The organism is Dyadobacter psychrophilus (assembly GCF_900167945.1).
GTDB classification, from domain to species: Bacteria; Bacteroidota; Bacteroidia; order Cytophagales; family Spirosomataceae; genus Dyadobacter; species Dyadobacter psychrophilus.
Genome location: NZ_FUZA01000007.1, coordinates 1 through 230,686 on the forward strand (window position 1 = coordinate 1; position 230,686 = coordinate 230,686).

General features: G+C 44.9%; 199 protein-coding genes (1 of these 199 cut by a window edge). 85 read left to right on the top strand and 114 right to left on the bottom strand.

Annotated elements, in window-relative coordinates; all coding sequences use genetic code 11:
* Both B5X68_RS21805 and B5X68_RS28990 read left to right on the top strand, forming a co-directional pair.
* Positions 1–318, top strand: a 318-nt coding sequence (locus B5X68_RS21805; RefSeq protein ID WP_141110380.1) for an integrase core domain-containing protein, incomplete at its 5' end; no start/stop codon positions are given.
* A gap of 109 nt (positions 319–427) precedes the next feature.
* A complete protein-coding gene (locus tag B5X68_RS28990) occupies positions 428–586 on the top strand; it encodes a hypothetical protein (RefSeq protein WP_170916704.1) in 159 nt (52 codons plus the stop codon).
* Positions 587–727: 141 nt separating this feature from the next.
* Here the strand turns inward: B5X68_RS28990 and B5X68_RS21810 are convergent, their stop codons facing one another.
* From B5X68_RS21810 to B5X68_RS21880, 15 genes are all read right to left on the bottom strand, one after another.
* A complete protein-coding gene (locus tag B5X68_RS21810; protein ID WP_082216905.1) occupies positions 728–1,888 on the bottom strand; it encodes a DUF4062 domain-containing protein in 1,161 nt (386 codons plus the stop codon).
* Positions 1,889–2,035: 147 nt separating this feature from the next.
* On the bottom strand, positions 2,036–3,751 hold the full coding sequence (locus B5X68_RS21815; protein ID WP_082216906.1) for an FAD-dependent oxidoreductase: 1,716 nt from the start codon (positions 3,749–3,751) through the stop codon (positions 2,036–2,038).
* Positions 3,752–3,754: 3 nt separating this feature from the next.
* A complete protein-coding gene (locus tag B5X68_RS21820) occupies positions 3,755–4,639 on the bottom strand; it encodes an anti-sigma factor (protein WP_082216907.1) in 885 nt (294 codons plus the stop codon).
* The gene (locus B5X68_RS21825; RefSeq protein ID WP_310588654.1) at positions 4,636–5,349 is read right to left on the bottom strand and encodes an RNA polymerase sigma factor; all 714 of its coding nucleotides are present in this window, start codon (positions 5,347–5,349) and stop codon (positions 4,636–4,638) included. The genes B5X68_RS21820 and B5X68_RS21825 overlap by 4 nt, the downstream gene beginning before the upstream one ends.
* An 85-nt stretch (positions 5,350–5,434) precedes the next feature.
* On the bottom strand, positions 5,435–6,163 hold the full coding sequence (gene gldF, locus B5X68_RS21830) for a gliding motility-associated ABC transporter permease subunit GldF (protein ID WP_082216908.1): 729 nt from the start codon (positions 6,161–6,163) through the stop codon (positions 5,435–5,437).
* 36 nt (positions 6,164–6,199) lie between these two features.
* Positions 6,200–6,715: a DUF4199 domain-containing protein gene (locus B5X68_RS21835; RefSeq protein ID WP_082216909.1), complete on the bottom strand. Its 516-nt coding sequence runs from the start codon at positions 6,713–6,715 to the stop codon at positions 6,200–6,202.
* Positions 6,716–6,757: 42 nt separating this feature from the next.
* Positions 6,758–7,318 (bottom strand): DUF4199 domain-containing protein, encoded by a 561-nt coding sequence (locus tag B5X68_RS21840; protein ID WP_082216910.1) that lies wholly within the window; start codon positions 7,316–7,318, stop codon positions 6,758–6,760.
* Positions 7,315–8,598, bottom strand: a complete 1,284-nt coding sequence (locus B5X68_RS21845) for a dihydroorotase (protein WP_082216911.1) — start codon at positions 8,596–8,598, stop codon at positions 7,315–7,317. Before B5X68_RS21845 ends, B5X68_RS21840 begins: the two co-directional genes overlap by 4 nt.
* 51 nt (positions 8,599–8,649) lie before the next feature.
* Positions 8,650–9,030: a glycine cleavage system protein GcvH gene (gene gcvH, locus B5X68_RS21850; protein WP_082216912.1), complete on the bottom strand. Its 381-nt coding sequence runs from the start codon at positions 9,028–9,030 to the stop codon at positions 8,650–8,652.
* Positions 9,031–9,107: 77 nt separating this feature from the next.
* Positions 9,108–16,190 (bottom strand): T9SS outer membrane translocon Sov/SprA, encoded by a 7,083-nt coding sequence (gene sov, locus B5X68_RS21855; protein ID WP_229208520.1) that lies wholly within the window; start codon positions 16,188–16,190, stop codon positions 9,108–9,110.
* Between the two features lie 182 nt (positions 16,191–16,372).
* Positions 16,373–16,963, bottom strand: a complete 591-nt coding sequence (ruvA, locus tag B5X68_RS21860) for a Holliday junction branch migration protein RuvA (RefSeq protein WP_082216914.1) — start codon at positions 16,961–16,963, stop codon at positions 16,373–16,375.
* A gap of 31 nt (positions 16,964–16,994) precedes the next feature.
* Positions 16,995–18,563 (bottom strand): lytic transglycosylase domain-containing protein, encoded by a 1,569-nt coding sequence (locus B5X68_RS21865; protein ID WP_229208521.1) that lies wholly within the window; start codon positions 18,561–18,563, stop codon positions 16,995–16,997.
* 300 nt (positions 18,564–18,863) lie between these two features.
* A complete protein-coding gene (gene gatA, locus B5X68_RS21870; protein WP_082217181.1) occupies positions 18,864–20,321 on the bottom strand; it encodes an Asp-tRNA(Asn)/Glu-tRNA(Gln) amidotransferase subunit GatA in 1,458 nt (485 codons plus the stop codon).
* 90 nt (positions 20,322–20,411) lie between these two features.
* Complete coding sequence (locus B5X68_RS21875) at positions 20,412–20,612, bottom strand: Sec-independent protein translocase subunit TatA/TatB (RefSeq protein WP_026631334.1); 201 nt, start codon at positions 20,610–20,612, stop codon at positions 20,412–20,414.
* Positions 20,613–20,681: 69 nt separating this feature from the next.
* Complete coding sequence (locus B5X68_RS21880) at positions 20,682–21,098, bottom strand: YkvA family protein (RefSeq protein WP_082216915.1); 417 nt, start codon at positions 21,096–21,098, stop codon at positions 20,682–20,684.
* Positions 21,099–21,306: 208 nt separating this feature from the next.
* On the opposite strand from B5X68_RS21880, the gene mdh reads away from it, so the two are divergent.
* Positions 21,307–22,233, top strand: a complete 927-nt coding sequence (gene mdh / locus B5X68_RS21885) for a malate dehydrogenase (RefSeq protein ID WP_082216916.1) — start codon at positions 21,307–21,309, stop codon at positions 22,231–22,233.
* 129 nt (positions 22,234–22,362) lie between these two features.
* Entirely contained in the window at positions 22,363–25,155 is a 2,793-nt protein-coding gene (locus B5X68_RS21890) for a TonB-dependent receptor (protein ID WP_229208522.1), read from the top strand.
* Between the two features lie 102 nt (positions 25,156–25,257).
* On the opposite strand, the gene B5X68_RS21895 is transcribed toward B5X68_RS21890, so the two are convergent.
* Positions 25,258–26,634 carry a hypothetical protein gene (locus B5X68_RS21895; protein WP_082216917.1) on the bottom strand — a complete coding sequence of 459 codons (1,377 nt, stop codon included), beginning with the start codon at positions 26,632–26,634 and terminating at the stop codon, positions 25,258–25,260.
* 68 nt (positions 26,635–26,702) lie between these two features.
* Here B5X68_RS21895 and B5X68_RS21900 point away from each other — a divergent pair, with 68 nt between their 5' ends.
* The 8 genes from B5X68_RS21900 (at position 26,703) to B5X68_RS21935 (ending at position 40,743) form a co-directional block, all read left to right on the top strand.
* Positions 26,703–29,555: a triple tyrosine motif-containing protein gene (locus tag B5X68_RS21900; protein ID WP_229208523.1), complete on the top strand. Its 2,853-nt coding sequence runs from the start codon at positions 26,703–26,705 to the stop codon at positions 29,553–29,555.
* A 168-nt stretch (positions 29,556–29,723) separates the two neighbouring features.
* A complete protein-coding gene (locus B5X68_RS21905; RefSeq protein WP_082216919.1) occupies positions 29,724–32,738 on the top strand; it encodes a SusC/RagA family TonB-linked outer membrane protein in 3,015 nt (1,004 codons plus the stop codon).
* A 19-nt stretch (positions 32,739–32,757) separates the two neighbouring features.
* Entirely contained in the window at positions 32,758–34,260 is a 1,503-nt protein-coding gene (locus B5X68_RS21910) for a RagB/SusD family nutrient uptake outer membrane protein (protein ID WP_082216920.1), read from the top strand.
* Positions 34,261–34,304: 44 nt separating this feature from the next.
* On the top strand, positions 34,305–35,132 hold the full coding sequence (locus B5X68_RS21915) for a LamG domain-containing protein (protein ID WP_082216921.1): 828 nt from the start codon (positions 34,305–34,307) through the stop codon (positions 35,130–35,132).
* A gap of 61 nt (positions 35,133–35,193) precedes the next feature.
* Positions 35,194–36,540, top strand: coding sequence for a glucoamylase family protein (locus tag B5X68_RS21920; RefSeq protein WP_170916705.1), 1,347 nt, complete (start codon positions 35,194–35,196; stop codon positions 36,538–36,540).
* A gap of 25 nt (positions 36,541–36,565) precedes the next feature.
* Positions 36,566–37,945 (top strand): glucoamylase family protein, encoded by a 1,380-nt coding sequence (locus B5X68_RS21925; RefSeq protein ID WP_082216923.1) that lies wholly within the window; start codon positions 36,566–36,568, stop codon positions 37,943–37,945.
* Between the two features lie 144 nt (positions 37,946–38,089).
* Positions 38,090–39,070, top strand: coding sequence for a Kelch repeat-containing protein (locus B5X68_RS21930; RefSeq protein WP_082216924.1), 981 nt, complete (start codon positions 38,090–38,092; stop codon positions 39,068–39,070).
* A 35-nt stretch (positions 39,071–39,105) separates the two neighbouring features.
* Positions 39,106–40,743 carry a M1 family metallopeptidase gene (locus B5X68_RS21935; RefSeq protein WP_082216925.1) on the top strand — a complete coding sequence of 546 codons (1,638 nt, stop codon included), beginning with the start codon at positions 39,106–39,108 and terminating at the stop codon, positions 40,741–40,743.
* On the opposite strand, the gene B5X68_RS21940 is transcribed toward B5X68_RS21935, so the two are convergent.
* The 4 genes from B5X68_RS21940 to B5X68_RS21955 form a co-directional block, all read right to left on the bottom strand.
* The gene (locus B5X68_RS21940; protein ID WP_082216926.1) at positions 40,735–41,403 is read right to left on the bottom strand and encodes a thiamine diphosphokinase; all 669 of its coding nucleotides are present in this window, start codon (positions 41,401–41,403) and stop codon (positions 40,735–40,737) included. The genes B5X68_RS21935 and B5X68_RS21940 overlap by 9 nt on opposite strands.
* Positions 41,404–41,406: 3 nt before the next feature.
* Positions 41,407–41,895, bottom strand: a complete 489-nt coding sequence (locus B5X68_RS21945) for an exodeoxyribonuclease VII large subunit (protein WP_170916706.1) — start codon at positions 41,893–41,895, stop codon at positions 41,407–41,409.
* Between the two features lie 112 nt (positions 41,896–42,007).
* A complete protein-coding gene (gene mazG / locus B5X68_RS21950) occupies positions 42,008–42,838 on the bottom strand; it encodes a nucleoside triphosphate pyrophosphohydrolase (protein ID WP_082216928.1) in 831 nt (276 codons plus the stop codon).
* A gap of 25 nt (positions 42,839–42,863) precedes the next feature.
* Entirely contained in the window at positions 42,864–43,346 is a 483-nt protein-coding gene (locus B5X68_RS21955; protein WP_082216929.1) for a PaaI family thioesterase, read from the bottom strand.
* A gap of 165 nt (positions 43,347–43,511) precedes the next feature.
* Here B5X68_RS21955 and B5X68_RS21960 point away from each other — a divergent pair, with 165 nt between their 5' ends.
* Together B5X68_RS21960 and B5X68_RS21965 are read left to right on the top strand one after the other, a co-directional pair.
* Positions 43,512–44,306 carry a phosphosulfolactate synthase gene (locus B5X68_RS21960; protein ID WP_082216930.1) on the top strand — a complete coding sequence of 265 codons (795 nt, stop codon included), beginning with the start codon at positions 43,512–43,514 and terminating at the stop codon, positions 44,304–44,306.
* Positions 44,307–44,349: 43 nt separating this feature from the next.
* Entirely contained in the window at positions 44,350–45,006 is a 657-nt protein-coding gene (locus B5X68_RS21965) for a DedA family protein (RefSeq protein ID WP_082216931.1), read from the top strand.
* A 97-nt stretch (positions 45,007–45,103) separates the two neighbouring features.
* Here the strand turns inward: B5X68_RS21965 and guaB are convergent, their stop codons facing one another.
* Complete coding sequence (guaB, locus tag B5X68_RS21970; RefSeq protein WP_082216932.1) at positions 45,104–46,579, bottom strand: IMP dehydrogenase; 1,476 nt, start codon at positions 46,577–46,579, stop codon at positions 45,104–45,106.
* A 285-nt stretch (positions 46,580–46,864) separates the two neighbouring features.
* On the opposite strand from guaB, the gene B5X68_RS21975 reads away from it, so the two are divergent.
* The 5 genes from B5X68_RS21975 (at position 46,865) to B5X68_RS21995 (ending at position 53,877) form a co-directional block, all read left to right on the top strand.
* Positions 46,865–47,419, top strand: coding sequence for an RNA polymerase sigma factor (locus tag B5X68_RS21975; RefSeq protein WP_082216933.1), 555 nt, complete (start codon positions 46,865–46,867; stop codon positions 47,417–47,419).
* Positions 47,420–47,436: 17 nt separating this feature from the next.
* Positions 47,437–48,438, top strand: coding sequence for a FecR family protein (locus B5X68_RS21980; protein WP_082216934.1), 1,002 nt, complete (start codon positions 47,437–47,439; stop codon positions 48,436–48,438).
* A gap of 108 nt (positions 48,439–48,546) precedes the next feature.
* Positions 48,547–51,981 carry a TonB-dependent receptor gene (locus B5X68_RS21985; protein WP_082216935.1) on the top strand — a complete coding sequence of 1,145 codons (3,435 nt, stop codon included), beginning with the start codon at positions 48,547–48,549 and terminating at the stop codon, positions 51,979–51,981.
* A 36-nt stretch (positions 51,982–52,017) separates the two neighbouring features.
* Positions 52,018–53,457: a RagB/SusD family nutrient uptake outer membrane protein gene (locus B5X68_RS21990; protein ID WP_082216936.1), complete on the top strand. Its 1,440-nt coding sequence runs from the start codon at positions 52,018–52,020 to the stop codon at positions 53,455–53,457.
* 3 nt (positions 53,458–53,460) lie between these two features.
* Complete coding sequence (locus B5X68_RS21995) at positions 53,461–53,877, top strand: hypothetical protein (protein WP_082216937.1); 417 nt, start codon at positions 53,461–53,463, stop codon at positions 53,875–53,877.
* On the opposite strand, the gene B5X68_RS22000 is transcribed toward B5X68_RS21995, so the two are convergent.
* The 5 genes from B5X68_RS22000 to mutY all read right to left on the bottom strand — a co-directional run bounded on the left by B5X68_RS22000 (position 53,878) and on the right by mutY (position 59,160).
* Entirely contained in the window at positions 53,878–55,194 is a 1,317-nt protein-coding gene (locus B5X68_RS22000; RefSeq protein ID WP_082216938.1) for a transporter associated domain-containing protein, read from the bottom strand.
* 133 nt (positions 55,195–55,327) lie between these two features.
* Positions 55,328–55,804, bottom strand: a complete 477-nt coding sequence (locus B5X68_RS22005) for a single-stranded DNA-binding protein (RefSeq protein ID WP_082216939.1) — start codon at positions 55,802–55,804, stop codon at positions 55,328–55,330.
* A 60-nt stretch (positions 55,805–55,864) separates the two neighbouring features.
* On the bottom strand, positions 55,865–57,070 hold the full coding sequence (locus B5X68_RS22010) for a Gfo/Idh/MocA family protein (protein WP_082216940.1): 1,206 nt from the start codon (positions 57,068–57,070) through the stop codon (positions 55,865–55,867).
* Positions 57,071–57,117: 47 nt separating this feature from the next.
* Positions 57,118–57,975: a phytanoyl-CoA dioxygenase family protein gene (locus tag B5X68_RS22015; protein WP_082216941.1), complete on the bottom strand. Its 858-nt coding sequence runs from the start codon at positions 57,973–57,975 to the stop codon at positions 57,118–57,120.
* A 105-nt stretch (positions 57,976–58,080) separates the two neighbouring features.
* Positions 58,081–59,160: an A/G-specific adenine glycosylase gene (mutY, locus tag B5X68_RS22020; RefSeq protein WP_082216942.1), complete on the bottom strand. Its 1,080-nt coding sequence runs from the start codon at positions 59,158–59,160 to the stop codon at positions 58,081–58,083.
* Positions 59,161–59,319: 159 nt separating this feature from the next.
* Here mutY and B5X68_RS22025 point away from each other — a divergent pair, with 159 nt between their 5' ends.
* From B5X68_RS22025 to B5X68_RS22035, 3 genes are all read left to right on the top strand, one after another.
* Positions 59,320–59,625, top strand: a complete 306-nt coding sequence (locus B5X68_RS22025) for an HU family DNA-binding protein (protein WP_015813879.1) — start codon at positions 59,320–59,322, stop codon at positions 59,623–59,625.
* A 30-nt stretch (positions 59,626–59,655) separates the two neighbouring features.
* Entirely contained in the window at positions 59,656–60,498 is an 843-nt protein-coding gene (locus B5X68_RS22030; RefSeq protein ID WP_082216943.1) for a tetratricopeptide repeat protein, read from the top strand.
* Positions 60,499–60,755: 257 nt separating this feature from the next.
* Entirely contained in the window at positions 60,756–62,318 is a 1,563-nt protein-coding gene (locus tag B5X68_RS22035; RefSeq protein ID WP_170916707.1) for an Rne/Rng family ribonuclease, read from the top strand.
* Positions 62,319–62,342: 24 nt separating this feature from the next.
* On the opposite strand, the gene B5X68_RS22040 is transcribed toward B5X68_RS22035, so the two are convergent.
* The 5 genes from B5X68_RS22040 to aat all read right to left on the bottom strand — a co-directional run bounded on the left by B5X68_RS22040 (position 62,343) and on the right by aat (position 67,289).
* On the bottom strand, positions 62,343–63,170 hold the full coding sequence (locus B5X68_RS22040; RefSeq protein ID WP_082216945.1) for an enoyl-CoA hydratase/isomerase family protein: 828 nt from the start codon (positions 63,168–63,170) through the stop codon (positions 62,343–62,345).
* A 34-nt stretch (positions 63,171–63,204) separates the two neighbouring features.
* On the bottom strand, positions 63,205–64,287 hold the full coding sequence (locus B5X68_RS22045; RefSeq protein WP_082216946.1) for a M20 family metallo-hydrolase: 1,083 nt from the start codon (positions 64,285–64,287) through the stop codon (positions 63,205–63,207).
* Positions 64,281–65,531, bottom strand: coding sequence for a glutamate-5-semialdehyde dehydrogenase (locus B5X68_RS22050; protein WP_082216947.1), 1,251 nt, complete (start codon positions 65,529–65,531; stop codon positions 64,281–64,283). The genes B5X68_RS22045 and B5X68_RS22050 overlap by 7 nt, the downstream gene beginning before the upstream one ends.
* A complete protein-coding gene (gene proB / locus B5X68_RS22055) occupies positions 65,531–66,562 on the bottom strand; it encodes a glutamate 5-kinase (protein WP_082217183.1) in 1,032 nt (343 codons plus the stop codon). The genes B5X68_RS22050 and proB overlap by 1 nt, the downstream gene beginning before the upstream one ends.
* Positions 66,563–66,677: 115 nt before the next feature.
* Positions 66,678–67,289, bottom strand: a complete 612-nt coding sequence (aat, locus tag B5X68_RS22060; protein WP_082217184.1) for a leucyl/phenylalanyl-tRNA--protein transferase — start codon at positions 67,287–67,289, stop codon at positions 66,678–66,680.
* 362 nt (positions 67,290–67,651) lie between these two features.
* On the opposite strand from aat, the gene B5X68_RS22065 reads away from it, so the two are divergent.
* The 6 genes from B5X68_RS22065 (at position 67,652) to hemH (ending at position 73,945) form a co-directional block, all read left to right on the top strand.
* Complete coding sequence (locus tag B5X68_RS22065) at positions 67,652–68,380, top strand: GNAT family N-acetyltransferase (protein ID WP_082216948.1); 729 nt, start codon at positions 67,652–67,654, stop codon at positions 68,378–68,380.
* A gap of 135 nt (positions 68,381–68,515) precedes the next feature.
* Positions 68,516–69,718 carry an argininosuccinate synthase gene (locus tag B5X68_RS22070; protein ID WP_082216949.1) on the top strand — a complete coding sequence of 401 codons (1,203 nt, stop codon included), beginning with the start codon at positions 68,516–68,518 and terminating at the stop codon, positions 69,716–69,718.
* Positions 69,719–69,721: 3 nt separating this feature from the next.
* Positions 69,722–70,705: an N-acetyl-gamma-glutamyl-phosphate reductase gene (argC, locus tag B5X68_RS22075; RefSeq protein ID WP_082216950.1), complete on the top strand. Its 984-nt coding sequence runs from the start codon at positions 69,722–69,724 to the stop codon at positions 70,703–70,705.
* Between the two features lie 39 nt (positions 70,706–70,744).
* A complete protein-coding gene (locus tag B5X68_RS22080) occupies positions 70,745–71,878 on the top strand; it encodes an aspartate aminotransferase family protein (protein ID WP_082216951.1) in 1,134 nt (377 codons plus the stop codon).
* Positions 71,879–71,913: 35 nt separating this feature from the next.
* Positions 71,914–72,861 carry an N-acetylornithine carbamoyltransferase gene (locus B5X68_RS22085; RefSeq protein WP_082216952.1) on the top strand — a complete coding sequence of 316 codons (948 nt, stop codon included), beginning with the start codon at positions 71,914–71,916 and terminating at the stop codon, positions 72,859–72,861.
* A gap of 13 nt (positions 72,862–72,874) precedes the next feature.
* Positions 72,875–73,945, top strand: coding sequence for a ferrochelatase (hemH, locus tag B5X68_RS22090; RefSeq protein ID WP_082217185.1), 1,071 nt, complete (start codon positions 72,875–72,877; stop codon positions 73,943–73,945).
* A gap of 15 nt (positions 73,946–73,960) precedes the next feature.
* On the opposite strand, the gene B5X68_RS22095 is transcribed toward hemH, so the two are convergent.
* From B5X68_RS22095 to B5X68_RS22110, 4 genes are all read right to left on the bottom strand, one after another.
* Complete coding sequence (locus tag B5X68_RS22095; protein ID WP_082216953.1) at positions 73,961–75,109, bottom strand: cysteine desulfurase family protein; 1,149 nt, start codon at positions 75,107–75,109, stop codon at positions 73,961–73,963.
* Positions 75,106–76,518, bottom strand: a complete 1,413-nt coding sequence (gene glmM, locus B5X68_RS22100; protein WP_082216954.1) for a phosphoglucosamine mutase — start codon at positions 76,516–76,518, stop codon at positions 75,106–75,108. The genes B5X68_RS22095 and glmM overlap by 4 nt, the downstream gene beginning before the upstream one ends.
* A 103-nt stretch (positions 76,519–76,621) precedes the next feature.
* A complete protein-coding gene (locus tag B5X68_RS22105; RefSeq protein WP_082216955.1) occupies positions 76,622–77,470 on the bottom strand; it encodes a transglutaminase family protein in 849 nt (282 codons plus the stop codon).
* A 33-nt stretch (positions 77,471–77,503) separates the two neighbouring features.
* Complete coding sequence (locus B5X68_RS22110; RefSeq protein WP_082216956.1) at positions 77,504–78,544, bottom strand: alpha-E domain-containing protein; 1,041 nt, start codon at positions 78,542–78,544, stop codon at positions 77,504–77,506.
* Positions 78,545–78,762: 218 nt separating this feature from the next.
* On the opposite strand from B5X68_RS22110, the gene B5X68_RS22115 reads away from it, so the two are divergent.
* Positions 78,763–80,319 (top strand): helicase HerA-like domain-containing protein, encoded by a 1,557-nt coding sequence (locus B5X68_RS22115; RefSeq protein WP_082216957.1) that lies wholly within the window; start codon positions 78,763–78,765, stop codon positions 80,317–80,319.
* Here B5X68_RS22115 and B5X68_RS22120 read toward each other — a convergent pair.
* The 5 genes from B5X68_RS22120 to B5X68_RS22140 all read right to left on the bottom strand — a co-directional run bounded on the left by B5X68_RS22120 (position 80,316) and on the right by B5X68_RS22140 (position 84,431).
* On the bottom strand, positions 80,316–80,729 hold the full coding sequence (locus tag B5X68_RS22120; protein ID WP_170916708.1) for a DUF2141 domain-containing protein: 414 nt from the start codon (positions 80,727–80,729) through the stop codon (positions 80,316–80,318). The two genes, B5X68_RS22115 and B5X68_RS22120, sit on opposite strands and share 4 nt — an antisense overlap.
* Before the next feature lie 2 nt (positions 80,730–80,731).
* Entirely contained in the window at positions 80,732–81,247 is a 516-nt protein-coding gene (locus B5X68_RS22125) for an acyl-CoA thioesterase (protein WP_082216959.1), read from the bottom strand.
* Between the two features lie 64 nt (positions 81,248–81,311).
* A complete protein-coding gene (locus B5X68_RS22130) occupies positions 81,312–82,397 on the bottom strand; it encodes a Gfo/Idh/MocA family protein (RefSeq protein WP_082216960.1) in 1,086 nt (361 codons plus the stop codon).
* Between the two features lie 12 nt (positions 82,398–82,409).
* On the bottom strand, positions 82,410–83,762 hold the full coding sequence (locus tag B5X68_RS22135) for a neutral/alkaline non-lysosomal ceramidase N-terminal domain-containing protein (RefSeq protein ID WP_082216961.1): 1,353 nt from the start codon (positions 83,760–83,762) through the stop codon (positions 82,410–82,412).
* Between the two features lie 135 nt (positions 83,763–83,897).
* Positions 83,898–84,431 carry a YceI family protein gene (locus B5X68_RS22140; RefSeq protein ID WP_082216962.1) on the bottom strand — a complete coding sequence of 178 codons (534 nt, stop codon included), beginning with the start codon at positions 84,429–84,431 and terminating at the stop codon, positions 83,898–83,900.
* A 194-nt stretch (positions 84,432–84,625) separates the two neighbouring features.
* Between B5X68_RS22140 and B5X68_RS22145 the strand changes: the two genes are divergently transcribed.
* On the top strand, positions 84,626–85,432 hold the full coding sequence (locus B5X68_RS22145; protein WP_082216963.1) for a transglutaminase-like domain-containing protein: 807 nt from the start codon (positions 84,626–84,628) through the stop codon (positions 85,430–85,432).
* Positions 85,433–85,551: 119 nt separating this feature from the next.
* Here the strand turns inward: B5X68_RS22145 and kbl are convergent, their stop codons facing one another.
* Positions 85,552–86,739 carry a glycine C-acetyltransferase gene (gene kbl / locus B5X68_RS22150; protein ID WP_082216964.1) on the bottom strand — a complete coding sequence of 396 codons (1,188 nt, stop codon included), beginning with the start codon at positions 86,737–86,739 and terminating at the stop codon, positions 85,552–85,554.
* Between the two features lie 34 nt (positions 86,740–86,773).
* Positions 86,774–87,727, bottom strand: coding sequence for an NAD-dependent epimerase/dehydratase family protein (locus B5X68_RS22155; protein ID WP_082217186.1), 954 nt, complete (start codon positions 87,725–87,727; stop codon positions 86,774–86,776).
* 171 nt (positions 87,728–87,898) lie between these two features.
* Between B5X68_RS22155 and B5X68_RS22160 the strand changes: the two genes are divergently transcribed.
* Positions 87,899–88,360 (top strand): Lrp/AsnC family transcriptional regulator, encoded by a 462-nt coding sequence (locus B5X68_RS22160; RefSeq protein WP_082216965.1) that lies wholly within the window; start codon positions 87,899–87,901, stop codon positions 88,358–88,360.
* Here B5X68_RS22160 and B5X68_RS22165 read toward each other — a convergent pair whose 3' ends face one another.
* The 4 genes from B5X68_RS22165 to B5X68_RS22180 are packed head-to-tail and all read right to left on the bottom strand — an operon-like array spanning position 88,361 to position 95,432.
* Complete coding sequence (locus B5X68_RS22165) at positions 88,361–90,769, bottom strand: hypothetical protein (protein ID WP_082217187.1); 2,409 nt, start codon at positions 90,767–90,769, stop codon at positions 88,361–88,363.
* Positions 90,770–90,791: 22 nt separating this feature from the next.
* Complete coding sequence (locus B5X68_RS22170) at positions 90,792–91,937, bottom strand: DUF4249 domain-containing protein (protein ID WP_082216966.1); 1,146 nt, start codon at positions 91,935–91,937, stop codon at positions 90,792–90,794.
* Position 91,938: 1 nt separating this feature from the next.
* On the bottom strand, positions 91,939–94,710 hold the full coding sequence (locus B5X68_RS22175; RefSeq protein ID WP_082216967.1) for a TonB-dependent receptor: 2,772 nt from the start codon (positions 94,708–94,710) through the stop codon (positions 91,939–91,941).
* The gene (locus B5X68_RS22180; RefSeq protein ID WP_212568030.1) at positions 94,707–95,432 is read right to left on the bottom strand and encodes a hypothetical protein; all 726 of its coding nucleotides are present in this window, start codon (positions 95,430–95,432) and stop codon (positions 94,707–94,709) included. The genes B5X68_RS22175 and B5X68_RS22180 overlap by 4 nt, the downstream gene beginning before the upstream one ends.
* Before the next feature lie 249 nt (positions 95,433–95,681).
* Here B5X68_RS22180 and B5X68_RS22185 point away from each other — a divergent pair, with 249 nt between their 5' ends.
* Positions 95,682–96,743: an NAD-dependent epimerase/dehydratase family protein gene (locus tag B5X68_RS22185; RefSeq protein WP_082216969.1), complete on the top strand. Its 1,062-nt coding sequence runs from the start codon at positions 95,682–95,684 to the stop codon at positions 96,741–96,743.
* Positions 96,744–96,753: 10 nt separating this feature from the next.
* Positions 96,754–97,596, top strand: coding sequence for a hydroxymethylglutaryl-CoA lyase (locus B5X68_RS22190; protein ID WP_082216970.1), 843 nt, complete (start codon positions 96,754–96,756; stop codon positions 97,594–97,596).
* 4 nt (positions 97,597–97,600) lie between these two features.
* Here B5X68_RS22190 and B5X68_RS22195 read toward each other — a convergent pair whose 3' ends face one another.
* A complete protein-coding gene (locus tag B5X68_RS22195) occupies positions 97,601–98,713 on the bottom strand; it encodes a DUF8457 domain-containing protein (protein WP_082216971.1) in 1,113 nt (370 codons plus the stop codon).
* A gap of 102 nt (positions 98,714–98,815) precedes the next feature.
* Here B5X68_RS22195 and B5X68_RS22200 point away from each other — a divergent pair, with 102 nt between their 5' ends.
* Positions 98,816–99,403, top strand: a complete 588-nt coding sequence (locus tag B5X68_RS22200; protein ID WP_082216972.1) for a thymidine kinase — start codon at positions 98,816–98,818, stop codon at positions 99,401–99,403.
* A 2-nt stretch (positions 99,404–99,405) separates the two neighbouring features.
* Complete coding sequence (locus B5X68_RS22205) at positions 99,406–100,041, top strand: SGNH/GDSL hydrolase family protein (protein WP_229208524.1); 636 nt, start codon at positions 99,406–99,408, stop codon at positions 100,039–100,041.
* 63 nt (positions 100,042–100,104) lie between these two features.
* Here B5X68_RS22205 and B5X68_RS22210 read toward each other — a convergent pair whose 3' ends face one another.
* Positions 100,105–101,199, bottom strand: coding sequence for a chorismate mutase (locus tag B5X68_RS22210; RefSeq protein WP_082216974.1), 1,095 nt, complete (start codon positions 101,197–101,199; stop codon positions 100,105–100,107).
* Between the two features lie 188 nt (positions 101,200–101,387).
* On the opposite strand from B5X68_RS22210, the gene B5X68_RS22215 reads away from it, so the two are divergent.
* Both B5X68_RS22215 and B5X68_RS22220 read left to right on the top strand, forming a co-directional pair.
* Positions 101,388–102,590 carry a proline dehydrogenase family protein gene (locus tag B5X68_RS22215; RefSeq protein WP_082216975.1) on the top strand — a complete coding sequence of 401 codons (1,203 nt, stop codon included), beginning with the start codon at positions 101,388–101,390 and terminating at the stop codon, positions 102,588–102,590.
* A 51-nt stretch (positions 102,591–102,641) separates the two neighbouring features.
* Positions 102,642–103,412, top strand: coding sequence for a lipoprotein signal peptidase (locus B5X68_RS22220; RefSeq protein WP_082216976.1), 771 nt, complete (start codon positions 102,642–102,644; stop codon positions 103,410–103,412).
* 33 nt (positions 103,413–103,445) lie between these two features.
* On the opposite strand, the gene B5X68_RS22225 is transcribed toward B5X68_RS22220, so the two are convergent.
* The 8 genes from B5X68_RS22225 to B5X68_RS22260 form a co-directional block, all read right to left on the bottom strand.
* Entirely contained in the window at positions 103,446–105,044 is a 1,599-nt protein-coding gene (locus B5X68_RS22225) for a hypothetical protein (RefSeq protein WP_082216977.1), read from the bottom strand.
* 256 nt (positions 105,045–105,300) lie between these two features.
* Positions 105,301–105,975, bottom strand: coding sequence for an OmpH/Skp family outer membrane protein (locus B5X68_RS22230; protein WP_082216978.1), 675 nt, complete (start codon positions 105,973–105,975; stop codon positions 105,301–105,303).
* A gap of 7 nt (positions 105,976–105,982) precedes the next feature.
* Complete coding sequence (locus B5X68_RS22235; RefSeq protein ID WP_082216979.1) at positions 105,983–106,606, bottom strand: OmpH/Skp family outer membrane protein; 624 nt, start codon at positions 106,604–106,606, stop codon at positions 105,983–105,985.
* A 52-nt stretch (positions 106,607–106,658) separates the two neighbouring features.
* Positions 106,659–109,247, bottom strand: a complete 2,589-nt coding sequence (gene bamA, locus B5X68_RS22240; protein WP_082216980.1) for an outer membrane protein assembly factor BamA — start codon at positions 109,245–109,247, stop codon at positions 106,659–106,661.
* A gap of 6 nt (positions 109,248–109,253) precedes the next feature.
* Positions 109,254–110,006, bottom strand: a complete 753-nt coding sequence (gene uppS / locus B5X68_RS22245) for an undecaprenyl pyrophosphate synthase (RefSeq protein ID WP_082216981.1) — start codon at positions 110,004–110,006, stop codon at positions 109,254–109,256.
* Between the two features lie 317 nt (positions 110,007–110,323).
* A complete protein-coding gene (locus B5X68_RS22250) occupies positions 110,324–111,106 on the bottom strand; it encodes a LytR/AlgR family response regulator transcription factor (RefSeq protein ID WP_082216982.1) in 783 nt (260 codons plus the stop codon).
* The gene (locus B5X68_RS22255; RefSeq protein WP_082216983.1) at positions 111,090–112,538 is read right to left on the bottom strand and encodes a histidine kinase; all 1,449 of its coding nucleotides are present in this window, start codon (positions 112,536–112,538) and stop codon (positions 111,090–111,092) included. Before B5X68_RS22255 ends, B5X68_RS22250 begins: the two co-directional genes overlap by 17 nt.
* Positions 112,539–112,777: 239 nt before the next feature.
* Complete coding sequence (locus tag B5X68_RS22260) at positions 112,778–113,413, bottom strand: 3-keto-disaccharide hydrolase (protein WP_082216984.1); 636 nt, start codon at positions 113,411–113,413, stop codon at positions 112,778–112,780.
* A gap of 95 nt (positions 113,414–113,508) precedes the next feature.
* Here B5X68_RS22260 and B5X68_RS22265 point away from each other — a divergent pair, with 95 nt between their 5' ends.
* The gene (locus tag B5X68_RS22265; protein WP_082216985.1) at positions 113,509–114,018 is read left to right on the top strand and encodes a fasciclin domain-containing protein; all 510 of its coding nucleotides are present in this window, start codon (positions 113,509–113,511) and stop codon (positions 114,016–114,018) included.
* 72 nt (positions 114,019–114,090) lie between these two features.
* Here B5X68_RS22265 and B5X68_RS22270 read toward each other — a convergent pair whose 3' ends face one another.
* Positions 114,091–114,510, bottom strand: coding sequence for a nucleoside-diphosphate kinase (locus tag B5X68_RS22270; protein ID WP_082216986.1), 420 nt, complete (start codon positions 114,508–114,510; stop codon positions 114,091–114,093).
* Positions 114,511–114,712: 202 nt separating this feature from the next.
* Here B5X68_RS22270 and B5X68_RS22275 point away from each other — a divergent pair, with 202 nt between their 5' ends.
* The 4 genes from B5X68_RS22275 (at position 114,713) to B5X68_RS22290 (ending at position 118,284) form a co-directional block, all read left to right on the top strand.
* Positions 114,713–115,747, top strand: a complete 1,035-nt coding sequence (locus B5X68_RS22275) for a DHH family phosphoesterase (protein ID WP_082216987.1) — start codon at positions 114,713–114,715, stop codon at positions 115,745–115,747.
* Positions 115,748–115,801: 54 nt separating this feature from the next.
* Entirely contained in the window at positions 115,802–116,701 is a 900-nt protein-coding gene (locus tag B5X68_RS22280; protein ID WP_082216988.1) for an FKBP-type peptidyl-prolyl cis-trans isomerase, read from the top strand.
* Between the two features lie 84 nt (positions 116,702–116,785).
* Positions 116,786–117,361, top strand: a complete 576-nt coding sequence (locus B5X68_RS22285) for a non-canonical purine NTP diphosphatase (RefSeq protein WP_082217188.1) — start codon at positions 116,786–116,788, stop codon at positions 117,359–117,361.
* Between the two features lie 29 nt (positions 117,362–117,390).
* On the top strand, positions 117,391–118,284 hold the full coding sequence (locus B5X68_RS22290; protein ID WP_082216989.1) for a polyphosphate kinase 2 family protein: 894 nt from the start codon (positions 117,391–117,393) through the stop codon (positions 118,282–118,284).
* A 67-nt stretch (positions 118,285–118,351) separates the two neighbouring features.
* Here B5X68_RS22290 and B5X68_RS22295 read toward each other — a convergent pair whose 3' ends face one another.
* From B5X68_RS22295 to rpsL, 40 genes are all read right to left on the bottom strand, one after another.
* Positions 118,352–119,305, bottom strand: a complete 954-nt coding sequence (locus B5X68_RS22295; protein ID WP_082216990.1) for a DUF8428 domain-containing protein — start codon at positions 119,303–119,305, stop codon at positions 118,352–118,354.
* Positions 119,306–119,631: 326 nt separating this feature from the next.
* A complete protein-coding gene (locus B5X68_RS22300) occupies positions 119,632–120,162 on the bottom strand; it encodes a hypothetical protein (RefSeq protein WP_082216991.1) in 531 nt (176 codons plus the stop codon).
* Positions 120,163–120,334: 172 nt separating this feature from the next.
* The gene (gpmI, locus tag B5X68_RS22305) at positions 120,335–121,867 is read right to left on the bottom strand and encodes a 2,3-bisphosphoglycerate-independent phosphoglycerate mutase (protein WP_082216992.1); all 1,533 of its coding nucleotides are present in this window, start codon (positions 121,865–121,867) and stop codon (positions 120,335–120,337) included.
* Positions 121,868–121,911: 44 nt separating this feature from the next.
* Positions 121,912–122,244, bottom strand: coding sequence for an FtsB family cell division protein (locus tag B5X68_RS22310; protein WP_082216993.1), 333 nt, complete (start codon positions 122,242–122,244; stop codon positions 121,912–121,914).
* Between the two features lie 59 nt (positions 122,245–122,303).
* A complete protein-coding gene (gene eno, locus B5X68_RS22315; RefSeq protein WP_082216994.1) occupies positions 122,304–123,575 on the bottom strand; it encodes a phosphopyruvate hydratase in 1,272 nt (423 codons plus the stop codon).
* A 90-nt stretch (positions 123,576–123,665) separates the two neighbouring features.
* On the bottom strand, positions 123,666–124,769 hold the full coding sequence (gene carA / locus B5X68_RS22320) for a glutamine-hydrolyzing carbamoyl-phosphate synthase small subunit (protein ID WP_082216995.1): 1,104 nt from the start codon (positions 124,767–124,769) through the stop codon (positions 123,666–123,668).
* A 153-nt stretch (positions 124,770–124,922) separates the two neighbouring features.
* Positions 124,923–125,501, bottom strand: coding sequence for a 50S ribosomal protein L17 (rplQ, locus tag B5X68_RS22325; RefSeq protein WP_082216996.1), 579 nt, complete (start codon positions 125,499–125,501; stop codon positions 124,923–124,925).
* Positions 125,502–125,573: 72 nt separating this feature from the next.
* Positions 125,574–126,563 carry a DNA-directed RNA polymerase subunit alpha gene (locus B5X68_RS22330; protein WP_026631251.1) on the bottom strand — a complete coding sequence of 330 codons (990 nt, stop codon included), beginning with the start codon at positions 126,561–126,563 and terminating at the stop codon, positions 125,574–125,576.
* Between the two features lie 124 nt (positions 126,564–126,687).
* Entirely contained in the window at positions 126,688–127,293 is a 606-nt protein-coding gene (rpsD, locus tag B5X68_RS22335) for a 30S ribosomal protein S4 (RefSeq protein ID WP_026631250.1), read from the bottom strand.
* Positions 127,294–127,378: 85 nt separating this feature from the next.
* Positions 127,379–127,774 (bottom strand): 30S ribosomal protein S11, encoded by a 396-nt coding sequence (gene rpsK, locus B5X68_RS22340; protein ID WP_026631249.1) that lies wholly within the window; start codon positions 127,772–127,774, stop codon positions 127,379–127,381.
* A 41-nt stretch (positions 127,775–127,815) separates the two neighbouring features.
* Positions 127,816–128,193, bottom strand: coding sequence for a 30S ribosomal protein S13 (gene rpsM, locus B5X68_RS22345; RefSeq protein ID WP_026631248.1), 378 nt, complete (start codon positions 128,191–128,193; stop codon positions 127,816–127,818).
* A 5-nt stretch (positions 128,194–128,198) separates the two neighbouring features.
* The gene (gene ykgO, locus B5X68_RS22350) at positions 128,199–128,315 is read right to left on the bottom strand and encodes a type B 50S ribosomal protein L36 (protein ID WP_015813811.1); all 117 of its coding nucleotides are present in this window, start codon (positions 128,313–128,315) and stop codon (positions 128,199–128,201) included.
* 41 nt (positions 128,316–128,356) lie between these two features.
* A complete protein-coding gene (gene infA / locus B5X68_RS22355; RefSeq protein WP_015813810.1) occupies positions 128,357–128,575 on the bottom strand; it encodes a translation initiation factor IF-1 in 219 nt (72 codons plus the stop codon).
* A 12-nt stretch (positions 128,576–128,587) separates the two neighbouring features.
* Positions 128,588–129,385 (bottom strand): type I methionyl aminopeptidase, encoded by a 798-nt coding sequence (gene map / locus B5X68_RS22360; protein ID WP_082216997.1) that lies wholly within the window; start codon positions 129,383–129,385, stop codon positions 128,588–128,590.
* A gap of 8 nt (positions 129,386–129,393) precedes the next feature.
* Positions 129,394–130,707: a preprotein translocase subunit SecY gene (gene secY, locus B5X68_RS22365; protein WP_082216998.1), complete on the bottom strand. Its 1,314-nt coding sequence runs from the start codon at positions 130,705–130,707 to the stop codon at positions 129,394–129,396.
* A 58-nt stretch (positions 130,708–130,765) separates the two neighbouring features.
* Positions 130,766–131,212, bottom strand: coding sequence for a 50S ribosomal protein L15 (rplO, locus tag B5X68_RS22370; protein ID WP_082216999.1), 447 nt, complete (start codon positions 131,210–131,212; stop codon positions 130,766–130,768).
* Positions 131,213–131,225: 13 nt separating this feature from the next.
* Positions 131,226–131,405, bottom strand: coding sequence for a 50S ribosomal protein L30 (gene rpmD / locus B5X68_RS22375; RefSeq protein WP_082217000.1), 180 nt, complete (start codon positions 131,403–131,405; stop codon positions 131,226–131,228).
* Positions 131,406–131,436: 31 nt separating this feature from the next.
* Entirely contained in the window at positions 131,437–131,952 is a 516-nt protein-coding gene (gene rpsE / locus B5X68_RS22380; protein ID WP_082217001.1) for a 30S ribosomal protein S5, read from the bottom strand.
* Between the two features lie 14 nt (positions 131,953–131,966).
* Positions 131,967–132,320, bottom strand: a complete 354-nt coding sequence (rplR, locus tag B5X68_RS22385) for a 50S ribosomal protein L18 (RefSeq protein WP_082217002.1) — start codon at positions 132,318–132,320, stop codon at positions 131,967–131,969.
* A gap of 44 nt (positions 132,321–132,364) precedes the next feature.
* The gene (gene rplF, locus B5X68_RS22390; RefSeq protein WP_082217003.1) at positions 132,365–132,922 is read right to left on the bottom strand and encodes a 50S ribosomal protein L6; all 558 of its coding nucleotides are present in this window, start codon (positions 132,920–132,922) and stop codon (positions 132,365–132,367) included.
* A 21-nt stretch (positions 132,923–132,943) separates the two neighbouring features.
* Positions 132,944–133,342: a 30S ribosomal protein S8 gene (rpsH, locus tag B5X68_RS22395; RefSeq protein WP_026350532.1), complete on the bottom strand. Its 399-nt coding sequence runs from the start codon at positions 133,340–133,342 to the stop codon at positions 132,944–132,946.
* Between the two features lie 76 nt (positions 133,343–133,418).
* Complete coding sequence (gene rpsN, locus B5X68_RS22400) at positions 133,419–133,688, bottom strand: 30S ribosomal protein S14 (RefSeq protein WP_082217004.1); 270 nt, start codon at positions 133,686–133,688, stop codon at positions 133,419–133,421.
* 26 nt (positions 133,689–133,714) lie between these two features.
* A complete protein-coding gene (gene rplE, locus B5X68_RS22405) occupies positions 133,715–134,275 on the bottom strand; it encodes a 50S ribosomal protein L5 (protein WP_026631239.1) in 561 nt (186 codons plus the stop codon).
* A gap of 73 nt (positions 134,276–134,348) precedes the next feature.
* Entirely contained in the window at positions 134,349–134,690 is a 342-nt protein-coding gene (gene rplX / locus B5X68_RS22410; protein ID WP_026631238.1) for a 50S ribosomal protein L24, read from the bottom strand.
* Between the two features lie 48 nt (positions 134,691–134,738).
* Entirely contained in the window at positions 134,739–135,107 is a 369-nt protein-coding gene (gene rplN, locus B5X68_RS22415) for a 50S ribosomal protein L14 (RefSeq protein WP_026631237.1), read from the bottom strand.
* 2 nt (positions 135,108–135,109) lie between these two features.
* A complete protein-coding gene (gene rpsQ / locus B5X68_RS22420; RefSeq protein WP_082217005.1) occupies positions 135,110–135,373 on the bottom strand; it encodes a 30S ribosomal protein S17 in 264 nt (87 codons plus the stop codon).
* Positions 135,374–135,388: 15 nt separating this feature from the next.
* Positions 135,389–135,583 carry a 50S ribosomal protein L29 gene (rpmC, locus tag B5X68_RS22425; protein ID WP_026631235.1) on the bottom strand — a complete coding sequence of 65 codons (195 nt, stop codon included), beginning with the start codon at positions 135,581–135,583 and terminating at the stop codon, positions 135,389–135,391.
* A gap of 36 nt (positions 135,584–135,619) precedes the next feature.
* The gene (gene rplP, locus B5X68_RS22430) at positions 135,620–136,051 is read right to left on the bottom strand and encodes a 50S ribosomal protein L16 (RefSeq protein ID WP_026631234.1); all 432 of its coding nucleotides are present in this window, start codon (positions 136,049–136,051) and stop codon (positions 135,620–135,622) included.
* Positions 136,052–136,095: 44 nt separating this feature from the next.
* Positions 136,096–136,953, bottom strand: coding sequence for a 30S ribosomal protein S3 (gene rpsC / locus B5X68_RS22435; protein ID WP_082217006.1), 858 nt, complete (start codon positions 136,951–136,953; stop codon positions 136,096–136,098).
* Positions 136,954–136,972: 19 nt separating this feature from the next.
* A complete protein-coding gene (gene rplV, locus B5X68_RS22440; protein ID WP_082217007.1) occupies positions 136,973–137,362 on the bottom strand; it encodes a 50S ribosomal protein L22 in 390 nt (129 codons plus the stop codon).
* A gap of 53 nt (positions 137,363–137,415) precedes the next feature.
* Entirely contained in the window at positions 137,416–137,694 is a 279-nt protein-coding gene (gene rpsS, locus B5X68_RS22445) for a 30S ribosomal protein S19 (protein ID WP_026631233.1), read from the bottom strand.
* 9 nt (positions 137,695–137,703) lie between these two features.
* A complete protein-coding gene (gene rplB / locus B5X68_RS22450; RefSeq protein ID WP_026631232.1) occupies positions 137,704–138,528 on the bottom strand; it encodes a 50S ribosomal protein L2 in 825 nt (274 codons plus the stop codon).
* 41 nt (positions 138,529–138,569) lie between these two features.
* Positions 138,570–138,857, bottom strand: a complete 288-nt coding sequence (gene rplW / locus B5X68_RS22455; protein ID WP_025764313.1) for a 50S ribosomal protein L23 — start codon at positions 138,855–138,857, stop codon at positions 138,570–138,572.
* A gap of 2 nt (positions 138,858–138,859) precedes the next feature.
* A complete protein-coding gene (rplD, locus tag B5X68_RS22460) occupies positions 138,860–139,489 on the bottom strand; it encodes a 50S ribosomal protein L4 (RefSeq protein WP_082217008.1) in 630 nt (209 codons plus the stop codon).
* 5 nt (positions 139,490–139,494) lie between these two features.
* Positions 139,495–140,115 carry a 50S ribosomal protein L3 gene (gene rplC / locus B5X68_RS22465; protein WP_026631229.1) on the bottom strand — a complete coding sequence of 207 codons (621 nt, stop codon included), beginning with the start codon at positions 140,113–140,115 and terminating at the stop codon, positions 139,495–139,497.
* Positions 140,116–140,394: 279 nt separating this feature from the next.
* Entirely contained in the window at positions 140,395–140,700 is a 306-nt protein-coding gene (gene rpsJ / locus B5X68_RS22470; protein ID WP_026631228.1) for a 30S ribosomal protein S10, read from the bottom strand.
* A 141-nt stretch (positions 140,701–140,841) separates the two neighbouring features.
* Entirely contained in the window at positions 140,842–142,962 is a 2,121-nt protein-coding gene (fusA, locus tag B5X68_RS22475; protein ID WP_082217009.1) for an elongation factor G, read from the bottom strand.
* 218 nt (positions 142,963–143,180) lie between these two features.
* Positions 143,181–144,302, bottom strand: coding sequence for a leucine-rich repeat domain-containing protein (locus tag B5X68_RS22480; RefSeq protein WP_141110381.1), 1,122 nt, complete (start codon positions 144,300–144,302; stop codon positions 143,181–143,183).
* A 157-nt stretch (positions 144,303–144,459) separates the two neighbouring features.
* Positions 144,460–144,927, bottom strand: a complete 468-nt coding sequence (rpsG, locus tag B5X68_RS22485) for a 30S ribosomal protein S7 (protein WP_082217011.1) — start codon at positions 144,925–144,927, stop codon at positions 144,460–144,462.
* A gap of 117 nt (positions 144,928–145,044) precedes the next feature.
* A complete protein-coding gene (gene rpsL, locus B5X68_RS22490; protein WP_026631225.1) occupies positions 145,045–145,458 on the bottom strand; it encodes a 30S ribosomal protein S12 in 414 nt (137 codons plus the stop codon).
* A gap of 357 nt (positions 145,459–145,815) precedes the next feature.
* Between rpsL and B5X68_RS22495 the strand changes: the two genes are divergently transcribed.
* The 8 genes from B5X68_RS22495 to B5X68_RS22530 all read left to right on the top strand — a co-directional run bounded on the left by B5X68_RS22495 (position 145,816) and on the right by B5X68_RS22530 (position 155,955).
* Positions 145,816–147,837: a CHU_0125 family OmpA-like outer membrane integrity protein gene (locus tag B5X68_RS22495; protein WP_445447088.1), complete on the top strand. Its 2,022-nt coding sequence runs from the start codon at positions 145,816–145,818 to the stop codon at positions 147,835–147,837.
* Between the two features lie 130 nt (positions 147,838–147,967).
* Positions 147,968–149,164: a DASH family cryptochrome gene (locus tag B5X68_RS22500; protein WP_082217013.1), complete on the top strand. Its 1,197-nt coding sequence runs from the start codon at positions 147,968–147,970 to the stop codon at positions 149,162–149,164.
* Between the two features lie 141 nt (positions 149,165–149,305).
* Entirely contained in the window at positions 149,306–149,887 is a 582-nt protein-coding gene (locus B5X68_RS22505; RefSeq protein WP_082217014.1) for a LemA family protein, read from the top strand.
* 39 nt (positions 149,888–149,926) lie between these two features.
* Positions 149,927–150,370 carry a TPM domain-containing protein gene (locus tag B5X68_RS22510; protein WP_082217015.1) on the top strand — a complete coding sequence of 148 codons (444 nt, stop codon included), beginning with the start codon at positions 149,927–149,929 and terminating at the stop codon, positions 150,368–150,370.
* A 3-nt stretch (positions 150,371–150,373) separates the two neighbouring features.
* Positions 150,374–151,141: a TPM domain-containing protein gene (locus B5X68_RS22515; RefSeq protein ID WP_082217016.1), complete on the top strand. Its 768-nt coding sequence runs from the start codon at positions 150,374–150,376 to the stop codon at positions 151,139–151,141.
* A 173-nt stretch (positions 151,142–151,314) separates the two neighbouring features.
* Positions 151,315–152,223 (top strand): DUF8428 domain-containing protein, encoded by a 909-nt coding sequence (locus B5X68_RS22520; protein ID WP_082217017.1) that lies wholly within the window; start codon positions 151,315–151,317, stop codon positions 152,221–152,223.
* 165 nt (positions 152,224–152,388) lie between these two features.
* Positions 152,389–153,879 (top strand): peptide MFS transporter, encoded by a 1,491-nt coding sequence (locus B5X68_RS22525; RefSeq protein ID WP_082217018.1) that lies wholly within the window; start codon positions 152,389–152,391, stop codon positions 153,877–153,879.
* A 30-nt stretch (positions 153,880–153,909) separates the two neighbouring features.
* The gene (locus tag B5X68_RS22530; RefSeq protein WP_082217019.1) at positions 153,910–155,955 is read left to right on the top strand and encodes a M13 family metallopeptidase; all 2,046 of its coding nucleotides are present in this window, start codon (positions 153,910–153,912) and stop codon (positions 155,953–155,955) included.
* Here B5X68_RS22530 and B5X68_RS22535 read toward each other — a convergent pair whose 3' ends face one another.
* From B5X68_RS22535 to B5X68_RS22545, 3 genes are read right to left on the bottom strand one after another with little or no spacing between them, the layout of a single operon-like run.
* The gene (locus B5X68_RS22535) at positions 155,956–157,116 is read right to left on the bottom strand and encodes an AraC family transcriptional regulator (RefSeq protein WP_082217020.1); all 1,161 of its coding nucleotides are present in this window, start codon (positions 157,114–157,116) and stop codon (positions 155,956–155,958) included.
* Between the two features lie 8 nt (positions 157,117–157,124).
* Positions 157,125–158,372: an MFS transporter gene (locus B5X68_RS22540; protein ID WP_082217021.1), complete on the bottom strand. Its 1,248-nt coding sequence runs from the start codon at positions 158,370–158,372 to the stop codon at positions 157,125–157,127.
* A 35-nt stretch (positions 158,373–158,407) separates the two neighbouring features.
* The gene (locus B5X68_RS22545; RefSeq protein ID WP_082217022.1) at positions 158,408–161,014 is read right to left on the bottom strand and encodes a family 20 glycosylhydrolase; all 2,607 of its coding nucleotides are present in this window, start codon (positions 161,012–161,014) and stop codon (positions 158,408–158,410) included.
* Positions 161,015–161,177: 163 nt separating this feature from the next.
* Between B5X68_RS22545 and B5X68_RS22550 the strand changes: the two genes are divergently transcribed.
* Positions 161,178–162,284 (top strand): acyltransferase family protein, encoded by a 1,107-nt coding sequence (locus B5X68_RS22550; RefSeq protein ID WP_082217023.1) that lies wholly within the window; start codon positions 161,178–161,180, stop codon positions 162,282–162,284.
* A gap of 10 nt (positions 162,285–162,294) precedes the next feature.
* Here the strand turns inward: B5X68_RS22550 and B5X68_RS22555 are convergent, their stop codons facing one another.
* Positions 162,295–163,197, bottom strand: coding sequence for a nucleoside hydrolase (locus B5X68_RS22555; RefSeq protein ID WP_229208525.1), 903 nt, complete (start codon positions 163,195–163,197; stop codon positions 162,295–162,297).
* 168 nt (positions 163,198–163,365) lie between these two features.
* Entirely contained in the window at positions 163,366–168,762 is a 5,397-nt protein-coding gene (locus B5X68_RS22560) for a S8 family serine peptidase (RefSeq protein WP_082217024.1), read from the bottom strand.
* Between the two features lie 175 nt (positions 168,763–168,937).
* Between B5X68_RS22560 and B5X68_RS22565 the strand changes: the two genes are divergently transcribed.
* Entirely contained in the window at positions 168,938–169,711 is a 774-nt protein-coding gene (locus B5X68_RS22565) for a shikimate dehydrogenase family protein (protein ID WP_082217025.1), read from the top strand.
* Here the strand turns inward: B5X68_RS22565 and ribD are convergent.
* Positions 169,708–170,775, bottom strand: a complete 1,068-nt coding sequence (ribD, locus tag B5X68_RS22570) for a bifunctional diaminohydroxyphosphoribosylaminopyrimidine deaminase/5-amino-6-(5-phosphoribosylamino)uracil reductase RibD (protein ID WP_082217026.1) — start codon at positions 170,773–170,775, stop codon at positions 169,708–169,710. The genes B5X68_RS22565 and ribD overlap by 4 nt on opposite strands.
* Positions 170,776–170,866: 91 nt before the next feature.
* On the opposite strand from ribD, the gene prmC reads away from it, so the two are divergent.
* Together prmC and B5X68_RS22580 are read left to right on the top strand one after the other, a co-directional pair.
* Complete coding sequence (prmC, locus tag B5X68_RS22575) at positions 170,867–171,727, top strand: peptide chain release factor N(5)-glutamine methyltransferase (RefSeq protein ID WP_082217027.1); 861 nt, start codon at positions 170,867–170,869, stop codon at positions 171,725–171,727.
* A 175-nt stretch (positions 171,728–171,902) separates the two neighbouring features.
* Complete coding sequence (locus B5X68_RS22580; RefSeq protein ID WP_082217028.1) at positions 171,903–172,856, top strand: AAA family ATPase; 954 nt, start codon at positions 171,903–171,905, stop codon at positions 172,854–172,856.
* Here the strand turns inward: B5X68_RS22580 and yidD are convergent.
* Entirely contained in the window at positions 172,853–173,062 is a 210-nt protein-coding gene (gene yidD, locus B5X68_RS22585) for a membrane protein insertion efficiency factor YidD (protein WP_082217029.1), read from the bottom strand. The genes B5X68_RS22580 and yidD overlap by 4 nt on opposite strands.
* A gap of 50 nt (positions 173,063–173,112) precedes the next feature.
* Between yidD and lgt the strand changes: the two genes are divergently transcribed.
* Both lgt and B5X68_RS22595 read left to right on the top strand, forming a co-directional pair.
* On the top strand, positions 173,113–173,943 hold the full coding sequence (gene lgt, locus B5X68_RS22590; protein WP_082217030.1) for a prolipoprotein diacylglyceryl transferase: 831 nt from the start codon (positions 173,113–173,115) through the stop codon (positions 173,941–173,943).
* Positions 173,944–174,036: 93 nt separating this feature from the next.
* On the top strand, positions 174,037–174,654 hold the full coding sequence (locus B5X68_RS22595) for a hypothetical protein (protein WP_082217031.1): 618 nt from the start codon (positions 174,037–174,039) through the stop codon (positions 174,652–174,654).
* 52 nt (positions 174,655–174,706) lie between these two features.
* Here B5X68_RS22595 and B5X68_RS22600 read toward each other — a convergent pair whose 3' ends face one another.
* Positions 174,707–175,249 (bottom strand): RNA polymerase sigma factor, encoded by a 543-nt coding sequence (locus tag B5X68_RS22600; RefSeq protein WP_082217032.1) that lies wholly within the window; start codon positions 175,247–175,249, stop codon positions 174,707–174,709.
* A gap of 589 nt (positions 175,250–175,838) precedes the next feature.
* Between B5X68_RS22600 and B5X68_RS22605 the strand changes: the two genes are divergently transcribed.
* From B5X68_RS22605 to B5X68_RS22645, 9 genes are all read left to right on the top strand, one after another.
* Positions 175,839–177,764, top strand: coding sequence for a PfkB family carbohydrate kinase (locus B5X68_RS22605; protein WP_082217033.1), 1,926 nt, complete (start codon positions 175,839–175,841; stop codon positions 177,762–177,764).
* On the top strand, positions 177,761–180,016 hold the full coding sequence (locus tag B5X68_RS22610) for a ligand-binding sensor domain-containing protein (protein WP_082217034.1): 2,256 nt from the start codon (positions 177,761–177,763) through the stop codon (positions 180,014–180,016). The genes B5X68_RS22605 and B5X68_RS22610 overlap by 4 nt, the downstream gene beginning before the upstream one ends.
* Before the next feature lie 7 nt (positions 180,017–180,023).
* On the top strand, positions 180,024–181,193 hold the full coding sequence (locus B5X68_RS22615) for a sialidase family protein (RefSeq protein ID WP_082217035.1): 1,170 nt from the start codon (positions 180,024–180,026) through the stop codon (positions 181,191–181,193).
* Positions 181,194–181,210: 17 nt separating this feature from the next.
* Positions 181,211–183,430 (top strand): hypothetical protein, encoded by a 2,220-nt coding sequence (locus tag B5X68_RS22620; RefSeq protein ID WP_082217036.1) that lies wholly within the window; start codon positions 181,211–181,213, stop codon positions 183,428–183,430.
* A gap of 4 nt (positions 183,431–183,434) precedes the next feature.
* Positions 183,435–184,811, top strand: coding sequence for a DUF3748 domain-containing protein (locus B5X68_RS22625; protein WP_229208527.1), 1,377 nt, complete (start codon positions 183,435–183,437; stop codon positions 184,809–184,811).
* A 56-nt stretch (positions 184,812–184,867) separates the two neighbouring features.
* Positions 184,868–186,067 (top strand): mannonate dehydratase, encoded by a 1,200-nt coding sequence (gene uxuA, locus B5X68_RS22630; RefSeq protein WP_082217038.1) that lies wholly within the window; start codon positions 184,868–184,870, stop codon positions 186,065–186,067.
* A 39-nt stretch (positions 186,068–186,106) separates the two neighbouring features.
* A complete protein-coding gene (locus B5X68_RS22635; RefSeq protein ID WP_141110382.1) occupies positions 186,107–186,895 on the top strand; it encodes an SDR family NAD(P)-dependent oxidoreductase in 789 nt (262 codons plus the stop codon).
* A gap of 100 nt (positions 186,896–186,995) precedes the next feature.
* Positions 186,996–187,838 (top strand): ThuA domain-containing protein, encoded by an 843-nt coding sequence (locus tag B5X68_RS22640; protein ID WP_082217039.1) that lies wholly within the window; start codon positions 186,996–186,998, stop codon positions 187,836–187,838.
* 25 nt (positions 187,839–187,863) lie between these two features.
* On the top strand, positions 187,864–189,300 hold the full coding sequence (locus B5X68_RS22645; RefSeq protein ID WP_082217040.1) for a Gfo/Idh/MocA family protein: 1,437 nt from the start codon (positions 187,864–187,866) through the stop codon (positions 189,298–189,300).
* Positions 189,301–189,410: 110 nt separating this feature from the next.
* Here B5X68_RS22645 and B5X68_RS22650 read toward each other — a convergent pair whose 3' ends face one another.
* A complete protein-coding gene (locus tag B5X68_RS22650) occupies positions 189,411–190,271 on the bottom strand; it encodes an AraC family transcriptional regulator (protein WP_082217041.1) in 861 nt (286 codons plus the stop codon).
* Positions 190,272–190,557: 286 nt separating this feature from the next.
* Here B5X68_RS22650 and B5X68_RS22655 point away from each other — a divergent pair, with 286 nt between their 5' ends.
* From B5X68_RS22655 to B5X68_RS22685, 7 genes are all read left to right on the top strand, one after another.
* Positions 190,558–190,986, top strand: a complete 429-nt coding sequence (locus B5X68_RS22655; protein WP_082217042.1) for an META domain-containing protein — start codon at positions 190,558–190,560, stop codon at positions 190,984–190,986.
* A gap of 219 nt (positions 190,987–191,205) precedes the next feature.
* The gene (locus B5X68_RS22660) at positions 191,206–192,033 is read left to right on the top strand and encodes a sugar phosphate isomerase/epimerase family protein (RefSeq protein WP_082217043.1); all 828 of its coding nucleotides are present in this window, start codon (positions 191,206–191,208) and stop codon (positions 192,031–192,033) included.
* Between the two features lie 181 nt (positions 192,034–192,214).
* Entirely contained in the window at positions 192,215–194,692 is a 2,478-nt protein-coding gene (locus B5X68_RS22665) for a TonB-dependent receptor (RefSeq protein WP_229208528.1), read from the top strand.
* 27 nt (positions 194,693–194,719) lie between these two features.
* Complete coding sequence (locus tag B5X68_RS22670; RefSeq protein WP_082217044.1) at positions 194,720–195,895, top strand: PepSY-associated TM helix domain-containing protein; 1,176 nt, start codon at positions 194,720–194,722, stop codon at positions 195,893–195,895.
* Positions 195,896–195,950: 55 nt separating this feature from the next.
* Positions 195,951–196,163 (top strand): hypothetical protein, encoded by a 213-nt coding sequence (locus tag B5X68_RS22675; protein WP_082217045.1) that lies wholly within the window; start codon positions 195,951–195,953, stop codon positions 196,161–196,163.
* 88 nt (positions 196,164–196,251) lie between these two features.
* On the top strand, positions 196,252–196,515 hold the full coding sequence (locus B5X68_RS22680) for a hypothetical protein (RefSeq protein ID WP_082217046.1): 264 nt from the start codon (positions 196,252–196,254) through the stop codon (positions 196,513–196,515).
* A 24-nt stretch (positions 196,516–196,539) separates the two neighbouring features.
* Positions 196,540–196,803, top strand: a complete 264-nt coding sequence (locus B5X68_RS22685; RefSeq protein WP_082217047.1) for a hypothetical protein — start codon at positions 196,540–196,542, stop codon at positions 196,801–196,803.
* A gap of 326 nt (positions 196,804–197,129) precedes the next feature.
* Here B5X68_RS22685 and B5X68_RS22690 read toward each other — a convergent pair whose 3' ends face one another.
* From B5X68_RS22690 to B5X68_RS22700, 3 genes are all read right to left on the bottom strand, one after another.
* A complete protein-coding gene (locus B5X68_RS22690; protein ID WP_229208529.1) occupies positions 197,130–198,524 on the bottom strand; it encodes a glycoside hydrolase family 125 protein in 1,395 nt (464 codons plus the stop codon).
* Positions 198,525–198,651: 127 nt separating this feature from the next.
* Positions 198,652–199,923 carry an acyltransferase family protein gene (locus B5X68_RS22695; RefSeq protein WP_082217049.1) on the bottom strand — a complete coding sequence of 424 codons (1,272 nt, stop codon included), beginning with the start codon at positions 199,921–199,923 and terminating at the stop codon, positions 198,652–198,654.
* A gap of 23 nt (positions 199,924–199,946) precedes the next feature.
* Positions 199,947–200,504, bottom strand: coding sequence for a GNAT family N-acetyltransferase (locus B5X68_RS22700; protein ID WP_082217050.1), 558 nt, complete (start codon positions 200,502–200,504; stop codon positions 199,947–199,949).
* Positions 200,505–200,666: 162 nt separating this feature from the next.
* Here B5X68_RS22700 and B5X68_RS22705 point away from each other — a divergent pair, with 162 nt between their 5' ends.
* The 3 genes from B5X68_RS22705 (at position 200,667) to B5X68_RS22715 (ending at position 206,703) form a co-directional block, all read left to right on the top strand.
* Positions 200,667–201,794, top strand: coding sequence for a Gfo/Idh/MocA family protein (locus tag B5X68_RS22705; RefSeq protein WP_082217051.1), 1,128 nt, complete (start codon positions 200,667–200,669; stop codon positions 201,792–201,794).
* A gap of 139 nt (positions 201,795–201,933) precedes the next feature.
* Complete coding sequence (locus B5X68_RS22710) at positions 201,934–205,698, top strand: PVC-type heme-binding CxxCH protein (RefSeq protein WP_082217052.1); 3,765 nt, start codon at positions 201,934–201,936, stop codon at positions 205,696–205,698.
* 126 nt (positions 205,699–205,824) lie between these two features.
* The gene (locus B5X68_RS22715; protein WP_082217053.1) at positions 205,825–206,703 is read left to right on the top strand and encodes an AraC family transcriptional regulator; all 879 of its coding nucleotides are present in this window, start codon (positions 205,825–205,827) and stop codon (positions 206,701–206,703) included.
* A gap of 18 nt (positions 206,704–206,721) precedes the next feature.
* On the opposite strand, the gene B5X68_RS22720 is transcribed toward B5X68_RS22715, so the two are convergent.
* A complete protein-coding gene (locus tag B5X68_RS22720; RefSeq protein ID WP_082217054.1) occupies positions 206,722–207,039 on the bottom strand; it encodes a nucleotidyltransferase domain-containing protein in 318 nt (105 codons plus the stop codon).
* A gap of 435 nt (positions 207,040–207,474) precedes the next feature.
* On the opposite strand from B5X68_RS22720, the gene B5X68_RS22730 reads away from it, so the two are divergent.
* The 8 genes from B5X68_RS22730 (at position 207,475) to B5X68_RS28995 (ending at position 224,904) form a co-directional block, all read left to right on the top strand.
* On the top strand, positions 207,475–211,278 hold the full coding sequence (locus B5X68_RS22730) for a hydantoinase B/oxoprolinase family protein (protein ID WP_082217056.1): 3,804 nt from the start codon (positions 207,475–207,477) through the stop codon (positions 211,276–211,278).
* Positions 211,279–211,292: 14 nt separating this feature from the next.
* Positions 211,293–212,456, top strand: a complete 1,164-nt coding sequence (locus B5X68_RS22735; protein WP_082217057.1) for an NRAMP family divalent metal transporter — start codon at positions 211,293–211,295, stop codon at positions 212,454–212,456.
* 201 nt (positions 212,457–212,657) lie between these two features.
* The gene (locus B5X68_RS22740; RefSeq protein ID WP_082217058.1) at positions 212,658–214,979 is read left to right on the top strand and encodes a S9 family peptidase; all 2,322 of its coding nucleotides are present in this window, start codon (positions 212,658–212,660) and stop codon (positions 214,977–214,979) included.
* An 84-nt stretch (positions 214,980–215,063) separates the two neighbouring features.
* Positions 215,064–218,582: a PVC-type heme-binding CxxCH protein gene (locus B5X68_RS22745; protein ID WP_082217059.1), complete on the top strand. Its 3,519-nt coding sequence runs from the start codon at positions 215,064–215,066 to the stop codon at positions 218,580–218,582.
* Positions 218,583–218,649: 67 nt separating this feature from the next.
* Entirely contained in the window at positions 218,650–221,640 is a 2,991-nt protein-coding gene (locus B5X68_RS22750; RefSeq protein WP_082217060.1) for a SusC/RagA family TonB-linked outer membrane protein, read from the top strand.
* Between the two features lie 23 nt (positions 221,641–221,663).
* Positions 221,664–223,247: a RagB/SusD family nutrient uptake outer membrane protein gene (locus B5X68_RS22755; RefSeq protein WP_082217061.1), complete on the top strand. Its 1,584-nt coding sequence runs from the start codon at positions 221,664–221,666 to the stop codon at positions 223,245–223,247.
* An 84-nt stretch (positions 223,248–223,331) separates the two neighbouring features.
* Positions 223,332–224,717, top strand: a complete 1,386-nt coding sequence (locus tag B5X68_RS22760; protein WP_082217192.1) for an aminopeptidase P family protein — start codon at positions 223,332–223,334, stop codon at positions 224,715–224,717.
* Between the two features lie 37 nt (positions 224,718–224,754).
* Entirely contained in the window at positions 224,755–224,904 is a 150-nt protein-coding gene (locus B5X68_RS28995) for a hypothetical protein (RefSeq protein ID WP_170916709.1), read from the top strand.
* A gap of 44 nt (positions 224,905–224,948) precedes the next feature.
* Here the strand turns inward: B5X68_RS28995 and B5X68_RS22765 are convergent, their stop codons facing one another.
* Entirely contained in the window at positions 224,949–225,203 is a 255-nt protein-coding gene (locus tag B5X68_RS22765) for a hypothetical protein (RefSeq protein ID WP_082217062.1), read from the bottom strand.
* Positions 225,204–225,491: 288 nt separating this feature from the next.
* Here B5X68_RS22765 and B5X68_RS22770 point away from each other — a divergent pair, with 288 nt between their 5' ends.
* Positions 225,492–225,935, top strand: a complete 444-nt coding sequence (locus B5X68_RS22770) for a DUF6934 family protein (RefSeq protein WP_082217063.1) — start codon at positions 225,492–225,494, stop codon at positions 225,933–225,935.
* 11 nt (positions 225,936–225,946) lie between these two features.
* The gene (locus tag B5X68_RS29000; protein ID WP_170916710.1) at positions 225,947–226,099 is read left to right on the top strand and encodes a hypothetical protein; all 153 of its coding nucleotides are present in this window, start codon (positions 225,947–225,949) and stop codon (positions 226,097–226,099) included.
* Positions 226,100–226,353: 254 nt separating this feature from the next.
* Here the strand turns inward: B5X68_RS29000 and B5X68_RS22775 are convergent, their stop codons facing one another.
* The 3 genes in view from B5X68_RS22775 to B5X68_RS22785 are tightly spaced (at most 28 nt apart) and all read right to left on the bottom strand, a layout consistent with a single transcriptional unit that may run on beyond the window.
* Positions 226,354–227,916, bottom strand: coding sequence for a M61 family metallopeptidase (locus B5X68_RS22775; protein ID WP_229208530.1), 1,563 nt, complete (start codon positions 227,914–227,916; stop codon positions 226,354–226,356).
* Positions 227,917–227,932: 16 nt separating this feature from the next.
* Positions 227,933–229,483 (bottom strand): M20/M25/M40 family metallo-hydrolase, encoded by a 1,551-nt coding sequence (locus tag B5X68_RS22780; protein ID WP_082217193.1) that lies wholly within the window; start codon positions 229,481–229,483, stop codon positions 227,933–227,935.
* Between the two features lie 28 nt (positions 229,484–229,511).
* Positions 229,512–230,686, bottom strand: the 3' portion of a protein-coding gene (locus B5X68_RS22785; RefSeq protein WP_082217065.1) for an APC family permease. Its footprint extends 253 nt past the window's final position; the window shows 1,175 of its 1,428 coding nt (coding positions 254–1,428); the start codon falls outside the window, past its right edge; it ends in the stop codon at positions 229,512–229,514.

Sequence of the window (230,686 nt, forward strand, 5' to 3'; positions counted from 1 at the left end):
ATCAGGTCGGACAACGGACCAGAATTCACCTCGAAGGATTTTGCAATTTGGTGTGCAGCTAGGAATATCGAAACTCGGTTTATCCAACCAGGAAAACCCACGCAGAATGGGTTCATTGAACGGTTTAATAGGCTTTACAGAGAAGCAGTATTGGACGCCTATTTATTTTTCGACCTTGACCAGGTCAGACAATTAACAGCGGAGTGGATCGAAGAGTATAACCAGCGAAGACCTCATGAAGGACTCGGCAATATGACCCCTTTTGAATGGAAAGAATTGCTGCTGAAAAAAGAAATACAACAACAAATGGCTGTCTGAAAAATGGGGTACATACACTTTGAAGACGAGGAATTAATCGCAAAGCGATCAAGAGATTATAGTTTAAAAATATTTCAAAAAGAGAAATTTAATCAACTTCGGAATTTGTATGAGCGAAATTGAAAAGGAGCTGGCATTACAAGAAAAAATTTTATTGGGAATTAAAAAAACTCATGAAAAAGTGGTTGAGTTCAAGAAGCAAAAAGGAACTCCGCTTGTTGTGATGAGGGGCAATGAAATTGTAAAAATTAAGCCTTGGGAGAAGTAACATAAACTTTGAAGGATGCACCAACAAAGTGATGTTCATTGTGTTGATAGTGATTACTCCTTATTGCTTACTATAAATATTCATTTTGACAATGCTATTGTAAAAAACGTGTAGTGAGTCTGAGGAGAGAGAAACACATCGCTATGTTTTTTTTATTTTCTCCAATTCAGAAGTAAAGAGTCCCACTTTCTGACTATCAATAGTTAATTTGAGTACCAAGTCGACATTGCGAGATTGGCTAGGATCGGAAGTCACAATAGCGATTGCATTTTCAACATTAGCCATCGATTTGTCAGGATATGCCCAAATATCGTCAAGAGCTGGAATTAGAAATTCGGACAATAAATTTCTTACTAACAAAAATTCGTGAGGAACCAAAGTTGATCGAATATAAAGTGACCAATCTATCATCATTTTATAAATACGCGCTATTCCACGAGCCGCGTAATACAATCCACTCAGATCAGATGGATTACCTGGCTCTCCGTAAAACTTCATTGCAGCTTCATTTAGCAGAGTATTTAGAGCATCACCCTGATTAGTGCTGGTTTCAAGTCCTATTTCTAACCAGGAAACTAATTCCGCTTTGGATTTGATTACTCTCTCACAGGCTGGTAGCACTAGGAATTCTAAATCTAGCTTAACGTGTTCGTACTTTCGAAGCTCATCTTTCAATACTTGGAGAAAGAATTTTACTTCATAATATTTATTTCTAAGTAGAATAATATTGATGGCTTGAACTGAAATCTTATTGTGAAAATATGGGAGAGCATTCTCCCTATATTTAAGTCTTAAATCTAGCGCAGATTTAAACAAGAAAGATAGTTGATATTTTAGTGTCGCTGTTATTTCTTCTACCGACTCATATGGAAAACACCAATCTCCATTTTTTTCACGAAGCTCCTCTATAAATTCAAAGACCTTTGTTGATTCTACGATTGCCATAAAGTCAGCACCTTTATCAAGTTTCCATTTAGGAAGATTATCAATTAAAATCTTGCTAACAAATATGTAAATTGGGATACCTCGTGTTCTTGCAGATAAGTACTCTTGCTCGGTTATTGACTTGCCAGTCTTTGTGACATATCCGTAGCGACTGCCAACTATTAAGATAAGTATGTCAGCTAAACCCACATTTCGAATACAATTCTCGATTGTGTCGTCACTAGGATCAATGGGAAAGTTGAAGTACTCCGATAAAATCGATTGATGCCCTGCGTCAACAATGAACTGCTGTAAGCTACTTCTGATTTGTACAAGATCTAAACAAGTCGAGCTAACAAAGATTTTTACTTGACTCATAAGTTCGACATTTTTTGTACAGATTTATTCATTTACAGGCATTCTCAAATTAGAGAAAATTAAGTAACTCCACAAAGTACAAGGTATTGACCATTTAAGGAGCGTTATTGGATAGATTATTTGCCAAAATGTATGCTTCCCAACCTCTCACCACTCCAACTCAACCCCCTCCCCAACCAAAAACACCTGAAACCCACCCAACAACTCCTTATCTTCTCTCACTCTTCGCGGAGTAACTTGCTTACCAACAGCAAATTTAACCAACAACCCAACAGCCTCCCCAATGCTCCATTCAACTGGATGCAAACGATAACAGCCATTGGTAATGTGCGTAGTGCCAATATTCTTATTAGCAGGAAGCAGGTTTTCCATGCGTATAGGCAGGAGTGCGCCTAGCGGGATCTGGAATGGAAGCGATGCGAAATCAATGTAGTTGTCGCCGCCGCTGCTGGGGTGCAGGTCGATGTGGTAGTAGCCTACTCCTACGCTGTCAGGGAAGTTGGCGGCTTTTTCTTTGGGGCCTGGGGCGCCGTTGGCGACTGCTATGGCGCGGTTTTCGGCTCCTACGTGTTCTTCTTTGATGGTGAAAAGGGCTTTGATGCGGCGGGATTCGCGGACGTAGGGATATTTGGCCAGACCGTCTTCGGTTCCCATAATGTCTTTGCGGAGGCGGATTTCTGGCCAGCCTTTGCCGCCTTCCGGGCGCGGGGCTTCGGTTTGGAGCCAGTATAGCAGGGATAGACTGAGCTGTTTGGCGCGGTTGAGGTGTTTTTCAAAATCATTTTCGCTGGCTCCGATCAGATTGCCCAGGAAGTAGTCGTTTTGGGGCCAGTTGACGATGGTAATGTCGCCTGCGTAGGTTCCGGGTTCAAAATTGTCTTTGCTGATGATCCGGCGGTAATTCCAGAGGTTCAGCATATCACCCGTTTTGATGCCCGTCGGATTGAATCCGAGCTGCTTTGGCTCTAATGTTTTTGGATTGGAATAAGACAGATCCAGCAGCTTTCCTGACCAGGGTTTTGCCATTTTTGGCATAAAATCCTTCCAGAATGTGTATTCAGCGGGCTTTTCGATTATGTGATTTTCGCCTGGCCGGTAATCGATTGCGAAACAAACGGTGAATGCCTGGTTATTTTCGGGATTGCCTTTTTCGGGTGCGTGGAGCTCGTTGGTTTCGCTTTTGGATTCGGTGCCGGTTACGAACTCGGTTCCGGTTATTGGCAACAAGTCACCAAGTTCTGTGGCGTCTACAAAATAGGGCGCAGAGAGTTTGGAGCGTGTTTTTGTTTTGACATTAACCACTTCCAATGATTGAACCTTGTTACCTTTTACGTCGGCAGCAACGGCTTTATGTTGCATCAACAGCGTCAACTTGCCCGAACTGATGTAGGGCATGAACATATCGTTGAGAACGGCTACCGCTACACGCGGCTCATGGCAGAGGCGCGAAACAGCGCCGTCACCCGGATTCAAATGCTTCCTGCTTTTGGCTTCTTCGGTTAGCGGGTAATGTTTGATATAATATTGTCGGATAGCCGTCCTGAAATCGCGGTAAAGCTGCGTTGCGCCGTGGGTTTCAATCCATTGATGCTCGTCTGGCGGGACGCCCTGCTGCGAAAGCTGGCCGCCGAGCCAGTCGGTTTCTTCGGTCAGGATCACCGATTGGCCATTTCGCAATGCGGCCAGTGCTGCCGCACAACCGCCCAACCCGCCACCGGCAACAACCATATCAGCCTCAAAAAAAAGATTCTTTGCAGGGTCTTTCGACTGCTGCAAAGAATCCGGATTTCTTATTTCATTTTCTTTGTTCGAAAGCAAGCTGCCTCCCAGGGCAATGCTTCCGAGGAAGTTTCTACGCTTCATTTTTTAAACTACTTTCCCCATCACATACACTTCTTCCATTGTTGGGGTCGGGTTACCGCCTTCTTTTTCCAATGTAATAGCGAAAGCGACTGCGCCGGGTTTTGTATTTTTCATTTTAAGGACTCTCCCTGAAAACTCATTATCGATCATGCCAATGTCCACAGGTTTCCCGTCCACAATGCTCCAAAGCTGATATTGCTTGCCGGCAGGCGGTTTTGGCAAATTTTGGATATCCAGTAAAACCTGGTTGGTTGCCGTGTGCCAGAATGCTGAGACAGAGCTTTGCGGTGATTTTTCCAACCCGGCCAAATGCACGGTTTTGTATTCCGGATTGCGGTAAAGGCTGGCTAGCGACTGGGCATAACCAAACTCTTTCTCCATCGTTCCCATTTTGGAGGCCATTTCCTCATTATCCTGCTTCAACCTAGACATTTGCGTAGCCGACCAGCCTGCAAATAGGGCCAGTAAAACGGATGCCGCAATGGCGAGTTTAGCCCAGAACGGCGTCACCACTTTTGTTTCAACGGGATCAAACACATTATCGATAACCCTGGGCTCATCCTGCGCCACGGGGCGAATGGTGCCTGTTACTGCCGTCGGCTGAACATCTACGGCTTCACCTGTGTGCTCTTCAACATTGTTATCTTCTGTTCCCTGAGCGGAATCAAAGTTCATTTTTGCAAAAAGCGACTCTTTCAATGATGCAGGAGGTGGTGTCTGATGTTTCAGTGCATATTCTTCCAATGCGCTTTCAGTCCGTAGCAGCTCTTCTTTTATCTCGGGATAAATATGAGACATACACTCCACTTCCTGTTTTTCCTGAGGAGAAACAGTGCCCAATACATATTCCTCTAATATACCGGACTCTATGTAGGCTTGGATATTCATACTGCAAAGTATTGTTTTAACTCTTGTAATGCTGTCCGGATCCTGGATTTAACAGTTCCCAATGGGATACTCAGCTCTTCGGAAATTTCCTCATGGGTATAGCCCTGGAAATAGGCCATATCTATCAGGATCTTCCTTTCGGGCCGAAGCATGTTCACAATTGCTTTCATCTCCGAACTTGATGTCAGTGAATCTTCATACACGTCCCTTTCGTTCAGGACTGCCTTGTTTTCGATATCATCCATCGCTGGTTTTCTCCCCTCGACTCGCGCGGCATCTATCGCACCGTTCCGTGCAATATTCATGATCCATGTAAACAATCTTCCTTTTTCCGGATTATAAGAAGCGATATTCTTCCAGATTTTTAAGAAAGACTCCTGTAACACATCCGCGGCCCTCTCCTCGTCCCTCAACGTTTTTGAAATGATATTAAACAAAGCGCCTGAGTAATGGTCGTACAGAAATTCAAAAGCTGTTCGCTCGTTTCTCTTTAGAGCTAACACCAATTCCTCTTCCGAGTATTTTAACTTACTAGTCGCCAAGAGTTGCTTAACATTTAATTGTATGTTATGAATTGGCAATCTAACGAAATTTCTGAAGAACCGGTCACCGTTATTGTAAATTATTGCGACCGGGTTAAAGCCATCAAAAACGCTGATCACCTGCGATAAAGGAGGCCTTCCGGCATGGGTATACAATGTGTTGATCATAGTGTGTTTTTTTATTCATATACGAACAACACACAAGAAAAGATCAACGAGGCGCCAACTCTTGCGGAAAGGTCAGGAAAATCACCTATTTCCTTATCTTTTCTATCCTTATATGGGCCAGAAACAGAAACAATGCAATGAGGCTCAATAGATAAATGATGTTTCGGGAATCCACGAGCCCTTTTCCTAACGCCAGGTATTGCTGATCCAGTGCTGCCCAATTAAGCAACTCAGCCACCATTCCTACTCCTGCAAGTTGTGCCAATGCTCCAAAACCTACATACCAAATGAATGCAATGAAGACGCTCACGATGAACGCTACGATCTGATTATCGGTCAAAGATGAGGTCCAGATTCCCATGGAAACGAGTACGCCGCAAAACAGCAGCAGCCCAATGTACGAGCCAAAAACGGCGGCAGAATCAACATTGCCTTCGGGGTTCCCTAACTTATAAACGCTGTAATAATAGATGAGCGTAGGCAAAAGCGTGATCGCCACCAAAACCCAGTTTGCAAAAAATTTACCGAGAACAAGCTCGCTGTTGCGCAACGGTTTGGTCAACAGCAATTCCAATGTGCCGTTCCGCGCTTCCTCGGCAATTGAGCGCATTGTAATGGCGGGGATCAAAAAAAGCAGCACATACGGGGCCAGCTGGAAGAACGAACCCAGATCTGCATAACCATAATCGAGAATATTGGAATCAGGAAAAACCCAGACGATCAGGCCGATCGCAGTCAGGAAAGCGGCCATTACAATGTAGGCGATCAGGGAATTGAAAAAGCTCCCTATTTCCTTTTGAAAAATTGCAAACACATTTAAGAAATTTAAGCGGCAATATGCTTTCAGATTTTATTCAAAAACCGGCTTTTCGCGACGAATAATGGCTGCCACGATCAGTGAAATAACCAGGCCGGTGAGTACATAGCCGAAAACACCGATCGCAAACACAATCCCGGGCGACATGAATTTTTGCGAAAGCTCCATAGCCTGGTCAATTTGCGAATCGTCCATGCCTTTACGCTCCATATCCTCGCGCACTTTGTCCATTCCCTGCGTCAGTAACGTGTTATCAATGAACTGCATATAGAACATGGTGAAGGCAGAACTTAGCAAACCCATCACGGCAGAAACCAATGTGCCCAGTCCCAGTCCTTCGCCATAGGTCATGTAACCATTATTTTTTTCACGAAAATCCTTCATAGCCAAAACAATGGCCACGATCATGAAAACAAACGCCAAAGAGGATAAGATCTTGTTCTGTGACAATCCTGCAATGTTGATAATTGTCGTATAAATCATGATCACCACTGACGCCAGCACGCCGTATTTCAACGCTACACGGGCAGTTGAGGCTTGTTCTTCCATTCTAAAGGTTGTTTAGGTAAGGCAATTTCCTGGTAATCAAATTTAAGGTTTATTATGAAACACACCGTAGTCCTGCTTTCTGAAAATAAGCGAAATGACGAGGATCGGGATGATGGCCATCACCGTTTTCTTACTCACCTCGTCCATAATGATCTCCGAACGCTGCATGCTGCCTACGCCATTGTACATTTTGGTAAACTCAGCTTCCCCAATGTTCTTCACCAGCTCCGCTTTGCCTTCAAGCATTAATGCCTTCATTTCGGCAAGATAATCGGTGAAAACGGATGGATCTGCGTAAGTAACAAAAAAGTAAATCAGCCACCCTGCTATCAGTGCGCCAAACGTGTTCACCACATAACCGATAGTCAGTGCTTCCCACAAATGCAAAAATCCATTGCCGACATATTTGCGGAAATACCAGCAAGCGCCGGCGATCAAAATAATATGTATGCCAAAATCGAGGATCTTGTTATTTCCCAATGGCACAATGTCCATGAAGTAAAGTCCCAGAAAAAAAAGAAAAACAAGCACCCCGGTGATCAATCCAAATATCAGGGAGACTTTTAAAAGGGGTTTGTTAAAATATGCGATAATCGATTTCATAAATACCATTCCTGTTTTCCGTTATTGACAACGCCTCTCACTTTTCCACGCAGCTCTTGTCCCAGAAATGGTGTATTTTTTGATTTCGAAAAGCTTTTATTAAATGTCCAGTTTGTGTCCTTTTCAAAGAAAGTCAGGTTGGCCAATGCGCCTTCTTCCAATAAAGGATCTTGTAATCTTAAAATACGTCGCGGTCCGGTAGTGAACTTCCCGATAATGTCTTGCAAGGCTAATCCGCTATGCATTAATGCCACCGAAAAAGCCGTTTCCAGGCCAGTCATACCAAAATCCGCATGATCGAATTCCAGGTTTTTACTTTCCTCGTCGTGCGGATTGTGATCAGAAACAATGGCGTCGATCGTTCCATCGGCGAGTGCTTCCCGAATGGCCTTTACATCTTCCGCCGAGCGGAATGGCGGGTTCACTTTCAGATTTGTATCAAAGTCGATCAGATCGCTGTCTGTGAATGCAACCTGGTGCGCGGCTATGTCACACGAAACAGGCAAACCATTCTTTTTCGCTTCCCGGATAAGTTCTACGGCTCTTTTTGTAGAGATCAATGAGACATGCAATGCCGGGGAATCAGACTTGTACATGCTCTTTTCGAGCGCATACCCGAGTAATTTAAGGTCCCGGTTAAGCATCATTTCCTCGGCCAGCGAAGGAATCCCTTTCATGCCGATCAAAGTGCTTGTTAAGCCTTCGTGCATCTGCCCGTAGAGTGTCAGTTGCCTGTCTTCCGGGCGGTTCATCAGCAGCGCATTGAGCGGTTGCAAGTATAATATGGTTTTCAAAAACAAATCGGCATTCTGCACGGGATGCTCGCCATCCGTAAATGCTATGGCGCCGGCTTCATGCAGATCGATCATTTCGGTAAAATCTACACCTTCGGCTTTGCGGGTTACCGCGGCTGCCACGTGCAGTTTTACCAGCCCGCCACTGCCCGACTGACGAATGTAGTTCAATGTATCCTTGCTATGCACAACCGGCTCGGTGTTGGGAAGCAACACAATTTCCGTAAAGCCTCCATGCGCCGCTGCGGCGCGGACTGATGTCAAATCTTCTTTATGCTCGAAGCCGGGATCACGGGATGCTACGCGCATATCCACCCATCCAGCAGACACGCACAAGCCATCCGCCTCTATCACTTCCGCATCCCCTCCGTCAAGCTTATCCCCTATTGATTTAATGTTTTTGCCTTCAATCAGAATGTCCTTAACCTGTCCGTTGAACGGAGATTTTTTGTCAATGATCTGAACTGAACGAATTAATAATTTCATATGCGTATTTCAAAACAAAAAAAAAGCTCCAAACGGAGCTTCAACCTAATATCAGGCACCTATAAACTTTTCGTATTCTTCTGCGGACATTAAACCACTCTCATCATCAGGATCGGATAAACTGATTTTCACCATCCAACCGCGTCCGTAAGGATCTGTATTAACGAGTTCAGGTTCGCCATCCAGTTCTTCGTTCACTTCCAGCACAGTTCCGGCAACAGGAATAAACAAATCAGAAACTGTCTTAACCGCCTCAACCGACCCAAAAACCTCTCCTTTTCCAAGGGCATCTCCCACCGTATTGATATCGACGTACACAATGTCACCCAATTCATTCTGTGCATGGTCCGTAATGCCGATGGTCGCTATATCGCCATCGATGCGAATCCATTCGTGATCCTCTGTATACTTAAGTTCTGACGGGAAATTCATGATTTGATCAGGTAAGTTGTAAACATCTTTAGTAACGCAAATTACAGGATGTCGGCCGTATTTTCCAAATCAAAAAGCTATTCAGCTAAATTGAATTTTAGCTGCACGCCCCCCGAAGTGCTTGCACGGTAGAAGGAATTGGAAACCAACGGATCATTAAATGTCCTGTCGAAATAAAACTGAACACTCAAACGGTTGTTAACCATGTAATTCACCGTTGGACGGAGCTGGAAGTTAATGTTACCCGCAATCGGGATGTTCTCCCCGTCAAACTTCCGCTGTATGGATCTCGTATCGCGGAAAGTAAGTCCCAGCTGCATGGTCATATCATTCTTCAGCTTCTTCTTAACACCATTGATTTTAAACGGAATGGCCACATTGTTTTTGGTAAAACCAATGTTCACCGTCACATCCTGATTGAACAGTTCCGCCATTTGCGAATTGGACAAGTTCAATGCAATGGTGCGGTCGCGGTTATATTCAATGCGTGCGGTAACCCTGCTCTGCGTCCTGAATTCCACACCAACAAGCGGCTGGAATTTCTCAGACAATGTGATCGTGCTCATGGAGAACACCGGAATGTATTGACCTAACTCGTTCAACCGCGATGACAGCGGATATCCCGTAACAGACAAATTCACATAAAGTGCTTCGTAATCCAGTGAAGAGGTAAAATTTCCGACACTGTATTGCGACATGTATTTATGCCTTAATGTAAACGAGCTGAAAAGACGTTTGAAACCCGCCAATTGCGAAAGTCCATTATAACTCAGATCCCAGTTTGGCATCGGGAATTTCAGGAAGGGGTTTGTCCGAACTGTCGCCGGATCTTTGCCCGTGTAGGCCGCAAAGAAGGACGAGATCAAAACGTCCTGGGAAGTCTCGTTATATTCTCCACCGCTTTCATTCTCTGCATTCAACCTATCCCTCAAAATCGCACGGTAAGCCCTGAATTTATCAAAAACCGGCGAAGAGTTATCCCGCTTCATTTTCGCAAAAGCCGTCCGGAAGGATAAGAACGACATACTGAACTGCCCATTTCGCAACGGACTCTGTGACACAAACTCGCCGGACGCATCGGGCCTGTAAAACTCCTGGTAAGCATCCTGTCTCGTAAGCCGCGCTTCAATGATCAGCCTGAAATCCTTAAACGGTTCCAATGTGGTGTTGGCAGAAAAATTCTTCGCAATGGTCTGTTGGAACGGCATATTCTGCTGTTCGCTTTTTGTAATCCAGCCTTTTTTAGCCGCCTTAATCTGGAAATTCCGATCCTGCTGTCCCAGCACAAATGGCAGTCCGGGTGCATTGGTGTTGTCAATTCCAAAATATTTCGGTGCGCGCAGGTAACCCGGAAGCGCCGTTGTTTCCTGAATCGAATAACTCACATTAATCCCCCGAACGGTCATCAAAGCACGCGTTACGCTTTTCAGAATGTCCGTTGTGCGCATATCAATTTCCTCAATATCACCCGGGCTTCTTGCAAAATTCTTACGTCCTGCCGAGGGTGTGTTGGCAAATTTCAGATAACGCAATTTGTTATAAAGCAGCACAAAATCCACCTTACCCGTAATTCCGCGTTCCTTGCTGTTACGGATAATGTCCCCGAAAGGCAGCCCTAATGTGTCTTTTAGTCCAAAAGCATTGGCCTGATATTGATAGGCGACGGAATGCTTATAATCGGCCGTCATCCAGTCTACAAGCGGGATTTTGTCTAATGGCAATCGGTAAGTAAGGTCAATTTTCTGGTCAAAATTCTTCATCCTGCCCAGCTTCTTGAAATTGGTCCAGAGTGAATCTTTTTTCTCTGCAGAATTAATGTCACCCATTGGCTCGTCAATGATCGAGTTGGCCGTTGAGTTGTAGCTCAATGTCATGTTCCGGGTCAGGTTCCAGCTCAGGTCATAGTAACGGTTGAACCAGAAATATTTTTCAAACAATGGCTGAATTCCATCCGTGGTCAGATCAGCATTACGCAGCTGTGTTTTCAGGAACCGGCGATCAACATCCGTGCGAAGGGACACCATGTTCGGCAGCAATGTAAGGTTTACATCTTTGATAATATCCGCCCAGCGACTGGTTGCTTTCCAGTTTTTGAATGGCTCCATCGGCTTCGGCTGACTGCTGTATACGTAAGAAATGCCTCCCCGGTAATTGCGTTGTGCATATTCCTGCGTAAGAATGTTCCTCCGCTTATCGTCGCTGAATGCGTAAGTAAAGGAGAAGTTTTCAAAATCATAAAAGTGATTTTTGGCGCCCGGCTTGGTTTTTATCTTCCGTACATTGGAAAAGTTAATCCCTCTTTTGACAGCATTTTCTTCCACCATACGCCGGTAACCATCCCGTTCCTCGTCCGATTGCAGATTCCCCAGCGACGTTTCCAATGGCGTATCCGGGTCGAGCGGATTGAAATGCGGCTTTACATTATGCCGGTCATAGCTCAAAAATAACGGAATGCTGAATCCCCAGCTTGCCGGCAAAAGCTTGTCCAATGCAATGTTCGTTGAGACGCCATATTCCGTTGTAAAATTACGGGAACGCTCGCCGATGCGCTGCTGCACACTTCCAAACCCGAATGTTTCAAGTCTTCCGGAAGCGGTTAATGTTGCAAAATCAGCCAATTTCGCATTCAGTTGGGCAATGGCCGCAATCCCTCCTGTGTCATCAAATCCTTCCACGTGCATTTCATCCACCCAGATACAGAAGCTTTTCGCGCTTTCGTCCTGGGATTTTGGGTTCCGCATCCCGATCATCATCACCCGCACCGAACTCAGGTCGGGATTACCAACGACTGTGAGCTTGTATTTTCCGTCCGCAGTCGTGATCGTGTAAGGCACGCTCAGATTGCGGTCAAGCTGGCGGTTGCGTTGCGCTTTGGCTTCGATCAGGTCGGCCAATGCAATGTTCAATTCATTTTCTTCCGGCCAAACATCCCGGTCGGCATCCTGACCCGGCAATGTTGCCCGCAGACCGGAAAGATCTATCTCGTAGTAATTTTGGGTAAGGTCTGTTCCGAGGCGCATAAATGCGCCCACCATACGGTCCTCATTCAGCTCATTCTGCATATGCACATACATGCGCAGTCTTTTACGGAACAATAGATCCAGGTTCACATTCTTAAACACCGCCCTTGAATCGCCGTCGCGGAGGTCTGTAACGCACATGCTCATGGATTGCTCGTTCAGCAAAAGCGGAGGACGCTGTGTGTTGTCCTGATCGCGTATCCAGCCCGGTGGAATTTGGTAAACATATTTGTTAGTGCTGCTTTTATCCGAGGTGCCATTTTCTTCAATACTAACCGTCCCAACCGTGAACTTTGCATCATACGGCTCAGGAACTTCCTGTAAACCAGGCGCATCAAGGTTTGACGTGTATTTTCTGTATTGCTGGCCCACCATTTGCAACTGGGCAAAACGAAGGACAACAGGCTGCTGAAAATCAGTAAGATACATCCGCATGAAACGAATTGACTTAAAGCCGTTCATATTGCCGACGACCCCTGAAAACTCCTTGATCGGAACGCGGAAAAGATACCAGCTCTGGCCATCGGCGGTGTTAACCGTTTTATCCACAATGTATCCGTTCCCAACAGCCAGCTGGTTCGGTTTCAGGTCCAGTTCATATTCGTAATAGGACTCGTTGTCGTTGATTGTGTTATCCACATTCATGTCTTCCCCGTCGGGCACATTGGTCGAAGCAGGCGTTACCGCGGCATTTCTGCCCAGGCTTTCGGGAGAATTGTTCTCCATGCCAATGTAATTTTTGTAGCGCTGCAACACTTTCTGATCCGCACTGTCCAGGCTCGCGCCCAGGAAAAACTGAAAATCGTCACCCGAAGGGTCACTCAGGATCCGTTCTCTTGCTTCCTGAGTAAGGTTAGCAGGAAGGCGATCAATGAATCTTTTGAAAAAAGTACGCTCTTCATCATTACTCAATCCATCCAGACCAACATCCTGCCGCTCCCGCGCACCGGATTCGTTACTGAATGCATTGATCAGATATTGCGACTTTGTGACATAACCCCATGCGGTAGAATCGACATTAACACCAACTTGCCTTGGGACAATAGGAAGCCCGTTTTCAAAATTGTAACGCTCGTCGGGGATCACGTCTTCTGAAATATCACCCAGGTTGAAAACCAGTTTTCCGCCGGTCGTATTGGGCTTATTCTCAGTTCCGTCCCTAACCGCGCCTAACTTGGCATCATTAATAAAAGGATCCAGCATCCAGAATTCGATGCTTTCAATGTTGGCATTATCAAAGTCATTATCAGAAGTAATAGCCCGGCTGATCGCTCCAAAATTCTGTCTCGGGTTTTTCAAACGGCCATCCGGTGACAGATCGGCATTGTAATTGTACATGCCTCGCTCGCTTGGATAGTAGGCAATGTCAAGGACATTTTGAGGATAGGAAACAAGCCCTGCAATGGCGCGTCTCGGGAAAATTTCATTGGGTAGATAAAGTCTTTCGTAATAATATTTACGATCGTCGTCATCAAAATTCCCCGGCGGATCGTAGCCACCGCCGCCAAGCCCTTGCGCGCCTCCGAAGATGTTATCGACCGTGTAAGCAGATATTTTTGCGCGCTTATAAGCATAATCCAATGTTTTGCCATCCGTTCCTTGCCTGAACTTCGGCGGAACACCCGCTAAGCGCCACTTTTGGGGTTGCCTGGAAAGGTCATAAATCGTTCTTGTAGCCTCAAAATCATCTACTAACGACCGGTTATTAACGTCTTTTGAAACGCCTGGGAGCAGTTTTGCAAACTCACCTTTGAACTGAATGCTTGACATTTCCTTGGTCTGTATCAAAGGCAATGCATCCAGCCATTTGGTCAGGAAAGGAACGTCTTTTCTGAAATTGATATCAAAACCGAGCATTGTGTTATTAACCGGCTCATTTCCAATAGAAACCCTGGACAGAAACCCAGCCGGGCGTTCCCTATACTTCATAATGGTGGCACCAATGCTCATATCTCGGCTCACCATATAATCCAGACGTGTTCCCAGCAAGGAACGAATCTGATTCTGGAACATATCGGGACGTTCATACTCAATAACAATTTCCCGGCCGGAGTTCATCACACTGCTGTTCAATATCCGGACACGCCCGATTTGTGCTTCAACAATGTAATCGGAACCTGGTGAAAGCGGAACGCCTCCGGAAGTAACGGTTACGGAAGTTTCCAGCACACCAAATGGCAGCTGAACTTCTGCCCCGCCGCTCGACTGGTAAGAACCCTTGATGAAGAATTTATTGCGCTCAGAAATCTGCTGCGCATCGATCATGGTTGTTGAATAAAGCTCCTGGAATACATACTTATTCCTGAACTGCTCTTCACCGGCCCCAAATTTCCTTGAAAGATTACTTCCAAATGGTTCAAGCACGGGAAAAATGATACGGCCCGACTTGCTATCGACCGTTATTCCATCCACGAAATCGAAGTTTCCGTCGGGTTGGAGGTCATTTACAGGGTTTAGCCTATCTAAGCCCGCCAAACGAATCAAGGGAATGTTGGCAATGTTGCTTTCCTGCAAATTCGGGTTATCAATTCCCGTTTGGTCATCTTTATAAATAATGCGTAATTGAAAGCCCTGCTTATCCATCTGGCTGGTTCCCAACGAATAAACGTTTTTCATCATCAGGTTCCACATCGGAAGTTTTGTGTTGTTCCGGATGGTGGATGATTTCAGCAATTTCAATGCGATAACCTCATTATCCCTGCGCGCCTGGTAATCTTCCGTTAGCTCTCCTACTTTGAATGATCTTCCATTCAAAGTATACTCATAAGAAACGGCCAGCACTTCATCATTCCGCAATGCATTGGTCAAAGAAATGTAACCGAGCTGTGGATGAAACGAATAATCACGGTCGGCAATCAGTCTTTTTGCACCACGCAATAATTCGTAATCAACCGTCCTTTCCAATCCAAGGCTGGTGATAGCACTGTTCGTATTATCTACCTGACGGAAAGATTCGTTAGAGGTCAGCGATTTGTACAAACCATTGGCTGCATTGTCAGCAGGCGAAGTAGCACGGATTGGCTGTAAACTTGGGTTGGCCGCTTTGTATGGTGCCGGTTCGCCCAAGTCCGCGAAACCGACAACATTTCTGAGTGATTCTGTTGTGGTTGTGCGGTTGGTAACATACACCTCCATACGCGTGACCGTCACACCCGAGGTGATCGTGGGCGTATTTTGCAACGACTTTTCGTAAATGTTCCTGAAATATTGGGACAGGAAAAAGTTGCGGTTTTCGTCATAAGTGTCAGCACGCAACTCAAAGTCCCTGCTTTGTGCGCCGCCCCTTAAAACGATCCTTTCCTTGCTCGATTTTTGCTGTGAGGCAACAAATGTGGCACTAAGTCTTCCGAACTGGAAATCTGTTTTCAAACCAAACAAATTCTGAACACCGGGAATCAGCTGGCTGTTAATGGCCCAGTTAATGTTACCTGCTTCAATTTTCCGGATAAAACTTTCTTCCGGATTTTTATAGTTTAATTTTATTGCATTCTCAAAGTTGAAATTGGCCTTCGTATCAAAGTTGGTCTGGAAGCCCAGCTGATCGCCTAACCGCGCATCAAAGTTTATGCTAATCTGCTCATTGAAAATAAATTGCGTATTTCTTCTCTGCCGGATCGGAATGGCAGGATTATCCAGAAATTGGTGCATTAAGCCTAAATCCAGCGATACGAAACCGGTGGGCTTGAAATTGATGAAATCGTCTCCTAACAACTTGGAAAGACCGGGCGGAATGTCCAGTTTTGGCAAGAGTCCTCTCGAACCCATGGCGCTTTTCCCATCCTGCCTGCCCGCATATTCACGAAGCAAACTTTTGAATGCCCTGTCTTCCTGAATTTTGTCATAGGTTGAAAGATCCATCCGTTCCGGTGCGCGGTAATTGAAACTACCGGCAGGAGTTTGGATGCTTTCGGAAACAGCAACTTTACCCGCGCTATCCAGTTGAATAGACACATTTGCCGGGTCACGAAGGTAGAATGGGGAACGGGGACGTGGTTCAGCAACGCGGTTGGAATAAAAATCTTTCCATCGCATAATAAGCTGACTACCAGACCTGTCTATTTTCTTTTTGGAAGTATCTTCTCTTACAGTATCGGCAATAATCGCCCACTCCTGCGCCTGCCCGGAATAAGGTTCATTCATATCAACGGATACGTTGGCTAACAGAACAGCGCCTGTTGATATGCTTATCGCCTTAAAAAGAAAGGAGTAAATCGTTGATGACAAGGTATTATACTTATTTAGAGAAGGTTGCAGCTACAATCAAATCCATCAAAACGACTTTACTATCGTAAATTTTTTTATCAAATACCATTACAGTTCCGTTATCGAAGTGCCAGTTTTATCAGATTCTCAACGGTGATCGCTTGACCTTCACGCTTGATGATCGCGTCGAGGCTTTTTTCCGCAGTGGCCTTAGGAATTCCCAAAGTAACCAGTGCGGCCAGTGCCTCGCTTTTCACGGTGCCGGAAGGACTGTCTATGGATCTTGGGCCGGTAGACACCAGATCTTCCTTGCGGATTTTATCCCTCAATTCAAGTATAACGCGTTGAGCAGTTTTGGAACCGATGCCTTTGATGGATTGGATCAATCGCAGGTCTTCATCAATGATTCCTTGCCGTATTTCTGATGAAGAAAGCGACGACAGCATGACCAGAGCCGTTGACGGGCCTACGCCCGAAATGCCGATCAAGTCCAGGAAGAGCTTTTTTTCATCATTTCCCCAAAAACCGTATAGTATGTGGGCGTCTTCCCGTATATTCAGGAACGTTACAAGCTTGCAACGTTCGCCCAGTTCGGGCAGTGAAGTATAGGTTTGTAAAGAAATCCGAACTTCGTAACCCAATCCGTTTACATCAATAATGGCATAAGCCGGATCTTTGTAGACTACAGTTCCGTTAACGTAGGCAATCATATAAATAGTATGTGTAATTGATGCTTGTTCACTAGCTGGAAATAATCAATTTTTGGCCAGGTTTGATGGCATTTCCTCTGATCCTGTTTTTCTTTTTTAACTGTCCGATTTCCAATCCGTAACGTTGTGATATAATCCAAAGGGTATCTCCTTTTTGAACTGTGTGGTAACGCTTTTTAGTATGTCTGTCGTTTCTAACAATTTCTTTCTTAACTGCCTGAGTTGAATTTACAGCAACCCTTGTCGAGCGAACCGGTTCTTTAACTTCTTTCAGAATAACCAGGCGCTGGCCCCTGTTAATGCTGTTGCGGCGCAGGTGATTCCATCTTTTCAACTCAGAAACCGACACCCTGTATTTTTTAGAGATCGAATTTAAATTCTCTCCTCTTCTAACGGTGTGTGTAGCTCTTTTTGTACGTGTCTTTTGTAAAACTATTTCGTCACGCCCCTCGTCAAGATCTTCATCGTATTCAGACGTTGATTCCTGGCTAACCATCGCATAAGGGAATGCAGGGTTTTTGCCCATGGAATCCAAAGCTGCACTATCCAGTTTTGCTACCAGCACATTCGGCTGCAAAAGCAGTCTGCGCGTGCAGGAGTCCATAATAGAATTTCGGTTGCTGACCAGGTAAGTGTACTGCATGCTAGGCACTTTGAGCACAAAATCCCGGGTCTGGTCTGGTAAAGAAGTCTTGGTAATCTGGGGATTTAACTTTTTAATATCTTCAAAATCAATGCTGCTGTTTTTGCAGAATGCCAGCAGGTCAATGTAGCCATTGATGTGAATGGTGTCGTTAGGGATCTGGAACTCGGTTTGAGCCGGATAAATTCCATGGTCATTGCCATAGTTCATCATATAGTTCATCGCTACATACTGCGGCACATATGAGCGGGTTTCGCGCGGAAGAACATTATAGATTGTCCAGAAAGTGGTTCCGCGTGAGCGGCGCATGGCGCGTTTCACATTACCCGGGCCTGTGTTGTAAGAAGCCAGTGCAAGCTCCCAATCACCAAAAATGTTGTAAAGTTGTTTCAGGTAACGGCATGCTGCTTCTGTTGCTTTTACCGGCTCGAAACGCTCGTCAATGTATTTATCCTGATATAAACCAAACTCACGGCCGGTTGCTGGCATAAACTGCCACAGACCGCCTGCTCTTGCATGAGAAATAACCGTCGGATTAAGCCCCGATTCGATCATTGACAGATATTTCAACTCTGTCGGCAAGCCGTGCTTGGCCAGTGTTTTTTCAAAAATGGGGAAGTAGAGCGGCATCTTCTCCATCATTGTCTGAGTGAATTCTGCCTTTTTATAAATAAAATACTCTACAAACTCATGGGAGGTTTTGTGGTAAGTAAGGGGAATTGACTTTTCGAGCTTAGCGAAACGTTCTTTCAAAAGCTCTCCGGAAATAGCCGGTGTGTTGCCAAATTCTTCAACGGCAGGCAAGGCGGGGATCGCCATTTCTTCTGCTGCTAATATTTTCTCCAGTGTATCCTGCTCGAACGCTAACTTCTCTTGTGGAATAATTGCCATAGCCGGCACAGTTCCTAATCCTACACACACGGCTCCGAGCCACAATACTTTTTTCGAAATCCTCATCAATAAATGTTTTTTGAAGGTTAATCAATTCCCGGTTTTCAATGGCTACTACTTGTAAATGAACTCCTTACAAATAAAATTTCCTTGTTAAGATTTCCATCGTTCTGAAAATCTGCCTGATGAACTAGAATAATCTCTAATACATTTTACGCTAAACTCACAAAAATTACGCTTCGGAATAACATTCAAAAACCGCCTGTCATTCCGGCACGATTATTTACTATGTAACTTGAGGGTAAATACAAACATCGTTTAAAAACACCGGAAGAAAAAAAATGCGATCGCATTTTTTCCTGATCCTCAATGATTTGTATTCAATATAGCGGCCGACTTTCTGTTCAATTCTGTTAAATATTGAGCAAATGCCAGCATTTTTAGCTCACCAAAATAAGGAGCCATTATCTGAATTCCAATAGGCATCCCGTTTTCATCAGATCCGTTAGGCACCGCCACAGCCGGATTTCCCACCACATTTGCCTGCACTGTGAAAATATCAGCCAGATACATTTGCAACGGATCTTCCGTCTTTTCCCCGATTGTAAAAGCGGTAGTTGGCGTTACCGGTGAAATAAGGAAGTCAAACTGCTCAAAAAACCGGCTTGTTTCCTCTTGCACTAATCTTCTAACGCGCTGCGCTTTGGTATAGTATGCATCATAATAATTTGCGCTCAGAACAAAAGTCCCCAGCAGTATTCTTCTCCTCACTTCATTGCCGAAAGCTTCGGTGCGGGTCTTTTTGTATAAACTCTCCAAATCCGATGCTTCGGCACTTCTGTGGCCATAACGGACACCGTCGAAGCGGGATAAATTGGAACTTGCCTCAGCAGTAGTCAATATATAATAAGTAGGAAGCAGCGAATCCACCAAAGGAATTTCCACTGGCGTAACTTCATGTCCTTCCGCCCGTAAACGGTTAAGCAAATCAGAAGTCTGTTGCCGAATGTCGGGCGCTATCGCTTCACTTTCAACACTTTCACGAATATATCCGATCCTGGCTTTGCCTGACCATTCCAGGTTTCTGGAATAAGCTGGCACTTCATTCACAGAAACTGTGCTGTCGAAATTGTCAGCTCCGGCCATAATTTCGATGAGCAAAGCAGCATCTGCAACGCTCTTTGTAATCGGGCCAATGCAGTCAAATGATGATGCGTAGGCAATCAAGCCATATCTTGAAATCCTGCCATAGGATGGTTTCACACCAATAACTCCACAAAAAGCCGCAGGCTGACGCACGGAACCGCCCGTGTCGCTGCCCAGAGAAGCATGGCACAAGCCCGCTTGCACTGCAACTGCGGAACCACCGGAAGATCCGCCCGGCACTTTGGTAGGATCAGCGGCATTCAGCACAGGACCGAATGAAGAATTCTCATTGGACGAACCCATTGCGAATTCATCACAATTCTGACGTCCGATGACAATGGCATCTTCATCCAGCAACCGCTGAACAGCCGTAGCATTAAATGGTGCCTGGTAATTTTTTAGAATTTGACTTCCGGCCTGCAAACCGTGTCCTTTATGCGAAAGCACATCTTTGAGCCCGATAACCAGTCCGGCCAACCTTCCGGCAGTCCCGTTGGTTATTTTCTCATCAACCGCGATGGCCGCTTCCCTGGCTTCGTCTGCATAAACTTCAACGAATGCATTCAGGTGTTGATTAGACTCTATATTCTGTAAATAATGACTTACTAACTTGACGCATGTCAAATCGCCTCCACGCAAATCTTCCTGAATCTCGGCCAGCGTCAGATACTCTTTCAATGTAATTCTTTTGTGGGGTTGTAAATAAAGAATCAGAGCCATTAAGTATACCCTTAAAGGCTCTGTTATAACTTCGATAAGATGGAAGCGCTATTTGGGGTCTTCCATACTTTTTTCAATATTTTCCTTAACGTCTTTAGTAGCGTTCTTGAACTCATTGATACCTTGCCCCAAACCGCGCATCAACTCAGGAATTTTCTTCGCACCGAAGAAAAGTAAAACGAACAAGGCAACCAAAAAGATTTCTTGTCCACCTAATCCCATAAATGCCAAAACGGTTACTGATTCCATGTCTGTTTCTTTTTTAATGTTTACAAAAATAAAAATTCTTTTCTACAGAAACTACTAAACGGTTCTGTTTTATCCTATGTTAATTGTTTTTTCACTCTTTTCCCACTGGCTGAATTTTGCAATATCGCTACCCATTGTTTTGATCAGCCAGACAATCAAAGCTACGTCATCCGTGATACCAATTCCCGGCAGAAAGTCCGGAATCAGGTCAATTGGCGATACAAAATAAATCAAAACGGCGACGATCGAAATAAGACTTTTCCATGGTAAGCCCTTATATTCTCCGGAAGCGTAGGCTCTCACCATTCGGATCAGCAGCTGAACGCTGGTGGTCACTTCGGCCAGGTTTTCTTTGAATCCTACCCGGTTCATTTTGCCCATTACATCCTTCGCCAACTCAAACAGCCGTGCCGAGCTCTGCACATACCGGCCAGCCTTCCCTGTTGCCTTTCTGAAAAAAATTGACTTCAAAATCCTTGATATCATTGACTCGTTATTCATTATATATAGCAAGAAAAAGTGGTTTATAATGCCGATATAACTATTAAGATACGCAAAAAATTGCATTTTGGATCGAGCCCAAGACTTTTCAGGCAAAAAATCACATTACGCTTGGTTTAAACAAATTATGTGTCCTACTTTTAGGAGAAAATTTAAAAAGCATTAATTTCTATACAATTAACCATATTTCTTTATGAAGATTACTGTTGTGGGTGCAGGCGCCGTTGGTGCAACTACTGCCGATAATATTATTCGTCGTGAGTTGGCTGAGGAGGTCGTTTTACTGGATATAAAGGAAGGCGTAAGCGAAGGAAAATCGCTGGATATGTACCAGACAGCAGCTTTGCTGGGCTTCAATACCAAGCCCGTAGGCTCAACCAATGACTATGAAAAAACCAAGGGTTCCGATGTGGTCGTGATCACTTCGGGCTTGCCACGTAAGCCTGGTATGACGCGAGAGGAACTGATCGGGATCAATGCAGGAATCGTGAAAGGTGTTACTGAAAATATTCTTAAATATTCCCCTGATGCCATCATTATCGTTGTTTCCAACCCTATGGATACAATGACTTACCTGGCGCTGAAAGAATCCGGCATAGCAAAAGAAAAACTGATCGGCATGGGCGGTGCTTTGGATAGTGCACGTTTCAAAACCTACCTTGCCCTGGCTATGAACGCATCTCCGCTGGATATTCACGGAATGGTGATAGGCGGCCACGGTGATACAACCATGATCCCATTGACCAGACTGGCAACTTATAACGGTCTTCCGGTAAGCAATTTCCTTTCCACAGACGAACTGGAAAAAGTAGCGGCAGACACGATGGTAGGCGGCGCAACTTTAACGAAACTGATCGGAACTTCGGCTTGGTATGCGCCGGGTGCGGCAACTTTGCTTTTGGTTGAAAGCATCGTCCGCGACCAGAAACGCATTGTTCCATGCAGCGTTTATCTGGATGGCGAATATGGCCAAAATGATATTTGTATGGGTGTTCCGGTTGTGTTGGGAAGAAAAGGCTGGGAAAAGATCATTCAACTTGAATTAACGGATTCAGAAAAAGCTGCTTTTGAAAAATCGGCAGAGGCTGTTAGGTCTATGAATGGCGCGTTGAGCCTGTAAATTAGATTCAAACTTTTGGTGAGAACCCGCCCGGAAATTCCGGGCGGGTTTTTTATTTTAATTTGTTTGTGACGTGGCATGAAAATGTACGTATAGACTAAAAACCATTCATCATTTAAACACATTACTATGAAGATTATTTTAGTTGTACTCACCAGTCTGTTGATGTCGCTTGCCGCTCTTTCTCAGGGCATTAAAGGCAAAATTTCAGACGAAAAAACCAGCTCGGGGCTGCCGGGCGTTTCAATACTTGTTCAGGGAACGAACAACGGAACGGTTACCGACGCGAATGGAGACTTTTCTTTAAATGTTGCCGAAGGCTCCTACAACATTGTGGTTTCATTTATAGGATACACACCAAAAATTATCCCGGCAAATGTTCGGGCCGGAGAAACCCTCACCCTGAATGAATCCCTTGCCGAATCATCAGAAATTTTAAGCGAAATAGTCGTTACCGGTTCCCGAAGTGGCGGCCGGTCCCGCATCGATTCCCCCGTTCCGGTAGACATTATCCCGGTGTCCCAGATCACGAACAATGTCGGGCAGGTGGACATTAACCAAATCCTTACTTACATTGCCCCATCTTTCCAATCGTCCCGCCAGACTATTTCAGACGGCTCCGACCACATTGACCCTGCCCAGTTAAGAGGGCTTGGCCCGGATCAGGTTTTGGTGTTGGTCAATGGAAAAAGAAGGCATCAATCATCGCTCGTTAATGTAAACGGAACCGTGAACCGTGGAACCGTGGGAACAGACCTTAACGCAATTCCAGCCACAGCGGTTGACAAAATTGAAATTCTGCGGGATGGCGCGGCAGCACAATACGGCTCCGATGCCATCGCCGGCGTGATCAACATTATTCTCAAAACCAGAGCCGGATTGAGCGGCAATGTTTCTTATGGGCAAAATGTGACCAGCTATGACAAAAATTACATCCTTAATAGTGGTGCGGACGAATCTGTAAATGTCTCGGACGGTGGAACAGCGCAAGTTGGCATTAATTATGGTTTGAAAATCGGCGATAAAGGATTTGTCAACATTACGGGCGAATATGTGAACCGCGAAGCAACGAACAGAACGGGTACTTACACCGGGCAAATTTTCCCGGCAGTTAATGGTAACGTAATTGACGACCAGGTTATGGGCGAAAGAGGTCTTGATCGCAACACATTTGATATGCGGATCGGGAACTCTAAAGTGAAAGGTGGTGGCGTTGTTTTGAATGCCAACATTCCGGTCTCTGCCAAATTGGACGTTTATGCTTTTGGAGGATATAACAACAAGAAAGGCAATGCTGCTGGTTTTTACAGATATCCCAATGGCATTCCGGCGGTGGTTCGTGACAATGTTTTCGCGGTTTATCCCAATGGTTTTTTACCAGAAATTAATAGCGATGTGACGGACATTTCCGCATCAGCTGGTTTTCGCGGCACAATTGGACAATGGAAGTTTGACCTGAGCAACACTTTTGGTAAAAATGATTTTGATTACGAAATCTCAAATTCTGTAAACTATACACAGGCCGTCACGACGAACAACTTTCAAACTCGGTTCAAAGCGGGTGGCAATGCTTTTTCGCAAAACACGATTAATCTTGATTTTGGCAGAAAATTCGATGTTTTATATGGCCTTAATGTAGCGCTTGGAGCAGAACAGCGGACAGATAAATACACAATTACGGCCGGAGAAGAAGCTTCATATAAAAATTACGACGTGGCTGCGGGCGTGGCCGCAGGCGCGCAGGTGTTCTCGGGCTTTTTTCCGCAAAATGCCGGATCACATTCCAGGAGCAGCGTAGCCGGATACATTGACCTGGAACAAGACATTACCAAAGCCTGGGTGCTGAGCGCAGCATTGCGCTTTGAAAATTACTCCGATTTTGGGAATACATTAAACTACAAAGTTTCCACGCGTTATAAAATCACCGACCGCATAGCGCTGCGTGCATCGGCCAGCACCGGTTTCCGAGCCCCGTCGCTGCAACAGAAATATTATGCAAAAACGAATACACTGTTTGTTACGCAAAACGGTCAGCAAGTGGCACAGGAAAGCGGGACTTTTACGAATGACAGCAGACCGGCAGAAATTTTGGGCATTCCCAAGTTGAAACAGGAAACTTCGCAAAGCTTCACAGTAGGTACAACCATTCAGCTCAATAATGCTTTTGAACTGACCGTTGATGCATATCAGATTGACATTGACGACCGCATTGTATTGACCAATAATTTCAGTGATGGAGGAAACGCTGCATTGAAAGCACAACTCGCGGCGGCCAATGCAACAACGGCAAATTTTTTCTCGAATGCCGTGGATACCAGATCCCGCGGTCTCGAAGGTGTTTTGTCTTACAACACCAAAGTCGGCCAGAATCAGTCATTAAGAGCTGTTTTGGCAGGAACATTTATTCAAAACAAGGTTAAAAAAGACGCAAGCGGCAAGCCGATTATCCATGCTTCCGAGATTCTGGAACAAACCGGCCAGGTGAACACTTACTTTAACCGGGAGGATTTGAGCCGTTTTGAGATCGCCAGTCCGAAAAACAAGCAAAGCCTGACCATCAATTATAAGGCTGGAAAATTCGGGATAATGTTACGCGGCGTTCGTTTTGGCGAGGTAGCTTACTGGGATCCAACCATTGACCCAACCAAGCCGGACACCTGGCCTGTCAACACCCTAACGGGGCAGAAAGAGACTTTGGATCAGACTTTTGATGCAAAAATTGTTACCGATGTTGCAATCAATTATGACCTTGTGAAGGGATTTAATCTTTCCATCGGGGCCAATAATGTGTTTGACGTGTATCAGGAAAAACACAACCATTCGGGTAATGTTAGCCTGGGGCGGTTTGTCTATTCCCGTCGTGTGCAGCAAATGGGCGTGAATGGCCGCTATATTTTTGCGCGTGTGAATTTCATTTTTTAGGAATGTAATTTTTTCGTCATCTTAAGATGACGGGTATTGTTTAATGTCATCAATGCGGCAATTTGTTTTTCTGCATTGATGACATTTTTTATTCAAAATACATTAAATCGAAATCTGATACTGCAATACAAATGTCCCGCGTCGCGTGTATGCATCCAGTTCATTCGCTAGCGTGCTGGCGCGATAGACTGGCCGGTTCTCGTAATTGAGCGAGATTTTGCCGGTGTGTCCTTTGATAAGCCAGTTTACACCAACATTATACACGTTCAAAGCATCATTCAAGCGTTCATAATCAGCTCGTTGCAACGAAGCATAGGGCATTAACGTGCCTTGGCTTCCGAGCAAACCATCTTTAAACTTATAGCCTGCCTGCGCATACACAACGCTTCCCGTTCCGAACATAGGATAAGCATTGCCTTGCGTGGCACCCACACCCGGGATCGGTTGCGTAGTGCCGGTTGCGGGATTCATGATCCCGTTATAACGCAGGTAACCTTTGCCATAATCCGTATTAAAATAGCCCACATAGGCCGAAACCGCTGTTCCTTTATCCTTATTCAATGGCATATCCATGAATGCTGCCACAGACCACAGCGTCATATCGTTGTGCACCGTGTCCGCATTTTCCCTGCGCCAGGTCGCGTTTTTCTGGGAAATAATGCCCGCTTCAATGTTCAGGACTTTCCGCTTTCCCAAATATGTGCCGGTCATGTAACCCGGCGTAGTGTTGTCCTCGGTGTCGAAAATATTGTAGATCAATAAACCCTGGAACTGCTTGTGATTTTTACGTTGTGAGAAAACTGAATTCTGACCCAATGCGGGTGGAACAGCGCCGTTGGTTTCAATCGGGAAAGGGTCGGCAACGTCAATGCGATAATTGAATTTACCGATCTGACCACGGCTATAAACACTCAATTTTCTGGAAAATTGATCTGTTTGATCAACTGTCGCCTGCGCAAAAACCGGGACGTCCATCGTCATAATGGTCCCGATGCTGGGTTGAGAAAAACGGGAAAGACCATTCACCACAGTGAGTCCGCCTCCGAAACGGATAAAGTTGGTGCCTTTTCGCTGCACTTCATATTCGCCCAAAGCGTCATGAAAAAAAGCTGCGATCTTTCGGTTACTCGGCGTTCCCGCATTATTATAGGCCGGGAATGCGCTCACCTTATTAAAATTGTTCATTCCGAACTGCGTGTAAAAAAAGATGCGGTCAGTAATTTGGCCAAATAATTGCACACGCGTCCGGCGCAGGCCGATATCAAAAGTGTTGGATTTAGGATCGCCTAAAACCGTAGTTCCCGGGTTACTTTCATCAAAGCGCAGCCAGGTTTGATTGGTAAATGTGAATTTCACATAATGTGAGCCGGAATCGTTAAGATTGTAGCGAATATCATTCTTTGTATTATCATCGGATGGCTTGACTTGCGCCATGGCAACAGATGAGGAAAGCAGGATCAGAGAAAGTACTTTTTTCATTTACTGACGTTATAGTTTTCAATAGCGAATAGCGCATTAAAAAGATGACACACTACCCTTTTTTACATTTGACAAAAAAATATAAGGCTGACCTGGGGACTGCTTTACTCCTTTTTTTTACAATCATATTTGGTACAAAGGCCCAGGAAACCCCTCCGCTGATTAATTATTCCTCTTCACTTTACAAAGCACACAACCAGAATTGGGCCATTGATCAAACTTCCGACCAGATCATTTACGCCGCAAATTCAGATGGCCTCATGGAATACGACGGAGCCGCCTGGAAGCTTTATCCATTGCCCGACAGGCAGATAGTAAGGACGGTGCTCTGCGACGAAACCGTTCCCACTGCGCCTATGGGGAAGGTTTTGAAAAAAGATATTTCCAGAGAGCAGCGCATTTATGTGGGCGGCTTTTCGGAGTTTGGGTATTGGAAAAAAGAATTGGACGGACAGCTAAAATATTACTCTCTCAGCAAGCGCGCAAACTTCGCCAGCCTCAAAACGGAAGAGATCTGGCACATTACCAAGACGCCCGCGCACATTTACTTCCAGTCCTTCTCCCGAATTTATCGCTACGACGGGCAAAACCTCATTGAGCTTAAAACACCGGGGAATTTCATGTTTTTGAGATATGTGCAAAACCGCCTTTTCCTGCCAACTATTGGGAAAGGACTTTACGAGCTTAAAGGCGAAAGATTTGAAAAGCTTGCGGGCACAGAGCCACTTTCGCCGGTAATTGTTTCAGCCATTTTGCCATTTTCTAATGGCCAGATACTGATCACTACATTCAAACATGGCCTATTTTTATGGAAAAACGGCGTACTCACTCCCTGGAACATTCCACTTTCGGAGGAGCTCAAAACCAACATTATTAACAGGGCTATCATGCTGAAACAAGACAGCAGCCTCGTTTTCGGAACAATTCAGTCCGGCGTGTATGTCATCGAAAAGAACGGAAAACTTAAATATCATTTTAACAAGGAGACCGGATTGCAGAATAACACGGTGTTGGCACTTACAGAGGACCGGCGTAAACAGCTCTGGATTGGGCTGGATCAGGGAATTGATATGATTAAAATGTCTTCACCCGTCATTTCTTATCAAACCAATGATAATCCGCTCGGCTCTACTTACGCCGCGGCAATCTGGCGGGGTAAACTGTATGTGGGGTCAAACAAAGGGGTTTTTGTAAAAAAATGGCTTTCCACAGAACCTTTCAAACCTGTCGCTGGCCTGGAAGGACAAACCTGGAACTTGCAAGTTTTTAACGATCAGCTTATCTGTGGTCACAATGATGCCACTTACCGCATTGATGAAAAGGGCATTACCAAACTTTCTAACATTACAGGCGGCTGGGTCATGTTGCCGATTCAGTCGGGGAATGAGTCGCTTCTGTTACAAGGTTCTTATAATGGTTTGCACGTTTATAAGAAGAATAGTCAGCAGCAATGGGCTTACGCTTATCCGGTTAAAGGCATTCCGCCCATCCCGGTCAGGCAGATCGTCCGGGATCAAAAAGGCGCTTTCTGGCTTGGACATGCATACAGAGGCTTATTTATGGCCAAACTCACGCCTGCGCTCGACTCCGCTTATCAATGGAAAGAATTCAAAGCTCCTGCGGATCTGCCGGGGGAATTTGCAGTAGAAATAATGCCATGGAAAAATCACTTATATGTGCGTTCCGGCTCGGTTTTTCTTGAACCTGATGCAAATAACAAGCTGAAAACATCAGCCGCTTTTGCGCAAACGGATGAAGACGAAACATTTAAAGTTCGTACAGGTGTTAATGGCGACTGGTTCAAAGTTTTTATTAATCGAATAACCTATTATTCATCTGACAACCAGATCCATAATTTGCCGCTGGCGCTCATTCGCAATAGCGAAACCGTAATTCCAGTGTCCGAAGACTACTATTTTTTCTGCCTGGATAATGGTTACGCTCTGTATAACCGCGCATCGGGTGCCAAAAACATTGAACCTCCCGCATCACCCATTGTTAGAAAGGTTGCCAACCTCAGGAATTTGTCCCAATCTTTTAGCATTTCAGGAAAACCGGCGCTCCCGTCGAATGTTCGGTCGCTGCGCATCAACTTTGCCCTGCCTGTTTACGGGCAGAGTACACAATACAAATACAGGCTTCGGGGACTCTCGGATCAATGGTCTGAATGGACAGACCAGAATTTTGTAGAATTTACCAACCTGGAATCGAGGAAATATGTTTTTGAAGTTAGGAGCAGTCTGAATGATCGCATTACATCCTACAATTTCAGCGTCCAGCCATTTTGGCGCGAGACGTTGATTGCAAAGATCGTCTTTATTGCTTTGATAGGCCTGGTTTTTCTTGGGTTAATATTGTATCAGGAGAAGCGTCTTCGCAGGCACAGGAACAGGCTTATGCAGGAACAGGAAGAAAAGCTTCGCCAGCAGCGGCTCGCCAGCGAAAGGCAAATTATGCAGATCCAGAATGAAAAGTTGCAGAGTGACATTCAAAGTAAAAGTCAGCAGCTCAGCAACATTGCGATTAATGTGGTGCGGAAAAACGAGATCCTCGAAGAAATCCGGGACGAGTTGAAACAAGTGAAAGCCGAAATGGGCCAGCAATTGCCCAACATTCATTATCAAAAATTACTGCACAGCATTGAGCGCAATGTGGCTGGTAAGGACGACTGGACGCTTTTTGAACAAAACTTCGACGAAGTCCATGAACAGTTTTTCAAAAGGCTACGTCAAATAGCTCCCACAATTTCCCCCTCCGAACTACGTCTTGCAGCTTGCCTGCGCATGAATCTTTCAACAAAAGAAATGGCCCCGGTCCTGGGAATCTCCATCAGAGGTGTAGAAATAAAGCGCTACCGACTGCGGAAAAAGCTGGGATTGGGCATGGACAGCAATCTTGTCCAATTCATGATGGATATTTAGCCTCATTGTACTTATCCGCTACAAACCTTCTTTAATTCCAAAAATCCTTGCATTATTCTCATTGATGTAGTGGTGATGTAGTCTATTATTTGATTCCTGCTTGTCTTGGAACTTAAATTTGAAGACAATTAAATCTTATAATAATTCAATCAACCAAATTATAACCTAATGAAAACTATTGTACGATTACTGTACATGATCGTTTTCCTGTCTGGCAGCTTCATAAGCTATGGGCAGGAAATTAGTGTGTCAGGAAAAGTCACGTCAGGTTCTGATGGCTCCATACTTCCCGGCGCCAGTGTGCTCATAAAAGGAACAACCACGGGAGTTCCGACCGATGCAGAGGGGAATTATGCAATCAAAGTTCCATCGCCCCAATCCGTTTTGGTGTTTTCAATGATCGGCATGACTGCGCAGGAAATACCGGTTGGTACGCAAACCACCATCAATGTGGCTCTGGTAGAAGATGCAAAGGCATTGGGCGAAGTTGTGGTGATCGGTTACGGCACGGCCAGCAAGCGGGATCTCACCGGCTCTATTGTCACCATTAAAGGTGCCGAGATTGCGGACAAGCCTTCTGCGAACCCTATTACATCATTACAGGGAAAAGTCGCGGGTCTGTCCGTTGTGAACTCAGGTCGCCCGGGTGAAGAACCGGACGTGCGTATCCGGGGAACAAACTCCATTAATGGTGTCAAGCCCGTATACATTGTCGACGGGATCCTGAATGACAACATTAACTTCATTAACCCCGCTGATATCGAATCTATCGAGGTTTTGAAAGACCCGTCTTCACTGGCTATTTTCGGGGTAAGAGGCGCTAATGGAGCAATTGCAGTTACTACCAAAAAAGCGAAAGCAGGTCAGTTAAATGTAAATTTCAACTCATCCGTCGGCATCAAGCAGGTCGCGGACCGCATCAGCATGACCAATGCGGCACAGTTTAAAGAGCTTTACAATGAACAGCTGTCCAATCAGGGCAGTGCGCCGTATAATTACACAAACTGGACGGGTGACACAGACTGGCAGGATCAGATTTTTCAGAATGGTTTCCTGAACTATAATAACATCAGCATTTCAGGCGCGACGGAGAAAAACCGCTTCTATATGGGCATAGGAACTGTACAGGAAGAAGGGATTATCAAGCACGAAAAATATGGAAAACTGACGTTAAACATTAACGACGAACTTCAGGTGAACAAAAACCTGAAATTCGGAATAACATTCAGCGGCTATCGTGCGACACCGTTTGGAGATAAAAAGAAAAATGTGGGTGGCGCCATTCTCGCTGCGCCTATTGCGCCGGTCTTTAATGATCAATATGGCCTCTATCACACATTGCCCGACTTCCAGCGTGCACAGGTTTACAACCCGCTAGTAGACGTAGAGTTGCAGAAGCGTACGGAGATTTTGAGAGAATACAGGGCGGTAGGAAGCATCTACGGTGAACTTACTTTTCTGAAAGACCTCACATTCAGGGCGTCACTTTATGCGGATTATGGTTTCAACACCATCCGCAACTACCAGCCGCTTGTTAATGTTTACAATCCTGAAATCGTCGGCGAAGACAAAACGGATGCGGTCGTGAGACAAACGATTGTTAATCAGAAACAGAACATTTTTCCGAAACTGCAGCAGGATTATTTGCTCACCTATAAGAAAGCTTTTGGCGACCATGATCTGACGGTTTTGGGCGGTATAACTACTTATTACAGGGGTTTTGAAGAAACTTCTTCGACCGTGAGACAAGGAAGCAGCTTCCCGATTCCGAATGACCCGCGTTTTTGGTATACAGACAATGTAGGAGACGCAGCAACCAGAACGGGCGCTGGATCGGCCTGGGAATCAGCAACATTCTCTTATTTAGGACGTATCCTTTACAATTACAAAGGCAAATATCTTGTGAATGCCTCTTATCGTAAAGACGGAAGTTCTGCATTTCTCGGCAAAGGCAGATGGCAGGATTTCGGTGCTGTGGGCTTAGGATGGGTAGTTAGTGAAGAGGATTTTTTCAAAAATCAAAGCGTTTTCGACTACTTGAAGGTTAAGGGCTCGTATGGTGTGCTTGGTAACCAAAACATCGATGACAAATATCGCTATCCCGCTTATCCCACGCTTACAGCCGCAAATTCCGGCGTTTTTGGTGAAAACATTGTTGCAGGTCTTCAAAACGAATACATAGCCGATCCAAATCTTCACTGGGAAAAAGTGTTGGCCTACGAAGGTGGTGTTGAGTTTAACATGCTCAAAAACCGATTGTCGTTTGAGGCAAACTATTATAATAAACTGACGAAGGACATTCTGGTACTTGTGCCCGGAATAGCCGGCACAATTCCTGGACTAAGCAACCTCGGTGAGGTCAGGAACCATGGATTTGAATTCGCGGCAACCTGGAACCAGGATGTAACAGACGACTTCTCCTACTCTATCAGTGGTAATTTAACCACCATTAACAACAAAGTTCAAAAGCTTTCTACCAAAGGCTATGACATTATCAACGGCGCTTCCCGCACAACAGAAGGCTTTCCGATCGGTTATTTCTGGGGTTATGTGCATGATGGGATTTACCAGTCGGAGGCTGAATTTATCAAATCCCCTGTAAGCTCCATCGGTGAGGTTTCGCCCGGGGACATTAAATACAAGGATGTAAATGGCGATGGCTTTATCACAGAGGCCGACCGGACTCTGATCGGAAATCCGACCCCGGACTTCACTTACGGTGCATCAGTTTCTGCGAAATACAAAGGTTTTGATGTAGGTGTGGATTTGAATGGTGTTTACGGAAACGAAATTTTCCGCCAGTGGAACCGCAGCACATTTGCACAGTTCAACTATCAAACTGAAAGAATGGGTCGCTGGAACGGGCCGGGCACTTCCAACTGGGAACCTGTTCTGAATACTTCACGTGCCAACAATTATCTGCCTTCATCCTACTGGATTGAGGACGGAAGCTTTTTCCGCATCAGGAATGTGCAGCTTGGCTACAATTTCACCTCGCAGACACTGAAAAGCCTTCGTCTGAAATCCCTACGCCTTTATGTGAATGCACAAAACTTGAAAACATTTACAAACAGCACTGGATTTACACCTGAAATCGGAGGTAACACAACTGCTTTTGGTGTGGACAACGGAACCTACCCCGTTCCGGTTATTTACACATTCGGTATCAATCTGAATTTCTAAAATCTTATCTCTTTGGAATATGAAAAGTGAATTAATAAATAAAATCTCAGTCCTGACGGTTTTCAGCCTGCTGGTTCTGTCCGGTTGCAGCGACTTCCTGGATCGTGAGCCCCTGGGAAGATACGTGGAAAAAGACATTCCCGCTGGTTCATTTGATAGTCAGGTTTTTGGTGTCTATGCCAAAATGCGCAGCTTTGGCGTCTCCGCTATGCCCTATCTGGCCATCCACAATTTCCGCTCCGACGACGCTGATAAAGGCAGCTCAACTACGGACGGCGTTGCACAGGAAAGTTTTTACGACAATTTTCAATATACTCAGGATGAATGGTTGCTAAACAGCTATTGGTCTGATCATTATGCATTGATCATTGCCGCCAATGCAGTTATTTCTGACATTGATTCGGTTGGTTCTGCTGACGCGGGAACATTGGTTAACAAGGCGGAAGCGAAATTTATGCGTGCTTATGCCTATTTCAATCTGGCCAGAACCTACGGAGATGTTCCTAAAATTGACTTCAAAGTGCGGGAATCGGCTGAGGCGAACATTCCAAAATCCCCTGTTAATGAAATATTTGCGTTAATTGACGCCGATTTGACAGAAGCATCCGCTCTTCTTCCGGTGTCCTGGGATTCCAAATACATTGGCAGGCTCACAAGCGGTGCCGCATATGCATTGCATGCAAAAACGCACTTGTGGCGTAAGAACTGGCCCGCCGCATTGGCAGCTGCAAAACAGGTGATTTCCTCGGCCAAATATTCCCTTGTGAGCGATTACTCAAGCATTTTCAGGGAAACTGGCGAGAACAATTCAGAGTCTGTATTCGAGTTGCAGGCATTTTATTCCATTACCCAAACTTCTCTGGGCATTGAAAATGCCATGCACCAGGGTGTGAGAGGTTCGGGAGCCTGGGATTTGGGCTGGGGCTGGAATACGCCCAATAAGTCCTTAGCCGATGCTTTCGAGAAAGGTGACCCAAGAAAAGATGCAACGCTGCTTTATTCAGGACAGGTTAACACGCCTTATAACGAAAATGTGCCGCCAGCCACTACAAGCATTCCAAGAGCATACTGGAACAAAAAGACTTACACAAATCCGGCAACGCGCGAAGCCACAGCAAGCCGTTTCGGACAATGGATGAATGTACGCATTATCCGCTATGCCGATGTGTTACTAATGGCCGCTGAGGCAGCAAATGAAGTGGGTGGTGAGCAAAACATTACAGATGCATTGGCATGGCTTGAAATGGTGCGCGGACGGGCACGGGGCACCAATGCGGCTATTTTGCCAAAAATTGTTACCCGAAATCAGGCTCAGTTGAGAGAGGCTATCCGCAAGGAAAGACGCGTGGAGCTGGGGATGGAAAATGAACGGTTCTTCGACATTGTTCGCTGGGGAATTGCAGCGGATGTGTTACATGCTGCGGGCAAAAATCTTTACCAGAACCGTAACCGCTACCTGCCGATCCCACGTCCGGAAATAGACAAATCGGGTGGTGTGCTGGTGCAAAATCCGGAATATTGATAGTGGCGTAACCGCAGTTTTTGAACAACATTAATCACATAGAAATGAAAAATATATCATCCCGGCTATGGATTCTGGGTTTAGCCGTTACCATTTTCTCATGTCAGAATTTCGACCGACCTGAATTGGTTTTAGTGTCTGATGATGACCCGTCTTTTAACGGCCCGCTACAACGCTTGTGGGCTTTTGAAGGCGTTGCGACCGACAGCATATGGGGCAGTCGCGGGGTAGCAACCGGCGTATCGTATGTTGACGGAATAAGTGGAAAAGCATATCAGGGCTCCTCTACGGGACAGATTGAATATGCTTCTGCTGGCAAACTCGCAACCATGGAGAGTTTCACAATCGCTTTCTGGATGAATACGGCCAAGCACGACGGCGGCGCGCAAAGTGTTTTTATGCTGCCTAATACAGAAGACTTTTGGGGTAATACCTTCATGATTATTGAGGGGAACAATACCAAAAGTGACTCTATGCTTGTCAAATTCAACTTTGCCGGAAACTGGATCACATTCGACGGAACAAAGAATGCTAACGGTCTGAACAAATGGCCTAATGCTTACGGAAAGTGGAAGCATGTAGCGTATACATATGATGGCACAACTTCCAAATTCGCTGCCTATGTGGATGGAAAGAAATTGCCGCTTGCAGAGTCTGTGACCAACATTATGAAAGACAAAGCGCCATTTGGACCATTGAAAATGACAAATGCTTCGAAATTTGTACTCGGTGGATTTCAACAACACATTGGCATAAAAGCCCCTGCTGATGCATGGATGCTGCATTACACCGGCAAGCTTGACCAGTTCCGGGTTTATACCAAAGCGCTCACAGACGCTGAGATCGCGGAAATTTTTACAAAGAAAATGTAATGTCAAAAGGAGAGGAAAACTGTTATTTCCTCTCCTTTTTCCCTATCCCAAATCGAATGTCATGACCAGAGGCTTCCTTAAGCACGGCTTTTTATTGCTCATACTTTTTTTATCAGCATGCGATAAAAAGGAAAAATCAGGACCAATATCGACTCCTGACTCGCGTGATTCAACCGATAAGTTTCCTCTGATTTCTGACGATGAGCTTCTCACTCTTGTTCAGAAGCAAACTTTTAAATACTTCTGGGATTTTGGGCATCCGGTAAGCGGGCTTGCACGTGAGCGGCATTCCTCAGGTGATGTTGTGACTTCGGGCGGAAGCGGTTTTGGCATAATGACTATTCCGATCGCCATTGAACGGAAATTTATCACGCGAAAAGAAGGCCTGGAAAGGATGCAGAAAATGGTGACATTCCTGAAAGACAAATCGCAAAAGTTCCATGGTGCTTTTCCACATTGGCTCAATGGCGCAACAGGTGCTGTGGTGCCATTCAGTCAAAAAGACAATGGGGCCGACTTGGTTGAAACCGCATATTTGGTTCAGGGACTACTAACGGCGCGCCAGTATTTTTCCGCTGAAAACCCAGCTGAAACAACATTAAGGAAAGACATCAACACAATTTGGGAAGGCGTTGAGTGGGATTGGTTTAGGAAAGCAACTGAAAATGTCCTTTACTGGCATTGGAGCCCGAATTATAATTGGGAAATGAACCACCAGATTAAAGGCTGGAACGAATGCCTGATCACATACGCACTCGCGGCTTCATCGCCAACACATTCCATTCCTAAAACTGTCTATGATAAAGGCTGGACCAATGATGGCAGTTTTGTAAATGGAAGCTCTTACTATGGAGTTGCGCTTCCGCTGGGCGAACCTTCCGGCGGCCCGCTGTTTTTCTCGCAATATTCATTTTTAGGTCTCAATCCTACCGGGCTTACGGATCAGTATACCAATTATTTTACCCAAAATAAGGCGCATGCCCTAATCAACTACAATTATTGTAAAACCGATCCCAATGACTTTGGATACAGTGACCGTTGCTGGGGGTTAACTGCCTGTGACATTCCAAACGGTTATAATGCCAATTCTCCAACTAATGACAAAAGCGTAATTGCGCCCACAGCAGCACTTTCCTCGTTCCCGTATACTCCCGACGAGTCCATGCAGGCTTTGAAATATTTCTATTACAAGCTCGGCGACCAGCTTTGGGGCGATTACGGCTTTTACGATTCCTTTTCCATTAAAGAACAATGGGTGGCGGACTCCTACCTGGCAATTGACCAGGGGCCGATCATCATTATGATCGAAAATTACCGCAGCGGCTTGCCATGGAAGCTTTTTATGAGTACACCGGAAATTAAGGCCGGTATGAAGAAACTTGGGTTCAGCAGTCCGAACCTCAATTAAAAGAAGTTATTTAATCAACGAAATCATGAAGATATCCTGCTATTACCTTTCCTGCCTGTTTTTCCTGCTCCTTTCCGCGAATGACAGTTTTGGGCAAAAGAAAAAAAACAACATTACTAAGCCGGCAGCTTTCAATCCCGCTGAGAGGCCGCGAAATCTATCCGATACAGCATTGCTTGAATTAGTCCAAAAGCAAACATTTCGTTATTTCTGGGAATTTGGTCACCCGGTCAGCGGCATGTCACGCGAGCGAAGCAACATTGCTTACGACTACGGCGACGAAGTGGTAACGACAGGCGGGACAGGATTTGGCATTATGGCCATGATCGTGGCTGCTGAACGAGGATGGCAGCCACGAGATTCCGTAGCCGCCCGGCTTTTGAAAATGATGAAATTTTTATCAAAAGCGGATCATTACCACGGCATTTTTCCGCATTGGCTCAATGGTGCAACCGGCAAAATAGTGCCATTTGGACGTAAAGATGATGGTGGCGATTTGGTGGAAAGCTCTTTTCTGTTTCAGGGAATGTTGGCCGCAAGACAATATTTTGACCGCGATAATGATGTGGAAAGGGATTTAAGAAACCGCATTCAGTGGATTTGGAGTGAAGCAGAATGGGATTGGTATACGCGGGGAAACCCGAACCAACTTTACTGGCACTGGAGCCCAAATAACGGCTGGGCCATGAATTTTGAATTAAGGGGTTATAACGAAACATTGATAACCTACGTGATGGCAGCTTCCTCGCCGCGCTACCCGATCACTGCGCAGGTTTATAATAAATGCTGGGCGCAAAGTGACCATTTCAAAAATGGCAAGGAATATTATGGCGTAAAACTTCCCTTGGGTTTTGAATATGGCGGGCCGCTTTTCTTTGCTCATTATTCATTCCTGGGCCTGGATCCAAGAAAATTGAAAGACCAGTATGCCGATTATTGGGAGCAGAATGTGAATCATTCAATCATCAACTACAAACATTGTGTTGCTAACCCAGGCAAATTCAAAGGTTATGGGGAAAATAGCTGGGGGTTGACGGCCAGCGACACTTATAACGGCTATAATGCACATTCTCCGACGAACGATTTTGGCACCATAACGCCTACTGCGGCACTATCCTCATTTCCTTACACGCCAGAGCAGTCAATGAAAGCGTTACGCTATTTTTACGATGATCTGGGCGATAAAATTTGGAGCGAATATGGATTTACCGATGCATTCAACGAAAGCCAGAACTGGTATGCCAAATCGCATCTCGCGATCGACCAGGGCCCGATCATTGTGATGATAGAAAATTACAGAACAGGCTTGTTATGGAAACTGTTCATGAAAGATCCTGACGTGCAAACAGGGCTTAAAAAACTTGGATTTGAAAGCCCTGCACTTGAAATAAGCCGCAAAAATTAACCCATTATTCACTAAAATTAACAGAAAGACCGGCCCTATGCTGGTCTTTCTGTTTTATAAAATATGTTTGTACCTTAATGCATATTTTCGGCTCCGGTATTTTATCGAAAAATACTTCCCTAACCCACATCAAACGTTAATAAGATGAATGCAACTCTAAAAATCTCCATATTCCTGGTTGCTCTTAACATTCTGATCCCATCTGCTGATGCACAGATCTGGCAGGTTTCAGAGCCGGAAAACCTTCCCGAAAAAAGGCATGAAAATGCAATGGCGACGGCCAACGGAAAGCTCTATCTTCTGGGTGGGCGCGGCATTAAACCCGTGGACGAATATGATTTTAAGAAAGACTCCTGGTCGCATTTAAAAGAAACGCCTTTGGAAATGTCCCATTTTCAGGCCGTTATGTATAAAAATGAAATCTACGTTCTGGGTGCTTTCACCGGCGGTTATCCGCATGAAACGCCTATTCCAAATATCTACATTTTCAATCCTGTTAAAAACGAGTGGCGCAAAGGTGCTGCCATTCCGGAGAACCGTTTGCGAGGGGCAGCAGGTGCATTCGTCTTGAATGATAAAATATATCTGGTTTGTGGCATTCAGGACGGACATTGGGATGGACAAGTGACCTGGTTTGATGAATTTGATCCGGCTGCAAACACCTGGAAAACCCTCCCGGATGCACCCAGACCAAGAGATCACGTTCAAGTTGCAGTTTTAAACAATAAGTTATACGTTGCCGGAGGACGCTTATCGACCGCGCGCATTAATCAGGTTTTAAACACGGTTATCAAAGAGGTTGATGTTTATGATTTCAAAACAGGTAAATGGTCAACGATGGACGCTGCTAACAACCTGCCTACATTGCGCGCAGGTAACACGACGGTTGTTTACGGTAACAAAATTCTCGTCATCGGTGGGGAAAGCGACGCGCATGTAGAGGCGCATAATGAGGTGGAAGCCTTTAATACGCAAACCCAGAAATGGGAAAAGTTGCCTTCATTGCATCAGGGACGCCATGGGACGCAGGCTGTGTCATTAAACAAGAAAATTTATGTCGCAGCCGGATCAGCGAACAGAGGCGGCGGCCCTGAACTGAACGATATGGAAATTCTGGATAAATAACGTTTGATATAATCAATTAAGAAAACATATTTTAAATGCGGAAAACATTAGTTTGCTTCTTCCTGTTGGCCTCATGCGCGACCTGGGCTCAGAACACTAAATTCACTCACGCCGATACACTAAGAGGCTCCATAACACCGGAGCGGGTTTGGTGGGATTTAACTTACTACCATTTAAGTGTGCACCCCAATGCGCAGGATAGCACATTAACCGGCTCAACAAAAGTCGTTTACAAGGTTTTGCAACCGCAGCAAACCATTCAGATCGATTTGCAGGAGCCGCTTCAAATTACCAGGGTTATGCAGGATGGCGAATCGCTCACTTACAAGCGCGATGGAAATGCTTTTTTTATTGCATTAACAAAAAAGCAGGAAGTTGGGAAAACAGAAACGATTGAAGTTTTTTACTCCGGCAAGCCAAGATTGGCAAAGAGGCCACCGTGGGACGGAGGGGTGCAATGGGTGCCGGACGGAAAGGGGAATACGATCATTTCCACATCTTGCCAGGGTTTGGGATCCAGCGTCTGGTGGCCTTGTAAGGACCATATGTACGACGAGCCGGACAGCATGCTCATCAGCATTACCGTGCCGAAAAACATGATGGATGTTTCCAATGGTAACCTGCGGTCAGTTGTTGAAAATAATGACAATACGCATACATTCAATTGGGCAGTTCAAAACCCGATCAACAATTACGGGGTCAATATGAATGTTGCGAATTATGTGAGTTGGAAAGAAACTTATAAAGGTGAAAAAGGGGATCTGGCGTTGAGTTTCTATGTGCTTCCTCAAAACCTGGAAAAAGCGAAAGAGCAATTCAAGCAAGCGCCGCAGATGTTGAAGGCTTTTGAGCATTGGTTTGGCCCTTATCCTTTTTATGAAGACGGTTATAAACTGGTTGAAGTGCCATATTTAGGCATGGAGCATCAGAGCTCTGTGACTTATGGCAATGGCTACAAGATGGGATATCTCGGAAAAGATTTATCGAACACAGGCTGGGGTTTGAAGTGGGATTTTATCATTATTCATGAAAGCGGTCACGAGTGGTTTGCCAATAACATTACTTACAAAGATGTGGCCGATATGTGGGTACATGAAGGATTTACAAACTATTCGGAGAACCTGTATACTGAATACTATTTTGGCAAAGAGGCCGGCTCCGACTATGTTGTAGGAACGAGGGCCTTGATCGCTAATGATATGCCTATCATTGGAATATATGGTGTGAATCAGGAAGGATCGCGGGATATGTATTATAAAGGTGGCAATATGCTGCATACGATCCGGCAGATTGTGAACGATGATGAAAAATGGCGCGAGATACTGCGCGGTTTGAATAAGACTTTTTATCACCAAACTGTTGACGGATCACAAATTGAAGCTTACGTGAGCGATCACGCGGGACGAAATATTACGAAAGTGTTCGACCAGTATTTGCGGGATGTCCGGATTCCGGTTTTTGAATACTCTTTTAATAACAAGGGGCTTCAATATCGCTGGGCGAATGTTGTCGAAGGTTTTGATATGCCATTGAAGGTGAAGGTCAGCGGCAAAGACGAATTCCTTTATCCAACAGCCAGCTGGCAGACCCTGAAAACAAAGGGCATCAAGACGTTAACTGTTGATAAGAATTTTTATGTAGAATCAAAGGAAACAAAACAGGCGTCAATGTAGATCCCAGCATTCCATAATCAAAAGATCTCCTTTTTTTGCCGAAACCCTGACTATTCCATCCACCTCAGCCTCGTTGCTGTTTCCGGTGCGATGGCCCAAAGTCAGGGTTTCGTTATATAAATTGTACTTCAATCCGCTGGTCTCAATGCCTTCTACCGAACCGACTGGGATCAGCGAAACAGGTGTCCCTGCGACATACCACTTTTCAAAAGTGCCTGATAAGGGAAATATTTTAGAATAATCATCAAACATCACTAATCGAATGCGATCCTTGTAACGAACCATATTGGTAATGTTCGTGATCGCGTGATCTGCCCGGCGACCGGTCGCCCAGACAATGTTGGCGGCGGGGAAACCTCTGTCTATCAAAAAATCAATTGCTTTTTCTAAATCCGTCTTTTCCTGATCAGGTGTGCTGATAATTTCAATTGGATGTTGCCTTTCTGAAATTGCCTCAAAATCATGCTGCTGGTCGAAATCCCCCATCCACACATCCACTTTTATGCCCAGATCAAGCACTCTGTAAATAGCATGATCCAGGACAACGATAAATGGACTCCATTCTAGCAGCTGCCCGAGAAGCTCTTCGCTGCAAGCTTCACCGTTAGCAATTATAAGCGCCGGTTCCTGTTTTTCCTTTACGATGTGGTGAGAGGACATTAATTACAATTTATTCTTAACGAGTGTGACGAGCTCCGCAAGGACGCCGTGGATTTGCACAAAATGTTCATCAACTTGCTTGAAGCGCTGATCCACCTGCTCGAAACGCTGGTCAATACGATCGAGACGCTGGTCAATACGATCCAAACGCTGATCAATCTGCTCGAAACGCTGATCAACCTGTTCAAAACGGTGGTCAATACGATCTAAACGCTGATCAATCTGCTCGAAACGCTGGTCAACCTGCTCGAAACGCTGGTCAATACGATCGAAACGCTGATCAACCTGTTCAAAACGCTGATCAATCTGCTCGAAACGCTGATCAACCTGTTCAAAACGGTGATCGACTCTCTCAAACCCTTTGCGAACTTCTGTGAAACCACGATCTACGCGGTTTGTTAACGATGCTAATCCTTCTGCAACCATCTCAATTTGTTTTCCATGGTCGTTGACAACAATTTCCAACTTTTGCAATTTGTCTTCCAAATACATAATCATCTCGTTATAATGTGATAAAATGAATTTGACAACACAACATGTGGTGCCTCGCCTATTTAGACGTCCATTAATTAAAAAGTAACGAGAAACGTGAGTAATGAGTAAGCTAAACCCCGAGTGCTTTAGCCTCGTTCCAATATACATCCATTTCTTGGAGTGTCATATCAGAAAGCGACTTCCTATTTGCACGGGCTGCTTCTTCCAAATACTGAAACCGACGGATAAATTTCTTATTTGTGCGTTCTAGGGCCGTTTCGGGGTTAATGTCGACGAATCTTGAATAATTTACCAATGAAAAAAGCAAGTCTCCAAACTCCCCTTCCGCTTCCTTCTGGTCGATCACTTCGTGTTTTTCAATATTGAAATTCTCTTTAAATTCTTGCAGTTCTTCTTCAACTTTATTCCAAACTTGCTGCTTTTCATCCCAGTCAAAACCCACGCCCCGTGCCTTTTCCTGGATACGCATGGCCTTAACCAATGCTGGCAAAGATGTAGGCACACCTCCCAAAACAGATTTATTGCCTTCTTTCAGTTTCAATTTTTCCCAATTTTGCTTAACGGCTTCTTCATCCTCAGCCACAAAATCTCCATATATATGTGGATGTCGCGAAATCAGCTTTTCAGCAATGCCATCCAAAACATCCTTAATGTCGAACTGAACCCTATTCTCTACTTTTTCCGAAGCAATTTTGGCATAAAAAATAATATGCAGCAAGACATCTCCAAGCTCCTTTTTTACCTCAGTCAGGTCGTTTTCCAGGATCGCATCAGACAGTTCGTATGTCTCTTCGATCGTCAAATGCCGGAGCGTTTCCATCGTTTGCTTGCGGTCCCACGGACATTGTTCCCGCAGCTCGTCCATAATGGTCAACAGGCGATCGAAGGCCATTAACTGCTCCTGACGGCGCTCAGGCAAATCATTAAATTGCTTTTCCATAACACAAAGATAGGTTGCGCCAACATTAGTCAGCGGATGGGGCTGGAATTTTAAAACTGGTCTGGATCATATTGCTCGTACATTTTGCAACAATACGTCCGTCAGTCTTGTATATCTGTCCTTCCACGTGGATAATATTTTTGCCCGTGCGGATCACCTGCGATTTGGCGGTAAGCACTTCGCCTGGCAATGCCGGATTCAGGAAATCGCAATTCAGATTGACAGAAGTGAACGCAAACTCTCTTCCAAGCGCATAAACCATTGTTCCAACGATATCGTCCAAAATTGTCGACGCGATTCCGCCGTGTAATGTGCCCATTGGATTACACATATCCTCGCGAACCTCATACTCGATTTCCATTGCCCCTTCCGACACATCGATAAGCCGACCATTCAGCCATCTGGCGACCGGAGAAAAATTACCGGCCATGTGTTTTCCTTTTAATTGCAACAATAATTCAATCCGGCTGTTTGGCGGCAAGTAGGACTGATCAGCTTGTAGATCCATTCAAAAAATTATTAGTTGATAGTTTGGAATGAGATATTCTAAAAATAGTAATTATCATAGAAAGATACATCTAAAAGACTCGATGATATGGATTTTATTGCGACGTATCAAAGGTAATTACTACCTTTGCCGAAGTTTTTGCCAGAGATAAAAGCATACCCATATATGAATTTTACGTTATCGCAAGTTCCTGCCCGTTCTGAAAAGCCCCGGGAAAAGGGGGTCACCATGGTAATGGATAAAGGCCTCAGTGTCAGGGAAACGGAAGACATGCTTTCCATTGCATCACCTTATATTGATATCGTAAAACTGGGTTGGGCAACCTCTTTTGTAAGTCCAAATCTCAATGAAAAACTTGCTGTTTACAAAAATGCAAACATTCCGGTGTATTTCGGGGGGACGCTTTTCGAGGCTTTTGTCGTAAGGAACCAGTTTGATGATTACAGGAAGTTACTGGATAAGTACGATCTCAAATTTGCAGAAGTTTCGGATGGTTCGATCGAGATGAACCAGGATGTGAAATGTGAGTACATTCGCACGCTAGCCCAGCAGGTTACCGTTCTTTCGGAAGTGGGTTCAAAAGATGAAAATAAAATCATTCCTCCTTATAAATGGATCCAGCTTATCAAATCGGAATTGCAGGCTGGTGCATGGAAAGTAATTGGTGAAGCCCGTGAGTCGGGTAATGTTGGTTTGTTCCGTGCCAGCGGGGAAGTTCGCCAGGGATTGGTGGAAGAAATTTTAACTGAAATCGCCTTCGAGGATATGCTCTGGGAAGCGCCACAAAAATCGCAGCAGGTTTGGTTTGTGAAGCTTCTGGGAGCCAATGTAAATTTGGGAAACATTGCTCCGAGCGAGCTGATCCCTCTTGAAACAATCCGTCTCGGATTGCGCGGCGATACTTTCAATCACTTCCTGAATGCGAAAACCAAACAAAAGTGGAAAATAGATTCCAAGTAGTTTCAGGGCCATTCAAAACATTTAGTTCACAAAAAACATAGCTATGGAATTTTTAACGCAGTTCGTCGATTTTTTCCTTCATCTCGACAAGCATTTGTTCAATATAGTTGAGGAATACGGCACTTTGACTTACGTAATCTTGTTCCTGATCGTTTTCACGGAAACCGGCCTTGTAATCATGCCGCTGCTGCCTGGCGACTCGCTTTTATTTGCTGCGGGTGCCATTGCTGCTAATGAAGGAACCGGCCTGAATGTGTGGCTGATCATCATTATCCTGATCGTTGCGGCGCTGATGGGTGATAATGTTAATTATTTTACAGGCAAAAAATTTGGCGGGGAAATCAAGAAACGGGAACGCATCCTGTTCCTGAAAAGAGAATATCTTGAAAAAACTGAAGCATTTTACGAAAAGCATGGTGGAAGCACAGTTATCATGGCGCGTTTTATTCCAATCGTTCGTACAGTTGCGCCTTTCGTTGCTGGCGCAGGAAGTATGAATTATTCCAAATACATTGTTTACTGCGTGATCGGTGCGATCCTTTGGGTGCCTTCGCTTACGCTGTTGGGTTATTTCTTCGGAAATATGGAGATTGTTAAAAACAACTTTGAATTGGTGATCTTCGGAATTATCGGATTCTCGATCCTTCCAATGATTTTCCAATATCTGAAAAGCAGATTTACCAAGCCAAATGTGGCGTAATTTGGCTTTTGGCTTTTGGCATACATATAAAATGAGAACGCCTCGTAACATTGCTGTTACGAGGCGTTCTCATTTTATGTCAATTCGAACTTAATGCTTACGATTTCGAAGAATAGTTCGGCGCTTCTTTCTGGATCATTACATCGTGCGGATGGCTTTCCTTCACGCCGGCTGATGTAATTTTCACAAACTGGGCTTTTTGCAATGATGCAATGTCACCCGCTCCGCAGTAACCCATTCCCGCTTTCAAGCCTCCTACCATCTGGTAAACGATCTCGGAAACTTTGCCTTTGAAAGGAACCCGTCCAACGATTCCTTCCGGAACCAATTTTTTCACATCGTCCTCAGCATCCTGGAAATAACGATCTTTCGAACCATCTTCCATTGCTTCTACTGAACCCATTCCGCGATAAGCTTTGAACTTCCGGCCTTCGTAAATCACGATCTCTCCCGGCGCTTCATCACTTCCTGCGAGCATGGAACCGATCATAATGGTGCTTGCACCGCCGGCCAATGCTTTGGTCATGTCCCCTGAGAAACGAATTCCACCGTCCGCAATAACCGGAACATCTGTGTCTTTCAATGCTTCTGCTGCCCACATGACGGCAGTAAGCTGCGGAACGCCAATTCCGGCAATGATGCGTGTTGTGCAAATACTTCCCGGGCCAACGCCCACTTTCACCGCATCCGCACCGGCATCTGCCAAAGCCTTCGCTCCTTCTCCCGTTGCCACGTTTCCAGCGATGACGTCCAGTTTTGGGAATTGCTTTTTAACAGATTTCAATGCTTCAATAACACCAAATGAATGTCCGTGAGCCGTGTCGAGACTAATTACGTCCACACCAGCTTTCACCAATGCTTCAACTCTTTTCAAAAGATCTGCCGTCACGCCAACCGCAGCACCTACACGCAGGCGGCCGTATTCGTCCTTACATGCATTCGGGTGCGATTTGCGTTTCAGGATATCCTTATACGTTATCAAACCCGTCAGTCTGTATTCTGAATCTACGATGGGAAGTTTTTCGATTTTGTATTCCTGAAGGATTTTTTCGGCATCATCTAGCGACAAACCATCGGAAGCGGTAATCAGCTTGTCCTTAGTCATAATGTCTGTCACAGGTTTTGCCATTTCCCTTTCGAAACGTAAATCCCTGTTAGTCAGGATGCCGATAAGCTTGTGATCTTTGTCGATAACGGGAATCCCGCCGATTTTAAACTCGCGCATGATCTGGTGCGCATCGCCTAATGTAGCCGTATCAGAAAGGGTGATCGGGTCGAGGATCATGCCGCTTTCGGAGCGTTTTACTTTTCTAACCTGTTCAGCCTGAGCTTCCAGGCTCATATTTTTGTGAATAATCCCGATCCCTCCTTCCTGCGCCATGGCAATGGCCAGATCGAATTCGGTAACGGTATCCATTGCAGCAGAAACAAGTGGAATGTTCAGCTCAATGTTACGAGTTAGCTTGGTTTTTGTTGTTGTGTTGCGAGGCAGAATTTCTGAATAACCAGGTATTAGAAGAACGTCGTCGTACGTTAGCGCCTCGAAGAGGACTTTGGATGGGTCTGTGCTCATAGCAAATAAACTATTGTTATTTGCCGGGCAAAATTAAGAATAAGTTTGATGCCGACCAAACATTTTATCAAATGCCAAATATTAATTTTTTAAGAATCCAAAAATCCTCATCGCCTCCTGCGCCATGTATTCCCCCAATCACCACATTACCCATGTGACTAAAACGATCTGGGAAATGCGTATTTTTAAAAATTATTAAAAATATGATAAAATGGTTTAGGGGTTATTGCCGGTTCCTTGACTATAACTTAGCAGCCACAAACTCAGGCCACATTAACGGATCAGATGAAGCAAACATTTACCGATGAACAACTGGTCGTTCAACTCTCCGAAAGCAATAAACGCGCTTTCGAAGAGATCTATGACCGTTATTGGTATAAGTTATTTTGCATTTCATTTCATCAGACAGGTTCCAGGGAAGAAGCGGAGGAATTGGTACACGACCTGTTTGAAAGTCTTTGGAAAAGAAGGTTGGAAAGCAACATTAATCATCTGAGTTCCTACCTCGTTATCGCATTGAAATACTTGATTGTGAATCACATCAAATCACAGATTACCTGGCGAAAGTATCAGGAATATGTGCTTTTGAACAAGATGCACGAGATCTCGACAACAGAGGAAAATATTGAGTTCAATGATCTTTCCCAGGCCATTGACAAGGCAATGAAAAAACTGCCCGAAAAGACCAGCCGCGTGTTTCAGCTCAGCCGGTTTGAAAATCAGTCCGTTAAAAGCATTGCAAAAGAACTCCACATCTCAGAAAAAGCCGTGGAATATCACATAACCAAGTCTCTGAAAGTTTTGAAAGACAATCTTTGGATTTATCAGACAGACAATTGAGAAGTTACCGCAAGCCAATGAATCAATACGATTTTCAGAAAACCTTGAAAAAATACCTCGCCGGGCAGCAAACCCAGGAGGAAGAGGATTTTATTCTGGATCATTTCAAAAATAATCCAATGCAGGAAATGCCCGTTTTTGAAGATGATAAAGCTGTTATTGGAAAGCGCATTAAGAAAAAACTGATCACTAACACGATCGGCGAGCCATTTTTAATCCGCATGAGGCCTTACCTGGCAGCTGCGGCTTCTGTTCTCGTTGTACTGGGATTTTGGTATTTTTTGGTTAAGAAAGATGCGCCTGAAACAGTTGCCGGACTCGATTTCGCACCTAATGACAGTGTGATTGAAATCAAAAATACATCAGGCAAATCGCAAAATGTTCCGTTGGAAGACGGCAGCATTGTGATCTTGCAAAAAAACAGCAGCCTTAGTTATCCGGAGCATTTCGGTAAGAAAAACCGACTCGTTTATTTACATGGAGAGGCCTTTTTTCAAATCAAAAGAAATTCGGCTAAACCTTTTATTGTATCAACCGGCACATTGGTGACGAAAGTGCTGGGGACCAGTTTTACAGTCAAATCCTATGATGAATCTGCTTCTGTGGAAGTGCAGGTGAAGACGGGTCGGGTATCCGTTTACGAAGGAGCGGCTAACAACGTTGTGAACCGCAACGGCGTGATCTTAACCCCAAATCAGAAAATTGTTTTTGATAAAAAATCCAAAAAAATAGAGCTTTCCATCATTGAAAATCCGATGCTGGTTATTCCCGTCAGCGAAACCGAACATGGCTTCACTTTTTCCGAAGTCCCGGTTAAGAATGTTTTTTCGGCCCTGGAAAAATCTTACGGAATCGATATCGTGCTCGAAAACGATGCAACCGATTCCTGCCTTTTTACAGGCGATTTGAATGGACTAACCTTATTCCAGCAGCTTGATTTGATTTGTCAGTCGGCCAACATTACTTACGAAAGGCGAGGAACGGCCCTGTTTGTGCAGGGCGCGGGATGCGGCGATTAGTAAAAAAAATGGCGATGATGCTCGAACATCACCGCCACTATTACGCTGTTGTTACCAACAGTTTCATTGTTTGTCTTTGCGTTTGCGTTCACAAAAACCTTTAAAAATATGCATAAAAAAATACCCCTCAAAAGGGTTGTTTACAAGGTCATGAGTACTACGGCTAAACAACTGATTATTGCTATCTTATGCTGCGGCATTTCGTTCGCGCATACACTTCATGGGCAGGAATTGCTCAACAAGGAAATTTCGCTGAAAGTGGAATCGCTTGAAGTAAAAAAAGTGCTTCAAATGATCGAAAAGCAGGCGGATGTAAAGTTCGTATACAGCACATCGAGCATTCAAGGTTCTCAAAATACAAACCTGAAAGAGGTTAAGGGATCATTAAACAATGTTTTGGATCAATTACTGACCCCTTTGAATGTTTCTTACGAAGTGGTTGGAAACTCCCGGATCCTGCTCAGAAAAAAGCCCCAAGCTCCGACCGGGAACGCACAAACAATGCAAAGCCAGGGGACCACAGCGGAGCGTAACATTACTGGAAAAGTGCTGGACGAAAAGGGTGCCGGACTTCCAGGTGTAAACATTTTGCTGGTAGGCAGCCAGCAGGGAACTTCGACCAATGAAAATGGCGATTACCGCATTGCTGTGCCTGATCAGAATGCTACATTAAAATTCTCTTTCATCGGTTATGTAAGCCAGGAAATAGCTGTGGATAAAGACGTTATCAATGTTACGCTTGCTCCGGATGTCAGTGCGCTGAAAGAAGTAGTCGTGGTCGGTTACGGAACGCAGGAAAAGAAGGATGTTACGGGGGCGGTTTCTTCCGTTAAGGGTGCTGATTTTCAAAATCTACCTTCCGGCGGTGCGCAGCAAGCATTGCAAGGCCGTGCGGCCGGTGTGAACATTGTCCGTAATGGCGGCGCTCCCGGCGATGCTGGTTCTATCCAGATCCGCGGCTTTGGAACAGTTAACAATTCCTCACCATTGGTTGTTATCGACGGAATCCCGGCCGGAACGATGAATGATGTGAACCCGAATGACATTGAATCCATTGAAATTTTGAAAGATGCATCTGCATCTGCCATCTATGGAACAAGGGCAGCAAACGGCGTTATCCTCATCACCACGAAGCGCGGGAAATTTGACAATCCATTGTCAGTTACGGTAAACGCCTACGTCGGTGTTACAAACCGGATCAAATCGCTGGATGTGCTTACAGCGCCTCAGCTGGCAGAAACGAAGCAGAACGCATATAAAAACGACGACCTGGACATTCCGGCGATCTGGAATGATAAACAATATCAGACGCAGCTTACAAACTGGCAGGAAGAACTTTTTAAGCAAGGTGTAACACGTAATTATGACGCTTCACTGCGCGGCGGTGGCAAATATTCGTCTTTTGCTATTTCAGGTGGTTATTATAATGAAGACGGGATTATAGGAAAGTCTAATTACACACGTTACACTTTCCGGATCAATTCGGATCACAAAGTTGGATCAAGAATAAAAATTGGTCAGAACTTTCAATTTACCAACACTTCCAACACAGGGCCGGATACCCAGTCGTCCCAAACCGGCTTGTTATTCAGCGCGATCCGCTTCCATCCGGGCTTGCCAGTTAGGAATGCAGACGGCTCTTATGGCTCAACACAAGGCCTCGGCGCTTTTGGAGACATTAACAACCCGATTTTCACAGTCGACACGCAGGATAAGGAGAATGTACGAAACCGTTTTCTGGGAAACCTGACGGGTGAGCTGGAAGTTTTGGAAGGATTAAAACTTCGCGCAAACCTGGCTATGGACGCGACTTTTTCCGACAGCCATACATTTGATATTAAAGTCAATGATCAGTTCCGGACCAATTCTTACAACCAGCTAAGCCTGGGTCGTGACAAAACTTGGTCGTTCCTGCAGGAATATTTCTTGTCTTACGACAAAGCATTCGGCAAACATTCGCTGAGCGTTGTGGGCGGTTACACTTCTCAGACTTTCAACAGCATTTATTCAAATCAATGGGGCCGGGAGTTTTCCAGCGAGGATCCGTCTTTGCGCTACATGCAGTATGCGGGGATTATCGTTTCGGTTCCTTTGGCCAATGGCGGCAATGGTGGCCGGAGCTACGATGCGCTTGGATCGTGGTTTGGTAGGGTTAACTATTCTTTCAATGACCGTTATTTGTTTACGGCAACAATGCGTAGCGATGGTTCTTCCAAGTTTGCTCCCGGCAATCAATGGGGAGTTTTCCCGGCATTCTCGCTGGGATGGAGACTTTCAGAGGAAACATTCTTCAAGAACGCATTGCCCGTTTTCAGCAATTTCAAGCTGACTGGCGGCTGGGGACAGCTGGGTAACCAAAATGTGGCCTCATTACAATATCTCGCTCTGATCAACTCCACTTACCGTTATGCATTTGGCAACGGCGGTGTGCAAAATCAGGTTTCGGGAGCTGCGCAAAGCAGGCTGGCCAACTTGAACATTGGATGGGAAACGGCAGAAATGAGCAACTTCGGATTGGAAGCTGGTTTGTTTAAAAACAGCCTTTATTTCTCTGCAAACTATTTTATCAAAGACACCAAGAAAATGCTGCTGGCGCCGCCATCGGTTGGCACAATCGGAAGCGCCACCATTCCGGATCAGAATGTTGGACAGCTCAGAAACCAGGGCCTGGAACTGGAAGCTTCTTACCGCCATACGGTTGGTGACGTAACATTCAATGTGAGCGGCAATGCCACATTTATCAAAAACAAGATCACCAAACTGGCAACGCCAGGCGGCTTTCTTGCTACGCAGCTTTACGGAAGGGGCCAGCAAGAAATTGTAAGAACGTACGAAGGCCATCCATATGGCACTTTTTACGGTTATAAAACGGATGGAATTTACCAAAATGCAGGTGAGATAGATCGTGACGCAAACATTGCCAACGATCCGCGCCGTGCGGACGGACAAATCAATCCGGGCGATGTCCGCTTCGTTGACCTTAATAATGATGGCATTGTTGACGATCAGGACAGGACGATCATTGGCAGTCCTCAGCCCAAGATCAACTACGGCTTTTCGGCGGGAGCTAATTACAAAGGATTTGACCTGACATTGTTCTTTGTAGGCGTTGGCGGTGTTTCTATTTACAATGCCGACCGTATGCAAGGACTGGATGCAAGTTATCCGTTCAATCTTTACGCCGAAACTTTGAATAGCTGGAACGGCGAAGGTTCGAGCAACACGATTCCGCGCATGAGCATTAACAATACGAACCGGAATTACCGCCCATCTGATCTCTTTGTGGAAAAAGGTGACTATCTGCGCCTGAAAAACCTCACGCTAGGATATGCAATCCCGAAGAATGCGATCAGCAAGCTGAAAATGACGCAAGCGCGGGTTTACGTGACTGGTCAAAACTTGTTGACATTTACAAAATACACTGGCTTGAACCCTGAGCTGGGATATGTTGGCAGCGGCGGCTCTTACAATCAGCTGAATGTGGATTACGCACAATATCCGCTAGCACGCACGTGGACGATTGGCGCCACCATTTCTTTCTAAACCCTAAGTTCAGACCAAAACTGAAAGAATTTATTTATGAAAAAGATAACAATACTATCCGGTTATATACTTCTGGCAATGCTCACGGGTTGTGATGATTTGCTCGAAACGACGCCTTACGGGCAGGTTACTTCCCAGCAATACTGGCGAAATGGCGATGACGTGGTAGCGGCTGTCAATGCGGTTTATGCTCCCTTGCTTGACGAAGACGGCTTTGCGCATACGGAATACACATTTGATAACTGCTCAGACGACATGAACCGCGCAGGCGACCATTCGGACGAAACTGCGTTGGAAATGTTCACTTTTGACGCTTCCAATTCGCATATCCTGGCCACGTGGAAAACCAAATATGAGGTAATTTCAAGAGCAAATGCAGTGCTCATCAATGCGCCGAAGGTTGATATGGACGAAACATTGCGTAACCGTAGCCTCGGCGAAGCTTACTTTCTGAGAGCGTTTGTTTATTGGAGACTTTCGCTGATTTACGGTGAAGTGCCCATTTTGCTTGAAGATGATGCATTGGCATTGAATTTTAATAAACCAAAATCAACACTGGCGGAAGTGCGCGCACAAGCCGAGGCTGACTTTCTGAAAGCCGCTTCTTTGCTGCCAGTTTCCTATTCCGATGGCGAGGCGGGCCGCGTTACGCAGGGTTCTGCTTACGGATTTTTGACCAAATTATATGTTTACCAGGAGCAATGGGCAAAGGCGATTGAAGCGAGCACCAAAGTGACTTCCAACGCTGCTTACAAACTGGCAACCGGGTTTAACCAGAATTTCGAACTTGCAACTGAAAACAATCCTGAAATCCTTTTCTCTCTGCAATACGAAACCGGCTGGACAGCCGACAACTCCCCTACTTTTTACCACACGCCGCAAGCATTTGGCGGATGGGGTTTTCACGAGCCTATCGCGGACCTTGTTCAGGAATATGAAAAGGGTGATGTACGTAAAACGTCATCTATTTTTAGTCCGGGCGATAAGGTGGACCGCAATGCGGCTGGCGTAGAAACATTCGAGGGAAGTATGACGCGTGTAACAGGTTATGCATTCAAAAAATATACGCAATTCGCAGAGAACGGTGATATGAGCCAAAGCTTGAACGCGCCATTTTTGAGAACGGCAGACGTTTATTTGCTGGCAGCCGAGGCAAAAATCCGCTCAGGTGCCAATGGAGACGCGGAATTGAATGCGGTCAGGAAACGTGCCGGGCTGGCTGCCATTACAGGCGCAACCATGAAAAACATCATGCACGAAAGACGCGTTGAACTGGCAGGCGAAAATGAAAGACACCAGGATCTGATGCGCTGGGACAAGGCAGGACTGATCGACATTACAGCACACTACAAGATCAACCGCGGACCGCACAAGCCTAGCAGAAACTTTATTAAACCAAAACATTACTATTTCCCATTGCCGCAGCGCGAAGTGGATTTAAGTAACGGCGTATTAATTCAGAACAGCAATTATTGAGTTTTGATCAAAAAAGAATTATTATTGATTTGCCTGCTTGTCTTTTTTACGGGATGCTCTTCCCGTGAAAAAGACATTGTAGGTTTATGGAGGACCGATTCCATTGCTAACTATGTGAATGGATTCAGTTTTACCAATAATACAAAAGACGCACATTGGTCCTACTTCGATTATAGGGCAGACGGAACGCTTTTCCAGAGGCGTAAAGGCGAATACCGAAAATCACGTTACAAGCTCGTATCAGCCGATTCGCTGGTTTATACAGATTCAACTGGAAAGGTGGTGAACGGTTATAAGATACTGGATTTGAACGACCAGACTATGGTTTTGAAAAAATCCCAAAAACCTTACTTTTCAGGCAAAAACCAGGAGTTGTACGAGATTAGATATTTCTCAAAAGCAGTCCCAAAAGGCAAATAACTAGCCAACCAGCACCCTTACTTTCTTGATCCGCTTTTTATCCGCTGATTGTACTTTAAAGGTGACTTCCCTGTGCGTTGCCATTTCTCCCGGGCGCGGTAACCTCGAAAACAGTTCCAGCAGCAAGCCAGCCAATGATTCGTTGTTGCCCCTTACTTCGTCAAAATAATCCGTTTCAAGATTTAATAACCTGCAAAGGTCATTGATCAAAACCCTTCCTTCGAAAACGTAAGTATTTTCGTCAACCTGGGTGTAATTTACTTCGTCGTCCTCGTCATATTCATCATTAATATCCCCGAAGATCTCTTCAATAATGTCTTCCAGCGTTATCAGCCCGCTTGTTCCGCCGTATTCATCCACAACAATCGCCATATGCACGCGCCGATTCTGGAAATCCTTCATCAGATCGTCCAGATGCTTGCTTTCTGGAATGAAATAAACGGGTCGCAGCAATTTTTGCCAGTTATAATGTTCGTTCTGGTGAATGTGTGGAAGTAAGTCCTTTACATTCAAAATCCCTTCAATGTGATCCAGATCGTCGCGATAAACGGGCACCCGGGAGTAACCCGACTTATTGATCTTATCCATCAATTCATGGAAATCCAGTTCAATATCGAATGCTGTAATATGCAATCGGGCCTGCATGGCCTTTTTCGAACTGGTCTGCCGGAAATTTGCCAGTCCACGGAGCAGATCCGTTTCCTCCTCGCTTTCTGCCTTTGCTTCGAGCCTTTCAGTTGTGATTTCAGCACCTTCCGGCGTCAGTACGCCAAAAGAATAACCCAATTTCATAATAGGCTGCGCGAGAGGCTGGCAAATTTTGATCAGGAAATTGGTAACACCTGATATTCTGGGAATAAATTCCAGTGCCCTTCGTGCACTGTTGTAACGAACCAGGGCATCCAGCCATATCCAGAGCGCAAGACAGCCAATCGAAATCCATTTGTAAATGTTGTTGGGATCATTCTGAATGTGTATCCAGGCTATTCTGGCGGCCAAAAGCAATGCCAGCAATGTGATCCCTCGCTGGATCAGTGAAAGCGCAAGCTGTTGAATGCGGTTGGGAAGTGTGCTTTCTGTGTCGCTTTTACGCTCCCAGGGATTTTCCAATGCGCCTGAGGCAGCATATGCCGCACGAACTCCGGAAAGAAAAAGGGAAATCAGGAAGAGAAATATTACGAGGATAAGGTCGTATGGCGCAAGGAAATCAGTGGGTATAATGACTCCTGCAAATAAGGTTTGCGTACATTTTTGGGGGAAGAGAATCCCCGTACGCGTTCGGGCAAGGGGATCGTCGCTATCAGCTGTTTCTTTCACAAATGGTCTGGAAAAGTTTGCAATAAACTTTCGTTTAAATAAATGTAGCGATTCTGTTCAAAAATATTATTCCAATGTGCTCTAAATCGCGAAATAAATACTTTTGAACAGAATTACTGAATTTTCCGAATTATCAGAACGGCAGATCGTCGTCGTCATTACCAGCTGCCAATGAAGGCGGGATGGGGTCGGATGACCGCGGTGCCTGCGCTGCTCTTGGCTGCGAGGATTGCGCATAACCGCCGCTGCTCTCGCCGCCACCTGAACCTGGTGTACCCGGGCCGCCCAGTAACGTCATGCTGTTTGCGCGGATTGTTACGCCCGTTCTTTGCTGCCCTTCCTTGTCCGTCCAGCTATCAGTGCGGATGCGCCCTTCAATGTAAACCTGGTTGCCTTTTTTCAAATATTTCTCAGCGACTTTGGCCAATCCTTCCCAAAGTTCAATGCGGTGCCATTCTGTATTATCGACGCGTTCGCCGCTTTTGTTGGTGTATGATTCGGTGGTGGCAATGTTGAATTTGGCAACCGCCGAGCCGCTTTCCAGATATCTCACTTCCGGGTCGCTGCCCAGATTGCCGATCAAAATTACTTTGTTAACACTTCCTGCCATGATTTCTAATTGTGGATGATTTTTCGACTTGAATTTAAATATACAGATGTAAAAGCACTTTTAAACATCCTGTTCGCTGATTTTGCCGGTAATTTTATGTTTGAGAATTAATTTATTCCGACCGTCATGCGTCATTTCCTGCTTGATCAGAAAATATTCTTCATTATAAGACGTATAGTTCGATGGCTTTGTCACACCTTCTTGTCCACGCCAAACCGGAAGATCTACTTTTTCCCAGAGCTTGGTTTTCGCAGACTTATAAGCCGCATCAATCACTGCATTCACCACATAGCCATCATAGAAAGTTTCTGCGGCCTCAGTTCCATTTTCAACGGCATTAAACATATCGGTGAACATATGGTTATAACCCAGATCATTAACCTCATCGCCCACCGGAAATAGCCAGCCTGTGTTGCTTTCGGCCTTTTCTGCTACATAATCTTCTCCTTTTCCTTCGGCATTCTGGCCGGTTGTGAACATTTCGAAACCGGTTCTCAGAAAGTTATTAATCCAGATCGTGCCTTCGGTCCCCATCACTTCGTCGCGCAAATCCATGCCTCCGCGGAATGTCCAGCTCACTTCAAACTGTCCGATCGCGCCATTTTCATATTTCACCAACGCGATCGCATGATCCTCAGCGTCAATGGGTTTCACTTGTGTATCCGCCCAGCACATCACTTCAACAGGCTTAATGTCTTTGCCAATAAAATTGCGTGATATTTCAATACAGTGGCAGCCCAGATCCAGAATGCAACCTCCGCCAGCCTGCTCAATGTCCCAGAACCATTCACTGTGCGGGCCGGGATGTGCCTCGCGTGATTTTGCCCAGATTATCCTTCCTAGTGATCCATTTTTGATACTTTCCAGCGATTTCAGAAATTTAGGCGTATAACACAGATCTTCCAGATAACCCGCAAAAATCCCGGCCTCCTCCGCGGCCTTCATCATCCGTAGTGCTTCCGCCCCGTTCCGGCCCAGTGGTTTGGTAGAAACAACTGCTTTTTTATGCTTTGCGCAAAGCATAACAGCTTCTTCGTGAATGTTATTGGGCAGCGCAATGCACACCATATTCACATCCGGATGCGCTATAACTTCTTCCATATTCGACGACCAGAAGTCGCAACCATAGTCGTTTGCAAACTTCCGGGCACTTTCTTCACGTCGCGCATAAATTGCAACAACCTTATCCCGGCCCCGCTGCCCATGAATGGATTCGGCGTAAAAACGCCCGATAAAACCGGAACCCAACATCGCAATTTTCTGCATACAAATATGATCGTTTAAGTTTTAGGATAGTCGTTTAATATGTCAATTCAGGTTGTCTTCACTTCGCTTTCCCAGCCGGTCGTTTTTAATGCCGGGTCGTTTTCTTTTTTCAAAAAGTCGGCATCACCGAATGATGAAGCGTCCCATTCCAAAAGCGCTCTATCGGGGACGACCGAAACCGGAACGCGCCACGATGTGGAAGTTTCGGCGTAGGCAATGTTGGATTGGGAGTTATAACATGAGATCAGCGACCACCTCGGATGATCCGATAAATTGGCCTCCGACCTGTGCATCAGGTTACTATGGAAAAACAATGCATCCCCCGGTTCGATCTCACAATAGACCAGTTCCATTGTTTTCAGCGCGTGGTTCACCATCTCCATATCCGCACCCACCTGCTCACCAGCAAAACCGTGGTTAACCCGACCCATTTTGTGTGAGCCTTTAATGACTTGTAAACACCCATTTTCCTTGTTAGCAGCCGTCAGAGCGATCATTACGCTCATTAACTGGTCAGGAAATATGAACTGATTTTTATACCAATAACCATAGTCCTGATGCCACTCCCAGGCACCGCCTACTTTCGGCTCTTTCTGCATTAACTTTGTATGAAAATGACAGACAGGGCTTTCCTGGGCAAGCAATTGCCAGACAGAATTGACCATTCTCTCACTTCTGATCAGATAACCAAAAACATCGTCCCCTGGCGTAAACCACAGCGAAAGCTTTGTCTTCTTCCCGGACTGATCGTTCAAGTCCATTGCGTTTTTCTGCATTACCGAGTTCTCAACCGCCGTGCGATACAACTTATCCGTTTCTTCTTTTGAAAACAGCCCTTTCACAACCAGGTAACCGTCCTCATCAAATGTCTTGATCTGATTTGTATTTAAACTAAAACTTGTCATAACCTTTCCGTTTTACGTGTTTAGTACAAAAATATATTACTTAAAATACAATTCCTTATGCCTGATCAAGTTTAAAAACATTTAGACGCAATCATTTTGAAACGGTCACAAATATTTTTCTTCTTTCAAGAGTGTATCTATCAAAATCGGCTTTGGGAGCGTTTCTACCTCGTTTTTGGAGAAAAAATAAATATTTCCGGGCAGATCCAGATGCTCATTTTCCGGGATAGTCACCCACCAGAATTGAACATGCAGTTTTTGGTGCGTTAATAAATGAATGTACAATTTTGGAATCTGCCGGATATTCCCCTTCCTCTGCAACGCCAGCAGCGTATCATTATCAGTCAAATCTTCCGGCGACTCGACCCGCGCAGTTGATTCCACCAGAAAAAAGTCATAAAGTCCTTTCCAGATATCCTTTGTGTTACGCTCCTGCATGGCCAGTTTTCCGCCTTGCTCAATGATAAAATAATTCAGGAACCGGTTCTTCACTTTCAGCTTTTTTGCCTTCACCGGGAGCTCGTTCTGAACATTATATGCATAGGCATAACAAATGTCATTGAAGGGACAAATTGTACAATTAGGCGAAACAGGCACACATTGGATCGCTCCAAACTCGATCATTGCCTGGTTATATGTCGCCGGATCTTCCTGCGAGATCAGCGCTTTTGCCACCTTAGCAAATTCCTTTTTCCCCTCATTGCTAAGCATATCCGACCTAATCCCGAAAATGCGCGACATGACCCGGTAAACGTTCCCATCAATGGCCGCAACCGGCTCATTAAACGCAAAAGAAGCGATGGCCGCCGCCGTATAATGACCCAAACCTTTTAATTTTGAGAGGGTTACTGCAGTTTCAGGAAATTTTCCACCAAATTCGCTGACGATCTGCCGGGCCGTGAAATGCATATTCCGCGCCCTGGAATAGTAACCCAAGCCCTGCCAAAGGCGTAATACATCGCGTTCGTCGGCATCCGCAAGGTCAAAAACGGTAGGATAATTTTCCAGGAATTTCTCGTAGTAAGGCGTTCCCTGCGCGACCCTGGTTTGCTGTAAAATGATTTCCGACAACCATATTTTATAGGGGTCTGTCGTTTGTCTCCAGAGTAAAGGACGATGGTTTTTGAGATACCAGGATTTAAGTTTTTTATTAAAATCAATTACCTGTAAATGGTCTGATATCATAATGTTTGCACTTATGTACGCTGTTATTTAACCAATTAGAAAAAAAATGAAAACGCCTTCCTTTTAAATCTTGGTAAAATTAGCGTACCTTTGTGTTCCCAAAATTTAGAGGAGTAAGTAAATAAATGAAATAATATCCACTTAAAGTAAACAATCAAAGTGACTAAGGCAGACGTAATCGCACAGATTTCTGAGAAAACAGGTGTAGACAAGGGCGATGTTCAGCAAACGCTGGAATCGTTTTTCACCGTGGTAAAGGACTCACTTTCTGATGGTGAGAACCTTTATGTAAGAGGTTTTGGTAGTTTCATCAATAAAAAACGTGCGCGTAAAGTTGCCCGTAATATTTCGAAGGGAACTTCAATGATCATTGACGAGCACTTTGTACCAAGCTTCAAGCCTGCAAAAGTTTTTGTTGAGCAGGTAAAAGAAAGTGACAAACTTAAGGCTGTCGCTGAAAAGTAATTTACCTGAAAAGGTTTGGGTTATAAAAGTATGAAAAAGTCTATTCTCCTTTCTTGTGTGCTTGCAGTTGCTCTTGTAGGAACGCTCTTCAGCCTTCCCAAAGTGGTTGTAAATACAAAGGGAAAAGAAGTAGGCAACGAGAGAAGCCAGTCCCAGGCAGCTGCTACGGCGGCTGCTCCTGACTCTTCTGTTCAATCGCATGACAAAGCCACCATTTCGCCTGATCAGCAAAAAATTGTAGATCAGTTGAGAAGCGGCTATGAACAAGCGGGCGACAAAGACAAAACAACCGCGGGCTTGAAGTTGTCAGATAAGTTTGCGCAATTGCAAAAATTCGATAGCGCAGCATTTTATGCTGAAAAAGCAGCCCTTTTGTCTCCAAGTATTGAGAATCTTGTCAGGACCGGCGATCGTTATTACGAGGCTTATGGTTTTGCCATTGACGATCAGAAAGCAAAAAATCTTGGGGCAAAAACCCGCGAATATTATCAGAAAGCACTTGACCAGAATCCTGGCCTGTTAGCTGCAAAAGCTAATATGGCAATGACTTACGTGAACACTGAAAACCCGATGCAGGGAATTTTAATGTTGCGCGAAGTGATTGACACCGATCCTACCAACGAATTGGCATTGTTCAATTTGGGGATCCTATCCATGAGATCTAACCAATATTCAAAAGCTGCCGACAGGTTCAGACAGATTTTGACCAATAATCCGGCCAATACAAAAGCGAAATTCTACCTTGGATTGACGCTCGTGGAACTGGGAAACAAGGAAGAGGCCCGTAAGGTCCTTTCCGAAGTTAAAAAGGAGGAGAAAGATCCTGTGATCCAGCAAGCGATTGGCGAATTGGAAGGCCGTCTGAACAATTGATAAGCAGAAAAGACAATCAATTTTTATTTTAAACGACATAAACATGCCTTGCGGAAAAAAGAGAAAAAGACATAAGATCTCCACTCACAAGAGAAAGAAAAGACTTAGAAAAAACAGACATAAGAAGAAATAATATACCATGACCGGATTTTAATAAAAGTCCGGTCATGCCTTCTTCCCCTCTTATGTATTACCTCTTTCAATCTGAAAGCGGAGGTTAAGTATCAACATTATATAGCCATTCAGTTGGTTGAACATTGAGTAACGAATTACTAATCAATTCTACTCAAAAGGGAGAACGTATAGCCCTTTTGCAGGATAAACGTCTTTTAGAATATCACGTCGAAACACCGGATCAAAGCTTTACCGTTGGGGATATTTACCTCGGTACGGTCAGGAAGCTGGTAGCGGGGCTTAATGCCGCGTTTGTTGATGTCGGTTTTGAAAAAGATGCGTTTCTGCATTATCTCGATCTTGGGCCTAATATCAACTCTCTCAACAAACTGACAAAGGATGTAATATCCAAGCGGAACAATGCAGGCAAATTGAGTAATTTCAAGATGGAGCCTGAGATTGAGAAGCTTGGCAAGATTGATAAAGTCCTTTCTAAAAATCAACCCATTCTCGTTCAGATCGTTAAGGAGCCTATTTCTACAAAAGGTCCTAGACTTTCGTGCGACATTTCGATTGCCGGCCGTTACATTGTGCTGGTCCCTTTTTCCAATTCTGTAAACCTTTCCAAAAAGATCACCGACAAGCAGGAGAGAAATCGTCTGCAACGTCTGATGTCGTCTATCAAGCCTGCCAACTTCGGTGTGATTATTCGTACCGTTGCAACTGGGAAGGATGTGGATGAGTTGAATAAGGATTTGCAAGACTGCCTTGACAAGTGGGAAAATGGGATCAAAACGCTGAAAGACGCCAAGCCGCGTGACCGTGTCATAGGTGAAATGAACCGCGCTTCCTCCATCATTCGTGATATGCTGAATGAGTCATTCGACAGCATTACGGTTGATTCCAAGGAAGTTTACGACGACATTAAGGCTTACATTCATAACATTGCGCCGGATAAGGAGAACATTCTCAAACTGCACAATGGCAAGAATAAGCTTTTCGAACAATTCGGTCTCGAAAAACAAATCAAATCGCTTTTCGGACGCTCGGTAAGCTTGCCAAATGGCGGTTACCTGATCATTGAACACACTGAGGCGCTGCACGTTATCGACGTCAACAGTGGCAATAAATCCAATTCGGAAGAAGATCAGGAAGCGACTGCATTGAGCGTCAACCTTGAAGCAGCCAAGGAAATTGCCCGCCAGTTGAGATTGCGCGACATGGGCGGAATAATCGTTGTCGATTTTATCGATATGAAGAAAGCGGAAAACAAACGCGTTCTTTTCGATACGATGCGCGACGAAATGAAAGGCGACCGTTCGAAATACACTATTCTGCCGCTTTCGAAATTTGGTCTGCTGCAAATCACACGTCAGCGTGTAAGACCTGAAATGAACATTGTAACCCGTGAAACATGTCCTACTTGCGGCGGAACGGGCACAATTCAGGCGAGTATCTTGGTTTCTGATGTGATCGCGAATAATCTTGATTACATTCTCACCAAGCAAAATGAACGCGGGATTACCATTTCGCTTCATCCATTCCTGCATTCTTATTTCACAAAGGGATTAATTTCCGAGCAAGTAAAATGGCTTTTCCATTATAAAACGTGGGTTAAGCTCATCAAAGATACTTCTCTGGGTGTGGTTGATTTTAAATTCCATAACCGTTACGGAGAGGAAATTGAGATTGTCCCGGGTAATTAAGCTGATTTAAACCAGCATTAACGATCATTTCCCTTTCCAGTTCGGGCTTCTTTTTTCTTTGAAGGCCTGCATTCCCTCTTTTGCGTCTTCGGATTGAAGAATTTGATCTAACTGCGCTTTGAGGAAACTATGCTGCTCATTTACAGGAATATCCTTTAAATTTTGAAATGCATTCATGCCCTGTCGGATCGCATAAGGAGCATTCTGGCAAATTTCGGCCGCCAAAAGCTGGACTTGTTCTGCGATGTTTTCAGCGTTTGTAATGTTTGTTACCAAGCCTAGTTGGCGCGCTTCTACCGCATTATAGCTTTTTCCGGTAATGCACATTTCCAATGTTTTTCGGGGAGAAATGATCTGGCTAAGAGAAGCCATAACCTGCATTGGCCAAATTCCACGTTTTACTTCCGGTAAGCCGAAAAGTGCGTCATTCACGCTGAAAACAAATGTGCAGCCGCAAATAATCAAGAATCCGCCCGCCAGCACCGATCCTTCTACTTGTGCAATAATCGGTTTGCAAACCTCGCTAAATGCATCGCCTAGCTTCGCTTCTTCCCGGATCAACGGCAATGTTGGATTTTTAATGTTGGCAGAAACATCGTGAAAAGCATTCAGATCGGCTCCCGCGCAGAAAACAGGGCCTTCTGCATTTATAATGAGGCAACGCACATCGTTGTTATAATGTGCACAGGCTAACGCGAAAATGATTTCTTCCGCCATAGTCGGCGTAAAAGCATTACGTTTTTCTGGACGGCTTAACGTGATTGTAAAGATGTGATTGGATAAAGAAGTTTTGATATACAAAAACTTCACTGACCCGAAAGCCAGGACGTCCTCTTGTGTGTAAAACCGCATATAGGCGCCTGTTAGCGTTTAAAAATGCAGAATTTCAGGCTTTTACAACGCCTTCCAACATTGTAATGTACTGCCTGATCCCCGCCTCGATTTCTTGAAGATAGATAAATTCATCCGCACTATGCGACCTCCCCGAATGTCCCGGCCCCATTTTTAATGACGGACAATCCAGCAGTGCCTGGTCGGAAGTCGTAGGCGAACCATATGCTTCTCTTCCCAACTTTAAGCCTTCCAAAACAATCGGATGATCCATTGGAATGCTGGAAGGGCGCAAACGGATGGATCTCGCAGCCACCTCAGATTCAATGTTTGCCTGGATTACTTCAATCACTTCTTCCAAAGTGTATTGATCCGTAACCCGGACGTCAATGGTGAAATTGCATGCATCGGGCACGACATTGTGCTGCGTTCCCGCATTGATGATCGTCACCGACATCTTGATGGGCCCTAATGTAGGCGAAACCTTCGGAAACTTGTATTCCTTAATCCAGTTAATGTCCTTCAATGCTTTGTAAATCGCATTATCTCCTTCCTCGCGTGCAGCGTGTCCGGATTTGCCTTTTGCAGTGCAATCCAAAACCAGTAAGCCCTTTTCAGCAACAGCTAAATGCATTTCCGTAGGCTCGCCAACTATGGCAAATGCTATTTCTGGCAATTCCGGAACAACGATTTCCAGGCCTTCTTTTCCTGAAATCTCTTCCTCGGCTGTTGCCGCAATGGCTATGTTATAGGCCAGATCCGACCGGTCATAAAAATAGCAAAACGTTGCTATCAGCGAAACCAGGCAACCACCTGCATCATTACTGCCCAATCCAAATAATTTATCCTCCTCAACAACGGCCTTAAACGGATCCAAAGTCCAGGATTTGTTTGGTTTGACTGTATCGTGATGAGAATTCAAAAGTAATGTTGGCTTCCGTTTATCGAAATGACGGTTGTAGGCCCACAGATTGTTTTTCTTTTGCTGAAAAGGAATATTTTTCTGATCAAAAAAATCGGCAATCAATTGTGCCGTTTCTGCCTCTTCCTTACTGAAAGATGGCGTCTCGATCAAACTTTTCAGCAGCGCGATCGCTTCCTTTGTTAATATTTCTATATGTTCCAATGCGCTTACCATCTTACCTGTCCGTCACCTTTTACAATCCATTTTTCGGTTACGAGCTTTTCGAGTGCGAAAGGGCCGCGCGCGTGTAGTTTTTGTGTTGATATGCCAATTTCAGCTCCTAATGCGAAGACGGCGCCGTCGGTAAAACGTGTCGAAGCGTTGGCATAAACAGCCGCCGCATCCACTTCTCGCAAAAACCGCTCTATTTTAACCTCGTCTTTGGAAATAATCGCTTCGGAATGTCTTGAAGAATGTGCCCGAATGTGTTCCAACGCTTCATCCAGCCCGTTAACGACTTTTACCGAACATTTATAATCAAGAAACTCTCTTCCAAAATCTTCTTCCTCGGCATGTTGCAGCATAGGATAGCCATGTTTTTCAAAGATTGCATAGGACGTTTCATCCGCAAAAACTTCAACATTCCATTTGATAAAATCTGCTTTCAGTTTTGGCAAAAGCTCAGCGGCAACTTCCTTATCCACCAGAATCGTATCCAAAGAATTGCAAACCGACGGCCGGGAAACCTTCGCATTGACCACAATAGCCGCTGCTTTTTCAAGATCTCCTGTTTGCTCAACATAAGTATGACAAACGCCAGCGCCGGTTTCAATGGTAGGAACCAATGAGTTTTCACGCACAAATTTGATCAGGCTTTCAGATCCTCTTGGAATAATAATGTCGACAAATCGGGTTGCAGTGAGCAATTCAGTCACAAACTTCCGGTCTGTCGGCAGCAACATTACTGCCTCGGAATTAATGTCGAATTCGGCCAGTGTTTTGTGGATCAATCCAACCAGAAACAAATTGGAAAAATGTGCTTCCTTCCCGCCTTTTAAAACACAGGCATTTCCGGAACGCAGACAAAGCGAGGCCACATCCAATGTAACATTCGGCCTGGATTCGTAGATAACGCCCACCACACCCAGTGGAACCGCTATTTTACGCAATGACAAACCCTGTTCAATGGTGCGTTCCAAAATTACCTGACCGCTCGGATCGGGCAATGCGGCCACATCGCGGAGACTTTGCGCCAGACCCTGTATTCTTTGTTCATTGAGTAACAACCGGTCTTTTTTAGGATCGGCGTCATCCATTACATCAAGGTCTTTCTTATTCTCGGCGATAATGTTGGCAACATTGGCCAAAACCTTATCCGCAAGATTGAGCAAAAGGTCTGCGCGCTGCTGACCGGACAAATTCCTGACCGATGCCGATGCCTTTTGGGTTTGTTCTAATAGAGGTAAAATCGATTCCATTATAATAGTACGATGTCGTTGGCATGCGCCACTTCAAAATTCACTGTCTTCATATTAGTGCGGATGGCAGCCGAAGTTTCCCTCGCACGTGCCACCGCGATCATTTCCTCGGAAGGAGAATATATTTCAATAATTTCACCGGATTCAAAATCGCCGGTAACTTCCACCACTCCCACGGCCAGTAAGCTTTTTCTTCTTAATAAGGCTTTGGACGCACCTTCATCAATCTGTAAACTTCCTGAAACTAAGCCGCCGCTTCCTAACCATCTGTTTCTGGCGGAAAGTGTACTTTTACCAGGATTAATAAGGGTTCCTGCATTCCCTGCTAACGCTTCAAGCAACTCATTTTCTTGCTTCATGCCGAAAATGACAACCTTAATCGCCATTCTTGAAGCTAGTTTCGCAAATGTCAGCTTTGAAGCCATTCCGCCCAAACCGAGAAAAGACTTATCCGTTCTTACGAATTTAAAAACCTCATTCACATTGGATACGTTCCGCAGAATGTTGCCCTGCTCGTCCAGCAAGCCACCAACTGATGTGCAGAACATTAATGCCTCAGCCCCAAAACCCACTGCAAGCAACGTCGCCAACTCATCATTATCCGAAAATTTTAATTCACGGTCACTCACAACGTCGTTCTCGTTCACGATGGGAATGATGTTATTTTCCCACAATTCCTCGAACGTTTCCTTTAACTGAAGAAACTTGGCGCGGTTGGCAAAATGCTGCCTTTCACAAAGACTTTGGGCAATGTAAATCTTATTGGGCGCAAAATAGGTCGCATATAAGCCTACCAAAAGTGGATTTCCGACGGAAGCAGCCGCTTTTCGTTGCGTCATCGTGCCCTTATAATCCTGAATGTAAGCCTTTCCTGCGCCCACAGCACCGGAAGAAACAATGATAATCCTGTATTGAGAATGGATTTCGGAGACCTGCCGCGCTATTTCTGAAATGATCCTGACGTCAGGCTCACCAGAGGGAAGGGTTATAGAGGCGGTCCCGAATTTTATTACGAGTATTGGTTTTGACACTTTGAAATATTGCTTGAACGGGACGCAAGCCACTGGGCAGTCCCAAGTCTGTAATCTGAGCCTAAAAGTAGAAAATTATTTCCTTTGAATCCCTTATTATGCGCCAAAGCGACGCTTAAAGAATGTCTTCCAACACTTTGCCGTTAAACCTGCGTTTCAATTTTAATGCTTGTTGCAACTGGTCGAGATATTCATCGCGCGGAATTTCTATGGCACCATAACGAAGCACATTATCATTGATAAACTGCGTGTCCAGCAAAACGAAACGGTTCATACGCAAGATCTGGATCAGATAATGAAAGGCCACTTTTGAAGCATTGCTTTCCGCCGAAAACATAGATTCGCCAAAGAAAACACCATTGATCGAAACGCCATAAAGCCCTCCTACCAGCTTGCTTTCACGATAAGTTTCCACGCTATGCGCATAGCCAAGCTCATGCAATGCTGTATAGGACTCAATGATCTCTTCGGAAATCCACGTTCCCTGTTCGGATGCCCTGGGCCCAGAGCATCCGCGCATAACACCTTCAAAGTCCCAGTTAACCCTTATTTCAAAGTATTTTTTGTTTAAAACTGGCCGCAGGGACCTGGAAGGCTTGTATGTATCAATCGGAATGACGGCCCTTGGATTTGGCGAATACCAATAAATTGTTCCGTCCGCTTCGGCCATCGGGAAAATCCCATTTATATATCCAGTCAAAAGGTCATCTGTACTAATTGCTGACATGAAAGCCATATTTTAAGATTTATAAGCCTCGGTTTTGTCCAAAACGCAAGCGGGTAAGTAATAAAAACTTTTCTTCAAAAACGAACCATAAAAATATATCTTCTGTTTCTTTGGAGTGACAATTTTTTTTTCAAAATTTGCAGCTTCTTAGACGCATTAGCAAGTCAATGAACGACAACGGCATACATACAGTTCTTCATACTACGCCTTTTCGATTCAGGTCCCCCCGGACCGCATAATTATCTTTTACCTACGTGGTAAAACTTTTATACCCACCAATCTTTCCAATTTTCAAAACGTCCCATCGTTTTCTCTGGGTGTAATAATTATTGTTTCGAACATTTTTTGTCAGCAAGCCATCAATGAAAAATACCGAAGTAGTAGGCAGTAAGTTTATAGTTCAGACTGCCAATGAAAATCATCTCCATTTTGCCGAAATTATTTGTGCAGAAATGGAAGAGAGCGCCAAAAAGCGTGGTACTGGTATAGCCAAACGTTCTCCTGTATATATAATGGAAAAAATGGTGGAAGGTAAAGCCATCATTGCCACCACAGAATCCGGCGTATGGGTAGGTTTTTGTTACATCGAAACATGGGAACATGGAAAGTTTGTAGCAAACTCCGGACTTATTGTGCACCCTGATTTCCGTAACAGCGGAATGGCAAAAGCAATCAAACAAAAAGCTTTTGAATTATCCCGCCAGAAATATCCGGATGCAAAAATCATTGGTATAACCACTAGTTTGCCTGTGATGAAAATCAATTCCGATCTGGGTTATGAGCCGGTAACATTCAGTGAGTTACCTGCGGATGATGCGTTCTGGAAAGGATGTGCAAGTTGTGTCAATTACGACGTGCTGACACGGACGGGCAGAAAGCATTGCCTTTGCACGGGAATGATGTACAATCCTGAGGATAAGAAAAAGGAAGAAGTTGCGGTTGCAACGGGCATTGAGCCTGAAAAACATTCCTGGGATTTCCTGAAAGAATCGAGCTTGTACGAGCGCTGGATGCGCATTAAGCAACGCATTTTGTTGCGAAGGGAAGAACGCGCTAAAAAGAAAAACGCCGGCACATTGCTCGTACATTAAAGTACAGCCTTTATTTACAGATTTATATATCTCTTAAATACCTCGCCCGGCAGCCATTTTTGGCCCGAAGCGAGGTATTTTTTTGTTACTTTTGTACTCCAATTTAAGCATTTAGTCAGAATCAGATTTAATATAATGTCACAGCCCAAAGTAGTTTTAGCGTTTAGCGGGGGATTAGATACCTCTTTTTGTGTAAAATATTTAGCCGAAGACAAAGGTTATGAAGTCCATTCGGTTTTGGTTGATACAGGCGGTTTTTCCGATGAAGAACTAAAAACGATTGAGGCCAATGCATATGCTTTGGGTGTGAAACAGCATGCTACGATCACGAAAACAAGCGATTACTATAATGATTGTATCAAGTATCTGATCTTCGGTAATATTCTCAAAAACAATACTTATCCGCTTTCTGTGAGCGCTGAGCGTGTTTTCCAGGCTGTGGCTGTTGCTGAATATGCGAAGGAGATCGGAGCAAATGCGATCGCGCATGGCAGCACAGGCGCCGGAAATGATCAGGTTCGTTTTGATATGGCTTTTCGCATTATCATTCCTGAGGCTGAGATCATTACACCGATCCGTGACCTGAAACTTTCACGTGAGGCAGAAATTGAATATTTGACAAAGAAAGGTGTTGGCCGCGAATGGGCTAAGGCTGCATATAGCATTAACAAAGGCCTTTGGGGCACATCGGTTGGGGGTAAAGAGACGTTAACCTCCGAGCAGTATCTTCCGGAATCTGCCTGGCCAACGCAGGTTTCCAAAACCGAACCGGAAAGCATTACGCTTGAATTTGAAAAGGGCGAATTGAAAGGTGTTGCCGGCGAAAGATTTGAGAATTCAGTTGAGGCGATTCAAAAACTAGCCGCCATTGCACAGCCGTTCGGAATTGGCCGTGATATCCATGTTGGTGATACAATTATTGGTATCAAAGGTCGTGTCGGCTTCGAAGCTGCGGCTCCGCTGATTATTATTAAGGCGCACCATACATTGGAAAAACATGTGTTGAGCGAACAACAGCTTTATTGGAAAGAACAACTTTCGAACTGGTATGGCAGCTTGCTTCATAAAGGTCAGTTTGTGGAGCCAGTTATGCGCAACATTGAAACATTCCTCACTGATACACAGGCGCATGTAACTGGAAAAGTGCATGTTTATCTGGCTCCTTACCGCTTCCACGTGGAAGGAATCGAATCACCATTTGACCTGATGTCTTCCAAATTCGGCAGCTACGGAGAAATGAACAATGCCTGGACCGGCGACGACGTAAGAGGATTTTCAAAAGTGGCTTCTAACCAGGTGATGATTTATCAGAAAGTTAGCGAGTCAGCGAATAACTAAATAATGGATAACATTAATATTGGAATAATAGGGGCAGCAGGCTACACAGGGGGCGAATTGATCAGAATTTTGCTCAATCATCCGAATGCAGCTATTGCCTTTGCGCACAGTAAAAGTCAGGCTGGAAAACCGGTTTACGCGACGCATACGGATTTGCTTGGTGATACGGATCTAACCTTTTCAGGGGAAGAAATTCAGACGCTCGTGGATCAGGAGAATTTAAATGCTATTTTCCTTTGCTCTGGCCATGGCGAATCTCAGAAATTTTTGAATGAGTATAAAGTTCCTGAGCGTGTAAAGATCATCGATCTGAGCACTGATTTTCGTAACGAGTCAAACGGCTTTGTTTACGGATTGCCTGAGTTGCAACGGGACACAATCAAGACAGCGACTAGAATTGCCAATCCCGGCTGTTTCGCCACAAGCATTGAGCTTGCGATTTTGCCATTGGCGCAGGCTGGATTAATTAAAGATGACATTCACGTAAGCGCCGTTACAGGCAGCACAGGCGCGGGTCAGGCATTGAGCGCGACGACGCATTTCAGCTGGAGAAGCAACAACATCTCCATTTACAAAGCCTTCACACATCAGCATTTGACTGAGATAAAAATGAGTTTGGGTAAATTGCAGGCTGGTTTTGACAAGGCGATCAATTTTGTCCCTTACCGCGGCGATTACACACGCGGCATCATGGCCAATGTCTATACAGCATTCGAAGGAACATTGGAAGAAGCAAAAAGTATTTACAAAAGCTTCTACGCTTCACACCCATTTACACACGTAAGCGACGCGCCAATTGATCTGAAGCAAGTCGTAAATACCAACAAATGCTTTATCAACCTGGAAGTTCACGACGGCCAACTGCTGATAACAAGCATCATAGATAACCTAACAAAAGGTGCCTCCGGCCAGGCAGTTCAAAATATGAACTTGCTTTTTGGTTTGCCGGAAGACGCCGGATTGAGATTGAAAGCGCCAGCGTTTTGATTTGTTAACACCCATTTGAAGACATAAAAAATATAATAGATGTCACACTTATTTGATGTTTACCCCATATACGATATAGAACCGGTAAAGGCTCAGGGAAGTTATTTGTGGGACCAGCATGGGACCAAATATCTGGACCTTTATGGCGGGCATGCGGTTATTTCCGTCGGGCATTGCCATCCATATTATGTGGATATGCTCACCAAGCAGCTGAATGCGATCAGTTTTTATTCCAATTCGGTTAAAATCTCCTTGCAGGAAGAACTGGCCGAAAAACTGGGAACGCTTTCTGGCTATCCGGATTATAAGCTATTCTTATGCAACTCGGGCGCTGAGGCAAATGAGAATGCTTTGAAACTGGCTTCGTTTCATAATGGCCGCAAAAAAGTCATTTCATTTACCAAATCATTTCATGGTCGCACGGCTGGTGCGGTGGCGGCTACTGATAATGCTTCCATTGTTGCGCCTGTTAACTATAAGGAACATGTAACATTCCTGCCGTTTAATGATGTGCAGGCTGCTGAAAACGGCATTACGGATGAAGTTTGCGCGGTAATCGTGGAAGGAATTCAGGGCGTTGGTGGGATTAATGTGAGCTCGGATGAATTCCTGCAAACATTGAGACGCAAATGTGACGAAACTGGCGCCGTGCTTATTTTGGACAGTGTACAATGTGGTTATGGACGCACTGGTAAATTCTTCTCTCACCAGTTTAGCGGCATTGATCCGGATATTATTTCCATGGCCAAAGGAATGGGCAACGGCTTCCCGATCGGCGGAATCCTGATCTCGCCAAAATTTAAAGCGAGCTATGGCTTGCTAGGCACAACATTTGGTGGAAATCATCTGGCTTGTGCGGCGGGCGTCGCGGTCCTGGATATCATGAAGGATGAAAATCTTCTGCAAAACGCAGCGGAGATCGGCGATTATCTATTCAAAGGAATCGAAGAAATTGGCGGATACAAGGAGCTCAGAGGCCGTGGGTTGATGATCGGCATTGAATATGATTTCCCTGTTAAGGACCTTCGGAACAAACTTTTATTTGATTATAAAATGTTCACAGGAGTGGCTGGCGCTAACACCATTCGTTTGTTGCCTTCGCTCGCTTTGGGCAAGGAGGAAGCTGACCAATTCCTGGAAGCATTGAAAAAAGAGACATCCGTTGCCATTTAATTTAACCTAAACGCCGCAGAAATTACCGAAACTGAATGAAACACTTTCTTTCCATAAACGACGTAACCGACCTGAATCAGCTGATTACAAGCGGGATCGCATCAAAACGCAACCCATTTGCTGACATTGAATTAGGTAAAAATAAAACCATAGGGCTGCTTTTTTTCAATTCAAGTTTGAGAACAAGGATCAGTACGCAAAAAGCTGCGCAAAACCTTGGACTTAACGTGATTACGATGAATGTGGGCCAGGATGGCTGGGGTTTGGAAATGGAAGAAGGCGTGATCATGAACGGTGACAAAGCGGAGCATGTAAAGGAAGCGGCGGCCGTAATCGGCAGTTATTGCGATATCATTGGAATCCGGTCATTCGCAGGTTTGCAGGATCGGGACAAGGATTATGCAGAGATTGTTTTTCAGCAATTCAAAAAATACGCGGAGGTTCCGATCATTAACCTGGAATCTGCAACCCGACATCCCCTGCAATCGCTTGCGGATTGCATTACCATCGAAGAATTTAAGATAAAACAGCGCCCTAAGGTCGTTTTAACCTGGCTTCCGCATTTCAAAGCATTGCCTCAGGCAGTTGCTAATTCATTCTGCGAATGGATGAATCCGATGGATGTGGAATTGGTCATTACGCACCCTGAAGGCTATAATCTCGCGCCAGAATTTGTTGGAAAAGGTCAGGTGATTTACGATCAGGATAAGGCACTGGAAGGTGCGGATTTTGTTTATGGCAAAAACTGGTCTTCTTATGAACATTATGGACAAGTTTTGACAAGCGATCCTTCCTGGATGATTACAGAAGCGAAAATGTCCCTCACAGATAATGGTAAATTCATGCATTGCCTGCCGTTACGCCGCAACATGAAAGTGGCGGACGAGGTTTTGGATGGACCAAGATCATTGGTGATTGAACAAGCAGCAAATCGCGAATGGTCGGCTCAGGCGGCATTGCGCGAGGTTTTGCTACATATTTGAAATGATTGAAAGAATGAATACTGAAACATTGGCTCAGCCAAGCATCTCAACAAACGCAAATTCCATTCGTAAAACGGGCGTCCTGATCGTTAATCTGGGAACGCCTGACAGTCCTTCGGTTCCTGACGTGCGCAAATATCTTCGTCAGTTCCTGATGGACGAAAGGGTGATCGATATCCCCTATCTGAACCGCTGGATGCTGATTAACCTGATCATTGCACCATTCAGGGCTCCAAAATCGGCGAAAATTTACAAGCAGTTATGGAGACCGGATGGCTCGCCTTTGAAGATTTACGGATATTCTGTAAAAGAAAAATTGCAGCGTGTTTTGGGTAACGATTTTGTGGTGGAGCTCGCCATGCGTTATCAAAGCCCTAGTATTGAGAATGGTTTGAAAGAATTAAGAAAACAAACACTTTCAGAAATCATTGTCGTTCCGTTTTTCCCTCAATATGCCTCCGCTTCAACGGGTTCTGTATATAAAGAAGTAATGCGTGTGGTGCAGGATTGGGAAGTTTTGCCGGAAATCAAGTTCATTAACCGCTTCCTGGATCATCCAAAATTCATCGAAGGCTTTGTGAATTTGGGCAAAAAGTACATGGCGCAACAACATTATGATCATGTCGTTTTCAGTTACCACGGACTTCCTGAAAGACAGATCACCAAAGGCGATGTGACCGGAAATTTTTGTCAGTTTGGTTCCTGCTGCGATAAGCTCGATGCTAAAAACCAGCATTGTTACCGTGCGCAATGTTTCGAAACAACGCGGTTGCTGGTAAAAGGATTAGGCCTCGCGGAAGGCACATACACTACTTGCTTCCAATCGAGATTAGGCAAGAATCCCTGGATAAAGCCTTACACTGATGAAGTGATTCCGGAACTAACAAAAAAAGGTGTTAAAAGTGTCCTCGCATTTTCGCCCGCATTCGTTGCCGACTGTTTGGAAACAACCATTGAAGTAGGTGAGGAATACAAAGAGATCTTTGAGAAAGAAGGCGGTGTTCACTGGCAGCTGGTTGAGAGCCTTAACGACAGTGATATCTGGATAGAAACTTTGGAAGACATCATAAAAAAAGCGGTTTAACAACCGCTTTTTGCTTTATAGGATCACACTTTCCTTTTTATATAATTCCGCCAGCGTGTGGGCCGCGTAATCTATTTCCTCTTCCGTATTATATTTTCCAAACGAAAAACGAACATTAGCACGGTTCTCATCGATTTTAAGCTCATTCAGCACGTGCGAGCCGATTTCCGTTCCACTGGCGCAGGCACTTCCTCCGGAGACCGCTATGCCAGCGATATCGAGGTTAAACAGCAACATATCGCTGATTTCGGAAGGCGGCAAGCTCACATTCAGGACTGTATAAAGACTTTTGTCAAGATCCGCAGAATTTCCGTTGAAAGTGATGCCCTCAATGCTGTTGGTCAACTTGTCAATCATCCGCAGTTTCAGGCCTTCAATGTGTTTGCGGTGAAGGTCCATATCGCGGTAAGCGATTTCCAATGCTTTGGCTAAGCCTACTATGCCGTAAATATTTTCTGTTCCGCCGCGCATGTTGCGCTCTTGCGCGCCTCCATGTACGAATGGAGCAATTTTTAGTCCGGGTCTGATATAAAGAAAACCTACGCCTTTCGGACCATTGAATTTATGAGCTGCGCCGACTATAAAATTGGTTTTCAGCTTTTGCAGATCGTGCTTGTAGTGACCCATTGTTTGCACCGTATCGCTATGAAAAACGGCTTCATACTTCTCACAAATATCACCCACAGCTTCCAGATCCAGCAAATTGCCAATTTCATTATTGCCATGCATTAACGAAACCAGTGAGCGTGAATTGGTTTGAAGCAATGTTTCCAAATGCTGTAAATCAACCTCGCCTTTTTCATTGAGATTAACAAAACTCAATTGGATCTGTCCCGATCTTTGAAGATGTTCGAGCGTGTGCAAAACAGCATGATGTTCGATCCGGGACGTAATGGCGTGTTTAAGGCCTAATGTTTCAATGCTGGAACGGATCGCAGTGTTATCGGCTTCCGTACCGCCTGATGTAAAGAATATTTCAGCAGGAGCTGCATTTAAAATGCCCGCTATGCTTTTTCTGGCTCTTTCGATTGATGACCTGACTGCCCGGCCAAAGGAATGTATGGAAGATGGGTTACCAAATTGCTCTGTCATGAGCGGCAACATTACTTCTAACACTACCGGATCAAGGCGCGTAGTGGCAGCGTTGTCCAAATAGGCTTTCATTTTTGACTATTTTTCGGCTCCGAAATGATCTCCTTAATGTCGGAAATGATCTTATTGGCCAGATTAATCGCTGTTGTCTGCGTTTCTGATTCGGAATAGATCCGGATAATCGGCTCGGTGTTGGATTTGCGCAAATGCACCCATTCCCTGTCAAACTCGATCCTGACACCGTCAATTGTATTCAGAGGCTGCTTGGAATAGCGGGTTTGAATGCGGCTGAGAATGTTGTCCACATTGATATCAGGCGTCAGCTCAATCTTATTTTTTGAAATATAATAACCTGGATACGAGCGACGTAGAACAGAAGCTGTTTTACCAAACTTTGCCAGGTGTGTCAGAAACAATGCAATTCCCACCAATGCATCTCTTCCGTAATGGCTTTCAGGATAAATGACGCCGCCATTTCCCTCACCACCGATAATCGCGTGGTTCTCTTTCATCATATTCACCACATTCACCTCGCCTACTGCGGACGCAAAATACTTCCCGCCTGCCTTAATTGTCACATCGCGCAATGCAGCCGTTGACGATAAATTGGAAACTGTGTTGCCGGGCGTGTTTTTGAGCACATAATCAGCAACAGCAACCAGTGTATATTCTTCACCAAACGGTGTTCCGTCTTCACACATCAGCGCAAGACGGTCTACATCTGGATCAACCACAATGCCGAGATTAAAAGAACCGTCATTTAATTCTTTGCTGATCTCACGCAAATGTTCGGGAAGCGGCTCTGGATTATGGGCGAAATTGCCCGTAGGGTCACAATTTAGCTTCTTAATGTTTTTAGCAGGAACGCCTAATGCTTCAAGCAGCATCGGAACAACGATTCCACCGGTAGAATTAACGGCATCAACCACAATCCTGAAATTCGCATTCGTAATGGCCTGCACGTCAACTAATGGCAATGCAAGCACCTGATCTATATGCTTTTGTAAATATGAATCATCCGCAACGTAGCTTCCCAGTTTTTTAACGTCAACAAAAACAAAATCTTCCTCGTCCGCAATTCTCAAAACTTCCGCACCTTCTTCTTCTGAAATAAATTCTCCGTCGTGGTTCAGCAGTTTAAGCGCATTCCATTGAATCGGGTTGTGGCTGGCTGTTAAAATGATCCCTCCCGCCGCCTTCTCGGCCGTAACGGCAATCTCGACAGTAGGCGTGGTGGAAAGGCCGAGATCCGTTACATGAAGTCCAACTCCCTGCAATGTCCCGGCAACAAGGCGGCTCACCATTTCACCGGATAAGCGTGCGTCCCTGCCAATAACAACCTTTAAATTTTGTGGATTAGTACGCCTCAGCCATGTTCCGTATGCCGCTGCAAACTTAACAACATCAATCGGAGTCAGCGCCTCACCCGATTTTCCACCCACGATACCTCTGATTCCTGAGATAGATTTAATTAACGTCACGATCTAGAATTCCTCTTTTTGTTTGGTTGCAAAAATACTAAATTTCCCTCTCTACTATCCGATTTTTCTTGAAACAAAAGCAAGATTTGACTTATCGATACTACTAGCCTTGTAGTAACTCAATGTCTACTTGGGTAGTAAGCAGCGAGCTTGTATATCCTAAAAACGAACCCATCACAGGAGCAAGCTGATCATAGTCTGCCGAGGTTCCCATGCTAATGTGGTTATTAATCACCGCCTTACCTTCGGTGGGATCAAAACCCCGCCAGCCTGCACCGGGTAAAAAAACTTCGGCCCACGCATGCAGTTCATGTGCTTGCTGGGGGTTTCCATATAAATATCCACTCACGAATCTCGCCGCAATTCCCAGGCTCCGGCAAGCGCCGATAAACAGCCGAGCAAATTCCCGGCAAGAACCACTTCTATCCCGCAATGTATCATCAGGCGGAAACGCATTTCCATACTCACGGTGCTGATATGCAAAGTTTTGACTGATATATTGGGCCATTTCTACCAGGAAAGGAATGGTGGCATAGTTGACATGCGCGGCAAGGTTCCGGGCAAATTGCTCAACCTGTTGCGTAGCGTCGGCCTTGTCCAGGTACGGGATCAGGTATTTATAAATCCGGTTGTCATATAGGAACGGGATTTTGCTGGTTTCAAATGGATAGAATACGAAGTCAAAAACATTCACCGGCTCCGAACTTACAGTAATGGTAGCTTCCACATAAAGCCTGCTGTAAGGTTGGTTATAGAAATAGATCAAATGCTGGACATTGCCTTCAACATCTATATTTTTTACAATTTTAGATGGCTGTGGATCAATGTAAAGACTGTATTCCAGCAATCGCTGGTGCGGATAGGATCTTGGGTATAAATACAATGTGTGCATTTCCAGAACTACCGGAAAATTATATTGATATTCCAGAGAGTGCCGGACTTGTAAATTCATGAAGGCGCCTGCAATGTTACTGATTTTATTGTTTTAGTTCATCCATTGAGTTTTGAAATGCCCGGATGATTGGCTTTGCGATTGACTTTGAGCGTGTCCTTGTGACTGAGTCTGCGACTGGCCGGTTTCCAGGCCGAAATACATGTCGAAAATCGCATTGTCGACCTCGTTGTTTTTAGTCTGAAACTTGTCCAGATATTCGTGAAGGCCCATTTTAAAAACGTCCTCAACATCTGTAAATTCCAGTTCAGTGCGGATTTTACTCAGCGCACGTTCGGCTGGATTGGTGTGCCCGCGCTCCGGAATCGAGCCTGCAATCGCATATAATGAAAGCTCCGCCTGCCTTACGCAATAAGCGATGGATCTCGGAAATAGCTTGTCCAGAATAAGAAAGGCGACAATGTTCATAGGCGTCAACGCACGGTGCGTTTGCCTGTACATATTATAGGCGCTTACGGACTTCAAAACTGCTGTCCATAACATCAGATCAAGCGTTGAGCCAGAGGTTCCCGAGTCTTGTAACAATGTAAAATACTTCACATCCAGAAATCGCGAACATTTGTCCGCACGCTCGATATGCCGGCCCAGGCGACCGAAATGCCAGGCTTCATTGCGGGTAATGGACGAATCCACAACGCCGTGAAAAAGCTGGCAACTTTTACGGATATCTGTAAAATAGGACTGCATATGGTCCATGTTACGGAAATGATCCGGATTCGTACTCTTTATGGACAAGTAAAAAGTATTGATACTCTCCCACATTTCTTTCGATATCGTTTCCCGGATCGTCCGCGCATTTTCGCGCGCCTCATAAAGGCAGCTTATAATGGAGTTAGGATTTCTTTTATCAAAAGTCAGGAAATGTATAACGTCCTCTTTGGTAGGCTTTTCGTAATATTTATAAAACAGATAATGATCCGCAGTCGCAATCAGAAGCGGTTCCCATTGCTCATCCACGTCGGGCGGCAGATCCAATGCCAGATTAAAATTAACTCCCACAAAGCGGGCGTAGTTTTCTACCCGTTCCATGTAACGATTCATCCAGTAAATTGAATTGGCAACTCGGCTAAGCATAAATTGAAAGTGTTGTCTCTAAATTGTTTAATCAGAATATTTGTTAAGCGATATTACCAAAATACCTAATAAAATTTTGCAAATACAAGAACCTACGAAAAGTAATATAAGTTCTCGAAAGATTAGTATTATGTGAAAATGAATGCTAATTCCGTGAAAACTTCCCCAAACGGTTAATTTTTGTAAATTAACATTTCATAAACATAACCTTTATTCCTGTGTCAAAAAAAGAACAATTTGTTGCAGCCATCCAAAAATCATATCGTACTGATAAACCTGTCATTCATTTGGGCTCAGCCATTCTCGATGGAGAGATCATCGGCGAAGCCCGGGTAAATCTGCCTTTGCGCATGATGAACAGGCATGGATTGGTAGCTGGCGCAACAGGATCGGGAAAAACACGGACATTGCAGGTGCTGGCCGAACAACTTTCTGCCGCAGGTGTGCCGGTTTTCATGTCGGATATAAAAGGCGACTTATCAGGCATTGCGCAACCGGGACAAACCAATGCTGCGTTGCAGGAAAGGTCGCAAGCATTAGGGACGGTGTTCGAGCCGAAGGGTTACCCCGTTGAACTTTACTCATTAAGCGGCAACAAAGGCGCTCAAATGCGCGCCACGATCCTTGAATTCGGGCCGATATTGCTTTCCAAAATATTTGAGCTAAATGATACGCAATCGGGAGTTTTGGCTATCCTATTCAAATATGCCGATGATAAAGAGCTGCCGATGGTGGATCTGAATGACCTGAAAAAAGTACTTAATTTCCTTTCCGAAGGCCCGGGAGCAGCAGAAATAAAAGCAGATTACGGCAGCATTTCCACTTCCACAGCCGGTACGATACTGCGTAAAATCGTCGCCCTCGAACAACAGGGAGTAGGGACGATTTTTGGTGAAAAATCTTTTGATATAACCGATCTGATCAATCGCGTGGACGGACAAGGTGTGATCAGTTTGCTCAACATTTCGGATGTACAGGACAAGCCTGCATTGTTTTCAACATTTATGCTGAGCCTGCTGGCCGAACTTTACACCAAACTGCCCGAAGCCGGTGACCTCGATAAACCTAAGCTGGTTTTCTTCCTGGACGAAGCACATTTGCTGTTTAAAGATGCTCCAAAAGCATTTCTGGACCAGATTGAGCAGGTTGTCCGCCTCATCCGTTCCAAAGGCGTGGGAATTTTCTTTTGTACACAAATGGCCCAGGACGTTCCGGTGTCGGTTTTGTCGCAGCTCGGAAACCGCGTTCAGCACGTTTTACGCGCATTTACGCCACAAGATGCTGACGCGTTAAAACAAACCGTTAAAACTTATCCTAGATCTGAATTCTATGCGATTGACCAGATCCTGACCACATTAGGGATCGGGCAGGCATTGATCACGGTTTTGAATGAAAAAGGTATCCCGACGGAAGTGGCAGCCACACATTTGCTCCCGCCTAACTCAGTAATGGGCCCTATGGTACAAGCCGATTACGACAATCACGTCAGACAGTCAGACGTTTACCTGAAATATAAAGATCCGATTGATCCTGAAAGTGCTTATGAAATGCTTACCAAACGCATGGAAGCGCAGGCACAGGTGGAAGCAAAAGCGCAGGAGGAAGTTGCGGAAGTAAAAAAGGAAAAAGAAGAAAAAGGAATGTTCACCGATGCGCTCAACTCGCCACTGGCCAAACAGATCGGCAGGGAAGTGGTCAGGGGCGTTTTTGGAATGTTGTTTGGTAAAAAAACAACAAGCACCCGTAAAAAGAGCGGTGGCCTGTTTGGCTTTTAGTCGGTTAGCTTCACACTGATTTTCTGTCCCGGATCTTTTAGCACAAATTCACAATCTTTGAATTCCGGGGCAGAAAATTTGGGACGGAAGTTCTTGCTGAAACCGTAAGGTTCTTTGGGAATGCCGACGAAGTTTTTGTCCAGCACTCCATTGCTATTAATGTCGTGATAAACGGCGAGTGCATAACGACCGGGATCTAATTCAAATGTAACGTTGTGAGAACCAGCCGCTTTCACGTCCACAATCTTATAGATCTTAGGTTTTTCTTTCCCTGCGAATTTCTCCTCGGGCTTGTAAATAGCAATCCAAAGCTTGCCCTGGCCTTTTTTTACATTGGTAAACTCAATGTCCAATGTCATCGCCGGCTCTGCAAACCAGCCTAACAAGCAACTCACAAACCATACAAGCATAATCATTCTGATTTTTCTGTTTCCCAACCAATCACGCAACGTTGCTTCGACAACTTGTGCAAGTTATCCTGCACATCCAAACGTGTTTTCGCATTATCAAACGCGTCCTTATAATTTTCCTTCAGTTCCCGCCGCTTGATCGCTTCCAGAAATCTGCGCGCATCGTCTTCGTTTTCAAGCAATAGCTCCGGCACGACGGTCGGCTTGTCGTCATCGCCTTTCGCCACCATGGTTACGTAGGAAGTGTTCGTATGCCGTTGCGTTCCGTTTTTAACGTTCTCCGCAATCACCCGGATCCCGATCACAAGCGACGTCCTGCCTACATAATTGACCGACGCATGCAGCGAAACCAGGTCACCAACTTCAACAGGTTCTAAAAAATCCACGCCATCAACTGAAACCGTCACGCAATAAGTGCCCGCATGCCGCGCTGCACAAGCATAGGCGACTTTGTCGATGAGCGATAATAAGATGCCTCCGTGTATTTTCCCGCCGAAATTAGCGTAAGACGGAATCATTAGTTCCGTCAATGTGGTCTGTGAAAAACGTACTGAACGTGGTTCCAAATGCTTAATGTTTGATTTACTTCTTCAAATAAATGGTTTTTCCAGACTTTGCCGATTCTTTCGCCGTTTCCAGTATTTCAACGACGGTAACATTCACGGGTAAGCCATATAAATCGTTCTTTTCCAGCTTTAACCGGCCCTGAATTACATCGGCCAAAACGGAAAAAGGGTCCATAAATGGTGCTGGACGAGGATCGAGCTTGATCGTTTCCTCAGGCGCTTTTTCAGAAAGGCGCTGCCTTACAGTCGTCGCATTCACGGCAACCGCATAACCTTTATTTCCAAACACTTCCATGTCCTTCCGCGCAAAAGACCAGTTCCAGGAACCCTGAATGATACATTGCGCTTTGGGATATTGTAAAATAATAGATGCTTCATCATCAACCTCTTTGTAAATCTCGGGTTTATTCTGATGCGTAACTGCGGTTACCGAAAGCGGGCGTTCACCTTTCAAGAGCCACGTCATCAGATTGGCGCCATAGCAACCAAAATCGATCAGCGCACCTGCTCCGTTTTTCACAGGATCCGTGAGAATGGCCAGAAATTCTTTGCTAACCCCGATTTCCTTCGGTCCCTGATGGCCGTCATTCACCATTACTTTTCTGATCTCGCCCAATTTGCCTTGCTCCACCAGATCGCGCACATGCTGATTGCTTGCATACCAGGAAGTTTCATAATTGGTCAAAACCTGAATGCCGTTCTGATCCGCCAGCTTTTGAATTTCCTTCGCATCGGCGAATGTTGTTGCCAGTGGCTTTTCCACCATTACGTGGATTTTTCTCGGCGCGCAGGCACGAACAATCGCAATGTGTTCATTTATTGCCCCAAAAGCCGACACCGCTTCCGGTTTGACGTCGTCCAGCATTTTGTTTAAATCCGTAAAGAACAGCTTTTTGTCGAGCTTGTATTTGGTCATGAATAGGTTAACCAAATCCGGGTTCGTTTCGTAAATGCCTACAAGCTCAATATCCTTCTTATCCGAACGATTGAAGATCCAGCCGACATGACCGTGGCTTAGTCCGGCGACTGCCACTTTTACAGGTGCTTGTGCCATAGATTGAATGCTTAAAAATGCAAGTAAACAGAGCAGCAGTGTTTTCATGTTTGGGATAGTTTAGGATAATTTATCAATGATGTCTTTGATCACCTCTTGCAGGTAAGCTCCGTTATAGGGACCATACCAACTCATGGTTTTGGTTTCGTAAAGATCTTTATCAAAATATTTATCATGCGTAATGTAGCCAATATAACCGCCGTTAAAGCTCGTTACCAGCAAGTTAAGCCCTTTTGTCTTCGCGTATGCATCCAATCCCGCAACCAGCTCGCCCGAAAAGTCACAAGGCATCCCGACCATCAGGATATTGCCAATCCGCAATGCTTTTACAAACACGGGATAGTCACCAAAAGCTTTTTTAAATGCCCAGGAACGGAGGGTAATGTTCATCGTCAGCCGCGGCGACGGTTCACGTAGCGGCAATGGCAATGTGATTGCCTGTAATGCTGCGCTTTTTGATTTTACTTTTAATGCAGAGTCTGACAAAAGCGCCTTTTGCACGCCATATGCCTGATTTTTAACCTCATGAAAATCGTCGGCACCTTTCTCAATCGGCCCCATGCTGCCCACTGCACCTGCCATGTACATCGCAAAATCATATCTCCCTTTTTCAAGTGAATCCACCAGCATACCCGGATAGTCTCTTGACAGCACAATGTTTTTGGAATTTAAAACTGTTGAATGCGCCGCATAGGAACTTAGAATCGCCTTTTTTCCACTTTTAGTAACAAATGCGGCCGAACGAATCTCGGGATCGATCTCGCCTTCCTCTCCTACCAGACGGTTACGGATGTCAAGCGTGTCAATGGCTTCCATATAAGTCAAATCCACCGGTTCCAGCCTGGCTTTTGCCAGCACAATCGCCTGAAAAATCGCATCAGCAAGCCGCTCAACTGTTGCCGGATCATATTTCCCTGAAAAGAACAAAGACGAAATACCTGTTCCCCAGCCACCTACACTATTGTGACTATGCGTAGCGCCAAAAAAGACCTGATCAAACGGAATTTCCTTTTCTGTAAGCCGCGATTGCAACAGCTTGATCACTGTCGGCGGCACAATTAGCAGGTCCGCAGCAATGATCGCCGCCTGGGTCACACCGTTGTCGATTACCATAGCCCTCACATAAACAGAATCGTGGACTGCGGTATATAATGCGCCTTTTCGTTTTCCATAACCAGCTGTTGGAGTGGGCGATGCGGGGGTAATATTAACCTTGGCCCAGCCTGCCTGCAACTCTCCTACTGAGCCGGAAGTGTCCTTTTTAACATTGCTGATGAGTTTTTTCCATTGTCCGTAGTACGGCATGTCCTTATAAGGCGTGTTGTCCATGGTCGTGATCATGGTAGAAATGACCAATAACAAGAGCAGGACGATTACGCCAATGATGCGCAGAAAAATTCGAAGGAATTTCATTAAAATATTGCAGGAGGTTAGGTTGCCAATATGCAAAAGGAATAACGCATTGTTTTATCCTCATTATAAAAAAACCCGACATTCCTTTGCGGCTGATGTCGGGTATTATCCGGACAGACCGGTAAATATTGCGTTTTAAGATTCTTTAACCAATTGAATGTTGGCGATCAGTTTTACGTCTTCACCGATCACCAGACCGCCGGAATCTGTCAACTGCATATAATTAAGACCAAATTCCTGCCTGCTGATCCTGCCCTCGACTTCAAAACCGATCCGCAGTTTTCCATCTGAGTCGCGCTCCGCTCCACCATATTCCGCATCGAGCTCAATGGGCTTTGTTATTCCTTTAAGCGTCAGCAAACCGGAAAGTTTATAATTATCCCCTTTCACCTTATGAAAGTAATTAGATTGAAAAGTAATATGTGGAAACTGCTCGGCATCGAAAAAGTCTGCGGATCTCAAATGTGCGTCACGCATATCCACTTTGGTATCGATACTGCTAACGTCGAGGGAGAAGTGAATTTCAGCATTCTCGAAGTTGTTCAGATCAGAGGTGGCGCCTCCTTCGAAATTATTGAAGGAACCTGTAATGGTCGAGATCACCAGATGCTTGATTTTGAACTGAACTTCTGAATGAACGGGGTCTACAATCCATTTTGTAACTGACATAGGCGAAAAATTTAAATTCTATAAAAGCCAGACCTGCGCCCGGTGTTAACCTAAAATTAATATTCCTGACTTACAAACGTCCATTAAATTGTTTTAATTCAGACCGCAATGGATGTTTGCCCCAAATAATGGCACGTAATTTTTAACTAACTCGTTGTCATAACATTTACCAAATATATTAAATCGACTCATACATGAAAATGAAGGGAAGAAGCATATTCACGTATGACGTGTATGCGCCCACCACAGTAACCACCATGTTACGCCCCCGCCGTCAAGAAGGCCAGTCCATCATTCAGGAAGGTTTTAACATTGAACCATCCGTTCCCTTTTCAGAATATACAGACATATATGGTAATCCGTGCCAGCGGACAATATTACCTGTCGGCAAAGTGACCATAACCACAGAAGTTCAGGCGCAAGTGAGTGCAACCAAGTCCATCCCAAATCCACCGCCAACATTTATGCTGGTGGGCGATCTGCCCGACGAGGTGATGCATTATATTCTGCCAAGCCGTTATTGCGAGTCAGATCTGCATGAAATAAACATGCTTGTTATGAACATTGCGGGCAATCTTACACCTGGATATGAGCAGGTTGAGGCGATCCGGACGTGGATCCATCAAAATATAAAGTATCAATACGGCGTAACCGATTCCAGCACAACAGCGCTCGATGTAGCGCGCAACCGCATAGGCGTTTGTCGCGATTTCACGCATCTGGCCATTGCATTATGCCGCAACCTTTGCATTCCCGCGCGGATGACGGTTGGTTACCTGGATCGTTTGAAAGTGATGGACCTGCACGCCTGGTTTGATGTTTACATCGGCGGGGAATGGTATACATTCGATGCTGTGCAGGAAAAAACCAACGGATACAGAATCGAGATCGCACACGGCCGCGACGCTGCTGACGTGGCTATGGTGACGCAGTATGGCAATGCAACGTTACAATCGCTGCATGTGGAAACAGAGCTGTTGGAGCCGGAACCGGCTGGTTGATGTTCTCGCAGGTTTAGTTGTTTAGGCACTTGTCACACTGAGCGGAGTCGAAGTGCGTTGCTGCTAGCAGTAACGCACTTCGACTCCGCTCAGTGTGACAAGTTAAGTGAGAAAGTGCTTTATGAAATAACCCCCAGCTCTTTCCCAACCTTCGTAAACGCTGCCACAGCTTTCTCCAAATGCTCCTGCTCGTGGCCTGCTGAAATTTGTACGCGGATGCGCGCTTTGCCCTGTGGCACCACGGGATAAAAGAAACCTATCACATAAATTCCTTCTTCCAATAATTTCGAAGCAAATTCCTGCGCAAGTTTCGCATCATAAAGCATGATAGGGACGATAGGATGCTCTCCTGGCAGGATGTCAAACCCTGCCTCCGTCATTGCTTTGCGGAAATAGGCAGTGTTTTTTTCGAGCTTGTCACGCAATGCAGTAGATGAAGAAAGCAGATCCAGCACTTTAATGGACGCGCCGACAATGGATGGTGCAAGGGTGTTGGAGAAAAGATATGGCCTTGAACGCTGACGCAGAATTTCAACAATTTCCTTTTTTGCGGCTGTAAAACCGCCGGATGCACCCCCTAATGCTTTTCCATAAGTGCCGGTAATGATGTCAATACGGCCCATCACATTCCGGAATTCGTGTGACCCGCGGCCGGTTTTACCCATAAAACCTGACGCATGGCATTCGTCGATCATCACCATGGCGTTGTTTGCCTCGGCCAGATCGCAGATTTTGTCAAGCTGGGCAATGGTTCCATCCATTGAGAACACGCCATCGGTAACGATCAGGATACGGCGGCTTCCGGCTGCATCTTTGAGTTGCTGTTCCAGATCCGCCATATCATTGTGCTTATAACGAAAACGCTTGGCTTTGCACAACCTGATGCCGTCTATTAATGAAGCATGGTTAAGTTCATCGGAAATGATGGCGTCCTTTTCATTCAATAATGGTTCAAAAACACCGCCATTCGCGTCAAATGCCGCTGCGTAGAGAATACAATCCTCCATGCCGAGAAACGCGGCTGTTTTGCTTTCCAGTTCTTTGTGAATGTCTTGCGTTCCGCAAATAAAGCGAACCGATGACATGCCAAATCCGTGTGTATTGATGGCTTCAATCCCTGCCTTAATCACCTCAGGATGAGACGAAAGGCCCAAATAATTATTGGCGCAAAAGTTCAGCACATCTTTTCCGTCGGTTGCGATCTGTGCCGCCTGCGGAGTCGTGATAACCCTTTCTTTTTTATATAAACCGGCCGCTTTAATGGCTTCCAGCTCCTCGTGCAGTTCTTCCTGAATGGTTGCGTTCATGAATTGGAATTTTAATGTTGATAGTAACTGCCTTTCAGCTTTTTACGGATTGATATTTTTTCTTCAATTCAGAGATCATTTCCTCCGTCATTTTATCCAGATTATACGCCGGACGCCATCCCCAGTCTTTTCTGGCTTGCATGTCATCAATCTGCGCCGGCCAGGATTCGGCAATTTTCTGGCGGAAATCGGGCTTGTAGGTGATTTTAAAATCCGGGATTATTTTGCCAATGCTCGCCGCAACTTCCTGCGGCGAAAAGCTAATGCCAGCCAGATTATAACTCGTTCGCACTGAAATCTTATCTTTTGGCGCCTCCATTAACCTTACTGTTGCGTCCATAGCGTCGCTAATGTAGATCATAGGAAGCGTTGTGCTGGCTTCCAGAAAACACTCAAATGCCTCCCCTTGCACGGCTTTATGATAAATGTCAACAGCATAATCCGTTGTCCCGCCACCCGGCATAGACTGATAACCGATAATCCCGGGATATCTTAATGACCTAATGTCCATCCCATATCTCTGGAAATAATAATTCGACCAGTTCTCTCCCGCCGCCTTGCTGATCCCGTAAACCGTGGCGGGATCCAGATAGGACCATTGTTCTGCTTTCGAATCTACATTATCCCCAAAAACAGCAATTGAACTTGGATAGAAAATCTTGGCAACATTATTTTCACGCGCCGCTTCGAGCACATTAAAATAGGTTTGCATGTTGATATGCCACGTTTTCAGAGGTTCCTGCTCGCCTTTTGCAGACAGTATCGCAGCTAGGTGATAAATCTGGGTGACTTTGTATTTTTTTACCAACGCAGCCAACGCATTGCCATCAGTTGCGTCCAAGTTTTCAAAAAGTCCAGTCTCTTGCTCCGGTAGTCTGATGTCCGATGCGACCACATTTCCAACCCCATAAATCTCTCTCAAATATTCAACAAGCACCGAACCAATTTGTCCGTTTGCGCCGATCACTAATATGCATTCTGATTTCATGACAAGCCTGTTTTGATAAAGCATTAATCACTTGCAATTTCTCTCATTCTGATAATTATTTCAATAATTGAGCCAATTGGCAGGAAATGTTCCCGCACTATTTTAGTTTAACAGAAAATATTACTTTTAAACTCAGGTTAGTTTATCGCTTACAGTAAATATTATTGCCTCATGGAACAGTTGGACAAAATTGATACCAAGATCCTGCGCATTTTACAGAAAGACGCAAAAAAGACGACAAAAGAAATTGCGACAATGCTAAATCTGACGGTTTCGCCGATCTATGAAAGAATTCGAAGGCTGGAAAGTTTGGGTTATATCAAACAATATGTCGCGATCCTGGATAAAAAGCTTATTAACCGCCAGGTTACGACGATCTGCCAGGTTTCCATGCGCTATCACAATGAAGCATTCATTGAAAAATTTGAGCAGGAGATTCAAAATTTACAGGAAGTCCAGGAATGTTATCATATGGCAGGACAGGTTGATTTTTTGTTAAAAATCAATGTGGCCAGCCTGGACGATTACCATGACTTTGTGAAATACAAACTGTCCAAGATCGATAACATTGGGGTGCTCAACAGCACTTTCGTGCTTAAAGAGATCAAGCAAACCTCAGAATTTTACATCTGATCAAAGACTGCTTTTGCCTACATTAAAAAAAAGCGTCTTACTTCCCGAAACGCCCGACGGCGTAATTCCCTGGATTACAACCTGGTATTGTCCGGTCTGATCGGATGTATAGAAATCCAGGTTTGCTTTGCCGGAAGCATCGGTTGTAACATTGGGAGCCCAATGCAGCAGGTTCCTGAAATCCGGGATGCGGCTTTCCGCATTACCTTTGTCATATCTTGGCGAATAAAACTCCCGTTGAACTTGCAAACCTTCATAAGGCATTACTATCACCTTGGGATCCAGCTCGTAACCCGCAAGGTCGTTGCGGTAAGTTGAAAAGCTTACAATCCCGGTGAAAGTCATGGGTCCCAGGAAATAGCGCGAGCTTAAAACCTCAATCTTTTTAACTTTCAAAGGATCCATTTCCATGATCTTATCGGTATTGAAAACCGGGATCCCATCCAGCATAATGAGCGGATCGGTGGTGTAGAATGTGTTGGGAAGCAGCTTATCTACCAAGCGGAAGTGAAACTCTTTTTGTCGTTTCCTGACTAGCACGCCGCGTACATACTCTCTCAAAACCTCTTCCATTGTAGGAAAACGGGTGAAATCGTCAAGAAAATACTTTTCGTCCGGCACTCCGAAAAATGCGACCGAGTCGGCCAATGTTGCTTTTCGCTCTGTCAGGACTGGCGGAAGGAAGACATTGGCTGTCTGCATGTTAATGGTCCGGTTCAGCAGCTGGTTTTCCCATGTTTTGCTGAAAATAAATGGAGCGATCGGCCGGCTTGCGAACTGTTTTACGAAAGGGCTGGCAATTTCAATGCGATGCGTTGAATCAACATTCAGGTTGGTCTGCAATGTAATTTCCTTTGGTCCTGTAAATTTCCTGACCTCATACATTACATTGCCTTTCTGATCACTCTGGGCAACATACAGACGCGCAGGAACGTCCAGGGCGGCCAAATAGGTGTCAATGCCTTTCGCGGGCGAGCCATCGGATTTGTTAACCACCTTTCCATTGATAAAATGTCCGTCAAATTCCGGTAAAAATTCAAAGGGCGCAGCCTGGCTTACAAAAACATTTTCCCACTTAAACCGGCGCCAGCCGTGCGTGAGCATCAGATTGTCCAGTTGCCGGTCGGTATCGGCATTTACATTGGCAAAATAATATTCGGGAGATTCTACGCTGCCTTTCAAGTCCGACGCAAGCCAAAGATGGCTGGTAATGTCTGTCTGAGGTTGCGTGACAATGGAGTCGGCAAGGTAAATCGCAACTGACAGGTTAGACATTTCTACTGCCGTGGCGGTGGCCGTCGCCACGGCCGCAGAAATATCCATATTCACCTTTTCTCTCGTTACGAACGCATTCTTGATCGTTGTTTCGATCGCAAGCTGCTTTGCTGGTCTTTTGAAATAAAGTCTTTCACAAAGCGGTTTCAATTTCTCATTAAAAATCGTAATGTGCGAAATGCCTTCTCCCAGCTTAGTTTTATCCAAGGTAAAAACGGCCTTGTTGTTTTTCAGAAACTTCCTGTCCGCGAATGCATTAAGCTGCCGCGTGTGGCTCATCAGATAAACCGGCACGGGCTCATCGCTCACGATAGCGGCGGTGACTGTGATTTTCAACAGGCTACTCGTAGAATCTTTCAGCTGCATCACATAACCCTGCTCTTCTGTTTTCGGCAATGGAAATGTGTACGACTGCCCCTTGCTATCCTTAATCACAGCATTATAAGTGGCGCCGGGCTCGGGTTTTAATGTAAAATAGCCGATTCCATTCTTTTCAGGCTGAAAATTCGCTACACTTTCATTTTGACCGTTCACAATTTCACCCGTAAAATTCACACCATTACCTTCTTTCCCAATGGCCCTGAATGCGACTTTACTTTCAATGTCTTTTACGAGATAACCGCCTTCAGGGAAAAATTGAACGTCATATTTTTCCGCTTCTTTGGCCAACCTGTCCGGATCAAAACGCACAAACGGATTGACAATGGATATGGCGGATTCGAAGAAATATTCAGGACCGTAATTTTTCATCCAGTTTGTATAGCAGCGCACTTTATACTTGCCGCTGGCAACTGTAGAAGGGATCAGAACCGAGCCATTTCCTTTGCCGTCAGCCAACGCAAATTTAGTCTGGATCAATGCATTGTTTTCAGCATCAAGCACTTCCAGGTAAGCCACTTTGCTCACATCCAGAGACTGGTGCGAAGCTGCATTCAGGTTGTATGCCTTAAACCAGATCGTTTCCCCGATCAGGTACAACGGGCGGTCGAGATGAACGTACATCTTCTCTTGCAGCGCTCTTTCGGTATAAATCCCAAATCGCTGCTGTATCGATTTCACCATTGCATCGTCCTGCGCAAACGCGGATAACGCGACGCAGAGCAACATGCAGCAATAGAGTAAAGTCCTTTTCATAAGTTTATTGATCATTGAAATATCAATCCCAAAACGTTGGCCTCGTGGTTGTTCCACCTTGCGCCCGGCAATCCGCACAGTCTTCGGAAGAGCTTAAAATAAAAGTTCTCCCTGCCGCGTCCATATAGGTGTTCAGCAACACACCGAAAGAAGTGTACGCATCGGCCGGTTCGAGTGTATCAGGCGGAATGCATGCAGGATAGCGACCTAGCGCAGGCGAGAGAAGGATACGCTGCTTCTCTTCGGTAACTGCGCTGAAATAGCCAAAAACGAGCTCCTTAGCATCTTTCACATTTTTAATGTTGCCCGTCACCTGGGAGGGCTGCGGATCAAAAAGGCTTCCCGTCCCCTGTGTCGTTTTAGCGAGATCGGTCCAGTATTCAAATGCTTCCCGCGATAATGCGTATTGCCTTACCAGAATGCTGTATTTGAAAAATAGTTTATTCGTCGAAATGTCAATGATATTGACCGGCAAATCTTTGATAATGTCCTGATTCAGTTTAATTGTCGAGCCCAGTTTAATATCCTTCGATTCTAGCGTTGTCCAGCAAGTATTGATATTGTCCCGCCGCACAATGATTGACTCTGTTTCCGGGTCACGTTCGAGTCCAGAGAAAAATGCTGCTCTGTATTCAAAAGTTTCTTCAAATCTCCACCGGTAAAATCTCGTATTATTTGTGGCATCGTGCGTGTTTACATAAATGAGCATTGCATTCCGGTTCGCATCCAGCTTACTTGTCAGGCTGTCGATCGGTGGTGTTTTGGTCACGACAACATATTCTGACAAATATTCACTGCCGTTCGACCGCCTGATATGAAGGCGATATTTGGTGGCCATATTGAAATTGACGGGCGGCAAAACATACACTCCATTGCCCTTATCTTCAAAATTATACGTTTCCCCACTCTCTGCTTCCGCAGATATCTGCGCACCGCCTTCCGTAATCGGCCGGGTATCATCGTTTGTATTTTGCGTCTTCCGCAATGTGATCTTACTGGTGTCGCGGCCTACATTCAGGAATCCGTCTACAACCAGAAAGCTTTCCGGATTGTTGACTTCCGGCGGGGAAAACGGCTCTATGCAACCGTATGCAATCAGGATAAGGCCCATGCAAACAAGCGCGCCCCAATGCACCTTTTTTTCAGGGAACCATTTCGGTGTGACCATGTTAAAATCTGAAATTATAAGTGATGGTCGGAATAGGTTGTCCAAAAATAGAAAGCTGGTAACCGTTGACTTTTCCGCCAACAGTCTGAAAATAAACCGAAGTCGGGTTTTTTCTGCCTAATACATTATATACCGCTAGCGTCCATGAACTGTGCGCGAGCTTTTTGATCCGGTGGTTGCCTTCAATGTTCAGGGAAACATCCGTTCGGTAATAATCCGGGATCCTGAACTGGTTCCTGTCGGCATAATAAACCCTTTGCGAGCCATCGATCATGTATTTTCCGATCGGTGGCGTATATGGTCGCCCTGTGCTGTATGTGAAGTTGAATGACATGCTGAAACGGTGCGAGAACCGGTAATTGGAAATCAATGTAAAATCGTGCGGCTTGTCGTAATTACTCGGATAGTAATTGCCATCATTAGGAGCATCGGGCGATTCCCGGTCGATAGCGCGCAGCAATGTTCTGGCATAAGTATAACCAAGCCAGCCGTTTAGTTTTCCCGTCATTTTTTTGATCATAAATTCAATCCCGTAAGCCTTGGCCTTCGTATTCAGCACGGCTGCTTCGATATTGTGGTTCATGATCAGCGAATCGCCGCCTTTGTAATCCAGGAAGTTTTGAATGTTCTTATAATAACCTTCCAGCGAAACCTCCACCTTGTTTCCCCTGAAATTCCGGTATAACCCCACCGAGATCTGATCACCGATCTGCGGCTTCACATAATTGTCGCTTAGTTTCCAGATGTCCGTCGGGGAAACGGTCATGGTGTTGGTCAGCAAGTGAATATATTGACGCAGCGTATTGTAACTTACTTTTAAAGAGAGATTGTCGAAAACGCTGTAACGGATAGAAGCCCGATATTCCGGCCCGCCATAAGACTTGATCTTTTTGCCGGAGCCATATTCTTTTACGCCGTTTTGATAAATGTATTCAATAGGAAGTCCCGGCACATAAGTATTTACATTTCTTGGCCCCAGATACTGATAATACGAATAGCGGATACCCGCTGTGATCGACAGCCGCGGGTTGACTTCAAATTTATCCTCAATGTAGATTGCGCTCTCCGTCCCTTGCTCCGGTTCCAGCTCATCCGGAACGATCAGGGATTCGGGCCCTTTCGGCTGGAAAGATCCGGGATGGAGTTTGTAATAAATTGTGCTTAAACCAAAGTCCAATGTGTGCTTCGGATGTAAAACATAGCTCAGGTCTGCCTTAAAATTGGATTGGTTAATGTCAAATTTGAGATCGAAGGAATTGAGCGGCAGGCCTGCGGCACCCATGGCATATTGATATTTTGTATGGGCTGCTGTAAAAACACTGTATAACCTGTTATTAAATGTGTGTTTCCATTTTAAGGAAGCCAGTTGATTTTGGTATGTATAAAGGGTGTCACCGTAAAGCCTGAAACGGTCGTCGCTGATGTACCCGGTCAGGAATAAGCTGTTTTTCTCATTGATCTCGTGGCTAATGTGCAGATTTACATCGTAAAACGATGCCGAGCTTTTATTGTAATTCTCATTATCCAGCGTTTTGATAAGCCAGCTCGAATAGGTTGAGCGTCCACCCAGCAAGAAAGAAGTTTTATCTTTAACTAATGGCCCTTCCAATGTCAGGCGGCCGGTTATTAAACCGATTCCTCCCGATGCTACAAACTTTTTCTTATTGCCATCGCGGCTGCTAATGTCGAGAACGGACGCCAGCCTTCCGCCGAATTTCGCCGGAATCGTGCTTTTGTAAAGCTCAACATCTTTCAGAACATCCGGGTTAAAGGCTGAGAAAAATCCGAAAAGGTGGGAAGGATTGTAAATGACGGCATCATTATACTGGATCAGATTCTGGTCTGTGGAGCCGCCACGCACATTTAACCCCGTGCTATTTTCCCCCACCGACTTGATACCCGGCAATGTTAGCACTGTACGCAGCAAATCGGTTTCACCAAAGACCGTGGGCACCTGTTTCAGGTTTTTAATGGTTAGCTTAACCGTTCCCATCTGCGTCCCGACCACGTTTTTGTCCATCCCGGCTTTTACCGAAACTTCCTTCAAAGCGATCACGCTTTCCCGCATTTCAATGTCCAGTTTGCCGTCTGAATAAAGCATCACCTGGCGTTGGGTTTCGCGCATTCCAGTGCTCTTTATACGCACAATCTGCTTCCCGCGCGGAATGGTGAGCGCATATAAGCCCAGCGCATCCGTAGTAACGCCGATAGAAGGCGAAGTGATGAAAACAGCCGCCCCAATGACGGGTTCGCCCGTCACAGCATTTCGCACGTAACCGGTGATGGTGGAGTTCCCAGGCGTTATACGGTGTTTTTTGATCCCTATCTCGTGTAGTTTGCTTTCAGCGGTGGATAGCAACTTTTCTTTCGCATCATTTTCCGGGCCAGCGTAAGCGATAGTGCCGTTATCACCTGCCAGATCGGGCTCAAAAAGGCCGGGAATAAGCTGCGTAATGATTTTTTGGCCCTGCGTAATGTAGATCCGCTTCTGGACATCGATTGAATATTCGAATTCTGAACCTTTGAAAACCTGGTCCAGCACATCGCGGATCGCGAGATCTTTTACGTCCAGGTCAAGTGTAAGGCTGTCGAATTTGGAAGCGTCGTAATAAAAGTAGTAACCAGTCTGGCTTTCGACCTGCTTTACAAAGTCATTGAAGCGCGCAGAGTCAAGGCGCATCGTGATTTTCTTTTCAGGCGTGGTTTGCGCGCAAGCATTCCTGGAAAACAAAACAAAACTGAACAAGATAAAAAAGGGTAAAAGTATTTTCATGGTCTGGCTAGTTTGTCGTAGGTTTCGACAATTGTTACAATAGCAACTTCACGGTTCTTTCTATACTTGATCTTCTGGTCTTTCAGCACTTTCCGCAATTCCCTTTTGTATTCAGGGAATAGGTTAAATGCTGATTTTTTGGAGCTTACTCCGTAATATTGGTCGCCTTTCCTGACAAAAAAATTGTTTTTTTGAGGATACAGCGCTATGACCATTTTATCCACGATCTTCTCCTGCCGCTGTTTCACCCTTCTGACAATCGTTCTGGTTTTACCATTGTATAAAACATCGTAAAAACCAGTACGCATTTGCTCGCTAATGTCCTTTCCCGCTTCCAAGCGCTCGAAAGTGTGATTATCCACATAAAAATAATCGATCTTTTCAGATTGCAGCAGAATGTGATCACCATTGAAATGCTTGATAATAACCTCATCTTTGAAGATATCGTAAAGCATTGGAATGCTGTCGAAGCGCTGGCCGTCGTACATGATCACACCGTTATGCCATTTCCGGAATTCAAAAAACTGGTGTTCTTCCGACCGGTTGTCGTAAACGTAATATTGCCTGCCATTATACAGGTTTTGCGACTGGCTCGTGGCCGCTTTGTAAAGGGATATGGGATATGCAGTTTCTTTGGATGGCTCCGTTGCAGCAACCTCCTGAGCCAACGACCTGAGTGTGAGACAGAAAGAAAAGAAAATAACAAGGGTACAAATACGCATGTATCGCGAGGTTTTTTATTAGTTACGAAGGTTTGTTATTGACTTGTTGCAGTAGGAAATATGTACATAAAGATGTGAACATAAGTTACATACTTCATTTCAAAAGTATTTAAATTAATTAGAATATTTAAATTAAACAGAACAAGTTTTAAATATAAATATTCTTGGCATACTTAACCGTTCTTATGGAATCTCCTAACTTTGGAACGGTTTACATCCACACTTTAAGCTTACTTACAAAATTGCTTTATGAAAATTTTAATTACCGGGGGCGCCGGTTTCGTAGGCTCCGCACTAGCCATAAATCTCAAAATCAATTACCCTGATTATCAGGTTTATGCATTGGATAACCTCAAACGCCGAGGCTCCGAGCTAAATTTGAGCAGGCTCAAAACACACGGCGTGGAATTTGTGCACGGCGATATCAGGAATAAAGAAGACTTCGACTCCGTTCCGGCTGTTGACGTGGTGATAGAGGCATCTGCCGAACCTTCTGTTTTGGCAGGTCTGGACGGTACGCCCGATTACCTGATTAATACAAATCTGGTCGGAACCATTAACTGTCTTAATTATGCATTGAAACATAAGGCGGGCTTTATTTTTCTGTCTACAAGCCGGGTTTATCCGATCAAGACCATCGAAACATTAAATTTCGTTGAGGAGCCTACGCGCTTCGCACTGTCGGACGAGCAGCCGGTTGCAGGTGTTTCTTCGAAAGGGATTGCGGAAGATTTCCCGCTGAATGGAGCGCGTTCCTTATATGGAACCACCAAACTGGCTTCTGAGCTGATCATTCAGGAATACAATGAGTTTTATAACCTAAAAACGGTCATTAACCGTTGCGGCGTGATCACGGGTCCGTGGCAAATGGGCAAAGTGGATCAGGGTGTGATGGTGCTTTGGATCGCGAAACATTATTTTGAACAACAACTGGGCTACTTCGGATACGGCGGGACGGGTAAGCAGATCCGCGATATGCTGCATGTTGCCGATCTTTACCGGTTGATAGACTGGCAGTTGCATAACCTCGAAAAGGTAAATGGGGAGATCCTGAATGCAGGCGGTGGACTGGAAAGCAGCGCTTCTTTGCAGGAACTGACAAAAATCTGTCAGGAGGTTACCGGTAAAACGATTCCGATTAAAGTGGTGCCGGAAAACCGCACCGCCGACATCAGGCTTTACGTAACGGATAACACCAAAGTCACTGCACTTACAGGCTGGAAACCAGAAATTGGCATCCGCCAGATCGTTGAGGACATTGCAGCCTGGCTGGCAGAGAACGAGAAAGATTTAGCGCCGATATTGAAGTAATGATTGAATCATGAAACTCATCGAATGTCCCCGTGATGCCTGGCAAGGTGTTCATTCCTTTATTCCAACTAAAAAAAAGGCTGCTTACATTAATCAGCTACTGAAAGTTGGATTTGACACCATTGATTTTGGGAGTTTTGTTTCTCCCAAGGCCATGCCGCAGGTGAGCGATACGGCTGAGCTGATCGGGCAGCTGGACATTTCAGATTCATCTACAAAGTTACTTGCTATCGTTGCCAACGAGCGGGGTGCAACCGACGCTTGCCAGTTTACCCAGATCACTGATATCGGCTACCCTTTCTCCGTTTCTGAAACATTTCAGATCCGCAACGCCAATGCTACGATGGCTGAATCTTTGGAAAGAGTGAAACGGATTGCAGCAATGGTGGCCGAAAATGGCAAAGATCTTGTTATTTATATCTCAATGGGTTTTGGAAATCCATATGGTGATGCCTGGAATGCGGAAATTGTGTTTGATAATGTTGAAAAGCTGTCGCAGTTTGGCATTAAGACCTTCTCTCTTGCCGACACGGTGGGCGTTGCTAGGGAAGACGACATTCGATCCGTGTTTTCTCAATTGCTGGCATTGAGACCCGATCTGGAATTTGGTGCACATTTTCATTCGACACCGCACAGCTGGCTTGGGAAGCTTTCCGCCGCATACGAAGCGGGCTGCCGCAGATTTGATGGAGCCTTATTCGGTTATGGCGGTTGTCCCATGGCGCAGGACGAATTGGTAGGAAATATGGCAACCGAAAATCTGGTGGCGTTCGCAAAAGAAAAGAAGGAACTGCTCAATCTGGATTTGCATGCTTTGCAAAACGCTCGTGAGCAGTTCCTTCAATTGATATAAAAGCTTATTGACCTGTAAATTTGCGCTTTACGATCGATAACAAAGCTGTAACTGCTTCTCCATTGACGTCCCACGCATATTTGGATGCATAACGGTGCCAAATGAGGTTTTGCGCTTCTTCAAAACTTTTTACCGTGTCCAGTTCGTAAACAGCTTTATCGAAATGCTCGCTGTTTTTGTTAAAAAGCTGATTGACAAACATAAAGCGCTGGCCCAACGGAATGGAACCCGCAATGCTTTCCACTTTTACAGGAACGCTTCCGTATGACTTGTCTTCGTCATGCTTTGGAAGTTCAACTTTAAAACGGTTATTAAGCGACTCCTTTTCCGTGGAGTTGGTTTTTGCTATTATTTCACCAATAACTGCGGAAGCTGGTTCTGCACGAGGTGGTGCAGGTTTAGCGGGCGTATCTAATTCGGTAAAGGCTGAATCAAAAAACGATCTCGACTCATTTCTGCCACTTGTCGAAGTTGTCTTACCACTTTCCGAAATTCTGAGGTCCGACAAATTCAACGGAAAAATTTCGGAGAACTGCAGCAGGTAAGGATCCAAATCGTCGATCAAGTCTGGATTCCCTTTCAATTCGTATAACCAGCTCACAGCCTGCGTCTGATACACCGAGTCCGAACCGCTGTCGGTAAGGCGGCCTAACATTGCCTCGGCTAATCCTCGGTGAATGTGGGTGTATTTTACAAGATGCTCGGCTTTTTCATGCGTGAATTCGGCGTCCTGCTTTTCCCTTATTTTATCTTCAAAATAGCTTTCTGGCGCAAGCAATAATTTCAGGGCGTCCTTCACCGAATCTGACAAAAGCGGTTCAAGATCGGGGCGTTTCACAGCGATGTGTTGCGAGGCCGTGTTCATAAAATCTTCCAGCGCCTGCCTTACCTCGTCATTACTAAAATCGAAGTAAGGACTGCGGAATTGCAGCGCGTTATTTTTCCAGGCTTCAAATAACCTGTTTAGAATTCCAAGGTTAACTTGCCTCACAGGGGTGAGCTTCAATAATCCGGCTCCGGAGATCGTATCCTGGTCCCGGTACACCTCATTTAAAATGGTTGTGGTGAACCTGGCAGCGTATTGGTTGAGTGCAATTGAATTCAAATTATCCGGCATAACGAATAAGAGCTTTTGATAACGGCTGTGTTTAAAAAAAATGTGCTTGATTTGTAAAGATAAAGAAATTTGCCTTTTCAGCAGTCCAGTATTACGTCAAACATGTTCATAGAACCGTCGCATAGGAAAGAAAATGAGAATCCCAGAACCGGCTGGATTGAAGTAATCTGTGGATCAATGTTTTCCGGAAAGACGGAAGAACTGATCCGCAGACTGAACCGCGCCAAAATAGCCCGGCAACGGATACAAATTTTCAAGCCTGCGTTGGATAAACGCTATCACGACGAGAACATTGTTTCACACAACGACAATTCAATCCGGTCAATCCCGGTGCAAACGTCCATCGAAATCATAGATCTGGCCGAAAACTGTGAAGTAGTAGGATTGGATGAAGCGCAGTTTTTTGATGAGAAAATTGTGGACGTGTGCACGCTTTTGGCGGATTCAGGAAAGCGGGTGATCGTGGCCGGGCTTGATATGGACTATATGGGAAAACCCTTCGGCTGTATGCCGCAATTGATGGCCATTGCCGAATTTGTCACAAAAGTGCACGCCATATGCATGGTCTGCGGGGAAGTGGCTTCACATTCCTACCGCCTTTCTCCGTCCAATGAACGCGTTTTATTAGGCGAAACGGATCTTTACGAAGCACGATGCCGCCGCTGCTTTAATTTGGGTGAACAAGTATGAAAATGAGGAAGTGGCTGATAGCATCCATTGCGCTCAATGCATTTCTGATCATTTCAATCTGCATTTTCGGTTACATTTATCGTGACAAGATTATGCAAAGGTTCGTGGCGTTAAAAGGCAACCCTACGATTATCATGTATGGCAACTCCATCACCGCACAGGGAAAATGGACGTCGTTATTAGACCGGACGGATGTAATGAACAACGGTTTGCCAGGCATGAGCACATATCATTTTCTACAATTGCTGCCTTCACATGTTATTGACCTTCATCCAAAAATATGTTTTGTAAAAGGAGGCATTAATGACATTACGGTTGGGGTTTCGCAACAAAGGATGCAGGGTTACTATAAAGCCATTTTGGACCAAATTTTAGAGAATAAAATCATCCCCGTCGTCACACTCACCATTTATGAGCAGAATGATCCCGCCAGCAAAAAGGAGGTGGACACATTAAATGCCTTCCTGATCCATTATTGTCGACAACACAATGTCGAATACATTGATCTTAATTACTTTATTTCAGATTCAACAGGTTTGAAAGCTGAATATGCCGTTGACAAAACACATTTGAATGAAAAGGCTTACGAGATCTGGGCAGGTGAGATTAACAAGGTTTTGGAAAAGAAGGGAATATGAATCATTATAACGCAAAAACGGCTGCCTCGGAAGAAGCAGCCGTTTTTTATATTCTATTCAATCCTAAACATTCACCTGGTTCATCACCTCAGTTTGCTTACGGATCGATTCCATGTGAACAAGTTTGAAAAGCTCGTCTACAAGGTTTGGATACAGATTCATGCTTTTGCCCCATCCTGCGCGCGTTTCCAACACTTCGCGGAAACGGTCAACCTGGTAAGCGGCAACATTGTTATCACGTTTGTACTCGGCCAATTTCTCAACAAGCGCCATACGATTTGCCAATGTCTCAAGCATTTCGCGGTCCAGGTTGTCAATTTTGCTGCGGATAATTTCCAATTGAGATTGGTAATCGCTGCCGTAAGACTCTTTACGAACGTGCAAGTCATGCAACATTTGTCCAAGCGCCGCTGGCGTCAACTGCTGAGCTGCATCAGACCAGGCTTTATCTGGCTCGCGGTGCGATTCGATGATCAGACCGTCATAATGCAAGTCAAGCGCACGTTGTGCTAATTCATATAAGTAAGCACGTTTTCCGGCCATGTGGCTTGGGTCACCAATTACAGGTAGCTCAGGGAAAAGTGTTTTCAGTTCAATTGCAATGTTCCACATTGGAGAATTACGGAACTTCGTTTCCTGTGCATTAGAAAATCCGCGGTGAATAGCACCCAATTTCTTAACGCCAGCCTGGTTCAAACGCTCCAAAGCACCGATCCATAATTGCAGATCAGGGTTTACAGGGTTTTTAACCAAAACAGGAACGTCTATGCCTTTCAATGCATCAGCAAGTTCCTGAACGTTGAACGGGTTAACGGTTGTACGCGCTCCGATCCAAAGTATATCAACACCATATTTCAATGCTAAGTCAATATGCTGCGGATTAGCAACCTCAACAGCAACAGGCATTCCGGTTTGTTTCTTTACTTCCTGTAACCAGGGTAAAGCAGCTTCTCCCATGCCTTCAAAACTTCCTGGACGAGTCCTCGGTTTCCAAATTCCCGCACGGATCACGTGCGCAAATCCTTCCTCTTTGATCTGGATTGCGGTTTCTAACATTTGTTCCTCGGTCTCTGCGCTGCAAGGTCCGGCGATTACCAAAGGCTTACCTTCGGTATTGATCCAACTGCTTAACGGAAGGATATCTAAAGAAGCATTCATATTCAAAAACTTGTCCTTAATAAAAAATGATAATTGTAATATTTTGATCCGGTGTTATGCGTATTTCTGGGATTGACGTACATTTGATATAACAAAAGTCAATCAACTTCTTAATGCGTACTACTTTCTTCCAGTGATTTTAAGCAAATACATTAAATTTTCACTTAGGAAAAACGTATAAATAAAAAATGGCATATCCTTCTCCAAAAGACGAAATACCTGTATTTTTTGAAGATACTTCCGTAGCATTTGCATCAAAATCCGACGCTAAACTGCGGAAAACTTACTGGTTATTCAGCCTCATGAATCAGGCTCGAGTGGTAAATTTAGGCACTTTTTTTATAAAGCTTGCACTAAAACTTCACTTACCTATAAAAAATGTTATCCGGCTCACCATTTTTGAACAATTCTGTGGCGGTGAGACGATTAGGGATTGCGACCCAACCATTTCATTACTCGGCCAGTCGGGCATTGGAACCATCCTGGATTACTCTGTTGAAGGCGAAGATAACGAAGCAAGCTTTGATGCAACAACGAATGAAATACTCAAGACCATCGACAAGGCAGCCTCCTCCAAAACGATTCCGTTTTCCGTATTTAAGGTAACAGGCGTTGCCTCGGCTGATCTGCTGGAAAAAATCCAGCGTAATGAGGAGCTCACCGGTGACGAAGAAGTTTCATATACGCGCATTCAGGAGCGCGTGGAGACATTGTGCAAGCACGCGCACGACAAGAATGTTCGGATCTTTGTTGATGCGGAAGAGAGCTGGATACAGGGCATCATTGATGATCTCACTTATCAGATGATGCAAAAGTTCAACCGGGAGAAAGCCATTGTTTATAACACTTATCAGCTTTACAGGCATGAAACGCTGGAAGCATTTAAAACAGCTTATCTAACCGCACGGCAAAGGGGTTACTTCCTTGGCGGAAAGCTTGTGAGGGGTGCTTATATGGAAAAAGAGCGGCTGCGGGCAAGGGAAAATGAATATTTCAATCCGATACACGTTTCAAAAGAGGCGACGGACCAGGACTATAACCTCGCTATCGATTTCAGCCTAGAACACATCGAGCATATTTCCATTTGTCTCGGCACGCATAATGAGTATAGCTCGCAATATTGCGCCGCAAAGATGAAGAAACTGGGACTTAGCCGGAATGATGACAGGATCTGGTTTGCGCAATTGCTGGGTATGAGCGACAACATTTCTTTTAATCTGGCAAAGGCCGGATATAATGTTGCTAAATATGTTCCCTATGGCCCGATTGACGCAGTATTGCCGTATTTAATCCGTCGCGCTGAGGAGAATACATCCATTGCGGGACAAAGCAGCAGAGAGTATCTGCTGGTAAAAAGTGAATTGAAAAGAAGGGGAATCGGTTCTTTATAAGTAACTTATTACTTTCGCATTCTTGAAAATTGTCAATTGTTTTAAAAACGAATGAATCAATCCCGAAATCCAACACCATATTTAGTTTTCAGTTTGCTGCTTATAGTCCTGGATCAGCTTTCGAAATTTCTGGTCTATAAATATATGGAACCTGGCTTTTCCGGGCAGATCCCGTTGATTGGGAACTGGTTAAAACTACATTATGTGCTCAATCCGGGGATGGCTTTTGGCATGCAGCTGGGTCACGAATATGGCAAGCTGTTCCTGACATTGTTCCGGCTCGTAGCCATGTGCGCGATCGGCTGGTATCTGATTCATCTGGCTCGTTCCGGCGCTTCCAAAGGTTTGCTCTGGGCACTTGCCATGATCCTTGCGGGAGCTGTGGGAAATGTGATTGACAGCACCTTTTATGGTGTTTTGTTGAAAAACGCACCATATGGCTCTCCTACCCCATGGTTTCACGGACAAGTTATTGATATGATTTTTGTTGATTTCTGGGAAGGCTTTATTCCGGATTGGGTGCCTGTCTGGGGTGGACAATATTATTCAACACCTATCTTTAACATTGCCGATTCATGCATTTTCATTGGCGTGTGCAGTATTCTGATATTTCAGGGAAGCTTCCACGCGACCGATCATAAGCCCGAAGATCACAATGATCCGGAGCGTTTCACCGAATCAACGGATAATGTCACAGACACCGATCATTATGGCTTAATCGAAAGCCCAGAGAATCAGCCGATCAACACAACCGACGAACCCGGGCCAATCCCTTCCAGTTCCGCTGAATTGGAAGATGACGAAACGAAAAAAGAGAGCTAAGGCTCTCTTTTTTCGTTGATATAGTTCTTGATTCTAGTTCTCGTCTTTGGTCAGGGGCACGAAGTCTTTAAATGCTTTTTTCAAAGCCGAATCCGTCGCTTCTTTCTTATTTTCCCAATTGGCGTCGAGCTCCAATGCTACCAAACCGCTCAGGTTCATGAGGGCTTTGAACTCATCCAGTTTGCGAATGAAGTCCGGAGTCCTGCGCGCTGATTTCTGCGCATATTCCCTGGCAAAGACGTCACCTTTATTCTGCAATTCATTTTTCTTTTGCAAAACATAATTAAAGCGGTCCAACAAACCATTGGTTGACTTTCCTATTACTTCGGTGGCTTCTAGTGTTCCGACCGTCGCAACCGTCGTTCCGCCAATTGTGGTAATGTAACCACGTGTCTTAGGATCACTTTGTGTGAACTGCGGCGCGAGGCCGGTTGTTGCCCCTAATGAGGCATTCAGTAATGATCTGCTTCTTTTTCCACGCTTGGCCTTTGAATATGCTTTTTTAAGATATATTTCTTTCTCCTGCATTTGTTCCAAAAGTCCCCACGCATTCACGAGCGCACCTTTGTACAACCCATACACATAGGCGTCGCGAAGACTTTCATCGACCGTATTCTTTATTACAAAACGGATCGTTTTTTCCTTTTTGTTCTGCGCCTTATCCATCACATAAAATATGACGTTGAAAGCAAGTGTATCAAAAGGGTCCTTTACAAAATCGTATCCCGGCTCCCAAATGAATTCATAATTGGTCGGGGCATTTTTTATAAGTGCCTCTTTGGGAACATTCTTATTCTCCGAAATGAATGCGAAAGTCGATATATCATCCTCTCCGTTGGGATCGGACAATGAAAAACGCAAGTTGATCCGGTTGTTCTCCGCACTTCTGACCGTTGAGACCTGCGGAACAATTGTAAAGTCAGGAGCGAGGTCCATCTGGGTAATATTCAATCTCAGCCTCCCTTTTGTGCGCTCTTTGGAAGGTTGGTCTTCCACATAGAACTCGACATATTTTGGGGATTCTTTCAAGATATTAAATTGCTTCGTCGAGGGTTCCCAAGCGATCTCGCCTGCCGAGCTCAACCTCATTCCTTCCGGCATTTCTTCCAGAATCGGAATAAAAACAACTGGGTCGCCGTCCGGATCCCGAACAGAATTCATATCGATCTGATATGTGTTCTGTGTCTTATATTGAATGTAAAAAGGCTTTAATTCGTCAACCTGCGGAGGCCGGTTTACGTGTATCACTTTAAATACGACCTCACGCGAGGCACTTTCACCCGTTTTGGTTATGGCTTCAAACACCACCGGAAAAGACTTTGACGTGTTGATACGGTCCGCAATGTCGTAGCTAGGCGTCCATACAAAGTGCCCCAGCGAGTCGAACTTCATATCTTTGACTAAGCCGGCGGAAACATTATATCGAACAGAATCACTTCTTCCGCCCTTGGTCTGCAAGTGAAAATTAATCTCTTTGCCTTCCAATAGGACATTCCATTCTGATTCATTAGGGAAAACAATTTGTAAGGGGCCGGTTGCAGAACTCTTCATATTATCCTGCCCCTGCGCCTTTGAAAACAAAAAAACGGCTGTCAGAAGTATCAGTATTTTATGAATATGCTTTGTAATCATAACTTCTAAAATATAATTAATTCCATGTGTCGAGAAACCCTTTGAGTCTAACGCAAAACTAGCAAATACTGTATAGAAATGCGTTTTGAATAATTTTAAAAATGATATTTGAAAAACAATGTCTCTTCAAACAGGCCGTTTTTGGACATTTCAAATAATAGTGCGGTGTAAAAGCATCGGCCTTGTTAAATACAAATACCGGAGGGAGCCATTTTGTAGACTACCCTCCGGTATTTTAAGTTCAATTAAGCTGCTACTATTTTTTCTTTGGAGCTGCTGTTGCAGGTGTAGTAGCGGGCGGTGTTGTGCCTGTTTTTGCAGGCGCTGTTACTGGCGCTGCGGTGCCTGGTTTAGCTGCCGCAGGAGCTGCTGCTTCGATTTTATCAGGATCTACACCTAATTTTCTAAGGATAAGGTTGGTTGCATTGTTATCTTCAGAAGCTGCAAACAAGATAATAGGCGTCGTTCCTGCGCCTGCATCCATATTGAGGATATAAAGGAACCCACTTTCTTTTCCAACTTCCTGGATTGCATTGTTAACCTTTGTCAAAATCGGCTCAAGCAATTGTTGTTGCTTGGTTTGCAAAGATGTTTGTGCATTATTCTGCATTTCCTGAATTCTGGTTTGCAGGTTTTGCAATTCTTTTTCTTTATCCGCACGGATCACATCGGTCATGTTAGCGCCGTTCTTCTGATAGGCTTCATATTTCTCCTGCGCTTCCTTGTAAGTTTCTCCCAATGCTTTATCCAACTGAGCCTTGGTAACTTCAAGCTGGTTCTGCATTACTTTACTTTCAGGTAACTTGCCAATTATATAATCAACATTGGTATAACCGATTTTAGTAAGTCCGCTTGCAGGGGTAGTTTGCGCTAACAGAGGGGTTGTAATAATGGTCATCACGACCAAAAAAGCTATCAATTTTTGTTTCATTGCTTTGTTACTTAAGTTTACTGTTTGTACTTTTTTGTTTTGGTGAGTTTTCTGTCGGTGCCTGCACGGGCGGCTGTTCTACTTTGCCTACTTTATCGCCAGCCGTTGCTTTCGTCTTCGTATCGATGCCAAGCTCCTCCATCACGTAGTCTGAATAATCGTGCTTGGGATTTGTATAAAGCATGCCTACATCGCTGGACTTGTCAAACATAAAATCTAACCGGCGCTGGCTGCAAACCTTGGTAACTGCTCTCTGCACTTTTTCAAGCACAGGTTTCATCAGTTCTTTCTTTTTCTGAAAGAGAAGTCCTTCCATTCCGAAGATCTTACTATTATATTCTCCGGCTTCGAGCTCTTTCTCCTTTATCTCATTCTGGCGTTTCCTCTTCAAGTCTTCCGTAAGCAAGATTTCCTCGGCCATATAGGCACGCTGCATGCGATCTATCTCTGAAAACTTATCCTGGATCTCTTTTGCCCATTTCTCAGAGAATTTCTTCATCTCTGTTTGTGCCAACTGATATTCAGGCATCTTACTTGTGATGAATTCCATGTCTGTGTAACCAATCTTCTGCGCCCATGACGCTGATCCACATAGAATTGACAAAACTAGTAAAATAAAAAACTTCTTCATGCCAGGGAGCTAATAATTTGCAAACTTCTTAACGAAACAACAGTCAAATATATTATCTGATCTGCTGACCAATCGTAAAATGGAATTGTGGTCCGCTTCGTTTAGTTTCTCCCTGAATTTTATCAAATCCATATCCCCAGTCGATACCCAAAAGTCCGAATGCCGGCATAAATATGCGGGCACCGACCCCGGCTGAACGTTTCAGATCAAATGGATTAAACTCTTTATATGTTCCCCAGTTGTTACCACCCTCTGCAAAACCCAATATAAATATGGTTGCCTGCGGGTTCAATGAAACCGGATAACGAAGCTCCATTACGTATTTGTTATAAACAATTCCACCTCCTGATGCCGGGTAGCCTTGCTCATTCTGAGGCCCAACTTTCTGATCCTGATAACCGCGTAACCCGATGATGTCCTGGTCAGCCAGGGAGAATGAACCTTGACCAGCCAGACCCGAACCACCCACGATAAAGCGGCCGAACGGGCTGTAACCAACCTTGTCACCATAAGCGCCCAGGAAACCCATGTGCGTACGGGCGCTCAAAACAAGTTTTCCGGTGATGGTTGCATAATAGCTTGCGTCAAACATCCATTTGTGATATTCAACCCAACGATATGTGTCCGTTTTGTCTGTAAACTCCTTTTTCCGCAATAAAGAGTAAGGCGGTGTAAATGTTCCGCTCAATGAAATGTTGCTTCCGTTTCTTGGAAATTGGAAATCGCTCAGCGTATTTCTTGAAATGGTTGTATTAAAGGAAATATTGTTGGAAGATCCCGTGCTGTAACCAATACGGAAAATATCAAGACTATCCAGACGGTAACGCTGATAAGACAGGGAGTGAGTCATGACCAAGTTACGATCGGGCTCTTTTAAACGACGTCCCAAAGACAATGTAATACCATTATTGAAATAACCGCCACGGTAATCAATGTTACCGCCACCTGAGTAGATCGAACGGTAATCTGTCATACGATAAACTGTGCGCTGCAACGAAACACCAAAGTTGATCGGCTTCTTTCCGCCTAACCATGGCTCGCTAAATGACAGGGAGTAAGTCTGATATTGCTTTCCGTTGGCCTGGAAACGCAACGAAAGTTTTTGTCCGTCACCGGAAGGCAATGGTCTCCATGTTTCGCGGTTTGGAATGTTTTTGAGTGAGAAGTTATTGAACACCAAACCTAATGTTCCTACAAAACCAATGTAGCCGCCCCATCCACCGGACAATTCAATCTGGTCAGAAGGTTTCTCTTCCACGGTGTATTCGATGTCCACCGTTCCGTCCTGCTGATTGGGTATCGGGTTAATCTGGATTTTCTCAGGGTCAAAATAGCCCATTTGGGACAATTGGCGCTGGGTGTTAATAATCTCTGTTTTGCTGAATTTCTGCCCGGGCAATGTGAAAAGCTCTCTTAACACAACGCGGTCACTGGTTTTGGTGTTACCATTCAGCAAAATCCGGTTGATTGTAGCCTGCTTTCCTTCGAACATTCTTAGTTCAACGTCGATAGAATCGCCTTCAACAGCTTTTTCAGTAGGTTCAATACGGAAATAAAGGTAACCGTCGTCCATGTAAATGGAGCTAACGTCCGCGCCTGGAATCCCATTGATCTTTTTGTCAAGCTCTTCCGGGTTGTAAACATCCCCTTTTTTTACACCCAGGCGCTCACCCAGATAAGCAGAAGTGTAAAGATAATTTCCAGACCAAGTAATGTCGCGATAGTAATATTTGGTTCCTTCATCGATCTTCATCACAATGCTGATCGTTTCATCTCCATTTTTGATAGAGTCGAACTCGATTGTTGCATCGCGGTAACCATTTTTACGATAGTAGGCGACCAGTTTTTCCTTGTCTTCGTCGTACTTTTTAGGAATGTATTTGGACGGGTTGAAAAGGCGGCCAATTCTTTTTTGTTTGGTGCCTTTCATTTTGCGTTTGAGGATTTTATCACTCACCGCGGTATTTCCCTGAATGTCTATTTTCTCGATCTTAACCTTCTTACCTTTTGTAATGGTAAAGTTAAGCGTAGCCTGTCCGCGGGTTGAATCCGGGATTTGCAACACTTTTACCTTCGTGTTGTAAAACCCTTTATCCATATAATATTTTTTGATAACAAGCTGCGTGTTTTTAATCACAGTTGGCGTAATAACGCGTCCTTTGATCAATTTCACCTTATCATTCAATGTTTCACGCTCTCCTTTGCGGATGCCCGAAAAGGAAACTTTGTAAAGACGCGGACGTTCCTTAATGTGAATGTTCAGCCAGATTTTTTCTCCCTCCACTTTCGTTGCCATGATCTCAACGTCGTTCAATGTTCCGAAATCCATCATCCTTCTGATGGAGGATGGGATTGCAGGGCCTGGAACGCGGATTTTGTCACCTGGCTTCAACCCTGAGATCGAAACCATGGAATTGGGATCCAGAAATTGAGTTCCGGAAACGGTTACTTCTGCAATTGTAAATTCCTTTGGATTAGCGGGGTCAATCCCCAAATTGGCAGCAGCAGACGCAGGTTTTGAACCCCCAGCTCCCAGCCCGATCTTTTGTGCATTTGCTGAAAAACACCAGCAAAGCAGGATCAATGCTAAAATACTTTTAAGGTGTGCTAATGATTTATTCAAATTTTTCACAAGGTTCATATTATTCTACTTAGCACTATTCGCTTTTATTTGTTCACCGGTCTTGCCGAAACGACGCTCTCTGTTCTGAAAGGCAGCAATCGCCTCGTATAAATGTTCCCGCCTGAAATCCGGCCAGAAAAGGTTTTCGTAAAAATACAATTCTGCGTAAGCCAGCTGCCACAAAAGGAAATTGCTGATCCTGTGGTCACCACCCGTACGCAACATGAGATCTACTTCCGGACGGCTTTTGGTTGCAAGCTTCGATGCCAACATTTCTTCGTTGATCTGTTCAGGAGCAATAATCCCATTTTTTACATCCTCCGCTATCTTTCTCGCAGCCTGGGTAATGTCCCATTTACCACTGTAACCAAGGGCCAGAATCAGGTTAAGGCCTGTGTTGTCTTTGGTTGCTTCAATGGCTTCCGTTAATGTATTACGGCAGCTTCTTGGCAAACTTTCCGTGTCCCCTATCGTGTCCAGCTTCACATTGTTTTTGAGCATTGTAGGCAATTCATTGCTGATTGATTGAACCAGCAATTCCATCAGAGCCCTTACTTCAAACTCCGGTCGGGCCCAGTTTTCGGTGGAAAATGCATAGAGTGTCAAAAACCCGACGCCCAGTTCTGCACAACCTTCGGTTACTTCCCTAACGGCCTTAATCGCGTTGCGATGGCCGAAAATGCGCGCTGCTCCCTGGTTTTGGGCCCATCTTCCGTTACCGTCCATGATAACGGCTATGTGCTTTGGCAGATTGCCCGTATCAATGAGCTCCTTCATTATTCCTGACCCCTTTAACCTTTTTTAACAAAACAAATGAACTATAAACAAGGATCTTTTCAATTCAGACCGAATTTTAAATCTCCCGCTTTTAAAAGGGATCACTTTGTACATCACGATACGCAGGATTGCAGTATTCTGTGTCGAAAACTTAAAAAAATATTAGTGTTACCGGCGCCTTAAATATTTGCAAACCTTCTGATGAACAGATGATTAACCTCAAAAATGGTAATGGAATTTAAAATCAGGGCGCAATTTAGGAATAAGTATGGCCTCTTCAAAATCATTATTTCCGGTCACCGGAAGTAGTAACTCAATTAATTATCAAGAAGATGGCGGATTACATCACCATATGTGCTGCCACTGGTAAGCTGTGATGCCTTGCGGTCGCGCATGATAATGACATACTTGCTGTTGAAATGCTTCTGGACTTCTTTGATGTGATGGGAATTAACGATCCCGGCGCGGCTGATACGCAGATATTGCTTGGGAAGCTTCTCTTCCAGGGATGTTAGGGTGTAGTTAAGCAGATATTTTTGTCCGTCCAATGTGTTTAAAAAAACATATTTTTCCTCTGCTTCGAAATGGGTGATTTCGGTCAGAGGAATAAGCAGGATCCTGTCACCCGATTTTACGGAAAGCGAAAAAATTTCCTTTTTTGGCTTCATTTCTTCCAATAACCTCAGCAGATTTTCGGAATAAGGGTTTACACCGGCCATTCCGTTCGTGCCTGCCTTGGTAATGTTACGGATCTTTTCAATGGTCTTGATGAGCCGCTCATTCTCAACTGGCTTCAACAGATAATCCACAGAGTTTTCTTCAAAAGCTCGGATTGCATATTGGTCATAGGCCGTTGAAAATATCACCAAAGGCATTTTTGTCAATTTGGCAAGCATTTCGAAGCCGTTCAACAGTGGCATTTCAATGTCCAGAAAGATAATGTCCGGATTGTGTTTATCGATTTCTACCAAACCTTCTGCACCATTTCTTGCTTCGGACACGATTGTAAAGACGTCGCTATGCTTCTCAAGAAGCCTTCGAAGGCGGCTTAGTGCAAGCGGTTCGTCGTCTATCAGTATTGTTTTAAGTGGGAATTGCATATTTATTCTGATCGTTTTGTACAATTGCAGATTTTTGGATGGAGATATTGACTGATTTCCGTGGCTCATTGTGCAGTTCTAAATGCGCCTCTTCTCCATACAGCAGTTTCAATTTATCCTGAATGCTGCGAATTCCGTAACCGGCGCCCATTGTGTCGGGAAATGCAGGGCCGTTGTCATGCACGCACAAATGCAGCCAATCATTTTCCTCATATATCCTGACAACGATTTGCCCCTGATCTGCCATTTTGGAAACACCGTGCTTGATTGCATTTTCTACAATAGGCTGCAAGATAAATTTGGGAACCTGCAATTCTTTCAATGCAGGGTCGGTAACCTCGACATTAAACCGCAGGCGATCGCCAAACCTCACTTTTTCGACTTGTAAATAAGTCGCTACCATTTCCAGCTCATTTTCAATGGTGTCAAAATAATCATTGGTTTTTCTTCCGGTAGTATATCTGAAAAGTTTTGAAAGCAGCAGCGTCATTTCTTCCGCCTTATCCGGATCCTCGTGTACAAGACTGGCAATGCTGTTGAGCGAGTTGTACAAAAAGTGAGGGTTAATACGCGCTTGCAATGCGTCCAGCTCGGCCCGGGTTTTCAGCTTTTCAAGATTAAGCAACTGATATTCCTGATCTGATATTTTCCTGGAAATCTGTTTTCCTTCGCGGCTGAGGAAATAAAAGACATTGGCTACGATAATAGGCCCCCACATATACCAATACCAGGGTGCATTATGGGCTGATTCATTGGGATAAAGCATCTTGTAATTGCTTACAAGCGTCGTGCCGAACAGTAAATAAATCCCTATGCTGAGCAGGTTATTGAAAATCAGGACAATTATCGACAAAATCAAATGCTTGATGAATGTCCGCTTGATGAAAACGTCGAGCCAGACGATTATTCCCTGCGTGAGCAAAATGGTAAAAACGCCAGCTATAACATTTTGGGAAACCAGATATTGGTAAAGCTTAATCCGCACCGGCTCATTGGTGAAAGAAATTTCGGCTGTGAAATACGAGATTGCATTGATCCCATATAATATTAGCGCACCAAGAGTAACCGAAATCAATGTTCCGATCCAGCCCTGATTTTGAATGATGCCAATGAGGTTAAAATCCCGCCAGTTGAAAGATTTCTCCTGTGAAGTAAAGCTGAAATTGGCACCTTCGACTTTTGCCCCTGACAAATCTACGTCGGTAAGGCTGCTAAAACTCAGATCCGCATTGCGCAGATCCGAGTTACGGAATGTGGTCCTGTCCAGTGCGGCGAACCGAAGCTTTGCATTCCGTAGATTGGCTCCATCAAAATTAATGTCTTTCAGACTTGAAAAGCTGAAATCGGCGTTTTCGAGGTCCATATTACTAAAATCCCTTCCATCCAGCGATGAAGCCGTCATCCGCAGGCGCTTCGTTCCTTTATCGTCCATATCCTTAACTATAACTCATTTTTACTGATTAGTTTGGGCTAACATCCTCTCAGTTTCTAACTCTCCCCAATCGGGATGATTGACGACAGCAGATAAAAAGAAAGCTTCATGGCTAATAGCACTTGTGTTCCTTGTTGACACAAATCTATCAGCCCTGAAGCCCTATGTTAAGTGATTTCCGACGAACTGGTTATTTCGAATGTATGAACACGGGTTCGGCCGGAATGAAAAAATGAAGATTAAAGCTCTTCAATAGTGATATTTTTCCAACGCACCTTAATTCCGCCACCATCGTGGATCTGCAATGCGATCGAACCTTCTCCAGCGCCGATTTTGGCATCAGTAAAATCAACCATCTGATTACCATTCAAATAGGTTTTAACGTTATCCCCTACGGCGCGGATTCTCAATGTATTCCACTCGCCCATTTTAAGAAAGCCTTCTTTTTCATCGGGAATCTGCACTAACCAGTTACGGCCATAAGATTCGTAGATGCCGCCTGTATCATGATTTGGTGGTGCAACTTCAACCTGCCAGCCTGAAACCTTCGTTCCGTCCACTGTGGAGCGGAAAAATACGCCGCTATTACCATTTGCCTCTTGCTTGAATTGCAAAGAAATGTCGAAGTTCTTGTAAAATTTGTCTGTGGTTAGATAGCCATATTTCTTGTCAGGGCCACTTTCGCAAATCAACTCACCGTTCTCTACATACCATTTTTCTGTTCCGTTCACCTTCCAGCCGGTTAGATCTTTCCCGTTAAATAATTTCACAGGTTTTTTTAACGGACTGGGAACCGGTGCTTTAAAAACGAGAAATGCGGAGTTAAGGAGCAAAATGGCCGTAGAAAGCACTGCCAATTGTCTAAGTTTTAACATAAGGGATTGGGGGTTAGGATTAAAAAAATTACATTAAGAATTCGGTCAAAATACATTTTCCATTAGTTTTACGGAAATTAACCAATGGGAAAGCTATGAAAAAAAACCGTTTTGTAAGGCGTTGTCTGGCATTTTTTTTAGTTGCAGTGTTGCCTTCGGGAATTATTATTTCCTGCAAAGAAAAGAATGAGGACATAGTAAAGCGCAAAACGATTACAGAAGTCATCATAGAAAATGAGCGTTTCAGTATTTTGGAAGATATCATGATTCACGCTGGAATGAATGATGCCTTGCGTACAGGAGAATTAACATTTTTCGCACCTGATAACAGTGCTTTCGGCAGAGCCAATATTTTCAGTTCGAGCGTGATCACCTCATTACCAGCAGATTCTGCACGGAAATTGATCAACAGCCACATTATAGGAAAAGAAAGAATCGATTATTCCAGCCTGAAAGAAGGAAAGAAGAAAACGATCAGGGGTAATGAAGTCTCCCTGACAAAAACGGACAGTGTGTTCGCGGTTAACAGGGCCGACATTATCTTGCCGGATATCAGCGCTGCCAATGGCGTTATCCACATTATCGACAGTCTCATTGTGAGATGACAGCTACAATCACATAATAAAGCGACCCGGTTGAACATTCAACCGGGTCGCTTTATTATCGTCCTTTAATGCTTAAAACTGCTCGATGTGCGCGAAGAAGAAACTCCCTTCGATCTCAGCATTCTCATCGGAATCGGATCCGTGGATCGCGTTGGCTTCGATGGATTTTGCAAATAACTTGCGAATGGTGCCTTCGTCTGCATTGGCAGGGTTGGTAGCGCCTATCAGCGTACGGAAGTCTGTAACGGCGTTGTCTTTTTCCAAAATCATCGGAACGATGGGGCCGGAAGACATATATTTACATAAATCATTGTAGAAAGGGCGCTCTTTGTGCACTGCATAAAATTCTCCGGCGCGTTCCGGCGTAAGCTGTGTCTTTTTTAAAGCTACAATCCGGAAACCGGCCTCCTCAATCATTTTGATAATTGCTCCCGAATTACCATCCTGAACGGCATCCGGCTTAATCATTGTGAATGTTCTATTCGTTGGCATACTATTGGCTAAATTTATTTGCTGCAAAACTATACAATTTTTCATTTTATATGTTCGCTCCTTTCATTCTAACCTGGCGCAACGCTCAAAACATAGCCTGATAACCAGCCTTTAGGCCACAACATTGAGCAAATCCCAACAGTTTTATTAATTTTGTGGGCTCAATACAAAGCGAATTTTCTCCTTTCCGAATTAAGTAACTGTGAATCAAACTGTTGAAGAGCTTAGCTCTTTTTTATCCCAACCACAAAAAATCATCATTACGATGCATCGTGACCCTGACGCAGACGCGCTGGGATCGTCATTGGGGTGGGCAAGTTATTTAATCAAAAAAGGACACGACGTTACGGTTATTAGCCCCACCGAATATACTGCCAATTTACGCTGGCTGTCTGGTAGTGAGCACGTTTTGGTTTACGAAAAGCAAACAGATCAGGTTAAATGCAAGAATAAAATCTCGCAAGCAACATTGATTTGCTGCCTGGATTTTTCAGCCCTCTCGAGACTGAAGGATTTGGGAAAGATTGTTGAAGAAGCTCCGGCGCCCAAATTAATGGTGGACCATCACCTCGAACCTGAACATTTTGCTAAATGGATGGTTTGGGATACGTACGCTGCTGCTACGGCACAGCTCATTTATAAACTGATCAAAGAACTGGAAGGCAACTCTCCGGTTACTGAAATATTTGACATTCCGATGGCTGAATGTCTGTATGCCGGCATTATGACGGACACAGGCTCATTTCGTCATGGAAATGTTACTCCCGAAGTTCATCTGGCCGTTGCAGACCTGATGCTGACCGGCTTTGATTCAAGCCGTGTGCATCGACTGATTTACGATAACGCGCCGCTGTCGCGCTTACAGTTCTTAGGTTACGTACTTTCTCAAAAATTGGTTGTATTACCGCAATACAGAACTGCTTACATGGTTTTGACGGAAGCTGAGTTGCAAAAATTTAATTCCAGCAGCGGAGAAACGGAAGGGATTGTGAATTACGGACTGCAGGTTGAAAATGTGGTTATGTCGGCTATGTTCATTGAAAGAAAGGGCGAGGTGAAAATTTCATTCCGCTCGGTGGGAACATTCTCCGTAAGGGATCTCGCGAGCACGTATTTCAATGGCGGAGGGCACAAGAATGCATCTGGTGGAAGATCTGAACAATCAGTGAATGAAACAGTTGCAACTTTTTTAAATATCCTTCCCGGATACCAACAAGAACTTTTAAACGTTGATTAATCTTAAATTTTTACTTCAAAAATCACATCATAATTTTCCAATTAACACAATCCAATGAATTTAAAAACAATCGGTTATGCAATGGGCGTAACTATTCTAGCAGCCGCTTGCAACCAACATAAAACGCAGGTTACTGAATCCGGCCTGAAATATCAAATTTTCGAACACGAAGATGATGCAAGAAAAGCTAAGTTGGGAGACATTATGACGTTTCACTTTGTTTTGAAGAACGGCACTGATTCTACGCTTCGCGATACATATAAGGAAGGTGCGCCTCAAAAAATGGTTTTGCAGGCTCCGCAATATAAAGGCAGCTTCGAAGAAGGTCTTGCTCTGCTGGCAACCGGTGATAGCGCTAAAATTTCGATCAATGCAGACACAATGTTTGCCAAAATTGGCCAGCCGATGCCTCCTATGATCAAAAAAGGCTCTGATCTTAATTTTACAGTTAAAGTGGTGAGCGTACTTACTTCTGAGGAGTTCCAAAAGCAACTTTCCGAAGCGGGCTCGAAACAAAAGGCGATTGATGCCAAAGTGATTGAAGATTACTTGGCTAAAAATAACCTGAAAGCAAAAGCGCAAAAAACTGCATCCGGCCTTACTTATGTAGACGATGTGGTTGGAACTGGCGAAAGCCCAAAAGCAGGTGACAATGTGAAGGTTCACTACACAGGAAAGCTTTTGGATGGTAAAGTATTTGACAGCTCGAAAAACGGTGGCAGACCGCCAATTGATTTCCAGGTAGGTGTAGGAATGGTTATCCCAGGTTGGGAAGAAGGCATAATGTTGATGAAAAAAGGCGGAAAACGCACTTTGATTATCCCATCTGGCCTGGCTTATGGAGCTGAGGGATCACCAGGCGCTATCCCTGCAAACTCTGTTCTGCTATTCGACGTAGAACTGATCGATTTCGGAAAAGCACCGGCGCAACAACCTGGTCCTCCAACGAGATAATTGAATAGAATGAATTAAAACGGCTGCTTCACAAGAGTAGCCGTTTTTTTGTGTAAAATGCATTTTGAACAAATCATGAATAGCATGAAACTTTGCTTTGCCACCAACAATCTTCATAAGTTAAAGGAAATCCAGGCATTGCTTGGTGATCAGTTTGAGCTCGTTACCCTAAGCGACATTGGGTGCGATACGGATATACCTGAGCCATTTGAAACAATAGCTGAAAATTCTGCCGCTAAGGCGAAATACGTCTGGGACAACTATGGCATCAATTGCTTTGCTGATGATACAGGACTTGAAGTAACGGCGTTAAATGGCGAGCCTGGCGTTTATTCAGCGCGTTATGCCGGGCCTCAGCGAAATTCTGATGACAATATTGACCTCCTGCTCAGCAGACTATCTGAGCTTACCGACCGCAGTGCCCGCTTCCTGACTGTAATTACATTGGTTATTGATGGAGAATATCAGCAGTTTGAAGGAATTGTGGAGGGGCACATTATTCATGAGAAAAAGGGCAGTAATGGCTTTGGTTATGATCCTGTGTTCATGCCGAAAGGCTTAACCCGCACATTTGCCGAAATGACACTTGACGAAAAATCTCTGCTAAGTCACAGGGCACGTGCATTTGCCGGGCTGGTCGCCTTTTTAAAACAATTGTAATTTAAACATCAATTCTAAACAGCACCCATATGTCGGACTTCGATTCAGAAGAATATCGCGTTGATGGAACGCAGAAATTCCAGATCAAAAAGGCGAAAACGCGTTATAAGGATATTTATAAGGATAAGGAAGAATATGAGACCATGCAGGCGGATTCGGCCAAAGAGCTGGATGTGCTGCAAAGCATGATGTACGCCCACAACCGTTACGGGCTACTAGTCATATTCCAGGCAATGGATGCAGCTGGTAAAGACGGGACGATCAAACATGTGCTTGCGGGCGTAAACCCGGTAGGGGTAAAAATACATTCATTTAAGAGACCTACCGATACTGAACTTGGCCATGACTATTTGTGGCGGACCAATCTCGTGCTACCTCAGCGGGGAACGATCACAATCTTTAATCGCAGTTATTACGAGGAAGTTCTCGTTGCCAAAGTGAATCCTGAAATCGTTACCGGTTCACAGCGACTTCCGGCTGAACTTACAGAAGACATGGATAAGCTTTGGAAGCACAGATATTCTGACATTAAAAATCTGGAAAAATATCTTTACAGAAATGGCATCCGGGTAATCAAATTTTTCCTTAATGTGTCGAAAGAAGAGCAGGCTTCCCGCTTGATTGAAAGGATCGAAGATCCATCAAAGAACTGGAAGTTTGAGGAGCAGGACGTGAAAGTGCGTGAACAGTGGGATGAGTACATGCAGGCTTATGAAGATTGCATTAATAACACAGCTACAAAGAAAGCGCCCTGGTATGTTATGCCGGCGGACGACAAGAAAAATCTGCGGCTAACTGTGTCGAAGATTATTGTGGAGGAACTCCAAAAGATGGATATGTCCTACCCTGAGTCCGGGCCTGAACGCTCGGCGGAATTACATCATTTTATTGATGTGATCAATGCACAAAACACAGAAAGCTAGACACAAAAAAGGCGGCTGAAATGAATCAGCCGCCTTTGATAGTTATGCATGGTGTGAAGTCGAATCCTTATTTCTTGATAGTGAAGTTGCCACCACCAATTTTATATCCTTCTGCATACAGTTCCACGTTGTATTTACCTGGACGGAACTGAGAGCTGTTGTCATACAACAATTCAACTTTCTGGTTGTTGTTTTGGTAAGCAATTGACTCACGTGTCGTGAATTTCGATGGAGCTCCGTCCACTTCGAATTCTCCTGATCCAGTTGCGTCGTCCGATACAACTGCACCTTCCGGGTCAAGTACACGAACATAAATGTCCTTAGATTCTTGTGCAGTCAACTCATTTTCAGGAAGCGTGAAGACCATTTTGATCTTGTCAACACGGCTTGCCTTATATTCTTCTTTATCTTTTACCTTACCTCTTGAGTTAACAGTAAGAATTTTAAGATTCTGTGCTTTCAATGCAGCAGCTTTGGTTACTTTATCGCTAAGCTCTTTGTTAGCAGCTGTAAAAGTTACCACAGAGTCAGTAAGTTCAGCCTGACGTTGTACCAACTTCTCACGTTCGCTGGTCAAACTCCCAACGTGGGTGCTCAAAGAGTCGTTTGAAGCTACCAGATGCTCGTTTTCAAGTTTCAATTGAGCAATCATCTCATCTTTCTCAACCAAGAATTTTTCGTATTCCTTGATCTTGCCTAGATATTTGTTTGTCTCAACTCTCTTGCTTCTGCTGAAAGCCAATTTGTCTGCTTCCAGTTTCTCTTTAACTTTTGTCAATTCCGTTACATCACCACCTAATTTTTCGATTTCAGCGATTTTCGCGTCCAGAACTGTTGAAATAGAGTCTAATTTAGTTTTGGTTACAGCCAGTTCTCTAGCTTTTTCAACCACCATTGTTTCCTGTTGTGTCAACTCGTTTTTCTGAGTTGTAAACAAATAGCCAAACATGGCCGTTGCAAGCCCAAGGACAACAACCATTGCCCAGGCGATACTTTGCTTATTTTTCTGTTCTTGTTCCATTGATTTAGAGAATTTATTTAATGTGATTTAGTTTCATGTGACAGGTTAAAAACATATCCCGGGTCTACATGGATTTGATAATGTAATCTATAATTGTATGCCGAACCGCGATTTGCAAGCTTTACTGACAATCTTTAATTGCTGATTTTATATAAATAATACCAAAAAAGAGGCCTAGTAAGTAACTAAGCCTCTTTTTGAAATGTATTTTTAAATGGATAAAATTAGGGCTGAACGGCTGTATAAAGGTACGTCAACAAGAAAATTGGGTAATGTTTACCCAAAGTATGGTGTAACAGTACAAACAAACGTCATTTAAGAACCCGCTAAAATCCTATTTTCGCTGTAATATTAAAAGACCTGGCGTTCATGAACATTAGCTTCTGATAGCCTTTCACGGAATAGGCCGAAACTTCCAGCAAATTATTTCGTCGAGTTACAGTCAGTTCAATCGACTTTTCTGAGCTGTAAATTCGGTTTTCAGACCGTAGCAGGGCTTTTATCAAGACAGGTTGCTGGGTTGCACTATCCACTTTTATCATTAAATAACGGACTGGCAGATTCTCTCCTTGCTTGATTTTGTATTCGTATACAGCAGAATCGCTTCTTGTCACAGAATAACTATTGCGGTATGCAGGCTTATTAATATCGGCTTGCGCAAATAATTCCAGTTCTTTCTTCCAATCCGTTTCGATTTCAGCGCGCAGTTCTTTCTTCCCGTCCAGCTGGACCGTTTTCGTCACCTTTGGCTTTTTCTCATTCAGGTAAACGATTTGATTTTCTACAAAACCTTTAAGGTCGTAGTAAGCCTTCTTTTCGTTAGTATCCGTTGCAGCTTCTCTGCAAGCGCTCAGCATGAATAAGCAAATAACAATTAAGAAAGAACTGCTTTTAAAGGACACCAGACTCGGAAAAGGTTGTTTTGAAATAAAACGCATTGGTAATGTTGACGTTATCACGCAGAAGATCTAAAAAAACAGAGAGCCCAATGGACTCTCCGGTAAACAACATCATTGTAACAGGTTTAGTTTATAGGATACTAACTCCTGTCATCTCGGCTGGCTTATCAATTCCCATCAATTCTAGAATCGTCGGCGCGATGTCAGCCAGCTTTCCATCCTTTATCGGATTCTGATAATTATTATCGACCAGCACGCAGGGCACCAGATTTAACGAATGTGCAGTATTTGGTGAGCCGTCGTCATTCAGCATGTAATCCGAATTCCCGTGGTCTGCAATGATAATAGAGGAGTAACCGTGATTTAAGCCGGTTGTTACAACAGCTTGCACACATTGATCAACTGTCTCACATGCCTTAACCGCAGCTTCAAACACACCAGTGTGGCCTACCATATCCGTATTTGCGAAATTAAGGCAAACGAAATCCACCTCTCCTTTTTCCAGTTCCGGGACAATGGAATCTCTTATTCCAAAAGCTGACATTTCGGGTTGTAAATCGTAGGTAGCAACTTTTGGTGATGGACAAAGCAAGCGGCTTTCTCCTTCAAAAGGCTTCTCCCGGCCACCCGAAAAGAAGAATGTTACGTGCGGATATTTTTCGGTTTCAGCAATGCGGATCTGCTTTTTGCCTGCACCTTCCAGCACTTCTCCTAATGTATTGTTAAGGTTATCTTTATCAAAAATCACATCCACGCCCTTGAAAGTGTCATCATAATTGGTCATTGTGATGTACTTAAGACTGAGCTTGTGCATGTTTTGCTCGTGAAAATCCTGCTGCGTAAGCACTTCTGTAATTTCGCGGCCCCTGTCGGTCCGGAAGTTGAAGCACAAAACTACGTCCCCATCTTCAATTACTGCGATAGGCGTTCCGTCAGGATTAGTAGCAACAATTGGAAGAATAAATTCGTCGGTAACGCCTGTTTCATAAGAATCTTTAATGGCTTTAAGCACGTCACCGGAGGCAACATGGGCACCTTCACCGTGCACCATTGCGTCATATGCAAGCTTCACACGCTCCCAACGCTTGTCACGATCCATCGCATAATAGCGGCCGGTTACGCTCGCAATGCGTCCGGTCGTCTGATCCAATGTTTGTTGAAGTTCTGTCAAAAAACCTAAACCACTTTTTGGATCACAATCACGGCCGTCGGTGAAAGCATGTACAAAGACATTTGTCAAACCTCTGTCCGCAGCGATTTTAACAAGTCCTTTTAAATGATCAATGTGTGAGTGAACACCTCCATCGGAAACCAGACCGATGAAATGCACTTTTTTATTGTTTGTTTTGGCGAAATCCAAAGCATTGGTCAGCACGGGTTCGTTACCCAAAGTTCCTTCGGTAACGGCCAGATTGATCTTAACCAGATCCTGATAAACCACACGCCCCGCACCGAGATTGGTATGTCCAACTTCTGAATTTCCCATCTGTCCGTCGGGGAGACCGACAGCCAGGCCGCTGGCAGCAAGTCTGCTGTGCGGATATTTCTGCATAATGCTGTCGTAAAAAGGAGTGTTAGCAGCTAAGACTGCGGAACGGCTTTCCTCGCCCGTTTTGGCGATGCCCCAGCCGTCCATTATAATAAGAATTACTTTTTTGCTCAAAGTCTTAAAAATTAAATATAAGTCCGCAATGATCAATGGCCAGCTTACTCGCTTTTCTTGCCTTCGACCGGTTGATTTTTCTCGTCAACGATTACATATACTTCCTCATTGGGCTTTCGCATCATGAAATTCTCACGCGCCCATTTTTCAAGCATTTTTGGATTACCAAAAACCTCATTCCGCTCCTTCTTGACTTCTTTGATTTTTCCGAGGAGAATCCCTTTTTCATGTTCCAGCTCCTTCATTTTCATCCGGTTGGAAATAACAATTCGCATGTTATTATTATCAAGAAACAGGATCCAGACAAACCAGGCAAGGAATGTGGCTATGTAGAAATTTTTTAGCGTCTGGAAAGACCAGAATGATCCTTTTTTCATACGGAAGCGAGTGTATATACAAAAACCGGAGCATTAAGCTCCGGTTTCAATTAGCAATATCAGAATTTCAATCCTGGGAAGTAAGCGTTTTCACCCAATTCTTCTTCAATACGAAGCAGCTGGTTATATTTTGCCATACGGTCGGAGCGCGAAGCAGACCCGGTTTTAATTTGGCCAGTGTTTAATGCAACTGCCAAGTCAGCGATTGTTGAATCTTCTGTTTCACCTGAGCGGTGCGACATAATGCTCTTATAGCTATTGCGCTTTGCAAGATTAACTGTATCGATAGTCTCAGTCAACGAACCGATCTGGTTAACTTTTACAAGCACCGCGTTTGCTATTTGCGATTCGATTCCTTGTTGCAGACGTGTTACATTTGTTACGAACAAATCGTCTCCTACCAACTGGATCTTCTTACCAACAGATTGTGTAAGTGTAGCCCATCCTGCCCAGTCGTCTTCGTCCATACCATCTTCAATAGAAATGATAGGATATTTAGCAACCCACTGTGTCCAGTAGTCAGCCATTTCGTCAGAGCTCAACTTGCGTCCGTCTGATTTCTTGAAGTGGTACAATCCGTCTTCGTAGAATTCAGAAACAGCAGCATCCATTGCGATGAAGATGTCTTCACCTGGCTTGTAACCTGCTTTCTCGATCGCCTGAATTACGATTTCGATCGCTTCTTCATTTGATTTAATGTTTGGAGCAAATCCACCTTCGTCACCTACGTTGGTAGAATATCCTTTGCTTTTCAAAACTGTTTTAAGCGTATGGAAAACCTCAACGCCCATTCTCAATGATTGCGAGAATGTATCCGCTTTCGCTGGCATGATCATGAATTCCTGGAAATCGATAGAATTATCCGCGTGGCTTCCACCGTTCAGGATGTTCATCATTGGGACCGGCAGTGTATTTGCGTTGGTTCCGCCTACGTAACGGTAAAGAGGCAAATTTGCTTCTTGAGATGCCGCTTTTGCAGCAGCCAGAGATACGCCAAGAATCGCATTCGCTCCTAACTTCGCTTTGTTAGGTGTTCCATCCAATTCCAGCATAATTTTATCAATCAGATTTTGCTCAAATACAGAACAGCCGATCAACTCAGGAAAAATAATATCGTTGACATTCTCAACGGCTTTCAAAACTCCTTTTCCTACGTAAACGCTCTTATCGTCATCACGAAGTTCAACGGCCTCATGCTTTCCGGTAGAAGCTCCAGACGGAACAGCAGCACGTCCTAAATAGCCATTTTCAGTACGAATATCTACTTCTATTGTTGGGTTTCCTCTTGAATCCAGAATTTGTCTTGCATGTACTGATTGAATCGTACTCATTTGCAGCTTGTGGTTTTGATTTAAAATAGAATTTTTAACGGTACAAAATAACACAAAAAATCCTCTGCATTACAGAGGATTTCGATATTTTCAGCTTGCTCTTAACAATTTAATAAATTCATCAAACAGATATCGCGAATCGTGCGGACCTGGCGATGCCTCAGGGTGATACTGCACTGAGAAAGCAGGATAATCCTTTCTCCGAATTCCTTCAATCGTTTTATCATTTAAGTTCACGTGCGTGATCTCAATGTCCGGATGGTTTTCAATTTCGTCAGGGTTCACTGCGAAACCGTGGTTTTGTGAAGTGATCTCACAGAACCCGGTTATCAAATTTTTTACCGGATGGTTCAATCCGCGGTGACCATGGTGCATTTTGTATGTGTTAATCCCGCTTGACAATGCAAGAAGCTGATGTCCCAAACAAATCCCGAAAAGTGGCTTGCTTGTTTTGATCATCTGGTTTACATTCTCAACTGCATAAAGCATTGCTGCCGGATCGCCAGGGCCATTGGATATAAAGAAGCCATCAGGTTGCCAAGCCATTACTTCTTCAAAAGGTGTTTTTGCAGGAAAAACCTTGCAATAGCACCCTCTTGACGTCAAATTTTTAAGAATGCTTTTCTTTATGCCGTAATCCATTACAGCAATTCTCCACTGGCTTGCCGACTCGTCTCCCACGAAGTAAGAATTCTCCGTAGTTACTTCGGAAGACAATTCAAGGCCGTCCATGGAAGGGATCTTTTTCAATTCCGCCATCAACTCCTTTTCGTCCAGGATTTCGGAAGAGATGATTGCATTCATTACACCACGCTGTCTTACGTGACGCACGATATGTCTTGTATCCACATTGCTTACACCTACAATGTTGGCTCTTTCAAAATATTCCTGCAAGGAGAAATCCGCCGTGTATCTGGAATAGATAGGCGAAAATGTGTTACATACCATCCCACGGATCTTCACAGAAGCGGACTCCTCTTCATCTTCAAGCTGCACGCCGTAATTGCCAATGTGTGAATTTGTATTAACAATGATTTGACCATAATAAGAAGGATCAGTGTAGATTTCCTGATACCCTGTCATGCCTGTGTTAAAACAAATTTCTCCGCCGGTGGTCCCGCTTATTCCCAAAGCGAGCCCTTTGTATGCCGTTCCATCTTCAAGTAATAACAGAGCTTCCTTTTTTTGACTCATTTTATTGCTAAATCTATTGTTGCCTACTATTAGTTTGAGCGAAATGCTCGGGTGTTTTTAAACTGCGGTGCAAAATTATAAAATTTTACCCATAAAAAAGGGTTAAACGAAACGTTCAACCCTTTTCCATATATTCTTAATGATTATCCAAGATTATTCCTTTTCAGTCGTAGATTCTGGTGAGTCATTATTTTCAGCAGCTTCGTCATTGGCTGCAGGTGCTTCGTCAGCAACTGGTTCCGCCTCAGCAACTACCGGATGATCTTCTTTTTTAACAGGCGCAGCAGATGCTTCTGTTCCTTCTTTCTTCGCTCCACCTCTTCTGCTACGTCTTGTTTTTGCAGGTTTGTCAGCATTTGCAAGAAGCAATGCGTCGTTGAAATCTACAAGTTCAATCAGTGCAGTTTCAGCAGCATCACCAAGTCTGTTTCCAAGTTTGATGATCCGAGTGTAACCACCTGGGCGAGATGCAATTTTGTCCGAAACAACTCCAAAAAGCTCTTTTGTTGATTCCTTATCATTCAGATAAGAAAAAACAACCCTTCTATTGTGGGTAGAATCTTCTTTGGCGCGCGTTAGCAAAGGTTCAACATATTTACGCAGTTCCTTAGCCTTAGCAAGTGTTGTTTCAATTCTCTTGTGGATAATCAAAGAAGAAGCCATGTTTGATAGCATCGCCTTGCGGTGAGATGCTGTTCTTCCTAAGTGATTATCTTTCTTACCGTGTCTCATTGTTTTGTTGTTTAGTTGCTTCGAGCGGCGGCTAGCGCGCTACAGAATACATACTTATTATGGAATTATTTATCAATCTTCGTCCAAACGATATTTGGCAACGTCCATTCCAAATGTGAGTTGTTTGTCAGCTACAAGCTGTTCCAACTCAGTAAGAGATTTTTTACCAAAATTGCGGAATTTCATCATGTCTGAAATTTCCAGTCTTACTAAATCACCAAGTGATTTAACGTCAGCTGATTTCAAACAGTTATAGGCACGTACGGAAAGATCCAGCTCAGACAATGAAGTCTTAAGCAGTTTTCTCATACGCAACATTTCTTCATCCACCTGATTGTCTTCTTCTGCTTTCTGCTTTTCAAACGTCATTGTTTGATCAGAGAACAACATGAAGTGTTGAATCAAAATGTTTGCAGCTCCTTTCAATGCATCTTCCGGATGGATTGAACCATCAGTTTGAATGTCGATCAAAAGACGCTCGTAATCTGTACGTTGTTCTACACGTGTGTTTTCAACACTGTATTTAACGTTTTTAATTGGCGTATAAATAGAATCCACTGCGATATATCCAAATGGCAATTCATTTGCACGTGGCTCATCAGCAGGAACGTATCCTCTTCCTTTGTCCAAAAGAAGTTCCATTTCGAACTCTTTCTGGTCATCAATATGGCAAATAACCTGATCTGGGTTTAAAACTTCAAATGCATTGGTAAACTTGCCAATGTCTCCGGCAGTAATAACGGATACATTTTTAAGGTTGACAACGATTCTGCTTTCATTCAGATCAGAAACTTTTTTAAAACGAACCATTTTAAGGTTCAGGATGATTTCTGTTACATCCTCAACTATACCTTCGATAGAAGAAAATTCATGAAGCACACCAGGGAACTTCACGCTCGTAATGGCATAGCCTTCCAAAGATGAAAGAAGTATTCTACGTAATGCATTACCAATGGTTACGCCGTATCCTTTCTCTAAAGGCTTAAACTCAAACAACCCGTGAAAGTCGTCTGCTTTTTCCATGACGACCTTATCAGGCATTTGGAAAGCTAATATTGACATAGTCCTTGCTCCTTTTATAGTAGTAAATGATAGTTGATCACGCTACCGTTACCTTTGCGATCGCAAAATTGCCGTTTCCGGCTAAAAGCACGCCTGGTAAACTAGGCGTGCTGTAATATGAAGATTATTTAGAATACAACTCAACGATAAGTTGTTCGTTGATGTTTTCAGGAATCTGCTCGCGTTCCGGGAAGGTTACGAATTTACCTGTCAATTGCTGACCATCCCACTCCAACCAGTTGAACCCTTTTGAGCTGTGACCAGCAAGGCTTTCTGAAACTGATTCAAGAGATTTAGATTTCTCACGAACTGTAACGATTTGTCCAGGACGTAGGGAATAAGAAGGGATGTTTACAATTTCACCATCAACAAGTATATGCTTGTGGGAAACGAGCTGACGTGCAGCGCGTCTTGTTGGAGCAATGCCCAAGCGGTAAACTGTGTTATCAAGACGAGCTTCGCAGTATTTCAATAGGTTTTCACCAGTAATACCCTCTTTAACCGAAGCCTTTTCGAATAGATTACGGAATTGTCTTTCAAGAATACCGTAGATGAATTTCACCTTCTGCTTTTCCATCAATTGCAAAGCATACTCAGATTTTTTCGAGCGGCGACCCTTTCCATGAACTCCTGGAGGGTAATTTTTCTTTGCAAGCGCCTTGCTTGGACCCATGATGGGTTCTCCGTAACGTCTTGCAATCTTTGATTTGGGACCTGTATAACGTGCCATTAAAAACTTTTTGTTTTACTTAAATTTATTGAAAACCATTCTGTAACCCCAGTGTCCAAATTACGAATGGGCATTTATTGAAATACTATACTCTCCGACGTTTTGGAGGACGGCAACCATTGTGTGGAAGCGGAGTAATATCTCTGATTGTAGTAACCTCGATTCCAGCATTCTGGATGGTACGAATCGCAGATTCGCGACCTGATCCTGGTCCTTTTACAAAAACCTCAGCTTTACGCATTCCCAAGTCGAAAGCGACCTGAGCGCAGCTTTGAGCTGCTGTTTGTGCAGCGTAAGGAGTGTTTTTCTTTGAACCGCGGAAACCCATTTTACCAGCAGATCCCCAGGATATCACTTGGCCATTGTTATTGGTAATAGAGATAATAATGTTGTTGAATGAAGCCTTAATGTGTACTTGACCCACCGACTCCACTACTACAACTCTCTTCTTTGCTTTATCTTTTCTTTTATTTTGTGCCATTGCTTATGGATAGAAATGTGGTTTTACCCACCGCTCACTGATTATTTAGTAGCCTTTTTCTTGTTCGCGATTGTTTTGCGTTTACCCTTACGAGTACGAGAGTTGTTCTTTGTCCTTTGTCCGCGCAATGGTAAACCTTTACGGTGACGAAGACCTCTGTAACAAGCGATATCCATTAAGCGCTTAATGCTCAGTTGAACTTCTGACTTAAGTGCACCTTCTACTTTATATTCACCTGCTATAACCGCACGAACTGCACCAGACTCTTCATCATTCCAGTCGATCACCTTTTTATTGATGTCAACTCCTGCTTTCTCCAGAATTTTTTTCGCTGAACTGCGTCCAATTCCGAAGATATAAGTTAGTGAAATTTCGCCCCTTTTACGGTCGGGAATATCAACTCCTGAAATACGTGCCATAATGATTAACCTTGTCTTTGTTTATACCGTGGGTTCTTCTTGTTAATAACATACACTTTACCCTTTCGGCGTATAACCTTGCAGTCTTCACTGCGTTTCTTTACTGATGCTTTGACTTTCATCTCGAATGTTACTTGTTGTTAATACTGAGGTGGTCTTCTCCTTATTTGTACCGGTAGGTAATTCTTGCTTTTGATAAGTCGTAAGGAGACATTTCCAACTTAACACGGTCGCCCGGTAAAATTTTTATATAATGCATTCTCATCTTTCCCGAAATGTGAGCGATTACTTCATGCTTATTCTCTAAAACCACACGAAACATTGCATTGGAAAGGGCTTCTAAAATAACTCCGTCTTGTTCGATTGATGCTTGTTTTGCCATTCGTAGCGTTAATTACATTACTTCAACCATAAGGCTGGTGTTGGCCGTCACTTTTTCTATATAATCGAATGTTGTCAGAATTTCGGCTTTGCCTTTACGAACAACAACCGTATGCTCAAAATGAGCTGAATATTTTCTGTCAGTTGTTCTGATTGTCCAACCGTCACGCTCCTGCATAACCGTTTTCACACCAAGATTGATCATTGGCTCAATTGCCAGAACCATTCCTTCCCTCAATTTGATACCCTTTCCGCGCTTTCCATAATTAGGAACCTCTGGGCTTTCATGGAGATCCTTTCCAACTCCATGTCCTACTAATTCCCGCACAACAGTATATCCTCTTTCCTCAACGTAATTCTGTACTGCAAATCCAATATCGCCAATTCTAAGTCCATCAACCGCTTGCTCAATCCCTTTGTATAAAGATTTCTTTGTAGCTGTTAAAAGATTCATAACCTCTGACTTCACTTCCCCTACCGGGTAAGTGTAAGCACTATCGCTGTGAAATCCATTTAATTTAACCCCACAATCAATTGAGACAATATCTCCTTCCTTTAATACATAGCTTCCTGGAATACCGTGAACTACAACTTCATTAACGGAAATGCAAAGTGATGCAGGAAACTTATTGAATCCCTTAAACGATGGGATACCCCCATTATCTCTAATATATTCTTCTGCTACAGAATCAAGCTTGTTAGTTGTTACACCTGGTTTAACCCATAACGCAACTTCAGCATGCGCTTTACCTAAAACTTGGGCGCTTTCTCTGATTAAACTAATTTCTTCCTCTGTCTTTAAATAAATCATCACAAATCTTAGATGGCGACGCTCTCGGTCCTACCTTTTACACGACCAGATTTCATCAATCCTTCATATCTCCGCATTAACAGGTAGCTTTCTATTTGCTGCAACGTATCCAAAACAACGCCAACCATAATAAGCAATGAAGTTCCTCCGAAGAAGTGAGCAAAATCAGTAGACACACCTAGTAAACTCGCAAAAGCAGGCAAGGTAGCAACAACTGCAAGCATCAGCGATCCTGGGAATGTAATTCTGTCAAGTATAGAACTGATATATTCTGAGGTCTGCTGCCCAGGCTTAACACCAGGAATGAAACCACCTCCTCTTTTCATATCATCAGCAATTTGCTGCGGATTAACCGAAATTGCGGTGTAAAAGAAAGTAAACACAATAATTAAAACCGCAAACAACAAGTTGTATTGCCAAGTCGTATAGTTAGCGAAGATCGTTGCTACGTTACTAGCAAAGTCACTTTTTTCAGCGAAATAAGATGCTCCCAATGATGGAATAAACATTAGTGCTTGCGCAAAAATAATTGGCATTACACCAGCAGCATTAAGTTTTAACGGTAAATATTGACGTTGTCCACCCATCACACGGTTACCAACAACTTGCTTTGCATATTGAATCGGTATCCTACGTACTGCCTGTGTCAACATTACAGCACCCATTATCACAAAATAAAGCGCGACAATTTCTAGTACAGTCAACAATATCTGACCGCTACCACGCGATACGAACTCTTTATAAATTGCCCCCGGAAATCTGGAAACAATACCGATCATAATCAACATTGATATTCCATTGCCTATTCCCTTATCAGTAATTCTTTCTCCTAGCCACATACAGAACATTGTTCCTGCCGTTAGGACGAAAACAGAAGATATGGAGAAAAGGCTTCTTGATACCAATAAAGCCTCATCAGGAACTGTTGTATTTAAATAAGCTGTGCCTTGTACCAAGGTAACCACAATCGTCAAGACCCTGGTTATCTGATTGAGCTTCTTACGACCAGACTCCCCCTCTTTTTGCATCTTTTGAAAATAAGGCAAAGCCATTGTCAAAAGTTGTATCGCAATCGAAGCAGAAATATAGGGCATGATACCCAACGCAAAAATCGATGCCTTGCTGAATGCCCCTCCTAAGAAGGTGTCCAGAAGGCCCAATAATCCCTGAGTGGAAACATTCATTTGATCCGGCTCAACGCCGGGCAAAGCCACGTAAGACCCCAAACGGAAAATCGTTATAAACAAAAGAGTGTTGAGAATTCTTGTTCTCAACTCTTCAATTGCAAATATGTGTTTTATAGTCTCTAAAAATCGTTTCATGTCGTGGGCTTACATAAGCTAGTTATTAAACAAATTAATGTTTAACCAAAAAGCAAAATTATAATTTAACCGCTTTACCTCCTGCCTTTTCAATGGCTTCAATAGCAGACGCTGAAAACCCGTTAGCCTGAACTTCAACAGCAGATGAAATCTCGCCTCTGTTCAATATCTTAACAAGATCCTTTTTTGCACATAAACCATTCTCACGGATCAAATCCAAAGTAATTACTGATGCGCTGGTCTTTTCAGCCAATGCCTGGATTGCATCCAGATTAAGCGCTTTGTACTCTACTCGGTTGATATTGTTAAACCCAAATTTAGGCAAACGTCTTTGAAGTGGCATCTGTCCACCCTCAAAACCCACCTTGCGGCTATAACCAGAACGAGATTGAGCCCCTTTATGTCCACGTGCAGCTGTTCCTCCTTTACCAGAGCCCTGACCACGTCCAACTCTCTTTCCTGTCTTAACAGATCCAACAGCCGGTTTTAATGAACTAAGATTCATACTTTAATATATGTTAAATTTCTTCTACTTTAACCAAGTGGCTTACCTTGCGGATCATACCAGCAATGGCTTCGCTATTTTCTTTTTCAACCGTTCTGTTTAACTTACCAAGTCCTAACGCCTTAATAGTAAGCTTCTGTCTCTCCGGACGATCGATTGTGCTCTTAACTTGTGTAATACGTACTTTTGACATGATCACGCTCAGATAAAGGATAATCCTAAGACTATCCGTTGAATACTTTGTCCAATTTAACACCACGCTGGAAAGCAACCTGATGAGGAGCTCTCATTTTCAAAAGAGCGTCAATTGTAGCTTTGATTACGTTATGAGGATTCGACGACCCCTTTGATTTCGCAAGTACATCTTTAATTCCGGCACTTTCAAGTACCGCGCGCATAGGTCCACCAGCAAGAACTCCTGTTCCGGGTGCAGCTGGTTTGATCAATACAAAACCACCGCTGAATTTACCTTCCATCTGGTGAGGAACAGTATGCTTGAGCATTGGAATTTGAATTAGATTCTTTTTAGCATCATCGATGCCCTTAGCGATCGCATCCGTTACTTCGTTTGCTTTGCCAAGTCCATATCCAACAACACCGTTTCCATCTCCCACAACAACGATAGCCGAAAAGCTAAAACGACGACCACCTTTTACTACTTTTGCTACCCGATTGATCGCCACTACGCGTTCTTTCAAGTCAGATTCGTTAACCTTTGAAGGTTTTGTATTTGTAGACATAGTCTTTGTTATACTTAGAATTTCAGGCCACCCTCACGAGCTCCTTCGGCCAATGCTTTTACTTTACCATGATACAAATATCCATTTCTGTCAAAAACTACAGTCTGAATACCTGCTTCTTGTGCCTTTTCGGCAATCTTTTTGCCAACCTGGAGAGCCGTATCTACATTAGAGTTCTCTTTTCTTCCACCCAGGTCTACTGATGATGCGCTTGCAAGCGTAACACCATTTATATCATCTATAATTTGCGCATAAATGCTGGTGTTAGAGCGGAAGACCGATAATCTCGGACGCTCCGAACTACCTTTCACTTTCTTACGAATGTGATATTTAAGGCGTTGTCTTCTATCTGCTTTTGCGGTAGCCATTTTCAAACTTGTCTTACTTGTTTATAATCTAATTCGGTGAACTACTACTTTTTAGAAGCAGACTTTCCAGCCTTGCGACGAACAACTTCACCAACGAAACGAATACCCTTACCTTTGTAAGGCTCAACCTTACGAAGCGATTTGATCTTCGCAGCAACAGAACCAATTAGTTCTTTGTCAATTCCTTCCAGGATCACCTTCGGGTTCTGTCCTTTTTCAGACGTAGTCGAAAGTTTAATTTCTTCTGGAATCGCCATGAAAATATTGTGAGAATAACCAAGTTGAAGTTCCAGCACATTATTTGCCGCACTTGCTTTGTAACCAACCCCAATAATTTCCAATTCTTTTTTATAACCAGCGTCTACGCCAATGACCATGTTATTGATCAAAGACCGATACAAGCCATGAAGTGCCTTGTGGCGCTTTTGCTCGGTCGGGCGGCTTACTTTCAATTCGCTCCCCTCGATTTCTACACTGATATCGCTGTCAACAACTTGCGTAAGTGTTCCCTTAGGTCCCTTAACCGACACCACATTACCTTCTGCAACTGACACAGAAACGCTTGAAGGCAAAACGATAATTTTATTTCCTATACGTGACATTTCCTGAATAACTTTTAAATATTAATACACGAAACATAACACCTCTCCACCCACATTCAGCGTCTTAGCTTCCTTGTCAGTCATAACTCCTTTAGAAGTAGAAATGATAACAGTTCCTAATCCACCCAATACGCGTGGTAGCGTTGATGAACCTGAATATTTACGAAGTCCAGGCTTACTAACCCTCTCCAATTTCACAATTGCAGATTGCTTTGTCACAGGATTGTATTTCAAAGCTATTTTGATTACACCCTGAGGACCTACTTCGTCAAATTTATAACTCTGAATATACCCTTTATCAAAAAGTACTTTAGTTATTTCTTTTTTTATGTTGGATGCAGGTATCTCAACAACCCTGTGCTTCGCTTTGATAGCGTTTCTGAGTCTCGTCAGATAATCTGCTATGGGATCCGTTAACATTTTTATGCCTAGTTTAAACACCCCTTTGAAACGGGAGTGCAAAGTTAAGTAATTGAAATCAGAATTGAAAGTATTCTTACCAACTTGATTTTGTAACACCCGGAATCTTGCCGTCAGACGCCATATCCCGGAACAGAACTCTGGAAATTCCGAACTTCCGCATGTAACCCCGAGGCCTTCCCGTGATTTTGCACCTATTATGTAGACGAACAGGAGAAGAGTTACGTGGTAATTTATCCAAACCAACCCAGTCACCAGCAGCTTTTAATTTTGTACGCTTTTCAGCAAATTTAGCTACAAGTGCCTCTCTTTTTCTCTCCCGTGCTTTAACTGATTCTTTTGCCATTGTCGGTAAATATCTTATATTAAGAATTATCCTTGTTTGTTCGCATTTGTAAATGGCATACCCAGTGCCTTCAACAATTCATAACTTTCTTCGTCCGAATTAGTTGAAGTAACGAATGTGATATCCATACCGGTAATTTTATTCACCTTTTCTATACTAATCTCAGGAAAAATGATTTGCTCTTTAACACCGAACGTATAATTTCCGCGTCCGTCAAATCCTTTATCACTGATACCTTTGAAGTCCCTTACACGAGGCATTGCAATTGCAGTCAAACGATCAAGAAACTCATACATACGATCGCCACGAAGTGTAACCTTTGCTCCAATCGGCATGTTTTCACGCAACTTGAAGTTAGAAACCGCTTTCTTAGAAATTGTTGCTATTGCCTTTTGACCGGTGATCTGGCTCAATTCTTCAACACCAGTATCAACCAATTTTTTGTCTGCCACCGCTGCACCAATTCCCTTATTGATAACTATCTTAGTCAAACGAGGAACCTGCATTACTGACTTGTACTGAAACTTGTCTTTCAGCTGCGAAACAACTTCGCTTACATACTTTTCTTTTAATCTCGGCTGTGCCATCTTTTTGAAGATATTATTGTGGATTACCGACCCACCGTTTATATTCAATTCCAGGTTCTAAATGAACAAGGAATTATAAAATATTTCCTGTCTTTTTCGAAAAACGCTGAAGCTTTCCTTTGTCATCTGCCTTGCGACCAGTTCTGGTTGCTTCGCCAGTTTTAGGATCAACCACCATTAGGTTACTAATGTGAATTGCACCTTCACGCTTTTCAATGCTTCCTTGTGGAGTTTGTGCGTTAGGCTTAACATGCTTTGTAATCATGTTAACGCCTTCAACAACAGCTCTAAGCTTCTCGATATCCACTTTCTTGATAACACCAGTCTCGCCTTTTGCATTGCCTGAGATTACCTTAACAGTATCTCCAGTGCGAATGTGCAACTTAGCCGGTGCCTTTTTATTTTTGCTTTCCATTTTAGATATTCTCTTATCAGTTCAAAGAAATACTAGAGTTTCGATTTCTTACAACACCTCAGGTGCCAGTGAAACGATCTTCATGAATTGCTTTTCGCGCAATTCCCTTGCAACCGGTCCAAAGATACGAGTACCACGAGGCTCGTCATTGTTGTTTAACAAAACAGCTGCATTATCTTCAAATCTGATGTAGGTTCCATCTTTACGGCGTACTTCTTTTTTTGTACGAACCACAACGGCTTTTGAAACCGTTCCTTTTTTCATATTGCTCGAAGAAAGAGCTGATTTTACTGTTACGACGATTTTATCGCCCACTGAGGCATAGCGTTTGCCAGTTCCACCAAGTACACGAATTACGAGTACTTCCTTCGCTCCACTGTTGTCTGCTACCGACAGTCTTGATTCTTGCTGTACCATTGTTACTTAGCTCTTTCAAGGATTTCTACTAATCTCCAACGCTTATTCTTACTAAGCGGACGTGTTTCCATCACGCGAATCGTATCACCGATTCCAACCTGATTGGTTTCGTCATGCACCATAAGCTTGGTAGTTTTAGTCATAAACTTACCATACTTGGCATGCTTCACTTTACGCTCCACAGTGATCACACAGGATTTCTCCATTTTGTTGCTCACTACTTTGCCAACTCTTTCTTTACGTAAATTTCTTTCTGTTGCCTCCATAATTTCTAAACTGATTTACTGTTGGTTACTTTTAGCCGACAGCTCGGTTAAGAGTTTTGCAATTTCCTTACGCGAGGTACGAATACGCAAAGGGTTTTCAATTGGTGAAATCGCATGAGCGAATTTCAATCGCAATAAGCGCTCCCGCTCCTGAGCGATCTGCTCTTTAAGCTGATCTTGCGACAGATCTTTTATTTCTTTACTAGTCATTGCTTTAAATAATTAGCGTTCTTAATAACATTCGGGTTAATTCGCTTCCTGATAATCCCGACGTACAACGAACTTGGTTTTAATTGGCAACTTCTGTGCGGCCAAACGCAATGCTTCGTTAGCGGTATCCAATGTAACACCAGTTGCTTCGAAGATGATTGTTCCTGGCTTAACCGGTGCTACCCAATATTCAGGAGCTCCTTTACCTTTACCCATACGAACTTCCGCTGGCTTCTTGGTAATTGGCTTGTCAGGGAAAACACGAATCCATACCTGGCCTTCACGTTTCATAGCACGAGTCACTGAAATACGTGCAGCTTCAATTTGACGTGCGGTCAACCAACCTGGTTCAAGCGCTTTGATAGCAAAAGAACCAAATGCGATTTCATGTCCGCGAGTAGCCAAACCATTATAGGAGCCCTTGCCTTTTTGTTGCTTGCGAAATTTTGTCCTTTTCGGCTGTAACATGATTTTAATCTATTTGAACCGGTGCATTACCGGAAAATGTCGGATTACTTCTTCTTATTCCTATTGTTGTTGTTGCCACCACCGCTGTTATTGCGTTTGCGACGATCTGCTTCGCTTCCGCCACCACCGCCTTCTCCACGAGGTGCTCCACCATCACGACCACCACCTCTGCGATCTCTTCCGCCACGATCATTTCCACCACGGTCGTTTCCGCCTGATGCGCTTCTTTCAGCACGGTCAGATGCAGCTGTTGCAGCACTTGGTGTCAAATCTCTCTTACCGTAAAGCTCTCCTTTGAAGATCCAAACTTTAATACCGATTTTTCCGTAGATCGTTTGTGCTTCTGAGATTGCATAATCGATATCAGCTCTCAAAGTGTGAAGAGGAATTCTTCCTTCTTTGTATTCCTCAGTACGAGCCATTTCAGCTCCACCAAGACGACCAGCAAGACGAATTTTGATTCCTTGTGTTCCAACCCGCATTGCAGAAGCAATTGACTGCTTCATTGCTCTACGATATGAAATACGAGCCTGAAGTTGTTGAGCGATTGCTTCGCCTACCAATTTCGCATCGATCTCAGGACGTTTGATCTCATAAATGTTGATCTGAACGTCTTTTCCTGTGATCTTTTTAAGCTCTTCTTTGATTTTATCAACTTCGCTACCACCTTTTCCAATTACAATACCCGGACGAGCAGTGTGGATTGTTAATGTGATACGTTTCAATGTTCTTTCAATAACTACTTTTGAGATCGATCCTTTTGGGATACGTGCTTTGATGTAATTACGGATTTTCTCGTCCTCAACTAATTTATCAGAGAAGTCTTTTCCTCCATACCAACTTGACTCCCATCCTCTAACAATTCCTAGTCTCAGACCTATAGGATTAACCTTTTGTCCCATTCGATATAGATCGTTTTACTTATGATTCGGTGATTACTGATTCTTTGTCTGCGCTTGCGATAGAAGCAGAAGCATCGTCGATCACGATTGTGATGTGGTTCGAACGCTTACGGATTCTATGTGCTCTTCCTTGCGGTGCAGGGCGCAAACGCTTTAACATACGTCCACCGTCAATAAATACGGTTTTGACAATAAGATCAGCGTCTTCCAGCTTCGCATCCTCATTCAGTTGTTGCCAGTTAGCAACTGCAGAAAGTAAAACTTTGTGCAAAACCGGTGAAGAAGCTCTCGGTTGAAACTTTAATAGTGCCAACGCCTTGCTGACCTTTTGTCCGCGAATCATGTCGGCTACTAACCTCATTTTGCGAGGAGAAGTAGGCACATCTTTTAATATAGCTCTTGCTTCCATGTTCTTTCAGATATAGGCTCGTTCCTGTGACAGAACCAGCTATCGTCGACTAATTATTTTCTACCTTTATCTTTTTTTGCTGTGTGGCCACGGAAGTTACGTGTAGGAGAGAATTCTCCCAGTTTGTGACCAACCATATTTTCAGTTACATAAACCGGAATAAACTTGTTTCCATTATGCACTGCGAATGTATGCCCGATAAAATCCGGCGATATCATTGAGCGTCGTGACCAGGTTTTGATTACTGATTTCCGTGAAGCACTGTTCATCACAGTTACTTTGTTCTCAAGACGAAAATCGATATATGGTCCTTTTTTTAATGAGCGTGCCATGTTATACTATTATTTTTTACGACGGCTGATAATCAATTTCTCAGAATGCTTGTTGCGATCACGAGTCTTAAGTCCTTTAGAGAACTGTCCGTTTCTTGATCTAGGCTGGCCCCCTGATGAGCGACCTTCACCACCACCCATTGGGTGATCGACTGGGTTCATTGCAACACCACGTACACGTGGGCGGCGACCTAACCAACGACGACGGCCTGCTTTTCCTAATGCAACATTCATGTGACTTGCATTAGAAACTGTTCCAACTGTTGCGATACAAGTAGAAAGTATCATACGCATTTCGCCAGATGGCATTTTCAATACTGCGTATTTTCCTTCTCTCGCAACAAGCTGAGCATAAGCTCCCGCGCTACGTGCAAACTGACCACCTTTACCAGGAGTCAACTCGATATTGTGAACAATTGTACCAATTGGCATAGAACCTAATGGAAGCGCATTACCAACTTCCGGTGCTACTGAACTGCCTGAAACAATTACTTGTCCCACTTTCAGTCCGTTTGGAGCAATCACATATCTTTTTTCTTCATCTTCAAACTGCACCAACGCAATACGCGCTGAACGGTTTGGATCGTATTCAATTGAAATTACTGTGGCTGGTGCATCGAAACGATTTCTTTTGAAATCAATTACACGATACTTCCTTTTATGCCCGCCACCTATATGTCGCATGGTCCTGTGTCCCTGGCTATTACGACCACCTGTTCTTTTGATGGTTTCCAGAAGACTCTTTTCAGGTTTCGCCGTTGTGATCTCCTCGAATGTAGGAGCGGAGCGGAAACGCTGACCAGCACTTGTCGGTTTTAATTTTTTAACTGCCATTTGCTATTAACTCGTCAAAGATTTGAATCGCTCAACTATTCTTATGCTTCACCGTAGATATCGATGATTTCACCTTCAGCTACTGTTACGATAGCCTTTTTGATAGTTGAAGTTTTTCCACTTACAAACTTACCACCCGATGTACGGGATTTGCTTTTTCCAATGCTGCGCATTGTATGAACGCTTTCTACGGTAACCCCGAACAGTTTCTCAATAGCCTTTTTGATCTCTACTTTATTAGAAGTAAGGGACACTTCGAAGGCATATTTTCCTTGACCACCCTGAGCCGTTACCTTTTCGGTTATAATCGGACGTTTCAGTACACTCATGATTATTTGTTCAATTGGGTTTCCAAAATAGACAGAGCAGATTCACTTATCAAAAGACGGTCTGCATACATCAGGTCATACGTGTTGACCGCGTCCACTGTCGTAACTTTTGCTTTTGGAATGTTACGGCTTGACAGATATACATTGCTGTCAACAGATGGAAGAATTAGAAGTGTTTTGGTATTCACCAATGCAAGTGAATTCAAAACATTCAAATAAGACTTAGTTTTTGGGGCATCAAATGTGAATGCTTCAAGAACTGAAATCGAATCAGACTGAGCTTTTGCAGAGAAAGCTGACTTACGAGCCAAAACTTTAACTTTTCTATTGATTTTAAAACCGTAGTCACGAGGACGTGGACCGAAAATACGACCACCACCTACGAACACCGGAGATTTAATGCTACCTGCACGAGCTCCACCTGTTCCTTTTTGACGTTTGATTTTACGAGTAGAGTGATTAACCTCTGCACGTTCTTTAGATTTGTGTGTTCCCTGACGTTGGTTAGCCAAGTACAACTTCACATCGAGATAGATCGCGTGCGTGTTAGGTTCGATGCCAAAAATTTCTTCAGACACACTTACCTTCTTGCCGGTATCTTCTCCTTTTATATTTAATACGGACAGTTCCATCGGTGCTATTTCTCAATGATTAGAAATGAATTCTTTGAACCAGGTACTGAGCCACTAACAACCAAAAGGTTCTGCTCAGGGATCACTTTCAGAATACGTAAATTCTGAATTTTTACACGATTGTTACCCATGCGTCCACCCATACGAATGCCTTTAAATACACGTGATGGGAATGAACAAGCACCAATCGAACCTGGGTGACGCGCTCTGTTGTGCTGACCGTGAGTCTGACCACCTACCCCTGCGAAACCATGGCGCTTTACAACACCCTGAAAACCGCGGCCTTTGGCAGAACCAACAACGTCAACAAACTCGCCTTCTTCAAAGATATCCGTAACAGATAATGAAGTTCCAAGTTCATGCTCCACTTCAAATTCCTTGAACTCAACCACTTTTTGTTTGGGAGTTGTACCGGCTTTCTTGAAGTGGCCAATCATAGGCTGGGAAGAACTTTTCTCTTTCTTTTCACCAAAACCTAACTGAATAGCTTTATAGCCATCCTTTTCTTCGGACCTAACTTGTGTAACAACACAAGGACCAGCTTGAATCACAGTACATGCCAGAGCCTGCCCGTCAGCATTGTACAAACTAGTCATTCCGATTTTCTTACCAATTAAACCAGACATGTTTTGAAATTAAAATTAGCAGGTAAAACCCTTATTCTTTAAAACGGACTGCAAAGGTATGAAATCAAATTCATGCATCCTAGCAGCTTTAAAATATTTCTCGCTGATAATCAGCAAAAAAGGTCAGATGATTTGAACCATCTGACCTCGAATTCTGAGAACTGTCGAATTGTGCCATTAAGCACAAGCATTCAACTGCTTTCGTGAGCTCAGATGTGGTTTCCGTAACCGGACCTTCATCCAATTTATGTCTTTGCTTAATCTAATAAGCCTTATCTACTATACTTTAATCTCAACATCAACACCGCTTGGCAATTCAAGCTTCATCAATGCATCAACCGTTTTTGCGCTTGTAGAAAAGATGTCTACCAAACGTTTGTAAGTACAAAGCTGGAATTGTTCACGTGATTTCTTGTTAACGTGTGGAGAACGAAGAACAGTGAATTTTTCAGTTTTAGTTGGCAAAGGAATTGGTCCACTAACGATTGCACCTGTTGCCTTTACTGCTTTTACAATCTTCTCAGCTGACTTGTCAACCAGATTGTGGTCAAACGACCTTAGTTTGATACGAATTTTTTGATTCATCTTTCTTTATTATTTCCGGTTCTGAGAATACTTGAACGAAACTTGTTCCGACAATCCACAAGTGAAAGAACCATTTACTTCACTTGCTTAATATTTATAAACAAATTGGTGTGTGTTAACTGAATAACACACACCAATGTCTTATGCTTTAACTAAGCCTTTTGCTTTTTCAATTACCTGTTCTGCGATGTTGTTTGGAACGATCTCATAGTATGCAAATGTCAATGAAGCAGTAGCGCGTCCTGATGACATTGTACGAAGATCTGTTACATATCCGAAAAGTTCAGACAAAGGAACATCACATTTGATAACCTGCGCACCATTACGTGAATCCATACCTCTCATCAAACCACGACGACGGTTAAGGTCACCAGTGATAGGTCCTGTGTATTCATCAGGAGTAAGAACTTCAACGTGCATAATCGGCTCCATCAACTTAGAACCTGCATGACGTGCAGCTTCTTTGAAACCAATTTTAGCTGCCAATTCGAAGGATAGTGCATCTGAATCGACATCGTGGAATGAACCGTGGAAGATACGTACTTTCATAGAATCCAAAGGATATCCAGCCAAAGCACCATTCGACATCGAAGCTTCAAAGCCTTTCTGGATCGGAGCGATAAATTCACGAGGAATAGTACCACCTACGATCTGGTTAACAAACTGCAAACCTGTTTTTGGTTCTTTGCCTTCTTCGTTATCGTCACGTGGTCCGATTTCGAATACGATATCGGCAAATTTACCACGACCACCCGTTTGTTTCTTGTAAACTTCACGGTGTTCAAAATTCTTAGTAAGAATCTCTTTGTAAGCTACCTGAGGAGCACCTTGGTTTACTTCTACTTTGAACTCACGACGCATACGGTCGATGATGATTTCAAGGTGAAGTTCACCCATACCTTTAATGATCGTCTGACCTGTTTCTTCGTTACTTTCAACTTGCAACGTAGGATCTTCCTCGATCAATTTAGTAATAGCCTTAGAGAAGTTATCGCTGTCAGCCGCTTTCTTAGGCTCGATAGCGTAACCGATTACCGGCTCAGGGAACACCATTGATTCCAGAACAATCGGGTTCTTTTCGTCAGATAATGTATCTCCTGTTTTGATATCTTTGAAACCTACTACCGCTCCAATGTCACCCGCTTCAAGACGATCAATTTGATTTTGCTTGTTAGCGTGCATTTGGAAAATACGCGAGATACGCTCCTTGTTTCCTGAACGGTTGTTCAAGATGTAAGAACCTGAATCAAGGTATCCTGAGTAAGAGCGGATAAAGCAAAGACGTCCTACGTAGGGGTCAGTTGCAATTTTAAATGCTAATGCACAGAAAGGATCAGAATCCGTTGGCTGACGTGAAATTTCAAGTCCTGTACGTGGATCTGTTCCGATAATGCTTTCGCGATCCTGAGGTGAAGGCAAAATAGCCATCACGTAATCAAGCATCGTTTGAACACCTTTGTTTTTGAATGAAGAACCGCAAACCATAGGAACGATTTTCATGCTGATCGTTGCTGCACGCAAAGCTGCAAGAATTTCGTCTTCTGAGATCGAAGTTGGATCTTCAAAGTATTTTTCCATTAAAGTGTCGTCGAATTCGGCAACAGCTTCAAGTAATTTTTCTCTCCATTCGGTTGCTTCTTCAAGCATATCATCAGGAATAGGAACTTCTCTGAAAGTCATCCCCTTATCTTCTTCATTCCATTCGATACCGCGGAAGTTTACAAGGTCAACTACACCTCTGAACGTATCTTCAGCACCAATCGGCAATTGAAGAGGAACAGCGTAGCTTCCAAGCATTTCCTTAACCTGAGTACAAACTTTCAGGAAGTCTGCACCAGAACGGTCCATTTTATTTACGAAACCGATACGTGCAACGTTGTAGTTGTTAGCCAGACGCCAGTTCGTTTCAGATTGAGGCTCAACACCATCAACTGCACTAAAAAGGAATACAAGACCATCCAACACGCGAAGTGAACGGTTTACTTCAACCGTAAAGTCAACGTGTCCCGGTGTATCGATAATGTTGATATGATATTTTTCACCACGGTAGTTCCAATCAACGGTTGTAGCAGCTGATGTAATGGTAATACCACGCTCTTGCTCCTGCTCCATCCAGTCCATTGTAGCAGCACCATCATGTACTTCTCCAATTTTGTGGCTTACCCCTGCGTAATAAAGGATACGCTCCGTTGTGGTTGTCTTACCCGCATCAATGTGCGCAGCAATACCAATGTTTCTTGTTAATCTTAGATCACGTGCCATGACAGATGGTGATGTGTTATTTTATATTCGATGTGCAATTCAATCCGAAGCATTTTGAACTTTTTGAAGACTACAAAACACAGTGCTTCCAAAAATTCAGAGCGCAAAAGTATAAATTGTTGATTATAAAAACAATTATGGAAAGGTTAATTTTCAAAAGAAATATTCGATAAACAAAAAATTTGCTCCAACCACATATGTTGCTCCTATGGAAAGAATCATTTACAGACCTCAAATTTCGTATGTTCAGGTTTCTGCCAACTTAGATCCGAAGCCACCGGGAGCCTTGCCAGACAAATGCTTGCCAGTTTCGGAGAATCAAACACTGTTAACTTAACAAGATCTTTACAAGAACGTAAGTCAAGCTTGCTAAGCTGTTTTAACCCACTACCAAAAAACTCTGTTAGCAAAGTATTGCTGCTAAGGTTTAATTCCGTAAATCCCGAATTAACACAGGATAGCCTTTTTAGCCCCTTCAATGCGCTTAGGTCAACAGATTCTAAGCCTTCACCTAGTTCAAGTGACACAAGGTTAGGTGTTTTTGTTAAATCAAGAGAATTTAAGTTTGTATAAGTTAAAATGAGCGTGTCTAACTTCGGCTTGTTCCCCAAATTGAAGTTCGCATCCCCCACCCGAAGGTATAAATAAGTCAAATCATCAAGGTTGCTGATGTCCAACTTTCCCAAGCCGCTTGATTGCCACAAAAGTTTTCGGAGCTTCGAATTATGTTTCAGATCCAACTCTTTAAATTCATCTCCCATCAAGGTAGTAAGTACCTCCAATTCTGTGTTTTTCGATAAATCAAGCGTTTTAAGGTTGAAATTCTCGTGACAATGCAACTCCTTCAATAGCGTGTTCTGGCTTAGGTCAAGAGTAGAAATGAGATTGTTCGAGCACCTAAGATATTTCAGTTCTTTACAGTTCCGGACATTTAAATATCTCAGGGCATTACGCTCTCCCCCGACCTCCATTCCTGTTTGAATGTGTAAATATTCTAGTTTAGTATTTTTGCTCAAATCCAGAGAGTCTGGTTTAGTAAATAAAGTTGTTAAGGATCTGAGATTAGTGAAGTATTCAATTCCGCCAAGTCCCTGTATTTCATCTCTGACCTGTCCTTTAATGTATAAGCTATCAATATCTTTTACGTCCTGGTAAAGAATAAGGCCATCTTGCTTCCCGGATTTGTCAATGCCAAGCCTGATTAGGGCCTTTTCAAAGCCGGCTTCAACTTTAACCAGTGATGTATTGGTCAGGATTTCTTCTGGCTCAACCTCCTTCCTATCCTTCTTACAGGCAGAAAATAGCAATAGAAGTAATAGGGAAAGATAAACAATTCGCATGATCGCAGATGACAGGTTTGTAGGTGAGTAGCAGCGTAAATAATTGAAAATTATCCAATTTACTAGTCATAAGCAAACATAAATTTACTTTCAGTTACAAGCAAAAGCCGGGTACTGCAAACGCAGCACCCGGCTTGATATTATTAACCTTGGATTCCTAGAATCTGAAGTGCGAGAACGCTTTGTTGGCATCTGCCATACGGTGCGTATCGTCTTTCTTCTTAACAGCAGCTCCTTCACCTTTTGCAGCAGCAATGATCTCACCAGCAAGACGGTCAACCATTGTTTTTTCACCACGCTTACGTGAATAGTTGATCAACCATTTCATGCCCAAAGACTGCTTACGCTCAGGACGAACTTCCGTTGGAACCTGGAATGTAGCACCACCCACACGACGGCTTTTTACCTCAACAGATGGAGTTACATTGTTCAATGCTTTTCTCCAAGTTTCAAGACCGCTTTCGCTTGTTTTTTTCTCTACCAACTCCAACGCGTCGTAGAAGATTGTGAATGCAATGCTTTTCTTTCCTTCAAACATCAGGTTGTTAACGAACTTAGTAACCTGTACGTCCCTGAACTTCGGATCAGGAAGGATATATCTTTTCTTTGGTTTCGACTTTCTCATTTTAACTTAAAATTTTACACGAGGTTTCGTTTTGCAACTTATTCACCCAAGCCAGCAGCCTGGATTACTTCCCTTTTATCAGATTAATTCCTTAATAAAAGCAGAGAGAGTTACTTTTTATTTCTTTTTACCTTTTGTTGGTGCTGCTGCAACTTGTCCTGGTTTTGGACGCTTAGCACCATATTTCGAACGACGTTGTTTACGGCCGTTCACACCAGCTGTATCCAATGCACCACGGATAATGTGGTAACGCACACCTGGTAAATCTTTAACACGACCACCACGGATCAAAACGATCGAGTGCTCTTGCAAGTTGTGGCCTTCTCCTGGGATATAGGCGTTAACTTCTTTGTTGTTTGAAAGACGAACACGGGCAACTTTACGAAGTGCTGAGTTCGGTTTTTTTGGCGTTGTAGTGTACACCCTGGTGCACACACCCCTACGCTGAGGGCAAGAATCCAAAGCCGGTGACTTTGATTTCCATGTAATGGTCTCTCTACCTTTACGGACTAATTGTGAAATAGTTGGCATTTAACAAATTGATTTTGATCTGGTTAATGCACCAGTCTATTGTTTTAAAAACAGTTTTCCCGAAAAATCGGACTGCAAAAGTAACAGTCTCACATTGATTTACAAAACGTTACTATCTTTTTTTATTAAAACCCTGTAAACAAAAAACTGCATGAGATCTCAAACGCATTGTTAAGATGCTTATATTGCTCAACGCAACCGCACCAAACAACTAACAGGCTTCATTTTAGCTCAAAACATTCTAAATAAAAATCTTGGCCTCTCATATCCGTAATTTTATTTCCAAACGTTGTTTATTAGTATTGTCTTTCAAAAACCCAGTGTGCGCGTCAATCATTTGATTTTATACTTTACATTATGAAACTTTTCCGGCGTTACTTAACCCTCATAATTAGTCTCGTTACTATATGTGCATATCTATCCGGCTGTAACTCCGCAATGCAGGCCTACAAAGACGGGCAAAAGAAATTTGAGAATGGTGAATATGACCTTGCAATAAAGGCCTTTCAAAAAGCTGCGGCTGCTAACATTGAGCCGGTTCAGACGGATTATCTGATTGCCGAATCCTACCGCCTCTCCAATCGTTTCAAAGAAGCCATTCCATTCTACAAAAAAGCCATCGACGCAGGAATAAATAAGCCAGACGCTAAATTTCAATATGCTTATGCGTTAAAAACGGCTGGGCAGTATCAAGAAGCGTCTAACGAGTTTGCTGCTTATGCAAAGGACACGGCTGGTGTACAAAGTTTGCAGGACCGAGCATTGCGCGAAGTTGAGATTCTCAAAATTGCAGATCGCTTGCGGACAACAAAAATGGAGGTTGAAGCCAAAGCGATTCCCCTCAACACTGCAGGCTCTGAATTCTCCCCTACTATTCTTGGCAATGAGCTTGTTTTCTCATCTTCCAAGAAAGAAAAAATTTACAAAAACAATGGCCAGCCTATGCTTGGTCTCTACAAGGTTTCACTTTCAGAAGATGCCGGTGCAACGCAAGGCACACCCGTTCTGTTAAGCAATGATATCCTGGACCCGGATGCTAATGAAGCCTCGCCAGCATTTTCGCCGGATGGGAAAACCTTGGTTTTCGCACGGGGTAATACGGGAAAGAAAAACGGAGCATTAGATGTAGATCTTTATCTAAGCCGCAATGTGAATGGACAATGGACCACTCCTGCCATCCTGCCTATTAATGATTCACTGGCATGGGACGGATCCCCGGCTTTTTCCCGCGACGGGAAAACACTCTACTTCGCATCAAATCGCGCTGGCGGCGCAGGCGGCATTGACCTTTACCGCACCAATATGGACGCATCAGGCCGGTTTAGCAAGCCTGTGAATATGGGCAAGGATATTAATACGGCTGGCGACGAAATGTTTCCGTATGTAGCAGAAGGTGGAAAATTATACTTCGCATCTGACGGCCATCCTGGTTTGGGTAAACTGGATTTGTTCTCTGCAACGCGCACGCAAGGCGTTATTTCTATTGAAAACTTGGGCTTACCTTTTAACAGCCCGCAAGATGACTTCGGTCTCGTGTTTTATAAAGATTTAAACAAAGGTTTTTTCTCTTCCAATCGCGATGGTGGAAAAGGGGATGATGATATTTATTATTTCGCAGGCCCGGAAGAGGAGGATAGCACCACAATTGCCAGGAATAATGATCCAAATGATCCTTTGAATCCCAACAATCCGAAATACATTAATGGTAAGCCAAAGGTAGTAAGATACTTCCTTGCTGGAACGGTGTTAGCTAATGGCACATCCACGCCCATTGATTCTGCAACGGTGCGTATTCTGCCTGACACCTCTGATGTTGAGATCGCGCAGTTGCCTTCCAATTCTGAAGGTAAGTTTGGAAAACAGCCTGTTGAAGAAGGGAAATCGTATAGCCTGTTGGTTCAACGCAAAGGATATATCAGCAGACGTGAGCCATTTTCAATGGATGGACGTTCGATCCCGCCAATTTTCCTGACCAAAGAATTGACGGATACGACGTTTAATGTGACGATCAAGCTGGATAAGCTCGAACTGAACAAAACATTTGTCCTTGAAAACATTTACTACGATTTAAACAAATACAACATCCGGCCTGATGCTGCCATTGAACTTGACAAGCTCGTGCAGATCCTGAAAGACAATCCGACCATGAAGATCGAGTTGAGCTCGCATACGGATGCGCGTGCAACGGATGCGTATAACATGACATTGTCTCAAAACAGGGCCGAATCGGCAGTGACCTATCTTAACACAAAGGGAATTGATGCCGACAGAATGGTTGCCAAAGGTTATGGTGAGCGCGAGTTAATTATCCCAAATGCTAAAACTGAAGAAGAGCACCAGCGCAATCGGAGAACGGAATTTACAATTTTGAGTTATTAACATTAGTCAAATAATAAGCAGCCCGATCCATGCAACGTCCTGGATCGGGCTGCTTTTGTTATGCCCAGGCCCAATTTTCGTATGTTTGCATTTTTAAAAATTGATTTTCAGATTTATTTAGTTTGTATTAATGGCTCAGCGAATTATCTATTGGTTTAGAAATGATCTGCGGTTACGTGATAATGAAGCACTTTTTTCCGCTGTGGCATCAGCAAGTGAAATTATACCCGTTTACGTTTTCGATCCCAGACAATTTGACAAAACAAAACTAGGCTTCCGCCGCACAGGAGCAATGCGGGGACAGTTCCTTATCCAGTCCGTGGTGGACCTGCGAAACCGGCTTAGGGAAAAGGGAGGAGATCTTTTGATACGCGTCGGGGAACCTGAAAAGATCATCGCCCAGCTTGCGGAAGACTATAATGCCGAATACGTTTATACGAGCAAAGAAATTGCTCCCGAGGAGACGCGTATTGAGTCGTCGTTGAGCAAAAAGCTCAAGACTGTGAACATTGACATCAAGCTTTTCTGGATGGATACCCTCATGCATGCAACGGCTTTGCCGTTTGCCATAGCAAAGCTTCCTGCTAATTTCTCGGCATTCAACGAACAGATCAAAGGCTCTTTGAAAATAAAAGAACCACTTTCCGAGCCTGAAAAGGTTACGCTGCCCAATGAATATGATGCAGGCCCAATTCCTATCCTGGCACAACTAGGGATTGATCCACAGGAATTGGACGGTGCAGATGCTCAAAATATAAGCACGGGTGGCGAGTCTACAGCATTGGGGATCTTGGAAAAGTATGTCTCCGACTACATTAAGAATGGCAAAATGTATGAGACAGCAGATCCGCTGACAGACACGCGGCTTTCGGACTGGCTTTCACTGGGTTGCATTTCTGCGCGATACATTTATTATTATGTTACAAAAGCGCAAGCGGGTAAGGGAACAGACGATGCAATGATCGCCAACTTGCTTTCCCGCGATTATTTTCACTGGACACTGCTTCGCTACGGGCCCAGGATGTTCAAGCCAAGCGGTGTAAAGCACAATTTTCTTCAGCGCTGGCAAAACGACAATTCCATTTATGAAAAATGGACAAACGGCGAAACGAGGGACGATGAAGTGAATCACTCCATGAATACATTGAAGTCCACCGGCTTTTTGACATCAGCCGAAAGAACAACTTGTGCCAATCATCTCGTTAATGAGCTAGGTATCAACTGGACTTGGGGCGCAATGTATTTTGAAAGCCATTTAATGGACTATGAAGTGTCAGTAAACTGGGGCAGATGGAACAACATTGCGGGTGTAGGAGAAAGCGAATAGCCATTTTTGCACTGAAAAACCTATTATCCGGTAATAACAATGCATATATACCCTCCTGGCCGGTTATGTAGTTTTTCTTCAGGATTTTGCTAGCTTTGGGCAACTTTGAAACAGATTCATTAACTCTAAACTGAATATAAAATGTCAAAAGGACTAATTGCAGTTATCGTCGTAATTCTTATTCTTGGATTCGTAGGCTGCGGTAAATATAATGGCCTGGTAAGCAAAGACGAGGTCGTAAAAGAATCATGGGCTAAGGTGGAAAGCCAGTACCAGCGTCGCGCAGACCTTATTCCCAATTTAGTAAGCACAGTAAAAGGCGCTGCCGATTTTGAAAAAGGAACATTAACAGCAGTGATAGAGGCTCGTGCAAAAGCAACGCAAACCACCATTAATGCAGGCGACCTTACTCCTGAGAACATTGCGAAATTTCAAGGCGCTCAGGATCAATTGAGCGGTGCGCTTTCCCGATTACTTGTAACGGTTGAGCAATATCCGCAGTTGAAAGCCAATCAGAACTTCCTGGATTTGCAAGCCCAGCTTGAAGGCACTGAAAACCGCATAACGGTTGCAAGAAACGACTTTAACACGGTTGTGAAGGATTATAATCAGGAAGTGCGCACATTCCCTAACAATCTCTTTGCAGGCGTTTTCGGGTTCTCTCAAAAGGGTTATTTCACAGCGGCAGCTGGTTCGGACAAGGCCCCAACGGTGCAGTTCTAAAAGCGCACATTGGTTCTCAAGTACTAAAACCAGATCATCATGGCCACAGATCCTCTCTTTTTTTCTGAAAAGGAGCAGCAGCTTATCATTGAAGCCATTCAGCAGGCTGAGAAACAGACATCCGGTGAAGTAAAGGTGCATATCGAAAAGAAATGCCCTACTCCGGATGTGATGGACCGCGCTAAGGAAGTCTTTCTTTTTCTGAATCTAGATAAAACTGCCCAACAAAATGGTGTGCTTTTTTATCTGGCCTATGAAGACCGTAAGTTCGCTGTTTTAGGTGATAAGGGGATTGATGCGAAGGTTACCGCTGATTTTTGGAATAGTACAAAAGATCTTCTCCGGCAATATTTTTCAAACGGGCAGTATTCGGAAGGGCTTGCAAAAGGGATCGCAGAAGCCGGTTTTCAATTGAAAAAGCATTTCCCCTTCCGGTCTGACGACATCAACGAACTACCGGACGATATTTCGTTCGGGCACTGATCTATGAAAAAAGCCCTCATTCTCTTTTGCCTGATTTGGCTCACATTATTAAATGTGACTGCTCAGGATATTCCAAAAAAACCAGATCCTCCCAAGCTGGTCAACGACTTTGCCAATCAGCTCAATGCAAGTGAGGAAGAGCAACTGGAGCAGAAACTGATTGCTTACAACGACTCTACTTCATCGCAGATTGTCATCGTTATCGTGCCTACAACGGGCGATTATCCAATCGCCGATTATGCATTAAAGCTTGGCCGCGAATGGGGCGTCGGACAGAAGGATAAAGACAATGGAATCGTTTTGCTTTGGGCTCCTACGGACCGGAAAGTGTATATAAGCACGGGCTACGGCCTGGAAGGTGCCATTCCGGATGCAATTGCCAAGCGGATCATTACGCAAGTGATCACGCCTCAGTTCAAGAACGGGCAGTTTTATCAGGGCTTGGATCAGGGCGTGGATATGATTTTCAAGTATGCAACCGGAGAATATAAAGCTGATCCAAACGAAAGCAATGACGACGGATCTTTCCCGCCCCTTTTGATCGTCATCATCATATTCATCGTCATTATGATTTTTGTGTTCCGAAACCGTAATAATGGTGGAGGACGCGGTGGATTCGGCGGTTTTGGCGGACCAGTCATTTGGCCATATACTACCCATTCCGGGGGAGGAAGTTTTTCAGGAAACTGGGGCGGAGGCGGCAGCAGCGGTGGTTTCGGGGGTTTCGGCGGAGGAAGTTTTGGTGGCGGAGGAGCTGGCGGAGACTACTAACTGGTTGATAATCTGTCACTTAACAAGGTGCTATATTTACAAAAGGCCTGATGCACGTATCCGTAGCGTCAGGCCTTTTGCTTTGCATTGTGTACTAGGCCGTTAACGTATAGTATTGGCATAGTTTTTTGTTTAAATCCAGTAATATTATCATTTAACCTAAACAAATTTCTATGGAAAGGAAAAATAACACCGGTCTATTGGTCGGTTTAGTCCTTATGACAATCCTCGCAGCAGTATTCGGCTACCTTTATTACAATGAGCGCACTATAACGAATAAGCAGGAAACAGACCTGCAAGCCCGCGTTAACGAACTGGCGTCGGCAGAGATCAAACTGGATTCTATTTCCAAACAGCTCGATGCACGTATCCAGGAAGTGCAGGGACTTGGTGGCGACATTGAGGAGCTTCAAAAGGTAAAGGCTGCGCTGGAAAACGACCGTATTGCATTGCGGAAAGGCAATATGACCATGGGTAAAAAAGTGAAGGAATACGAAGCTTTCCTTACCAAAAAAGACGAAGAGATTGCGCAGCTTAGAGAAGAAAACCAGCAGCTAATCAGCCAGAATGAGACATTAGCTCAGGAAAAAACGGTTTTGGAAACCACAAAACAGGCGATCAGCGACTCTCTAACTGGCGTTATTTCTAAAAATACAGAGCTGGAATCGAAAGTAACGATGGCAGCAGCTTTGCGCGCACGTAGCGTAAAGGTTTATGCAGTTTCTTCCAAAGGCAAGGTGAGAGAGGGTGAAAACGTAAAGGCAAAACGCGTAGACAAGGTTCGGGTCGATTTTATTCTGGAAAAAAATCCGTTGACTTTGACAGACAACAAAACCATTTATCTCCGCATCATTGATCCTACCGGAGCAACCATTTCGGATACCAAAACCGGCTCTGGCGTGTTTGAGTATAATGGTCAGGAACAAGGATATACTATTAGTAAAGACGTTGCTTACACGAACAACAATCAGGATGTGAGTATCCTTTATGACAAGGATGCATCGTTCGCATCGGGCAAATACACTATTGAACTTTACTCGGAAGGTTTCTCAATTGGAGAGGGCTCATTTTCAGTAAAGTAAGGCTTACAATGATCAGAAACGTTGTGATGATAGCGGCAACTGGCTCGATGAAGTCAGTTGCCGCTTTTATTTTACCGGTTTATTTATATTTCTCGTTATTTCCTATCTTGTGCAATAAAATTTTCAATAAATAGCCCATTATACCAAATAAAACACCTCTCTTCTATGTCTGCACAGATATCCCAAAAGCACCCCACGGGCCTGTATGTTCTATTTTTTGCTGAAATGTGGGAGCGGTTCAGTTATTATGGGATGCGTGCAATTCTCTTACTTTTCCTTCTTGATTCCGTTCGGGGCGGAATGGCTATGAATGCAGCGGAAGCAGCGGCCATCTATGGGCTTTACACTGCCTCTGTATATTTGCTAACATTGCCTGGCGGCTGGTTGGCCGATAACATTCTCGGGCAAAAGAAGGCGATTTGGTACGGTGGAATTGTAATTATGCTAGGTCACATCATCCTTGCCGTGCCGGGTGGCAGCGGGCTGTTCTTTTTAGGACTTACTACGGTTGCAGTGGGTACCGGCTTGTTGAAGCCAAATATCAGTTCAATTGTGGGCGAATTGTATCCTGAGGGCGGTGCTAGGCGCGATGCTGCATTCTCCATTTTCTACATGGGTATTAACCTGGGCTCTTTCCTTGGAATCGCCATTGTTGGTTATCTTGGAGAGCGTATCAGCTGGCATATGGGTTTTGGTGCAGCCGCAGTTGGCATGCTTCTCGGGTTAGTTGTTTTCCGTTATGGAAGCGCGCGTCACTTAAAGGGAATGGGTGATGTGCCGCCTGCCAGGATAGCAACAGCCGAGTCCGACGCAAAAAATGGCACCAACAAAAAACTTGGTTATGCCTTTATCGGAGCGCTTGTTGTCCTTTTAATTGTCCTGCAATCTTCGGGCGTACTGGATATGACCACGGCACAGGGATTGGCCAAAGGTGCCGGTGTGATCATTGTCATTATTTCTGCTTCCTATTTCCTTTTCATATTGTTTGCCGGCGGACTTACCCGCGTCGAACAATATCGCGTAGTTGTGCTAATCATCCTGTTTCTGGCCATAGCGCTCTTCTGGGCAGGCTATGAACAAGCTGGAACATCACTACAAATATTCGCTGAAAGGCATACCCAGCGCGTTATAGGCGGATGGGAAGTGCCATCCAGCTGGTTCCAGAACTTCCAGCCCACATTCGTGCTTCTTTTCGCGCCCGTATTAGCCAGCTTATGGATCTATTTATCGTCAAAAAATCTTAATCCATCCATTCCGGTCAAATTTGCAGCAGGCCTAATTTTGCTTGGTTTGAGCTTTTTCGTCATGGTGGCAGCTTCTAAAATTGCGGTTACAGGCCAACTTGCCTCTCCGCTATTCCTTACTTTCACATACTTTTTGCATACGATCGGTGAATTGTGTGTGAGCCCTGTTGGATTGAGCTCTTATACAAAACTTGCCCCGAAACGCTACGTAAGCCAATTGATGGGCATATGGTTCGTAGGTGCATCGCTTGGAAACCTCATTGCCGGGATCTTTGCAGGGGGATTTGACGAAGAGAATATTATGCAAATGCCCGGCTTATTCAACCAGGTGGCGATTATTACGACGGTTTTTGGCCTTATCCTTCTTGTCTTCTGGAAGCCTATCAAAGGATGGATGGGTGGAATTTCGTAATTAACACATTAACAATCAATACATTAACAAATGAAATTAACCCATTTATGCTATTCTGTACTGGCCTTGTCGCTGGCAATGACTGCTTGTAAGAAGGAAACTGATCAGGAATCTGCTCATGAAAAAGTCCCTGGATTTGATACGAGCTCGCTCGATTCGACCATTAAGGTCTGCGACGACTTTGACAGTTATGCCAACGGAGGCTGGAAAAAGAACAACCCCATTCCCGGGACAGAAAGCCGTTGGGGCGCTTTTAATGTGCTGGATAAAGAAAATAAAGAAGTTAGGCTTAAAGGCATTATCCAGGAAATAGTCAAACTGGAAGATCGAAAAAAAGGGAGTGAAGAGCAGCAAATAGCCGATTATTACCAATCTTACCTGGACACAGTAACGATCGAAAAGCGCTCAATTTCACCATTGAAGGAATATCTCGACAAAATCAATGGTGTTCAGTCATTGAAAGAGTTAGCTTCCGTTTCGGGGGAATTGCAAAAAATCGGTGTTTCTTCTGTCATTGGAATGGGCGTTGACGCGGATCTCAGGAACAGCAAAGTAAATGTGCTTTATGGTGGCCAGGATGGATTAAGTCTTGGAGAAAGAAGTTACTACGACCGGACTGATTCGAGCACAGTAAAAGTGAGGGAAGAGTTTGTAAAACATGTGGACAAGATGTTCTCCCTGGCAACATTCCCGGATCAAAAGCCGGGACAAACAATCCTGGATTTTGAGACCAAGCTGGCCAAACTGCAACTGACCAATGTGGAGCTTCGCGACCCTGTGAAAACTTATAACAAAATGTCTTTCAAAGGTTTCCAATCACTTGCCCCGGATTTCGACCTGGAAGCATTCTCAGACAAACAGGACATTAAAACCGACAGCATTGTCGTTCAAAACAAGCCTTACGTTGAAAATGTGAACAAGTTGCTGAAAGCTACACCGATTGCTACCTTAAAGCTTTATGCCAAATGGCAATTGCTTTCGCGGTTTGCCGGTTATTTGCCTAAAAGCTTTGATCAGGAAAATTTCCGCTTTTTCAGCACGGTCATGCGCGGTACGAAACAGCAAAAGGCAAGAGTTGAACGTGCTATCCGCTCAACAGACGGATTATTAGGAATGCCTTTGGGAAAACTATTTTCTAAAAAATACTTCCCAGAGGAAGACAAGAAAAAGGTTTCCGACATGATTGAAAACGTGCGCACAGTGTATGGCGAACGCATTGACAAACTTTCTTGGATGAGCGATTCCACAAAAGCGAAAGCGCATAAGAAGCTAAAAGCTTTTACTTATAAAATCGGCTATCCTGATAAATGGAAGGACTATTCGTCCATTGAAGTTGTGAAGGACAAACTGTTTGAAAACGTTATTTCAGCTTCACTTTACGCGCATAAGGAAGAAGTGGACAAAATAGGGAAGCCTGTGGATAAAGCAGAATGGCTAATGACCCCGCAAACCGTAAATGCTTATTACAATCCGCTAAACAACGAAATCGTGTTCCCTGCCGGGATTTTGCAACCGCCATTTTACAATCGAGATGCAGATGACGCCATCAATTACGGTGGGATCATCGCGGTTATTGGCCACGAATTTACACATGGTTTCGATGATCAGGGATCGCAGTTTGATGACGAGGGAAATCTTAAAAACTGGTGGACAGCCTCAGACAGGGCTAATTTTGATAAGCTTACCAAAAAGTACATTGACTATTTCAGCGGAATAGAAGCATTGCCTGGTTTTAAAATCAATGGTGCACTAACCATTGGTGAAAATGTGGCTGACTTAGGTGGGCTCACACTTGCTTACTACGCATTGGAAAAATCCCTGAAAGGCAAAGCAGAACCTGCTCCTATCGACGGTTTCAACTGGAAACAACGCTTCTTCCTGGGCTGGGCACAGGTATGGCACATGAACACAACCAACGAAGCATTAAGAAATCAGGTGCAAACTGATCCGCATTCACCCGCAAAAGACCGGATTAACGGACCTATGCCACATTTGAAAGAGTTTGAAGCAGCGTGGAAATGTACGCCGGGAAGTAAAATGATTTTGCCGGATTCGGCCAGGATCGTGATCTGGTAACTATTTGCCTGCCACGTATCTGTTTCTGTAAACACTTGGACTACACCCCTTAGCCTGCCTGAATTGGCGGGCTATATTTTTGCTGTCGGTAAGACCCATATCCAACGCAATTTCAAAAACCGACATGTCCGTATCGAGCAATTTTTGAGTAAATTTTTCAATGCGGAGGTTAAAAATGTATTTGTAAATCGGGTAACCGGTTATTTCGAGGAACCGCTTTTCCAGCGCACGGCGCGACAATGGCACTTGCTTAACCACCTCATCCACATGCAGGTTTTTGTCAATATTCTGGTGAATGTATTTCAATGAAGACGCGATATGGTCGTCGTTGGTCGCGTAAATGTCTGTGGAATGTCTTGTGATTACCTGGACGGGCTTAACAATGATATCGTAATATTTTGATATGCCGTGTTTGATCATGTGATCAAGCAATTTGGCAGCATCATATCCTCCTTTTTCTGCGTCCAACGCAATGCTGGAAAGAGGCGGGTCAGACAAATCGCAGATCATTTCATCATTATCAACCCCCAAAACAGCCACTTCTTCGGGGATCCTGATGCCCAATTGCCGGCAAACCTCGGTAATGTGCTGCCCCTGGTTATCATCGCACGTCATCAACCCAATAGGCTTCGGAAGTGATTTCAGCCAGCGGCTCAGCGAACTGGGCTTGTAATACCAAAGCTCGGTAGAACGCGCTTTCTTATGTTCGAAATAGTGAACCTGATGCCCTCGCTTCTTTAATCTCTCCTCAAATCCTTCTGCTCTTTCTCTGGACCAGACGATATCATTGAAGCCATAGAACGCGAAATTGGTAAAGCCTTTTTTGAGAAAATAATCTGCTCCAAGTTGCCCCGCTTCCTGATATCCCCCGGTAATGTTGGGAATTTCAGTAAAGCGCTCTTTGAAGTCCTGCGCTATAACCGGAATGCCAGCCTGGACGATTTTCTCAATATCCTTATTATAAAGTTGTCCGACAATGCCATCGGCCTTCCATTCCAGTGCCCATTTCAGGATTCCGTCTATTCCGACCGTTTCGCGGTGAAAAAGTGGCATCCGGCAGAATATCCACGGCCCGAATTCCTTGGAATAAGCATTAATCCCCTTCATAAGGCTTTTGCTGTATTCCTCGGCGAAGTCAAGTAAGAGGATGATCTTATACATTCGGCAGGTCAGAATATGTCCTTAATGCTCGTAATTGTATCATTGTTGACCAGCGGCCTGGCCCAGATGCCAATGCTGAAAATGTAAGCCAAAGGCACGAAAAGGAATAACATCGCCATTTGTAAACCAAACAACTCCCCCAGCCCGCCCACGATCAAAGGCACAACCGCTCCGCCCGCGATCCCCGCGCACAAAATGCCTGAAAAAGTCCCGTGATGTCTTGGAACAGAATTCAATGCAAGGGAAAAGATCACAGAATACATGACCGAAGCAAAAAATCCGGTGACCGGAAATGCGTTCATAGCGACCGCTTTGGAGCCAAACAATGCAAAAGCCAGTGCTAAAATCGCTCCGGAAGTAAAAAAAATCAACACTTTACGGCTATCGAATATTTTCAGAAGCACCAATCCCAGAAAGCAGCCGACTGTAAGCAAGCCCCAGAAATAGGAAATAACAGCCGCGCCGTCGGTGGCCGGATCCACACTGTGATAAGTTTGCAAAAATTGGGAGATCCAGTTGGCTATGCCCTGCTCGGTGCCTACGTAGGCAAAAATGCCCAAAAAGAACAGCCAGACCGACTTGTTGGCAACAAGTTCTTTAAATGAATGTCCAACATCCATGCGCTCGTCTTCCAGCAAATCCACTTTCGGAAATTTCACCAATGCAATTACAACCACCATAAGCAATGCTATCACGGCAAAAACCCAGTAAAGCGAAACCCACTTAAGGTTTTCCGGGACCAGATTATTTAATGTTTCAATCAAAAATCCGGAGTTGTCCGAATGCACATTGAGCACCAGATAACTGTAAAGCATTGGGCTCAAAAATGAAGCGCCGCCGAAAAAAAGCTGCGCCAGCACCGAAAAAAAAGCAAATTTCTCTTCCCCTCCAGCAACCCGGAGTAAAGGGTTAATAACGACTTGGAGCATGGCCATGCCAATCCCGATCAGGAAAAGGGAGGATAAGGCGATGGCAAAACTGGGAATAATGGCAAAAAGCAGCGCCCCGAAGAAAGCAAGCAAAAAAGCCAGTAGCAGCACCGGCTTCTCTCCATATTTCTCAACCATAAGCCCCGCTGGGATTGACATAACGCCATAAGCAACGAAAAACGCAAATGGAAGAAACCCCGCAAGGCCAATGCTCAGGCTAAAACTCTTCACAATATCAGGAATGATCGGCCCCAGGATATTGGTCAAAAACGAAATGACAAAGAATATCAGCAGGATCAGAACAACAATAAAAATATTCCTTTGCATGAGGGTTGGGGCTAACTATACACTTCTTTTCCAGCTTATTGCGCTGTAACAACGCTCGTGCGGCTAGATTTGCCAGCCATATCAAAACTTTTCAGCTTGATCGTCCCAGCTGCTTTTACCGGTGCTTCGTAAACAGGCGATTTCGCGGTGGGCTCGGAACCGTCCGTCGTGTAACGTATAGCAAGTCCGGGAAGCTCAACATTGGCTTTCAGCATTCCGCCCTCAACCATTGCGCCAGGCATAGGAAGCCTGTAATTGTAACCTCCATTCACAAAACTCATTCTTGGCATATGGCGCTGCGCAATGCTGTTTGCAAACAAATTCCATCCTTCGCTTATCATTTTCTTTCTCGCAGCGTCGTCCGCAATATTTTCCCAGGGGCGTTCAGCCGCCCAGGCGCTTTCCGCAAAACCCATCAACTTCGGCAAGATAGAGTATTCCATCATCTCACGGCCTTTCACGGTTTCACACCAAAGCTGCGCTTCTATTCCAATGACATTTTTACGTGCCTCTGGTTTCAGCGCTTGCTTGCCCACAAATTCCTCTTTCATCGGTTTCCCGAATGCAGTTTCCTCGGTGGTACGAAACATATTGAACGGCGCAAATGTCCAGTTGTCACGTGTGTCCACAAAGCCGCCCCAATATAAGCCTGGCTCCTTCGGATCATTGTTATAGGACATATCAAAATAGAAGTTCGTCACATTACAAAGCACCACCTGATAGCCCGCATTGGCCAGGCGATTGCCCAAATCAACGTCATATACATTGTTCCACACGTAAGGAACCACCGGGTGGCCCACAAATTCCGGGTTTGCATTGTAAACGCCGGCATTGGTTTTGGTCAATGCAACTTCCTCCCAACCATGCACTTTCAGGTTCCGTTTTTCCAGCCTTGGCAATAGTTTACGGAAAAAGTAAGTTTGCAAGTCGCGGAATTCCTTTATATCCGGATTCTCATTTTTCAATTTTATAGCCATCGGCGATTTGGTCCAGGCACCTTCCGCAACCTCGTCACCGCCCGTGTGGAATGTATCCATGGTTAAACCCGCCTCTTTGTACATTTTGGCAAATTCATCCACCACTTTTTCAAAGAAATGATAAGTGGATTCGCGCGCAACACTTACCGTATTATTCTTATAAGCCTGTGCCGAGAGGTAAACCGACTTATCATCGGGATCTATCAAGCGATATTCATTGGCTTCTTTTTCTTTACCTTCTTTCATCAATCGCTCGTAGCGGGCTTCCATGGATTTGATAGCTGCCAGCGCGTGACCTGGAAAATTCACTTCCGGGATCACCTTAATGTGCCTGTCGTTAGCATATTTTAATATTTCGATAAAATCGGCGCGGGTGTAAAAACCACTTCCAAATTTGCCCTCGTCATTCGCAACCGGCCCTGATCCATAAGCAGGATGCAAAGCCGCAGCCCCGATCCCGGACGTGTGTGCGCGATGTGCGCCTATTTCCGTAAGCTCGGGTAACCCGTCTATTTCGACGCGCCAGCCTTCATCCTCAGTCGTATAAAATAAAAAGTGATTGACTTTATAGGAAGCTAGCAAATCCAGGACACGCTTGATTGTTTCTTTTGTCTGGAAATTCCTGCCCACGTCCAAATGCATGCTCCTGAAATGAAAACGTGGTGCATCTTCAACCTGCACATGCCCCAGCAAGATGGAAGCAGCTGGTTTTTGGTAAGATTCAGTTGGTACAAGCTGCAAAAGGCTTTGAATTCCGTAAAAGACACCCGCCGCATCGCTGCCCGTAATGTTCACGCCGCTAGCATTAACGCCCAACTTATACGCTTCCTTGGCAATGCCATTTACAGAAACGGTGCCTGTGTTCAAGACAATCGACGGAGCCTCGGGTGTGGTTGTGGTTGGCAGCCCTTCGCGGATGGGGAAGTCTGTTCCGGTTACCGCTTTCAGTTTTTCAATGAGATATTTTGCTTCCTTTTCAAGCCCTTTCTGGTAAAACACATTGGCTTTGTTATCCAATGCAAATGTTTCAGTGCCTGCGCTCATTTTCACAGGACTTGGAATAATTTTCAATAATTGCTCTGCACCGAGCTTGGTGAATTTCAAATTGTCTTTATAACGCTGCTCAGCCGTTGGAAGCGGCACGAGATCATCTTTTCCACGCATGATCTGCTCCTTAGCAAGAAATGGCTCCACAGTGAAATCTGTCACCTGCACGATCTCCTTCTCCTTTCCTTCTTTGTCATAAAAAACAAAATACAAACCCATCGGTGCATCTGTTTCTTTGATAACTCCTTCTGTTCCCGTGTAATTAATGGTTATAGAATCGCCCGGCGCGAGTTTGAAATCCTTTCCCGCAACCATTTTATACCAATCGCCATTCAAATGCTCGATAATAGCTGGTTGAGGCGTTTTATTGCGCTGGATCGGGCGTGGCGACATGTTGAAAAACAATGCCCAGTTGCTGCCGTCGAGCGTGATATCGCTGCCATTTTTCAGGGTGAATTTTGCGTCAAAGCTGTGAGCCGGTTCTATGAAATTAGAAATGAGTTTCCACGAAATGCCAATTTTTTGTGCCTGCTCTTTGGTAACATCACCGCTGCGCGAACAGCCAGCCAAGACAAAAAAACAAACGATTACAAGCTGATAAAGGAATATTCTCTTCATAGGGTCAGAATTACAAAGATTTTATGAGGTTCAACGGTGATTATGCAGGTGGATTAAATTACCGCATTAATATTACTGATAAGTTGGGAAAATATACTAGTATTTCTTTCGCCAATAGCCTTTCCTGCACACAAGCCGGTACTAATCCCCTAAACGGGCAAGGATGAAAAACGAAACAGGAACATTCACAAGGCTGCTTTCCCTCGATGCCATGCGCGGCTTCACCATTGCCGCGATGATCATGGTTAACTTTCCGGGCAGTGAAGAATACGTGTTTCCAACATTGCGGCATTCCAAATGGAACGGGCTGACATTTACCGACCTCATCGCCCCCGTTTTCCTTTTTATAGTTGGCGTCTCCATTGCACTTGCTTACTCCAAAAGACTCGAACGCGGCGATCCGAAAAAACCACTGTATCGGAAAATTGTCTTTCGCTCATTGAAGATCTTTGCCGTGGGAATGTTTTTAAACCTGCTCCCCCATTTTGACTTTTCTGATCTGCGCTACACCGGCACATTGCACCGGATCGCCATTGTTTTCCTTTTTTGTGCTATTCTGTTCCTGAACACAACCTGGAAACAACAAGCCTGGACCGGCTTTGGAATATTGGTTTTATACTGGCTGGCCATAACATTAATCCCGACGCCCGGGATAGGGAAAGTCATGCTGGAACCGGGCAACAATCTGGCGGCCTGGGTGGACCAGCAATATTTACCCGGGAAAATGTGGCAGGGCAATTGGGATCCCGAGGGGATTTTAAGCACTTTTCCATCTTTTGTTACAGGCATTACGGGCATGTTAGCGGGCAGGTTAATGCTGAGAAAGATTACGCCCAATGAAAAAGCCAATTATCTGATGGTAACCGGCTTTTTTGCCTCCGCTGCGGGCTATTTCTGGAACCTGGCCTTTCCAACCAACGAAAATCTCTGGACAAGTTCTTTTGTGCTGGTAACATCCGGTTTCGCCGCGATGCTCCTGGGCACACTTTACTTTTTAATCGATATTTCTGGAAGAACGAAGGGGACTGCACCGGGGATCGTTTTTGGTGCAAATGCAATTACGATTTATGTGCTGGCGGATATTCTCGCACTGTTTTTCTATTTATATACAATTAACGGACAAACGCTCAACATTCACGCTGTTAACGCATTAGTCCACATTGGATTCAATCCGCAGCTGGCCAGTTTGCTTTATGCATTACTATTCGTTTGCATCAATTTCATCCCGGCCTACATCCTTTACAGGAAAAAAATATTTATCAAATTATAACGCCTCAGGCCTATTTCTTGCCTTCCCACATCATAAGGCCCTCGATCAATGCAGTCAGCTGAGGCGTTGGCATGTTGGGTGTAAGATAAGCGTGCGGGCCCATGGCGTCGTCCTGCCAGGTGTTGTTGCCGTCTTTAATAATGATCCTTCCGCGCTTCAACCCAAAATAAGGCTGCACACCGCGCACCCCTACCAGCACGGCCGTCTGGTCCCAGCTCTGGCGGCCATTCGCATCGCCCTGACTTTTGGACATCGCCATTTGATAAGCATCCTTCACCGGGCTTTTCAATCTTTCATTGGCTATTACATTCACGCCCGTGCGAATTTCCTGCCCGATCTCAAAACCACTGAAAATGATCTCCGTAGGCCATTCAGTAAACACTTTTTGAGAGGCCAGCGAATCCACATAGACATTATATTCGCGTCCTTCCGGGAATCTGCCTGCCATGCTTACCAGCCCGCTCACCTTTTTTCTCACGAGGTTCAAGCCCGATAGTTGTGAATGCTCATCCGGCTTGGAATCCAGCAAATTGGCAAGATTTGTTAGAAAACCTACGGTTACAATTGTGACGCTTTGATCGGGTTGTTTGGCTAAAATTTTACGGTAAACCGTTACCGCATCTTCTGCGTCGGCTGTTTTCCTGATGTTGTGCGGATATTTTTCAACCAGCATTTCGGGCCATTTCTGAGTCGCGCCATAGGTTGGGGCGGCATCTCTTTTCGGCGCTCCCGTTGGCAGTTCCGGTCGTCCGAAGTAAGTGTTCAGGATATCAATGGTCGGGACTACATACTCATTTTTGTTAGAAGAAATTACGGCCAGTGGCCTCACTTCGCCCTTATCTGCCAATGCATGCATCACAGCCATTGCCCCTACGTCGTCGTAATCCGGGCCAATGTCTGTATCAAGGATCAAAGTTTTAGGAAGTCGGCTTCCTGTTTGAGAATAAGCGTGGGAACAAGTTAAGAGACAAAGAATTAGTAATATTTTACGCATGGCAATCATTGAGAAAACACTTTTGGCACTATTGCTATATTCGCGGCATTGCGTCATTATGCTGCAAATTGCGCAATTTTTATGGCTTTAATTCTTTAAAACATGAAACACCTGCTTTTCCTTCCCACTCACCACTTCCAGTAAGTAAGTTCCGGAAGCATACTCCCAACCCGTCAGGTCCAGCTTGTGTTTTTGAACAAAACCTGTCGCTGCCGATTTTGAGCTGTGATAAATACGCCCGCCATTGTCATACACATTCACAGTCACTTCCTCGCCCGTATTGGCCTGGTAAGTCACATAAAACATGCCTGTGGAAGGGTTCGGGTAAACCTGCCAGGAAGGTTTTTCATCAAAAAACACAGGTTTCACGCTAGAATACTGGTAACTATTGTCCGAATCAACCATTTTCAAACGATAGTAAAGCACACCGGTTTTAGTTGAACTCTGGTCTGTAAATGTATAATCCCTTACAACGTTCAGTCCACCCCGGGACGCCATTTCACCTAACTTCACGAATTGGTTTTGTCGGTAAGCGTCATTTCCGGCTGCCACTTCAATGTCAAAATGATCGAAATCCTCTTCCGAAGTCGTTTGCCATTCGAGCAAAACGGACTTATCCCCATCCGCATTTTTCTTTTTAGCTGAGAAACTGATCAGCGAAACGGGCAATGCGTCGCCAGACCCTACAAAATTCTTGGCAAGCCAGAATTCCGAGAAATTTTTAATCTTTAACTCAGCATAATAACCTTTGTCATAAGGCACTTTCTTCACCAGCTCCGTCGGATAAAACGCCCACGCGCCATTCGAACTGTTTTCAATGTTGCCATCCTCTTTTGAAAGATCCGCATTTTTATACTTCGAAACGGCCAGTTCATAAGCACTCGAAGGTTTGTCGCAATTATTACATCCGGTTGCATTTACCAGTGCCAAAGTTTCGCTTTCCAGGAAATAAAGCCGCACAATCGCCGAATCTGCCAGATTCGCATTTTGTGGTTTAATGGTAAAATTCCGGTCCAGATAGTAATTTTTATTCGTGTTCCTGATGCCGCTTGTAGTCACGTAAGCCTGCACTTCTGTATTGCCCAGGTTTTGCCCTTTTGTATTAACGGACGCGATCAGCTTATTGTTTCTCAAAAAATGCACCCAATTATTAGACGCGGGAACGCTTTGAGAAACAGGCGAACCTGTGCCTGTTTCATCGTAAATGCCATTGGCTTGGTCATAAATATGAATGTCGTCCAACGCGATCCCCTCCCGGTTATTGAAATTATCGGCACTGAAAACAAAGCGTATTTTCAAACTCGAAAATCCCGTCGGCAATGGAATGGTCGCAACGTGCCATCTTACAAAATTCTGAATGCTCCACGATCCTTTGCCTGAGTAAGTTTTGTTGTACCAATTTGTGCCCTGTCCCTGCGCACCTAACCTCGTCCAGGCACCCCCGTCACCAGAATATTCCAGGTAGGCTATGTCGCAAGGCAGCGGATCGCAAACTTCCATGTCCAGCGCCACGCTGAAACTCAACGTTGGCGCAATGAGTCCCGTAACATTAAAGCATGGGGAATGCAGGTAGGATTCTTCGCGGTCGTTATTGGTGCCCGCAAGATTGGTTTTCCAGATATTTGTGCCGCTTGGCGCCGTTTTTATTTGCTTAGAAACGGGCTTTCCGTGCTGCCAGGAGCTGTTTGTCCCTTTGGTATACCAATGTCCGTCATTGCTTTCAAAATTTTCGAGGTAAGGGTAAGAACTGATAACCGGTGCATGATGGACCTGGACATTCACCGAATCGTTCAACCGGTAACTATCCGTTTCTAAACCCACCCAAACCTTGATTTTGTGCCGGCCATAAGCAGACAAATCCAGTTTGTCTTTGAATGTATAATTGACAGTGGTTCGCTTCGCCAGCGATGCAATGGTGTCCGTAATTACCGTCCCGTCATTGAGTTGCAGGTAAACCGGAATATTGGTAATGGTTCTTGCCGAGCTGTTACGAACCTGCAAAATAACCGGTTCGGTGCTGCCTAACCCACAATTTTCAGCCGCAGGCTGCACAAGGCTCAGCAACTGGATGTCGTCTGTCACAACATACAGCATGATATCATCGAAAGAATAGCCCGCACCCGTTTTGTTATCAGCCGCAATGATCTTCCCCCACTGGCCCCAGCGCACTTGAAGACTTGATGAGAAATTTTGGTTGTTCGAAGCGAGCAAATTGCTCAATTCAATCCCCTGTGGCATTTTGTAGCCTTCCTGAGACGAATTTTGATTCGCGAATAGGTCATATGCTTCAATCCAAGGATCGCTATCTTTTCCCCGGACCCAAACGCGGTTGTTCGCATTGGTCTTTTGCCCGTGGTTTTTATATTTAAAATTTAACCTGACATCAACATCTTCAACATTGTAATTCGCAAGATTGAATGTGCCGTCGAGATAACTGATGTTGCCTGCGGTAAAAAAGCGGTTAGCATCCAGCGTAAGCGCCCTTTGTCCCGAAGCAGCCATGCCTGTATTCACGAATGTTCTTAATCTTCCTGCATTCGTTGAAGCGCTGAAATCATATCGACCATCGCCGGTAAGGCCGGTTTGATTTTTCACCCAGGTTTGTATAGGCAGGTTTTCAATGTCATCCAAAAAAGGCAGCGCGATCTGGTCATTCGGCAATTGCCTGAAAACTTTGGCAAGCGTATCATTAGAGGTAACCAAATCTGACTGCCCGTGTATAAAAACCTGTAAATGATAATCCCGCACCTGGCTCATATCGGCCCCGATGCTGAATGTGTGGTCATACGTTTTTCCTTTCTCGATAAAAGGTGTGATCGTTTGTAGCGGAACTGCCTGCCCGTCCAGCATGTATCCTACTTCCACCGGTCCGCTAAAATCCACATCGTCCAGGTTTTTGATCCTGATTTTAACAAAAACAGCGTTACCAAGCTCCGAGGAAGTGTTTTTCCGACCCGAACCCGCCGGTGTCAAAATCGATTCTATTTTCAAATCGTTATCTGAAATTAATCCCGCGCACGTTCCGTTGTCGGGCCGTCTCGAAATGGCAAGCGCCCTTCTCCCCGGATGCCCGTTAATGCGGGCACGTACGGACATAGAATAGGTTGAGTCTTTCAGCATTCCACTGAAAACATACTTATTCTGGGTCGTAAAGCCCGCTGAAACCATTTCGTCGCCTTTTAAAAGCATTACTTCATAATCTGTTACACCGGGGACAATTGTCCAGTCGAGTGAAATGTAACCTTCACATTGCAGGCTCGATAATGTAACGGTCGGGATTCCGACAACAGTGAATGCTTCGCTGGTGCTCTCTCCCACAATGTTATTATTTTTTCGATGAACAACTTTGATTTTTGCCTTATCCGTAGTTGTACCGGCCGGAATTGTCCAGGTTGTTTGCCGAACGGCAGCAGCCAGGTTCACAGCAATATTTGTCCAGGAACCGCCATCATTCAGCGAATATTGAACAGTATAAGTGCTTTGCGCATCGTTTCCAGCATTCCAGCTAATGATAATGCCGTCCCCATCTTTCAACCGCTCATTTCCAATCGGGTAAGTGATGGCTGTTGCAGCCGGGACAAAATCATATACAACATAATATTCCTGGACAGGATTTTGCGGAACTGAGTAACCTTTGACGGATATCTTGTAAGTGCCTGCTGCCGGGTTGTTGACCGTGACCTGCTCCACATTATTAATATGATCGGCACCTGTAACGGCGACAGCATTCACTTTCGAAGGAGTGGGATCAAGTAGTCTCGGAAGAACCGTGTTATTGGCCGGATTAATTAATGTTAAATCCAGGTCATTTACCAAATTTCGAGTCGAAAGCACTGTCGCCGCCGGATCATTATAATACAGCATTACTTTCAATTGCGCCGTTCCGGCCGGAACCTGAATGTTGTGTGTTGCAGTTTCCTGGTGTCCTACTGCGCCGCCTGCATAATTTTTATCTTCCAGCATTTTGAGTGATCTCGAAAGATCCATCCAGCCAAAGCCATATTTGTAATCCGGCCCTTCATTTCCTTTGTCCGTTGCGCCATTGATTATCAGCGCTTTCATTAGTGCATTCCTGGGATTCGCGCCACCATTCATCTGCCGGAAACGCTCGTAAAGCAATGCAAGCCCACCCGCAACTGCCGGGCTCGACATGCTCGTCCCGCTGCCATTCGTATAAAGGTTGGTAGGAATTGTTGACCGTACAGAAGAGCCCAATGCCACAATTTCAGGCTTAATACGCCCGTCGCGCACCGGGCCTACGCTGGAATTGGCCGCAAGCAGACCAGTATCAAAAGTATTTCCGACGCTGATTACATTCTTGGCAGTTTGATAACCGCTGATCACATTTCCAAAACCCGCCGGATATGGTGAACAAGTGCTGCCACCGCTGTTACCAGCCGAAAAAACATGTTCCAGGTTCGGTAATTGAAAAGCCTGTTCGTCCAGAATTCGTGAATAAAGATCATAAATTCCGTAAGTGCCACAATTATTGATCTCGCCGCCGTACGAGTTATTGGTAACAACCATGCCAAAATCATTCACATATTCCGGGGCATAAGCGATAATGTTGGAATAGCTTTGTGAGACAACCGTCGCTTTGGGCGCATAACCCGCGTAAAGCTCGTTCATAATGCCTGCTCCGGCCATTGTTCCCATCGTATGGACACCGTGCTGGCCCGCTTCAATGGCGGCGCGGTTAATGATCCTGTTGTTGAAATCAATGTGTAACAAAGGGTTGGAGTCGTCGCCATGACCCACCACGATGCCTTTTCCTGTCAGCTTGCGGCCATTTGGCAGGGTGGAATGCAGCAAACCTGCACGCCCGTTAACAAGGCTCCGGTTATTAAAGGACTTGTCGGCAGCTGGCGCGGCTTGTACATATTGTATATATGGCTGGCCCGCCAGTTCCTTAATCCTGTTGTCTGCAATGCGTAATGCAATGACCTGATAATCTTTATACTGGTCCGAAACAACCTCGAAGTTTTTAGCTTTTAATTGCTCACTAACTTCCTGAAAACTTATTGATCTCGGATAATTGATCCATACATCCACGGTCCCGGGCATTTTCACAGCATGAACAGGAAGCTGTCCCTTTGCAAGTGCTGGTTGCATTTTTTGCTCCGGTGTCAACTCAAAAATAGCCCTGCCGCGCATTCGTGCCAGTGTGCTTTTGTCCTTCTTGCCGGTAAGGGTTGCGGTATAAGCATTATTTGGAATGTAATCCAGCAATTCAATACCCTCCTGCTTCAACTGTTCCCGTTCGGCAGCATTGGGGATAGATTCAAACTGGATGATAGCAAATGTGGGCGAACCGTCAGCCGCGGTCCTAAGATTTTCGCCTTGCTTGTTAGCAGTAATATTTTTTTCAGGGGTGAATGACCCGCTATGTAAAAGGACTTTATAGTCCTTCCCGTTTTGTGCAGTAACTGAGAGAGATGTTAGGGCTAAAAACGAAAGTGTGTGGTAAAGTTTCTTCCATTCCATACAATTAGATCAATAAATAAAACAGGTAATTCTACTTTATTTATACCTGATTTACAAATTAATACGTAACTGTCATTTTATCGGTTATTTTAATTTTTGTAATTGCCTGTTCACGGGGTTAACTTCGCGGTTTAACATCTCACATTGTTTTGCGTTGCCATCAGCGCACAGGATTATGAACTTATACGGCCTAATCGGATTTCCCCTGACACATTCTTTTTCCAAGCGATATTTTACGGATAAATTCCTCCGCGAAAAGATCAGGGAAAGCAGTTACGAACTGTTTGAAATGAACTCACTGGAAGGCCTACCGTCTCTGCTGAAAAAGAAAACAGAATTGAGAGGATTAAATGTGACAATTCCTTACAAAACAGAAGTAATATCGTATCTGGACGACCTGGACGACGCTTCCGCAGAGCGCATCGGAGCCGTTAACACGATTAAAATATACGCCGACGGTAGCACAAAAGGCTTTAATACAGACTATTACGGATTTCGCCAATCACTGGAAGAATGGATGGACAAGCGCGGTGAGAAATGCAGTAATTTCAGTGCATTGGTCTTGGGAAACGGCGGAGCGGCCAAGGCTGTTCAGGTTGCATTACAAGATATGCATATGGATTATAAGCTGGTTTCGAGACAGCGAAGTGAAGATTCTATCATGTATGAGGAATTGACGGAAGAAGTCATGAACTCGTATTTGCTGATCATTAATACAACTCCGCTCGGAATGTATCCAAAAATTGAGGAGTGCCCGAACATTCCTTATCAGTTCGTGACTAAAAAGCATTATCTGTACGACCTGGTTTACAATCCGGCAGAAACGATGTTTTTAAAAAAAGGGGTTGAAAAAGGAGCAGCCGTTCAGAATGGATTGAAAATGCTTGAATTACAAGCAGAAAAGGCTTGGGAAATCTGGACGCAGGAAGAAAATTTGTGGAGCGTTTAAACGCGGGAATAATAAGTCCAAAGATCGTTTTCCACTTTTTCCGAAGATCGCAAAATGCCGGTTGCAACAGGTGCCTTAACCCCATCGCCAATAGCAGCGGGACCCTGACAGCGGCGGATCTCGTCCCACAATCCGGTTTGTAAAAAAGCATTGATCACCGCAGCACCGCCTTCCACGAAAACGGACTGTATCTTTCTTGCCAACAATCCTTTAAGCATCTGCTCAATTTCATCAGTTCCAGGAGCCAGTTTTAGGTAGGTAATGTCGGGACTGCCGGAATAGCGCTCAGGATAATCAGGCAAACTTGTTTCCTGCAAGTAGTTGACAATAATGGTCGGCTGTATTTTGTTAAACAAATTCAATGTGGCCGGAAGCTGAATGTGCCTGTCCAAAACGACCCGAACTGGATCACGGCCTTCCCAGTTTCTAACATTCAGGCGCGGATTATCCATTAATGCTGTTTTGTAACCCACTAAAATTGCATCTTCCTCGGTTCGCCATTGATGCACGCGCATGTTTGAAAGGGGACCGCTGATCCGCAAGTTGCCACCTGTTTCAGGACCCAAAAATCCGTCCGCTGTTTCAGCCCATTTCAAGATCACATAAGGTCTTTTTTGCTCCATAGCAGTGAAAAAACGCTTATTAAGCGCTAATCCTTCCAAAGCCAGCAAGCCAATTTCGACCTCAATTCCAGCCTCCACCATCCGCGCAATGCCCCTTCCCGACACCAGCGGATTAGGGTCATTATTACAAATGATTACTTTTTTTAGTTTTTTGCTGACCATCAGATCCGCGCAGGGAGGCGTTTTACCCGTGTGTGAGCAGGGTTCAAGGGTTACATAGGCGGTTGATTCGGGCAGTAAATGTGCATTTCCCTTCGATTCTGCGTCATTAATCGCCCAGACTTCGGCATGCGGACCGCCATATTGCCGGTGCCAGCCTTCGCCGATAATGATGCCTTCATGAACGATCACACAACCCACCATCGGGTTAGGGCTTACGTTCCCGCGGCCGCTGCCAGCCAGTTGTAAAGCCCGTCTCATCCATTGAATATCTGCCTCCATCCGGCAAAAATACGAACCTCCTTTTAAACTCAACTTTCGTGAGTTCCTATTATTTGCTAACTTTCCGACATTGGAATAAAAAACACATCAAATGACTTCGGCACGTCAGTTATATCAATATATCTTAAAAGGCATTACCGTTTATCCCGAAAAAGAAGCCCAGGCAATCGCTTTTATGCTGCTGGAGCATTACATGAGACTTCGCAATATTGATGTACTTGTTGACAGGCCGGTTCCTGAAAACACTGCCCAGCCTGACTGGGACACCATTATCAGCAGGCTTAATGACAACGAACCTGTTCAGCATATCATCGGTTCGACGGAATTTTGCGGTCTCGAATTCCGGGTTTCATCCTCCGTGCTGATCCCGCGTCCTGAAACGGAAGAGCTGGTCAGAATGGTCACCCGCGATTACGCCGAGCCGGACAAGAACATTAGCATTCTGGACATTGGAACCGGCAGCGGCTGCATTGCCATCGTGCTCGCACGCTTTCTCCCGCACGTTTCTGTGCACGCCTGGGACGTTTCTGATGAAGCGCTTGAAGTGGCCCGGGAAAATGCACGCCAGCTTATCGCCGACGTAACATTTGCGAAACAGGATATGCTCAATGTAACATTCCCGCTACCGGGTAATATTATCCAGTTTGACTGCCTTGTGAGTAATCCGCCATACGTAACTTACTCAGAACAAGAGCATATGCGGCCAAATGTCCTGCGTTTTGAACCACACGAAGCATTATTCGTAGAGGATAGCGACCCGCTGCTGTTTTACAAGGCCATAGCAGATTTTGGCATACACCATTTAAAACCAGACGGAAAGTGCTACGTAGAAATCAACGAGCATTTCGGAGCAGGGACCAAGCAGGTTTTTGAGGAAAGAAATTACAAAAACGTCGAGATCCTGAGGGATATTCACGGCAAAGACCGTTTCGTAAGGGCGATCTGGAAATGACGTTAGACTTTGCCCAGGCCCCCGAGGGGGTGACTAACTTAGGACGCCGAAACGATATACACCCCTTCTGGGGATGGGGGCAAACGGAAACCGCCAAACTCCAAAAATGCTAAATCACCCCTTCAGGGGCCGGGGGACAAGGAAACCGCCCAACCAAACATAAGACTACTCATAAATGTATATAGAGAAAATAAAGGATGTGCTGAATGAGATGGGCAAGGTGGTTGTGGGGCAGGACAAACTGCTCAACAGACTGCTTATCGGCCTTTTCACGGGCGGCCACATTCTGCTCGAAGGAGTTCCCGGCCTAGCCAAAACGCTGACGATCAATGTCATGGCGAAAGTGCTGCACCTTGATTTCAAAAGAATTCAGTTTACACCTGACCTTTTGCCCGCCGATTTGATCGGAACGATGATCTATAAGCCCAAAATCGGGGATTATGAGGTTAAAAAAGGCCCTATTTTTTCCAATATTATCCTGGCAGATGAGGTGAACCGCTCCCCGGCCAAAGTGCAGTCGGCTTTACTTGAAGCGATGCAGGAAAAACAGGTGACGATTGGAGATGAAACTTATTTGCTCGACCGGCCATTTGTGGTGCTCGCAACCCAGAACCCGGTGGAGCAGGAAGGAACTTATCCGCTTCCCGAAGCTCAGATCGACCGTTTTATGATGAAAGTATATGTCGATTATCTTGAAAAAGATAAGGAACTGGAAGTAATGCGCCGCATGTCGGACATTAATTACGACTATCAGATCAAACCGATCCTAAATAAGGAAGACATTTTTGCGATCCGTGACAATGTAAACAAAGTGAACATTTCCGAAACGCTGGAAAAATACATTATCGAACTGGTGTTCGCCACACGCAGGCCGCTGGATTACGGGCTTCGTGACGAGGCACGTTACATTCAGTTTGGCGTTTCGCCGCGTGCAACCATTTACCTGAACAGGGCTGCAAAAGCGCTCGCTTATCTGGAAGGCCGCGATTATGTGTTGCCGGAAGACATTAAGGAGCTTGCCCCGGACATTATGAACCACCGTATTTTACTCAACTACGAAGCTGAGGCAGACGGGGTAAGAACAATGGCTATTATCGATTCCATTCTCCGGAAAGTGGCCATCGGTTAAGGGACAGGATCGTGCCCGTGCCCACCCCAGGGATGGCATCGCGAAAAGCGTTTCAGGCCCAACCAGGTGCCTTTTACAACCCCGTGCTTCTGGATCGCCTCGATCATATACTGCGAACAAGTGGGCGTATAACGACAAGAATTTGGCAGGTAAGGCGACAGCACACCCTGGTAAATCCGAACCAGTCCGATGAGTAAAAATTTCATTTCGCTTCTTGTGTCAAAGTAGTATATTTGGCAATTAACATCATAAAAGCATGATTTCGTATATAATATGGAATGTCAGTCCTGAAATTTTCACAATTCCGCAAATTGGTGATTTCGGCCCGTTCCCTGTCCGCTGGTATGGCCTCCTCTTCGCCGCCGGCTTCCTGGTAGGACAACAAATAATGATTCATATCTTCAAAAAAGAAGGCAAATCTCTGGAAGACATTGATTCGCTTACATTATATATGGTGTTGTCAACCGTCATTGGTGCACGCGTTGGACACTTTCTTTTTTACGAACCCGAAGTCCTCTTCAAAAATCCCCTTGAAGTAATTCTTCCGCCTTATGCAGGTCTGGCGAGTCACGGAGCAATTATCGGGATCATTACGGGTCTATTGCTTTATTCGCGATCCAGAAGGTCTTCCGGACAAACATTTTTATGGGTAGCCGACAGAATGGTCATCGTCATTGCCCTGGCAGGCGCATTTATTCGGTTTGGTAATTTAATGAACTCAGAGATCGTCGGTAAGCCAACCGATGTTCCGTGGGGATTTGTTTTCGTTCAAAACACTGAATTCCGCCAGATTCCGCGCCACGCTGCGCAGCTTTACGAATCCATTTCCTGTTTTATACTTTTCTTCATTCTCTTGTGGATCTGGAACAAATATAAGGCAGCGACTCCACGTGGTTTAATGGTAGGCGTTTTCTTCATTTGGGTCTTTACTTTGCGTTTTATGTACGAGTTCCTGAAAGAAAATCAGGAAGCATTTGAAGCCAATTACGCATTGAATATGGGCCAGATCCTGAGCATCCCGGCTGTGTTGCTTGGCGTTTATTTTATATACCAATCAAGGAAATCTTCACATCAGCTTGCCCGGTGACATAATCTTTGCCGCTTGCGAATTGACGGCGTTTCATGGGTTTGTTTTTTGATTAAATTGAGTCTTCATTGAAAGAAACATAAACCCAGGAAGATGAAAACATCGTTTATTCTATCATTTGTTCTTGCGTCAGCAATGCTTTTGAGCAGTTGCGGAAAGAAGCAGGAAGAGCAGGAAGTGGATGAAAAAGAGGTAGAAAAATCCGCAGTAGATGCGTTGCAGGCGTTTGCCGATAAGGCCAAAGAAATGGGCAGCCGCGAAGCCGTTGATCCCATCGATTTTCGGAAGCTAAAAGAATTAATGCCTGAGAAAATTGGCGGCATGGCGCGAACCGAAGCCACAGGAGAAAAATCCGGTGCGATGGGCTTCACAGTTTCCACGGCTCATGCGAAATATAAAGGGGACGGGGAAGAGAACATGGACATTGAAATTGTCGACACAGGAGGCATAGCAGGTGTTTCGACAATGGCGCTGGCAGGCTGGTCCATGGCCGAAATTGATAAGGAAACGACAACAGGATACGAAAAAACGACCAAAATTGACGGTTATAAAGCTTTTGAAAAATACGATAACGAAGGGAAATCCGGTGAATTGAATGTACTGGTAGCCGACCGTTTCGTCGTCAATGTGCAGGGCGATCACATTACGGTGGATCAACTCAAAGACGCATTAAAAGATCTGGATCTCGCCAAACTGGGTGATCTGAAATAAAAAAAAGCAGAAGTGTCGAGCTTCTGCTTTTTCTATGATGTTTCGGCAAGGTTTAAAATGCAGTTGCGAAATCAACTTTCTCTCTCAGGATCTGCTTGGCTTTCACCAGTTGATTTTTCACTGTATTTTTAGAAATCCTCAAAAACTCGGCGATCTCCTGATATGATTTCCCTTCTTCAATATTCAATTTCAAAATCTGTTTCCGCTTCACAGAAAGGGAATCTACGGCCGCTACCACAAGATTGATCCTTCTTTCGCTTTCTTCTTTTTCATCTTCCTCGGCCATTCTGATGGCTTCCATATAATTCTTCCGAAGCAGCTCGCTCTTTTCAATTTTTTTAAAATGGTCAAATGCCATGTTACGCAGGCATGTGAACAGGTAAGAATTGAAATTATAGTCGGGCTTGATGTGATCTCTTTTGACCCAAATTTTAATAAAAACGTCCTGAACCATGTTTTCCGCCTCTTCTTCATCCTTCAATAAAGATGTGGTGAACCGCAAAGCAGGAGCTTTATAATAATTGTAGAGTTCAGCAAAAGCCTGTTCGTTGCCTTGCGTTACTTTTCTCAGGGTGTTTTCGTCAGGATAGGCCACGTTTGTAAATGTTTATCAAATATGAAAAGGGTTAACACGTGCATTCGCTCATATAGAAATATTGCTTTTACAACTTTATTTCTTGGTATGGTAATATTGCTTATCTATGCTAAAATTATATCATCAAAAAAATGGATATAAAATTGACAGTCAGGTTATTCTTTAAAATTTCATTGGTTAAAACATTACCAAAAGCAATTGTAAATTTTGCTTTTCTTCGAGTCGGCAATGTTTTGTGTTGAGCGGCTTATTCGTAATTCTTTGATAAATCTACGCTTAGATTTTCAAATTCAAATCGCAAATTGCGTAAAAATATCTTCATTTTGCGCAATCACGTTTTATTAATATTTAGATAAACAAACGGAGCAGATTTGTTATACACACTCATTATCAGTCATTTCTTAGCAGAATTTACTATCGAAACCATAATTTTCGAAATAGCCGTTAGAAGCCGCAGTTAACAATTTTATAACATTTCGGCAAAATGCGGTGAACGCAGATAGCCCGCGTTTTGGGATAACCAGTATATATTCCGAAAAGCAACCCGCAACCATTTCCCAAATCCAGAATCAAGTAGCATCATTATTCCATGGAACCAAGCCGCATTCAACATATCATTGAAAAAATATCCGCAGCCAAAATTGCCGTTTACGGCGACTTCTGCCTTGATTCCTACTGGATTATGGATGAGCGGGGATCGGAAGTTTCCATTGAAACAGGCTTACAGGCGCAGGCGGTTGCCAGACATTACTATACGCCGGGCGGCGCAGCCAATGTCGTGGCCAATTTATCCGCATTGAATCCCGCCGAAATCCGCGTTATCGGAACTATCGGCGATGATATGCAGGGCAGGGAATTACGGTCACAACTGGAAAACCTGGGAGCAGACACATCAGCGCTTTTTGTGCAAAAAGAGTATTTTAATACATATAGTTATCTCAAAAGGCTGGTTGACGGACAAGAAGAGCCGCGAATTGATTTCGGCGTATATAATGAACGCAACATTGAGACGGATCAAAAATTGCTGGCAGCGATCGAGCAGGCGTTACAGGAATCGGATGCGGTAATTTTCAATCAGCAAGTGACGGGCAGCATTAATAATGAAAGCTTTATAGAGCAGGCAAACGCCCTTTTTAAGAATTACAGCGACAAGATCGTCATGCTCGATTCCAGGCATTTTAATGACCGATTTGAAAACACATTTCTCAAATGCAATGACCGCGAAATAGCATCGCTCAACAGCCAGCTTGTAAGTCCCGGTGACGATGTACCCATTACTGAGGTCAAAAAATATGGCCGCGCGGTTTACGAAAAATACAAAAAGCCTGTGTTTGTGACTTGCGGTGAACGCGGAATAATCGCATTTGATGAAACGGGGGCGCAGGAAGTCCACGGCTTGCAACTCAAAAGCAAGCTGGACACCGTTGGTGCGGGCGATACGGCCATCAGCGCGATCACGCTTTGTCTTGCTGCTGGCTTTTCACCCCTGGAAGCCGCCACTTTCGGTAATTTTGCCGCAGCCGTAACTGTTCAAAAACTATTCACCACCGGCACTGCAAATCCACAGGAAATTCTTTCGGTAAGTCAGGATCCTGATTTAATTTATAATGCTGATTTGGCTGAAAATGAACGCAGCGCCATCTTTTTACAGGACAGCGAGTTCGAACTCTGCGAGCCAGGGGTTTTGGAAAAACTCGGACAGATCCGTTACGCCGTTTTCGATCACGATGGCACGATTAGCTCGCTCCGTCAAGGTTGGGAAGAGATTATGGAGCCTGTGATGATGAAAGCGATCCTTGGCAAACATTATGATACGGTTGATTCCCATGCATTTCATAAGGTTTTAGGCCAAGTAAAAGAGTTTATTCACAAAACGACCGGAATTCAGACCATTTACCAGATGGAAGGTCTGGTGAATCTGGTGCGTGAGTCAGGTTATGTTCCCGAGAATGAAATTCTGGACAAATTTCAATACAAAGCGTTATATAATGACGGCCTGATGGAAATGGTCAACAAGCGGATGGCAAAATTAGCAGCTGGTGAGCTTGGACAGGAAGATTACACCATGAAAGGCGCCGTTGCTTTCCTGCACGAATTAAAAGAACGGGGTGTAACCATGTATCTGGCCAGCGGAACGGATGCCGAAGACGTAAAACATGAAGCCGAAATGCTCGGTTACGCGCATCTTTTCGACGGCGGGATTTACGGCGCATTGAAAGATTACACCAAATTTTCTAAAAAAATGATCATCGAAAAGATCATTAAGGACAACAATCTGAAAGGAAATGAACTGGCCGTGTTTGGTGACGGACCCGACGAGATCCGCGAAGGCAGGCGTGCGGGTGGCATTTCGGTGGGCATAACGAGTAATGAAGTGCAGCGTTTCGGTCACAATCCGGCCAAACGTCCGCGGCTAGTCAAAGCTGGCGCACATTTGCTCATTCCTGATTTTTCTCAATATAAAAAACTCACAACCCTCCTCTTTCAGGAAAATGTAAAATACGCGGACGCATGAACGGCCACGCTGAAAGATCCTTTAAAAACTGCCTTTTATTGCTCTCCCTCGTGCTGGCTGTCTCTTGCAAAAAAGAGCCGCCATCGCAAACCGTCAACATTATTTACCAGGACAAACCCTTTACCCAGGAAATTCACGAAGCATTTCCAATCGGAAACGGAGCTGCCGAAAATGAAGTACGGAGCATTGCAGTCGACCAGGAATCCAATATCTGGATAGCGACGGCCGCCGGCATTTTTCAAAAAAAGAAAGAGAGCCGGGAATGGATCCACGTAATCAACGGCTCCGACAATGGTCCAGCCTACGCCACAGAGTCCGATGAAAACGGCATCATGTGGCTCGGAACGTGGAATGGACTATATACCTATGAGGCTGGCAAATTGAAAAAAGTAAGCGGTCCAAAAGGTCCTGTTTCGGCCATTTGTGCTGCAAAAGAGGGCTTGTATGCATTAGGTCCGAATGGTTTTTGGCTGGACGAAGGAAAAGGGTTTAGCAAGATAAATGACACCATTTCGCGATCTGTCCGTGATATCATTTCGGACAAAAAGAATGGCTTGTGGATTGCCACAGACGTGGGCTTGTATCATTGGACAAAAACCGGTCTAAGTCATTATTACAAAACTGACGCGTTGATCAGCGGTTATGCCAAGGGTTTGGCTTTGGATGGCAACAACAAACTTTGGGTAGGCGGACTTGGTGGCGTCACCATTCGTGGGATCGATAAAAAAGAAAAAGAACTGAAACCTGAGAACGGCATTCCGTCTATTTACGTCACTGCTATGCGTTACGCGCCCGACAGCTCCATGTGGGTGGGAACACAAGCAGGAATTGTTCGTTACAGGCCGGATGGCAGCCATTCGTTGCGATTTTCAAGACGCTGGCTCATGGATGATCAGGTGAACCGCATCGCATTTGACAAAGAAGGAACGGCCTGGATCGCTACCCCAAAAGGTGTAAGTGCAATCCGAAAGAGAACGATGACATTGGCGCAGAAACACGATTTTTTCTACAATGTATTAATCCAGAGGCACATTCGGGCACCTTGGATTGCTGGACAAGCGCACTTGCGGATTGCTGGCGATACGACATCCTGGCAGCCAGAGGATGATGATAATGATGGCGAATACACAGGAAATTATCTGGCCATGGAAAGTTTCAGATATGCAGTGACAAAAGATCCGGAAGCGAAAGACAACGCAGCAAAGGCATTTTCTTTTCTCAAATTATTACAGGAAGTAACCGACACAGACGGCTTTTTCGCGCGCACCATCGTGCCGTCCGACTGGAAAAATGTGCATGACGGCAACAGGACATTTACCGAACGCGAAAAAGCAGATGAACTCGTGAAGGAGCCGCGGTTCAAGCCGGTTGAAGTGCGCTGGCACAAATCCAAAGATGGAAAATGGCTTTGGAAGGGAGATACGAGCAGTGATGAAATGTGCGGACATATGTTTGGCTACTATTTTTACTACACATTGGTGGCGGATGCGAACGAAAAAAAGGCTGTTGCCGCGCACATTGTAAGGATTGTGGATCATTTAATGAAAAACAACCTGAACCTGGTAGACGTTGACGGCACGCATACGCGCTGGTCTGTATGGTCGCCGGACAAGCTGAACCGCGATCCGGAATGGCTTCCCGACCGGAACCAGAATTCGATGGAAATGCTGGCTTTCATGAAATTGGCCTATCATGTTACCGGGGATAAAAAGTACGAAAACGAGTATCTGAGGCTTATTAAGGAGGAAAAATATCTTGAAAATATGGCCGAAGTCACTAACCAGAACCCCGCCTGGTTTATTTACTTCGATGTGGTCTTGCAAGCGTATCTTTATCCGATCCTGCTCAAATGTGAAAAGGATCCCGAACGTTTGAAATTTTATAAGGAACATTTGAACCAATGGTTCGAAAAACGAAAAGCAGACCACAACCCACTCATTAACTTTATCTATTGCTATTCCTCGGGAGAAAAAGCCGAACTGGATAATTCAATCGATTTTCTGATTGACACCCCGCTCGATTTAATCGATTGGCCGATTGACCATAGCAAAAGAGAAGATCTCAAAATTGTCAGAACCCCGGTTCTGGAAGACCAGCAGGTGAATACTTTGCAGCCCGCAAGTCTGCGTATGACCGTTCGGTGGGATAAGAATCCATGGACGCTGGCTGGCGGAAACCCGCAGGTGGAACGCGAGCCCGTTTTTTGGCTGCTGCCCTATTGGATGGGCCGCTATATGAACATGATCAAATAATTTTAGCATGAAAATATTCTTACCGGTTTTGTTATGGGCAGTTTCCAGCACCTTTATTTTTGCCCAAAACAGTGCTATAAAGCAGCAAATGCTCATTTTCCCACAACAGGAAAAGCATGTCCACGGCAGCAGCATTGTGAGCTTACCCAACGGCGACTTCCTCGTCGCCTGGTTCCATGGCAGCGGTGAACGCACGGCGGATGACGTTCGCATTATGGGTTCAAGGTTAAAAAAAGGCGCAAAGAACTGGAGCGAACCGTTCCTGATGGCCGATACGCCGCACATTCCGGATTGCAACCCGGTTTTGTTTCTCAATGCAGAGGGAAAGCTGTTTCTGGTTTGGATTGCCGTGCAAGCGAATCTTTGGGAACAATCTATTTTGAGGACCAAAACGACAATGGATTACACTGGCGATGGCGCTCCAAACTGGACATGGCAGGATAATATTCTGCTTAAACCGGATGATAAATTTGCTTCGGAAATTGAGAAAAAATTCAAGAATTTACCTGAAAATCATGCAGGCTGGGCGGGCTACGCACCCCGGTACGACGGCATGATCATGGAGGCTGCAAAAGATCCCGTTAAACGCAGCATTGGCTGGATGACCAGAATAAAACCATTGATTATGGAAAACGGAAGGATCATACTGCCCCTTTACTCCGACGGTTACAATCTCTCCATGACCGCCATTTCAGAAGATCACGGCGCAACCTGGCGCCCCGGCCTGCCCATTGTGGGACGCGGCCCGATCCAGCCTGCGCTTGGCCTAAAAAAGAATGGCAATCTCGTAGCATTCATGCGCGACAGCGGGGACCCGCCTACACGTGTACATTACAGCGAATCGTTGGATAAAGGTGAAAGCTGGACAGCAACGCAAAAAACGGACATTCCGAACACAGCGAGCGTTGAATTTCTGGTGCTGAATGATGGCAAATGGGCATTCCTTGGAAACGACATTGACGACGGACGTTACGAGCTGAGCCTTAGAATTTCAGCTGACGAAGGCAAGACCTGGAAAAGAGGCTGGATTGAAAACGATAATTCAAAAAAAGGTGGCTACTCCTATCCGTCCCTGATCCAGGCCGCCGACGGCTTATTGCATATGACCTATTCGTACCATCCCGAAAAAGGCAAAAAATCAATTAAATACGTAGTTGTAGATCCTAAACTCTTATAGCAACCCATAACCATCGAATGTTCAAACCTGTCTCTTTCTCACTGCTTTTCATTGCGGGGATTTTATCCGTCACCAAAAATGTTGCCCAAACGGTCCATCAGGATAAGCCGTTCCCACAGGATTACAGCATTAAGTTTTATGCAAATGAAGGAATGAACCTGCAACAGGTCATTGCCGACCGCAATGAGAATGTCCAGATTCTCGGCAAGGATGGTTTGCTACATCCCGAGAATGGCCGGTTTTTATATCCCGGAAGCATCCGCACGGATAATTCTTACCGGTTTATGAAAGACAAAAAGATCGCTGCCATCGGCTCCTATCAAAATCAGAATGTATATCTGACCGAATCCTTGATCCTGAGCAACGCCTGGGCGGGAACGCTTTTCTCGAAGCATACATTGTCCAAAGCCAGCATTTTTACGGGCGGCAATGATTTTGCATTCCTGATTTCCGATGGCAAGTCGCTGCAATTGGTTAAAGACTCAAAAAGCATTTGGAGTGGCAATTTGCCGGATGACCAGGTTTTGGATATTGTTTTCCAAAGCGCAGGAAATCAGTTCTGGATTTTGGGTAGCAAATCGCTGTATAATTTATCCGGTGCCGGTAATGTGTTGACAAAAGCCTTTTCAGGAAGCAATTTCACAGCTTTCGATCTGGTTAACAAAGGAAAGAACATTGCGATAGGAACGGCTGACGGCTATCTGCTTTTTGATATCGCCTCAAAAAAACAAACAGGAGCCATTAACAATAAGCTTCCTGTTAATAAAATAACAGCATTAAAAGAGGTGAACAACCGCATTTGGTTCGGATCGGACGAAGGCGCATTCGCACTTCGGGCTGACGGAAAATTCGATTATTATTATGGCGAGCGCTGGCTGCCGGGCAACAAGGTGATCGACATCGCCGAAGGACCGAAAAATTCTGTTTTAATATTGACAAACAAGGGATTAGGAGAGATAGTCTTTAAAACCATGACCCTTGAAGAAAAGGCATTGGTTTTTGAAAAGCAAGTCAGACAGCGGCATATCAGGAATGGGTTCAATGCCTCGCGGGTTAATATGGATCGTGGAAACCTGGCCACCGGTTATATGGATGATTCTGACAATGATGGGCTTTGGACTTCCATGTATCTGGGTGGAGAAATATTCCGCTATGCCGTTACCAAAGATCCCGAAGCATTGCAAAATTGCCGTGAGTCGCTGGATGCGATGGAAAGGTTGTATTCCGTAACAGGCATTCCGGGCTTCCCTGCACGGTCATTTGAGAGGTCGGGGCACGTGAAGGAGCTGAGCGATAGCGAGCGTTGGCAGCATTCGGCTGAAAAAGAATGGGACTGGAAGTCCACCACCAGCAGCGATGAAATCATCGGTCACATTTTCGCATTTGGCGCTATGGCCGAGCTTGTAGACGATCCCGCCATGAAAAAACGAGCCGTTGCGCTGATCGACACTGTAATGTCGCACATTGTTAAGAATGATTTTTATTTGATTGATTTTGATGGAAAACCAACCATGTGGGGTAAATGGAACCCCGAATATGTAAATGCATTTCCGATCAATGTGGGCGACCGCAAGCTAAACTCTTCGAACATTGTCGCCATGCTTCAAACCGCGTATCATTTCACAAAAAAGGAAAAATACAAGGTCAAAGCATTTGAATTGATGAACAAGCATGGCTATTTTGAAAACATGATGCGCTCCATGCAAGTGATCGGCAAAGCGCCTGAAAATGCGGACGAGCACAGCAAGCATATGTCCGACGGCTGGAACCATTCCGACGATGAAATGTACTTTGTGGGTTACTGGGGCCTTTACCGCTATGCATTCAATGATACGCTTAGAACAAAATACAAGCAGCAAATCCTGGATCACTGGGAAGTAGAACGACCTGAAAAAGAAGGCGCATGGAATATTTTCACTGCATTAACCGGCGTGAAAAATTTCGACCTGAAAGAAGCAGTCTGGTATTTGCAGGAACACCCGCTCGACCTGATCGACTGGGGCATTAAAAACAGTCACAGAAAGGACATTGAATTAATTGCACCCAACTTCCGAAAGCAAACCACAAAAGAAGTCCTTCCCCCCGATGAGCGCCAGGTTCAGCGTCACAACGCTAATATGTTCAGTCTCGACAGGGAGGGCAGAAACGGCGATGCAGAGTATAGTGCGGGCGATATCTGGCTTTTGCCCTACTGGATGGGTCGTTACCTTGGCGTAATCAGCGCACCTCAAAAGTAACCTCATGCAATTTCAACGTTATTTTCTCTTAACATTAATCCTATTTCCAATGCTGTCGTGCCAAACAGATTCCTACGTGCAGGAAAAACAGGTTACCAACGATTATGACTATCACCACGATCTGGATAACAACGACAATTTTTCACCTGATGGAAAATGGCTGGTTTATGATACGCGTACAGACAACGGCGGCATTGCGGAGTCAGCGAAAATTGAAAAGGTCAACATTGAAACTGGCGAGAAAAAAATTCTTTTTCAAATAACAAACAATGAAATATGGGGGCCGGGAGCTGGCGCGGTGAGTTATAGCCCGGTGCAGCAAGCAGTGGTTTTTATACACGGCTTGGCAAATAGCACAAAAGAAAATCCTTACCAGCAATGGCGGAGAACGGGCGTTATCATTGAAGACGCAAACCCGAACGTTCCTATCTATATGGATGCGCGGGATGTGACATTCCGCTTTACGCCCGGCGCATTGCGTGGCGGAACGCACCGGCACGAATGGAGCGGAGATGGAAAATGGATCGGTTTTACTTATAATGATGCCATCCTGAAAGCATTGGAAGACTCGACCGGGCAAAAGCGAAACCTGCGCACCATTGGCGTTTCAAAGAAAATTGGACGGGTTAATGTTGATAAAAATGATGAAAATGTTTCGGGTGAATGGTTCAGCGCATTAGTAGTCCGTGTTGTACCAAATCCTGCTCCGGGAAGTGATGAGATCAGCCATGCGGCGGGTGATAGCTGGGTCGGGACAAATGGTTATTTGCTCAAAAACGGCGAAAGGCAGATTGCGAGAGCATTTATTGGTCTCGTAAAAGACAAAAAGGGAAAGGATATCAATGAAGTATTTATCGTTGACATTCCCGAAGACATCACCCAACCGGGTGACTTTGGCCCATTGGAAGGAACAAAAGATGATTTCCCCATGCCGCCAAAAGGAACAACCCAAAGAAGACTGACATTCACGGGAGAAAACAAGTATCCCGGTTGCACAGGCGTCGTTAGGTCTTCGCCGGACGGAACTTCCCTCGCCTATCTCGCAAAAGATGAAAATGGGATTGAGCAAATATTCCTGATCTCTCCATTTGGAGGCAAGCCACGCCAGCTTACGGCGCACGATTCCAATGTCTCAGGGAACGTGAGATGGCAACCGGATGGGAAAGCAGTGGGTTATATTCACGAAGGAAGCATTACTATTTGTAAAACCAATGATGCGCCTTTTGAGCAAAGAATCACAAAACTTACGCAGTCTACCAGTCCGGCACCCTCGAATTTGGTGTGCTCGCCCGACGGTAAAATGTTAGCATTCAACCGTTTGATACAAAAAGAACACAAAGCCCCTTCCCAGCAAATATTCGTGATCGAGGTGAGGATGTAGGGGGAAGCGCAAGCAATTGCGTCTGCATATTTATAACTTAATATGCAAATTATCCTATGATCCATACCATGCGCTGGTTCGGGCCCAATGATCCCGTCTCATTGATGGACATACGCCAGGCCGGGTGCGCCGGAATTGTCAGCGCGTTGCATCAGATACCAGTCGGAGATGTGTGGTCGGTTGAAGCGATTGAGGAGCGAAAAGCTTTAATAGAGGCTGGTAATGAACAATATACACCGCTGCAATGGCTGGTTGTTGAAAGTCTTCCCGTTCACGAATACATTAAAAAAGGCCTCCCTACGCGCGAGCTTTACATTGAAAATTATAAGCAGTCATTAGAAAATCTGGCTGCCTGCGGAATTAAAACTGTTTGCTACAACTTCATGCCCGTATTGGACTGGTCGCGAACCCAACTCGATTATATAATGCCCGAAGGACATAAAACACTTCGCTTCGTTTGGGAGGATTTCGCACTTTTTGACCTCTATATTCTTCGCAGACCAGATGCAGCTTCGGATTATGAACCGGAGATCCAACAGTCGGCTTTTGAAAAATTTGAGAAAATGTCCCCGGATGAAATTTCTGTTTTGACCAACACCGTTTTATTAGGTTTACCTGGCTCCGAAGAAGCTTTTGATCTCACTCATTTTCAAAGTTACCTGGACGCATATGCGCACATTGATGACAGGCAGCTGCGTGAAAACCTGTATTATTTTGTAAAAGCAGTCGCGCCGGTTGCGCAGGAACTTGGCGTTAATCTCTGCATTCATCCTGACGATCCACCTCGGTCTTTACTGGGCCTGCCCCGGGTTGTAAGCACCGAAGCTGATCTTGAAGAATTAATGCAAGCCAGTAATGTAAGGGCAAACGGAATTACTTTTTGCACCGGCTCACTCGGTGTAAGAGCTGATAATGACCTTGTTAACATCATTGAGCGATTCGGCGACCGCATTCATTTCGTGCATTTGAGAACAACAAAACGTGAAGACGGAACGCGGAATTTTCACGAAGCGCCTCATCTTCATGGTGATGTGGATATGTACGCCGTGGTGAAAGCCTTGCTAACCGAAGAACAAAAGCGAAAAAAAGCTGGCTATCAGGACAATGCATTGCCTATGCGCCCCGATCACGGTTTCCAGATGCTCGATGATCTGCACAAGAAAACTTATCCCGGCTATTCGGGAATCGGGCGATTGAAAGCATTAGCAGAACTACGCGGACTCGAAACAGGGATTCAACGTGCTATCAGCCTTTAAAAACAACATTATACTTACTCAAACTTACGATTTACAATAATGCCTGATATTGAAATTAATAACGCAGCGGCTTTGAATGTCTTTTCTCTCGAAGGAAAATTGGTGCTGGTAACTGGTGGGGGCAGCGGAATTGGCTTTTACATTGCGCAAGCGATGATACAGTCAGGCGCAAAGGTAATTCTTACCGGCCGCAGGGAAGTGGTTTTGCAGGAAGCAGTGGGTTTACTGGGTCCCAATGCCAGCTATTTTGTGAATGATATTACGCAGCTCAGCACCATTCCGGACCTGATCGCATCAATCGAAGAAGCGCATGGCCCGATTGACATTCTGGTCAATAATGCGGGCATTAACATGAAAAAACATGCTATTGAAGTTACAGATGAAGATTTTGACCGGGTTATTCAGACCAATCTGCATGCTGTTTTCTCGGTTACCAGGGAAGTTGGCAAACGCATGATTGCACGCAAGCAAGGCTCCATTATTATGATCACTTCTATGGCTGCATTATACGGAATTGACCGTGTGGTGGCTTATACAGCTTCCAAATCTGCGGTTGGCGGAATGGTTAAGGCGCTGGCCACTGAATTTTCTCCCCATAATGTAAGGATAAATGCAGTCGCTCCCGGTTTTATAGAAACGCCCATGATGCTCACCGCCATGAACGGCGATCCGTCACGACGCGACAAAGCCATGGACCGCACGCCCATGGGAACCTGGGGAAAACCGGACGACATAGGCTGGGCAGCCGTCTTCCTGGCCTCCCCCGCCGCCAAATTCATCACCGGCGTTTCACTGCCTGTGGACGGCGGCAATTCGATTGGATTTTAAGTTAAAAACTGCTTAATCAAACATTTTAAAACCAGTTGACTTCAATTTGTAGTCAACTAACAAAGACGAACTGTAAGACTTTAATATAACCCAATAACCAATGAAGCAAAACAAATTCCTAAAACCTATTTATCTTCTCTTTACACTTTTGCTACTTAGTTCGGTAATATCGAACACCCAAGCCCAAAAAATCAAGTGGAATAAAGTCAAGGTTCTTATTTATACAAAGAACGGCAAGGGTTATGTACATGATAACATTGCTGCTTCGGTGGTGGCGATCCAGGCTTTGGGCAAGCAGCATGGATTTGGGGTAGATGTGAGTGATGACCCTTTGACGTTTACGGATGAGAATTTGAAACAATATGATGCGCTTATTTTTTCAAATACAAACAATGATGTGTTTGACACGGATGCTCAGCGCGTTGCATTAATGCGTTATATCCAGGCTGGTGGGAATTTCGTTGGCCTGCACTCGGCCTCAGGGACAGAACGGAAATGGAGATGGTTTAAGGATATGCTTGGCGGAACGTTTTTCTGGCACGAACCCGGACAAAGCTTCACAGTAAATGTCTTGGATTCCAAAAACCCTTCATTAGCGCACTTGCCGGCCAAATGGGAGCGCAAAACGGACGAATTTTATTTTGTAAAGGAAATGGGCGTGAACCTGACCGTTCTGGCTGTTAACGACCATTCAACGATTCAAAAACCGGCTGGAAAAGCACTGGACACATTCGGAACGGTATTTCCTTCGGTTTGGTGGCATGAGTACGACGGAGGCCGCGCATTTTATACCTCGCTCGGGCACCAGAAAGAAGATTACGAGCAGGAAGATTTGAGAAAACACATTCTGGGAGCCATTGAATGGGCAATAGGCCCGCAAAAGGCCAGAAATTACGGCAAGGCTTATGCAACGAGCCCAACCGACGAAGTGCGTAAAAAATAACAGCAAAACATTTATCCTGAATCCAATGAAAAATTTAACAGAAGAAAACAGTCAGGACAGAAGGTCGTTCCTGAAAAGCGCTGCAACCGGAACTGCCGGCATTATTGCGGCCTCAATGTTCCCAACGATCGTCCCGGCAAGTGTTTTTGGCAAATTTGCGCCGAGCAACCGGATCAACATTGGTCAGATCGGAATCGGGCGCATTGCGACAACACACGATTTACCGGAGGTTTTAAAAAATGAGGTGGCGCACGTCATGGCTGTTGCTGACCTGGACAAAAACCGTTTGGCACAAGGGAAAAAGTGGATCGAAAAGAAATATGCTGATAAAACAGGCAAAGCAAATTACGTCGATGTAAAGGCTTATGACGACTATAAGGAGCTTTTGGCCAATAAGGAAATAGATGCGGTGATCATTAGCACGCCCGATCACTGGCATGCGCAGCCCGCAATGGAGGCTGCTGTTGCCGGCAAGCACATTTATATGCAGAAACCTACTTCGCTGACGATTAAGGAAGGGCGGATGATGGCTGAGATGATCAAGAAAAAGAAAGTGGTTTTCCAGTTAGGAAGTCAGCAGCGGTCTATGAACCCCTGGCCACAGTTTAAGAGGACTTGTGAACTGGTGCGCAATGGTCGCATTGGAAAGCTGAAAAAGGTATATGTTGGCCTACCGGGTGATCCGGCGGGTGGTAACACCGAAAAAATGCCCGTTCCGGCGAATTTGAATTACGATATGTGGCTCGGCTCTACGCCAGAAGTCTATTATACGCTGGACCGCGTCCACTCGCAAACCGACATTAATGATCGTCCGGGATGGCTGCGGTTGGAACAATTTGGCGCGGGAATGATCACGGGCTGGGGTTCTCACCACATTGACATCGCGCACTGGGGCATGGATACCGAGCTCACCGGCCCAATCGAGATCGATGGAAAAGCGACATTCCCGGCTGCCGGGTCTGGCCTTTGGAATGTTCATGGGGACTTTCTGGTCAATGCAAAATATGCCAATGGCGTGGAAATGGAAATTGGCGGCACCAATCCAAATGGGGTCAAATTTGAAGGAACTGATGGCTGGATTTTCGTTTCGCGTGGCAATGTAGGTGTTACGGCGTCGGATCCGGGAGCAGCTGCTTCTGCGAAGGAAAACAAAGCGTTTTATGCAAGCGATCCTAAAATACTGGGGTCAGTGATCCAGGCCGATGAAATTCATCTTTACGAAAGTCCGGAGCAGCATCAAAACTGGCTGGAAAGCATTCAGAATGGAAAGCAGACAATCAGCCACGCTGAAATTGCACAACGCTCCTGCTCGGCCTGTTTGATCGCACATACGGCCATGAAACTGGGTCGTAAGTTGAAATGGGATCCGAAAAAAGAAGAATATATTGGAGATAAAGAAGCCAATGCAACCCTTTCAAGGCCACAGCGAGGCCCATATGGCACCAACTATGTGAAAGGATAAATTAATTGCTGCAAATAAACCTATCTAGTTATAAAATTTCTATTTATTGCCCCGGGCTTAAGCCCGGGGCAATTGTTTTTAGTAGATTAATTTTTATCAATCTACTTTAATTAATAATTCCCTTTGTATTCTCTCGGAGTATGCCCGATGTATCTTTTGAAGTTCCTGTTAAAATTAGATAAAGAGTCAAATCCGCTATCATAGGCAATCTGCGCAATTGTCCATTTATCTTCCAGCAGCAATTTGCACGCGTGCCCGATTCGAATCTCGTTGACGAAATCGATGAAAGTCTTGTTAGACCTGGCTTTAAAATATCTGCAAAAAGCCGCCTCTGTCATTCCTGCCAAAGACGCCACATCCCCCAATCTGATTTCCTGTGAAAAATGCTGCAGCACATAATTGTGCACTTTATGCATGCGTTCAGTCTCCGAAACTTTATATGTATTCACATAACCGTAGCTTGATATCGGAGAACCACCAGTTTCATGAGCCAGTTTGTCGAGTAAAGTAAGGAGTTGAATGATGGTTTGAAAACCTTCGGAATGCATGATGGACATTAGTTCCGAGCGGATATGGCTGCGCAATTCACCCTTGTATTCAATGCCGCGTTTCGAATCCAGCAGCAACTGCTTCAAGGCAAGCATCTCCGGTTTGTCCAAAAAGTCCTTCCCCAGGAAATCCTCCTGAAAGTACAAAACAACGCCATGCGTCAGCAGTGACGAACCGGTGTCGAAATAAGCAGCGTCGCTCCGCCACAAGTGGGGAACGTCGGGCCCAAGAAAAACCGTATCACCCGGACCGAAAGTTTGAACGGAATCGCCGATCAATCGCTTGCCGGTTCCTTCCAAAACAGTGAACAGCTGATAATGCGGATGAAAATGCCAGTTGGGATCGAAATGAGGTGCTTTCAGCTCCTGTATCGTCACAGTTCTGACCTGGCTTTCAATATTTTTATGGATGGGCGCCTTCATAAAACCTGCCTTATTTTACCTTAATGTTTTGCAAAACTAGCATATTGGTATCAAAATACGACCATTCTAGAATTCTACTTGCCGTTTGTCCGGTAAAATCAATTAGGCACCGGCAAAAGAATCGCACGTTATTCTCGTTGTAATTATAGGAATGCAGCATTATCGAACCGAAAAATGCTGACGCGTATGGCATAATTTTTTATTACAAATAAGCTCGTAAAATCCGTTCCAACCATTTAGAACCCGCAGTGTTCCTATACATTCAGTCAGTAGCATTTAAGCAGTCATGAAGAAAATTATCCCTCAATTAACGTTCTTATTCGGCATTTTTGCCATGTTCAGTTGTGGAAAAACAACCACAATCAGCAGTAATATGGAACTGACCGGCAAATGGGAGCTCCAAAGTATAGTACAAAATTCCGACACCATTCAAAAGCCCGCGTTAGCCAAAGGACAAATGCCAATCAGCCTCAATTTTAAAGAAAAAGGTGAGCTTGAAGGCACGACCTCAACCAATATCCTTACCGGTTTTTATGAAACTGCACAACAGAACACCATTCAGATGGGCGGCGGCGGAACAGAAAGGGCGGAGACACAATGGGGCAACCTTTTTGTGAATGCGCTGCCTAATGTAAATTTATATGACCTGAAAATGAACCGGTTAGTACTATATTACGAAAACAACAACCAGATGATTTTTAGCAGGGTGCAGTAATTTCGATAGCTCATCCAATTTTATCGTTGGCGGCCTTATCAAAAGATAAGAGCCGCCATTTTTTTTAAGCCCAATTTATTGTCATATTTTACCTCAATTGCTACATCGAAACACTTTAACAGGTCAATATGTGACCAATAATTATCAAATCAGGTAAACTGTCAAGTGGTTTTTTGTTGTAAAATTGCATATTGACGGGACGATCAAAAAATTATATTGATGAAGTACAGTATGAATCTGCTCCTTTGGGGGCCTCAAATAGACGACAGCCTTTTTCCAACCCTCGAACTGATCAAAGAAATTGGCTTTGACGGCGTAGAAGTCCCGATTTTTAATACAAACCCTGCACATTGGTTTAATTTTCGAAAAAAACTAGATGAACTCGGTCTGGAATGTGAGACAGATACAATTTGCGGTCCCTCAGAACATTTGATCAGCCAGGACCCTGCCATGCGCAGACACACGATTGACCACCTTAAAAGTGCGCTGGACTGTTCATTGGTTTTAGGTGCAACCAAATTAATGGGCCCTTATCATTCGGCATTAGGCGTTTTCACTGGACAACCAGCAACTCCCCAAGAGTGGCAGTGGGCCATTGAAGGCATTCGCGAAGTGGCCGATTATGCCGAATCACTGGACATCACATTAGGTTTGGAATATTTAAACCGCTTTGAACTGTATCTGACAAGTTGCGGCGATGAGCTAATCCGCTTCGTGGACGAGGTTAACCATCCGAATTGCAAGATCATGTTCGACACTTTCCACGCGAATATCGAAGAAAAGAACATTGGCGACACCATGCGCAAAGCCGGCGACCGCATTTCATTTATTCAACTTTCTGAAAACGACCGCTCTACGCCTGGAAAAGGGAATGTTGATTGGGAAGGCGTTTTTAAAGCGATTAAGGACATCCGTTACGACGGCTGGATCAGTATTGAAGCATTCAGTCAGAAGCTTCCTGTGGCTAACATTTGGCGCAAAATGTTTGAATCGGAAGAACAATTAATGCGTGACGGATTAGCTTTTATCAAATCAAATTTGTCTTAACAGCCGGTTCTTGACTTGCAAACTGATTTTAGTCAAGCAGAATCACAAGAAAAAATTGAACATTTAAAATGAATTTCAATTCCGGCGTATATAGTTAGGAAATAGGCGCTGTTATTATTTTGAATTGGTCTTAATAAGACTACTTTTGCTTCCCAAATCGAAAGTTTCTTATTTAATCAAAATGATACGGATAAAATTTTTACTATTCTTCACGCTGATATGCGCGGCTGCAAATGCCCAGACCGGCAATATAAAAGGACAAATCCTTACAGGAGCAGGCCAGGGCACCGAATCCATTAACATTATTTTGAAAGGAACAGGCAAAGGAACCGTCACAGCTGCTGATGGTTCTTTTGAATTTTCAGGGCTGAAAGAAGGCAATTATCAGCTGATTGGAACGGGGGTTGGTTTTAAACGTATTGATAAAAACGTTTCGGTAAAAGCCAACGAAACGTCCACATTGGAACTGACCGTAACCGAAGACGCGCAGGAATTGCAAACCGTGGAAATCACCGGCCGCAAGGAAACATCTTACAAAAACGACCTCTCCTTCATCGCCAGCAAAACCGCCACGCCGATCAAGGAAGTGCCGCAGGCGATCAGCTATATTACTAAAGAAGTGATGCGCGACCAGGGAACATTCCTGATGGGTGATGCCGTCAAAAACATGAGCGGCGTGAATCAGTTCACGTTTTATGACGATTTGACCATCCGTGGTTTCCGCATGAACGGCGGCAGCACAACGCAGTTGGTGAATGGATTAAGGACATTTTCAGGGTTTTGGAAACAGCCGCCGGTGAATTATCTTGAACGCGTTGAAGTGATCAAAGGCGCTGCATCCGCACTTTACGGCAACACTTCACCGGGCGGAACGATCAACCGCGTGACGAAAAAGCCATTGACTACACCACAAAAATCACTGACGTTTACAACCGGAAGTTTCAATACATTGCGCACATTGGCGGACTTCACAGGCCCAATGAATGAGAGCAAAACATTGCTTTACCGCCTGAATCTGGGTTATGTGAATGCACAAGGATTCCGGAACCTGCAATTTGATAAAAACATTGTCGTCGCGCCGTCCGTATCATTCTTGCCGACAGACAAAACCCGCATCAACTTTGACCTCGTATACAATCGCTCGAACAGCCGCCTGGATCGCGGACAATCTGTAAAAGGAAATGACCTTTATTCCAGCTCGATCAAAACTTCGCTGAATGCGGTTAATGACTATTTGAATGAAGAAACCTATCTGATAACGACTTCATTAAATCACCAATTTACCCAAAACACTTCCTTCAACGTCGCTTACCTGCGCACCGGCTATTCTGAGGACCTTTTGGAGCACAGAAGCAGCAATGTGAACGGAATCGACTCGGCAGGAAAAGCGATTGACAACCTCGTTGCACGGCAAGTTTTTGTTAGAAAAACAAAGTCGTTTATGGACAATGTTTCGCTGTTCCTGAACCATAATTTCAACACAGGAATCGCTGAGCATAAGCTTGTTGTAGGTTATGATTACATTCAATCCGTAACGCCGAAAGGCTCGGGTCAGCAAACGGCGAGCGGTTATTTGCTGAAAGCAGGCGGTGCCGGAGCTTATAATGCCAAAACGCCTGAAAAATACGTTTTCTACGATTATACAGAGAACGGCGTAACGCGCAGCATTCCAAAACCGAACATTTCACATTACGATTTGTCGGTGCAGAACAACAACATGGAAGACCCTTCCAAATACATTTATAATGTTGTTGCCAATGCTTCCACAACGCCGGTTTTCTACAAACTGCATGGCCTTTATTTGCAGGAGCAATTGAAGATCAACCGTTTGCAAATTCTCCTAGGCCTGCGTTATGACTCTTATATTGATAAAAAAGGCTACACAACCAGCAACGAAACGGATATAACGCAGCACGCGCTGCTGCCGCGTATCGGAGCTGTATATACGCTGACTAACAACATTAATGTGTACGGAACTTACACGAAGGGCTACAATCCGCAAGACGCCACCGTGCAAAGCGATCCGTTATCCGGCGGGCCGTTTGACCCGATCCGCAGCAGCTTGTACGAAGCCGGTTTCAAAACCGAATGGCTGGATGGCAGGCTGACAGCCAATGCGTCGGTTTACCAGATTGAGCAAAACAACACATTGTATTCAGCTAATGCAGCTGAAAATCCCAACTTAATGCAGCAGATCGGCGGCGAAATTGCAAAAGGAGTTGAATTTGACGTGACCGGAAACATTCTTCCAAACTGGAACCTGATCGTTGCTTACAGTTATAATGATGCCAAAATCACAGACGCCGGTTCAAGAGCAGCGGATCAGGTGCTGGTAAACCGGCAAAAACCGAACGCGCCAAAGAATCAGGGAAGCATCTGGACGAAATATACATTTGTCAATGAGGCATTAAGCGGCTTCGGAATCGGCTTGGGCGGAAATTTCGTGACCGAGCGTAATGTGTCCATTAACAACACCCAGACATTGCCGGGTTACGAGTTGCTGAATGCGGCCATTTATTACAAGATCGACAAGTTCCAGTTTCAGGTGAACCTGAACAATTTGGCCAACAAAACATATTGGGTTGGCGGCTACGATTATCTGCGGCTGTTCCCCGGAGCACCGCGCAATTTCATGGCGACCATTTCCTACACCTTTTAAAATGTACTATTCCTAAATCAAAAACTTGTGAAAGGAACATTCAAAAAGATTGCGTCACAACTGCATTTATGGCTGGGGGTTTCCTCCGGCCTTGTGGTTTTTATAGTCGCCCTCACCGGCTCCCTGCTCGTTTTCGAAGACGAGCTCGAACCCGTCATTGACAAGCAATTTCACATTGCCGCCGCGCACGAAGGAAAACAGCGCCTGCCGCTCGACGTGCTGCAATCGAATGTTACCAAAGCTTTTCCTGCCAAAAACCCTGTCAGAATAACCATTGAAAGTGAAGCGGACCGCAATGTTATTTTCGGTTTGAAAAATGGCAAAAAGGAAAAAGACATCTTGTCCGTGGCCGTCGACCCATACACGGGAATTATCGCAGCGTCCAGAATCGAGCAGGATGCTTTTTTCAGCGTTGTGCTTAGGTTACACCGCTATTTATGTCTGGAAGAAACAGGAAAAACCATCACCGGGATCTCCTGCGTAATGTTTCTGATCATTATGATCACTGGACTTGTCCTTTGGTGGCCAAACAGAAAAAACACAAAACAACGCTTCACCATCAAGTGGAACGCCAAATTCAAGCGCCTTAACTGGGATCTACACGCCGTTTTCGGCTTTTACGTGCTCCCTTTCGTCTTCATTATCGCCCTAACCGGCTTAGTATGGAGCTACAAATGGGTTAACAACATCATTTTCATGACCTTCGACGGCAAGCCCCAGCAAAAACGCGAAGCCCCAGCCAACCTATCCACAATCAAAACACCAATTTCCAGCACCCTCGAAAAAATATATAAAGCAACTAACCAAACATTACCCAACCCCGGCAAGATCCTCCTAACCCTCCCCCAGTCCGACAGCCTATCCATCACAATCTCCAAAGCCGACGACAACGCCCCCATCGCCAACATCGTCAACTTCCTATATTTCGACAAAAACAACGGCAACCTCGTAAAAACCCGCCTCTACGCCGAAGAAACCAAAGGCATGCAGGTCAGGAGGCTCATATACCCGATTCACACTGGAAGTTTGCTAGGCTGGCCTACTAAGATTGTCGCTTTTTTGACAGCGCTCATTGCTGCGTCTTTACCGGTTACAGGGGTTGTGATTTGGTTGGGGAGAAAGTTTAAGGGTAAGAAAGTAAAAAACCAGGCGATCAAGGTCGGAAATAATAAATCCAGAACGAAACCGGTGATAGCGAATTGATCGATAATAAGATTATCGATGTGGACTTTACCCACAAATTCCTACATTTGTCGCAATGAACAAATTTACCTCTGTGGAGGAAGCGTTTGAATGGTGGCTTGCCAACATTTATCAAACCTTACCCGCCGACACAAAAGAAGGTAGATATCGAAATGCCTGGCGTGATTACACATTCAAAAAAGGAATATCACAAAAGCGCATGAAAGAGATTCTATCTGATTTTGGCGACATTGACGAAAAGACAGTTATCACTTTTAAGTTGAGGTAAAAAAATTTGAATGTTTCGTGTGGGGTTTTCCCACATTATATCAATCTAAGTTTGAGTCTTTACACTAACAACTATACATTAAAACACTATGAATACAGATCGCAATTTCTCACAAAAAGAAGCCCAGACTATGCAGATCGAGTCATCCGCAATTCAGTCCACTTCGTCCAACTCACAGATAATAAAAGATTTCTTTCAAAGAGACAGCCGCGGTGAAATGATCGAATCGCTCAATGCAATAATCGAGGCGGTTCTATTTGCCGATGATCTCATTCATGTAACTCACGAAATGCGTGGGCACATTGTGAATCAATTGAGAGTTGCAACACTTATCGCTAGATTGAATGCTTAGATACCAGGTTAACAAATTCACACTATGAAAAGCGAACATGGCAGATACGAAGTAACAAACGAGCACGAACATGCTACTTTGCTGGCGCACGTTGATGCCTTAATGCGAAAAAACGAGGAGAATGTGACTGTGGAAGAGTCGGATGAAATTCGTCAGATGGGACTTGTTGCGCAAAAGTGCGGGCTAGGAATTTACCCTATTACAGCGCCGAAAACATTGGAGGGGATAATGGAATTGCGCATGTACGAAATGCGGTTGGAGCAGTTGGGCCATACTAAAACACAATAATGTATGATGTTACATGCCTCTGGCATTGTTTTGCATTTTGCATGATCATATTTTTCCTACCAAGATTACATGCCTCCGGCATTTCTGAACTTATCCAATCCCTTTTTTGCTACCAACATTGCATCGCTCCGCGATTTAGGATGCTAAACTCCAATCAAGCCGTTTCCTGCCAACACAAAAATGCCAGAGGCATGAAATATTGGTAGCCACAACGCGGTAAAAAAAGACCGACGCAAACGTAAATCCCGGAGGGATGCAACAAAACGTGTGGCGTTACCGACTCGGATCAAACCTCATCAATAACGCCACAAAGACATATTTCAACCTCAATAAACCTTCGCCAGCAAATGTGGTCGCTCCTTCTCCAATTTCAAAATCAACTCCCCAAACAACGTATTCACCCATGCAAACCACTTCCTCGTAAACTTGCTTTGATCATCTTTATCAAAGGATTCGTGCATGAAGCCTGTGTTGTTATGCGTGGTTTTCAATAGTTTTAGCTGCGCTTCGATTTCCTTTTCGTCGGTGGATGTGATGGCTCGCGCGATGATGCCCATCGGCCAGATTTGGTTGACCAATGTATGCGGGCTGCCTAAGCCTTCGCCTGCTTTTCCTTTGAAGAAATAGGGGTTGGAATCGCTTAAAACGAATTTTCTCGTATTGATATAGACCGGATCTTTGACTGACATTGCCCCTAAATATGGCATGCTGATCAAGCCGGGAATGCCTGCGTCGTCCATGAGCAAATAATTTCCGAACCCATCCACTTCAAATGCATAGATCTTGCCAAATTCGGGATGCGGATAAACGGCGTATTTCTTCAATGCAGTTTCAACTTCTGTTGCCAGCGCTTTAAAATCACCTGCCATTTTCGCACCTTCGCCACCTACTTTTTCCAGCATTTCAGCCACTTCGCGGAAGGAAACGACTGCGAAGAAATTGGAAGGAACAAAAAACGGATACATGGCCGCGTCATCAGATGGCCGGAATGTGCTTGCTATCAGGCCATTTGGCTTGATGGGATTGCCATAACCGTTGCCTGGAACCGTGTCCGTTGACCAGGAAGTTACGCGACCGAATTTGTACGGCCCGGGGCCATCTTTGCGTTGCTGCTCTTTGCAGGTTTTGAGGATTAACCCCATTGCCTTCGTCCAATCGGCGTCGAATGGCTTGGTATCTCCTGTTATTTTCCAATAATTATAAGCGAGGCGAATGGTGTAACAAAGCGAATCCAGCTCCCATTTGCGTTCGTGGAGCATGGGTTTCATGTCCGTCACGTCCTTGGTCCATTCGCTTTCTTTTGGCCGATCGTAAAATGCGTTCGCGTAAGGGTCAATGATGATGCATTTGGTCTGGCGGTTGATGAGGCCGGCGACCATATCTTTCAACTTTGTGTCTTCTTTGAGCAAGGGCAAATAAGGCCAAACCTGCGCTGTGCTGTCGCGGAGCCACATGGCGTCGATGTCGCCGGTGATGACGAATGTGTCGGGTTTGCCGTCGATGGGTTTGTAATGAACGGTTGTATCAATGGTATTAGGAAAGCAGTTTTCAAAAAGCCACGCCAGTTCCGGGTCCTTAATCACCTTTTTCATCCGCATAATGGTCGCTTCTACGGCTGGGCTAGTAAAACTGCGCTTGTCGGCAGGAATGCGAACAACTGGAAAATCAGCAGCGTTTTTGGCAAATGACCAATTGGAAACGGCCATTCCGGCCACAGCCATTGCGCTCGCTTTTATAAATGTTCTCCGATGAGAACTGCTCGGTTGAGACATGGATTCAGGAAAAATGATTTATTAAAATATTTTAAAGAAGCAATTTAGGCAAAAATCTGTCACTTCTTTTATCCATTTAAACCTTAAATACGAGCCTGTTCCTGTAAAGCAGCCACAAAATCACAAACCATAATACCAGATAACACAATGCATAAGTCAAGGAAGCGTTCATGGGATTTTCGAAGTGCGGCGCAAGTTGATACTTGTACAAATAAGGAACGAGATCCATTTGCCCGGCTGCCGGATCAGCCGGATTATTTACTTTTACAGCATTCAAAACCCTGAAAATCATCCCGGAAAAGAAAAACACGACCATTGGATTAACCCCAAAAATGACAAAGAATGTGGTCCAACCGGAGTAACCTTTTATGTCAATAATAAAATACAAAATCGCCAAACATACGAGCGCCCAACCCGCTGCATACAAAACAAATGAGCTGGTCCAAAGGGCTTTATTGAGCGGAAACACAAAACTCCAACCCCAGCCTACAACAATCGCGGCGATGCCTCCGATGAGCAGATAAGTTACTTTTTGGTTTTTGTCAAAATTAGTTCTTAACAATGTTCCGGTTAACAATCCCGCAATGCCGGTGCCTATGGCTGGCAATGTGCTCAAAATTCCTTCCGGGTCCCAGGTTTTGGAAGTGGCCCATAAATGGCCTGGCAAGAGCAAGTTATCCAGCCAAGCCGCGAGGTTTGTTCCTTTTTCCAAATTAGCTCCACCAGCGCCCGGAACAGGGATCAGCGTCATAACGGCCCAATAAATCAATAAAATAACAACACCGATGATTGCCTGTGTCACCCAGCCAGTTCGTAGATAAAGTAATGACGCAATCAAATAAACAACCGCAATCCGCTGCAAAACACCAGGAATGCGAACTGTGTCAAATGGTTCAAATCCGCCAAAAGCAAGAATCATAATGACCAGAAAGATGAAAAACGCGATCAGAAACTGCCAGTTTTTATCATAATCTGCAAAAAGTGCCACTACAATGATGGCGGTAATGATCAATCTGACGACCAGCAAAGGCAATCCTTCCAACCCGAACATTTGAATGCGAATGAAGAATCCTGAAAATAAACCAAGACAAAAAATCCGCAAGGTTCGTGTTACTATACGTTGTAAAACGGACACATTCAAGGTTTTCTGAGGTGTTGCCAACACAATGGAGACGCCGACGATGAACAGGAATGTGGGAAAAACAAGGTCTGTCGGCGTGCATCCGTGCCATTCTGCATGCAAGAGCGGGGCATACACATTGCCCCAGTCGCCCGGGTTGTTCACAATTGTCATGAGTATAATGGTGAGCCCGCGCAGGACATCCAGTGAAACCAGCCGTTGTTTCATCGATCTTCTAAAATTTTATTTAATTAAAATGAAATATCCCGCACCATGTGATCATACGTGTGCCCCAGAAAATTCTTTTCGCCAGCCACCTGAAAACCTACTTTTTCATAGATCTTCCTGGCACCCGGATTCACTTTATCCACAATCAGTCCGACGCGATTGAAATGCTTTGCAGCAGCCAGCTCACAGAATGCGTTCAACAGCTTTTTACCAATTCCCTTTCCCTGATGCGCCGGATCGACATTCACACAATCGACATAATACTCGCCTGCCTCGGTTTCGTCGCCGGGTGAAAAATCAGGATTAGATTCCCGGAGGACTCTCAAAACAGGCCCGCGTAGTTCGTGCAAGCGGGCGCCGTCGTAGCCAACAATCGAGCCGATTATGCCGTTTTCGTCTTCGTAAACCAATGTATTTTCATAACTATATTGATTGCCTTTGTCAGCAATAAACTTTTCCATTAGCGGAATTGCATCATTTGGATCGTCGGATTTTGCGAAGAGGCAGGCAATGTGGCCCAGGGCAAGAATAATGAGAGGAGCGAGCTTTGGAGCGTCTTCGGATGTGGCTGAGCGGATCATAAAATTTAATAATTTCTATCTATATTTTGCAAGAATTTGTCGCTGCGCCGAAAAGCAGGTCAAAATCGAGTCAGTACTAATCAAAAGACGTAAAGTTTTTAGCACTATTTTGTTTTAAAATTGTATTGCTTAAAACCGGATCATTAACCTACCAAAATAAATATGTCTCAAAAAATTAATGTTGCAATCGTTGGTCTTGGCTTCGGAGCCGAATTTATCCCCATTTACCAGCAACATCCCAATGCAAATATGTACGCAATCTGCCAGCGTACAGAGTCCAAACTGAATGAAATCGGTGACCAATATGGCATCGAAGTGCGCTACACAAGTTACGACGACCTTTTGAATGATCCGAATGTAGACGCCGTACACATTAACTCCCCTATTCCCAACCACGCCGAGCAAACTCTGAAGGCATTGCGCGCGGGAAAACACGTGGCCTGCACCGTGCCGATGGCGACGAGCGTGGAGGATTGCATCGAGATCGTGAAAGCGACCAAAGAATCGGGCAAAAAATACATGATGATGGAAACCGTTGTTTATGCGCGGGAATTCCTTTTTGTAAAAGAATTGTATGAAAAAGGTGAGCTGGGAAAAGTGCAGTTCCTGAAAGCAAGTCACCAGCAAGATATGGAAGGCTGGCCTGATTACTGGCCTGGATTGCCTCCTATGCACTACGCAACGCACTGCGTAGGCCCGGTTGCGGGACTTTTGAAGCTGGAAGCTGAGTATGTTTCGTGCTTTGGATCAGGCACGATCAGCGAAGATCTGGCCAAAATCCACAACTCTCCTTTTGCCGTTGAATCTGCACATATTAAATTTAAGGACAGCGATTTATCTGCTTATGTATATCGCTCGTTATTTGATGTGGCGCGCCAGTACAGAGAAAGTTTCGAGGTTTACGGAAGCAAAAAATCTTTCGAGTGGCCATTGATCGAAGGCGAAGATCCTGTGATCCACACGGCGAAAAAACCGGAACACGAAATCGCGGAGAAAGTGGCTACGCCGGATTACGCACATTATTTGCCAGAAGAAATCCAGCATTTCACCGGAAAAGGCGTTTATAACCTGGACGAAAACGCGCATTTGTCATTTGTACAAGGAGGCGGCCACGGCGGCTCACACCCGCATTTGGCTCACGAGTTCATCACCGCATTAATAGAGGACCGCGAGCCTTTCCCAAATGCATGGCAATCGGCCAACTGGACAAGCGTTGGGATCCTGGCGCATGAGTCGGCATTGCAGGGCGGGGCGTTAATCCAGCTGCCTGATTTTAAGGAGCTGGCATAGCCAGCTGTCAGCCTGAGCGGAGTCGAAGGCACAAGCACGACGTCGTTGACAAGCGTGTTACCAAGCCAGTAGCGAGCCTTCGACTCCGCTCAGGCTGACAAAATAAAAAGCATAAAACAAAAAGAGAACATAGAACTCAATGAAAACCAAAGCGTTATCCTTTATCCTTGGTATTGTCCTGCTGGGCTGTGCCTCTCAGCCTTCATCGCAGAATGCGTCGGTGAAGAGCTCCTCGGCCAAGAGCGAGGCCGGAAAGGCGCGGCGTCTGGAAATCCTGTTTTTGGGAGACAACGGACACCATAAGCCTGCTGAACGCGTGCCGCAGATCATGGCTGCATTAGGACCGAAAGGTTTCAACTTTACCTACACGGATAACCTGAATGACCTTAATCCTGAGACACTTAACAAATACGATGCCCTGATGCTTTATGCAAACTGGGATTCCATCGCACCGCAGCAAGCGAAAGCATTGCTGGACTACGTAGCAAGCGGAAAAGGTTTTATCCCCATTCACTGCGCTTCGTATTGTTTCCGCAACAATCCGGAAGTGGTGAAGCTGATCGGCGGCCAGTTCTGGAGACATACCTGGGACACCATTCAGCCTGTTTGGACAAAACCGGATCACCCTGCAATCGCTGGTGTGAAAGAGTTTAAAACAGTGGATGAAACCTATTTGCACGAGAAATTGCAGCCGGACAACATTGTCCTGACGGAGCGTTTGATCCAAAAAGATCAGGAAAAAGACAGACCGGGACAGCAAAAAGAGCCTTACACATGGGTTAGAACGCATGGGAAAGGCCGCATTTTCTACACGGCTTATGGTCACGACGAACGCACCTGGTCGGTTCCTGGATTCCAGGATATGCTTGAAAAGGGAATTCTTTGGGCGGTTAATGATGACGCAAGAAAATCATTGGCAGCTTTGGCCCCAAAACCATTTGAATACCGCGAAGCCAAACTTCCAAACTACGAGCAGCGCCCTGGCCCGCAAATGCAGCAATTGCCTTTGTCCCCAGAGGAATCTGTTAAGCACATTCAAATCCCGGTTGACTTCACATTGGACGTTTTTGCACACGAACCGGATGTAATGCACCCGATTGCAATGACCTGGGATGAGCGCGGAAGGTTGTTTGTTTTGATTACAAAAGATTATCCAAACGAGCGCAAAGACACGGGCGGAAGCGATTACATTCTGATCTGCGAAGACACGAATAAAGATGGCAAGGCGGATAAATTCACGAAATTCTCGGACGATCTGAGCATTCCAACAGGCCTTGTTTTTGCCAATGGCGGGATCATCGTTTCGCAAGCACCGCATATGTTGTTCTTGCAAGATACCAATGGCGATGATAAGGCTGATGTGAAAAAAATCCTTTTCTCAGGCTTTGGCACGGGTGATACGCACGCCGGACCTTCTAACCTGCACTACGGATTTGACAACTGGGTTTACGGATCAGTTGGTTATTCAGGCTTCAAAGGCAAATTCGGAAACGCGGATTCTTTGAACTTCGGACAAGCGCTTTTCCGCTTCAAGCCGGACGGAACGGATATGGAAATTGTTGCCAAAACCTCTAATAACACGTGGGGACTTGGTTTTAACGAAGCAGGCGATCTTTTTGGCTCAACGGCCAACAACTCGCATGGCTGGTATAGTGCCATTCCAAACCGTTATTTTGGTCAAAGCAAAGTGGATAACGGAAGCCGCAGCACGGATACGCATAAAGACATGCAGCCGATCACGCCGAAAGTGCGTCAAGTGGACGTTTTTGGCGGATTTACTGCCGCTGCCGGACATAATTTTTACACGGCAAGAGCATTTCCGAAGAAATATTGGAACAATGTTGCCTTCGTTTCTGAGCCTACGGGGCACATTTTGCACCAAAATATCATGAAACCGAAAGGAACTGATTTTGAGGATGCATTAGGCTTCAACTTGCTGGCCGGTGCCGATGAATGGGTTGCGCCTGTCTTTGCAGAAGTTGGCCCGGATGGCGCTGTTTGGGTGGCTGACTGGTATAGCTACATTATCCAGCACAACCCAACGCCAAAAGGATCTGAAAACGGAAAAGGAAATGCATACGAAACAGAATTGCGTGATTTTACACACGGTCGTTTGTATCGCATTGGCTGGAAAGATGCACCAAAATATACGCCTATCGTTTTGAGCAAAGACCGCCCGGATGAATTGGTTGCAACATTGAAAAACACCAACATGCTATGGCGCCGTCACGCGCAACGCCTTTTGGTGGAACGCGGAAACAAAGATGTTACAGGCAAATTGGTTGAGCTGGTTAAAGACAAAACCGTTGACGAAGTTGGCCTCAACACGGCTGCTATCCACGCATTATGGACATTGCACGGTCTGAAAGCGATCGAAGATCCGGCGGTTTTGGCTGCGGTAACTGAAGCATTGAAACATCCATCAGCGGACGTGCGCAAAACGGCCGTTCAGGTGTTGCCACGCAATCCTGCCACTGCGCAGACATTGCTGACTGCCGATGCATTGCACGACAAAGCGCCGCTTGTAGTGTTAAACTCACTGCTTGCATTCTCTGAAATTCCTTACACGCCGGAAGTTGAAACCGCGGTTTTGGGATTAATGGACACTTATGCAATGCCGGAAGATCGCTGGATGCCGGATGCTTTTGCAGCAGTTTTGAATGCCCAAGACGGCAAGTTGCGTGAGAAATATCTCGCACAACGCGTGAGCAAATCGTCTGCAACTGCCGCTTCTACACAAAAAGCAAGTGCAGATAAAGCAATGGACCACAGCAACATGGATCACAGCGCGCACACCGCCGCTGCGAAACCAACCGTGGAAGGCTCGGCCGAATTGGCGATTACGAACATTACAATTGAGCCAAAAACACCTTACGTTCGTGAATATGCGCGTGTGGTGATTGAAATTACAAATCAAGGTTCAGTTGCTGTTCCAAAAGAGCTGGTTCCGGTTGTGAATGTGGGCATCAGAAGCCGTTCATTAAACACAAATTACATCAGCCGCCAGCTCAATAGCGGCATCGCGCCCGGTGAAACTGTGAAACTGACTGAGGGAAATAATGGTCCCTGGAAATCAGGTTTTGGCTTCACTTCGGACGAATCGGGTAAAGTGAACATTACGGCCACCGTCGACGTGGACAATGTTGTTCCTGAAAAGGATGAGAACAAAAACAACACGATGACCAAAAGCTTCGAAGTGAAGCGCATGGACAAGCTTTCTGACTTTGCTTTGGAACGCGCAACACGCGGTTACACTTCCTATGCAAGCGGTGACGATGTTTTGAAAATGATCAAAACAGCACAAACGCTTGACCCGCAGGGACGCAACGCCATCATGAAAGGAATCGTAGGCGCATGGAATCCAAAACGCAAGGAAACCGCAAACGAAGAAGGCAAAACATTGCTGGCTTCGATCAAAGGCGACCTTCCGGACGATTTGAGCACACGTTTCACCACATTAATGGAATCTTACGGCATTAAGGAAGATGTTGCAGTTGACCCGAATGTGCAGGTGGTTCAGATCAAAGCGATCCGTGAGGAAATGAAGTTTAGCTTAACCGAATTCACTGCCGTTGCAGGAAAAACGATTGAGCTTGTTTTTGAAAACCCGGATGCAATGCAGCATAATGTGGTTGTTGGAAAACCAAAATCAACTGAAATAATCGGTGCAGCCGCTGACAAAATGATCACTGCCAAAGACGGCGCTGAGAAAAATTACGTTCCAAACATTCCGCAAGTTTTGGCCGCAACGCCGCTTGTGAACCCAGGCCAAACTTTCCGCCTGAAATTCGTAGTGCCTGACGTGGTTGGTGACTATCCTTACGTTTGTACATTCCCAGGTCACTGGAGATTGATGAAAGGCAACATGAAGGTCATCAAAGAGCAGGCGGTTTTAAGTAAATAATTCAAGAATTCGAGGCATAATGCCTTTAAATACGATCCTGGGTGCAACTTTTCCCGCACCCAGGATTTTTTGTTTTAAACAAAACAGCTATCATTACATTGCAGGCTGCGCCCGCACCTTACTCAAATGAAAGTCGTTCAATTCACAATTCCCGTTTCCAAGGAGCACACCATTGTGGTCCAGGAAGACGTGTTGCCGCATTATTACAATCATTTGCACCGGCATCGGGAGGTTCAGATTGAATGGGTTGTGGAAGGTTCGGGGATTCTCATCGCCGGGAATTATATGCAGCGTTTTGAGTCGGGCGAGGTTTACATTATCGGTGCCAATCAGTCGCATATTTTCAAAAACGACGAAGCCTATTTCAATCCCGAAGAAAAAAAGCAAATCCATTCTGTTTCCATTTTCTTCAATCCAACGCAGCTTCATCAGAACATTTTGAGTCTGCCCGAAATGGCAAGTATCCGCAAATTCGTCGACGGCCTTCACAACGGCTACCAGATTCCGGAATCCGCATTGCCCCTTGTCCAGAAAACGATTTCAGAATTAAAACAAAACAAAGACAGCATGCGCGTCGCGTCGTTCATTTCGCTGCTGCATCTTTTCTCCACCATCCGCGACATTAAGCCGCTGGCCACCAACAACAGCGAGCAGATCATTTCCGAAGTCGAAGGAATCCGCATGGACCAGATTTTCCAATATCTGGTCAGCAATTACAAAAGGCACATTTCACTAGCCGAAATCTCAGAAATCTCCAACCTAACCCCGCAGGCATTCTGCCGTTATTTCAAAAAACACACCGACAAAACCTTCATCAGCTTCCTCAACGAAGTCCGCGTCAACGAAGCCTGCAAAATCATCATTTCCGGCAAATTCGACAGTTTTTCAGACGTGAGTTACCAAACCGGTTTCGATAATGTGACGAATTTTAATCGGGTTTTTAAGAAGATCATGGGAAAATCGCCTAGGGAGTTTCATAAGGACTTTCGGGAACGGGTTGGGTAAATTTGTTGAAGGAGAAGTTTAGGCAGCCACTTTCCCAATTTCGATCCCATATTTCATGATTTCATGCGCAACCGGATTGGAGCTTTGAAAATCCTGAACAATAAATGGATGCGGTTCAATACGCAAATCAATGTTTCTACGAAGCTTCATCATAGCAATCTGCTTTTCCATAATATCTTCTGAACGGTCCAGAACCAACGCAATATCGATGTCGCTATCCAAATGACTGTTGCCCTTTGCAAATGATCCAAAAAGAAAAGCTTGTTTCACCGGGTAAATTTGATTTACCAGGTCAACATATTGCTGAGCGATTATGATTGCCTCTCTTTGATCCATGATCTTAATGTTTGAAGAGGGATATAATATTGGTAGCAAATTTGAAATCAGTGCAAAAACAATCCCGGAGGGATGTAATATCGGTAACAAAAACCGTTCGCAATCGCATCAAATCCCGGAGGGATGTAATAATGTACACGACGTTGCATCCCTCCGGGATTTGCGTTTTACGTTGATTTCCTCTTTTCTACCAATCTTGCATCCCTCTGGGATTTGCATTTTTGCGCGCATGTTGACTTTGCTACTGATATTAAATCCCTTTGGGATTTTCCCTTGCTTACTTCATTTTCCCAAACCATTCGCTCGTGTATTCCTCCTCCAAACTTACATAAAATTCAAGGCGAAGCCATTTTTCTCATAACCATAGGTTTTATTTCAAAACTCCCCTATTTTGGAGCTTAACATTACTTTTTTGGTTTGGCTGGATTGGGAAAAATGGGTGATTCTTTTTGGAAGATTTGGGTGGATACGGGCGGGACTTTTACGGATTGTCTGGCTGTTGATCTGGCGGGGAATAAAACGAGGTTGAAAGTGCTGAGCTCGGGCTGCGTGCGGGGACGGATCATTGGTAAGATGGCTGATAACACTTTTCAATATGCGGCTTCCTGGGCGTTTGATGCGGGTTTGCTGGAAGGTTATACATTGCGTTTGCTGGAAAATGGTTTGACGAGCAAAGTCATTTCTTTTGATTCTTCCAATCAAACATTCACACTTGAAAATAATCTTCCATTTGCTCAAAGCACCGATTTTGAAATATTCAGTAGCGAAGAAGCGCCTGTTCTGGCAGCGAGATTATTGACGAAAACTAAACTGACTGAAACATTGCCACCGCTCGAAATGCGGCTCGGCACCACGCGAGGCACCAATGCATTACTAGAAAGAAAAGGAGCCAAAACGCTTTTAGTAGTCACAAAAGGCTTTAAGGACCTCCTTTACATCGGCAATCAGCAACGCCCTTCCCTGTTTCAACTCGACATTCCCGAGCCTAAATTACTGTATTCCGAAGTCTTGGAAATTGACGAGCGATTGGACGCTTCGGGAAACGTGATCCAGGATTTAAACGTGGCAGATTTAACAACATTAGCATCCGCTGCAAACGCAGATTCCATTGCTATTTCGCTGCTGCATTCGTACCAAAACAATGCGCATGAACTCCTGGCTGAAAAAGCATTCACAGAGAATGGAGCCAAATACATTTCCGTTTCTTCCAAGCTTTTCCCATTCTCACATTATCTCCGCCGCACGCAAACAGCCGTAGTGAATGCTTATCTCGATCCGGTTTTAGATCAATATTTGACTAACATTAAAAACTCGCTGGGCGGCACTCCGCTGGGCGGCAACCCACTCGGCGCTGGCAGCCTGAAAGTCATGACCAGCACAGGCAGCCTTTCCGAAGTGAACGGCTTCCAAGCAAAGGATAGTTTGTTAAGTGGCCCGGCTGGTGGCATGGTGGCGGCGGCCAATGCTGGAAAACGCCTCGGATTCCCCAAATTGATCACATTCGATATGGGCGGGACGAGCACGGATACGGCGCTGATCGATGGGCGGCCGGAGCTGAAATATATTACCGAAATTGATGGCATTGAATTCCATAACCCGACATTGGCGATTGAAACGGTCGCGGCTGGCGGCGGTTCGGTTTGCTGGTTTGATGGATTTTCGCTGCAAGTCGGGCCGGAAAGTGCGGGGGCTTCGCCGGGGCCGGCATGTTATGGCGCGGGCGGTCCGCTGACGATTACGGATGTGAATCTGCTTTTGGGCAAACTGGATGCTTCGAAATTTGGCATTCCCGTTCGGGCGGATGCAGCTTTGGCGGCGCTTCGAGATTTGCAAAAAAGCATTGAATCGCAAACGGGCAATGTGCTGTCGTTTTCCGAGTTGCTAACCGGTCTCGAAAGGATTGCGAATGAGAAAATGGCTGATGCGATCCGGAAAATCTCGGTTGAAAAAGGCATTAATCCGGCTGATTTTGCATTAATCACGTTTGGCGGCGCAGGCGGATTGCACAGTTGCCAGTTGGCCGAATTACTGGATATTCAAACCGTTATCCTTCCTTACGACGCCGGACTTTTCAGTGCAGTAGGCATGGGCGAGGCGCTGATCAGCACCATTGTTTCGAGACAAATCCTGCTTCCCTGGAAAGAATCGGCGGAAAAAATTGAACATTGGAAAAACGAATTGTTGCAGGAAGGCGCTGCAAAACTGCAAAATCAGGGCATTAATGCATTTGAAACTGCCTTTTGCTACGTTTATCTCCGTTTTGCCGGACAGGAAAATACAATTGAAGTCAGTTATAAAGGCGCTGAAACATTGAATGTTTTTGAAAAACTTTACACGGCTCAATTCGGCTATTTCCCGGCAAACCTGACCATTGAATTAGAAAGTTTGAAACTGATGATTCAGGAGAAAACGGCTCCTATTGCGCTGGAAACGATCATTAAGGAAGGAAATTCAGCGGATGCAATAAGAAGTGTAACGCCTTTATTTGAGACAAAATCTTTTGAAACGGAAAAACCTGACGCTCATCATAATGCTAACCTCTTCGAATGGGACAAACTTGCATCCGGCGACCAACTCACCGGCCCAGCGATTTTATTAAACAACACTTCCACCGCCTACATCCCCAAAAACTGGAAACTGATCATCCAAAACAGCAAAGACGCGATTGCTTTCAAAACTTCGGAAACCAACATTACACCCGAAAAGCAAAGCGAGGAAGTTGCGTTGCAGCTTTTCACCAACCGTTTCAAATCCATTGCCGATGAAATGGGCGTGCAATTGCAGCGGACTGCGTTTTCGGTGAATGTGAAAGAACGGCTCGATTTTTCGTGTGCTTTGCTGGATCAGGACGGCGAGTTGCTGGTAAATGCACAGCATATTCCGGTGCATTTGGGCAGCATGGGCATTTGCGGAAGATTGGTGAAAGATGCGATTGAGATCGGGCCGGGGGATGTAATTATTACAAACCATCCGAAATATGGCGGCTCGCATTTGCCTGATATTACATTGATTTCGGGCATTTTTACGGATGATAAAACTTGCATTGGTTATGTCGTTAACCGCGCACATCATGCTGAGGTTGGGGGAAAAACGCCTGGTTCAATGCCGCCGGATGCCACTTGTCTGGCAGAGGAAGGCGTCGTTATTTTGCCTCAATATCTGATCAAAAACAATGTGTTTCAGTGGGAAACCATCCGCGCACTTTTCACGGAAGGCCCCTATCCTACCCGGCACTTCCTGTCCAATGAAGCCGACATTATCGCCGCATTGTCTGCATTGAGGAAAGGCTGCGAGCAAATGTTGCGGCTCGTGGACTTGCACGGATTGGAAACCGTACGGAAATACATGCGGCTACTGAAAGAAAATGCCGTTGCACAGCTTCAAACCGCATTAATTCCATTGCAAAACAAAACTTTCGAAGCAACCGAATTTTTAGATGACGGCCATCGCATTCAGGTAAAAGTTTCCATAACCGCTGAAAAGCAGGTTTTTGACTTTACAGGCACTTCTCATGTGCATCCCAACAACCTGAATGCAAACATTTCGATCCTGTATAGCGCGATTTTGTATGTGTTAAGGCTTTTGGTAAACAAAGAAATTCCGCTGAATGATGGCCTGATGAAGCACGTGGACATTATTTTGCCTGATAACAGCTTCCTGGATCCCAACTTTTCCGACGATCCTTTCCAATGTCCGGCGGTGGTAGGCGGGAACACGGAAGTGAGCCAGCGGTTGGTGGATACACTGCTCAAAGCATTCGGATTGGCAGCTTGCAGCCAGGGAACGATGAATAATTTCCTTTTTGGCGACGAGCAATTTGGCTATTACGAAACCATAGGCGGCGGAACTGGTGCCGGGCCGGGCTTCCACGGTCGCTCTGCCGTGCACCAGCACATGACCAACACACGCATCACCGACCCCGAGCAGCTGGAACGAAAGTATCGGGTGCGTTTGCTGGAATTTGGCATCCGCAAAAATTCCGGCGGAAAAGGAACATTCAACGGCGGCGATGGCATCGTGCGAAAATTTGAATTTCTCAAACCATTGCAGCTCACATTATTGGGACAACACAGAAAATACGCACCTTACGGACTGAATGGCGGCGAGGACGGGAAATGCGGCGTGCACACATTGATCAGCAATGGTGAAACCTCACTTTTGCCAGGAATATGCAGTCTGGAAGCGCAGAAGGGCGATATTTTAATGATAGAAACGCCCGGTGGCGGAGGATTCGGTTAAAAATTAATGTAAAAATGGCGAGTTCAAAATCCTCCAAAGCGCTCTTAGGCGCAGCATTCCTGATGGCGACCTCCGCAGTCGGCCCGGGTTTTCTGACGCAAACGACGGTTTTCACACAGCAGCTCGCCACAAGTTTTGGCTTTATCATTCTCCTCACGGTCATCATTGACCTTTGCGCGCAATTCAATATCTGGCAAATCATCACCGTTTCGGGCAAGCGCGCGCAGGAATTGGCCAATGCATTGTTTCCCGGATTGGGCTTCTTATTAGCATTCCTGATCGTCCTAGGCGGATTTGCATTCAACATTGGCAATGTCGCTGGCGCCGGTTTGGGCCTGGAAGCAATGACAGGTTTGAATGTAAAAGCAGGCGCAGTGCTGAGCGCATGCATGGCGATCGGGATTTTCCTGTTCAAAGAAGCGGGAAAAGCGATGGATATTTTCAGCCGCGTCCTCGGCACATTAATGATCGTTTTGATCTTATATGTTGCTTTTACGTCGCATCCGCCGCTGATTACGGCTTTGCATCACACGATTTTGCCTGAAAAGTTTGACGCGATGGCCGCTGTAACATTGGTAGGCGGGACGGTCGGCGGATACATTTCGTTTGCGGGTGCGCACCGGTTGCTCGATAGCGGGATCAGCGGCGAAGCATCATTGCCGGAGGTTAACCGAAGCGCCGCAACGGGAATTTTGATTACAACCGTGATTCGTTATCTGCTCTTTCTGGCGTCCTTGGGCGTGGTCATGTCCGGCGCAACCATTAATCCAGCTAATCCCACCGCTTCCATCTTCGAACAAGCCGCAGGATCAGCCGGACGGCAGATTTTTGGTCTCGTGATTTGGAGCGCGGCCGTCACTTCTGTGGTTGGCGCTGCTTACACTTCCATTTCTTTTGTCCGTTCGTTCCATCCGTTTTTGGAAAAACACCACGCCGCGCTGACCATTGTTTTCATCGCCACGTCCACTGCCGTATTTACAATTATTGGCAAACCGGTGAAAGTGCTTGTTTTTGTCGGCACGCTGAATGGTTTTGTGCTGCCTATTGCGCTGGCTATACTGCTGATTGCAAGCGGAAAATCGCGCTTAATGGGGACGTATAAACATTCGCGCGCGCTGCTCGTGATGGGCTGGCTTGTGGTTGCGGCCATGACAGCCTTAGCAATTGGGATCTATTAACCTAGCGAGCCGGTGGGCTTACCGTCGTTTATTCTACACATCTGCACATATCCCGAATTAAATCTGCTGTTTTAACCCAAAAGCAAAATCTAACATTGAAATAAGTTAATATCGGTAAAAAAGGGGCTAAATACCACGAAGTTTATTGCTTACCATAAGGGTAATTTTACCCATACGAAATTGAAGATAATCATTCCTAGTATGGCGCAATTTACCAGTCAAAAGCTTCAACTGCTGACCGTCCTTGCCGGCTCCCTGCTTTCCTTACTTTCTCATAAAAGTATGGCTCAGCAGCCTGCATTGGCCCCTTATCATCCTGATGCTTCTGAAATCAGTGCTTCCTACAAGCACATGGAGCGCATGGACTCGGTGACGAAAGGCACAGTTTTGAAAGCCTCAATCCAGCCAACCTGGCAGCCCGACGGACATTCATTCTGGTATAGAAATGTATTAAAAGACAGCCTTACCGAGTACATTTTTGTCAACACGGCAACGGGTAAAAAGACGAGTCCGCTCGATAAAAAAGAACTTGCAGGGGCACTTTCAAAAGCACTGGATTCGACATTATCTACTGACAAATTGCTGCTCAGCGAAATTTATTCAGACCCAAAAAACCAGACCCTTTTTGTACAGACAACGGGCAAATGGTTTGCATTTAACACCAAAACAAAAACCGCAAAAAAGCTTGAAAAACTGCCGCTCGAACGTCCCAAAGAAATAGGCTGGACGCGGGCAAGAAGTCGCTGGAGGCCGTTCCGGGCGGACAGCATTTCGCCGGATAAAAAGTTGACCGCTATCATTAGAAACGGGAATATTTATTTAACCAAAAAAGAAGAAAAAGACGCTCAGCAGCTCACATTCGAGGGAAATCCGCTGAAACCCTTTGGCGAGCTGAGCTGGTCGCCGGATGGAAAATATCTGGTTGCTTACCGCATTACACCGCACGAAGAAAGGCAGATAAGCATCATTATGTCTTCCCTGCCGAACACGACGCGGGGCGAGGTGAAAACGCGCGGTTATGCGCAGCCGGGCGATGAATTTACGTCTTACGAAATGTTCGTGGTGAATGTTGAGAACAAGCAGGTTACCAAAGTTAAATCAGACATTATCGACTTTTTTGAAGCGCCGGTGATTCGCTGGCGGCATGGCGATAACACGCATTTTACTTACGAAAAAGTGGACCGCGGGCACCAGCGTTTCCGGGTGATCGATGTGGATGCGGCGACGGGCGAAACGCGGAATGTGATTGATGAAAAAACGGAGACATTTATTTACCAAAACCTCATTTATACGCATTACCAACCCGAAAAGCACGAAATAATCTGGTCTTCGGAAAAAGACGGCTGGCGACATTTATATCTGGTGGATGAGCTTTCTGGCAAGATCAAAAACCCGATCACAAAAGGCAACTGGGTGGTTCGCGACATTGACAGCATTGATACACAGAAACGCGAAGTGTGGTTTCGGGCGAGCGGCATGAATGCGGATGAAGATCCTTATCACGTTCATTATTATAGAATCAAATTCGACGGCAGCGGCCTCGTAAAATTGACCGATCATGCCAAAGCAACGCACCAGCTCACTTTTTCGCCCGACCGCACTTACTACATTGATACATACTCAACGATGATGAGCCCGCCGGTTTCCGAGCTGCGGAAAACGGCGGACGGCTCATTGGTTACCAAGTTGGAAGAGGCCGACATTTCGCAATATTTGTCGCTGGGCTTTAAGTTACCGGAGATTTTTAAGGCAAAAGGCCGCGATGGTCAAACCGATATCTGGGGCATTGTGTATCGCCCGAGCAAGTTCGATCCAACCAAGAAATATCCGATTATCGAGAACATTTATGCGGGTCCCCAGGATTCGTTCGTGCCCAAGGCATTCCGTTATTATGGTGAAATGCAGAGCCTTGCTGAGCTTGGATTTATCGTCGTGCAAATGGACGGCATGGGCACGGCTAACCGCTCGAAAGCATTCCACGATATGTGCTGGAAAAATCTGGCAGACGCCGGTTTTCCTGATCGGATCGCCTGGATGAAGGCATTAGCCGCACAATATGCTTATGTGGATTCGTCTCGTGTGGGCGTTTACGGCACATCTGCCGGTGGCCAGAATTCACTCGGCGCATTGCTTTTTCACCCCAGTTTTTACGATGCGGCGGTTTCGGCATGCGGCTGTCATGATAATCGTGTGGACAAACAATGGTGGAACGAGCAATGGATGGGTTACCCCGTGGGCAAGCATTACGACGAACAATCCAACATTACCAATGCGGCCAAATTGCAGGGCGACTTGCTGCTGATCGTGGGCGAAGCGGACACGAATGTGCCACCGGAATCGACTTACCGGGTTGCGGATGCATTGATTAAATCAAATAAAGATTTTGAATTGCTGGTGGTGCCGGGCATGGGCCACAGCGACGGCGGGACTTATGGAAGAAGGAAAAAGAGGGACTTTTTTGTAAACAAATTATTGGGGGTAACGCCTCCGAGCAGGAATAAAACAGACCTAACGCCACAGTAACACATAACAGACGTCAGCCCGGAAACGGTGTAATGGATTGCAAAAATTGCAATAATCCAAACAGGAAAACTTTGCCCTTTTATAATGAAAAAATTACTGCTTTTACTCACCTGCTTCATCTTCATCAACAGCTGTACATGGAAATCTGGAACGGCCGTTCAAGTAAAGTCCAGCGAAGGACGGCGCATTGAAATCCTGTTTCTGGGGCATGACAGCAAGCACCATTATTCGGAAAAATTCTTCCCGATGCTGGCACATCCGTTGTTCCAAAAAGGCATTAACCTGACTTACACTTCGGATTTAAATGCTTTGAATGCTGAGAATCTGGCGAAATATGATGGCTTAATGATCTATGCCAACCATAATGTGATCTCACCGGCGCAAGAAACGGCAATGAAAGATTTTGTGGAAGGCGGTAAAGCGTTGATCCCTTTGCATGCGGCTTCATTCTGCTTTCAAAATTCAGATTGGTATATCAAAGCAGTCGGTGCGCAGTTTAGCACGCATAAATATGGCACATTCACGGCGCCTATTACGCAGCCAAACCATCCGGTGATGGCGGGTTTGAAAGAGTTTGAAACCCGGGACGAAACTTATGTGCATGCCAAAATTAATCCAGACATTAACATTTTGCAGGAACGTGTGGAAGGGACGCATCGCGAGCCTTGGACCTGGGTGCGGACGCAGGGAAAAGGCCGGGTGTTTTACACCGCATATGGCCACGACGAGCGCACCTGGAAACAAAAAGGATTTCACGATCTGGTGTTAAATGGTGTGTTGTGGGCAGTAAATGATGAAGCAAAAGCCGCCTATGCAAGTCTGAAATTGCCTACGCCCGAATTCAAGGACGCCGACGTTCCGAATTACGAAAAACGTGATCCGGCTCCTAAGTTCCAGCTGCCGCTTTCACCTGCCGAATCGGCAAAATTGATCCAGGTTCCGGTTGATTTTGATTTACAATTATTCGCTTCCGAGCCGGACATTGTAAAACCCATCGCGATGGCCTGGGACGAAAAAGGCCGCTTGTGGATCATTGAAACGGAAGATTATCCCAACGAGATCAGAGCGGAAGACGGAACGGGAAAGGACCGGATCAAGATTTGCGAAGACACCAACGGCGACGGCAAGGCCGATAAGTTTACCGTTTTTGCAGACGGCCTGAACATTCCGACCAGCATTACATTTGCCAACGGCGGCATCATCGTAGCGCAAGCCCCGCATTTCATTTTTCTCAAAGACACCAACGGCGACGACAAAGCCGACATTCGCGAAAACATCATCAGCGGCTGGGGCAAAAGCGATACGCACGCCGGGCCGTCGAATTTGAAATATGGCTTGGATAACAAGATCTGGGGCGTGCTGGGTTATGCGGGTTATCGCGGGACGGTAAATGATAAGCCGGTCAATTTCAGTCAGGGCATTTATACATTTGATGTCGACGGCAAAAACCTGGAATACATTGGCCGGACTTCCAATAATACTTGGGGATTAGGTTTTTCGGAAGATTTCGAAGTGTTTATTTCAACGGCCAACGGCAATTACAGCGGACATTTCGCGATGCCATTGGAATATGTAAAACGCTCCGTTCCGGACGGTTCTGGTAACACCGTTTACAAGCTCGATTCGCATTATGATATGAATTATATGACGCCTGCATTGCGTCAGGTCGATTTTCATGGCGGCTTTACGGCGGCAGCGGGTCACAATCTTTACACAGCCCGAAATTTCCCAAAACAATATTGGAACGCAACCGCATTTGTCTGCGAACCGACGGGCCGCTTGCTTTATCAGGCCATGCTGAAACCAAATGGCGCGGGTTATAAGGAGAAAAATGGTTTCAATTTGCTGGCGAGCTCAGACGAATGGTTCTCGCCGGTTCATGCGGAAGTGGGGCCGGATGGCGCCGTTTGGGTTGCGGATTGGTATAGTTTCATCATTCAGCACAACCCCACGCCGCGCGGTTTTGAAAACGGAAAAGGCAATGCATACATCAATCCGTTGCGGGATAACAAGCATGGACGTATATACAGGGTCGTTTATAAGAATGCGAAACCTTATCAACCAGTAAAACTGGATAAAAATGACCCCACCGGACTTTTGGCAGCATTGAAAAATGACAACATGTTCTGGCGCACTACGGCACAAAGATTGATCGTGGAAGCGCAGCATAAAACATTGGTTCCTGAATTAATTAAGCTGGTTAATGATCAGTCTGTGGATGAAATTGGCTTGAATAGTCCGGCCGTGCATGCGCTTTGGACATTGCAGGGATTGGGTGCGCTGGATGGTTCGAATGAGGAGGCTTACCACACGCTGGTTCGCGCGGTGCGGCATCCGGCTGCGGGCGTTCGCAAGAATGCAGTGAAGCTTTTGCCAAGAAACGATAAAGCGCTTTCTGCATTGAAATGGACGAATTCTTTGAACGATCCTGATCTGAAAGTGCGACTTGCCGCGATTCAAGCATTGACGGATTTGCCGGCTTCCGAGGAAATTGGCAAAATGCTTTATCTGGCCGGTCAGGATTCAGAGAATGCGGCGGATGAATATTTGCAGCAGGCCATTTTCTCAGGTGTTATTAAGCATGAAGCAGGCTTTAAAAATGCAGCTGCAAAGCTGAAAGATTCCACATTAACCGCACGCATCGAGCGCGCATTGGTGCAGGAAACTTATGTGCTCAATCTCTGGTCGCCACCGATTTTCCCGCCGGACATTACCAACAAAGAAATCACCATTAAGGCTATTATTACCAAAGCCGACGAAGCATTATCGGGCGTTGTGGCCTCGCAAGGCAACAAGGAGAACGGTTACAGTCTTTATATGAATGAGGGAAAATTGCATTGGCTGATCAAACAGGACGGCAAAGCTTATGACATTCATTCCAACCAAACATTGCCTGCGGAGCGCTTCAATGCCGTGGCAACATTATCCGAAGGCGGTGAAATAACATTGGCAATCGAAGATGAAACACCCGTTAAGGGCAAAGCTGCATCACTTTTTACCAAACCATTCAACCCCGACGACATCCGCCTGGGCCGCGACTTGCGCGACGAAAACCGGGTGGGCGATTATCCAGAAAATTTCAGGTTAAGAGGCTGGCTGGATGTGAAAAGCACAATGCAACTGAACCAGGTTTCAAAAGATAAATCAGGGAAAAAAGTGGCCGCAGCAACGCCGGTCAGCAAGCCGGAAGCGATTGGAAAGGGCAAAGGAACGCCGGTGACGATCAACCTGAAAGTGATTGAGCATGAAATGAAATTTGACAAAAAGACATTTACCGTAAAACCGGGTCAAAAAGTCTCAATACGCTTCACTAATCCTGATTTTATGCAGCATAACCTGCTTATTGCTGCTCCGGGAAGTCTGGAAAAAGTGGGCGCCGCTGCGGATCTGCTGGCGCGTGAAAGCAATGCCATTGAATTGAACTACATTCCAAAAATGCCTGAAATCCTTCATTCCACTGAATTGATCAGTCCGGAAGGAAGCACAACGCTTGTTTTCATTGCCCCCGATAAGCCCGGCGATTATCCTTTTTTGTGCACCGTGCCGGGGCATTGGCGGATTATGAATGGAATTATGAAAGTTGAGTCGAACGGGTCACGTTGACCCCGTCCAATAAAGAAGCCAAGTAACCCAGCTAACTAAAATTTTATCACCATCTAACTTTTGACACATGAATAAACAATTATCCAGACTTATTCAGGAAGTGGCCTGTTACCTGCTTTGCAGCGTAGCGATGCTGCTCGTCCTGCCGACCCATGCACAGGCAGCCGATCGCCAGATTACCGGAAAAGTGGTTTCAGCGGAAGACAAAAATCCACTCCCGGGTGTGACCATTATTGTAAAAGGAAATAACACTATAGGAACTGCAACGGACGCCGAAGGAAAATTCAAAATGACTGTTCCTGAGGATGCAACGCTGATTTTGAGCTACATTGGTTACACCAGCCAGGAAGTTGCGGTAGGCACCCAAAACGATTTCAACATTGAAATGGCGTCGGACCAGAAGCAGCTTACGGAAGTGGTCGTAATCGGTTACGGAACCCAGAAAAAGGGCGACATTACGAGTTCGGTTGCGAGCATTAAGCGCGAGGATTTTGTCAAAGGAACGGTTCGCGATGCTGCGCAATTGATCCAGGGAAAAGTGGCCGGCTTGCGAATCACAACGCCCAGCGGCTCGCCAACTTCCAACACCCAGATCAACCTTCGCGGGATCAACTCCATCAACGGAACGTCAAACCCGTTGATTTTAATCGACGGAATTCCCGGCGGTCTGAACACGGTTGCGCCGGAAGACATTGAATCTGTGGATGTTTTGAAAGATGGATCTGCGGCTGCGATTTACGGAACACGCGCAACAGGCGGTGTAATCCTCATCACAACCCGCAAGAACCGCGGCAATAACACGCGCTCGACGGTGGAATATTCCAATTACGTGAACATTCAAACCATTGCGCGCAGGCCGAAACTGCTTACCGGCGACGATTATCGTCAGAAAATCGGCGAAGGCATTGATTACACGGATTACGGTGGCAACACAGACTGGCTTGACGAAATCATGCAAAAACCTGTTAGCCATAACCATAACCTGACATTTTTCGGTGGAAACAGCACGACAAATTTCACGGGTTCTGTGAATTACAGGAACTGGGAAGGGATCTTTTTGAGATCTGGTCAAAACCGTTTTACAGGCCGCGCCGATCTGAACCACGCTATGTTTGATAATAAATTGAAAACGAACATTCAGATCATTAATCGCATTACGTCGTCCAACGGAGCCGTTTCGCCAGCTGATAATGATGCTGCTTACGGTTACGCTTACCGCCAGGCCATGATCCGCAACCCGACGGACAATGTGAGAACCGAAACGGGTGCATGGCAGGAAAGGGACGGTTACTTTTACGAAAATCCGGTTTCCCTTTTGAACGAATCCAACTATGAAGCGAAGTTTAAAGAAATGCGGATGAGCGGAAGTCTGGATTATGCGCCGATAACCGATTTGAATTTCAAATTATTGGTTTCTAATGTTCAAAACAGCAATCTGGAAGGTGGCTCGACAACATTCAACCACACGGCAACACGCCTTAGCAACCAAAATGCAACGGCATTCAGAAGCACGAGTGCAAACAACGAAAACCTACTGGAATTTACCGGAAATTATGCCAAATCATTTGGTAAGCACCGTTTTACATTGCTAGGCGGATACAGCTGGCAGGATGCGACTTATGAGGATTTCAGTGCAAGTAACTGGGATTTCCCAACGGATGCATACGATTGGAACAACCTCGGCGCGGGCGGTGCTTTGCAAAAAGGACAAGCAGGCATGTCGAGCACGAAGAACAAATGGCAGTTAGCCGGTTTCTTTGGCCGTTTGACTTACAGCATGGACGAGAAATATCTTTTCATGGCCAGCGTGCGTCGTGAAGGTTCTTCCCGTTTTGGGATTAACAATCAGTGGGGAACATTCCCTGCGGCTTCTGTGGGTTGGAGAATCAGCAAGGAGCGTTTTATGGAAGGGCTTTCGGGGGTTTCTGAAATTAAGTTGAGAGCGGGAATCGGTGTGACCGGAACCATTGCGGGTGATCCTTATTTGTCACAGATCAGCTACAATTTTACACGGACAGAAGGTGCATTTATCGGTGGAAAATGGGTTCCGGGTTTCGTGCCGGCGCGTAACTTCAACCCGGATCTGCGTTGGGAGAAAAAAGAAGAGGTTAATGCGGGTGTGGACTTTGGTTTCCTGAAAAACAGGATCAATGGTTCGCTGGATTTTTACAGCCGTAAAGTGAAGGATTTGCTTTACAATTTCCCCGTTCCCGTGCCTCCTTACCTGATCGGTTCAATGTTAATCAATGCAGGAACGATGAAAAACGAGGGCATGGAAGTGCTTTTGAACATTGTGCCTGTTCAGACTGCTAACTTCCAATGGAACACCGGATTCACCTATTCTACAAACCGGAACAAGCTCGTAAGTCTTTCCAACGACCAGTTTGAAGCGGATAATGACTTTTTTGACGCAGGTTACACCGGCGAACCGATCCAGGTTTCGACGCACCGCGTAAAAGTGGGCGAGCCGATCGGACGGTTTTTTGTCTGGAAAAGTGTAGGCATTGATGAAAAAGGCGCCTGGATGGTTGAAAACAAAGATGGCGAGGTGATTCCTATTGCTAATGCGACACCGGAAGACCGCCAGTATTATGGAAATGGAATTCCAAAGCACAATGTAGGCTGGAACAACTCGGTTCGTTACAAAAACTTTGACCTGGCTGTTAACATGCGCGGCGCGTTTGGATTCGACATTCTAAACTTCCAGAGCATGTTTTATAACAACACAAGAAACAAGGCTTATAATATGCTGAAAACGGCGTACGATCCGATCGACGGCAAAGTGCTTAATAATGAGCTTGTTTATGTTTCCAATTACATTGAAAAAGGCGATTACTGGAAAATTGACAACGTCACATTCGGCTATATGCTGCCTACTTTGAAAGGTTTGAAAAACGCCCGCATCTTCGTTTCGGGCCTTAACCTGGCGACGATCACCGCCTACACCGGCGTTGACCCGGAAGGCGTAGACATGACGGGTTTTGCCCCGGGAAGTGACCAGCGCGACAAATATCCGACGACCCGGACATTCACAGCAGGCCTTAGTGTAACATTCTGATCCACAGCAAACTTTTTGAAACAATGATTAATAAAAGTAAAATATGCATCGTCCTCGCATCCATGATGGGTGCGGCCACGCTCTACTCCTGCACCGACCTCGAAGAACAGGTTTATTCAGAAGTGTTGTCGAGCACTTACCAACCCACCGAAAAAGACCTTCCAGCGATCGTAGCGCCCGTTTATTCGTCCCTTCGCGGGTTAATGTTAGGCTGGCAGGGCTATTTTGACTTGCAGGAAGAAGCAGCCGACGCCATCGTAACGCCCGTCCGACCGAATGGCTGGGACGATGGCGGAACCTATCGCAGGATGCACCAGCACACCTGGACTTCCCTGCAATGGCAGCCCGAAAATGCATGGCAAAGCTCATTTCGCAGCATTACCACGGCAAACAGGGTTTTATCCCAAATTGCAGAAGGCGAAATCCCGTTGACCGCAGGCAAAGTGGAAGTGGAAGCCGAATTGAGAGCCGTGCGTGCATTGGCTTACTATCTTTTGCTGGACAACCACGGCAATGTGCCGATTGTAACTGATTTCAAGGATATTAATTTACCAAAGCAAAATACGCGCAAGGAAGTGTATGATTTTGTGGTAAAAGAGTTGCTTGAAGTGATGCCTAACCTGAGCGAAAATGCTTCGACAACTTACGGTCAGCTGAACCGCTGGGGCGCAAAAGCGCTTTTGGCAAAAATATATCTGAATGCGCAGGTTTACACCGGCACGCCGGAATGGGAAAAGGCCATTGCGCAAGCTGACGATGTGATCAAAAGCGGCAAATATGTGCTGGATGCCAATTATTCGGATGTTTTCACCTGGACCAATTTCAATTCCAAAGAGATCATTTTCGCGATTCCTTACGATGAAATTTACGGAACCGGCAACCAGATCCACATGAAAACGCTCGACCCATTGAGCCGCACCGTGTATCCGATGAATGCAGGTCCATGGGGCGGAAACTGCGCCGTGCCACAATTTATCGACACTTATGACGCCGAAGACAGCCGACTTGCAGACACCTGGGTAATGGGCCCGCAAAAGAACGCAACAACCGGCGCAGTGGTCATTACTTATTCCAAAACTGTCCCAAGCATTGAAAAAACGGCTTCAACAGACGGTTACCGGATTGGAAAATACAAAATCAAGCCGAACGCAACGGGCAGTCTGGACAACGATTTCCCATTGCTTCGCTATGCTGATGTGATGATGATTAAAGCGGAAGCGCTTTTGCGCACCGGCAAAGCCGCCGAAGCAGCAACCATCGTAACGGAAGTCCGCAAACGCGCATTCAAAGCCAACCCTGCAAAAGCAACCGTAACTGCGGCAGATTTGGCAAAAGGCAGTCGCTACAATTACGGTTACCAAGCCACAGACGGCACGATTACAGAGCGCCAGGGCGGAGACGATGTGAAATTCGGACGCTTTTTGGATGAGCTCGGCTGGGAATTCGCAGCAGAAGCCCACCGCCGCCAGGACTTGATACGGTTTGGTATATACGAAACCAAAAAATGGTTCAACCACCGCCCCAACGCCCAGCAACGCGCCCTGTTCCCGATCCCGCAAACGGAGCTGGACAAAAACACAAACCTGAAACAAAACCCAGGCTATTAACAAAAACTTTAAACAAGGTTAGGTAATAAGCTCCTGCTCCCGACTCTGTTGGTGAGCAGGATTTTTTTGTTTAACATTATGACCATGTTCTCAAAAGAAACCTACATACAACGCCGCCAGACTTTGAAACAGAAAGTGGGGAGCGGCCTGATTCTTCTGCTCGGCAATGATGAGTCGGGGATGAATTACAAGGATAATGTTTATCCATTTCGCCAGGATAGCACTTTTCTGTATTATTTCGGGCTGGACACGGCTTCGATCCATGCGGTTATTGACATTGATAATGATCAGGAAATCATTTTTGGCGATGAACTTACCATTGATGACATTGTCTGGACCGGTTACCAGGAGCCGCTTGTTGAAAAGGCTGCCAAAATTGGCGTTACGCAAGTGAAACCGCTTTCGGCACTTTCGGGCTATTTGCGTGACGTTCAGAACCGGAAACAGGAAGTGCATTTTCTGCCTCCTTACCGCGGCGAGCATACATTGCAGTTGCAGGAATGGCTCCACATTGCCCCTGCCGAAGCAACGCAACGCGCTTCCGTCAAGCTGATCAAAGCCATTGTTTCAATGCGTTCTTACAAATCGCCTGAGGAAATTGCCGAGATCGAAAAAGCCGTCAACACGTCCATTGACATGCATTTGGATTTTATCCGCACCACGCGCCCGGGCATGACGGAAAAAGCCATTGCAGGAAGATTACAAAGCATCGCCATCGCTCAAGGCGGCGACATCTCCTACCCGATCATCCTGACCGTGAACGGAGAAACACTGCACACACACGCCCGCGACCGCATCATCAGCGACGGCCAAATGGCACTATGCGACGCCGGAGCCGAAACCGCCATGCATTACTGCGGCGACCTCACGCGCACCATTCCGGCGGGAAAGCAATTCAGCAGCATTCAAAAAGAAATGTACGAAATCGTGCTCCATGCACAGCTTATAGCCATTGAAGCCTGCAAACCAGGCGTTTTGTTCAAAGACGTCCACGCATTAGCATCCACGAAATTACTGGAAGGCCTGAAATCAATAGGCATCATCAAAGGCGACCCGCAGGAAGCACTAGCAAATGACGTACACACGCTCGTTTTCCAATGCGGCCTCGGCCACATGATGGGCCTCGACGTCCACGACATGGAAAACCTCGGCGAACAATACGTAGGCTACACCGAAGATCTCATCAAAGCCACCGCCTTCGGCTGGAAATCCCTCCGCCTGGGCCGCGCCCTCGAAGCTGGCTTCGTAATTACCGTCGAGCCCGGGCTGTACTTTATTCCGACTTTAATTGACCGCTGGAAAGCTGAGAATAAGCTTTCTGATTTTATTGATTATGGGAAATTGGAGCAGTTCAGGGATTTTACGGGGATTAGGATGGAGGATAATTTGGTGATTACGAAAGGTGGGAATAGGGTGTTAGGGAAGGAATTGGTGAAGGATGTGAAAGGGATTGAGGCTTTGCGGGGGTGAGTATTTTTTTAATATCACTATCATAAAAATAGACACTATGAAAAAGACAAAGGGACCAGAAATCATTATAGACAACTCATTAAAAAAGTTTGAAGGGCGAAACCTTTTTCCTGAAAAGCTTAAAAAGGCAAACGACATTTTAGCACAAGCCGGAGTGCCGGATCTTAGTAAATTAAGGAAGAAATAAATATCAAAGAAAAGACGCATCTTCGAATGCGTCTTTTCTTTTGCCTAAGCTTCGCTCTTACAGCTTTTCCCATAATCCCCAATTTCCTTCAACAACCGCGTAAGCACCTCGCTCGTATCCAGTGCGAGCAACGCATACTTGCGGCTGAGGTTCCATTCATCCGTTGGTCGGAGATAATGTCGGAGCATTTCATTGAGCATCCGTTCGATTTCGATCAGGTCAACATCTTGATTTAGATAGTTGCTCAGCAGTTCTTCGGCTGCGCTTTGGTGGGATTCTTGGATTTTTGATGTGTGCATCTTACTCTTTATTGGACGTTTTGTGTTGCAAAAAACGGTGCCGCACTTGCCGTTGTCCAACCCGAGTAAGGCAATGGTGTTCAAACCATTACGGTAGTTACGACACCGTTCATTGGTGTACGCAGCATTATAAGTGCCGACGAATGTTGACGACGCATTAACAGCTTACTCGGGAAATTGGACGCTGTAAACTTACTTGGTTTGACGGAAAAAGCAAAAGTGAATACAACTTCGGGGAATATTCATTGTAATTGTTAGCTTTGTCGGGAATTTAAGAACACACTATAAATGAAGCATAACAAATATCTCAGCGAAGCTGATGACACCTTTTTAATATATCAATTTATTAGTGAGGGTCCCAAAGGCTTAGTCCGGAAAAGTGTTATTTTTTCAGATACCAATGTTGAAAACGTCTATAATCTTGCTTTTGGCGATTATGATCCGATGACTGATACTTTGGATGACCTTTCGAACACGAATAATGGCGACAGTAAAAAGGTCTTGGCTACGGTAGCAGCAACAATATACACTTTTACCGAAAAATATCCAGAAGCGTGGATTACGGCAACGGGAAGCACAAAAGCCAGAACACGCTTATACCAAATGGGCATAGCTAACAACCTGGCTGAAATTGTTAAGGATTTCGTTATATTTGGATACAACTGCAAGGGATATTGGGAACAATTTATCGTTGGCGAACAGTACGAAGTATATTTATTGACAAGAAAATAAACATACACATCATGAAAACAAGCGAATTTAAAAATTCTAAGGGAGTAACTGTCGTTGTGAACAAAGAGCTTAATAAGCTAAGAGGTAGAGAATTTTTTCCCGAAAAATTAAAAAAAGTTAACGAAATCTTAGCGAAATCAGGCCTGCCAAAGTTAGACCGCTGATAACTTCAATATGTCTAAATTGGCCACCTTAATGAGAAAGGATAGGAGCAATAAGAAATCCCGATTCCAAAAATCGTTTGGCGGGTTTGTGTCCCAGAAATCAGCCGATCAGATCATTACGGAAATCCGCAGCAGCCGATTATCAACTCGAGAAATAGAGCCATTCGACTAATCTATCAAGAGCTGTTTAATTATCCTTAACAATATCCGTCGAAACCCACCGCTACACGCCCTTGCTTCTACACGAAAAGCTGTTAGGGAAGTAAATCTGTTTTCTTCATTCCCCGACTCCAACTCTCAAAAACCGTTTTCTGCAAATTCGTAGGATTCGCCATCGGCGTAATGGTGAACAATTTCTCCGTCTTATCACTTCCCGCAACTTGCTTTGGTGCTGTGTCAATATCCAATCCGGCATAGGCAAAATACTTCTTATAATCCGGCTCGGCTGTTGTGTAAATGTAGGTAAATAGCTCGTCTAGCGGCTTCCCTGCTACTTTTGTGATCGTTTCACGGAGTTCGTTTTCGGTGAAGCCTCGTTTTTTGGATTTGTAAAAGTCTTTGTAGAGTTTTCGCATGACGTCGTCGAGGGACTTTTTGTTTTGGGTTTCGTGGCGGATGGCGAAGTCCAAGAGGAGGCCGACGATGGGGCCTTTGCGGTAAACGGAAATGGTTTGGTCGGCTCCTTCGCCGGTTCTGCCGAATGGGCCGTCGGACCAGGTTTGGGCACTGGCCTGGGACAGGGATTGGTGCAGGCGGCCGGGTTTGTTTTCTACTTCGGCAATGTGGCTTCTGTATGATTCCAGTATTTTTTCGGTGGTGATGAGTTCCGCTTCTTTCATGATAATGGGCTCATAATAAACCGTTAAACCTTCCGAAACCCAGAGCATATTGGTGCGACTTCCGTTTTCATAATCAAATGGGCCAAGCTCTATCGGACGGATTCTTTTTACGTTATAATGATGGAAATATTCGTGGGTTATAAAACCCAACATGCCTTCCCATCCGCGGGAATTCAACTGATCTCCACTGAAACTGATCGTGGTGGAATTCAAATGTTCGATGCCGCCCTGTCCAGGCCCGATGGCGATGAATGTGTAATGTTTGTAAGGAATATCGCCGATTAATGCGGAGGCCTTTTCGCCAATTTTCTTAATGTCGGTCATGAATTTGACTTTATCAAACTCACCCAACTTATAACCAATAAACCGGTGCGGAATGCCTTTCACTTTGAATGGAGGCAGTTCTTCGAGGTTTCCGATAAGGAACGGGCTGTCGTATAGAATGTCAAAATCCGGTGCGGAATAGGTGAACTGCTTTTTAGGAATAGAATCCAGGCCAGTTGCAACATTGTGCCAATCCTTGTAGGGAATGATCGCCACTTCTGCCCGCGTATTGATCTTTTGATCCGGATACATGAACATGCTCGCAGGCGTAATGTAGGCATGTGCGCTGTCGAGATAGCTGGTGGCGACGAAGTTCCGGGTGGTTTTTACGTCGTAATCGATGGTTAATGCGCCTGCTTTTTTGGTGTAAATCACCCAGCCCGTTTTGCCTGAACGCTTCCAGTCTATGGAATTACCGTTGGAATCTTTGACTTTAAACTCATTGACATTAGATGCGTAATCCATTAATCGATAATAGCCTGGCGTCCAATCTGGCAATTTTAAAACCAGACTATCGGCCTTTTCGGGCTCGTAGTTTAATGTTACGTGGAACGTTTGGCTGGATGGATTTCCCATGGACACCGCGTATTTCATCGGCTTTTGGGCAAAAGCGAGGCTGGTTGCTACTGTGAGATAGCAGATTAGTAATTTCATCGGTGATTTCATAAGGTTATTTTCCTGCGGAGGCGGCTGGCCTTGGCTGGGGCAATTCTTTTCTTGGAATCTTCTGATCCAGTTGCGCTGTGTTATAAACGAAACTGGCAACCACTACGGCCATTTGCTTCAAATCATCCATAACCAGGCGCTCGTACGTATCCATATTGGTATGGTGCGTGCGCGTTCCGTATTCGATGCCGTCCTGAATAAACTGAAAACCGGGTAACCCCAGCACGTCAAATGCAAGGTGATCTGTACCGCCGGTGATCCGGGATGTGATGGTAGGGTGGTCGATGATGTCGCTGAATGGAGCGAACCATTTTTCAAAAAGCGCCCGCGGCCCCTCGTTTTCCTGCAGGTAAATGCCGCGGATGCGTCCGGTGCCGTTGTCAATGTTATAGTAAGCCGACAATTTTTCGTGCGCAGGCAGTAATTTCATGGTTTGGTAGTCGCCAAAAGTGTTTTTGGTATAATTCCTCGATCCGTGCAAGCCTTGCTCCTCTCCCGACCAAAGCGCAATGCGAATGGTTCGCCTGGGTTTCAGACCCGCTGCCTGCAAAATCCTTACCGCTTCCAACATCACTGTACAACCCGCCGCATTGTCGGTCGCCCCGGTTGCGCTGTGCCATGAATCCAGGTGACCACCGAGCATCACCACTTCGTCTTTCAGCTTTGGATCGGTGCCGGGAATTTCGGCTATTACATTACCGGTCGTGAGTTTTTGGTCAAAAAAAGAAGTTTGCGACTCCGCTTCCAATGTAACCGGGATGCCGCTTTCCACAAGCCGGGCAACCAAGCCGGCGTGTTCCGGGGCCATCTCGAAAGCTGGCCCTGCCAAGGGGGCGTCTTTTTTATAGGATACACCATTGCTCGTGAAAAATGTGCCATGCTTGCCAGCGCGTCCTGCAAGTTCGAGACTAATTTTCTGCGCTTTCATCATACTATCCACCCGGCTCCTAAAACTCCTTGCGTTTTGAATGCTGTTGGCACGCTGAGGTGTAAAGTTGCTTTGGCCAAATGGCTGTGAATTCGTCATTTTATCCAAATCCTCCGTCGTATAACGCACGGCATCAGGCTTGAATGTCGGGTTGGTATCGGCGTTCCCTTTTACCAAAATAATCTTTCCTGTTAGCTTTCCGTCTGCATACTTTGCGAGATCTTCTTCATTCTGAATGTTGACGACCACAACCTCACCTTTAATCGGCCCTGCTGTCCCGGACGTCCAGGCTTTCGGAATAGCTATAAATGGCATATAATAAGGCTTGGTCATCGCCAGATAGCTTTTTTCGACCTGCCAGCCTTTTCCAAATTCGCCCCAATCTTCAATGCGCGCGTTTTGCAAACCCCACTTTTTCAGCTCGCTTACGGACCATTCGGCAGCTCTCTGGAAGCCGGGTGAATTGGTAAGGCGCGGGCCAGAAACGTCCGTTAGTTGATGGGCGATTTCCTTCACCTTAGAATTTTCCATTCCTTCCTTGCGGATTTTGGCGAGGGCAGTTTGGTCAATCTCCTGCGCAAACAAGAGCCCTGGACAAAACAGAAGTGAATAAAGTGCAGTTTTCATCAGTGTCATGAATAAGAGTGAATGGCAATTATGCTTTGATTTCTTTTCTTGCAATAATATAGTAAACCGGAATCCCCAGCAGCACAATGATCAATCCTGGCCAGGTGTATTCGGGCTTGTAAATAATGAGCAGAATGCAGAATGCTAACCCCATTATAATGTAAATGATCGGCAGAAATGGATAGCCAAATGCTTTGTAAGGTCTGTCGGCATCAGGTCTTTTTTTCCTTAGAATGAAAATCCCAACAATGGTTAGCATGTAAAACACAACCACTACAAACGATATCATATCCAGCAGGTTACCATATTTCCCGCTCAGGGCCCAGAGCGATGCGATTACGCATTGGATCCAAAGACCGAATTCTGGAACGGAGTTCTTATTAAGCTGCCCTACTTTGCTGAAAAACAGACCGTCTTTTGCCATTGAATAGTAAACCCGCGCGCCTGACATAATCAGACCATTGTTACAGCCGAATGTTGAAATCATGATCATAACCGCAATAATGATCGTTCCGGAAGTGCCGAAAATGACGTGGGAAGCGGTTACAGCTACGCGGTCTTTGTCCGAAGCTGCGATTTCCTGCAAGGATAGCACGCCAGTGTACATGACGTTGGTTAGCAAATAAATCACTGTCACAATGATGGTTCCCAGCGCAAGGCTTAGTCCAATGTTGCGCTGCGGATTTTTGATTTCTCCTGCTATGAAAGTTACATTATTCCAGGAATCACTGCTGAAAATGGAGCCCACCATGGATGCGGCGATGGCTCCGAAGGCGGCAATAGTCGTGTAAGAAGCAATGCTTCCGTCTACATTTAATTTGTGCATGTCCCACATTGTGGCCGAGTCCCAGTTCGCGGCCCAGATCTCCGGTTTCATAAATAGTAAGCCGAAAACGATCAATCCCAATAAGCTCAAAAGCTTGGTTAATGTGAATGTAGTCTGGATAATTTTGCCACTGTTGACGCCGCGTGTATTGATGAACGTTAACAGCACAATGACGACAATGGACAGTAACTGGGCGGGTGTTATTTGTAAAAATCCGAGATCGAGCGCGACAATATCTTCGCTGAATTGAGGCAATAAATAGGCTGTGAATTTGGCAAACGCCACGGCAACGGCTGCGATGGTGGCTGTTTGGATTACGGTGAAAAAGCTCCAACCATACAGGAAGCTGATCAGCGGATTGTAGGCTTCTTTAAGAT

What these genes read in the sequence shown, in the direction of transcription:
- B5X68_RS28990 (WP_170916704.1), top strand. Translation starts at nt 428, where the DNA reads ATGAGCGAAATTGAAAAGGAGCTGGCATTACAAGAAAAAATTTTATTG.
- B5X68_RS21810 (WP_082216905.1), bottom strand. Translation starts at nt 1,888, where the DNA reads ATGAGTCAAGTAAAAATCTTTGTTAGCTCGACTTGTTTAGATCTTGTA.
- B5X68_RS21815 (WP_082216906.1), bottom strand. Translation starts at nt 3,751, where the DNA reads ATGAAGCGTAGAAACTTCCTCGGAAGCATTGCCCTGGGAGGCAGCTTG.
- B5X68_RS21820 (WP_082216907.1), bottom strand. Translation starts at nt 4,639, where the DNA reads ATGAATATCCAAGCCTACATAGAGTCCGGTATATTAGAGGAATATGTA.
- B5X68_RS21825 (WP_310588654.1), bottom strand. Translation starts at nt 5,349, where the DNA reads ATGATCAACACATTGTATACCCATGCCGGAAGGCCTCCTTTATCGCAG.
- B5X68_RS21835 (WP_082216909.1), bottom strand. Translation starts at nt 6,715, where the DNA reads ATGGAAGAACAAGCCTCAACTGCCCGTGTAGCGTTGAAATACGGCGTG.
- B5X68_RS21840 (WP_082216910.1), bottom strand. Translation starts at nt 7,318, where the DNA reads ATGAAATCGATTATCGCATATTTTAACAAACCCCTTTTAAAAGTCTCC.
- B5X68_RS21845 (WP_082216911.1), bottom strand. Translation starts at nt 8,598, where the DNA reads ATGAAATTATTAATTCGTTCAGTTCAGATCATTGACAAAAAATCTCCG.
- gcvH (WP_082216912.1), bottom strand. Translation starts at nt 9,030, where the DNA reads ATGAATTTCCCGTCAGAACTTAAGTATACAGAGGATCACGAATGGATT.
- sov (WP_229208520.1), bottom strand. Translation starts at nt 16,190, where the DNA reads ATGAATGAACCTTATTCCGGGCAGGCGCAGGAGTGGGCGATTATTGCC.
- ruvA (WP_082216914.1), bottom strand. Translation starts at nt 16,963, where the DNA reads ATGATTGCCTACGTTAACGGAACTGTAGTCTACAAAGATCCGGCTTAT.
- B5X68_RS21865 (WP_229208521.1), bottom strand. Translation starts at nt 18,563, where the DNA reads ATGAGGATTTCGAAAAAAGTATTGTGGCTCGGAGCCGTGTGTGTAGGA.
- B5X68_RS21875 (WP_026631334.1), bottom strand. Translation starts at nt 20,612, where the DNA reads ATGGAATCAGTAACCGTTTTGGCATTTATGGGATTAGGTGGACAAGAA.
- B5X68_RS21880 (WP_082216915.1), bottom strand. Translation starts at nt 21,098, where the DNA reads ATGATATCAAGGATTTTGAAGTCAATTTTTTTCAGAAAGGCAACAGGG.
- mdh (WP_082216916.1), top strand. Translation starts at nt 21,307, where the DNA reads ATGAAGATTACTGTTGTGGGTGCAGGCGCCGTTGGTGCAACTACTGCC.
- B5X68_RS21890 (WP_229208522.1), top strand. Translation starts at nt 22,363, where the DNA reads ATGAAGATTATTTTAGTTGTACTCACCAGTCTGTTGATGTCGCTTGCC.
- B5X68_RS21895 (WP_082216917.1), bottom strand. Translation starts at nt 26,634, where the DNA reads ATGAAAAAAGTACTTTCTCTGATCCTGCTTTCCTCATCTGTTGCCATG.
- B5X68_RS21905 (WP_082216919.1), top strand. Translation starts at nt 29,724, where the DNA reads ATGAAAACTATTGTACGATTACTGTACATGATCGTTTTCCTGTCTGGC.
- B5X68_RS21910 (WP_082216920.1), top strand. Translation starts at nt 32,758, where the DNA reads ATGAAAAGTGAATTAATAAATAAAATCTCAGTCCTGACGGTTTTCAGC.
- B5X68_RS21915 (WP_082216921.1), top strand. Translation starts at nt 34,305, where the DNA reads ATGAAAAATATATCATCCCGGCTATGGATTCTGGGTTTAGCCGTTACC.
- B5X68_RS21920 (WP_170916705.1), top strand. Translation starts at nt 35,194, where the DNA reads ATGACCAGAGGCTTCCTTAAGCACGGCTTTTTATTGCTCATACTTTTT.
- B5X68_RS21925 (WP_082216923.1), top strand. Translation starts at nt 36,566, where the DNA reads ATGAAGATATCCTGCTATTACCTTTCCTGCCTGTTTTTCCTGCTCCTT.
- B5X68_RS21930 (WP_082216924.1), top strand. Translation starts at nt 38,090, where the DNA reads ATGAATGCAACTCTAAAAATCTCCATATTCCTGGTTGCTCTTAACATT.
- B5X68_RS21935 (WP_082216925.1), top strand. Translation starts at nt 39,106, where the DNA reads ATGCGGAAAACATTAGTTTGCTTCTTCCTGTTGGCCTCATGCGCGACC.
- B5X68_RS21940 (WP_082216926.1), bottom strand. Translation starts at nt 41,403, where the DNA reads ATGTCCTCTCACCACATCGTAAAGGAAAAACAGGAACCGGCGCTTATA.
- B5X68_RS21945 (WP_170916706.1), bottom strand. Translation starts at nt 41,895, where the DNA reads ATGTATTTGGAAGACAAATTGCAAAAGTTGGAAATTGTTGTCAACGAC.
- mazG (WP_082216928.1), bottom strand. Translation starts at nt 42,838, where the DNA reads ATGGAAAAGCAATTTAATGATTTGCCTGAGCGCCGTCAGGAGCAGTTA.
- B5X68_RS21955 (WP_082216929.1), bottom strand. Translation starts at nt 43,346, where the DNA reads ATGGATCTACAAGCTGATCAGTCCTACTTGCCGCCAAACAGCCGGATT.
- B5X68_RS21960 (WP_082216930.1), top strand. Translation starts at nt 43,512, where the DNA reads ATGAATTTTACGTTATCGCAAGTTCCTGCCCGTTCTGAAAAGCCCCGG.
- B5X68_RS21965 (WP_082216931.1), top strand. Translation starts at nt 44,350, where the DNA reads ATGGAATTTTTAACGCAGTTCGTCGATTTTTTCCTTCATCTCGACAAG.
- guaB (WP_082216932.1), bottom strand. Translation starts at nt 46,579, where the DNA reads ATGAGCACAGACCCATCCAAAGTCCTCTTCGAGGCGCTAACGTACGAC.
- B5X68_RS21975 (WP_082216933.1), top strand. Translation starts at nt 46,865, where the DNA reads ATGAAGCAAACATTTACCGATGAACAACTGGTCGTTCAACTCTCCGAA.
- B5X68_RS21980 (WP_082216934.1), top strand. Translation starts at nt 47,437, where the DNA reads ATGAATCAATACGATTTTCAGAAAACCTTGAAAAAATACCTCGCCGGG.
- B5X68_RS21985 (WP_082216935.1), top strand. Translation starts at nt 48,547, where the DNA reads ATGCATAAAAAAATACCCCTCAAAAGGGTTGTTTACAAGGTCATGAGT.
- B5X68_RS21990 (WP_082216936.1), top strand. Translation starts at nt 52,018, where the DNA reads ATGAAAAAGATAACAATACTATCCGGTTATATACTTCTGGCAATGCTC.
- B5X68_RS22005 (WP_082216939.1), bottom strand. Translation starts at nt 55,804, where the DNA reads ATGGCAGGAAGTGTTAACAAAGTAATTTTGATCGGCAATCTGGGCAGC.
- B5X68_RS22010 (WP_082216940.1), bottom strand. Translation starts at nt 57,070, where the DNA reads ATGCAGAAAATTGCGATGTTGGGTTCCGGTTTTATCGGGCGTTTTTAC.
- B5X68_RS22015 (WP_082216941.1), bottom strand. Translation starts at nt 57,975, where the DNA reads ATGACAAGTTTTAGTTTAAATACAAATCAGATCAAGACATTTGATGAG.
- mutY (WP_082216942.1), bottom strand. Translation starts at nt 59,160, where the DNA reads ATGATATCAGACCATTTACAGGTAATTGATTTTAATAAAAAACTTAAA.
- B5X68_RS22030 (WP_082216943.1), top strand. Translation starts at nt 59,656, where the DNA reads ATGAAAAAGTCTATTCTCCTTTCTTGTGTGCTTGCAGTTGCTCTTGTA.
- B5X68_RS22040 (WP_082216945.1), bottom strand. Translation starts at nt 63,170, where the DNA reads ATGCGGTTTTACACACAAGAGGACGTCCTGGCTTTCGGGTCAGTGAAG.
- B5X68_RS22045 (WP_082216946.1), bottom strand. Translation starts at nt 64,287, where the DNA reads ATGGTAAGCGCATTGGAACATATAGAAATATTAACAAAGGAAGCGATC.
- B5X68_RS22050 (WP_082216947.1), bottom strand. Translation starts at nt 65,531, where the DNA reads ATGGAATCGATTTTACCTCTATTAGAACAAACCCAAAAGGCATCGGCA.
- aat (WP_082217184.1), bottom strand. Translation starts at nt 67,289, where the DNA reads ATGTCAGCAATTAGTACAGATGACCTTTTGACTGGATATATAAATGGG.
- B5X68_RS22065 (WP_082216948.1), top strand. Translation starts at nt 67,652, where the DNA reads ATGAAAAATACCGAAGTAGTAGGCAGTAAGTTTATAGTTCAGACTGCC.
- B5X68_RS22070 (WP_082216949.1), top strand. Translation starts at nt 68,516, where the DNA reads ATGTCACAGCCCAAAGTAGTTTTAGCGTTTAGCGGGGGATTAGATACC.
- argC (WP_082216950.1), top strand. Translation starts at nt 69,722, where the DNA reads ATGGATAACATTAATATTGGAATAATAGGGGCAGCAGGCTACACAGGG.
- B5X68_RS22080 (WP_082216951.1), top strand. Translation starts at nt 70,745, where the DNA reads ATGTCACACTTATTTGATGTTTACCCCATATACGATATAGAACCGGTA.
- B5X68_RS22085 (WP_082216952.1), top strand. Translation starts at nt 71,914, where the DNA reads ATGAAACACTTTCTTTCCATAAACGACGTAACCGACCTGAATCAGCTG.
- hemH (WP_082217185.1), top strand. Translation starts at nt 72,875, where the DNA reads ATGAATACTGAAACATTGGCTCAGCCAAGCATCTCAACAAACGCAAAT.
- B5X68_RS22095 (WP_082216953.1), bottom strand. Translation starts at nt 75,109, where the DNA reads ATGAAAGCCTATTTGGACAACGCTGCCACTACGCGCCTTGATCCGGTA.
- B5X68_RS22105 (WP_082216955.1), bottom strand. Translation starts at nt 77,470, where the DNA reads ATGAATTTACAAGTCCGGCACTCTCTGGAATATCAATATAATTTTCCG.
- B5X68_RS22110 (WP_082216956.1), bottom strand. Translation starts at nt 78,544, where the DNA reads ATGCTTAGCCGAGTTGCCAATTCAATTTACTGGATGAATCGTTACATG.
- B5X68_RS22120 (WP_170916708.1), bottom strand. Translation starts at nt 80,729, where the DNA reads ATGCTTGTATGGTTTGTGAGTTGCTTGTTAGGCTGGTTTGCAGAGCCG.
- B5X68_RS22125 (WP_082216959.1), bottom strand. Translation starts at nt 81,247, where the DNA reads ATGATTCCGTCTTACGCTAATTTCGGCGGGAAAATACACGGAGGCATC.
- B5X68_RS22130 (WP_082216960.1), bottom strand. Translation starts at nt 82,397, where the DNA reads ATGAAAACACTGCTGCTCTGTTTACTTGCATTTTTAAGCATTCAATCT.
- B5X68_RS22135 (WP_082216961.1), bottom strand. Translation starts at nt 83,762, where the DNA reads ATGAAATTCCTTCGAATTTTTCTGCGCATCATTGGCGTAATCGTCCTG.
- B5X68_RS22140 (WP_082216962.1), bottom strand. Translation starts at nt 84,431, where the DNA reads ATGTCAGTTACAAAATGGATTGTAGACCCCGTTCATTCAGAAGTTCAG.
- B5X68_RS22145 (WP_082216963.1), top strand. Translation starts at nt 84,626, where the DNA reads ATGAAAATGAAGGGAAGAAGCATATTCACGTATGACGTGTATGCGCCC.
- kbl (WP_082216964.1), bottom strand. Translation starts at nt 86,739, where the DNA reads ATGAACGCAACCATTCAGGAAGAACTGCACGAGGAGCTGGAAGCCATT.
- B5X68_RS22155 (WP_082217186.1), bottom strand. Translation starts at nt 87,727, where the DNA reads ATGAAATCAGAATGCATATTAGTGATCGGCGCAAACGGACAAATTGGT.
- B5X68_RS22160 (WP_082216965.1), top strand. Translation starts at nt 87,899, where the DNA reads ATGGAACAGTTGGACAAAATTGATACCAAGATCCTGCGCATTTTACAG.
- B5X68_RS22165 (WP_082217187.1), bottom strand. Translation starts at nt 90,769, where the DNA reads ATGAAAAGGACTTTACTCTATTGCTGCATGTTGCTCTGCGTCGCGTTA.
- B5X68_RS22170 (WP_082216966.1), bottom strand. Translation starts at nt 91,937, where the DNA reads ATGGTCACACCGAAATGGTTCCCTGAAAAAAAGGTGCATTGGGGCGCG.
- B5X68_RS22175 (WP_082216967.1), bottom strand. Translation starts at nt 94,710, where the DNA reads ATGAAAATACTTTTACCCTTTTTTATCTTGTTCAGTTTTGTTTTGTTT.
- B5X68_RS22180 (WP_212568030.1), bottom strand. Translation starts at nt 95,432, where the DNA reads ATGCGTATTTGTACCCTTGTTATTTTCTTTTCTTTCTGTCTCACACTC.
- B5X68_RS22185 (WP_082216969.1), top strand. Translation starts at nt 95,682, where the DNA reads ATGAAAATTTTAATTACCGGGGGCGCCGGTTTCGTAGGCTCCGCACTA.
- B5X68_RS22190 (WP_082216970.1), top strand. Translation starts at nt 96,754, where the DNA reads ATGAAACTCATCGAATGTCCCCGTGATGCCTGGCAAGGTGTTCATTCC.
- B5X68_RS22195 (WP_082216971.1), bottom strand. Translation starts at nt 98,713, where the DNA reads ATGCCGGATAATTTGAATTCAATTGCACTCAACCAATACGCTGCCAGG.
- B5X68_RS22200 (WP_082216972.1), top strand. Translation starts at nt 98,816, where the DNA reads ATGTTCATAGAACCGTCGCATAGGAAAGAAAATGAGAATCCCAGAACC.
- B5X68_RS22205 (WP_229208524.1), top strand. Translation starts at nt 99,406, where the DNA reads ATGAGGAAGTGGCTGATAGCATCCATTGCGCTCAATGCATTTCTGATC.
- B5X68_RS22210 (WP_082216974.1), bottom strand. Translation starts at nt 101,199, where the DNA reads ATGAATGCTTCTTTAGATATCCTTCCGTTAAGCAGTTGGATCAATACC.
- B5X68_RS22215 (WP_082216975.1), top strand. Translation starts at nt 101,388, where the DNA reads ATGGCATATCCTTCTCCAAAAGACGAAATACCTGTATTTTTTGAAGAT.
- B5X68_RS22220 (WP_082216976.1), top strand. Translation starts at nt 102,642, where the DNA reads ATGAATCAATCCCGAAATCCAACACCATATTTAGTTTTCAGTTTGCTG.
- B5X68_RS22225 (WP_082216977.1), bottom strand. Translation starts at nt 105,044, where the DNA reads ATGATTACAAAGCATATTCATAAAATACTGATACTTCTGACAGCCGTT.
- B5X68_RS22230 (WP_082216978.1), bottom strand. Translation starts at nt 105,975, where the DNA reads ATGAAACAAAAATTGATAGCTTTTTTGGTCGTGATGACCATTATTACA.
- B5X68_RS22235 (WP_082216979.1), bottom strand. Translation starts at nt 106,606, where the DNA reads ATGAAGAAGTTTTTTATTTTACTAGTTTTGTCAATTCTATGTGGATCA.
- bamA (WP_082216980.1), bottom strand. Translation starts at nt 109,247, where the DNA reads ATGAACCTTGTGAAAAATTTGAATAAATCATTAGCACACCTTAAAAGT.
- uppS (WP_082216981.1), bottom strand. Translation starts at nt 110,006, where the DNA reads ATGAAGGAGCTCATTGATACGGGCAATCTGCCAAAGCACATAGCCGTT.
- B5X68_RS22250 (WP_082216982.1), bottom strand. Translation starts at nt 111,106, where the DNA reads ATGCAATTCCCACTTAAAACAATACTGATAGACGACGAACCGCTTGCA.
- B5X68_RS22255 (WP_082216983.1), bottom strand. Translation starts at nt 112,538, where the DNA reads ATGGACGATAAAGGAACGAAGCGCCTGCGGATGACGGCTTCATCGCTG.
- B5X68_RS22260 (WP_082216984.1), bottom strand. Translation starts at nt 113,413, where the DNA reads ATGTTAAAACTTAGACAATTGGCAGTGCTTTCTACGGCCATTTTGCTC.
- B5X68_RS22265 (WP_082216985.1), top strand. Translation starts at nt 113,509, where the DNA reads ATGAAAAAAAACCGTTTTGTAAGGCGTTGTCTGGCATTTTTTTTAGTT.
- B5X68_RS22270 (WP_082216986.1), bottom strand. Translation starts at nt 114,510, where the DNA reads ATGCCAACGAATAGAACATTCACAATGATTAAGCCGGATGCCGTTCAG.
- B5X68_RS22280 (WP_082216988.1), top strand. Translation starts at nt 115,802, where the DNA reads ATGAATTTAAAAACAATCGGTTATGCAATGGGCGTAACTATTCTAGCA.
- B5X68_RS22285 (WP_082217188.1), top strand. Translation starts at nt 116,786, where the DNA reads ATGAAACTTTGCTTTGCCACCAACAATCTTCATAAGTTAAAGGAAATC.
- B5X68_RS22290 (WP_082216989.1), top strand. Translation starts at nt 117,391, where the DNA reads ATGTCGGACTTCGATTCAGAAGAATATCGCGTTGATGGAACGCAGAAA.
- B5X68_RS22295 (WP_082216990.1), bottom strand. Translation starts at nt 119,305, where the DNA reads ATGGAACAAGAACAGAAAAATAAGCAAAGTATCGCCTGGGCAATGGTT.
- B5X68_RS22300 (WP_082216991.1), bottom strand. Translation starts at nt 120,162, where the DNA reads ATGCTGAGCGCTTGCAGAGAAGCTGCAACGGATACTAACGAAAAGAAG.
- B5X68_RS22310 (WP_082216993.1), bottom strand. Translation starts at nt 122,244, where the DNA reads ATGAAAAAAGGATCATTCTGGTCTTTCCAGACGCTAAAAAATTTCTAC.
- eno (WP_082216994.1), bottom strand. Translation starts at nt 123,575, where the DNA reads ATGAGTACGATTCAATCAGTACATGCAAGACAAATTCTGGATTCAAGA.
- carA (WP_082216995.1), bottom strand. Translation starts at nt 124,769, where the DNA reads ATGAGTCAAAAAAAGGAAGCTCTGTTATTACTTGAAGATGGAACGGCA.
- rplQ (WP_082216996.1), bottom strand. Translation starts at nt 125,501, where the DNA reads ATGAGACACGGTAAGAAAGATAATCACTTAGGAAGAACAGCATCTCAC.
- B5X68_RS22330 (WP_026631251.1), bottom strand. Translation starts at nt 126,563, where the DNA reads ATGTCAATATTAGCTTTCCAAATGCCTGATAAGGTCGTCATGGAAAAA.
- rpsD (WP_026631250.1), bottom strand. Translation starts at nt 127,293, where the DNA reads ATGGCACGTTATACAGGTCCCAAATCAAAGATTGCAAGACGTTACGGA.
- rpsK (WP_026631249.1), bottom strand. Translation starts at nt 127,774, where the DNA reads ATGGCACAAAATAAAAGAAAAGATAAAGCAAAGAAGAGAGTTGTAGTA.
- rpsM (WP_026631248.1), bottom strand. Translation starts at nt 128,193, where the DNA reads ATGGCACGTATTTCAGGAGTTGATATTCCCGACCGTAAAAGGGGCGAA.
- ykgO (WP_015813811.1), bottom strand. Translation starts at nt 128,315, where the DNA reads ATGAAAGTCAAAGCATCAGTAAAGAAACGCAGTGAAGACTGCAAGGTT.
- infA (WP_015813810.1), bottom strand. Translation starts at nt 128,575, where the DNA reads ATGGCAAAACAAGCATCAATCGAACAAGACGGAGTTATTTTAGAAGCC.
- map (WP_082216997.1), bottom strand. Translation starts at nt 129,385, where the DNA reads ATGATTTATTTAAAGACAGAGGAAGAAATTAGTTTAATCAGAGAAAGC.
- secY (WP_082216998.1), bottom strand. Translation starts at nt 130,707, where the DNA reads ATGAAACGATTTTTAGAGACTATAAAACACATATTTGCAATTGAAGAG.
- rplO (WP_082216999.1), bottom strand. Translation starts at nt 131,212, where the DNA reads ATGAATCTTAGTTCATTAAAACCGGCTGTTGGATCTGTTAAGACAGGA.
- rpmD (WP_082217000.1), bottom strand. Translation starts at nt 131,405, where the DNA reads ATGTCAAAAGTACGTATTACACAAGTTAAGAGCACAATCGATCGTCCG.
- rpsE (WP_082217001.1), bottom strand. Translation starts at nt 131,952, where the DNA reads ATGTCTACAAATACAAAACCTTCAAAGGTTAACGAATCTGACTTGAAA.
- rplR (WP_082217002.1), bottom strand. Translation starts at nt 132,320, where the DNA reads ATGGCTACCGCAAAAGCAGATAGAAGACAACGCCTTAAATATCACATT.
- rplF (WP_082217003.1), bottom strand. Translation starts at nt 132,922, where the DNA reads ATGTCACGTATAGGAAATAAAATTATCGTTTTGCCTTCAAGCGTTTCT.
- rpsH (WP_026350532.1), bottom strand. Translation starts at nt 133,342, where the DNA reads ATGTTAACGGATCCCATAGCAGATTATCTGACGAGACTCAGAAACGCT.
- rpsN (WP_082217004.1), bottom strand. Translation starts at nt 133,688, where the DNA reads ATGGCAAAAGAATCAGTTAAAGCACGGGAGAGAAAAAGAGAGGCACTT.
- rplE (WP_026631239.1), bottom strand. Translation starts at nt 134,275, where the DNA reads ATGGCACAGCCGAGATTAAAAGAAAAGTATGTAAGCGAAGTTGTTTCG.
- rplX (WP_026631238.1), bottom strand. Translation starts at nt 134,690, where the DNA reads ATGGAAAGCAAAAATAAAAAGGCACCGGCTAAGTTGCACATTCGCACT.
- rplN (WP_026631237.1), bottom strand. Translation starts at nt 135,107, where the DNA reads ATGGTACAGCAAGAATCAAGACTGTCGGTAGCAGACAACAGTGGAGCG.
- rpsQ (WP_082217005.1), bottom strand. Translation starts at nt 135,373, where the DNA reads ATGGAGGCAACAGAAAGAAATTTACGTAAAGAAAGAGTTGGCAAAGTA.
- rpmC (WP_026631235.1), bottom strand. Translation starts at nt 135,583, where the DNA reads ATGACTAGTAAAGAAATAAAAGATCTGTCGCAAGATCAGCTTAAAGAG.
- rplP (WP_026631234.1), bottom strand. Translation starts at nt 136,051, where the DNA reads ATGTTACAGCCGAAAAGGACAAAATTTCGCAAGCAACAAAAAGGCAAG.
- rpsC (WP_082217006.1), bottom strand. Translation starts at nt 136,953, where the DNA reads ATGGGACAAAAGGTTAATCCTATAGGTCTGAGACTAGGAATTGTTAGA.
- rplV (WP_082217007.1), bottom strand. Translation starts at nt 137,362, where the DNA reads ATGGAAGCAAGAGCTATATTAAAAGATGTGCCTACTTCTCCTCGCAAA.
- rpsS (WP_026631233.1), bottom strand. Translation starts at nt 137,694, where the DNA reads ATGGCACGCTCATTAAAAAAAGGACCATATATCGATTTTCGTCTTGAG.
- rplB (WP_026631232.1), bottom strand. Translation starts at nt 138,528, where the DNA reads ATGGCAGTTAAAAAATTAAAACCGACAAGTGCTGGTCAGCGTTTCCGC.
- rplW (WP_025764313.1), bottom strand. Translation starts at nt 138,857, where the DNA reads ATGAGTGTACTGAAACGTCCGATTATAACCGAAAAGGTAACGGCTCAG.
- rplD (WP_082217008.1), bottom strand. Translation starts at nt 139,489, where the DNA reads ATGGAACTGTCCGTATTAAATATAAAAGGAGAAGATACCGGCAAGAAG.
- rplC (WP_026631229.1), bottom strand. Translation starts at nt 140,115, where the DNA reads ATGTCTGGTTTAATTGGTAAGAAAATCGGAATGACTAGTTTGTACAAT.
- rpsJ (WP_026631228.1), bottom strand. Translation starts at nt 140,700, where the DNA reads ATGAATCAAAAAATTCGTATCAAACTAAGGTCGTTTGACCACAATCTG.
- fusA (WP_082217009.1), bottom strand. Translation starts at nt 142,962, where the DNA reads ATGGCACGTGATCTAAGATTAACAAGAAACATTGGTATTGCTGCGCAC.
- B5X68_RS22480 (WP_141110381.1), bottom strand. Translation starts at nt 144,302, where the DNA reads ATGCGAATTGTTTATCTTTCCCTATTACTTCTATTGCTATTTTCTGCC.
- rpsG (WP_082217011.1), bottom strand. Translation starts at nt 144,927, where the DNA reads ATGAGAAAGTCGAAACCAAAGAAAAGATATATCCTTCCTGATCCGAAG.
- rpsL (WP_026631225.1), bottom strand. Translation starts at nt 145,458, where the DNA reads ATGCCAACTATTTCACAATTAGTCCGTAAAGGTAGAGAGACCATTACA.
- B5X68_RS22495 (WP_445447088.1), top strand. Translation starts at nt 145,816, where the DNA reads ATGAAACTTTTCCGGCGTTACTTAACCCTCATAATTAGTCTCGTTACT.
- B5X68_RS22500 (WP_082217013.1), top strand. Translation starts at nt 147,968, where the DNA reads ATGGCTCAGCGAATTATCTATTGGTTTAGAAATGATCTGCGGTTACGT.
- B5X68_RS22505 (WP_082217014.1), top strand. Translation starts at nt 149,306, where the DNA reads ATGTCAAAAGGACTAATTGCAGTTATCGTCGTAATTCTTATTCTTGGA.
- B5X68_RS22510 (WP_082217015.1), top strand. Translation starts at nt 149,927, where the DNA reads ATGGCCACAGATCCTCTCTTTTTTTCTGAAAAGGAGCAGCAGCTTATC.
- B5X68_RS22515 (WP_082217016.1), top strand. Translation starts at nt 150,374, where the DNA reads ATGAAAAAAGCCCTCATTCTCTTTTGCCTGATTTGGCTCACATTATTA.
- B5X68_RS22520 (WP_082217017.1), top strand. Translation starts at nt 151,315, where the DNA reads ATGGAAAGGAAAAATAACACCGGTCTATTGGTCGGTTTAGTCCTTATG.
- B5X68_RS22525 (WP_082217018.1), top strand. Translation starts at nt 152,389, where the DNA reads ATGTCTGCACAGATATCCCAAAAGCACCCCACGGGCCTGTATGTTCTA.
- B5X68_RS22530 (WP_082217019.1), top strand. Translation starts at nt 153,910, where the DNA reads ATGAAATTAACCCATTTATGCTATTCTGTACTGGCCTTGTCGCTGGCA.
- B5X68_RS22535 (WP_082217020.1), bottom strand. Translation starts at nt 157,116, where the DNA reads ATGTATAAGATCATCCTCTTACTTGACTTCGCCGAGGAATACAGCAAA.
- B5X68_RS22540 (WP_082217021.1), bottom strand. Translation starts at nt 158,372, where the DNA reads ATGCAAAGGAATATTTTTATTGTTGTTCTGATCCTGCTGATATTCTTT.
- B5X68_RS22545 (WP_082217022.1), bottom strand. Translation starts at nt 161,014, where the DNA reads ATGAAGAGAATATTCCTTTATCAGCTTGTAATCGTTTGTTTTTTTGTC.
- B5X68_RS22550 (WP_082217023.1), top strand. Translation starts at nt 161,178, where the DNA reads ATGAAAAACGAAACAGGAACATTCACAAGGCTGCTTTCCCTCGATGCC.
- B5X68_RS22560 (WP_082217024.1), bottom strand. Translation starts at nt 168,762, where the DNA reads ATGGAATGGAAGAAACTTTACCACACACTTTCGTTTTTAGCCCTAACA.
- B5X68_RS22565 (WP_082217025.1), top strand. Translation starts at nt 168,938, where the DNA reads ATGAACTTATACGGCCTAATCGGATTTCCCCTGACACATTCTTTTTCC.
- ribD (WP_082217026.1), bottom strand. Translation starts at nt 170,775, where the DNA reads ATGGAGGCAGATATTCAATGGATGAGACGGGCTTTACAACTGGCTGGC.
- prmC (WP_082217027.1), top strand. Translation starts at nt 170,867, where the DNA reads ATGACTTCGGCACGTCAGTTATATCAATATATCTTAAAAGGCATTACC.
- B5X68_RS22580 (WP_082217028.1), top strand. Translation starts at nt 171,903, where the DNA reads ATGTATATAGAGAAAATAAAGGATGTGCTGAATGAGATGGGCAAGGTG.
- yidD (WP_082217029.1), bottom strand. Translation starts at nt 173,062, where the DNA reads ATGAAATTTTTACTCATCGGACTGGTTCGGATTTACCAGGGTGTGCTG.
- lgt (WP_082217030.1), top strand. Translation starts at nt 173,113, where the DNA reads ATGATTTCGTATATAATATGGAATGTCAGTCCTGAAATTTTCACAATT.
- B5X68_RS22595 (WP_082217031.1), top strand. Translation starts at nt 174,037, where the DNA reads ATGAAAACATCGTTTATTCTATCATTTGTTCTTGCGTCAGCAATGCTT.
- B5X68_RS22605 (WP_082217033.1), top strand. Translation starts at nt 175,839, where the DNA reads ATGGAACCAAGCCGCATTCAACATATCATTGAAAAAATATCCGCAGCC.
- B5X68_RS22610 (WP_082217034.1), top strand. Translation starts at nt 177,761, where the DNA reads ATGAACGGCCACGCTGAAAGATCCTTTAAAAACTGCCTTTTATTGCTC.
- B5X68_RS22615 (WP_082217035.1), top strand. Translation starts at nt 180,024, where the DNA reads ATGAAAATATTCTTACCGGTTTTGTTATGGGCAGTTTCCAGCACCTTT.
- B5X68_RS22620 (WP_082217036.1), top strand. Translation starts at nt 181,211, where the DNA reads ATGTTCAAACCTGTCTCTTTCTCACTGCTTTTCATTGCGGGGATTTTA.
- B5X68_RS22625 (WP_229208527.1), top strand. Translation starts at nt 183,435, where the DNA reads ATGCAATTTCAACGTTATTTTCTCTTAACATTAATCCTATTTCCAATG.
- uxuA (WP_082217038.1), top strand. Translation starts at nt 184,868, where the DNA reads ATGATCCATACCATGCGCTGGTTCGGGCCCAATGATCCCGTCTCATTG.
- B5X68_RS22635 (WP_141110382.1), top strand. Translation starts at nt 186,107, where the DNA reads ATGCCTGATATTGAAATTAATAACGCAGCGGCTTTGAATGTCTTTTCT.
- B5X68_RS22640 (WP_082217039.1), top strand. Translation starts at nt 186,996, where the DNA reads ATGAAGCAAAACAAATTCCTAAAACCTATTTATCTTCTCTTTACACTT.
- B5X68_RS22645 (WP_082217040.1), top strand. Translation starts at nt 187,864, where the DNA reads ATGAAAAATTTAACAGAAGAAAACAGTCAGGACAGAAGGTCGTTCCTG.
- B5X68_RS22650 (WP_082217041.1), bottom strand. Translation starts at nt 190,271, where the DNA reads ATGAAGGCGCCCATCCATAAAAATATTGAAAGCCAGGTCAGAACTGTG.
- B5X68_RS22655 (WP_082217042.1), top strand. Translation starts at nt 190,558, where the DNA reads ATGAAGAAAATTATCCCTCAATTAACGTTCTTATTCGGCATTTTTGCC.
- B5X68_RS22660 (WP_082217043.1), top strand. Translation starts at nt 191,206, where the DNA reads ATGAAGTACAGTATGAATCTGCTCCTTTGGGGGCCTCAAATAGACGAC.
- B5X68_RS22665 (WP_229208528.1), top strand. Translation starts at nt 192,215, where the DNA reads ATGATACGGATAAAATTTTTACTATTCTTCACGCTGATATGCGCGGCT.
- B5X68_RS22675 (WP_082217045.1), top strand. Translation starts at nt 195,951, where the DNA reads ATGAACAAATTTACCTCTGTGGAGGAAGCGTTTGAATGGTGGCTTGCC.
- B5X68_RS22680 (WP_082217046.1), top strand. Translation starts at nt 196,252, where the DNA reads ATGAATACAGATCGCAATTTCTCACAAAAAGAAGCCCAGACTATGCAG.
- B5X68_RS22685 (WP_082217047.1), top strand. Translation starts at nt 196,540, where the DNA reads ATGAAAAGCGAACATGGCAGATACGAAGTAACAAACGAGCACGAACAT.
- B5X68_RS22690 (WP_229208529.1), bottom strand. Translation starts at nt 198,524, where the DNA reads ATGGCTGTGGCCGGAATGGCCGTTTCCAATTGGTCATTTGCCAAAAAC.
- B5X68_RS22695 (WP_082217049.1), bottom strand. Translation starts at nt 199,923, where the DNA reads ATGAAACAACGGCTGGTTTCACTGGATGTCCTGCGCGGGCTCACCATT.
- B5X68_RS22700 (WP_082217050.1), bottom strand. Translation starts at nt 200,504, where the DNA reads ATGATCCGCTCAGCCACATCCGAAGACGCTCCAAAGCTCGCTCCTCTC.
- B5X68_RS22705 (WP_082217051.1), top strand. Translation starts at nt 200,667, where the DNA reads ATGTCTCAAAAAATTAATGTTGCAATCGTTGGTCTTGGCTTCGGAGCC.
- B5X68_RS22710 (WP_082217052.1), top strand. Translation starts at nt 201,934, where the DNA reads ATGAAAACCAAAGCGTTATCCTTTATCCTTGGTATTGTCCTGCTGGGC.
- B5X68_RS22715 (WP_082217053.1), top strand. Translation starts at nt 205,825, where the DNA reads ATGAAAGTCGTTCAATTCACAATTCCCGTTTCCAAGGAGCACACCATT.
- B5X68_RS22720 (WP_082217054.1), bottom strand. Translation starts at nt 207,039, where the DNA reads ATGGATCAAAGAGAGGCAATCATAATCGCTCAGCAATATGTTGACCTG.
- B5X68_RS22730 (WP_082217056.1), top strand. Translation starts at nt 207,475, where the DNA reads ATGGGTGATTCTTTTTGGAAGATTTGGGTGGATACGGGCGGGACTTTT.
- B5X68_RS22735 (WP_082217057.1), top strand. Translation starts at nt 211,293, where the DNA reads ATGGCGAGTTCAAAATCCTCCAAAGCGCTCTTAGGCGCAGCATTCCTG.
- B5X68_RS22740 (WP_082217058.1), top strand. Translation starts at nt 212,658, where the DNA reads ATGGCGCAATTTACCAGTCAAAAGCTTCAACTGCTGACCGTCCTTGCC.
- B5X68_RS22745 (WP_082217059.1), top strand. Translation starts at nt 215,064, where the DNA reads ATGAAAAAATTACTGCTTTTACTCACCTGCTTCATCTTCATCAACAGC.
- B5X68_RS22750 (WP_082217060.1), top strand. Translation starts at nt 218,650, where the DNA reads ATGAATAAACAATTATCCAGACTTATTCAGGAAGTGGCCTGTTACCTG.
- B5X68_RS22755 (WP_082217061.1), top strand. Translation starts at nt 221,664, where the DNA reads ATGATTAATAAAAGTAAAATATGCATCGTCCTCGCATCCATGATGGGT.
- B5X68_RS22760 (WP_082217192.1), top strand. Translation starts at nt 223,332, where the DNA reads ATGTTCTCAAAAGAAACCTACATACAACGCCGCCAGACTTTGAAACAG.
- B5X68_RS28995 (WP_170916709.1), top strand. Translation starts at nt 224,755, where the DNA reads ATGAAAAAGACAAAGGGACCAGAAATCATTATAGACAACTCATTAAAA.
- B5X68_RS22765 (WP_082217062.1), bottom strand. Translation starts at nt 225,203, where the DNA reads ATGCACACATCAAAAATCCAAGAATCCCACCAAAGCGCAGCCGAAGAA.
- B5X68_RS22770 (WP_082217063.1), top strand. Translation starts at nt 225,492, where the DNA reads ATGAAGCATAACAAATATCTCAGCGAAGCTGATGACACCTTTTTAATA.
- B5X68_RS29000 (WP_170916710.1), top strand. Translation starts at nt 225,947, where the DNA reads ATGAAAACAAGCGAATTTAAAAATTCTAAGGGAGTAACTGTCGTTGTG.
- B5X68_RS22775 (WP_229208530.1), bottom strand. Translation starts at nt 227,916, where the DNA reads ATGAAATTACTAATCTGCTATCTCACAGTAGCAACCAGCCTCGCTTTT.
- B5X68_RS22780 (WP_082217193.1), bottom strand. Translation starts at nt 229,483, where the DNA reads ATGAAAACTGCACTTTATTCACTTCTGTTTTGTCCAGGGCTCTTGTTT.